Source organism: Labrys miyagiensis (genome assembly GCF_030160835.1).
Classification (GTDB): domain Bacteria; phylum Pseudomonadota; class Alphaproteobacteria; order Rhizobiales; family Labraceae; genus Labrys; species Labrys miyagiensis.
The window spans coordinates 1-227,990 of the sequence record NZ_BSPC01000069.1 but is presented as its reverse complement, the minus strand read 5'-3'; the positions used below and the strand labels follow the sequence as shown (position 1 = coordinate 227,990).

Below are 227,990 nucleotides of genomic sequence, written 5' to 3'. Positions count from 1 at the left end.
ATAGGATTCGACCTTGGTAAGCTGGCTCGAGAGCGCCAGCGGGCCGATATCGGTCTCCTCCCGCATGGGGTGACCGACCTTGACGCGGCCGGTGCGGGCGATCAGTGCCTCGACGAAGCGGTCATAAACACTGGCCTCGACGAAGCAGCGCGAACCGGCGACGCAGGACTGCCCCGCCGCGGCGAACACACCGGAGACGACGCCGTTCACGGCATGCTCGATATCGACATCCGCGAAAACGACATGGGGCGACTTGCCGCCGAGCTCCATCGAGCAGGGCACGAGGTTGGCGGCGGCGTTGGCGGCGATGCGGCGGCCCGTGTCAGTGCTGCCGGTGAAGACATATTTGGCCACGCCCGGATGGCGCGTCAGCGCCTCGCCGGCGCTGCGGCCGGTGCCGGTGACGACATTGACGACGCCGGCCGGAAAGCCAGCTTCCGTGATCAGCTCGGCCAGTGCCAGGGTCGAAGCGGTGGCGTGCTCAGAAGGCTTGATCACCACCGTGTTGCCAATGGCGAGGCAGGGCGCAAGCGTGCCTGTGAGCAGCATCAGCGGCGAGTTCCAGGGCGTGATCATGCCGACGACGCCGAGCGGCTCGCGCATGTTGAAGTTCAGCATGTCGAGCTTGTTGACCGGGATGGTCTCGCCTTGCAGCTTGTCGGCCATGCCGGCAAAGTAATGATAGGAGTCCGGCATGGCGCGCATCTGCGCCCGCATCTCCTTGATCAGCTTGCCATTGTCGCGCGTCTCGATTGCCGCCAGCTCGTCGGCATGCTCCAGCACGAGGTCGGCGAGCTTGCGCACCAGGCGGCCGCGGTCGGTCTGCGTCATGCGCCGCCAAGCCGGATTGCGGAAGGCGGCGCTCGCGGCCGCCACGGCGGCGTCGACGTCGGCGGCATCTGCCTCGGCCAAATGGTACCAGCTCTCGCCGGTGGTGGGGTCGAAGCTCTCGATATAGTTGCCGTTCTTCGGCGCGACGAAGCGGCCGTCGATGAACAGCTTCTGGCGCGAGCCTTCGAGGGATTTCACGGTCGTCTTCATCATCGCGGTCCTGCTATCGGATTAATCTTGGGTGACCTGCATCCAGGCCTGCGCCGGCCCCTCCATCATGGCGACACGACCGCCATCGCCGGTGTCCATGTAGATGCCGAAGCGCTTCTCGCGCCGCTCGCGCGCATAGCGGCACAGCATGGAGCGCAGCTCATGGGTGGGGACGAGGTCATAGGGCAAATCATCGACCGGGAAGAACTGCAGGCCGGCGGGCAGGGCCGCTGCCGCGCCTTCCGCCAGCCTGGCTCGGTAGATCAGGTAGCCGGGATCGCTGTCGGCGACATCGAACACCGAATAGAGAAAGGTGTCCTCTGGCACGAGGCTGAGCTCGCCGCCCTCGAGCATGAGCTGGCTGTCGGCCTTGCGGCGCTTGGCCGTGGGTAGCACCCAGCCGCCCTTGCCGTCGGCGCGCATCAGGAGATGGTCCTCGGCCTCGACGAGATAGCCGATGATCATGCCGTGCGAGGCAAGCCAGCCGGCGGGGAGCGGGTCCTTCACGCTGGCATAGCGGCCGCGGCAAAAGCCGAGCGGGGCCGAAGGGCTGGTGCCGAAAGCCCGGACCTCGCCGATCAGGATGACGTGGTCGCCGGCATCGACGCGGTCATGCACGGAGCAGTCGAACCAGGTGAGGCTGTCGGTCAGGATGGGTGCGCCGGTGTGGACGCGGTCATGCGTGACCGTCTGGAACTTGTCCGCTGCCTTCGAGGCGAACACGCCGGAGACGCCGACCTGGCCCTCGTGCAGGAGATTGACGGCAAAGGAGGGGGCGGCGCTGAAGGCCTGGAAGCTCGAGGCCGACTTGCCGACACAGACCAGCAGCAGAGGCGGGTCGAGCGAGACGGAGGTGAAGGAATTGGCCGTCATGCCGCGCGGCGTGCCGTCCGCCTCGCGCGTGGTGATCACGGTGACGCCGGTGACGAAGGTACCGAAGGCCCGGCGCAGCGCGACGGGATCGATCGAGGCCTGCGCCCGCACCGCTTCCTCCACCATGAGCTGCCCTCCCGCTGTTCTGATAAGGGGAGGCTAGCGGGCTGGACTGGGGGCATCTTCCTCTTGTTGGCAGGAGGGGGAGGGTGAGTTGTGCTGCGATACGGAGGACGGCTCCATGGCGGAGGACGCGGCGCTCGCCTTCCTATGAGGCAGGAGAAGTCACCCATACTTTGCAGGCAAGGTGAGGGTTGGGCATAGCGAAGCAGTGACGGAAGGGATTGAACCACGCTGGCCTTGCCGGAGGCCATCGAGTTTACGTCATGCCGCTATGGCGTACTCATTTTGCAGCCTATCACATCTTAGAAACACGATTTTTAATCCGGTACCTCTCGGGAAAGGAGTTCACCACCCTCGATGAAGTTGTGGTATTATTTGCTGGCTCATCCGGCACAGATCTCGGGGTATTTGGATGCGATCGGTTCGTTGTGTCATTGCGGCGTTGTCCGCGTCGTTATCACCCACCTCGGTCTTTGCAGCAGATCTGGCACTGAAGCCGGCCGAGCCTTCGGCAGTCGTCGTCATGCCCTACGATTGGAGCGGCCTTTATGCCGGTCTCCATGCCGGGTATGGCTGGGGCAGGGAAAGTGACAATCAGAGCAGCCTCTTTCCGGTGATACCAGGCCCGCGCCCACCGCCGGCGGACAAGTTCGATCTCGGCGGCTTCGTCGGAGGCGCGCATGCCGGCTACAACTATCAGATCGGTCAGTTCATCCTCGGCGCTGAAGGCGATATCGACTATGCAAATCTGAGGGGCAGCGCGAGTACCACCTATGCCGGTGGCACCATTGCCCGGACGCTCGGCCTGAAATCGGATTGGCAAGGCTCGGCCCGGCTCCGGGCTGGATATGCCATCGACAATATTCTCCTCTACGCGACCGGCGGCGTTGCCTTCGCCAATGCCAAGCTCTCGACGGCGGGACAGGATTCCAGCAACACTCATATCGGCTGGACCGTCGGCGGGGGCGCGGAATATGCCTTCACACAGAACTGGATCGGCCGTGTGGAAGTCCGATACAGCGATTTCTCCAAGAAGACCTATCAGACCATAGACGGGCCGGTGAAGGCGGACTGGAACCAGACGACCGCGACTGCTGGTGTCAGCTACAAGTTTTGATTTGCGCTGCGCCCTGTTCGCGACGCCTCACCCCTCTTTCGTACCGATCACCCCATGCAATCGTATCGCCAGTTCCACCGCGAAGCGCTTGTCGGGCGTCTCGACGTCGATGCCGAAGAGTTCCTGGATGCGGGTGAGGCGGTAGCGCAGGGTGGTGACGTGGAGGCCTATCGTGTCGGCGCAGGCCTGGCTGCGGCAGCCTTCGCGCAGATAGACGGAGAGGGTTTCGAGATAGGGCGTGCCGTGCTCGCGGTCGTGCTCGGCGATGGCGCCGATGCTGTCCTGCACGAAGCCCCTGACATCGCCGACGTCTGAGGCGGCGACCAGCATCGGCAGCGGGCCGAAATCCTGGCTCGACAGCGCGCCGATGCGCCCGAAGGAGCGGCCGATGCGGATCAGGCGATTGCAGCGCTCCCAGGCGGCGGGATAGTCGGTGAGGGTGCTGCAACGATTGCCGGCGACCACGATCGGCTCCTCGTCGAAATAGCGGCCGAGCTCCTCGGCGATGCGGCGCATCAGGCGGGCGAGCTTCTCCTGCCGCTTGCTGGTGTCATGGGGCACCAGGCAGACGAGGCCGCCCTCGATGGCGATGACATCAGCCGCCACGCCTGCCTGTTGGGTGATGCGGGCAAGGCTGTGTTCGAGATCGATGGAGACCCCGCCCAGCGCCTTGGTGCGCTCGGGGAAATCGACGACGATCATCTGCTGCGCCGCGTTGAGATGCAGGCCGAGGCGCTGGGCCCGCTGCAGCACGTCATTGGCGTTGCGCCAGCGCTGCTCCACGATCTCGAAGAAAAGCTCGGTCTGAGTGCGTGTCTCGAAGCGAAAGCGGATGAAGCTGCGCATCATCTGCACGCTGAGCGCATAGCGGGCGCTGTCGAGCAGGAGATGGTCGAGATCGTTGAACTCATTCGCCGTCTGAAAGATGATCAGCGCACCGACGAGCTGGCGATCGACCGTCAACGGCTCGATGCGGGCCGTGGCACGAAAGCGGTGCGTGCCATCGTCGAGGAAGAGGCTGGCGCTCTCCCCGCTGCCGCGGTCGATTGAATCGTGCGCGGCCTTCATCAGGCTGCGGCTGAGTGCCGTGCAGGCGGCTTCCTGCCAGGCGGCATCGTCATAGAGATCCGGATTGGGTGAATGGCCTGGCATGACCTGGTTGGCGGTGAAGTCGACCACCACGATCGGGTTCGGCAGCAGCGCCCCCACCATGGCGGAGAGGTTGGAGACCGAACCATCTGCCAGCACCTGCTCCAGCAGCGTGGTATGCGCCTTCAGCGCCCGCTGCAGCCGCTCGGCTGCGCGCATTTCGGCCTGGAGGCGATGCTCGCGCTCCACGGCGATGGCGCCGAGATGCACGATCATACCGAGGAAGGCGAGATCCTCGGCCGAGACGGCGGTGATCTGGCGGGAGATGACGCTCAGCACCATCGGCCAGCCCTCGGCATCGACGCAATTCATCGGCATGACCAGCACGGTGCGGTAGTCGCGCTCGAAGGCCTCCTTGCGATAGCCGGGGAACTCCTCGGACTCGCGGGCGTCGCGGATATAGACGGGTTCGTTGCGCTGCAGGGCGATCAGCGAGGGGCTGGTGGCGAGTTCCCAACGGTCGGGGAGCTGGCGCTGCAACAACGTGGGATCGTGGCGCACGATGACATGGGCGTAGCCATGGCTGGCGTCGATGGCCATGATCGAGCCGAGCGCCCAATGCGCATGGTGGCAGGCGGCCTCGATGAGATGGCGCAGCACGGTGGCGAGGTCGCCGCCGCTGTTGATCTGGCTGGCGACGTCGCGCAAAGCGAGGATCTGCGATTTCTGATCCACTGGCGTTGTCGTTCCTCGTGCATCCTTCTGGAAAAGGGCGCGGGAGGCTCGGGGTGGCGGTCTCCGACCGCCATTCTCAGAACCACTGCGGTTGTGGAGAAGAAGATGGCAATCGGAGACTGCCACTCCAAACCGCGCCCCTCCTGGCCGATCCTGCGTCCTTTGCTCCCCGCAATCCTGCATCGTTTCGGTGTATAATGCCGCATCCTTATCCTCCATTCCATAGGAAGATCGAACACACCTCGACTCCCTACCCTCGGCTCTTCTCAACCAGTCTGGGACGTTGCGGCCATGGATATCGGTGTCAGGAAGATCACCACCTTCATCGAGGAGACCTTCATCGAGGGCGGCAAGCCCGCCGAGCGGCCGATCACCATGCTTGTGGTGGCCGCCATCTTGAAGAATCCCTGGGTCGGGCAGGGGTTCGTCGACAATCTGCGCCCTGAGATCCTGCGCATCGCGCCGGTGCTGGGCGAGGAGATGACGCGGCGCATCCTTGCCCATATGCCGGCCAGCAAGGTCGAGGCCTTCGGCAAGGCGGCGGCCGTGGGCGTCAATGGCGAGATCGAGCATGCCTCGGCGATGATCCACACGCTGCGCTTCGGCAACGTCTTCCGCGAGGCGGTTGGCGGCACGACCTATCTCGAATTCACCAACACGCGCGTGGCACCCGGCGCGCTGCTCTCGCTGCCGATGACGCACAAGACCGAATCCGGCCGGCGCTCGCATTTCCTCACCGCCAGCTTCCAGATCGCCGACGCGCCGGGCCCCGACGAGATCGTGGTCGCCATCGGGACTTCGGATGGCGGGCGAGCCCATGCCCGCATCGCCGATCGTTTCCAGGACCTAGCGGAGATGGAGGCCGACAAGGTCTCCTGATCACCGTTTGCAACCGGGCGCGCTATCATCCACATACTATGCCAGCACCTACAAGGCCGGCACCCTGCGCGAGAAGCTTTTCGGGGCCGGCCCCTATCTGCCGCAGAACCATCCCGCTCTTGCTTTTCGCGATATCGAGGCGGTGAAGCGTCGCGAGACCGCGGAGTGGGAGGCGGGCGTGCAACGCCTAGCGGCGGGGCGGTAGGGGGACTGGGACCGCCGGCCCTTGGAAACGAGCGCTGGCAGAGAGAGGCGCGATCGGTGTACCGGTCTTCTCAGCCACATCGACCTTCAGTCGATGTGGCGGGAACAGCATCTTGCCCCCGAGGCACAGCGCATGCCGGTCTGAAGACCGGCACACCGATTGCGGCCTGCGCTCTGGCCATCGGTCCCTGGAACACCTCACCCGTCCTGCATGCCGTCCCCAAAAAAGGCAATCCATGGTGGCTTGACAGCCCCGGCAATTCCAGTCCTAACTGGTCTGGTCGCCGGTCCAGTTGATCCAGGTGCAAGCGTCCTTTCATGTCCGCGCAGACTGCTCTTTCGGTCCTCGAACACGTGCCCGAACTGCGCCATGGCGTGGTGCGGCGGCAGGTGCGCGAGCTGGTGGCCGATAAGATCGCTTCGCTGATCGCCGCCGGCATCCTGCAGGTCAACGACACCCTGCCGAGCGAACGCCACCTCGCCATCGCCCTGCAGGTGAGCCGCGAAACGGTGCGCGGCGCCATGCAGATCCTGGCCGGGCGCGGCATCATCGGCATTTCGCATGGCGCGCGCACGCGGGTGCTCAGCGCCGATGTTGGCCCTGTAACATCAGGCCTGCACGAGCCGCGCATCATCAACCGCTACGACATCGAGGCCATCCATGCGGCGCGGCTGCTGGTGGAGCGGCCGGTGGTGGCGGATGCCGCCCGGCGTATCGATGCGGCCACGCTGACCATGCTGGAAAGCTCGCTGGAAGCCCAGCGCGAGGCTCTAGGCGATCCCGTGCGCTTCCTGATCTGCGACCGCGAGTTCCATGTCGCGATCTATCGCGCCTGCGGCAACGATCTGCTCGCTGATTTCGTCATCGACCTCTACCTCTATGCCATGCCCCATCGCCGCAAAGCCGTGTCGCAGCCGGGCGCCATCGCGCTCAGCTGCCAGGATCACGCCGCCATCCTGGCCGGTCTCAGGGCGCATGATCCGGAGGCCGTGGTGGCGGCCTTCGGCATTCATCTCGATCGCATCTACGCCACGACCCGCTCGATCCTCGAAGAGGAGAAGGCCGGCGCGGACGCATAGAGGGAGGCTCACTTCCCGCCGCAAATCCCCGCAGAGGGATGAGGTTGAACCAGGAACCGCCAAGGAGCGGATTGGGAGGATCACATGAAGAGAAGAACATTCCTGCAGCTCACTGCTGGCGCCGCGCTCGTCGGCACCGGTGCCTTCGGCATCCCGGCCGCGCGGGCTGCAGGCAAGGATATCGTCTATCTGACGCCGGGCCTCGATCTGCCGTTCTGGCGCTATCTGTCGAAGGGCGTCGAATCCGTGGCCAAGGCCAAGGGCTATGGTTTCCAGGCATTGGATTCGCGCAACAGCCCGCAGACGCAGCTCCAGAATGCGCAGGACGCCATCGCCAAGGGCGTCGCCGGCATCGTGATCTCGCCAACGGATTCGTCCACCGCGCCCAGCGTGCTCACCCTCGCCGCCCGGGCCGGCATTCCGGTGGTGATCGGCGACATCGGCACCAACAGCGGCGATTATGCCGCCTTCATCATCTCCAACAATTATGAAGGCGCCAAGGGCGTGGGCGAGGCGCTGGCCACGGCGCTCAAGGCCAAGGGCTGGGACGGCGGGTCCGTCGGCCTCGTCACCATTTCGCAGGCCCGCAAGAACGGCCAGGCCCGCACCAAGGGCTTCCGTGACGGCCTCGCGGCCGGTGGCTGGACAGGCAAGGAGGCGGGCCTGCAGCAGATGCAAGCCTATACCGCTGACGAGACCTTCAAGTTCACGCAGGACATGCTCACCGCCAATCCCGACATGCGCGGCCTGTTCGTGCAGACGGACCAGCCCGCCATCGGGGCCCTGCGCGCCATCAAGGCCGCCCGCCGCAGCGACGACATCCTGGTCGCCGCCTTCGACGGCATCCCGGAATTCGTCGACCTGCTCAAGTCGAAGCAGATCGTCGCCTCGGGCATGCAGCAGCCCTATCTCATGGGCCAGAAGTCCGGCGAGGCGCTGGTGACCGCGCTCGGCGGCGGCAAGGTCGAGAAGGAGGTTTCCGTGCCGATCCTGGTGGTGACCAGCGACAATATCGACAAGGAGCTGCCCACGGTGAAGGAGACGGTGTTCGCCAACGAGATGGGGTGAGCATGGAGTGGCGGTCCCCGACCGCCATTCTTGAACCGCCTCGTTTGATGAGAAGGGATGGCGGTCGGAGACCGCCACTCCGGTTAAGGAGTCCTCCTTGCCCGCAGCCGCCGAGCCCCTGCTGATCGCCACTGGCGTTGCCAAGACGTTCGACCGCACCCGAGCCCTCGCGGGCGCGCGCTTCGAGCTGCTTGCCGGCGAAGTGCATGGCCTGCTCGGGGCCAACGGTGCCGGCAAGTCCACTTTGTCGAAGGTGATCTCGGGCCATGTCAGGCCCGATGCTGGCGAGATCGTCTATCGCGGCCAGCCGATCCGCCTGCGCTCTACCCGCGACGCCCTCGATATCGGCATCGCCATCGTGATGCAGGAAACCAGCCTCGTGCCCGATCTCTCGGTGGCCGAGAACATTTTCCTGCCCGAGCTGGGGCGCCCCGGCCGCCTCTCTTATGCCGACCTCCACAAGCGTGGCGCCGAACTGCTCTCGGTGCTCGGGCAGGGCGACGCACTCCCCCTCGACATCGAGGTCCGCCGCCTCTCCGCCGCCCAGCGCCAGCTCGTGGAGATCGCCAAGGCGCTCGGCGTCAACGCCAAGCTGATCATCTTCGACGAGCCGACTTCCTCCCTCAGCCCCAGCGAGGTCGAGCGGCTGTTCGACATCATGACGCGCCTGCGCGACGATGGCCGTGGCCTCGTCTTCGTCTCGCACCGGCTGGAAGAGGTTTTCGCCATCACCGACCGGGTGACCGTCATGCGCGAGGGGCGCACGGTGGCCTCCTCCCTTCCCACCGCCTCGCTGAGCCAGTCCGATCTCATCCGCCACATGGTCGGGCAGGATGTCGGCGCCATCTATTCGCGCGAGGGAGCGGGCGCCCGCAGCGATGCGCCGGTCGCCTTCGAAGTGCGCAACATCGCAACGCCGCCGCTGGTCAAGGATGTCTCCTTTGCCGTACGCCGCGGCGAGATCCTCGGCCTGGGCGGCCTTGTCGGGGCCGGGCGGTCGGAGACGGTGGAGGCAATCTTCGGCCTCAGGCCTCGCAGTGCCGGCACCATCCTCATCGGCGGCAAGCCGATCGATCCGCGCAAGCCGGCGCAAGCGGTGAGGGCCGGCATCGGCTTCGTCGCCGAGGACCGGCGCTCGCAGAACATCGTGCCGGACCTCTCGGTGAAGGAGAATTTGCTGCTCGCCCATCTCGGCGCGCATCACGGCTTCGGCCTTGGCTATCGCAGCCGCGAGAAGGCGGTAGACGCCCTTTTGCGCAGCCTCGGCCTGCCGCCCGACCGCCTGCTCGACGCCAATATGCTCAACTTTTCGGGCGGCATGCAGCAGAAGATTATCATCGCGCGCTGGCTGCTGCTGGAGCCGCGCGTGCTCATCCTCGACGAGCCGACCAAGGGCGTCGATATCGGTACCCGCGCCTCCATCTATGCCATCCTGCGCGACATCGCCGCCAAGGGCGTCGCCGTGGTGGTGGTGTCGTCCGATTTCGAGGAACTCCTCGGGCTCTCCAACCGTATCGTGGTGATCAGCGACGGCCTCAGCGTCGCCGACCTGCCGGCCGATTTGCTCGACGAGGAAAAGCTGACCCTGCTCGCCGCGCCACGCACCTCGATGGCGCGTAACACCGAGATCCTGCGCGGCCTCACCCAGCAATGCGGCGGCGCCGGCTTCTGGGCCCTGATCGACAATGACAGGCTGATCTGCCTCAACCTGGTGGCGAGGGATGCGGCGGCCGACCCCGGCTTCTCGGTGGGCGAAGTGAAGCCCCTCGCGGCCACCCGTATCGCCGGCGCCCTCAATCGGCGCGATCCGAGCTTCGTGCCGGAGGGCGACGGCTCCCGCGCCACTATGCTGCTGCCGCTGGTCAGTCCGCGCGGACATGATCTCGGCTGGGTCGGCCTGACCCTGCCCGGCGATGTCGCGCCGCCCGAACCAGGGCTGGTACGCGCCCGGGTCGATGAACTCGCAGCCACGCTGTAGAAAGATAGCCCGATGACCGACAGCACCACTTCAGATCCTGCGCGCCATCGCTTCGCCTGGCTGACCCAGCGGCTCGAGTTCCGCATGATCGGCCTCGCCATTCTGCTCGCCGTCTGCCTGTCGCTGCTCTCGCCCTATTTCCTCACGCGCTCGAACATCTTCAACATCCTCGACCAGTCCGTGGTGATCGGCATCGTGGCGGTAGGCATGACCTACGTCATCCTGACGGGCGGCATCGACCTCTCGGTTGGCTCCGTCGCGGGCGTCACCGGTATCATCCTGGGCCTTGCCGTGCAGGACAACTATCCCGTACCGGTGGCGATAGCGCTGGCGGTGCTCTGCGGCGGCGGCATCGGGCTCCTCTCCGGCATCCTCATCGCCTATTTTGGCCTCGCCGCCTTCGTGGTCACTTTGGGCGTGATGGCGATCGGGCGCAGCCTCGCCTATATCCTCTCCGGCCAGACTGCGATCGCCAGCATCCCCGACAGCATGCAGTCGATCGTCTATACGGACGTGTTTGGCATTCCCACCAACGTGCTGTTCCTGGCGGCGCTTTACATCCTCGCATGGGCCTATCTGACCTACACCAAGGGCGGGCGCACCATCTATGCCATCGGCTCCAACAAGGAGGCGGCGCGGGCGGCTGGCCTCAGCGTTCTCTTCTATTCCGTGCTGCCCTATGTGATCTCCGGTGCGCTCTCGGCCGTGGCGATCACCTTCTCGATCGCGCAGATCCTCTCGGCCGACCCGCTGATGGGTAATGCCATGGAACTCGACGCCATTGCCGCGGTGGTAATCGGCGGCGCCAGCCTGTTCGGCGGGCGCGGCTCGATCATCGGCACACTGATCGGCGTGCTCATCATGGTGATGATCCGCAACGGCCTCAACCTGATGGGCGTCTCGCCCTTCTGGCAGGGCTCGGCCATCGGCACGATCATCATCGTGGCACTGCTGTTCGAGCGCCTGATCGGGCAGAGGGTGGGACGGTAGGAAATTGGGGGGCGGGTCTTCAGACCCGCCTACGAAGCCCCGGCTCCAAATGAAGAAGGCGGGTCTGAAGACCCGCCCCCCGATACTACCCAAGGCTCTTCGCCAGCACCTGCGACAGGCGCTCGGCGAAGCCGGCGGGGTCGCTCGGCACGGTGCCATCCAGGATGCGGGCCTCATCCAGCAGCAGCTTCGTCGCGCTTTCGACGAAGGCGAGGTCGCCACCCGTCTCGCGGGCGGCCGCGAGCTTGCCGACCAGGGCATGGCGCGGATTGATCTCGAGCACCGGCTTTTGCAGCGCGCCGTCGAGGCGGCCGGCACTGGCCAGGATCTGCTCCATGCGCCGGTCCATGCCTTGATCGGGCGCCACCAGGCACACCGCGCTCGAGGTCAGGCGCTCGGAGGCCCTCACATCGGAGACGTCGTCGCCCAAAGTGGTCTTGGCGAAGGCGAGGAAGGCGGCGATGGCGGAGGAAACTTCCGGCGCTGGCTCCTCGGCCTTGTCGGCGAGCGGAATCGAGGCCAGGTCCGCACTGCCCTGCGTCACCGACTTGAAGGGCTTGCCGTCGAAGCCGAGCGCCGAGGTGACCCAGAAACTGTCGACGGGATCGGCGAGCAGCAGCACCTCGATGCCGCGGGCGCGGAAGCCTTCGAGATGCGGCGAGGTCTCCAGCCGCTTGGCATCGTCACCGGCGAGGTAATAGATCGCCGTCTGGTTCTCCTTGAGACCCGCGACATAGTCCTTCAGGGAGCGCCATTCGCCGGCCGAGGTCGTGGTCTTGAAGCGGGCGAGGCCGAGCAGGGCGTCGCGGCGCTCGAAATCCTCGTAGAGGCCTTCCTTGAGCACGGCGCCGAAGTTCTCCCAGACCTTGGCATAGGCCGCAGCGTCATTGCCCGCGAGCTTATCGAGCTCCGAAAGCACGCGTCCCGTCACCGCCTTGCGGATGGCTGACAGGAGCGGGCTCTCCTGGATCATCTCGCGCGAGACGTTGAGCGGCAGGTCGGCCGAATCGATCAGGCCGCGCATGAAGCGGAGATAGCCGGGCAGGAGATCCGCCTCGTCGGTAATCAGCACGCGGCGCACATAGAGCTTCATGCGGCCCTTGCGTTGCGGGTCGAACAGGTCGAAGGGGCGCGATCCCGGCACGAAGGCCAGCATCGTATATTCCTGGCGGCCCTCGGCACGGAAGTGGATGGTGAGCGCGGGATCGTCGAACTGGCCGGCGAGGCTGCGGTAGAAATCGGTATAGTCTTCGGCCGCGATATCCGCCTTGGGGCGCGTCCACAGCGCGGCGCCGTCGGCAACCTGGCGCGGCTCGGCATCGGGCTTGTCGGCCAGCAGGATCGGCACCGGCACATGGCCGGAATGGGCCTTGATCATCTGCTCGATGGTGAAGCTCTCGGCGTAGGACTTGGCATCCTCCATGAGGTGCAGCACCACGCGTGTGCCGCGGGCGGGCGCCTCCTCCAGGGCGACGGCGGCCACCGAATAGGAGCCCTTGCCGTCGGAAGACCAGAGGCTGGCGACGTCCGAGCCAGCGCGGCGGGAAAACACCTCGACCTTGTCGGCCACCATGAAGGTCGAATAGAAGCCGACGCCGAACTGGCCGATCAACTGACTGCTCTCGGCCTGCTGGGCCGCGCTTTCCAGCCGCTCGACGAAGGCCTTGGTGCCGGAACGGGCGATGGTGCCGAGCGCCTCGATCATTTCCTCGCTGCTCATGCCGATGCCATTGTCCTCGACGGCAACGCGGCTGACATCGGGATCGAGGGTGATCCTGATGCTGGCCTTCTGCTCGTCGCCGAGAAGAGCGGGATTGGAGAGGGATTCGTAGCGGAGCTTCTCGCAGGCATCGGCCGCATTGGAGATCAGCTCGCGCAGGAAGACATCCTTGTCCGAATAGACCGAATGCACCATCAGCTGCAGCAGCTTGGCGACATCGGCCTCGAAGGTACGGCTCTGTGACCCGGTGGCATCCGGGCCAGCGCCCTGAACTTCAGCGCTCATTTTTCTTCACTCTTGATGATTGTCCAAAGGGGCGGAAACGCCGCTGCACAGATGGACAATTTGCGCGGGTGTTTCAAGGGTGCTGGGAGCGCGGACAACAGCAAAAAGGCCGACCTTTTGCAAGGATCGGCCTGAATTTACTCGTACAAATACGCCACCTCGGCGGACCCGGTCCAGCAAAAGTCGGGGGGCTGGGGGGCTGAGGTTTCCGGCTTGCGCCGAACCGGGTGCCGAGGTAACGCCAAGGAAATTCACTCCGGGCTAGGGCGGCTCCTTGGCTGGATTGCGGCGAAAGCATGACTTTTGGTGAAGATATATTGCTGCCTATGCGTGCAGAATGATCTTCCCCTCGCGCGGGTTTTCCGGCGCAGAAATTCGCTCCGGCCTTCGAATACAAAAGACGGATTTTCGGTTGTTTTCAGCGATTTTGGAGGAGAAGCGCAGGACGGCATCATGCAAGCCGGCTTTGCGGACGGGGGCCGCTCCGTCTGCCGGAGCCGGGCCGTTTCGATCACGATTTTGTAATCGGAGCGTCTTGTTTTCCGACGGAAGCACCTAAAATCGCGAAATGCTTCCGCTCCCAGAGAGGCAAGCCGGGAGAACGTTTCGACCGAACGGGTTTTGTTTTTAGGCTTCCTCGCCGAACTTGTCCGCTAGCAGGGCTTCCAGAGCGTCCATGCAGGGGCGGGCGTCCTTGCCCGAGGTCTCGACCACGATGGTGGTGCCGCGCGCCGCAGCCAGCATCATCAAGCCCATGATCGACTGGCCGCCGACGGTCTCGCCGCAGCGGGTGACCCTCACATCGGCATCGAAACCTTCGGCCGTCTGCACGAATTTCGCCGAAGCGCGGGCATGCAGGCCCTTGTTGTTGATGATGGGCAGGATGCGGACAATGCCGCCTTCAGTGGTTGGCGCCGGCGCCGAATCCGGCTCGAGACAGGGTTCTTCGTCAGTGCTGCCTGCTTGCATCTGCTGCCCATGCAACGAGGAGATTTCCGCCTGCATCTGGATCGGCGCACAACCGGCGGGTGCGCTCGAACCCCAGCATTTGGCCCAGGGGTTGGTATAGGCCACCGGGGCTACCATAGCCCCGTCGGCGAATTGGTCATGTACAGCGAGATTGAGAGAACGTCGAATCATTGGCCTGACAACACACGACTGGCGATATTGATATATTTCCGGCCAGCCTCTTGGGCGCGGGTGACTGCTTCGGCGAGGGGAACCTCGCTGCGCAGGCGCGCCAGTTTGACAAGCATAGGAAGGTTGATTCCGGCCACGACCTCGATCGAAGGGCCACTCATCACGGATATAGCCAGATTAGAAGGTGTTCCTCCGAACATATCCGTGAGCACCGCGACGCCAGAGCCGGTTTCGACCCTGCCGATCGCATCGATGATGTCGCGCCGTCTTTGCTCGACATCGTCTTCGGGGCCGATATCGATGGCCTCGACATTACGCTGCGGCCCCACGACGTGTTCGAGAGCCGACAAAAACTCGGTCGCAAGATGACCATGCGTAACGAGAACCATGCCGATCATCGGGTGATCCGCATCGAATCTTTGGGGTCGCCGTCGCTATCGCGACAACAATCCAGGCCACTTTCGCTTTCGCGCCACCCGGTGTTGAGCAAAATGAGACGACGCCTCCGCAACGCACGGTCAAGGCGCTTTGGCGGCGCCCCACAACCCGTAGCTTTCGGGGCGTGATATTATTCTCGCGTTGCACAAAAACAAGTCTCCCAGCGGCTCACATTGTCGCAGTCTCGTCACATCGCGGCCATACGCGTCAACGCTTTGTTAAGGACGATGACTGCCCGCAAGAGTGGAATTCACCCCTGAGACTGTTCCAGTTTGGGCAGAATCTGCTCTATTAATGCAACGGCGTTCGCAAAATCGCGCGGAACGGCCAGATAAGGCAATTCGATGCCTTCGAGCCGGATGCGGTGAATTTTTTTGCCGGCCTCGGCGAAAACTTCGGCATCGGGCAGGATATCCACAACAAGCGACACCGGCGCAGAGGGCTGGAAGTCGATGTTTTCGATGCCGGCATCCCGCAATCCCCGACTGCGCCGCTCGATCAGACCGGCGATCGCAGCGGGAACGGAGGCGACGAGTCGCCCCTCGATCGCCTCGATATAGACACGGTCGTCACCCACCAGCCTGGCCATGCGCCCCTGCTCCGCCGCCGTCTCGATGAAGTGCAGCGCAAGGCGGCTCTTGCCCGCGCCCGACTCGCCGCGCAGCAGGATGCCGCGCCCGTCGAGCACGAAACAGGTGGCGTGAATGGTGGGGGCGGAAGGCATAGGTCGGCAGTCTGGCTCAGTCCGCCAGGCCCGGCAAGCGGATGACGAAGCGGGCGCCGAGGATATCGGCGCTGCTCCTGCGATTCTCGGCCCAGAGCAGGCCGCCATGCGCCTCGACGATCTGCCGCGAGATGGCCAGCCCGAGCCCCGAATGCCCGTTGGCCTGCGTTTCGCCGGGGCGGTCGGAATAGAAGCGCTCGAAGATCCGCTCGAGCGCCTGTTCGGGGATGCCTGGCCCGTCGTCGTCGATGGTGACCTCGACGTCATCGCCCCTGCGGTGGAGGTTGACGCGCACTTCCGCGGTCGGCGCCGAGAAGGAGCGGGCATTGTCGACGATGTTGTTGATCACCTGCTCCAGCCGCAGGGCATCGGCCCTGATGAGAAGCGGGGCGTGGGGACGCTCCTCGGCCACGCTTAGGCGCACCTGCGCGCCCTCATTGCGCCTCACCGTATTATAGGCGTCGGTAAGGGCGATGAGGAATTGCGCCATATCCAGGGGCTCGGCCCCGGCACGCAGGGATTGGGCATCGAGGCGGGAGACGTCCGAGATATCCGAGACCAGGCGGTCGAGCCGGCGCACATCGTGCTGGATGACTTCGAGCAGCCTGTCGCGTGAGGCTTCGCTCCTGGCGCGCGGCAACGTCTCGACGGCCGAGCGGAGCGAGGTCAGCGGGTTCTTGAGTTCGTGCGCCACGTCGGCCGGCAGGCCCTCGGCCTCCTCCATCGCGAAGGGTTCGAGAGCCTGCGCAAGCGAAAGCGTGGCGCGCGTCCTCGTCAGCTTCAGCAGCATGGGCAGGCTGAGGCCGCCCATGACCCTGACATTCTCATTGTCGGCCACGGACATGGCGAGGTTGCCAGGGATCTCGCCAAGCAGATCAGCGAGGACGATCACCCCTTCGCCGGAATCGACCTGCCGGATTGCCGCGCGAAGCTCCTTTCTCCTCGCCTCGATGTCGTCGCCGGGACAGACGTCGACCGCCTCAATACCGCTCTGCCGCGCGGCAAGATGCTCGAGGGTTGCCAGGAATTCACTGGCCAGATGATGGTGAGCGACGAGAACAATACCGATCATCACTGCAAGCCAAATGTTTCAGCTCACCCGGTGTTCCCGTCATAACGCAGAAGACGAGCTTCGTGTTTCATGGCAGGAAGCCGGCAACTCTTATTATATTCTTCCACAGCGCCCGTATAAAGTGGGCCAAAACGTCCCGGGGACGTGTGGACGGCCCCAAGCAGATTCCGGAAAAGTGCCACACGGTTTTCCGACGAGAATCTGCGATAGAACAAAGAACTAAGCGGACGAGGCGTTGGTCTGCCAACGAAGGGCTGCCTAGAGCAAAATGCGTTCAGGTCGACACTGTTCCGAATTAACTCACTGGAAACAGAAGCATTTTGCGATTCCTGGTGATTCAGTCCGGAGGTAAACCGCGTCAGGGCGCCGCGGCCGGCAGCCGCACGACGAAGCGGGCGCCGAGCATCTCCTCGCCATTCCTGCGGTTCTCGACCCAGAGCGTCCCGCCATGGGCCTCGATGATTTGCTTGGAGATGGACAGGCCCAGGCCGGAATTCTGGCCAAAGCCCTGCTCCTCCGGCCGATCGGTATAGAAGCGCTCGAAGATCCGCTCCAGGGCATGCTCAGGTACGCCGGGCCCGTCATCCTCGACGGCGATCTCGATGTCGTTCTTGTTGCGGCGCAAATTGATGCGCACCTCGCCGTCCCTCGGCGAGAAGGAGCGCGCATTGTCGACGAGATTGTTGATGACCTGGCCGAGCCGGGAATCATGACCATTGGCGAAGAAGGCGGTCGCGGGCAGCCCCATAGGGATGGCCAGCCGCACCGTCACGCCGTCGTCGCGCTCCACGCTGTTGAACACATCGGTGAGAGCGGTCAGCACCTTGACGACATCGACGGGCTCGGCGCTGTTTCGCAGCAATTCGGCATCGAGGCGGGAGGCGTCCGAGATGTCGGAGATCAGGCGGTCGAGACGGCGTACATCGTGCTGGATCACCTCCAGCAGCCGGTCGCGCGAGGTCTCGCTGCGGGCGAGCGGCAGGGTTTCCACCGCCGAGCGCAGGGAGGTCAGCGGATTCTTCAATTCATGTGCGACGTCGGCCGCGAAGCTCTCGATCGCCTCGATGCGCTTGAACAAAGCGGTGGTCATGTCGCGCAACGCCCCGGACAGATGGCCGATCTCGTCGGAGCGCTCGGTGAAATCCGGAATCTCCTGCCGCGATTTCACGCCGTAGCGCACCCGCTCGGCCGCCCGCGCCAATTGCCGGATCGGGCCGGCGATGGTGCTCGCCAGCAGGATGGAAAGGATCACCATCACCACGGCGGCGACAGCGAACACGCGCAGGATGGCGACGCGCTCGGCCGTGACGATCCCGTCGATGTCGCCGGGACGGGTGGAGAGCTGCAAGACGCCGAGCACCGTCTTGAAGCGGATGATCGGCACGGCGACCGCGACGATCGATTCGTTCCGTTCATCGACGCTCACGAGATAGGAGGGCGTGCCGTCCAAGGCGGCCCGCACCTCGCTGTAACCCTTGCCGTTCTGGTTGCCGAGCTCCTTGTAAAGCGGGGCGTCGGAGCGGAAGACCAGGCGCTTGACAACATTCCAGATCTTCTCGCCCAGGCTCGGCTCTTCCTTGGGCTTGGGCAGGTCCGAGCGAATGATATCGGAATAGAGAAACAGATTATCCGAATCGATGACCGGATTGAGGTCCTTGTCATAGACGCGGGCGCGCAGCGTGGTCGGCGAGACCAGGCGCTTCATCAAGGGCGCGACCTTTTCCGGGTTGAGCGGGAAGTCCAGCAACGTCGAATCGTCGCTGTCGTCGTCAGTGGCGGCCCGCTGCTCCAGGAGCTTTTCCGGATCGATGTTGATCGAGCCCTGTTCGACTGTGGCCGAGCCGGCGACCGCGCTCGCCATGATCTCGCCCTGCGTCAGGAGCGACTTCACGCTTGCGTCGATAAGCCCTTCGCGAAGCTGGTTGAGATAGATGATGCCGACCACCAGGGCGACCAGCCCGGCGAGGTTGAGCACCACGATGCGGCGCGTCAGGCTCGAAAAAGTCTGCACCGCCACGATGCGCAGCAGCCGGCGTAGACGCCGTCGGAGCATCGACCGGGGCCTGGGAGCCTCGGCGGTTCCGGTCTCGCGCTCGGGGGTGGTGTTTCTGTCGAGCAAAGCAGCCTCAGGATCGATGGAGCATGACTATAGCATCGGATCCGCGTCCTGAACCGGAACCAATGCTACAGACGTGGCGGTCGCATCGTTTTCGGGGAAGGCTGGCGTAGCCCTTCCGGCGCGATGCTCCCTCTCTCCTCTGCGGGGAGAGAGCCCCGGAGCCTCCGGTGACAGGTCCTGTCACGCTTCCTTGAAGCGGTAGCCGACGCCATACAGCGTCTCGATCATCTCGAAATCATCATCGGCCTGCTTGAATTTCTTGCGCAGGCGCTTGATGTGACTGTCGATCGTGCGGTCGTCGACATAGACCTGGTCATCATAGGCAGCATCCATCAGGGCGTTGCGGCTCTTCACCACGCCGGGGCGCTGGGCGAGGGCATGCAGGATCAGGAATTCGGTGACGGTGAGCACCACCGCCTCGCCCTTCCAGGTGCAGGTGTGACGTTCCGGATCCATGCGCAGCAGGCCGCGCTCGAGGATCTTGGCATCCGAAGCCTTGGTGGCGGCGGCGTCCTTGGGCTGGAAGCGGCGCAGAACCGCCTTCACGCGCTCGACCAGCAGGCGCTGCGAGAAGGGTTTGCGGATGAAATCGTCGGCGCCCATCTTGAGGCCGAAGAGTTCGTCGATTTCCTCATCCTTGGAGGTCAGGAAGATCACCGGCAGCTCGGACTTCTGGCGCAGGCGGCGCAGCAGCTCCATGCCGTCCATGCGTGGCATCTTGATGTCGAAGATGGCGAGGTCCGGCGGATTGGCCTTCAGTCCATCGAGCGCCGACATGCCGTCATTATAGGTCTGGATGCGATAGCCTTCTGCTTCCAGGGCGATGGAAACCGACGTCAGGATATTACGGTCGTCATCGACCAGTGCGATCGTTGGCATTGCATTCCTCACAGTGAGCGGGGCAAACCGCTAAGCTTATTATGGTGCTGCCGAACGCAAATCACCATAGATTCTCCCGCATTCTACGCTCAAACGGGCGGAAGTGTGAAATTATCGCGGCAAATCTGTTCTTCTGATTGCTTATTGGTAATAAAGCGACAATTTCCAAAGCGTTTTGCGATTTGACAGGGATCGCCGCGAATCGCAAAAACGCGTCAAGGCAAGGAACTGGCTCAAAACGGCGTTTCTGCCCAAACGCGTTTTTGCTCCAGGAATTGCAGGTGAGGCGAGTCTTCAACCCGATGTCCAGCACCGATACCACGCGCCAGCCCGGCCAGCCGAACCCGGCCGGTCAACCCGTCGATTTCGAGCCGGTCGCGGAGGCGAAAGCGTTGCTGCGGCGCATTCGGGCGGGCGCCCTGGCCACCATCGACGCTGAGGACAGCTCGCCCTTCGCGAGCCTCGTCAATGTGGCCACGGATGTCGACGGCTCGCCCTTGCTGCTCCTCTCCAGGCTCGCAGCCCATCGCGCCAATATCGAGAAGGATGCGCGCATTTCGCTGCTCCTCAGCGAGGGCGGCAAGGGCGATCCACTGGCCCATGCCCGGCTGACAGTGATGGGCCGGGCCGAGATCGCCGAGGGCGAGGCCGTGAAGACCCGCTTTCTGGCACGCCATCCCAAATCCGCCCTCTATGCCGGCTTTCCCGATTTCAGCTTCTTCAAGGTGGCGCTGACCGGCGGCCATCTCAATGGCGGTTTTGCCCGGGCGGCGCGCCTGTCGGCCGAGGAATTGCTGACCGATTGCAGCGGCGCGGAAGCGCTGCTCGAGGCGGAAGCCGGCGCGATCGAGCATATGAACGCCGACCACGCCGATGCTGTCAGGCTCTACGCCACGAAGCTCGCGGGCACCCGGGACGGCCCCTGGCGCCTCACGGGCATCGATCCCGAGGGCATCGACATGGCTTTCGCCGACGAGACGGCGCGCGTGCTGTTTGCGGAGCGGGTGGTGGATGCAAGTGCGTTACGCAAGGCGCTCGTGGCGATGGCCGCTGAGGCGCGGGGGTAGGGGACGTTCCTGGGACCGCAGGCGTCTCGCCTGCCTCTTCCTTTCCCGCAAGCGAACTGGTTCCAAGAGCAGGCGGGACACCTGCGGTCCCAGGAATCGGCCGCGTTTCCTTCGCCCTCCCCATCCGGGCTGTAAAGCATTGAATCGCCTTACAAGCACATGCTAGGGATCGCTCTGCCGCTCATCCCAAGGCAAAACTGACAGATGTCTAAAGGTAACAAATTACCCGAAGTCGGCTTGCTGCTCTATCCTGGCGTGCGTACGGCCGCGGTCTATGGCATGGTCGACCTGTTCGAGGCGGCCAATGAGATCGCCAGCCGTCGCGTCGATTCGGCGGCGTCGGGCATCCGGGTAAGCCAATGGAAGATCGCCGAGGACGGTGAGATCGCCTGCGCCGTCGACACGCAAGGATCGGCCGAGCACGGGCCGGTCGCGATCGTCGCCCTGCCGGGCCTCGGCTCCCTGCCGTCCCGCGAGATTTCGGCCCGTTTCGCCCCCTGGCTGCGCCGCCAGCACGAAGAGGGCGCAATGCTGTGCTCGGTCTGCGCCGGCGCCTTTGTCCTCGCCGAGACGGGCCTGCTCTCGGGCCGGCCGGTGACGACGCATTGGAGCTTTGCGCAGGCGCTCGCCCAGCGCTTTCCCGACATCGAGATCGACACCGCCCAGATGATCATCGACGACGGCGATGTCATCACCGCCGGCGGCATCATGGCCTGGACCGATCTCGGCCTGACGCTGGTCGAGCGGCTGCTCGGCCCGGCCGTGATGCTGGAGACGGCACGCTTCCTGCTGGTCGACCCGCCCGGACGCGAGCAGCGTTATTACAGCAATTTCTCGCCGAACCTGCGCCATAGCGACGAGGCTGTGCTCAAGGTGCAGCATTGGCTGCAGGCCCAGGAGACAGGGGAGGGCGACCTGCGGCCAGTCTCGCTCGCAGAGATGGCGGGCCAGGCGGGCCTCGAGGAGCGCACCTTCCTGCGCCGCTTCCACAAGGCGACCGGGCTGAAGCCGACGGAATATTTCCAGCACATCCGCGTCAGCAAGGCGCGCGGCCTTCTGGAAATGACCAACCGCAATGTCGACCAGGTGGCCTGGTCGGTCGGCTATGAGGACCCGGCGGCGTTCCGCAAGGTGTTTTTCAAGGTGACGGGGCTTTCGCCACGTGACTACCGACGGCGGTTCGCGGCACGCCAGGCGGCGTGAAGGGCACGGGGGGCAGGTCCGTTAGACCGCTGCCACTGGCTCGGAATTCATATCGCTCTTGTCGGCCCGCTCCTGCGCCCAGGAGACCAGGAACACCGCAAGGCCGCCGGCAGCCAGTACCGCGCCGACCCAGCCCGTCGAGGCCCAGCCGAAGCCGGCCGCGATGGCGACGCCGCCGAGCCAGGCGCCCAGCGCGTTGGCGATGTTGAAGGCGGAATGGTTGAGGGCGGCGGCGAGCGTCTGCGCATCGCCGGCAACATCCATCAGGCGGGTCTGCACGGCCGGGCAGATGGCGAAGTTGCAGCCGATCAGGAAGATGCAGAGCGACACCATCCAGGGATTGGAGGCCGTGAGCCAATAGAGCGCCATCACCGCGATCACCCAGACCAGCATGCCGCCGATGGTGGGCATCAGCGCCTTGTCGGCAAGGCGCGAGCCGACGACATTGCCGACATTCATGCCGATGCCGAACAGCACCAGCGCCACCGGCACGAAGGCGGGCGAAAAGCCGGAAAGCTGCGTCAAGGTGGAGGCGATATAGGAATAGACGGCAAACATGCCGCCGAGGCCGATGGCGGGGATCGCCAAAGTGAGCCAGACCTGCTTGCGCTTGAGCCCGCCGAGCTCGCGCAGGGGGCTCGCGCCGGCCTGAATCTTGTCGAGCGGCAGAAAGATCCAGATCAGCAGGGCCGTCAGTGCGCCGATGGCTGCCACCGCGGTGAAGGCGAGCCGCCAGCCGAGCGCCTGTCCCAGCCAGGTCGCCACCGGCGAGCCGACCAGCGTCGCGAGGGTGATGCCGAGCATCACGCGCCCCACCGCCTGCGCCCGGCGGTTGGGTTCGGCCATGCCGGCGGCCACCAGGAAGGCGACACCGAAATAGGCGCCATGCGGCAGGCCGGCGAGGAAGCGGAAGCCGACCAGCGAGGGGTAGTTGCCGGCGAGCGCGCTGGCGGCATTACCAAGAGCGAAGACCACCATCAGCCAGAGCAGCAGCGTGCGGCGCGCCATCTTCGCGGAGATCACGGCAATGACCGGCGCCCCAACCACCACGCCGAGCGCGTAGGCGCTGATCATGTGGCCGGCCTGCGGCTCGGTGATGCCAAGGCCCTGTGCGACATTGGGCAGGATGCCCATGCTGGCGAATTCGCCGGCGCCTACGCCAAAGGCGCCCACGGCGAGGGCGAATTCGATCCAGGCGGGGTTGAAGCGGCGGGTCTGGGTCTCGACGGAAAGGTCGGAAAAGGAGGAAGTGGCCGGCTGGGTCACGAAAGGGCTTTCAAATATGAACGATACTGCAAACGAACTAAGCAACAGGCCGCGCGATGGGTCATCGCCGGTTGGAAAAGGCTTAAATTCAGCGGGTTGGGAAGCTTTTATTGCGTCGCAATATCGCTTTTGTCAGGCGATTTGTAAATCGATTCAACCTTGCATTTCAGCATGGCTGGGGCGCGAGCCATACCTGGGAGCGCGGACGTCCCGTCCGCTCTTGGAAACGCGGCGAGTGATGGAAAGAAGCGGCCAGGAAAGACGCCCATAGGCGTTGACTTTGCGAAGCGTGGCGGTGGAAACCGGAAGGGCGATCACCGATCGCCCTCTTCCTTCCTCGCAAAATGATCGTTTCCAAGATTGTCGATCAGTGATCGACACTCCAATCCTGCGCCCTTCCTCGCAAAGTCAGCACCTATGGGCACGACACCTGCGCTCCCAGGATCACACCGTCCTGTCGAACTCGGTCAGCGTCTCCTTCGCAAGCCGATACAACTGGGCCGGGCGTTTGCGTTCGGCTGTGGCGGCGGCCTTGGCTTCCACTTCTTCGAGGATATGCATCTCCATCAGCTTTCGGCGGAAGGCGCTGTCGTTGAGGGGGGTGCCCATTACCGTCTCGTAGACGCTCTTGAGCTCGGGCAGGGTGAACTGGGAGCCGAGCAGGAAGGCGGGCAGCGTGGAATAGCTCGCCTTGGAGCGCAGCCGCTGCAGGGCGGCGGCGATGATGCGGCCGTGGTCGAAGGGCAGGCGAGGGCAGCGGTCGGGATCGATGAGCTCGAAGGGCGGCGCACCCCGTGTCTCGGCCGCCCGCAGCGTCGCTTCCGGCACCAGAGCGAGATAGGCGATGGAGATCGACCAGCCGCGCGGATCGCGGGAGGGACCGCCGAAGCTGCGCAGCTGCTCGAGATAAAGGCCCGTCAGCCGCCCCTTGTCGGCCAGGATGCGCCGGGCCGAGGCTTCGATGTCGCCGTCCTCCTCGGGGCGGACATAGCCGCCGATGAGGGCGAGCTCGCCCTTGTGCGGTTCGCGATCCCGGCGCTGCAGACCAAGGCGCAGCGCGCCCTCGCTCAGGGTGACGATGACGATGTCGACGGTGGCGATCGGGCGCTGTTCGGGGCCGGAGGGGAGAGGGTGGGGCATGGGCTCAGCATAAGATACACTATGCAACTTGCAATTCCCGATGTCGCAAACGGCAGTGACGACGGCGTCGTGCGTCATCCAGCCGGCCGCGCACACGGGCAGAATGCCATTGGGGTGCAGAAGTCTTGGGGGTTACACTGGATCGCGCGTCGTGATATCCGCTTGCCCATATCAGAAGAGTCGACGGAGGAAGTCGGGGCAATTCGCGCAGTGACGCGAGCCCAGCCATGTCCACTTTCGATTCCCAATCTTTCCCAGCGTCCGTGACGGTTGTCCGGACCTGCCGGGGTTTTCTGCAGGAGTGTGTCGTGCGTTTTGCTTCCGTCACCGATCGTCTGGCTGATTTGGGCGCCGCGAAATGGGCCGTGCATCGCGAGGCTCGCCGCCGGGTCCTCTCCGGCCATGATATCATCGAGCTTGCCATCGGCGAGCCGGATACGCCTGCCCCGCAGGCCCTGATCGACGCCGCCATCGCGAGCCTCCAGGCCCGCCGCACCAAATATTCGGGCGGGCGCGGGGAGACCTCCGTGCTGGAGGCGATCGCCGCCAAATATGCCAGGCGCACCGGCCGCGCCATCACCACCGACAATGCCGCCTATATGCCGGGCACGCAGACGGCGCTCTATACCGTCATCTCCGCGCTGGCGGAGGCAGGCAACGAGGTGCTGGTGGGCGACCCGCTCTATGCCACCTATGAGGGCGTGATCCGCGCCAGCGGCGCTGATATGGTGCTGGTGCCGCTCGATCCGGCCAAGGGCTTCCATCTGCAGGCCGAGGATCTCGAAGCCCGCATCACGCCGCGCTCGCGCGTGCTGTTGCTCAACTCGCCGCACAATCCCACCGGCGCCACGCTGACGCATGACGAAATCGCCGCCATCGTCGATGTCTGCGTGCGCCATGACCTCTGGATCGTCTCCGACGAGGTCTACGAGACCATGGCCTATGGCTCGCCCTTCGTCTCCCCCTTCGACATGCCGGAGGCGGCGGAGCGCACGGTGGTGGTCTCCTCGATCTCCAAATCCCACATGCTGCCGGGCATGCGTGCCGGCTGGTGCGTCGGGCCGGTCGATTTCATCGAGCGCATGCTGCCGCTCTCTGAAATGATGCTGTTCGGTGGCCAGCCCTTCATCCAGGACATGGCCGCCTTCGCGCTCAGCGCCGAGTTCGACGAATGCGCCAAGATGGTCGAGAGCTTCCGCAGCCGCGCCGAGATCCTGCCCGAGGTCCTCGCCAACGCGCCGGGCTTGCGTTGCTCGAAGCCGGAGGGCGGCATGTTCGCCATGGTGGACGTGACAGGCACGGGCCTGGACGGAGAGAACTTCGCCTGGCGGCTGCTGAACGAGGAGAATGTCGCGGTGATGCCGGGCAGTTCCTTCGGCCAGCAGGCGGCGGGGCATATCCGCGTCAGCCTCAGCGCCGATGCCGACCAGCTGCGCGAGGCGGCAGCCCGCATGGTGCGTCTGGCGATCCGTCTAACGCAGGGCAAGGCGGCGTAATGGAGTGGCGGTCTCCGACCGCCATCTTCCCTGCCCCAAGCCCCTCCTTTCCTAGAATGGCGGTCGGAGACCGCCACTCCTCGTTTCTCTCCTGCGAGCGCATCGTTTCCAAGAGCAGGCAAGGATGCCTGCGATCCCAGGAAGGGCGCGCTCTCCACTATAAAAGTCAGTGTTTCCAAAAAGCGGACTGGAAGTCCGCGCTCCAGGGGGGTCTATGACCGATCATCCGCATCTCGGCACGCTCATCCCGCAGCTTCTGGTCGAGCGCGGCATCGATACGGTCTTCGGCATCCCCGGCGTGCATACGGTGGAGCTCTATCGCGGCCTGCCGGGTTCGGGGCTGACCCATATCACGCCACGCCATGAACAGGGCGCCGGCTTCATGGCCGACGGCTATGCCAGGGCCAGTGGCAAGCCCGCCGCCTGCTTCATCGTCACCGGGCCGGGCCTGCTCAACATCGCCACCGCCATGGGCCAGGCGCTGGCCGACTCCATCCCCATGCTGGTGATCACCACGCTGAACCCGCGCGCCACGCTCGGGCGCGGCGAGGGGCGGCTGCATGAATTGCGCGGCCAGTCGGTGGTTGGCCGCGAGGTCTCGGCTTTGGCGCTGACGGTGCTGACGGGCGAGCAGCTCATCCCCGCCCTCGACGAGGCCTTCGCCTTCCTCGCTTCCGCCCGCCCCGGCCCGGTGCTGATCGAGATCCCGATCGATCTCCTGTCTGAGCCTTTCTCCGGCCCGGTTACGTCCCTGCGCAAGCCCGCCGGCCCGCCGCCGCCCGCCGCCGGCGATGTCGAGGCCGCAGCAGCCCTGATCGCCGGGGCGAGCAACCCGCTGGTGATCGCGGGCGGGGGCTGTGTGCTCGGGGCGCAGGCCGTGCGAGGCCTGATCGACAGGCTCGGCGCCGCCACCCTGCTCACCGCCAACGCCAAGGGCATCCTGCCTCCCGGCCACCCGCTGCTGGCGGGCGGCTGCATGCTGACATCGGCGCTGCACGCCGCCATCGGCGAGGCCGACCTTATCCTGGCGCTCGGCACCGAACTCGGCGAGACCGAATTCTGGTATGGCAATGAGGGCCTCGGCTTGAACGGTCCGGTGATCCGTGTCGATATCGACGCCCGCCAGCTCCACCGCAATGTCCCTTCGGCCCTGCCGGTTGTCGGCGATGCCGGCGCCTTCGCCGCCGCCCTGGCACCCCTGGTGGAGGCAGTCCCCAACGGCCGTGCCTATGCGGAGCGACTGCGCATCGCGCGCATGGAGGGCGCCGATCCACGCTATACGCGCCATCGCCCGCTGCTCGAGGCCCTCTGGCAGGTGCTGCCGGACGCCGTGGTCGCCGCCGATTCCACCGCGGCGAGCTATGGCGGCAATTTCATGGCCGAGCCGCCGGCGCCGCGGCGCTGGATGAGCGCCGCCACTGGCTTCGGCACGCTCGGCTATGCCCTGCCGGCGGCGATCGGCGCCAAGGTGGCGCGACCCGATGTGCCGGTCGTCTGCATCATCGGTGACGGCGGGTTGCAGTTCACCTTGCCCGAACTTGCCAGCGCCGCCGATGCCGGCGCGCCGATCATCGTGCTGCTGTGGAACGACCAGCGCTATGGCGAGATCGAGGAATACATGGTCCGCAACCAGATCGCCCCGCTCGGCGTGAAGCTGCATGCCACCGACTTCGCCGCCGCCGCCAAGGCCTTCGGCGCCGCCCATGTCGCAGCCTGCTCGCTGGGCGAGGTGAAGGCCGCCATGCTGGCCGCTGCGAAGCACCCGGTTACCACGGTCATCGAAATGGATGCGTCGCATTACGCCTGATCGATGTCGCGGTTAGCACGCTTTAGCCGCTGCAAATCACGGAAGATCGCTATAGCGTTTTGCGATTTGACGGAATCGGCAAGAATCGCAAAGACGCGTTTAAACAAAGAGTTAGAGCAATGGGCGTTTGCGTGTAAACGCGCATTGCTCTAGGAATTCAGGGGAGAGCTTCGATGCAGTTCGCGTTGACCGAAGAGCAGGACATGCTGGTCGAGACGGTCCGCCGCTTTGTCGAGGAGGAACTCTATCCCCACGAGGCGCTGGTCGAGAAGACCGACGAGGTTCCTGATAATCTCGCCGCCGAGATCAAGAGGAAGGCGATCGAGCTTGGCCTCTATGCCGCCAACATGCCGGTCGAGGTCGGCGGCGGCGGGCTCGATGCTGTCGGCCTGGCGCTGCTGGAACGCGAGCTCGGTCGCGCCAATTACGCGCTGCAGATGGTTGTGGCCCGCCCCTCCAACATCCTGCAGGGCTGTACGGGTGCGCAGCGCGAGCGCTGGCTGCTGCCGGCCGTGCGCGGCGATCGCGTCGACTGCCTGGCGATGACCGAGCCTGGCGCTGGTTCCGACGTGCGCTCGATGAAGACCAAGGCCGTCCGCCGACATGACGCCAAATTGGGCGACAGCTATGTCATCAACGGCCAGAAGCATTTCATTTCCCATGCCGACAAGGCCGATTTCATCATCCTCTTCGCCGTCACCGGCACCGAGGAGACCAAGCGCGGCCCGCGCAACCAGATTTCGGGTTTCCTGGTCGACAAGGACACGCCCGGCCTCACGGTGCGGCCCGGCCCGCATGCGCTCTCGCATCGCGGCTACCACAATTGCGAGCTCTACTTCGACGATTGCGTGGTTGCGGCCGACCAGCTCCTCGGCGAGGAAGGCAAGGGTTTCGACCTGATGAGCGAATGGCTCGGCGCCACCCGCCTCACGGTGGCCGCCACTTCCGTCGGCCGCGCCCGCCGCGTGATGGAGGAGACGCTCGCCTGGGCCGGCCAGCGCAAGCAGTTCGGCCAGCCGATCTCGCAATTCCAGGGTGTGTCCTTCCCGCTCGCCGACCTCGCGGTGGAGCTGGAAGCGGCCGACCTCCTCACTCTGCGCGCCGCCTGGCTGCTCGATCAGGGCAAGGCGACGGACGCCGATTTCGCCATGGCCAAACTCGCCGCTTCCGAAATGCTCGGCAAGCTGACCGACCGCGCCATTCAGACTTTCGGCGGCATGGGCCTGATGGACACGCTTCCCATCGCCGGCTGGTGGAAGGACGCCCGCGTCGAGCGCATCTGGGACGGCACCAGCGAGATCCAGCGCCTGATCATCGCCCGCCAGATGCTGCGCCCGCGTGAGGGGCGTTGAGCTTCAGAAACCAGCCTCCCGGCCGGCTCTCACCGCGAGGATAACGATGCTCTGCTGAGCGTAACGATAGCGGACAATATAGCCCCATGCTCCGAAGCCGATCGGCCATTCACGAATTTCAACGGGGTGATCGTCGATCAACCGGCCAATTTCCGGCTGCTCGCTCAGCAGCCGCACGCCTTGTCGGATGGCTGCGACCGCTCGTTTCGCAGCGTTTGGATTCTTGGACGCAAGAAAGCGATGGAGCCGGGAGACTTCGCTCAAGGCACGAGGCGACCAGACTAGGTGTGGCATTCAGGCGGGTCCACGTCTTCGCCCGCCTCCAGCTTCGCAAGCCATGCATCGGCTTCCTCGGCCGTGACATGGAGCCCTGTGGCTTGGTACTGTTCCCAAGCCGCCAGCGTCTCCTGCCGCAGGCGCTCGCGCTGCTCCTCCCGTTCGAGATATTGCTCGATGGCTTCGCGCATCAGCCAATGAGTGCTGCGCTGGCGCGCCGAGGCGAGGCGCTGCATGCGCTCTCTGACGGCGGTGTCGAGCTTGACGCTTGTAGTGGATTGCATCGGAATCTTAGCTATTCACTGGTGTTACCTTTGAACACCATACCACGTAGCGTGCGACCGTAGCCAAGAATCTTACTTCAAGATAGAGCAATTGACGAAAAGCGCACCATCGTCAACCTTGTAACAAGAACCCCGCCTTTAGCGTTCGCGCTCTCAGCACGCTTTCCTGCCCATAGGTCCGTTTTATGTCCGTCGTCGATGGCCTCCGCCGCCTCCTGAAGCCCCGCCACATCGCCGTGGCCGGCGGGCGCCTGGCCTCTGTCATCATCCGTGAATGCGATCGCATCGGCTATGCCGGCCCGATCTGGCCGATTCATCCCGAAAAGACCGAGATTGCCGGCCACAAGGCCTACAGGACCGTGGCCGACCTGCCGGAGGCACCCGATGCCGTGTTCGTGGCGACGCCGCGCGAACCGACCGTTGAGGTTGTCGCTGCCCTCGCCGAGCGTGGCGCTGGTGCGGCGGTCTGCTATGCCTCGGGCTTCGCGGAAGAAGGCGGAGATGGCGTGGCCCTGCAGGAGCGGCTGATCGAAGTCGCCAAGGGCATGCCTATTGTCGGGCCGAACTGCTACGGCGTGCTCAATCTGCTCGATGGCTGCGTGCTCTGGCCCGACACCCATGGCGCCGAGCGCGTGGAGAGGGGCGTCGCCATCATCACCCAATCCGGCAACATCGCCCTCAACATCACCATGCAGCGGCGCGGCCTGCCGATCGCCTATGTCATCGCTGTCGGCAACAAGGCGATCGGCGACCATGGCGACTATATCGAGGCGCTGCTCGCCGACGAGCGCGTCTCTGCCATCGGCATCCATATCGAGTCCATCGACGATGTCGGCCTGTTTTCGACCGCCGCCATCAAGGCCCTGGAAAAGGGCGTGCCGCTGGTGGTGCTGAAGACGGGCCGCTCCAAGCTCGGTGCGGAGATGGCGATGAGCCACACCTCCTCCCTTGCCGGCGCCGACGCGCTCTATGACGCACTCTTCGCCCGCTATGGCATTTCCCGTGTTGTCGACGTGCCTTCCCTCGTCGAGACGCTGAAGCTCATGCACCTGTTCGGCGGCCTGCCCGGCCGGCGCATCTCCTCGATGAGCTGCTCGGGCGGCGAGGCGGGGCTGATCGCCGATCTTGCAGCCGATCGCGGTCTCGAATTCGCGCCGATCCCCGAAAAAAACGCCACGCGCATGCAGGAACTTCTCACTGAGAAGGTGCATGTCGCCAACCCGCTCGACTATCACACCTATATCTGGGGCGACGAGCCGGCCAACACGACCCTGTTCACCGAGATGCTGCGCTCGGGCTTCGATCTCAGCATGCTGGTGCTCGACCAGCCGCGCACCGATCGCGGCCTGGTGCCGGATGGCGGCTTTGCCGCGGCGCGGGCGGCGATCACCAAGGCAGTGAAGGCCTCCGGTGCCCGCGCGGCCGTGGTCTCGTCCTTGCCCGAGAACATGATGGAGGAAGACGCCAAGGCACTGCTTGCCGATGGCGTGTTGCCGATGCAGGGCATGGGCGAGGCTCTCACCGCCATCGTCCATGGTGCCGATTTCACTGCTGCCCGCACCCGCGCCAATGGGCTGGTGCCGCTGAAGACGGTCAACCGCATCGACGTCAGCAAGGCGCGCGTGCTCTCGGAATATGAGTCCAAGCATCTCCTCGGCCGTCACGGCCTGGAGCTGCCGCCGAGCCGCATCGCCGGCACGGTGGAGGCGGCCTCCACCGCCGCGGCGCTCGGCTTTCCGGTGGCGATCAAGATCCACAGCGACAAGATCGCCCACAAGTCGGATGTCGGCGGCGTCCGGCTCGGCCTGCGCTCGCGTGCCGATGTCACCGACGCCGTCGCCTCCATGTCGCATCTGGGCGACCGCTTCCTGGTCGAGCGCATGGTGGAAGGGGCGGTGGCCGAGCTGATCGTCGGCGTGGTGCGCGACCCGCAATTCGGGCCGACCCTGACGGTGGGTGCCGGCGGCGTGCTGGTTGAAATGCTGCAGGACGCGGCCGTGATGCTGCTGCCGACAACGCCGGAGGAAATCCGCGAGAAGCTGATGGGCCTGCGCATGGCGCGCCTGCTCGAAGGCTTCCGCGGCAAGCCGCGCGGCGACATCCACGGCGCCATCAAGGCCGTCCTCGCCATCGCCGATTTCGCCGAACGCCATGCCGACAAGCTGGTGGAGCTGGACGTCAATCCGCTCTTCGTGCTGCCGGAAGGGCGGGGAGCGGTGGCAGCGGATGCGCTGATCCGGATGATCGACTGACCCTGGGATCGCGGACATCACAGCGACATGCTCGCATGTCGCGATGTCCGCCTCTTCCCATCCCGCAACCGCTACGTTTCCACGATGCGGACAGGATGTCCGCGCTCCCAGTGAGGAAGCAACATGACCGAAGCCGTCAGACTGGCACGCCGCGGAGCGGTGCTCGAAATCACGCTGGACCGTCCCAAGGCCAATGCCATCAACCTGGCGACCTCGAAGGCCCTCCACGCCGCCTTCCGCACCCTGCAGGACGATCCCCATCTGCGTGTTGCCATTCTCACCGGCGCGGGCGAGCGCATTTTCTCCGCCGGCTGGGACCTCAAGGCCGCCGCCTCGGGCGAGGAGGAGCCCGACACCGATTTCGGCCCTGGCGGCTTTGCCGGCCTTACCGCCTTCTGGGACCTGACCAAGCCGGTGATCGCGGCGGTGAACGGTGTCGCCATCGCAGGCGGCTGCGAGCTGGCGCTGGCGGCCGACCTCCTGGTGGTGGCCGATCATGCCGAATTCGCCCTCTCCGAGGTGACGGTCGGCCTCGTGGCCGATGCCGGCGGCATCCAGCGCCTGCCGCGTCGCATCCCGCTCGCCATCGCCACCGAGCTGCTGCTCACCGGCCGGCGCTTCACGGCGCGGGAGGCGCACGGCTGGGGCCTCGCCAACGCGGTGGTGCCGATCAGCCGCCTGATGGCGACCGCGCGCCAGCTCGCCGACACCATCGCCGCCAACGCCCCGCTCTCCATCGCCGCCGTCAAGGCCATCCTCGCAGTCACCGAAGGCATGGGCGTGCGCGAGGCCTATGAACACGTCGCCGCCGGCAAGGTGCCTGCCCATCGGGCCATGCAGCTCTCGGAGGATTCCCGCGAGGGCGCAAAGGCCTTCGTCGAGAAGCGCGCGCCGGTGTGGAAGGGGCGGTAGGCATTAAGGAGGGGCGCTACCCGAGCCTCCCCCACGAAGCTGGGGGAGGTGTCACGACGAAGTCGTGACGGAGGGGGTGTGGTCAGAACAGAGCACGTGAACCATAGTCTTTCGACTGCTTCCTCCGCCTCATTCCGCCCACACCCCCTCCGAGCCGGCTTCGCCGGCCCACCTCCCCCAGCTTCGTGGGGGAGGCTTTCGCGTTGCACCCTTCACTCTTCCTTTTCGTTCAAATCTATAATAGAACAATAGGTGAACATTCTCCTCTAAGGATCCCCTCCCGTGCCACAACGCGCAGGCAGTGCTGATCTTCCCTTGCATGGCGGCCGGGTGCCGGCCTGGCTGGGCGAGCGCATGACGCGGCTTGGGGCGGTGATCAGCGAGGCCATCGTCCATCATTACGGCCGCGACGAATTGCTCTCGCGCCTCTCCCATCCCTTCTGGTTCCAGTCCTTCGGCGCCGTGATGGGCATGGACTGGCACTCCTCCGGGATCACCACCAGCGTGCTCGGCGCCCTCAAGCGCGGGCTGAAGCCCCTGGAGAAGGAGCTTGGCCTGCATGTCTGCGGCGGGCGCGGCAAGCATTCGCGCCGCACGCCCGAGGAACTCGTCGCCATCGGCGAGCGGATCGGCTTCGACGGGCAGGCGATGGCCCGGGTCAGCCGCCTGGTCGCCAAGGTCGACAGTGCCGCGGTGCAGGATGGGTTCGAACTCTATCTGCACGGCTTCATCATCGCCGATGACGGCAAATGGGTGGTGGTGCAGCAGGGCATGAATGGCGATGGCGGCCGGGCTCGGCGCTATCACTGGCTGTCCGAGGGGCTGAAGAGCTTCGTTGATGCGCCCCATACCGGCATCGAAGGCGAGGGCAGGGGCGAGATCGTCAACCTCACCGATAGGCGCGCCGAGCGCTCGCGGCGGGGACAGGTCGATCTCCTCGCCACGCTCGGGCCGGACAGGCTGGCGCGCGAGGCGGCCGCCATCGTCGCGCGCGCCCAGCCGGCAGCGCCTGAACCTGAGAGCCGCCAGCTCAGCCTGCCCCATCTCGTCATGCCCGCCCATCACGATGTGCGCGAGAGCGACATCCTCGTCCGCCGCCTGCAGGGAAGTCTCGCGGCGGCCGCCGATCGCGCTCCCGCCGATTTCACCGAGCTTCTGGAAGTGCCGGGCATCGGCGCCCGCACGGTGGAGGCGCTCGCCATGGTGGCCGAGATCGTGCATGGCGCGCCCTGCCGCTTTTCCGATCCCGCCCGCTTCTCCATTGCCCATGGCGGCAAGGACCGCCATCCCTTCCCGGTGCCGATCAAGGTCTATGACCAGACCATCGGGGTTCTGAAATCGGCGGTGCAGAAGGCCAGGCTCGGCCGTGAGGAAGAACTCGGCGCGCTGAAACGCCTGGACGATCAGGCACGGCTGATGGAAGGCAGGCCGGGCGGGCCGACGGTGGCGGAGGTGTTCGCGCGGGAAAGGCGTGACTCCCATCGCTATGGCGGGCGTAGCGTGTTCGGATGGGAGCGACCCAATCCTTCGCATGCAACAGGATCCAACTTGAATGGATGAGAAAATTAGATAATAATGTCCGGCTATTTATATACAACGGAGCGGATATGGCGCCGGCAGAAAAGTCATCGGATGTCATTGACAGCAAAGCCGTGAAGAGCCTGGTCGAGGCGAAGGGCATCCGTGGCGCGACGGTGCTCGGACGCCCTGGTGGTTGGGCTGTGCTTGTGCGTTATGGCGAAGCCGAGCGTGCTGTAGCGGGTCAGAAATCGCATAGAATGCGCCTGTGGAGACGGGTCGATAGTGCTATCGGTTTCGTGCGAAGCGAGCTTGGTATGGATCGTTTCGATGTCGATGCAACGCATTATCACGTGAACCCGGCCGAGCGTCGCCGACCTGACACGGTCGAACGCTTGCGCCGCCAGCGGGAAGCGGTGGCGCATGATCGCTGGTTTCGAGCTGAGGTCCAGTCAGCCATCGATGGCATTGCAGCTGGCACCAATCCGATCGCATCGGATGATGAGGTCGAAAGGCGGCTCAAGACGCTTCGCAATGCGTTGAAGTCGGCAGCTTCCTGAAGCCATGAAAGTCGTCTGGCGCGAAAGCGCTCTCGCGGATCTCGAAAATGCCATCGCCTATATTGCGCGAGGGAATGTCGCGGCGGCTGGCGAACAGTTGAGACGGATCGAGCGGCAGGCGGAGAGCTTGGCCGATCATCCTCTTCTGGGGCGGGAAGGCAGGCTGGAGGGTACGCGAGAACTGGTGGTGGCCCGGACCCCCTTTATTGTCGTCTATACGCTCACCGCGCATGTAGAACTCGTGCGCATCCTGCACGGCGCACAGGCTTGGCCGCCGGCTGGTTGAGTTTCGCTTGTCATGAGTGTTTGCTCCCTGCTTATCTCCCCGCATGGCGCATCGCCCGAATCTCCTCACCATCGCCCCCGGCTCGCCCTTCCTGGAGACGCTGGTCGACGCTTTGCTGGACGGCCGGCTGGTGCCGGGTTTTGCGCCTCGTCATGACCCCTTGGCGCTAGCCGGCGCCACGATCTACCTGCCGACCCGCCGCGCCATCCGCGCCCTTCGCGGCATCTTCCTCGACCGTCTCGGCACCGATGCCGCCCTGCTGCCGCGGCTGATGGCGCTGGGCGAGATCGATGACGACGAGGTGGCCTTCGCCGGCAGCGCCCCAGACATGCCCGAGCCCGTCGCCGCACTTTCCCGCCAGATCGTGCTGACGAGGCTGATCCTGCAATGGAGCGCGGCGCTGAAACAGGCCCTGCTGCCCATCCCCGGCGAGGAAACGGCGGAGCCTCTGCTAATCCCCTCCTCGCCTGGCGATGCGGCGGGGCTCGCGGCCGAGCTCGGGCGTTTCCTCGACGGGCTGCAGATCGACCGGGTGCCGCCGCAGGCCATCGCCCATCTCGGCGACAGCCATGCCGGCCTCTACGACCGGTATTGGGACATCACGCAGCGCTTTCTCGAGATCGCAACCGTGGCCTGGCCCGGGCATCTCAAGGAAATCGGCAAGGGCGACGCCGTATGGCTGCGCAATGCCCGCCTGGAGGCGCAGGCCCGAAGGCTCGCCGAAACCCCGCAATCCGGCCCGGTCATCGTGGCGGGCTCCACCGGTTCGATCCCCGCCACACGCGACCTCATCAAGGCCGTGGCTGTTCATCCCCAGGGCGCGGTGGTGCTGCCTGGCCTCGATCTCGACCTCGACGCCGCCGGCTGGCAGGCCATCACCCGGGGGGAGGGTGAGCCGAGCCATCCGCAGGCCGGCCTTGCCGCCTTGCTCGCGGCGATCGGCGTGGGGCGCGATGGCGTCACCCTGGTGGCCGCGCCGCCAGCGCCGCTGGCCCTGCGCGCCGCTTTGGCGTCGCAGGCTTTGCGCCCGGCCGAGACCACGGATCTGTGGGTCGCCAGCCGCGGGGACGATGCCGCCGCCAGCGAAGAGGCCTTCGCGGGCGTCGCCCTGATCGAGGCGGCGCATGAGGGCGAGGAGGCACTCGCCGCGGCGCTTGCCCTGCGCGAGACCTTGCTCACCCCTGGCCGCACCGCGGCGCTGGTGACGCCCAATCGCCAGCTCGCCCGGCGCGTCGTCACCGAGCTCGGTCGCTGGAACATCGAGGCCGACGACAGCGCCGGCCAGCCGCTGGGCGAAACACCGCCAGGCCTGTTCGCTCGCCTGGTGCTCGATGCCGCCCTGCACGATTTCGATCCCATCGCGCTGCTCTCCTTGCTCAAGCATCCCTTCGCCCGGCTCGGCCAGCCGCGTGCGGCAGTGCGGCGGGCGGCGGCGGCACTGGAGATCGGCGCCCTGCGCGGGCCACGCCCCGCCGCCGGCCTTGCCGGGCTCTCGGCCGCGCTGGCGCTGTGCCGGGCCAGTCTCGCCGATCCGCATTGCCCGGCGGCTCGCCTTGCTCTCGGCGAGGAGGACTGGGCCGGCGCCGAAGCTCTGGTCGAGGCGTTCACTGCCAGGCTTGAACCCTTCGCCGCCCTGCTGCGCCGCAAGGAAGCGCTGCCGGCCGCCACCTTCTTCGCCGCGCACCGAGAGGCCGTCGAGGCACTCGCTGCACCGGAGGAGCGCGGGGAAGTGGCGCTCCATGAGGGCGAGGCCGGAGAAGCACTGCAGGGCTTCTTCACCGATCTCGCCACGGTCGGCCCCGGCGAGCTCGCGCTGCCGCCCTTCGAATATCCCGGCCTGTTCGCGGCCCTGATGGCCGGGCGTTCGGTGCGCGGGGGCGAGCCCAAGCATCCGCGCATCTCGATTTACGGCCTGCTCGAAGCGCGGCTGCTGCCCGTCGACCGGCTCGTGCTGGCCGGTCTCGACGAAAGCGTCTGGCCGCCGGATGTGAAGTCAGATCCCTGGCTCAACCGCCCGATGCGCGCCGCCATCGGCCTGTCCTCGCTAGACAAGCGCATCGGCCTCGCCGCGCATGACTTCGAGCAGGCGCTCGGCTATGGCGACGTGGTCGTCACGCGCGCCCTCAAGCGCGGCGGCTCGCCCACCGTGCCCTCGCGCTGGCTGCAGCGGCTCGGCGCCTTCCTGGGCCCGGCCTTTGACACCATACACCAGCGCGGGGAGCGCTACTGCGCCCTGGCGCGTCTCGTCGATCACACCGAGGCGCCGCCGCCAGAGCTCAAGGCGCCGAGGCCCACGCCACCACTCGCCCTGCGTCCGACGCGCCTGTCGGTGACACAGATCGAGCATCTCGTGCGCGACCCCTACACCATCTATGCCCGCCATATCCTCGGGCTCGAGCCACTCGACGAGATCGCTATGCCGCCGGGCGCCGCCGATCGCGGCACGCTGATCCATGCGGCGCTGGAGCGCTTCGCGGAACTCTGCGCCGATGGCGTGCCGCCCGATGCGCTGGCGCGTTTCCATGCCATCGGCGACGAGCTCTTCGCCGGTCTCGCCGATTTTCCCGAGGTGCTCGCCTTCTGGCGGCCGCGCTTTGCCGCCATCGCCGCCTTCCTGGTGGAATGGGAGCGCGAGCGGCGGCCGCATCTCGCCAGTGTGCGCAGCGAGGTGCGGGGGCGGCTGACCTGGCCGACGCGGGCTGACCGCGCCTTTACCCTCGCCGCCCGGGCCGACCGCATCGAAGCCGGCCTCGATGGCAGGGTGAGCGTGCTCGACTTCAAGACCGGCCAGGCACCGACGGCAAGGCAGGTGCAATCCGGCCTCAATCCGCAGCTTGCGCTTGAAATGGCGATCCTGATGGAGGCGGGCTTCACCGGCGTGCCCGCGCCGGATGTGCTGGGCAGCCCCTCGATCGTGCATCTGGCCGGCGGCGCCAGGGGGCCGAGCGAGAAGCGCCTCGAATTCAAGGATGTCACGCCGCTCGACGTGGCACAGACGAGCCTGGCTTCCCTGAAGGCGCTGATCGACAAATTCGAGAAGGAGGAGACCCCCTACAAATCCCTGGTGCATCCGATGTTCAAGGGCCGGCGCTATGGCGACTACGACCACCTCGCCCGCGTGCGCGAATGGTCGATTAGCGCGGAGGGGGAGGAGTGAGAGGGCGAAACTTTGTCATAAGGGGCGCGACGCAAGCCTCCCCCACGAAGCTGGGGGAGGTGGCATTGCGAAGCAATGACGGAGGGGGTGTGGTCCGCTGGCTCCTCTTCATAAGCAAAGGCTCAAGCAAAAGAGTCGGAGTCTCACACTCCAACGTGGAGCCCTTCCGGCCACACCCCCTCCGACCTCACTTCGTTCGGCCACCTCCCCCAGCTTCGTGGGGGAGGCTTGCGGCGCGCTTTATCCTGCTTGCAGAGCCGCCGCGATGACCACCCCCCGCCAGCCCTCCAACGACACCATCCTGAACCAGCGGCTCGCTTCCGATCCCACGCTGTCGGCCTGGGTCTCCGCCAATGCCGGCTCGGGCAAGACCACGGTGCTGACGCGGCGCGTCATTCGCCTGTTGCTCGCCAATGTCGATCCCTCCGCCATCCTCTGCCTCACCTTCACCAAGGCCGCGGCGGCCAACATGCAGAACCGCATCTTCGCGCAGCTCGGAAAATGGGCGGTGATGGAGAGCGGCAAGCTCGCCGCGGAGATCGAGGCCATCACAGGCATCCGGCCCGAGACCGCCGGGCTGCAGCGGGCGCGGCAGCTCTTCGCCTCGGCCATCGAGACGCCGGGCGGGCTCAAGATCCTTACCATCCACGCCTTCTGCGAGCGTGTGCTGCATCTCTTCCCCTTTGAGGCCAATGTTCCCGCGCAGTTTTCTGTGCTGGACGACAGGGCCGGCCGCGAGTTGCTGGACGCCGCTCGCACCAGCCTGATCCTGGAAGCCAATGCCGAGCCGGAGGGCGCGCTCGGCCGGGCCATGGCGCGGCTGGTCGAGGAGACCGGCGAGGGCGCCTTCGACGGGCTGCTCGCCGAGATCACCTGGGAGCGCGAATCCCTCAGGCCCTTCCTCGCCGGCAAGGGCCGCGCCGACGCGCTGAGCCAGCTGCGACTGCTGCTCGATCTCAAGCCGGGCGAGAGTGTTGCCGCCATCGAGGCGGCTATAAACGAGGCGGGGATTCCCGAAAGAGAATGGCCTGCCATGGCGAGTGCCTTGCGCGAATATGACAGCAAGCGCGTGCAGGATCTGGCCGACCGCCTGGATGCGGCCGTCGCCGCCGCGCTAGGCCGGCGGGCCGAGGCCTATCGCGGCATCTTTCTTACCGGGACGGGCGAGGCTCGTTCGCCCAACGCCTTCCTGGTCAAGGATTTCAGCAAGGACTATCCCGCCTATGCCGAGCAACTTCTCGAAGAACTCGCCCGCATTGGCGGCCTCCTGGAGCGGCGCAAGGCTGCCGCCGCCTATGAGAGGACGGGAGCGCTGCTCGCAGTCGCCGCCGCCCTGCTGGGACGCTACAAAGCCGGCAAGGCAGGCCGCGCCGCGCTCGATTTCGACGATCTCGTGCAACGCACCGCCGATCTCCTGAGCCGTGCCGGGGCGGAATGGGTGCTCTACAAGCTCGACCGCGGCATTGATCACATCCTGGTCGACGAGGCGCAGGACACCAGCCCCGCGCAATGGGCCATCATCGAGAGGCTGGCGCATGAGTTCACAGCCGGCGCAGGGGCGCGGGTGGAGCGCCGCACCATTTTCGCGGTGGGCGACGAGAAGCAGTCGATCTTCTCCTTCCAGGGCGCGGCACCGGCGGAATTCGCCCGCATGCGCGCGCATTTTCGCGTCAAAGCCGGCCTAGCGGAGGAGCGCTTCGAGGCCATCGAGCTCAAGCAGTCCTTCCGCTCGACGCCCGATATCCTCCGGGCCGTCGACCATGTCTTCGCCGAGGCCGACAACCGGCGCGGCCTCTCCTCCGACGACGTCCCGACCGTACATGAGACCGTGCGCGCCCATGATCCCGGCCGCGTCGAGGTCTGGCCGGTGGAAAAGCCGCTGCCTTCGCCGGAGATCGCCGCCTGGGACGCGCCCTTCGATGAGACGCCGGTATCGAGCCCGGTGATAAGGCTCGCCCGCAAGATCGCCGCCGAAGCGAGGCGCCTGATCGACGAGGGCGATGCCGCCACCGGCGCACACTACCAGGCCGGCGACATCATGGTGCTGGTGCGCAGCCGCAACGCCTTGTTCGAGGCCATTATCCGCGCCCTGAAATTCGCGCGCGTGCCGGTGGCCGGCGCCGACCGCATCGTGCTGACCGACCATATCGCCGTGATGGACCTGATGGCGCTGGCGCGCTTCACGCTGCTGCCCGATGACGACCTCACCCTCGCGACGGTGTTGAAGGGGCCGCTGATCGGGCTCTACGACGATGATCTCATCGCCCTCGCGCCGGGGCGCAAGGGCTCGCTCTGGGCGGCCCTGGCGGCGGCAGCGGAAAGCGAGGATCGCCTCGCCTCTATCAGGCATCGCCTGATGGAATGGCTCAACGAAGCCGCCTTCAAGACGCCCTTCGCCTTCTTCGCCGACATCCTGGCTCGCGACGGCGGCCGGCGCGTGCTGCTGGCGCGTTTCGGCCAGGAGGCGGCCGATGCGCTCGACGAGTTCCTGCGCATCGCTGGCGATTACGAGCGCGCCAATACCGCCAGCTTGCAAGGCTTCCTCGCCTGGCTCGCCGAGGCCAGGGCCGAGATCAAGCGCGACATGGATGTGGCGCGCGGCGAGGTGCGCGTGATGACGGTGCATGGGGCCAAGGGGCTGGAGGCCAAGATCGTCATCCTCGCCGATACCTGCTCAGCGCCCGACGGCCGGCATGATCCCAAGCTTTTCTGGGTGCAGAGCCCCGGCCGCGCTGTTGGCAGCGAGATCCCGCTGTGGTCCCCCAACAAGGCCTCGGATCCTCCCCCCGCCGCCGAGGCGCGCGCGACAATCCGCTCGGAGAGCGAGGCGGAGCATCGCCGTCTCCTTTATGTTGCACTGACGCGGGCCGAGGACCGCCTCATCGTCGCTGGTTTCGAGGGCGCCACTGCCCGGCGCCCCGGCAACTGGTACGACATGATCGCCGGGACGCTGAGCGCCGCGGGTGCCCGGGTCGAGCCGGATGGCGAGGCCGAGCGCCTGGTCTATGAGCCGACCCCGCGTCGTCCGGTGGCGAACCAGAATGTGTCCGCGAAGGCTGCAGCGGTCTCAGCCCCAACCTGGCTGTTCGAGAAGGCGGCCGCCGAACGTCCCCCCGAGGTCACGCTCAACCCATCCGAGGCCGAGCATCCGGAGGAACTGGCGGGCCTCGCTTCGGCCGAGCCGCCAGACCCCAAGATCCTGCGCCGCGGTGCCCTCATCCACGCCCTGCTGCAATATCTGCCGGAGGTGGCGCCCTCGGCCCAAGGCGAGGCTGCCCTCGCCTTTCTCGCCCGCGCCGCGCCGGAATGGCCCGACGACCACCGGGCCTGGGCCGAGGAGGCGCTCGCCGTCCTGGCCCTCCCCGAACTCGCACCCTTGTTCGGCGCAGGCAGCCGGGCGGAAGTCTCCCTCGCCGGTCGCATCCCGCGCCCGGGCGATGCCGATTATGTCGTCTCAGGCCGCATCGACCGCCTGGCGGTCGGCACCGATGCCATCCGCATCGCCGACTTTAAGACCAATCGCCACCCGCCGAGAACGCTCGCAGAAGTGCCGACGGCCCATCTGCGCCAGATCGCGCTCTATCGGCATCTGCTCGGCAAGCTCTATTCGGAGAGGCCGGTGAAGGCGCTGCTGGTGTGGACGGCGACGGCGGGGGTGATGGAACTGCCGGAGGGGGTGATGGAGAATTTCGTGACGGGCCTGTAGCGTCCGGGGAAGTAGCCTCGAAGGAATTTTGCTAACTATTATCACATTGTGCTATCTCTACCCAGTGGAGAGGAGAATGTCATGCCAAGCAGTGTTGCGCTGGGAAAGCAGTTGGAAGGCACCGTGGAGCGCCTCGTTGCTTCGGGCCGTTACAACTCGAAAAGTGAGGTTATTCGGGAAGGAATCCGCTTGGTCGAAGAGCGCGAGAAAAGACTAGCCGCCTTGGACGCCGCCTTGGATCGTAGTCTCGCCGACATTGAAGCCGGCCGTATCCATTCGGCTGATGAGGTTTTTGCGGAATTGCGCGCCCGCTACCAAGGGATGGCTGAAAGAGCTGGCGAATGAAATTGGTCATCACGGGTGAGGTGAGGCGCGGGCTGACCTCATTCGCATCGGTGATCATATTGCCAAGGACAGTCCGCGTCGGGCTTTGTCCTTTGTCGCAGAGCTCGAAGAGCGATGCCGCGCCTTGCCACAGATGCCTTTTTTGTATCCCTTGCTCCCCAGGCGTGAGGCAAGCGGCATTCGGCGCGCTGTGCATGGTAACTATCTGATTTTATACAAGGTGCATGAGGGTGAGCTGTTTGTCATGCACATCGTGAACGGTGCCATGAACTACGAAGCGCTTTTGTTTCCAGATAATTGAGCTGCACGAAATCCACAATTCTGGCTGTGGAACCTTGGTCTCCGTCATAAGGGAGGCGGGCAAGCCCTGTGACATTTCCATCAAGTAGTGCGACTGGTGAAACGTTCCTGGGACCGCAGGCGTCTCGCCTGCTCTTGGAAACGACGCGGTTCAAGGTGCAGGCGAGACGCCTGCGGTCCCAGGAACGCTTCCGGGCCCCCACTACGAATATTCCGCGATCCCCTTGATATCGCCCACGAAATCATACTGTCCCGTATGCGTCACCGTCAGCCAGGGGCAGCCGAGGACCTTGCCGCCGTGGCGGCGGACGGTGTGGCAGAAATTGTGGTCCTCGCCATGCTCCTTCGTGGTGCTGAAGAAATTATGCATGGGGTGGTCGAGGGTGAGGTGGGAGGTGGTGGTCGGGATCGTGCCGCCGGCGAGCAGCATCATCAGGCAGGCGCGCGAGATCATCATGATGCCGGTGCCGATGGCGTCCACCTCCATCGGCTGGGGCCCGACGGTCATGGTGGGGGCGTTGTCGGGCAGGTAGAACATGCCCTTGTAGTCGCCGCCGAGCTGGGCGAGCTTGGCTGGTTCGATGTCGGGATGGGCGAGCACGGCCTGCTTGATGCGTGTCCAGTCGATCGAACGCTTGGGGCACATGGCGGCGACCACCTCGCTGTCGCGCCAGTCGAACATCCTGGCGAGTTCCTCGGGGTTGAAGCCCATATCGTCGTCGATGAACAGCATGTGGCTGCATTGCGTCTGGTAGAGGAACTGGCTGCACAAAATGTTGCGGGCGAAATCGATCGAGCTGACATTGGCCAGCAGCAGGAGCTTCACCTCGATGTCGCGGGCGGCGCAGATTGACTGGAGATCGAAGAGGCTGCGCACATAGGGCGCCATCAGGGTGGCGCGCACGGTGGGCGTGGCAATGACGATCGAGAATCCGCCCGGCATCGGGTCCCCCAGGATTTGAGCTTCGCTTTGCTCAAACATGGATGCCGGCTTTCGGCAAGAGCGGCGCGCCGAGGCGCGGAGGATTGGGGTCGTTATGCACTGGAGGGCGGTACTGAGGGGCTCGACGCCGGCAGCCTCCCTCCCTTGCGGAGAAGGTAGATCCCAGCGCCGCGCCTCTACGGGCGAAGCTCGCGCCCAAGCATACTCGATCGGCGTTGCGCCTATTTCCCCGGTCTGACGCCTACAACCGCCCTGCCTCAATGATGCGCTGCAGGAAGGCGCGGGTGCGTTCCTGGGTCGGATCGCCGAAGATCTGGGAGGGCGGGCCCTCCTCATGCACCTTGCCGCCATAGAGGAAGCAGATCTTGCTGGCGACCTCGCGCGCGAAGCCCATCTCGTGGGTGGCGAGCAGCATGGTCATGCCTTCCTCCGCGAGATCGCGCACGATGTTGAGCACCTCGGACACCAGCTCCGGGTCGAGCGCCGAGGTGATCTCGTCGAGGAGCAGCACCATCGGGCCCATCGCCAGCGCGCGGACGATGGCGACACGCTGCTGTTGCCCGCCCGAGAGCTGGTCGGGATAAGCGGTGGCCCGGTGTTCCAGGCCGATGCGCTTGAGCAGCGACAGGGCGCGAGCCTCGGCTTCCGCTGGATTCTGCCCCAGCACCTTGGTGGGGGCCAGCATGACATTCTCCACCACTCTCATATGCGGGAAGAGATTGTAGCTCTGGAACACGATGCCGACGTCGCGCCGGAGCGCGTTGACATCGACCCCTGGCCCCGTCATGCGGTCACCATGGATGCGGATTTCGCCGCCCTGGATCTGCTCCAGCCCGTTCATGCAGCGCAGCAGTGTAGACTTGCCGCAGCCCGACGGGCCGATCAGGCAGACCACCTGGTGCTCGTCGACATTCATGCTGAGGCCGTCCAGGATCTTCACCTGGCCGTAGGATTTCTTGACGTCGCGAATTTCAATCATCGCCATCGGCGTTGCCCTTTCGGTAGGCCTAAGAGTGCATGCGGCGCTGTTCACGCTCGAGCATCTTGTCGACGAAACGGGCCTGGGGGATGGTGATCACAATGAACAGCAGGGCCACCGTCGTCACGGGCGAGAGGTTGAAATTGTTGGCGCCGATGATGCGGGCTTGGTTGAACGCATCGATCGAGCCGATGACGTTGACGAGAGCGGTATCCTTCTGCAGGCCGATGAAGTCGTTCAGCAGCGGTGGGATGATGCGCCGCACGGCCTGGGGCACCACGACGTAGCGAAGCGTCTGCATATAGGACAGGCCCAGCGAGCGGGCTGCCGAGACCTGGCTGCGATGGATGCTCTCGATGCCCGCGCGGTAGACTTCGGCGACATAGGCGCCATAGGTCAGCGTCAGGGCGAGGATGGCGTAGGATTCCGGCGCCATATCCTTGAGATAGGGCAGGCCGGTAAGCGGAATGCCGAAGCCGATCAGGTAGATGTTGATGATCGCTGGCAGGCCGCGGAACATGTCGGTGTAGATGGTAGCGATCAGGCGGACGGGCCGGCCCGCCTCGCCCGGGATCAGGCGCGCGATGGCGACGATCAGGCCCCAGATCAGCACGAGGATCTCGGCGAGCACGAAGATGTAGATGTTGATCCAGAAGGCCTTCAGGATCAGCCAGAAAGAGCTGATGATCAGGGGCACCTGAAGAAAGGTCCGGCTGACGGCAAGGTCGTTGGCCATCAAGAACTGCGCGGCGGCGAGGAGGATCACTGTCACCGCACCATAGCCGAGCGCCGAATAGGCGCTGTCGCGCACGACGGCCGTCGCGGTTCGGGCCGCGATCAGATCGTTGGCGGCCAGAGCCTGCTTGGCAGCCACGGATTGGCGCCACGAGGTGACGGCGGGCTTCAGGAGCAGCAGCACGACGAGGCCGAGCAGAATGAGGAGACCGGCGACGATCAGGCCGCCCGCGCCGACCGAGCCGAGCGCGGCATACATGTCGCGCAGGGTCTTCCAGGTCACTAGGGTGACGATGACGCTGACGATCAGGGCGGTGATCGCCCAACTCGTGGCGTCCTTGGGCGGTGCGCCGGCACTCCAGCGTCGCTCGCCGCCGAGAAGGCCAAGCGTAGGCTTGCCTCCCGGCTGGTCGGTGTTCACAGACATCGCGCGTGTTCGCCTTCTGGGCATTTCCGGGAAGCAGGGTCGCCGCCGCCGGGAGGAATGCGTCAAATCAAGGAGTCGGGAAGAAGCTGCCACTCAACGGCATCGCGCCTGCCGAAAATCGGAACGCGATCCCGGCAAGGCGATACCCCGGAATGACAACACCGGACCGCTCAGGGAGCGATCCGGTGCGGCAGCGCGATCAGGGCTTGATGTAGGGGATCTTGGCCGGATCGGCGCCCCAGGCATCGGCAAGGTACTTCTTGGACAGCGCGGCGAAGGTGCCGTCCTTCTTCATGTCGTCGATCATCTTGTTGAAGACGGCTTCGTTGGCCGAGCCCTTCGGATAGAGCGCGCCATAGGATTCGCCCGTCGTGTACTGGGCGGGCACTTCGATCATGCCATGCGAGTTGGTGGCGACGCCCAGCATGATCGAGGTGTCATGCAGGCCGGCATCGATCTGGTTGGCCATCAGGGCCGTGCTCAGGGCACCGGTGTCGGTGAATACCTTCACTTCCTTTGGCTTCAGGTTCTTATCCACGAAGGCGGCGCCAGTGGTGCCCTGCATCACGCCGAGCCGCATGTCCTTGATTGTGTCAGGGCTGTAGCTCGTGCCCTTCTTGACCGCGACGCCGATGTCGGAGTCGAAATAGGGGGTGGAGAAGTCGACGACCTGCTTGCGCTTGTCGGTGATCGAGATTTCGGCGAGGGCGATGTCGAAATCCTTGGTCTGCGCGGCGACGAGTGCGTCGAAGGAGACGTTGATGATCTTCACTTTGTCGAGGCCGGCGCGGTAGGCCATGGTCTGGGCCATGCAATATTCATAGCCGTCCTTCATGGCGTCCGGCGAGTCGCCGTTCCACCAGGCCGGCGCCGGCAGCGAGGTCTGGACGGTAAGCTGGCCTTCGATGGCCGGCTTGATTGGGTCGGAACCCTTGGTGCCCGTGACTTCGCAATTGCCGATCATCTCCGCCTTGGCAGGAAGCGTTGCGCCAAGCACCAGAAGCGCCGCGGAAAAGATGAGACGCCCCGCGACCGAACGCGTTCCCGAGCGAGCCTTCATGTTCAAGTTCCCCTTTTTTTATGGTTGTCGTGATGGCGCCACGCGATCGGGATTTTGATTTTTTCCCGGCCCGATTGCCATAGCGTCACAGACACACTGCATTTGTGACTCAGGGATTTTGAAAAGACAAGCAACCAGTGGCAATTGCCGCGGTTGTGATCATCCGCTCAGGAGGGGCCAGCAGGTGTGGCAGGCCGACCCTGAGGCTTGGCTTGGCTGGAGAAACCTCATCATCAGGCGAGACGTCGAACTGGACGGCGACGAGTGCAAAATGCTTCCCGCCGGAGCCAGTACGACCGACTTCGCGGAGTTCAGCTCAACTGGCGCGGGGAATAAAGCCAGGCACACCGCTGCCTATCACGGCGTTGAACCGGACGCTCGTCGTTATGCCGTCCCTAATCTCGCGCAGGGCGTCCTCAGGCAGGCTCGAAAGCTCGAAGTTCTCCCGGATGCGCTCGGGGGCGACCGAGGTCGTGAGGAACGCTGTGCCGCGTTGCACGGCCCAGGCCAGCAAAACCTGAGCAGGCGTCTTATGAACCCGCTGCGCGATGGCTGTGATCACAGGTTCATCAAGCACTTTTGGATCCAAGCCATGTCCCAACGCTGCAAACGCCAGCAGCACGATCCCATGCTCCCGGCAAAAGTCGAGAAGCTCCCATTCCGGGAGATAGGGATGGGATTCGATCTGCACCACCGCAGGCATGATCCGCGCCTGCGCAACGATTTCTCGCAGCTTCTCCAAAGTGATATCGGACAGGCCGATCGACCTGCATCGACCCTCGTCCACGAGGCGCTCGAGCGCTCCCCACGTCTCGATCAACGTCACCCCAGGATCATAGATGACCTGACCGTGTTCGTCCCTCGGATCCTGGTCGTCGCCGGGCCGAAAGGCGAAAGGGGTATGGATGAGATAGCAATCGACATGGTCGAGCTGCAGTCGCCGGCAACTGGCCTCAAAGGCGGGTCTGACCCGCTCGGGACGATGATTGGTGTTCCATAGCTTGGTGGTAACGAAAACGTCCTCCCGCCGGACCGTCCCCGCCTTGAGCGCTTCCTGCAAGGCGTCGCCAACCGCTTCTTCATTACGGTATCGCTCGGCACAATCGAAATGCCGAAATCCCACGTCCAAAGCGGTCCGGGTTGCTTGTCTGGTCGCAAGAAGATCTGGGATGAGCGTGCCGAACCCGACTGCGGGGATCGCACCGGATCCGTGGGCAAGGGGGATCTTCGTATAGCGAAGCGTATCGGGGGATGCCATGCTTGTGCTCCTGTGTTCCGAGATCTGGTTCCGCACGGGGAAAACGTTTGATCGTCGGCTCGCGCCGTTCGCATTTCACGGTATCCGTTCGACCCATTGAGCGCGCGAAGGCCCCGGCTCGAATGCATCGCCGAAATATTGAGTCTCGCGGGCCACCTTCCCGTCGTCGAACTCCATGATGCTCACCGTGTAGGACGGTTGCCCATCATAAGTGAGGACGAATTCAGTGACCCAGAGGTCGCCAGCGCCGATGATGCGCCGCACGGTGAAGCGCTTCGTGTTCGGCTGCGCGAAGCGGGACGCCTGGATATTGCGCCGGCCGCGGATGCGTTCGCCCGACTGCGGATATTCGAGCACCGCGTCCTCTCGGTAAATCTGGTGTTCAACCTCGAAGTCGTTCGCGTCGGACGCAGCCCAATGGACATCCAGGGCCGCCCGGATCTCCCGGTCTTCCATCTCGATCTTTCCTCGCGTTCCCGGTCAGCGCCCCCCGTGGCATCATTCACCATCGTGTCCTCAGAGGATAGGCGCGTGCGACCTCATTTCACGAGCAGCCTGGTGCTTGGGAGCCGGTCAGGAGGTGGTGAACAGAGTTGGGGAGCCTCAAGTTACCCGCCCCTCGAGCCAATAACCGTGGCGAACTGGCCGGCGGGAATGGCGAGGTCGAGGCCGCGTAAGGCGCGGTTTTCCGGTGGCGTGCCGCGACCGAGGGTGATGGGAATGCCTTTGGCGTGGCTGTGATCATCCGCTCCGGGGGAGAGGCAAGGCTCAATCAGGTGGGGCTGGCAAGGGATGGAAGCCAGCAGTGATGCCTGGCTTGGCCGATGCCCGCCCATGTGATTAGCTCGCGCGCCAAGAGAGGAATTATTTGCTCAGCAGTGTACGCAGCGCGATTCCCTGTGGGCTCTCACCGTCGCGCAGAAGGAAGTCGTCGACGTCGATCTCGACTGCTTTCCCGCCGGAAGACCGGTTCGGTTCGTGCCGAACCAGGGACCGGCCGGACTCGGGATTGTGGACCAGTACCCAGCGATCCCCATTGGAGCTGGTGTAGATCGATCTCGTATTTGTATCCATTTTGAATCTCCTTCGTCGTTTCAAGGTTCGATAGGGGGCAGGATGCAGGAAAATCCTCCAGCGCAGGTTGAACGACGCCGTCGGCAGGAAAGGACCTCGCTGGCGCTTTCGCTCTCGACAAGATCGCAGCCTTCATCGGGCGGCTCGTTCGCGCTCGACCAGCGCCATCAAGGCGGACGAAGCCGGTGGCAAAGACTTGCGAGGGTTCCCACGGCGATTGCTCGCCACGGAAGTGGTCGCGCCGGCGGCCACACTCAAAGCCTGTCTGCAGGAGTGCCGCGCTGGCGCTTATTGCCCCGCGATGCCAAGCGGCAAGCGCTGGCCGGTCCTCACTACAAAGTGCCGGCAGGACAATGCATGACGTCTTTCATCTGGCTCTATGTGCAGACGGCGCTCCTGGCCGCCCTGCCAAAAGGACCTGCTCGTGAAATTTGACGGACGACCATACGCCGAATTACCTCAAACTTCCAGTATTTTTATGAATTAGAATATAAATAAAATAATATCCATTCTTCATCTTTTAATTTTCGTTAGCATAATTACTTCTGCGAGAGCATCAGAAGAATAAATTTTACACAGAGATGTCTCCGGTTTCACGGGATATTTTCTGAGATTATTTCTAGAGTTCGGAACCAAAGCGCCACTCATAGAGTTCCAGATCTTAGAGATCGTGGGGCGTCGTGCCTTGTCCGGCACAGTTCTCAAGCGTGGCAGACCAGAGGAGAGCAGGATGGCCAAGGGACAGAAACGCGGCAATCGGGAAACCCGTAAGCCGAAGACAGCCAAGCCGGCAGCGCCGGCCGCCGCAACTTCCTTGCTGACGCGAGGCATGCTGACCCCGGTGGGCAACGTTCTTCCGAAGAAGAAGGGATAAGGGGCATCGACGCCTCTCCCGTCCTCGCCGGCGAATATCCTCAGCGTTCCAGCGGAGGATCAAGACACCCAGACCAATCATCACCTCCGGTAGCCCGCTGGTGCGAACCAGGAGACCACGATGACGATCGAACAGGCCGATATGCGCGCGGTGCGCAAACCCTGGGGAAGTCTGGATCTGCTGCCCTGGAGCGACATCCGGGATGAGCGGGGGGCCATCGGAGAATTGTGGTGCCAGCGTAGCGCCGTCATCTCTGTCGAACCGGCCCTGCTCCTCAAGCTCCTGTTCACCACCGAGCCTCTGTCCATCCAGGTTCATCCCGACGACGCCTTCGCGCGGTCGATCGGTCTCGACCATGGCAAGACCGAAGCCTGGTATATTCTCTCCGCCACCCCCGATGCGAGCGTGGCTCTTGGCTTGAAGCGCAAGCTCGATCCAGCGCAGCTCAGAACGGCCATCGAGGACGGCTCCATCTCGGACCTTGTGCAATGGCGCGGCGTCCAGAAGCATGATGTCATCTTCGTTCCCGCCGGCACCATCCATGCGATCGGTCCCGGCATTGTGCTGGCAGAGATCCAGCAGCGCAGCGACGCGACATTTCGGCTGTTCGACTATGGGCGGCAGCGCAAGCTCGATGTGGACCATGCCGTGGCGGCCTCCAGTCGAGAAGCTCCGGTCAAGCAGGCCATGGCTGCGAGGCTCTCGGATGCCAGGACGCTATTGGTCGCCAGTCCCTATTTCATCCTCGAAGGCATCGATCTCGCTGCCGATTCCAATTGGGATCTCAAGGCAGAACACGAAACCTGGCTTCTTGTGCTGCACGGTCATGCAGAAGTCGGTCGGATGAAGGCGGGCATCGGCAAGGCCTTCTTCGTGGACGCCGAAAAAGTTCCCATCAAGGTTGGAGCGGAGGGGCTCAGCGGCCTTCTGGCCTATCCCGGCCCCAAGCCCGCGGCCAACCTGCTTACCCTGCTCGACCACATGCCAGTGGACGCGTCGAGCCCCGATTTCCCTCGCCCTTCGATCCTTTCTCGATCGACCTTGAACAAGATGGAAGTGCGCATATGAGTTCGTTGAACCGTTTGGCCTTTATAGGCAATTCACTACCCCGCCGCTGCGGGATCGCGACCTTCACGACCGACCTCCAGCAAGCGGTGGCGGCGTCGCGGGCCGATCTGGACACGTCGATCGTCGCCATGACCGATCATGGCCGCCATTATGCCTATCCTTCCGCCGTACAGCTTCAGATCCACGACGACAGGCTGGAGGATTATATCGAGGCGGCCGATTTCCTGAACACCGGGCATGTCGACGCCGTCTCCCTCCAGCATGAGTTCGGCATCTTCGGTGGCGAGGCAGGCAGCCATATCATGACGCTGCTCTCGCGCCTGACCATGCCCATCGTCACCACGCTTCATACGATCCTGGCCGAGCCTACTCCCGAGCAGCGCAGTGTTCTTGTCAGGGTGGTCGACGCTTCGTCGAAGGTCATCGTCATGGCCGAGAAGGGGCGCGAACTCCTGCGCACCATCTACAAGGTGGCGGATGAAAAGATCGAGATCATTCCGCACGGGATTCCCGACTTTGCCTTTGTCAAGCCGGATCGGGCCAAGGCCAAGCTCGGCTTCAAGGACAAGTCCGTCATCCTGACCTTTGGCCTGCTCTCGCCCAACAAGGGCATCGAAACCATGATCGATGCCATGCCTTCCATCCTGCAGAGCCAGCCGGACGCCATCTATGTCGTGCTCGGCGCGACGCATCCCAACCTCGTCCTCGAGCAGGGCGAAGCCTATCGCGAGAGCCTGATGGAGCGCGTTCGCAATCTCGGGATCGAGGATCGCGTCGTATTCCTCGACCAGTTCGTCGACAAGCCGACCCTGCTCTCCTTCATTTCGATGTGCGATGTCTATGTCACGCCCTATCTCAAGGAGGCGCAGATGACATCCGGCACGCTGGCCTACAGTTTCGGGCTCGGCAAGGCCGTGGTCTCCACGCCCTATTGGCACGCCCAGGAACTGCTGGCCGACGGTCGCGGCATCCTGGTTCCCTTCGGCGATACCCGCGCCATCGGGAGCGCGGTGGGGGGGCTGCTCAGCAACGATACCCAACGCCAGGCCATGCGGGAGCGGGCCTATGCCACGAGCCGGTCGATGACGTGGGAGCGCACGGCCGAGCGCTATCTCGCCGTCTTCGAGAAGGCCATACGCAACAGCCAGGTCAAGGCGGCTCATAAGGAGCGCACACAGATCGATCATCGTCTTTTCGCGCGCGACACCGCTACTTCGCCACCCATGGAACTCGGTCATTTCCTCTCGATGTGCGACGACACCGGGCTCTTCCAGCATGCGGTTCTCTGCGTGCCGGATCGGGACCATGGCTACTGCGTCGACGACAACGCCCGCGCGCTGCTCTTGGCCTGCGCGCTGAACAGCCCGGGGGAACTGCGTCTTTCCGAAATTCAGACGACGCGCCTGGCCGCTTTCATCCAGCATGCCTGGAATCCGGATACGAGGCGCTTTCGCAACTTCATGAGCTTCGATCGACGCTGGCTCGAGGATACCGGCTCGGAAGACAGCCACGGACGAACCCTCTGGGCTCTCGGCAAGGCCGCGAGCAGTGATGCCAATGCATCGCGCAGGCGCTGGGCAGCTTCCTTGTTCCGGGAGGCACTGGGGGCGGTGGAGACCTTTACCTCACCCCGCGCCTGGGCGTTCACACTGCTTGGTCTCGACGACTATTGCGCCGTGGCGGGACACGATGTCCGGGCCCTGCGCCTGCGAACGCTTCTTGCCGACCGATTGATCTCGCTGCTGTCCTCGGTCGAGACGGCGGACTGGATCTGGTTCGAGGAAGGGCTTTCCTATGACAATGCCCGTTTGTCGCAAGCCTTGATCGTGACCGGAGGCACGGTGGGAAATCCTCTCTATGTCGAAGCGGGCCTTCGCTCCCTGCGCTGGCTGACACAACTGCAGACAAGTCCGAGCGGTTTCTTCAGGCCTGTGGGTACCAGAGGCTTCGGCGAAAAGCGCAAGCCCCCCCATGCCTTCGACCAGCAGCCGGTAGAGGCGACAGCCATGATTTCCGCCTGCTTGTCCGCCTGGCGCTCGACCAATGACGTGATCTGGCAGGGCGATGCCACCCGGATCTTCGCCTGGTTCCTGGGCAGCAACGATCTCTGGGTGCCGTTGGTCGACCCCCTGACGGGAAGCTGCAGCGATGGGCTGCATCCTGATCGGGCCAACGAAAACAAGGGAGGCGAGTCCGTTCTGTCCTATCTGATCAGCCTGGCGGAAATTCGCCAGCTCGCGCGCGAAAATTGCGAGACGGTGCGGCTCAGACCGATCCGCGCCCTTCATGCCTAAGGGCGCTTTCGGTTCTCACAGTACCGATGTCGGCACCCGTCTGGAAAAGTTGGAATAGATTCGATGGATCATATCTCGCGCCCGCCCAAGCAAACGGAGGACGTGGTGTCCCAGAGCCCGGCCTTCAATCGGCAGGAGGTCTATCTCCGCCCCAATCCGGCGCGAGTCATCGTGCGCCCTTTCAGGCCTGCGACCGAGCCGCGCGATCTTAGCCCGGTCGACAAGACCAGAGCCAACCACATTGTCGACCGCGTCCTGGCGCTCGGTACCGAGGAAGCAACCCTGGAACTCACCGAAGTTCTCGGCAATTTCCAATCCCGGCACCGCAATCTCCTGACCTTGCTGGAGAGACGGGCCGAGGAAATGGAGGATGCATTCGCATCCCACACTCTTTTCACCCGTGCCCAGCGCCTGCTTGTGGGGGCCTATTTCCTGAACGAATATTCTTTCGAGGCATCGGCCCTGTTCAATCCAAGTATCGTGCTCGATCCCGATCAGTCGGGCGCGCTTGAGGGAGGACATCGCGTCATCCTCAGCTTGCGTGCTGTCGGAGAGGGGCACATTTCCTCCCTCACCTTTCGATCAGGGTTCATCGCGGCCGATGGTTCGGTCAGCATGGCGCCGGCCTCCCGCCTCGCCTCGCTTCCGAGAGTGGAAAGCAGAGAATCGGTCGAGGGTGGCGAAGCCGTCGAAGTTGGTTTCGATCCCGCCGAGGAGCTGAGCGAGCGCGTGATCTTTCCCCTTACGCTCAGCCAGTCCAATGGTATCGAGGATGCCCGCTTCGTTACGTTCGAGGATGAGGGCCGCAGGACCAATTACGCCACCTACACGGCCTATAATGGCCTGGCAATACGCTCGGAACTGATCGAGACCACGGATTTCGTGTCGTTTCGGATGATGCCACTCCGAGGATCTGCCGCCCGCAACAAGGGCATGGCCTTGTTTCCGCGCAAGATTGCCGGCCGCTATGCCATGATTGCCCGGCAGGATAACGAGAACCTCTATTTGATCTATTCCGACGACCTTTATGCGTGGGATGGCGGCACGGCCATTGTGAAACCGCGCTTCCCCTGGGAATTCGTTCAGATCGGCAATTGCGGTTCCCCCATCGAACTCGATGAGGGCTGGCTTCTGCTGACCCATGGTGTCGGCCCGATCCGAAAATATTCCATCGGCGCGGTTCTCCTGGCCAAGGAAGATCCCTCGAAGGTTCTGGCACGGTCAAGCCAGCCGCTGATCAGGCCCGAGCCTTCCGAGCGCGAGGGGTATGTCCCGAACGTCGTTTATACCTGTGGCGCGATGCGGCATGGCAGCCGGATTATTCTGCCCTATGCCGTGTCCGATACCTTCTGCCATGTCTCGACGATAGAGATCGCCGATCTGCTGTCGAGTTTGACGCCTTGAAGAGCAGCGTCTTTTCATCTGTTTGCCAAGGATCTAAATCGACCTGTCGCACCACCTGTTTGAAGGCATCCGCCGTCGTCCCACCTCTGGCACAATCCAAAAAACTTCGGGACGGGCGACAAGCAGGCGATGATTGCCATGTGCCCCGATCGCTGTCTGCTGGCGCTCGGCGAAACCCGGCGTTCCAGACTTCGCAGCCTGATGTTCACGTGGTGCGGCATTTAAGCTTGCATCCTCCTGGCTGCCGACCACCTATGTGTACGCCCAAACGATTTCCGTCGGTCTGCACTTTCGCAGATCTACTTTCTTGAGCACGAAAGGTCTCTCTCTATGCCGACCGGTACTGTCAAATGGTTCAACGCACAAAAAGGCTTCGGCTTCATTTCACCTGAGGGCGGTGGCCCGGACGCCTTCGTTCATATAAGCGCCGTCGAGCGTGCAGGCCTGTATGAGCTGCGCGAAGGCCAAAAGGTCAGCTTCGAACTCGTGGCCGATAAGCGCAGTGGCAAGATGTCTGCCGACAGGCTGAAGGCTATCGACTAACCGATCCGACCCAGCGACAAAGTGCCGGGCGCCGTCCGGCACTTTGCCTGACTCTCTTTCAAATTTGTACGAGCCAGAAACAGTGTTGCCCGCTCCGTCTCGGCATCCGAGAAGGCGGAAAACGGCCAGCACCATTCCTACCCCAGCAGCAGGCTGTCGTCGTCCAGCTGCTCGCCGCGCACCTTGCTGAACAGCTTCAGCAGGTCCGGCACATCCAAGCCCTGGCGATGCTCGGCGTCGAGATCGAAGGCGATCTGGCCTTCATGCAGCATCACGGTGCGCGTGCCATGGTCGAGGGCGTGGCGCATGGAGTGGGTGACCATCAGGGTGGTGAGCTTCTGCTCCTCCACGATCTTGCGCGTCAGCTCCAGCACGAAATCGGCGGTGCGCGGGTCGAGCGCGGCGGTGTGCTCGTCGAGCAGCAGGATCTTCATGCCTGTAAGCGTCGCCATCAACAGGCTCACGGCCTGGCGCTGGCCGCCGGAGAGCTGGCCCATGGAATCGCCGAGGCGGTTTTCGAGCCCCAGGCCCAGTACGCTGAGCTTGTCGCGGAAAAGGTCGCGCCGCGTCGCGTTCAGCGAGGGACCGAGGCCACGCGCGCGCCCGCGCGCATAGGCGAGCGCCATGTTCTCCTCGATCGAGAGGCCCTCGCAGGTGCCCGCCATCGGATCCTGGAACACGCGGGCGATCAGCCCGGCGCGCTTGGGGGCGGGCCAGAGGGTGACGTCGGTGCCCTCGATCTCGATGCGGCCGCGCTCGGCCCGGGCGTCGCCGCTGAGCACGTTGAGTAAGGTCGACTTGCCGGCGCCGTTCGAGCCGATCACCGTAACGAACTGGCCGGCGGGGATGGCGAGGTCGAGGCCACGCAAGGCGCGGTTCTCCAGCGGGGTACCGCGGCCGAAGGTGACATGAATGCCTTGGAGCGCGATCATCTCAGGCACTCCGCCGGAACATGGATTTCAGGGGATTGCGCACGCTCGGCAGCATCAGGGCCAAGCCCACTAGCACGGCGGTGACGAGATTGATGTCCGAGGACTTCAGCCCGAGGCCGCTGGAGTTCAGCGCCAGCGCGATGGCGATGCGGTAGATGATGGCGCCGACCACGCAGGACAGCAGCATGATTAGGATCGAGCGCGTGCGGAACAAGGTCTCGCCGAGGATCACGGCAGCGAGGCCGCTGACGATGGTGCCGGTGCCGCCATTGGCATCGGCAAAGCCGGCGGTCTGGGCGAAGAGCGCGCCGGCGAGGGCGATCAGGGCGTTGGAGAGCGCCATGCCGACATAGATGTGCAGGCTGGTCGACACGCCCTGCGCTCGCGCCATGCGGGCATTGGCGCCGGTGGCGCGCATGGCGAGGCCGAATTCGGAAGTAAGGAAGCGCGTCAGCGCCAGCCAGACCAGGGCGACGATGACGGCAAGCGCGAGGACCTTGAGCGTCGCCTTCAGCGGCAGGCCGGTGGCTTGGATCAGCGGCGAAGCCCAGGCGAAATAGTCGATCACACTGGGCTGGTTGAGCAGCGGCAGGTTCGGCGCGCCCATGATGCGTAGATTGATCGAATAGAGCGCGATCATGGTGAGGATGCTGGCCAGCAGATGCAGGATGTTGAAGCGCACATTGAGCCAGGCGGTGACGAGGCCGGCGAGAGCTCCTGCCAGGATGGCAGCAAGCGTTGCCAGCAGCGGGTTGACGCCGGCGATGATCAGCGCCGCCACCACGGCGCCGCCGAGGGGAAAGCTGCCGTCGACCGTGAGGTCGGGGAAGTTGAGGATGCGGAAGGAGAGGAAGACGCCGAGCGCCACCAGGGCATAGATCAGCCCGATCTCGACGGCGCCCAGGAAGGAGAAGAGAGACATGCAGTGGTCCTAGAAGAACGGTCGCGCCGGGTAGGGCGCGACCTGAGCCTTCCCCACGAAGCTGGGGAAGGTGGCCTCGCGAAGCGAGGTCGGATGGGGTGTGGCCCGACGGGCTGGACTCTGAAGGATAAGGCGGAGGCGTCGTCATTCCGGACGACTGTACCCTGACAAGCAGAAGCTTGTGAGGATACTGCCGGAATGATGGTCCTTATTCTGAAATGCCGAGCCCGCCGGGCCACACCCCCTCCGAGCCGGCTTTGCCGGCCCACCTCCCCCAGTTTCGTGGGGGAGGCGAGTCGCGCCTCTCAGTTGATCACCTTCTTCGCCTTGGCGATCAGGTCCTGCGGGATGGTCACGCCCATGGCGGCGGCGGCCTTGGTGTTGACGAAGAGGTCGGTGCCGGTGGGGTTCTGCACAGCGATGTCGCCGGGCTTCTCACCCTTCAGGATACGCACCACGGTCTTGCCCGTCAGGACACCGACATCGAAATAGTCGAAGCCGACGGAGGCGATGGTGCCGCGGTTGACGCTGTCGGTATCGCCGGAGAAGACCGGGATCTTGTTGTCGGTGCCGACGCCGATCACCGCTTCGAGCGCCGAGACGATGGTGTTGTCGGTGGGCACATAGATCACGTCGACCTTGCCGATCAGGCTCTGCGCCGCAGCCTGCACGTCGGAGGATTTGGTGGCCGGAGCCTCGACGATCTCGACGCCGTAATCGGGCGCCATCTTCTTCAGCGCCGCCAGCAGCACCGCGCTGTTGCTCTCGCCAGGATTATAGGGCACGCCGATATTCTTCACCCCGGGCACGATCTGCTTGATCAGCTTGAGGTGGTCGGCCAGCGGCGACATGTCGGATACGCCGGTGACATTGCCGCCGGGATGGGCGGGATCCTTGACGAGCTGGGCGCTGACCGGATCGGTCACGGCGGTGAAGACGACGGGAATGTCCTGCGTCGCCGCCACCACGGCCTGGGCCGAGGGCGTGGCGATCGGCACGATCACATTCGGGTTCTCGCCGACATATTTCTGGGCGATCTGGGCGGCGGTGGCCGGGTTGCCCTGTGCGGTCTCGAACTGGAAGACGAGGTTGTCGCCCTCCTTGTAGCCGGCATCCGCCAGCGCCTTCTTGACGCCGTCGCGCGCGGCGTTGAGGGCCGGATGCTCGACGATCGAGGTGACGGCCACCGTCACCTTGTCGGCCGCGAAGGCCACCGTGCTTATCAGGGCCAGGGCCACGCCAGCCGCGAGCGCCAAACGGTTGATACGCATCATTGTCTCCCCAATGCCCACAAATCTCCCGCCGGATGGCGGCGTTCTGGGCGTTTCGAGGGCCATCGATCAACCAAACGTTGAGGCAATGCAAGAGGGGGAGGTGAAAAATCCCGGGTGCGCGGGCGTCTCGCACGCATCTTCCTTATCGGCGGGCGTCGAGTGTCAAGATGCTGACGAGGACGTCCGCGCACCCGGGAAATGCCATGGGTATCGCGCTGCTTCCAGCCGGCGATCCCCGGCACGCCTTACCGCCAGCTTTTCAGCCCGAGCAGTCTCTCGCCGAGCGGGCTCAGCCTTGCGGTCTGCGCATTGTTCTTCTCCCAGTCGCGCGGATCGCCCGGGAAGGCATCGCGCTTGGGGTGTTCGAGATCGCGCCACAGATGGATGCGTTCGCCGCGCTCGGCCTCGTTGTCCTCCTCGGCCGGATGCATCGAAATGTACTGAGCCATGCGCACGCGCCCATTCGAATGGTTGGGCCGCACGCCATGCGCGAGCAGGCTGTTGAAGATCAGCATGTCGCCCGCTTCCATCTCGATATTGACGATCTCGAGGCCCGTGGTGTCGGGATGCATGGGATCGCGGTCGACGGGCTGGGTCTTCACCCATTCGTCGAAGCCGTGGAACAACTCGGGGATGCACTGGAAGCCGCCGACATCGCCGTCCTGCTTCTGCAGGCTGAGCACGCCCTGCACACCGATCGGCAGCGGGCGGATGGAGGTGTCGACATCCCAGTGGATGAAGCCGTTGGGATTGCCCCTGACATTCTTTGGTGGGTTGAGATTGGCGCGGTCAACGGTCACCCACAGATCCTCGCGGTCCCAGATGTCGACGAAGGCGTCATAGACACGCTGCTCCTGGCGGTTGTCCCAGAGATATTGGTGGTTGTAGATCTCCAGCATGCCAGTGTTGTTGAGCTCCTTCATCTTGTGCTCGCGGCGCTGCGGGGCGTACCAGGTCGAGGGATCGCGCGGATCCTTCTCGTCGAAGCGCCAGAGCAGGTCGACCAGGCGCTCGATATTGGCCGCCGGCACGGCCTGGCGCAGGATGACATAGCCCTTGGTGATCCAGTGCTGCCAATCGGCTTCGGAGAAGACGCGCAGCGGCAGCTTCTTGTCGATATCCTTCAGCTGCGTGGTGACGAGCTGGGTGATGGGATGGGAGTCCTTCTTGAGCGCCGCCTCGGCCATGTCCGTTTCCTGATCGGGTTTGAAGATGGCCGGAAACTAGCAGCGTCCTCCCGCACTATGTTGGCCTGTAACAGCAAGAACTGATACTATCGTGGCGTTGTGCTTCCCAGCCGCCGCCCTCGAGGTATGATCGCATGAGGCCTTTCCTCGAAAAGCTCACTGTCCCACCGGATGCGTCCTGGACGCTGCTCAACCGCCGGCTCGACGAAGGCATTCCCTTCGAATGGCATCACCATCCCGAATTCGAACTGACGCTGACCAGCAACAGCCGGGGCCGGCGCTTCATCGGCGACCATATCGGCGCCTATGAGGATGGCGACCTCGTGCTGCTCGGCCCCAACCTGCCGCATACCTGGTTCTCGGAGGACAAGATCGCGCTGGACGCGCCGCATGTGGCCCTGGTGATGTGGTTCCGCCTGGAATGGGCGGCGGGGCTGACGCAGACCTTCGTGGAGATGCGCAATGTCCGGGCGCTGCTGGACACGGCCGGGCGCGGCATCCGTTTTTCGGGCACGGCGACGCGACGGGCCCGGCCGTTGATCGAGGCCATGCCTGGGCTGGACAGCGCCGCGCGCCTCCTCAACCTGATGCAGGTCCTGCAGATCCTGGCGCGCGACGGGGAGGCCGAGCCGCTGGCGAGCCCTGCCTACCAGGCGGCGGCCGCGACGCCGTCCGACGGGGATCGCATCGATCGCGTGCTTGGCCATATCCACGCCCATTACCACGAGGATATCCGCATCGCCGATCTTGCCGAACTCTCCTGCCTCAGCATCTCCGGCTTCCAGCGCCTGTTCCGTCGCCACACCCGGCTTTCGGTGATGGACTATGTCACGCAGCTGCGCATCGGCCAGGCCTGTGCCCTGCTGATCGGCACGCAGAGGCCGGTCGCGCATGTCGCTGACGAGGTCGGCTATCGCAACCTCTCCAATTTCAACCGGCAATTCCTGCAGGTTCGGGGGCTGACGCCGCGCGAGTTTCGCGGGGCGTATCGGCAGGGAGCGGGGAAGCGGGCGGCGCGTGAGCGCTCGCTTGTTGGGGGTGGCGGTTCCATGCCGGTCTGAAGGCCGGCACACCAAACGCGCCTTCTCGGTGTGCCGGTCTTCAGACCGGCATTGAAACGCCGACCTCACAGGGAAAGGCGTGTCGTTTCAAGGGCCGGCTGAAAGCCAGCGGTTCCAGGAAGGAAAAAGGGCGCGAACCCTGAAGGTCGCGCCCTTTCTGCAATCGTGATGGTTCCAAGAGGCAGGCAGGATGCCTGCGCTCCCAGGGATTACCGCTTCTCGGTGCGGGCGCGCAGCGCAGCGCCGAGGATGTCGCCGAGCGAGGCGCCGGCGTCCGAGGAACCGTAGTTCGCGATCGCTTCCTTCTCCTCGGCCATTTCCAGGGCCTTGATCGAGACCTGGACCTTGCGGGCCTTGCGGTCGAACTGGATGACGCGGGCGTCGACCTTCTCGCCGGCAGCGAAACGCTCGGGGCGCTGGTCGGCGCGGTCGCGGGCCAGATCGCCACGGCGGATGAAGGCCGTGAGGTCGGTGCCCGTGATCTTGACGTCGATGCCGCCTTCCTTCACGTCGATGACTTCGCAGGTGACGACCTGGTTCTTCTTCAGCTCGCCCGCATCGACGAAGGGATCACCAGCAAGCTGCTTGATGCCCAGAGAGATGCGCTCCTTCTCGACGTCCACGTCGAGCACCACGGCCTTGACCATGTCGCCCTTGCGGAATTCGTCGATGACCTGCTCGCCCGGACGGTTCCAGTCGAGGTCGGAGAGATGGACCATGCCGTCCACGTCGCCGTCGAGGCCGATGAACAGGCCGAACTCGGTCTTGTTCTTGACTTCGCCTTCGACCACCGAACCGTTCGGATGCTTGTCGGCGAAATCTTCCCACGGATTCGACAGGGTCTGCTTGAGGCCGAGCGAGATGCGGCGCTTGACCGGATCCACCTCGAGGATCTGCACTTCCACTTCCTGCGAGGTGGAGACGATCTTGCCGGGATGGACGTTCTTCTTGGTCCACGACATTTCGGAGACGTGGATCAGGCCTTCAATGCCCGGCTCCAGTTCCACGAACGCGCCGTAATCAGTGATGTTGGTCACGCGGCCGGTGAACTTGGCCTGCAGCGGGTACTTGGCGTCGATGCCCAGCCACGGATCGGCCTGGAGCTGCTTCATGCCGAGCGAGATGCGGTGCGTCTCGTGGTTGATCTTGATGATCTTGACCTTGACCTGCTGGCCGATGGTCAGAAGCTCCGTCGGGTGGTTGACGCGGCGCCATGCGATGTCGGTGACATGCAGGAGGCCGTCAATGCCGCCCAGGTCGACGAACGCACCGTAATCGGTGATGTTCTTGACCACGCCGTCGACGACCTGACCCTCTTCGAGGTTCTGGACGATCTCGTGACGCTGCTCGGCGCGGCTCTCTTCGAGGACCGTGCGGCGGGAGACGACGATGTTGCCGCGGCGGCGATCCATCTTGAGGATCTGGAAGGGCTGCGGCACGTTCATCAGCGGGGTGACGTCGCGGATCGGACGGATGTCGACCTGGCTGCGCGGCAGGAAGGCCACGGCGCCGTCGAGATCGACGGTGAAACCGCCCTTGACCTGGTTGAAGATGACGCCATCGACCTTCTCATTGGCCTCGAACGACTTCTCCAGCTTGACCCAGCTCTCCTCGCGGCGGGCCTTGTCACGCGAGATGACGGCTTCGCCGAGGGCATTTTCGATGCGCTCGAGATACACCTCGACCACATCGCCGACCTTGAGCGCGCTGTCGCGGCCCGGGCCGTTGAATTCCTTGAGGGCAACGCGGCCTTCGGTCTTCAGACCGACGTCGATGACTGCGAGGTCCTTCTCGATGGCGACGACAGTGCCCTTGACAACCGAACCTTCGGCCATGTCAGAGGTGCCGAAGCTCTCGTCGAGCATGGCGGCAAAGTCTTCACGCATCGCACTATGGGTTTGTACGGACATATGGTTTCCTGGCGCCGGCGGCTTGTGTTGATCATCGCTTCTGCAAGGCGGCAGGATTGCTGGAGCAACCCAGGCGGCGTGTTTCGAGTGAAAAGCACGACCGGCCGGCGCATGGCCCGCTGAGCAGAAACGTCTAGAGGGTCTAGAATCCAACGGGGGTCTCAATAAAGGAGACCACTGAGCGTTAGATGGGCGGTTCCATATCAAGATGGAAGGGGCGGGGCAAGGCGGAAGTAGAGATTCCGGGCGTTTTGGACGCGAAAAGCCTTCTCCGTGAACTAAAATGAAGCAGTCTACCCTCCAGCAGCTTCGTGGGGAGGGCCTGAGCTTGTGTTTGCCCGGTCTTTTGGGCGGCTCGGTTTCTACTTCAGCGCCGCCTGCAGCAGGCTGGGCACGCCGGTCCCCATATAGTCTTCCCGAAGGGGATAGAACACGTCCATGGTCCGGCAATCCGTCAGCGCCCGGGCGGAATGCGGGGCGTTGGGCGGGATGACGGCCATCATGCCCGGCGCCATGAGATGCGTGACGCCATCGATCGTCAGCTCCATGCGGCCTTCGTACTGATGCACGACCTGCTCGTGCATATGCGAGTGCAACGGCAGCGTGGCGCCGGCATCGATCTGCCACATCGCATAGGTCATGGTATGGGAATGGGCGAAGCGGCCGTGAAAGCCGGGAATGACGGTGCGGGGCTCGAGCTTGTCCCAGTCGACGATGGAATCGGGCATGGAGCCTCCCTGGAGCGCGGACTTCCAGTCCGCTTTTCTCTCACCGTAGAGCGTATCGCCTCCAAGAGCGGACTGGAAGTCCGCGCCCCCAGTCACGCCTTCTGTCGCAAGCTCTCCAGTGCCTGCTTCACCAGGGGATCGATGCCTTCGCCGCCGGCGTCGAGATGGGCGAAGATCTGGTTGCGCATGCGGGGCTCCCAGAACTTCCTGATGTGGTCGGCGATGCCTGATACGCGCACCGGTTCGGCCTGAGAGGCGAAGAACTTGCCAATCTGGTTGGCCATGCGCACGAGCTTGTCGGGTGAACTGTCATGCGACATCAGCAAGACTCTCCGGAACGATACGGTGGGGGTGAGTGAAGATTTCGAAGCCGTCGGAACGGGCGATGCCGATCAGGGTGATGCCGGCCTCCTCGGCGGTGCGGATGGCGAGCGCCGTGGGGGCGGAGACGGCGACCACGACGGGCGCGCCGATCATGGCGGATTTCTGCACCATCTCGATGGAGATACGGCTGGTGAGGACGAGGATGCCTGGGAGGTTCCCCGGGTGCGCGGACGTCTCGTCCGCCTCTTCCCTTCCGACAAGCACTGCGGTTCCAGATGCGGACGAGACGTCCGCGCACCCGGGGAACCTCCCAGCGAGAGCCCCCGCCAGCTTGTCGAGCGCATTGTGCCGGCCGACATCCTCGCGCAGCGCCGCCAGCCCACCCGCCTTGGTCCAGAAGCCGGCGGCGTGCACGGCGCGGGTGAGGCGGCCCAGTTCCTGCGCCGGGGTGAGGGAGGCTAGCGCCGCCTCGATATCGGCGGGCGAGAAGGTGAGGTCGCTCTCGATCACCCGCGGCTTGCGCACGGCCTCGCTGAGGCTGTCGATGCCGCATAGGCCGCAGCCCGTCGGGCCGGCCAGCATGCGCCGGCGGGCGGCAAGCGCCGCGCCGCGATCGCCCTTCAGCCACATGCGCAGCTCGACCCCCTCGTCATAATCGACGCGTTCAAATTCGGTGATATCGCCGGGAGAGGCAATGATGCCCTCGGTGAGGGAGAAGCCATAGGCGAAATCCTTGAGGTCCGACGGGCTCGCCATCATCACCGCATGCGAGCCGCCGTCATAGACGAGGGAGACGGCGGTCTCCTCGGGGATGGTGCGCTCGCCCGGCGTGAGTACGCCCTCGCGCCAGGCAAGGCGCGATACGGGGCGAGCGGGGGAGAGCGTATCGTTCGTCATGGGTTCTTTGGTGTTTCGGGCCCTTGTTAGCAAATGTCGCGCTGCCCCTCACCTCTATCCCTAAGCAACTCAAGAGAGTTGCTGATACCCCGTAAACGGGGCGAGGGGGCGCAACCGGCACGATTTATTCTGTAACGCCTCATCTCGCCCAGCCGGTTGTGCGAGATTGGACCTCGTAAACCGAACCGCGTCTTCGAAGTCCCCTCGCCCCGTTTACGGGGTATCAGCAACTCTCTTGAGTTGCTTAGGGATAGAGGTGAGGGGCAGCGCAGCATCAGCCGGACAGGCCCCCCAACCCCCAAAACCTCACTCCGCCGCGATCCTCCGCGAGTTCCTCGCCATCGCCTCATACTCCTCCTGCCACTGCGAGGGGCCGTTGGAGGGCATGACCTGCACTGCCGTCACCTTGTATTCGGGGCAGTTGGTGGCCCAGTCCGAATAGTCGGTGGTGATGACGTTGGCCTGTGTCGAGGGGTGGTGGAAGGTGGTGTAGACCACGCCCGGCGCCACGCGGTCGGTGATGGTGGCGCGCAGCGAGGTCGAGCCCGAGCGGCTTTCCAGGCGCACCCAGTCATGCTCGCGGACGCCGCGCTGCTCGGCATCGTGCGGATGGATCTCGAGACGATCCTCCTCATGCCACATCGAGTTCTCGGTGCGCCGGGTCTGCGCGCCGACATTGTACTGCGACAGGATGCGGCCGGTGGTGAGCAGCAATGGGAAGCGGGCGCCGGTGCGCTCGTCCGTCGGGATATATTCGGTGACCATGAAGCGGCCCTTGCCGCGCACGAAATGGTCGATATGCATGATCGGCGTGCCCTCGGGCGCCTTGTCGTTGCAGGGCCACTGCACCGAGCCGTCCTGGTCCAGCTTCTCATAGGAGACACCGGCGAAGGAGGGGGTGAGGCGGGCGATCTCGTCCATGATCTGCGAGGGGTGGTCGTACTGCATCGGAAAGCCCATGGCTTCGGCGAGCAGGATCGTCACCTCCCAGTCGGCATAGACGGCCTTGGGGCTCATCACCTTGCGCACGCGCTGGATGCGGCGCTCGGCATTGGTGAAGGTGCCGTCCTTCTCGAGGAAGGAAGAACCCGGCAGAAAGACATGGGCGTAGTTGGCCGTCTCGTTCAGGAAGAGATCCTGCACGACCACGCATTCCATCGCCGATAGCCCCGAGGTGACATGCTTGGTATCGGGGTCGGACTGCACGATGTCCTCGCCCTGCACATAGAGGCCGCGGAAGGTGCCTTCGACGGCCGCATCCAGCATGTTGGGAATGCGCAGGCCCGGCTCCTTGTCGAGGTGCACGCCCCAGAATTCCTCGAACATGTTGCGCACGCTGTCAGTCCCGATGTGGCGATAGCCCGGCAGCTCATGCGGGAAGGAGCCCATGTCGCAGGAGCCCTGCACATTGTTCTGGCCGCGCAGCGGGTTCACGCCGACGCCGCGGCGGCCGATATTGCCGGTGGCCATGGCGAGGTTGGCGATCGCCATCACCGTGGTCGAGCCCTGGCTGTGCTCGGTGACGCCAAGGCCGTAATAGATGGCGCCATTGCCGCCGGTGGCATAGAGGCGGGCCGCGCCGCGCACCAGCTCGGCGGGCACGCCGGTGTATTTTTCCACCGCTTCAGGCGAATGGCGTTCATCGGCCACGAAGCTCGCCCAGTTCTGGAATTCGTCCCAGTCGCAGCGCTCGCGCACGTAATCCTCGGCGACCAGGCCCTCGGTGACGATGACATGAGCCAGCGCCGTGAGGATGGCGACATTGGTGCCCGGCAGCAGCGGCAGATGGTAATCGGCCTCGATATGCGGCGTGCGTACGATGTCGGTCTTGCGCGGATCGATGACGATCAGGTGGGCGCCCTCGCGCAGGCGCTTCTTCATGCGGGAGGCGAAGACAGGGTGGCCGTCCGTCGGGTTGGCACCGATGACGATGATGACGTCGCTGTCCTCGACCGAGTCGAAGTCCTGCGTGCCGGCGGAGGTACCGAAGGTCTGGCCGAGGCCATAGCCCGTGGGCGAGTGGCAGACGCGGGCGCAGGTATCGACATTGTTGTTGCCGAAGCCGGCGCGGATCAGCTTCTGGACGAGATAGGTCTCCTCATTGGTGCAGCGCGAGGAGGTGATGCCGCCGATCGAGTCCTTGCCATACTGGCCCTGGATGCGCTTGAACTCGGATGCCGCATAGCCGATCGCCTCCTCCCAGGAGACTTCCTTCCAGGGATCGGTGATCTTGGCGCGGATCATCGGCTTGAGAATGCGCTCCTTGTGGGTGGCATAGCCCCAGGCGAAGCGGCCCTTGACGCAGGAATGGCCGCGATTGGCCTTGCCGTCCTTGTAGGGCACCATGCGCACGACTTCCTCGCCGCGCATCTCGGCCTTGAAGGCGCAGCCGACGCCGCAATAGGCGCAGGTCGTCACCACCGAATGCTCGGGCTGGCCGATCTCGATCACCTTGTTCTCGGTGAGGGTGGCCGTCGGGCAGGCCTGCACGCAGGCGCCGCAGGAGACGCATTCGGAATCGAAGAAGTTCTCGTTCATGCCCGGCGAGACCTGGCTCTCGAAGCCGCGGCCGGAGATGGTCAGCGCGAAGGTGCCCTGGACCTCCTCGCAGGCGCGAACGCAGCGCGAACACACGATGCATTTCGACGCATCGAAGGTGAAATAGGGGTTGGAGGTGTCCTTCTCGAGCCCGAGATGATTGTCACCCTCGTAGCCGTAGCGCACTTCGCGCAGGCCCACGGCGCCAGCCGTGTCCTGCAGCTCGCAATCGCCATTGGCGGCGCAGGTGAGGCAGTCGAGCGGATGATCGGAGATATAGAGCTCCATCACGCCCTTGCGGATCTCCTTCAGGCGCTGGGTCTGCGTCTTGACCTTGATGCCCGGCGCCACCGGCGTGGTGCAGGAGGCGGGCGTGCCGGCGCGGCCCTCGATCTCGACCAGGCACATACGGCAGGAGCCCCAGGCGTCGATCATGTCGGTGGCGCAGAGCTTGGGGATCTGCGTGCCCATCTCCATCGCGGCGCGCATGATGGAGGTGCCCTCGGGCACCGAGATCTCCTGGCCGTCGATGGTCAGCGTGACCAGTCTTTCCGATTTGGAGAGCGGCGTGCCGTAGTCGATTTCATGAATGAGAGACATGGAACTCACCATCGGATTGAAGGGATGGGCACATTGTTGTTATGCGCCGAAAATGGGGAAATTGAACGGCAAGCTCTACCATTGCCGGGCTTCCTGACTGTTCATTCCGGAAACCGGCAGGCGGGCGAGATGCGCGAATTGTTCGATGCGGCCGGGGCACGGGCTGGTGATCGAGAAACTTGCCTGTGCCTTGGTATAGAGGACGCTGATCGCCAGATCCTGGCCGGCGTAGGTGCGCAGCCCGTCGAAATCGGCGATCATGCGCACGCCGGGCAGATCGGGAACTTCGTCCACGCTGCCAAGCTCGAAATTGTCGAAATAGGGAAACACCTCGCCCGAGGTGCACTGATAGACGCACAGGCACTGCAGGAAGACCGAGCAGCGCTGGCCGCTGTCATGCCTCTCCACGAAATCGGGTGTCATCACCTGGACTTCGGGATCATCGCCCTCGTCGAGGCCGACGGACCAGAGCACGACGCCCTGGTTCTCCGCCGCGAAGATCAACTGCCCGTCATGGAGCTTCCAGTCCTGCAGCGGCAGGAATTCCTCAAAGGAGCGGTTGATGCGCGTCTCATTGCCTGCGACCGCCACATAGTCGCGCAGTGCCGGCGGGATGGCTATGCCCAGCCGCTGCTCCGTCTCGGCCAGCAGGCTCTCCGCCACGGCATGGGCATCCGCCAGCGGCGCGCCGATCAGGGAGAACATGGTCCGGTAGAGGTCGCGGAACGCTGTCATGGCCCTACTCCGCCGCGATGCGGTGGGGCGCGCCGTGGAAATCCTCCGGGAAGTGCCGGATGGCCGAAAGCACGGGGTAGGGGGTGAAGCCGCCCAGCGCGCAGAGCGAGCCGAACTTCATCGTTTGGCAGAGATCCTCGACGACGGCGATATTGCGCGCAACATCCTTGCCGGCGATGATCTTGTCGATCGTCTCGGCGCCGCGCACCGCGCCGATGCGGCAGGGCGTGCACTTGCCGCAGCTCTCGATGCCGCAGAACTCCATGGCGAAGCGGGCCTGGCGGCGCATGTCGACGGTGTCGTCGAACACCACGATGCCGCCATGGCCGATCAGGCCGTCCCTGGCGGCGAAGGCTTCGTAGTCGAAGGGCGTGTCGAAGAGCGCGCGCGGGAAATAGGCACCGAGCGGGCCGCCCACCTGCACCGCCCGCACCGGCCGGCCGGTGGAGCATCCGCCGCCGATATCGTCGACGAGCTCGCCGAGCGTGATGCCGAAGGCGGTCTCGAACAAGCCGCCATAATTGACGTTGCCGGCGAGTTGGATCGGCATCGTGCCGCGCGAACGGCCCATGCCGTAATTGCGATAAGCCTCGGCGCCGTCGGCCAGAACGATGGGCACGGTGGCGAGCGAGAGCACGTTGTTGATCACGGTCGGCTTGTCGAACAGGCCCTTATGCGCGGGAAGCGGGGGCTTGGCGCGCACCGTGCCGCGCTTGCCTTCCAGGCTCTGCAGCAGCGAGGTTTCCTCGCCACAAACATAGGCGCCGGCGCCGACGCGCACCTCCATGTCGAAATCATGGGCCGAACCGAGAATGCCCTTGCCCAGTACATTGGCGCGGCGCGCCTTCTCGACCGCCGTGTTCATCGCCGCGATCGCATGGGGATATTCGGAGCGGATATAGACATAGCCCTTGGTGGCGCCGGTGGCGACGCCGGCGATGGCCATGCCTTCGATCAGGCAGAAGGGGTCGCCCTCCATCAGCATGCGATCGGCAAAGGTGCCGCTGTCGCCTTCGTCGGCGTTGCAGACGATGTATTTCCGCGGCCCGTGGTCTTTGGAATTGACTTTCGCGTCCGCGACCGTCTTCCACTTGATGCCAGTGGGAAAGCCTGCCCCACCGCGGCCGCGCAGGCCTGATTTGGTGACTTCCTCGACGATGGCGGCCGGACCGATCGCGATAGCCTTTTCGAGGCCCTTGAGGCCGCCATGGGCCTTGTAGTCGTCGAGGTCACGCGGATCGACGATGCCGACGCGGGCGAAGGTGAGGCGGGTCTGCTTCTTGAGGAAAGGCAATTCCTCCGGCTTGCCGACACGAAGCTTGTGGGCACCGTCGCCGGCAAAGGCGGCGATCAGGCTGCCAGCATCCTCGGGCTCGACCGGCCCATAGCCGATGCGCCCTTCCGGCGTCGCCAGCTCGACCAACGGCTCCAGCCAGGCCATGCCGCGTGAGCCGTTGCGGATGATCTCGATATCGAGCTTGCCGGCGATGGCGGCGACCTTCAGGGCTGCGGCCACCTCGTCGGCGCCACAAGCAATGGCAGCAGCATCGCGAGGAACATAGACAAGAAGGCTCATTGCGCCACTCCACCGAGATGGCCGAGAGCCTTGTCGAGCTTTTTGGCATCGAGCCGCGCCACAAGGCGGCCATCGATCATCGCGGCCGGCGAGACCGAGCACAGGCCGAGGCAGTAGATCGGCTCCAGCGTCACGCGGCCGTCCCTGGTGGTCTCGCCGAAGGCGATGCCGAGCTTTTCGGTGAGGTGATCGGCGAGCGCGTCGCAGCCGGCCGCCTGGCAGGACTCGGCGCGGCAGAGCTTGACGACATGGTCGCCCGCAGGCTCGCGGCGGAAATCATGATAGAAGGTGACGACGCCGTGCACTTCAGCGCGCGAAAGGTTCAGCGCCTCGGCGATCATCGGTTCGGCCGGCTCGGGCACATAGCCGAAGGTTTCCACGAAAGAGTGCAGGATCGGCAGGAGCGGCCCCTCGAGGGACTGGCTTGCCGCGATAAGCTCCGCGGCACGTGTGGTATTCCAATCCTCGTGGGCCGCCATGCCGCTCTCTTTCGACTAATTCCAGAAAGCAAAAAATGCGCCCATGCCGCTGCGCGATCAAGACGCAATTTCCGTCGGTCGATAGAAATCTTCTATCAAAAGGGGCGCTGTCACGCGCTATTTTCGATTAAATCAGCGATGCTGAAGAAAGGCGCAAAAAACAAAACTCCCGATGCCCGGGGCAACAGGGGTTTTCAATCAGCCCATCGAACGCGAACAGGCGTCGACAGCTCATGATTCAGGCTCGACACGGCTCAGTAGCAGACCCGCTCGCGGGCAATGCGCCAGCCATAGGGGGTACGGATACTCACGCGACGCCAGCCGCAGGCCGGTGCGTCGTAGTAATAGCCGTCATCATACCCATAATAGCCGGGGCCGTAGCCATAGCCGGAGCCATACCCATAGCCATAGCCGGGGCCGTAGCCACCATAAAGGAGCGGCGCCGCGGCAAGGCCGGTAATCAGGCCGGCTGCACCCCAGCCCCAGCCACCACCACCGCCCCAGTGACGATGGCCCCAGCCGCCGCCATGCCAGCCGCCGCCATTCCAGCCGCCGCCGCGATAGAAGAACGGGCGGGCGTCTGCAGGAGCGGAGGTCGCAACCGTCGCGGTCCCCAACGTCAGGGCTGCCAACGCAGCCAACGCAATTTTACGAAACATGGAACTGCTCCTTGAAATCGGAACCTGCCCAAACGGCTCCAAGGGGAGGGTTCCGGGCCCTTGGATTCAAATATTACTTAAAGTCAGGTAGTAAACCAGGACAGCTGAATTTTTCCCGTCCTGGCCGTTCATTTTCCGTTCATCTTTCCTGCGGGATGGCGCTCAGGCCCGTTTGAACAGGCGCAGGACGAACAGCAGGATGAGGGCGCCGATCAGGGCGTACAGGATATTGTTGATCCACATATTGCCAAGGTCGATGTGAAGATGCGGCTGGATCAGATAGCCGGCGATGAAGGCGCCGATCACGCCGACGACGAGGTCGCCGATCAGGCCGAAGCCACCACCGCTCATGATCAGGCCCGCGAGCCAGCCGGCAATGATGCCGACGATGAGAAAGACAAGAAGGGATTCTCCGCCCATGGCACTCAACTCCAATTTGCCGACGGCAGCGGGATGAGGGCTGCGGCCGGTGCTGTTTTACGCACGACTCGCGCGAGCCGGCCGTCCGGGCATTGATGCCCGGACCATCCGTCTCGTGACCTGCCATTGCTTCTGGTCAACCGCAACAGCGAAGATTGGTTGCAGGAGGGCGAAAATAAAATTGTCCAGAGAATTAAGATGACGCAAGGAAATGCGAGGGCGCTTGTTAGGCGCTTCTGCGATCCGTGCGGACATTTTCCGAACGGGCAGAACGGACGACATCCTGCGGCGACCTATCCCACGGCTCCGGCATCACAGCCATTGCAAAGCGGCGCGAATGATTGTTTTGTTTAACCACAAATAGGCGCCGCCTCAGGTGAATCGATTTATCTGATCGACCTTCCGGAGGAGCGGCCAATCACGGGTCGAGGAAATGCAAGGCGGAGAATCGGCAGGCACACGTTCCGGAATCATCACGGCCGGAACCTGGTGCGTCGACGGCAACAAGCTGGTGGAGTTCTGGCCCGGCGAGGACGGGCTCGCCGAGATCCTGCATGAGGAATATCGGGGCGGCGGCTCGGGCTGTAACCTCGCCATCGACATGAAGCGACTGGATGACGGCATGTGGGTCGAGACCATCGGCCTCATCGGCGACGACGAGGACGGCCGGCTGCTGTATGCCGAGGCCGATCGCTATGGCATCGTCCGGCGCCAGCTGCAGATGACGCGCGAGGCACGCACCATCCACACCGATGCCTATACCTCGCAGCGTTCCGGCCGGCGCACGCACATCTACAGCCCCGGCGCGGGCGCCCTGCTGACGCCGGATCATTTCGACTTTACCAATACCAAGGGCCGGATCCTGCATCTCGGCCTGCCGGGTGTGCACAAGCGCATGGACCAGCCCTGGAACGGCGATGCCAATGGCTGGCTGACCGTGCTGCGCAAGGCTCGCGAGGTCGGCCTCGTCACCAATCTGGAACTTGCCAGCGCCTCGCCCGCGCGGCTGCGGGAACTGGTGCGCCCGCTGCTGCCTTATCTCGACCTGCTGGTCGTCAATGACAGCGAGATCGGCTCGATCGGCAGCGAGGAGACGGTGCGCGATGACCGAACGGTGGTCAGCGCCTGCATCGCCGCCGCGAAAAAGGTGCTGGCGGAGGGCAACTGCCGGGTGGTGGCGGCGCATTTTCCCACCGGTGCCATTGCCGTCACGCGTGAAGGGGAGGTGATCAGCCAGCCCTCGGTGCGCGTGCCCAAGGAGGCGGTGGCGGGCGCCAACGGCGCGGGCGATGCCTTTGCCGCCGGCTTCCTTTATGGCGTCCACGAAGGCTGGGAATTGAGGCGCAGCCTCGCCCTCGCCCATGCTGCCGCGGCGGCCTCCCTGCGCTCCGTCACTACCAGCGATGCCGTCGCCCCCTGGCGCGAATGCCTGGCGCTGGCGGATCAGTGGGGCTGGCACGACAGCGTGGGATGAAGTTCAGAAAACCTCGCCGATCTTCCTGTCCACCGCGGCTTCGCGGGCACGGAAGGTGTTGGCGACGCGGCGCGAGCGGTTGAAATAGGGGATCCAGATCGCGGCTGCGACGGTGACGCGCAGCAGATCCCTGACATTGTCCGGGTCAGTGCTCGAGCCCAGTATGCTGGCCATCATGTTGTCGGCAGCGACATCACCGAGCGTCGCCACCACCATGCCGACATAAAAGAACGTCATCAGCCTGGGAACCGTCGGGGAACGGGCAAAAAGCCGGTAGAGGCAGACGCAGGCAAGGATCAGGACGGCGACCCCCAGGATGGAAGATATCGCCAGCGGCAGCCGCAGGGCCACCAGCTTGTCGTTGCCGCCCATGATGATGGCCTTGATGCCGGACCATTCGGAGACAATGCCATAGAGATTGATGAGCGTCAGAACGATCGAGCCGCAAAGATGGAGAATCGGCAGGATCAGCCAGCCGCCGATGCCGACAGGCCCGTCGGGCTTTTGATAGACGTCCAGCGCCGGTTGGCTTGAATAGGTCATAGTTGCAACCCCCATGTTATCCGTGGGAGCAGCATAGCGAGACGCGCCTGCGTCTCAGTGTCAATCGGCACGCGGAAAGCTCTCCTCCCCTACCGTATCGCCAGCCCCGTATCCGGCGCGAAGAACCGCGCCTGTGTCATGTCGACGCCGATCTCGATGCGGTCGCCGCGCTCGGGCAGGCGAGGCGGCTCGACGCGGGCGGTGATGCGGTTGGCATGGGTGATGGCGGCCTCCGAGCCGGGCGAGGATTTGCTCGTGCCCGCCACCGCCGAGGCGATCGGCAGGTCGAAGAAGAGATAGGCGTCGGCGCCGGTCATTTCGGTGAGCAGCACCTCGACGGGCAGGCCCTGGCCGGATGGCACCGGCAGACGGAAGGCCTCGGGGCGCAGTCCCAGGACGATGTCGCGCTCCTTCCAGCTCGCAAGCTTCGGGTTCGAGGCCAGCACCTCGGCGCCGATGGGCAGGCGCAGCGGGGAGCCGGTGATCGCGGCATAGGCCGCGCCATTCTCCTCGCCCAGATGCATCTGGAAGAAATTCATCGAGGGCGAGCCGATGAAACCGGCGACGAAGAGGTTCACCGGGTTCTCATAGAGTTCGCGCGGCGGGGCGCATTGCTGCAGATTGCTCTCGCCCTCGGCGCTCACGGGTCTCAGCACGGCGACACGGTCGCCCATGGTCATCGCCTCGACCTGGTCATGGGTGACATAGAGCGTGGTGACGCCGAGCTGGGCGTTGAGCAGCTTCAGCTCGGCGCGCATCTGCACGCGCAATTTGGCGTCGAGATTGGAGAGCGGCTCGTCCATCAGGAAGCATTGCGGGTCGCGCACGATGGCCCGGCCCATGGCGACGCGCTGGCGCTGGCCGCCGGAGAGCGCGCCGGGCTTGCGCTTGAGGAGATGGCTGAGGTCGAGAATGCGCGCGGCCTTCTCCACCTTCTCCCTGATCACGGTCGCGGGTACTTTGCGCTGCCCCAGTCCGAAGGCCATGTTCTCATATACGTCCATATGTGGGTAGAGCGCATAGTTCTGGAACACCATGGCGACGTCGCGGTCGCCCGGGTCGGCATCGGTGACATCGCGCCCGCCGATCAGCACGCGCCCCTGCGACAGGTCCTCCAGCCCGGCGGCGCTGCGCAGCAGAGTGGACTTGCCGCAGCCTGACGGGCCGACCAACACCAGGAACTCGCCATCCCGGACATCGAGATCGACATTGGCGAGAGCCAGCGTGCCATCCGCAAAGCGCTTGCCGACGGATTTGAAGGAGAGCGTTGCCATTCAGAGGGCTCCCGTCTTGGAAGAATGAGAACGGTAGTGCGAGACGAAGCCGGAGAGCCGTGGCGCCGAAGTCCCCGCGCCCCGTTTACGAGGAGAGGTAAGGTGAGGGGCTGCACGGGTCTTTCCGGATGGGGTCATGTCTGCCTGCATCTCCAATTTATCAGCCGTTACGCTGCCCCTCACCTCAATCCCAGTCCACTCCAAGTGGAGTGGACGACACCCGTAAGAACGGGGCGAGGGGACTTCGAAGGCGCGTTTCAACTCACGTAGTCGAGTCCCGCCCAACCGTTTTACCTCGCTAGCGTTACAGTGCTCGCGCTGGCTGCCGCCTGTTCGATCGCCGCCAGCACGCGTGTCACCTCGAGCCCGTCCACCGCGTCGGCCAGCACGGGCGCGCCGGTGGTCACCGCGTCGACGAAGCGGGCGATGGCCTCCATCACGAAGCCGCCGATGCGCCCGCCGGCGGCCGGAGTGACACCGAGCATGTCGGCCGTCTTGAGGCCCGCCCCGGCATATTTGCGAAAGGTGCCGTTCTGGGCGGTGTCGAGCTGCAGCGAGCCCTTCTCGCCGACGATCTCGGCGCGGAAGTCGAACACCAGCGGCAGGTCGCGCGGCAGCACCCAGCTGTTCTCGAGCGTCGCCACGGCGCCATTGTCGAACTCCAGCAGCGAGACATGCACGTCGGCGGTGTCGACACCCTGCGAGGCGAGATAGCCGCGGCGCACCATGGCCTGCACCTTGACGACCTCGGCATCGAGCATGAAGCGGAGCGCATCGACGGAGTGGCTGCCGAGGAACCACAGGGCCGAGGACTTGCTGGCCCAGGACAGCAGTTCGAAGGGCACGAACACCGTGTTGGAGAGCCGTGCGGAGGCATGCAGCACCCTGCCGATTTCGCCCGAGGCGATGGTCTCCTTCGCGGTATGCACGGCCGGGTTCACGCGGTTATGGAAGTCCACCATCACCTTGACGCCGCTCCTTGCCGCTGCATTGGCGATCGTCTCGGCCTCGGCCAGCGTGGTCGCCAGCGGCTTTTCGCTCATCACATGCTTGCCGGCCTCGATCGCCGCCAGCACGATGTCGGCATGGGCGAAATCGGGTGTCGCCACCGTGACCGCCTCGACATCGGGATCGGCGATGAGCGCACGGAAATCCTGGTAGACCTTCTTCGCCCCGAACTCGCGCTGCATCTGCGCGCCGCGCCCGGGATCGAGGTCGCACACGGCCGCGAGCTCGGCGCCGGGAATGGCGTTCAGCGTCTTGCAATGGAAGGAGCCCCAGAGGCCGGCACCCACGACCCCAAAACGGGCGGACTTGTGAGAAGACATCAACAGACTATCCTTTGACTGAACCGAAGGTGAGGCCGCGCACGACATAGCGGTCGAGCACGAGGAAGATGATCATCGGGGGCACCATGGCGGCGAGCGCCGCAGCGCCGATGAAGCCCCAGGTGACGCCGGCCGTGCCGAAATATTGCAGCGTGCCGACAGGCAGGGTGGCGGTCGCGCGGTTGGCCAGCACCAGCGGGAAGGCGGCATTGTTCCAGGCGAAGACGAAGGCGAACATCGAGGTGACGATGATGCCGGGCCTCACCAGCGGCAGCACGATCTTCAGGATGATGGCCGGCGTCTTGGCGCCGTCGACGCGGGCGGCCTCCTCGATCTCCACTGGTACCTCATCGATGAAGCTCTTCATCAGCCAGATCGAGAAGGGGATGGTCAGCGTCTGCAGGATCAGGATCATGGAGAAATAGCTGCCTTTGAGGCCGACCGAGCTCGCCAGGATTGAATAGGGGATGAGGAAGGCGACCGGTGGGGCCATCAGCAGGCCGAGATACCAGAGCATGATGTTCTTGCGTCCGCGGATGCGGAAGCGCGACAGCGCATAGGCCGCCGGTACCGAGAAGGGCAGGTTGAGGATGACGGCACCGATGGCGACGATCAGGCTGTTGCCGAGCTGGGGCAGGTTGTTGCCGGGGTCCCCGAAGGTGTAGTGCAGCGAATCCCAGTCCGGCTTGAAGAAAACCACCGGTGGCATGGTGAAGAAAGTCTCGGGCGGGCGGATCGCCAGCAAGGCGAACCACAGGATCGGCCCGATGAAGAAGGCCAGCAGCAGGAAGGTGAGCGCGTAGCTCGTGGCGTGGCCGGCAAGTCGTTTTCCCCTGGCCATGGTCAATCCAGATCCTTGAAGGCGAAGAACACGAAGAGCCCGATGATGGCGTTGACGATGATGACCATCATCCAGGTCATGGCGCTGGAGAGCCCGATATTGAAGTCGACCAGGCCCTGCTGATAGAGGCTGTAGCCGAGCGTACGCGAGGAGGAGCCCGGGCCGCCCTTGGTCAGCACCAGCACGAGATCGAAGGTGTTGAAGAGCTGCATGAAGCGCAGCATCACCACGATCAGCGCGGTCTTGCGGATCAGCGGCAGCTTGATGCGCATCAGCATGGCCCAGGGCGAAGTCTTGTCGAGCCGCGCCGCCTCGATGATGTCTGATGGCACCGAGAGCAGGCCGGCATAGAGCACGATGGCGAAGAAGGGCGTCCACTCCCAGATGTCGGCGAACAGGATGGCCCACAGCGCCGTACTGCCGGAGCCGAGCAGGCCCTGGGGCGGCAGGGGGATGCCGACCGAGGAGAGCAGCCAGGGGATGAGGCCGCCATTGGGGTCGTACATGTAGCGGAACAGGAAGCCGACCACGATCGGGGCGATGGTGGTGGGCATGATCAGCATCGCCCGCGCGATATTGAGGCCCGGCAGCTTCTTCACCAGCAGCAGCGCGATGGCGAGGCCCAGGCAGAACTCGATGGCCGTGCCCACCAGCGTCAGCGCCAGCGTGTTCCAGAGCGCTCCCAGGAAGAAGGAGTTGGAGAACGCCATCTGGTAATTGCCACCGCCGATATAGCCCATCGGCGTCGGGCTCATCTGCAGGTTCCAGAAATAGAAGCTGTTCTTGAGGGCGAAGAGCAGGGGAAAGGCGATGAGTGCGAGCAGCAGGATGACCGAGGGCGCGATCAGGACATAGGGCAGGAACGCGGGAATCCGCCGCCGGGGGCGGGCGGGGATGGCTGAAATGTCGGTTGCGGTCATTGGTCGATACCCCTGGGTCCGGATAGCTCGACGAAGACGACAAGGCGCGGCGCGATCCCTCCCCGGTTTCGGGGAGGGTGGACCGGCGAAGCCGGGACGGGTGGGGTAGGGTGGCGCGACATGTCCGAAATTCGTCGCGCCACTCTCCCCCTTCCGTCATTTCTTCGAAATGCCACCTTCCCCGAAGCCGGGGAAGGATCAGGTCGCGCCCTATCCTGTCTGGATGGAGAGGCGGTCTCGCTTGCTTGCAAGCGCACCAAAAACAGAACGGCCCGCGCGTGGGAGAGACGCGCGGGCCGCATCGCTCAGGCGAGGGAGGCCATAAGGGCCTTGGTCGCGTCGAGCGTGTCGTCATAGCTGGGCTGCTTGTAGGGGATCAGGAAGTTGCCGGTGAGGATGTTGGTGAAGAAGGAGTCGGTGTCCTTCAGCGCCCCCTCCGGCGTCGAATCGCCCGACAGCACCTTGTTGAGGTTGAGGCCGTAAATGCCTTCCAGCGTGGTGTAGACCGGGCAGGGTGGGCGCACGATCTTGCCGTTGCCGCGCTTGAGGTCGGCGATCTGCGCCGGCAGATAGGGATAGATCTTGATGAGGTCGGGATCGGCGTAGAGCGAGGGCCGGGCGAAGTCGGAGAACTGGTAGCCATATTTGGTGTAGAGCGCCATGGCCTTCTGGGTCTTGGCCGAGGTCGCCCATTTGATGAAGGCCCAAGCCCCATCCTTGTTGGAGGTGTTGGAGGGGATACCAAGGCTGTGGCCACCGATGGAGACGACCTGGTCCTTGCCGGGCGACTGGGGCAGGCGGGTGATGCCGATCTTGTCGGCGATCACCGAATCCTTGCCGGACATGTAGCCGTCCTTGCGGCAGAGATAGGAATAGGGCGTCCACCAGTAGAACATGCCGACATCGCCCTTGGCGAAACGCATGCCGGCATCGAACCAGTTGTAACCGATCGCCTCGGGCGGGGAGTTCTTGTAGAGCTCGGCGAAGAGCTTCAGCGCCTCGACATTCTCGGGCGTGTTGATGGTGGGCGCGAAATCCCAGGCGCTGCCCGTCGGGAACTGCTTGAACCAGCGCACGCCGGAGCTGGCGGCAAGCTGGGTGTACATATGCACGATCGGCGCGGGCTGCTGGCCGGAGAGCACGGTGCCCGCCATCTTCTTGCCGTCGAAATCCTGGCCGTTCAGCTTCTTGATGATGTCGAGATAGTCGGACCAGCTCCAGGAGCCGTCATCCGGGATCTTCACCCCGGCCTTGTCGATATAGTCCTTGCGGTAGAGCACGGCCTGGCCATAGGTCGCCACCGGCAGCGTGCCGAACTGGCCGCGCCAGGTGTTCATGGAATAGAGCACCTCGGGGACGTAATCCTGGATGTTGACGTCCTTGTCCCCCTTGATGAGATCATTGAGGGGCATGATCCACTTGCTCTCCAGATATTGTCCCAGCCACATCTGGTCCACCGAGATGACGTCGGCATCCGGCTGGTTGGAGATGAAGGAGGAGGTGAGGCGGGCCTGCAGCGCCTCCAGCGAGATGCTTTCGATCTGCAGCTCGATGCCGGTCTCTTTCTTGAAATCGTCGGCAAGGCCCTGGATGGCGTAATAGAAGGGGTCGCCGGCAAGCAGCACGCGCAGGGTCTTGGCCTGCGCGGAGGCGCGTCCGGGCGCGAGGCCGAGCGCGGCGGCGCCGGCCAGGGCAGCGCTGGTCTTCAGCACGCTGCGGCGGGAGACAAGGGAAGTCGTAACCATGCTCATTCTCCTCTGATGTGACGTCGAACTGCTGGTGGTGCGTTTTCTTGGGTGGTTTTCTTGATTGTCGTGCCGGTTGAGGTGGCGGGCGATGGCTGGCTTTCAGCTCCACCGTCAACCTGGGCGGTCTTGCGAGTCGGACCAGTCGAACAGGGCCTGGACGAAACGGCGCATCGGAACCGGATCTTTGTGTTTTGTCGTTTTCTTCGGTATGTTTGATGCTCACACAAACTTACGATACCGTCAAGGTCGGGTATCGGGCGTGGGGACAAGGCAGCGGTGGCATCGCCGAGCCGGCTCAGCAGTGCTAGGCCTCGTGAAACAAGCTGTCGATTCGCCCGGCCGGAGCCGCTGAGGCCGGTGGATCTCTCGAACTCGCAGGACAGGTCATCATGGCGTCCGAAGGAAGACCTTCCGACAGCGATAAGGGGAGCTTGGCGGCAATCAGCGAGCTGTTCGACGAGCCCGCGCGGCCGCGCGGCCGCAACCGGGGCCTGATCTCCTCCTCGGCCATCGGCCTCGCCAATCGCGGGCGCGTATTGCAGGTGCTGTTCGATCTCGGCCCGACCAGCCGCGCCGAGCTCGCCCGCCATGTCGGCGTGAACCGCGCCACCATCAGCGGCATCGTCCAGCCGCTGATCGACCAGGGTATCCTCGTGGAGAACGATCCGCTGCCCTCGAAGGAGAGCGGCGGCAAGCCGGCCCGGCCCATGTGGTTCGCCGAGGATGCCGCACCGATCTGCGCCGTCCTCCTGATGCATGACAGCGTGCAGTGCTGCCTGGTGTCGCTCGACGGCACCATCACGGCGGAGGCGCGGGCTGCCTTCCCGCCGGATGCCGCCAGCGTCGAAACCTTGGCTGAGACGATCTATGCATCGATCAGCCAGACCCTGAAGCTCGCCCACCGCCCGCCGCTCGGTATCGGCGTCGCCGCCGGCGGCATGATCGACACGGACAATGGCTCGATTGTCGCCGTGAACCTCGCGCCTTTGCTGGCCGGCTTCCCGCTCGGGGCGGAGCTGACGCGCCGCTTTGGCCTGACCACCCGCGTCGATCACCATCCGCGTGCCTTGCTGGTCGGCGACCGCTGGTTCGGCATCGGCCGGGGCAAACGGAATTTCGCCGTCATCTATACGGGCGAAGTGCTGGGTGGCGCGCTCTTCCTGGACGGACACCTCTATCGCGGCCCGGCCGGCGCCGGCGGCGAACTCGGCCATACTTTCGTGCAGGTGGATGGCGGCGTCTGCCGCTGCGGGCGCCGCGGCTGCTGGGAGACTATCGCCACCTTGGGCTGGCTGCGCCGTGAGGCCGAAATCGCCGGCCTGCCATCGGCCGAGGTATTGGATTCGCGCTGCCTTGTCGCCCTGGTGGAGGAGAGTGCTGCCGGCGCGGTTGACCTGCTCGACCGCTATGCCCGCAACGTCGCCATCGGCATCGCCAATCTGCAGCAGACCATGGCGCCGAACTTCATCGTCCTGCATGGGGACGTGGTCGGAGGCGGTCCTCGCTTGCTCGATGCGATCGCTGTGCATGTCCGCGAACTCGTGCCCTGGCGCCCTGGCGGCGATATTGAACTGGTGATGGGTGATCTCGAGGACCGCGCAGCGCTGAAGGGCGCGGCGGGGCTCGTCCTCTCCGAATTGCTGCATTTCACGTTGTGAGAAGGAGTGGCTTCCTCGTCTTCGGCACCCGATCACAAATCGGAGGAACCTCGACTTTTTGTCATTGCCGGGCTTGTCCCGGCAATCCAGCGGCCCTTGACACTGGCGGAAGTGGCAACTGGATGCCCGGGACAAGCCCGGGCATGACAAAGCCTGTGCCTCTTTCGGTTCGGTGCGGATTCTTGGGTCAGGTTCTTCACCCCATGTAGACGCCCCCCGTCACGTTCACGGCCTGGCCGGTCATGAAGCCGGCGCCGTCGGAGGCGAGGAAGGCGACCAGCGGCGCGATGTCTTCGGGGGTCTCGATGCGGCCCAGCGGGGTCTGCGCGATGTAGTCGGCCTGGACGGCTTCGGGCGTGATGCCGCGCAGCCTGGCTTCCCATTCGATCTCGCGCTCCTGCATGGAGGTGCGCACGAAGCCCGGGCAGACGCAGTTGACGCGGATGCCATGCGGCGCCATCTCGCGGGCGATGGCCTGCGTCCAGCCCACCACCGCGAATTTGCTGGCCGAGTAGTGGGCGAGCAGCGGCGCGCCGACCTTGCCGGCGAGCGAGGCCGTGTTGACGATCACGCCCTTGCGCCCCGTCTTGAGGAAATGGCGCACGGCGGCCTGGTTGGTGAGGAAGATGCCGCGGGCATTGACGTCGAAATTGAAGTCCCACTCCTCGTCGGTGAGGTCGACGACCGCGTTCATGGTGGAGACGCCGGCATTGCCGATCAGGATGTCGTAGCCATCCCAGGCCTCGGCGATGGCGGCGAAGGCCGCCTCCACCGAAGCGCGCTTGCGCACATCGACACCGATGCCGCGATGGCCCTCGCCCAGGGCCGATGCCAGATCTGCCGCACGCGCGGCGTCGAGGTCGGCGATGGCGACCTCGACGCCGAGACCCGCCAGATGCCTGCTGATCGCGGCACCGATGCCGGAAGCGCCGCCGGTGACGATGGCCCGTTTCCCAACCAGATCCCGCATCCCGATACCCCTGCATGCTCAGAATTATCGAACATATTGAAACACAATCGATCGAGTTCGCACAAGTGTCAAATGATGGGCAGTTTGCTCAATCTGCAACGAGATTGCGACCTGAATTACTACAGGCGTCGGAGTTATTGGATGTCATGCATCGAAGAATCAGATTGAGCTACCACCAGCCGGGTGACAAAGGGCTTGCCAGTTGATCGAAGATGTTACAGTGTTTGATCGAATATGTTCGTTTCCGTCATGATGCATGCGGCCTGCGGGGGCGCTACAAAGGCAGCGATATGCAGCTGGCAGCGACGAAGAGAGTGCAGATGACCCCCGTGATGACGAACGCTTCCCGTATTCCGGCCACGGCGCGGCGCGACAGGCTGATCCAGATGATCGGCAGGCGCCGCTATATCAACGTGTCCGATGCGGCGGCGGAGCTTCAGGTCTCGGAGATGACCATCCGGCGCGATCTCGACCGCCTGGCCGAGAGCGGGCTGATCAGCCGCGATCATGGCGGCGCCACGGCCCGAGCGCCCGAAACGGCCTTCGACGCCGACGAGCCGAGCTTCGAGGCACGCGGCCGGCGCGAGGCCGAGGCCAAGCAGCAGATTGCTGAGGCCGCCGCCCGGCTGGTGCATGCGGGCCAGACCATCGGCATCGACACCGGCAGCACCACGCATCGTTTCGCGCGCGAGCTCATCGACATGTCGGGCCTGCGCCTCTTCTGCAGCAATCTGCGCACGGCCGGCCTGCTCGCCGGCGGCAAGAGCCCGGTCTATGCGCTCGGCGGCCTGATCCGGCCCAGCGAGTTCTCGGTATGCGGACCGATGGCGAGTTCGCAGCTCTCCACCCTCTGGCTCGACACCGTCTTCCTCGGCGTCTCCGGCCTGACGACGCAGGGCATCTTCGACTACACGCTCGAGGATGCCGAGATCAAACGTGCCTTCATGGAGCGGGCTGGTCAGGTGGTGGTGCTGTGCGACGCCAGCAAGTTCGATCACCGCTCGCTGGTGCAAGTCGCCCCCTTCCACCAGATCCATGTGCTGGTGACCGACAAGGCCCCGCCGGAGCACCTTGCCGAACCGCTGGAGCGGGCCGGCGTGAAGATCATTCTTGCCGGTCATGAGCCGGCTACTTTTCCCGATCCGTTGAATTGACAGGAGCGTCCGATGGTTTTTGATTTCCTGGGCTCCCGGCGCAAGGCCGTGATTGCCATGGCCCATATCGGCGCCCTGCCAGGCGCCCCGCTCTTCGATGCCGAGGGCGGCATGGTCAAGCTCATCGATGATATGGCCAGGGATATCGAGAACCTGCAGGACAATGGCGTGCACGCCATCATGTTCGGCAATGAGAACGATCGGCCCTACCGCTTCGCCGCGCCGATGGAATCGGCGGTGGCGATGACAGCCATCATCTCTGCCCTCAAGCCCATGCTGAAGGTGCCCTTCGGCGTGAACTTCCTGTGGGACCCCACCGCCTCGGTAGCGATCGCGGGGGCGACCGGTGCCTCCTTCGCCCGCGAGATCTTCACCGGCCTGTTCGCCTCCGACATGGGCCTGTGGCAGCCCAATGCAGCCGATGCCCACAAGCTGCGCACCGAGATCGGGCGTAAGGACCTGAAGCTGTTCTACAACATCAATGCCGAATTCGCGGCGAGCCTCGATACCAGGCCCATTGAGCTGCGCGCCCGCAGCGCCGTGTTCTCCTCGCTTGCCGATGCCATCCTGGTCTCGGGCCCGCTCACCGGCCAGCCGGCCGCGGCGGCGGATCTGCGCAAGGTGGCGGAGACGGTGACCGAGGTGCCCGTCTTCGCGAATACCGGGGTCAACCCCGACAATGTGCGGGATGTGCTGTCGGTCGCCTCCGGGGTGATCGTGGGGACCTCGCTGAAGGTCGACGGTAACACCTGGAACCCGGTCGATCCGGCGCGGGTGAAGCGCTTCATGGACAAGGTCGCGCCGCTGGTGTGATCCTGGGAGCGCGGATTTCAGCCATATCGAATTCATTCGATGTGGCGGCGATGTCCGCTCTTCCTTCCTGCAAGCGCCGCGTTTCCAAGAGCGGACAGGATGTCCGCGCTCCCAGGATCACCAATGCCCTGTGTCCTCGGCCTCGATATCGGCACGACCTCCACCATCGGCATCCTGATCCGCCTGCCGGACCAGGTGCTCGGCCTCGCCTCGCGGCCGGTGACGCTGTGCGCGCCCCATCCCGGCTGGGCCGAGGAGGACCCAAAGCAATGGTGGGACAATGCCTGTGGCATCACGCGCGAGCTGATCACGGCAAGCGGTATCGCGCCCGGGGAAATCGCCGCCGTCGGCGTCACCGGCATGCTGCCGGCCGTGGTGCTGCTCGACGGCAGGGATGAGTTGATCCGCCCCTCGATCCAGCAGAGCGATGGGCGCTGCGGGGCTGAGGTCGCCGAACTTGCCGCCGAGATCCCGGAGGCCGGGTTCCTTGCCCGCGCCGGCAACGGCATCAACCAGCAGCTGGTGACGGCCAAGCTCCGCTGGCTGGAGAGGCATGAGCCCCAGGCCTTCCGGCGCATCGCCACCGTGTTCGGCTCTTACGATTACGTCAACTGGCAGCTCACCGGCATCAAGGCAGTGGAGCAGAACTGGGCGCTGGAAGCCGGCTTCACCGATGTCGCCACCGATGCCATCGCCGACGATCTCGTGGCGCTCGCCCATATCCCGCGTTCCGTGGTGCCATCGCGCAGCCTTTCGCATGCCATTCTGGGCAAGGTCACGCCTGAGGCTGCGGCCGCGACAGGCCTTCCCGCCGGCATCCCGGTGGTGGGCGGGGCCGCCGACCATATCGCCTCGGCCCTCTGTGCCGGCGTGCTCGCGCCCGGCGACGTGCTCCTGAAATTCGGCGGCTCGGTCGACGTGCTGATCGCCTCCGACACGGTGGCGCCGGATCCGCGCCTCTATCTCGACTATCACCTCGTGCCAGGCCTCTACATGCCCAATGGCTGCATGGCGACGGGTGGCTCCGGCCTGAACTGGTTCGTCCAGACCTTCGCAGGCGGTGAGCGCGAGGCAGCGGCAAAGGCAGGCCTCACGCTCCACCAATATCTCGACCGCCTGGCGGCGGCGATTCCCGCCGGCGCCGAGGGCGTGCAGGTGCTGCCCTATTTCCTCGGCGAGAAGACGCCGATCCACGATCCCGCCATTCGCGCTACCTTCAGCGGTCTCAGCCTGTCGAGCGGCCTGCCGCATCTGTGGCGAGCGCTCCTGGAGGCCTATGCCTATGCCGTCCGCCACCACGTCGAGGTGCTTCGGGACATGGGCCATGCCACCACCAATTTTCTCGTTTCGGATGGCGGCTCCAACAGCTCGGTGTGGATGCAGATCGTCGCCGACGTGCTGCAGGTGCCCCTGCAGCGGCTTTCGGGCCATCCCGGCTCCTGCCTCGGCGCGGCCTGGACGGCGGCTGTCGGCAGCGGGCTTGCCGAGGACTGGGCGGGCGTGTCAGGGTTCATCAGCCTTCGCGACCGCATCGAGCCGCAGGCTTCGAACCGATCTGTTTATGCGCGCGGCTATGAGAGCTTTCGCGCGCTTTATCAACAACTTCGCGGAACGACAGCATGAGCGTGAAGGCCGTAGCCTGGGATATTGACGGCACCCTGGCGGACAGTGAGCCGTTGCATGAGAAAGTCCTGTTCGAGGTGTGCCAGCACTTCGGCGCCGACATTTCCGATCTCCCGCCCGATCATTTTCGCGGCGTGCATATGGGGGACGTCTGGGCCGAACTGAAAGGCCGCTTCTCCCCGGATACGTCCGAGGAAGCCTGGCAGGAGGCCATCATCGATACCTATGTCGAAAAGCGCGCGGGCATCAGGGTGATGGACGGCGCGCTGGAGACAGTGAAGGCCCTCGCAGCGGCGGGCATCCGGCAGGGCTGCGTCTCCAACTCCAGCCGTCGTATCGTCGATGCCAATGTCGAGGCGCTCGGCATTGCCGGCTATCTCGATTTTTCGATCAGCCTGGACGACGTCGAGCGCGGCAAGCCCGATCCCGAGCCTTATGCGCAGGCCTGCCACCGTTTCGGCCTGGCGCCCGGGGAGGTGCTGGCGGTCGAGGATAGTTTTGCCGGCTTCTCATCGGCGACCGGCGCAGGCCTGGTGACGGCTTTCTATGCCCCGGCCGGCGGAGGCATCGAGGGTGCCGACCACGTCATCACGGACCTGCGCAGGGTCCGCGATCTCATCGATGAAGAGACCATCCCAGCCTGAGGGCATATTACTTTGAAACGGAATCACCAGGAATCGCAAAACGTTTATTTTTCAATGCGTTAAACTGGAAGAGCGTTTCAGCCTGAATACATCTTGCTTAGGGGCATCCCATGTACAAGATCGATCCCGCGAGAGATCGCCAGTATATCGAGGAATTCCGGCAATGCCCGATCGGCCGGCACAGCCCGGGCCTTCAGCGCGTGCTGCACATCATGCGCCAGGATCCGAGCGGCAACCAAATCATCCTGTTCTGCCGCAAGCCCTTCGCCGAATGGGTGCTGGCGACAATGCCGCCCGACCGGCGCGATCCCATCGAGTTCGAGGATGAGCCTGTTTTCACCAGCCGCGAGGAGGCGGAGTGGGAGATCTTTCGCCGCCGCTGGCGGCTGCTCACGGGCGAAAGCATCAACCTGCCGTACAAGCATGAAGACAAGTCAGAAGCTGATGTCTCATCAGCGGGACCAGAAGGGCGCGACAATCCCTCCCCGTCTTCGGGGAGGGTGGCCGAGCATGAGCGAGGTCGGGTGGGGGAGGGTGGCGCGACCTGAACGGTCTCTTATGCCGCGCCACTCTCCCCCTTCCGGCGCTCCGCGCCACCTTCCCCGCAGTCGGGGAAGGACTGCGTCCCGCCTTACCCTTTTGGGTTCCGCATCTCTTCGAATGCCGATTCCCTTCACCCCTGTCGCCGAGCCACCCCCATGCTGAAGATTACCGGCTATCCCGATCGCTACTCCGTCGCTCCCGGCGAGACCATCGCCTTCAAGATCTCGCTGGAGGAGGGAAAGAGCTTCGAGGCGCGGCTGGTGCGTGTCGTGCATGGCGACTGCAATCCAGAGGGGCCCGGGCTCAAATTCCCGCATGTGCCGACGGCGATCGACGGGCGCCATGCCGGCAAGCCGCAGCGCATCGACGCCGGCTCCTATATGAAAGCGGCGAGCGTGCCGCCGCTCGGCAAGGGCGCCTTCACCTTCTTCGCCATGCTCTGGCCGACCCTGCTGTCGCGTGGGCCTCAGACCATCGCGGCGCAATGGGACCCGGTGACGGGACGCGGCTTTCGCCTGTTCATGAAGGAGGGCGGCCAGCTCGCCGTGGCGGTCGCCGACGGCAGCGGACGCGAGGCGCTGGTCTCGCTGCATGATGCCATGCTGGGGCGCCAATGGTACGCCGTCGCTTTCGCCATCGATCCGCATGCCAAGCGGGTGATGCTGTCCCAGCGCCCCGTGCAGCCTTATGCCCACACATTCGATGCCGGCTATGAAGAGTCCGTCATCGATATCGCCCTGCCCGAGGTCGAAGCTCCCTTTTTCCTGGCCGGATGCCCTCTGAACGATGGCACGGTAGGCGATCATTTCGACGGCAAAATAGATGGGCCAATCATATCGTCGGGCTTCCATCCGTCGCATACGCACCAGGCGCTCCTGCTCCCGCCACGGCCTGCAACCCTCAAGGCCCATATCATCGCCGCCTGGGATTTCTCCAGGGAAATCAGCTCGATACGGGCTGTCGACGTCGGTCCCTCCGGTCGCCACGGCGATCTCGTGCATCTGCCGACGCGCGGCATGAAGGGCTGGAACTGGACGGGCGAGGAGCATGATTTCAACCGCAAGCCCGAGCATTACGGTGCCATTCATTTCCACCATGACGACCTCTACGAGGCGGGCTGGGAGACGTCCGTCAGCCTGACCATCCCAGAGGACCTGAAAAGCGGCCCTTATGCCCTGCATGTCACCTGCGGCGAGAGCGACGAGACGGTGACGCGCGAGAACTATCTCGCCTTCTTCGTGCGCCCGCCCCGCCAGCCCAGGCCGGGCTCGCGCCCGAAAGTGGTGATGTTGGCGCCCACCGCCTCCTACATCGCCTATGCCAATCACGGCGAGCACATCACGGCGCGGGGCGCCGAGCTCGCCATGAACCGCCTGCTCACCTTCGGCCATTCCGATGTCTATCTCTATGAGCATCCCGAACTCGGCGGCTCGCTCTATGACTGCCATACCGACGGCTCGGGCGTCGCCTATTCCAGCCGCCTGCGCCCGGTGCTGAACTTCTCGCCGCGCTACCATTCCTGGCTCGGCGGCCATGGCTCGGCGCTCTACCAGTACAATGCCGATACCCACCTCTATGATTGGCTCGATCACAAGGGCATCGACTACGACGTCATCACCGACGAGGACCTGCATGCCGACGGCTATGAACTGCTGCGCCACTACCAGGTGGTGATCACCGGCACGCATCCCGAATATCATTCCACCTGCATGTGGGACGCCATGAAGGCCTGGATCGATCGCGGCGGGCGGCTGATGTACATGGGCGGCAATGGCTGGTACTGGCGCATTGCCTGGCACCAGAGCCTGCCGGGCGTGATGGAGCTGCGCCGGGCGGAGGACGGCATCCGCACCTGGATCGCCGAGCCCGGCGAATATTACCAGTCCTTCAATGGCGAGTTCGGCGGCCTGTGGCGCCGCATCGGCCGGGCGCCCAACGTGATGTGCGGTGTCGGCTTCATCGCCCAGGGTTTCGACGTCTCCAGCCCCTACAGGCGCGCGCCCGATGCCGACAACCCGCGAGCCGCCTTCATCTTCGAGGGCGTGCCGGACGAGATTATCGGCGATTTCGGCCTGATCGGCGGCGGCGCGGCCGGCATCGAGCTCGACTGCCTGGCCACCGATCTCGGCTCCCCGCCCAACATGCTGCGCCTGGCCTCCTCGATCGACCATTCGCCGATGATGCTGCTGGTCAACGAGGAATTCGGCGTGGTGCCGCCCAATATCGGCGGCGACGTCAACCCCCGCGTCCACGCCGATCTCGCTTTCGGCGAGACGCCGTCCGGTGGTGCTCTCTTCGCCACCGCCTCGATCGCTTGGTGCGGCTCGCTCAGCCATAACAACTATGACAACAATATCTCGAAGATCACCTGGAACGTGCTGAAGCGTTTTCTGGAGGACGAGCCGTTTCCGGTGGCCTGAAGCTGGGAGCGCGGACGTCACAGCGACATGCTTGCATGTCGCGATGTCCGCTCTTGAAACGATGAGCCTGCCAAAAAGGGGCACAGCAATCGTCAGGGGCCGCTCCAAAGGCCGTCACGCCCCCTTCGGCCGGAGCAGCGTCGTTCTCTCTTACCTCTTCGCTTCAAGAGCGGACGAGACGTCCGCGCTCCCAGCGTGGAACGTCTCGCACAGGCTCAATATGCCTGGTTGCAAGGCGGCCGGGATGGTCTGAGGGAGTCCTCATGAGATCGCAAGGTCGCTATACTCGGAAAGCCGCCGGGTGCCGTCACGATGTCGTCACTCGTGCAATCCTACAGCCAGCCAGGCCCCAAGCGTTCGAGCGATCGTCAAAGTTCGGGCTTGAGCGCGAAATCTTCAAAGGCCGGAGGACCTCATGCCCAGCATTCCGCTGACAATCTACATCACGCCCTTTGCGGAGAAGGGGGTCACGGAAGCGGCGAAGTGGAGCTGTGACTCAGCCAAGGACGCCCTGGATGTGGTCAATGGGATCTGGGTGAAGGCGAATGTCGCCTTCGTGATCAAGGACTGCATCGTCGATACGCCGCTCGATATCGCAAAGGACTCACGCAACGACGACAAGCGTCTGCTGGGCGTTCTCACTTATCGGCATTCGGAGGACCAGTCGATCCATATCTATCTCGTCAACTCGATCGAAAATCTCAACGCTGGCGGGGGCTCATATCAGAGCAGCGATCCCGAGCCCGCCAGCTTCGTGCAGTGGTACTACAACACGGCTGCCAATGGACGGGCCTGGGCTCATGAGCTCGGTCATCTGATGACCCTGGATCATGTCAAGATCGACTATACCAAGGAGAGAGAGGCGGCGGCGCTGCGCGGCAATCTCATGGTCGAGGGATTGAGCACCGGCAGGGATCTGTCGGCCAGGCAGATCGCCCAGGCCAAGGGCTCGGCGCTGGTCAAGCGCTTTGCCGGCTGAGGCTCTCTCAGGCGCTGCCCACATACCCCCGCTGCAAAATGCCCCGTGCCGCTGCGATATCCCCCGCCAGCGGGCGGTCGTCGCGGTAGGGCGGGATGGCGCTGCGGATATCGCGGTAGAAGATTTCCGTACCCGGCGCGCGGGCGTGATCGCCTTCCTGGAGGTCGTAGGCCTGGGCATTGGCGAGCAGCTCGATGGCAAGGATGTGCTCGGCATTGTCGAGGATCTGCAGGGCTTTCAGCGCGGCGGGCGTGGCGTGGGTGAGGTGGTCTTCCTGCAGGCCGGAGGTGACGCCGCCGTCGAGGCTGGCGGGGCTGGCGAGGCGGCGATTGTAGCCGACCAGCGAGGTTGCCGTGTATTGGGCGATCATGAAGCCCGAGGCGACGCCGCTGTCAGCGGCGAGAAAGGCCGGCAGGCCGGAGACATGCGGGTTGACCAGCCTATCGAGGCGCCGCTCGGCCATGGCGGCGAGCTCGGCGATGGCGATGCCGGCCTGGTCCATGGCGAGCGCGATATGCGGGGCGACGGCATGGGCTTCGGAATAGACCTGTGGCGCCTCGGGCGTGCCCATCACGGCCGGATTGTCGCTGACGGAGGCGAATTCCTGGTCCACCGTGGCGCCGATCGTGGCGAGGGCGTCGCGCACGGCGCCATGCACATGCGGCACCGCCCGCAGGCTGAGCGAATCCTGGGTTTGCCGGCCGGCCGCGGCAGCGAGGATGGCGCTGCCTTCGAGCAAGGCGCGCATGCGCTGGCCGGTCTCCTGCATGCCATCGGAGACACGCAGAGCGAGCGAGATGGCTTCGAAGGCCACGGGCTGGCTGCGCAGGTTCTCAAAGCTCATCGCCGCCGCGACATCGGTCCAGCTGATCAAGCGATGCGCCCGGTCCAGCACCAGGGCCGAGAGGCCGGTGACGCAGGGCGAGCCGTTGACGAGGCTCAGCCCCTCCTTGGCCTCCAGCACCAGGGGCACGCGGCCGATGCGGGCAAGGGCCTCTGCGCCGGTAAGGCGCTGGCCTTCATGCACGGCGAAGCCCTCGCCGATCAGCACGAGGGCGATATGGGCCATGTGGCTGAGATAGCCGACCGAGCCGAGCGAGGGCACTTCGGGAATGCAGTCCTGCGCCAAGAGGGCCAGCATCTGCTCGACCAGCGCCGGGCGCACGCCGGAATGGCCATGCGCGTAATTGTTGATGGCGGCCGTGATGATCGCCCGCGTCTCGGCTTTGCCGAGCGGGGCACCGACGCCGACGGCATGGCTCATGATGATATTGCGCGAGAGCTGGCGCTGCTTCGGCCTGTCGACGATGACATTGGCAAGCCCACCGACGCCGGTGTTCACGCCATAGGCGAGGATGCCGCGTTCGACGATGGCGTCGACGATGGCACGGGCATGGGCAAGGCGCTGCCAGGCGGCCTCGGAGAGGACAAGGGGCTCGCCGGCGGCGACGGCGGCAGCTTGCTGCCAGGTGAGGGGGCGGTCGAGGGTGATGGGCATGGATAACTTACTGAAAAGAGGCGCGACGTGAGCCTCCCCCACGAAGCTGGGGGAGGTGGGCCGACGAAGTCGGCTCGGAGGGGGTGTGGCCAGAAAGGGGTGCGGGAAGCGGACGCGTCAGTCGAGCTTCCTGCGCCTCTTTCCACCCACACCCCCTCCGTCATTGCTTCGCAATGACACCTCCCCCAGCTTCGTGGGGGAGGCTTTCGCGCCCGACTTTCTAAGTCTGCACCTCAATGATGCTGCTGGTTCGAGATGAACTGCTTGAACCGTTCCGACTTCATCTCCTTGAACAATTCATCCGGCGATCCGTCCGCTTCCACCTCGCCCTTGTGCAGGAAGAGCACGCGGTTGGAGACGTTGCGGGCAAAGCCCATTTCGTGTGTGACCACCAGCATGGTGCGGCCTTCCTCGGCAAGGCCGCGCATCACGCGCAGCACTTCGCCGACGAGTTCCGGATCGAGCGCGGAGGTCGGCTCGTCGAACAGCATGACCTTGGGCTTCATCGCCAGGGCACGGGCGATGGCGGCGCGCTGCTGCTGGCCGCCCGACAGGTGCGAGGGGTAATAGTTGCGCCGCTCCGCCAGGCCCACGCGCTGCAGCAGTGCCTCGGCTTCCTCGATGCACTCGGCCTTGGGGCGCTTGAGCACATGTACGGGGCCTTCGATCAGGTTCTGCAGGATGGTCATGTGCGACCAGAGATTGAAGCTCTGGAACACCATGCCGAGTTCGGACCGGATGCGATCCACCTGCTTGCCGTTGGCGGGCGCGAGGTGGCCCGTCTTGTTGCGGCGCATTTCGAGCTTCTCGCCGGCGACGACGATCTCGCCCTCGTCCGGCGTTTCGAGCAGGTTGATGCAGCGCAGGAACGTGCTCTTGCCCGAGCCGGAGGCACCGAGGATCGAGATCACGTCGCCTTCATGCGCATCGAGCGAGATGCCCTTGAGCACCTCGTGATTGCCGAAGGACTTATGGATATTCTTGACGCTGAGGGCGATTTCGCTGGAGGCGGCCATCATGGTTCCTTTCAGCCGACGATCGTGCGGGGTGTCTGCGCACTGGGCGGCATGACGCGAAGATGGGGGGAAAGCAGGCGCTCGAACCAGCCGAGCAGCAGGATGATGAGGAAGCCAACCACGAGGTAGACGATGCCGGCCAGGCACAAGGTCAGCACTTCATGCAAGGTCTGGCGGCCGATCTTCTGGGCGATACCCGTCATTTCAACCACGCCGAGCAGGCCGGCGAGCGAGGTGGATTTAAGCATCAGCACCACTTCGGTGGAATAGGCCGGCAGGGCCTGGCGCAGGGCGCTCGGAGCAACGATCCGGCGCAGGAGCTTGAAGCCCGACATACCGATGGCGCGGCCCGCTTCGATTTCCTTGGAGGGCACAGCCAGCAGGCCGCCGCGGAAAATCTCGGCCGAATAGGCGGCGGTGCAGAAGGCCAGGCACATAACGGTGGTCCAGAACCGGTTCGCCAGGATGACCCAGAACATCGGCAGGTGGAAGAACTGGAACTGTGCCAGGCCGTAGAAGATCAGGAACATCTGGATCAGCAGCGGCGTGCCGCGGAAGAAGAAGATGTAGGTCTTGGCAAAACCGGACAGGATCGGGTTGGCGCTCATCCGCATCCACAGGATGAAAACCGCGAACACGGCGCCGATGGGCACGGAGAGGGCGAAGAGCGCCAGGGTGGTAGGGAGCACGTTGAGGATCTGCTGGAAGGTCGTGATGAGAAAATTGCTGTCCATGGCTGCACCTACATCCCCACCGGGCGGCGGAAGCTCTTGCCGACATAGCGCTCACCGGCATTGAAGAACCGGGTCGAGAAGCTGGTCAGGACGAGATAAAGGCAGGCGCCCACGATGAAGAACAGGAAGAATTGCTTGGTCGAGCCCGCCGCCTTGTTACTGGCATTCATGATCTCGACCAGGCCGGTGACTGAGATCAGAGCCGAATCCTTGACGCTGAGCTGAAAGACATTGCCAAGGCCAGGAATGGCGAAGCGCATGATCTGTGGCGCGATGATGCGGCGGAAACGCATGAAGCGTGGCATGCCGATGGCGCGTGCCGCCTCGATCTCGCCCTTGCTGATCGCCGTGTAGGCACCGCGAAAGACTTCGGTCTGATAGGCGGCCGAGATCAGGCCGACGCCCAGCGCTCCCGCGAGGAAGGAGTTGATGATGTTGCTGTCACCCAGGCCGAAAGCACCGAGCGTGTTGCCGATGATGTCGACCACCCCGCCGAAATACACCATGTAGATGATGAGCAGTTCCGGCGCGCCGCGCAGGACGACGGTATAGGCATTGCCGAGCAGCTTCACCGGCAGGTTGTCCGAGAGCTTGGCCCAGGTCACGAAGGAGCCGACGATCGCGCCGATGATCATGGCGGTCAGCGTGACCGCAACCGTCATGATTGCGCCGCCGAGCAAATAAAGGCCCCATCCGTTCTGGCCGAAGCCAAGTAGCGAAACGAGATAGGTCACCCTTTCGATCAGGGTGCTGAAGATATCCACGGTCGGGCTCTCCTCTAAAGCGTTTTGCGATTTGGCGGCATCGCCAGGAATCGCAAAGACGCGTCGAAACAAAGAGTTGGAGCAAAGAAGCGTTTCCGCCTAAACGCGTTTTGCTCTAAAGCGTTTTGCGATTTGGCGGCATCGCCAAGAATCGCAAAGACGCGTCGAAACAAGGGGTTAGAGCAAAGAAGTGTTTACGCCTAAACGCGTTTTGCTCCAGGGCAGGCCAGCGAAGTCAGGCGGCCCAGCAAGGCATGCGATCTGGAGTGCAAGATATGGGCCGATCCACCCATGGGGCATTGCATCGGTCATCGCTGTCCCCATCCAGGAGAACCGACATGAGAACCGGTGTTAGCGCCGGCATTGCCAAGAGGCCCTCCCCGAATGGGGAGGGCCTTGCGCCCGGGCCTTAGTTGGTCGCGACGGGCGTCACGTCCAGCTTGAACCACTTCATGCTGAGCTTCTTCAGGGTGCCGTCGGCAGTTGCTTCGCCGATGGCCTTGTCGAACATGTCGCGCAGGTCCGTATCGGACTTGCGGAAGGCTGGGCCGATGCCCTTGCCCCAGATCACGCCGGCGATCTGCGGGCCGACCAGCGTCATCTGGTCATTGCCCGGCTTGGAGAAGGCCGAGGTGAAATAGGTGTCGTCGTCGAATGCGACGTCGATGCGGCCGGCGGTGACATCGAGATCATGCTCGGGCGAGGTCTTGTACTCGGTGACGGTGGCGACATCACCGAAGTTCTTCTTGATGAAATCGGTGTAGACGGTGGCGGTCTGGATGCCGATGGTCTTGCCGGTCAGGGCCTTGCGCAGTGCGACGATGGCCGGGTTGTCTTGGCCGACATCAGCCGAGAGCGTCACGGTGGTGCCCGTGCCTTCCATCTTGGCGAGGTCGCTGCTCTTCAGGCCGGCAAAGCCGGCGGGGGTCTGAGCGTAGGGACGCGAGAAGCCGACCTGCTGTTCGCGCTCGGGCGTGATCGACATGGCGTCCATGATCACGTCGAACTTGCCGGCATTGAGGCCGGCGATCATGCCATCCCAATCCTGGGCGATGAACTTGCACTCGACTTTCATACGCTTGCACAGATCGTTGGCCAGATCGATTTCGAATCCGTCCATCGTGCCGTCGGGCTTGGTCAGGTTCCAGGGCTCATAGGCGCCTTCCAGACCGATGGTGACGGTCTTCCAGTCCTTGGCCTGCACGGCGGGCGCAGCCACGAAGGTGGCGAGCGCCAGCAGCGCGGTGGATATGAGGATCTTTCTCATGGTTTGGTCCCCTGTGGGTTCACGTTGTCTTTCCAGCCCGCCTCAGTGGCGGGCTAGTTTTCTGATCGCGGTCTTGAACGCCGCGTTGATGGTTTCGTCCTGGTCGTGGCGACCCTCGCGGATGCGCCACTGCCCCGCCACCATGACATCCCTCACCGCTCGGTCGCCGAGTGCGAACAGCCACCGATCGAGTATGGCGTCATTTTTGGCGGTGTCTATAAAAGCGTCATCGCCGTCCAGAACAACGAGGCTGGCCAGCTTGCCGGGCGCGATCGCACCGATCGGCTGGCCGAGCGCCTGGGCGCCGCCGGCCAGTGCCGCGTCATAGATGTCGCGGCCGACGGAGCGGTGCGGACCATCGGCGAGGCGGTTGCGCCGCTCGTCGCGCAGGCGCTGCGAATATTCGAGCGTGCGTAGTTCCTCGGCGACGCTGGTCGAGATATGGCTGTCGGTGCCGATGCCGAGGCGCCCCTGCCTGCCGCGATAGGCGACCGCCTCGAAGATGCCGTCACCGAGATTGGCTTCCGTCGCCGGGCAGAGGCCCGCCACGGCGCCGCTCGCCGCCATGCGCTCGACCTCGGTCGGGTTGGCATGGGTCGCGTGGATCAGGCACCAACGCTCGTCTACGGGCATATGGTCGAACAGCCATTGCATCGGGCGCTTGCCGCTCCACGCGATGGAATCATCCACTTCCTTCTGCTGCTCGGCGATGTGGATGTGGAGCGGGCCGCTGTTGGGCAGGCTCGCCAGCAGCGTGTTCATCTCTTCCGGCGTGGCGGCGCGCAGCGAATGGAAGGCGTATCCGAGCGTGGCGCCGGCCTGGCCGCAGGCCGGGCCGAGCTCGCCCATCAGCCTCTCGAAGCCGTCGACATCGTGGATGAAGCGGCGCTGGCCCTCATGCGGCGCGATGCCGCCGAAATTGGCGTGGGCGTAGAACACGGGCAGCAGCGTCATGCCGATGCCGCTGGCCTCAGCGGCGGCGAGGATGCGCTTCGACGTTTCGGCGCGGTCGGCATAAAGGGCGCCGGACTTGTCGTGGTGGAGGTAGTGGAACTCGGCGATCGCGCCGAAGCCGGATTTCAGGAGATCGACATAGAGCCTCGTGGCGATCGCCTGCGCATCCTCGGGCGTGATCTCGCCGACCGTGCGGTACATCTCCTCGCGCCAGGTCCAGAAACTGTCATTGCCGGCGCCGGAAACCTCGGCAAGGCCGGCCATGGCGCGCTGGAAGGCGTGGGAGTGGAGGTTGGGCAGGGTCGGTACCACCGGTCCGGCGGCGATCTCGGCCCCGTCGGAGGGCGCATTCGGCTTCACTGCGGTGATCAGGCCCGCCCCGTCGATTTCGATACGCACATTCTCCGCCCAGCCATCCGGCAGAAGGGCCCTGCTTGCATGCAGGCCATGAGCGCTCTGGAGTTGAGGACGAGAATCGGGCATATTTGGTACCGATGTGTGCGCAACTTGTATGTATAAGCTCTATACATAATTTTTCAGAAGGTGCAAGCACAGAGCGATGCTGGCGTGACTCTTTTTTGAAGGATGCTGCAAATATGAGCATGGTGCCGGAAAAGAAGCCGGATATCGCCCCCACACCGCTCTATGCCGAGGTGAAGCAGCATATCCTGACGCGTGTGCGCAGCGGCGAATGGCCACCGGAGCATCGCATTCCCTCCGAGAGCGAGCTGGTCGAGCAGCTTGGCGTCAGCCGCATGACGGTCAACCGGGCGCTGCGCGAGCTGAGCCTGGAAGGCGTGCTGGTGCGCATGCAGGGCCGGGGCTCCTTCGTGGCCGGCGGCAATAGCCGTTCGGATGTCTTCGCCGTCAGCAACATCGCCGACGAGATCCGCGGTCGCGGCCATGATTACACCGCGCAGGTGCTGCTCCTCGATACGCTCAAGGCGACGCCGGATGTGGCCGATCTCCTCGAATTGACGCTCGGCAGCCCGGTTTTTCACTCGATCATTGTGCATTGCGAGAATGACGTGCCGATCCAGCTCGAGGATCGCTTCGTCAATCCCCTGGTGGTGCCGGACTATCTGACGGCGGATTTCTCGAAACTGACGCCCAACGAGGTGCTGAGTGCCGTGGTGCCCTGGAGCGAGGCGGAGCATCGCATCGAGGCCGTGCTGCCCCAGCCCTGGGAGTGCAAGCTGCTGGCGATTTCGCGCGCCGATCCCTGTCTGTTGATCCGCCGCCGCACCTGGGCGACGGGCTGGATCGGCGCGCCGGCGCCGGAGGGCGAGGATGTCGAGCCGCCGGATCACGTGGTGACCTCGGTGCGATTGCTGCTTCCCGGCGGGCGCTACCGGATCGAGAACAGAAGGCAGTCGAACAGGGTGGGGTAGCTGGGAAGCGTTCCTGGGACCGCAGGCGTCCCGCCTGCTCTTGGAGACGGGCCGCCTGCAGGAGAGGAAGATGCAGGCGAGACGCCTGCGGTCCCAGGAACGCCTCCGATGGCTGCATTCCTCTTGACAATGGCCCAATTTCGCGTCTTACTTGTATATACAAATCATGAGAGGCTCTATACATGCTCAGCAATGCCCGTTTCCGTGATGTCGAAATCCGCGCGCCGCGTGGGACCCAGCTCAACGCCAAGAGCTGGCTGACCGAAGCGCCGCTGCGCATGCTCATGAACAATCTCGATCCCGATGTTGCCGAGAACCCCAAGGAGCTGGTGGTTTATGGCGGCATTGGCCGCGCCGCCCGCGACTGGGAGAGCTTCGACACCATCGTCCGCACGCTCAAGACGCTTGATAATGACGAGACGCTGCTGGTGCAGTCCGGCAAGCCGGTCGGCGTGTTCAAGACCCATGCCGACGCCCCGCGCGTGCTGATCGCCAACTCCAACCTGGTGCCTCATTGGGCGACCTGGGAGAAGTTCAACCAGCTCGATGCCGAGGGCCTGATGATGTATGGCCAGATGACGGCCGGCTCCTGGATCTATATCGGTTCGCAGGGCATCGTGCAGGGCACCTACGAGACCTTCGTCGAAGCCGGCCGCCAGCATTATGGCGGCGACCTCGCGGGCCGCTGGGTGCTGACCGCGGGCCTTGGCGGCATGGGCGGCGCCCAGCCGCTGGCCGCGACCCTCGCCGGCGCGGTGTCGCTGAACATCGAATGCCAGCAGCAGAGCATCGATTTCCGTCTGCGCACCCGCTATGTCGACAAGCAGGCCAAGGATCTCGATGACGCGCTCGAGCTCATCAAGCATCATTGCGATCGCAAGGAGGCCGTCTCGATCGCCCTGCTGGGCAACGCCGCCGAGATCCTGCCCGAACTGGTACGCCGCGGCGTCCGCCCCGACATGGTCACCGACCAGACCTCCGCGCATGATCCGCTGAACGGCTACCTGCCGATCGGCTGGACCTGGGCCGAGTACAAGGAGCGTGCCCGCACCGAGCCGGCTCATGTCGTCGCCGAGGCCAAGAAGTCGATGGCCGCCCATGTGCGCGCCATGCTAGCCTTTCAGCAGATGGGCGTGCCGACCTTCGATTACGGCAACAATATCCGCCAGATGGCCCAGGAAGTCGGCGTCGAGAACGCCTTCGATTTCCCCGGCTTCGTGCCCGCCTATATCCGCCCGCTGTTCTGCCGCGGCATCGGCCCGTTCCGCTGGGCCGCGCTCTCGGGCGACCCGGCCGACATCGCCAAGACCGACGCCAAGGTCAAGGAACTGATCCCCGACGACAAGCATCTCCACAACTGGCTCGACATGGCCAGCGAGCGCATCGCCTTCCAGGGCCTGCCGGCGCGCATCTGCTGGGTGGGCCTGGGCCAGCGCCACCGCCTCGGCCTCGCCTTCAACGAGATGGTGCGCAACGGCGAGCTCTCCGCCCCGATCGTCATCGGCCGCGACCATCTCGACTCAGGTTCGGTCTCCTCGCCCAACCGCGAGACCGAATCCATGCGCGACGGCTCGGACGCCGTGTCCGACTGGCCGCTGCTCAACGCCCTGCTCAACACCGCCTCGGGGGCGACCTGGGTGTCGCTGCATCATGGCGGCGGCGTCGGCATGGGCTTCTCGCAGCATTCGGGCATGGTCATCGTCTGCGACGGCACCGAGGACGCCGACCGCCGCCTCGCCCGCGTGCTGGTCAACGACCCCGGCACCGGCGTGATGCGCCACGCCGACGCCGGCTACCAGATCGCCATCGATTGCGCCAAGGAGCAGGGCCTGAACCTGCCGATGGTGGGCAAGTAAGATTCTTCCCGGGTGCGCGGACGTCTCGTCCGCTCTTGGAAGCGACAACGCATGCAATAAGGGCGCCACCGTTGAGGTTGGTGCCCTTTCTTTTGCGGCAGGTGGTCCAAGAGCGGACGAGACGTCCGCGCACCCGGGGGACTAACTCCGCCGCGCCAGCTCTCCCAAACGCCGGATTGCGCTCTCTACCTTCGGCGTCAGCTTCAGCCTCGCGCTCAGCCGCAGGCAGTGCCCAACCCCGCCATGGGCCGAGAAGATCGGCCCGGGTGCCACGGCGATGCCCTCCTACCTTGCCGCCGCCGCCGCCAGCGCGTCGAGGCCCGAGCATTCCAGCCAGAACAGGAAGCCGCCAGCCGGCTCCGACAGGCGCGTGCCTTCGGGAAAACTCGCCAGCACGAGTTCGCGCCGGCGCGGATACACGCTGACTGCCAAGGCCTTGTTGCTGTGAGGAAAGCGGCTGGGCCGTTGCAAGCTAATGCCGGAAAGGCGCAAGATTCCCCTTGATTCGAAATGAACGGCCTACCTGGCAGCCGCTTCCTTCGATGCCCCATCATCGTAAGTCATGGGGATGAGCGGCCAGGCCGAGCCTTGCTACGAGAGGGTTTCATTATGCCGCTGGATGGAGCGAGAGACGATGTCGAAGCCGATTTCGATATCCTGGAAGCCCTTGGAGCGCGCATAGACGCCCTAGCGCAGGGGCTGGTTGCCGGTGGGCAGATCATGAAAACCGTGTTCCGGTGGCTGGCCGGTCATGCGGAGGTGCCCGAGGACGAAAGCGTCAGGAGCTGCCTGATGGCAATGGCGCATGACCTTGAACTCTTCACGCCCTCGATGAGCGGGTCCACCATGATGGACCGTTATCTGCGCTCCGCCAAAGCGACGACCGATGTAGACCGCGCCGCCTTGCGGGCGCTTGCGACCGCGCAGTTTCACTTGGTCGAGATCATCGGACGGCAGGATGAGGATCTGGTCAGCGTCAAGGATGTCGCCACCGGCGCACGCCTGATCATCCTCAACAGCAAGATCGCGGCCGAAGCGGCGGGTTTCTTCACAGCCATGCGGCTCTGCCCGTTGGAGAGCGGACGTCACGTCCTCATCTCACCGCTTTTCCTGATGGATGAGGCCCTGTTGGCCAACGCAAGGGCTTTCATCAAGCCGGGCCGGCCGCTTGGCAACGGCTATCGTTGCGCCGCCGCCCTTTATCGTGAGATGGCGCGGCACGGTTTTCTGACAATGCCTCTTGAGAATGACGCTTTCGCCGCAATCGCCGAGCGCCTGTCGAATTTACGCGAGGCGGAAAGACTCGCTCTTGAGTGGATCGCCCTGGAAGATGCGGCCGATGACGTCGAACTCATCGCTGAAATCAGGCAGGCGGCGTCGCTCGCCAATTTGGTGGATGCCTGCGGCTGCTTCGGCCAGGCTGAATTCGGGGCGCCGGAGGGACTGGCCGATGCCTATGCGCGTATCGCCGCAATCTGGATGGAGACGATTGCCCGCCGTGCCCAAGCCGGCGTGGCAGGTCATTCCGAGGTTCTGGACCAGGCCGGCGCCGAGATCGCCGCTTATATCGAACATGGACAGATGCAACCGGGAGCCGGCGCCTTGTTCAAGCGGTTGCGGGCGCGGCTTGCCTTCGCGGATGCGCCGGGCGTGAAAGAGAGCGGGACGGCCGACAAGAGCGAACTTGATCGCGCCATCCAGCGCATCATCGGCTTGCGGGGCAAGACGGTCGCTCAGGGCTGCAGCGAAGAGGAGGCCATGGCCGCTGCCGCCAAGGTCGCCGAACTCCTCGCCCGCTACGATCTGTCGCTCGACGAGGTTTCGGTGCGCAGATCCGAAGCTATCGGCGTGACAATGGAGACGGGACGCAGCAGGCGGGCCTCCATCGACGATTGCGTTCCGCCGATCGCGGCCTTCTGCGACTGCCGGGTCTGGGTGCAACAGGGGCAGGATGGTTCCCGGCACTATATCTATTTCGGCCTGAAGGTCGATGTCGAAGCGGCCCGCTTTTTGCACGAATTGATCGAGGCGACCTTCGAGGCCGAGAGCGAGAGGTTCCGCCATGGTGAAATCTATCTCGGCCTGTACGGCGGCCAGCGCCGCACGGCCCTGAACTCTTTCCAGGTCGGCTTGGCAAGCGGCATCTCGGGCAAGTTGCAGGCAATCCGCGAGGCCAGGCAGGCTAAGGCTGTGAAATCCAGCGGCCGCGATCTCGTTATGCTCAAACACTCGGTGGTCGATGAGGAGATCGACAAGCTCGGCCTGAATTTTACGACCAAGACAAGCCGCAGCCGCCGCGCCGTGCATCCGCCTTCCTATCAGGTTGGAGAAGCCGCCGGCAGGCAGTTCGAGCCTCATCCGTTGATCGAGGCCTGATTCGTCGGGTGGGAGAGCTTCAATTGGGGGCAATCATGCTGTAAGCGGGGAGCGAGTCTTCCCGCCAGGAGCTTCCCTCCTTGAAGTTCGTGTTCTTTTCTCCGCATTTTCCCGTCAATGGCGCGGAATTCTGCGATCGCCTGCGGCAGGCCGGCGCCACGGTGCTGGGCATCGGCGATGCGCCTTATGAGCAGCTCTCGCCCAAGCTCAAGGGCGCGCTCAACGAATATTACCGCATCGCCGACATGGAGAACGAGGACCAGGTGCTGCGCGCCATGGGCCATTTCATCCATCGCTGGGGCCGGATCGACCGTTTCGAATCCCTCAACGAGCATTGGCTCGAGCAGGATGCCGGCATCCGCACCGATTTCAACATTCCCGGCATCCGGCGCGATTTCGTCGAAAACCTGAAGCACAAGTCGAAGATGCGCGACTTCTTCGATAGAGCGGGCATCGAGACCATCCGGCAGGAAAAATATGTCGACCGCGCCGGCGTGGAAGCCTTCGTCACCCGTGTCGGCTACTCGGTCGTGATCAAGCCGGACCAGGGCTCGGGCGCCAGCAACACGGTGAAGATCGCCTCAGCCGAGGATCTCGACGCCTTCGAAAAGGCGAAGCTGTCCGGTGTCAGCTATGTCTGCGAACAGTTCATCGATGGCATCATCCTCACCTATGACGGGCTGGTCGACCGTGACGGGCGCATCGTCTTTGCCGCCAGCCACCGCTTCGAGCAGAGCATCATGGGGGTGGTGAATGCCGACTCCCACCTCAATTACTACTGCCTGCCCTCTATCGATCCCGAGGTGGAGAAGGCCGGGCGGGCGGCCATCGCCGCCTTCGATATTCGCGAGAAATTCTTCCATATCGAATTCTTCCAGACCCGGGCCGGCCAGCGCATCGTGGCGCTGGAGATCAACATGCGCCCGCCCGGCGCCTGGATGACGGATGCCGTCAACTACGCCTATGACATGGATGTCTATCGCGAGTGGGCCGAGATGGTGGTGCACAACAAGAACGGTGGGCCGTTCAAAGGGCGCTATTTCGTCGGCTACGCCAGCCGCAAGAAGCATATCCGTTATATCAATGACCATCGGGCGGTCCTCGAGGCTCACGGCGACAGGATCGTGCATTTCGCGCCGATCGAGGATGTGTTCAGCCGGGCGATGGGCAATTTCGCCTATCAGTTCCGCTCGGAAGATTTCGATGAGGTGAAAGCGATCGTGCGCTTCATCCAGGCTACGGAGTAGGCGTTGCAGATCGAGTATCACAAAAGGTTCAGTCACCACCTCGGGCGGGAGATGGAATTCAAGACCTATGGCCATGCCGGCCGTCCGGTGCTGATCTTCCCAACCTCGAATGGCCGCTTCTACCAATATGAGGATTCCGGCGGCATCGGCGCGCTGGCCGACCGGATCGAGGCGGGTGAACTCAGGGTGTGGACGGTCGACGGCATCGATGGCGAGAGCTTCTTCTCCAAGAGCCACGACCTGCAGGGCCGCATCGGCCGGCACGAAGCCTATTTCCGCTATGTGCGCGAGGAATTGCTGCCGGAGATCCTGCATGTGGGCGGGCGCAAGCCCATCCTTTCCGGCTGTTCGATGGGCGCCTTCCACGCCAGCAATTTCCTGTGCCGCTTCCCTGACTGGGTGGCCGGCGTGGTGGCGCTGAGCGGCGTCTATTCCACGCGCCATTTCTTCGGTCCTGCGCTGGACGGGCAGATCTATTTCAACTCGCCGGTGGACTATCTGCCCGGCCTGCCCGATGGCGGGACGCTTGATCTCATCCGCTCCCGCCGCCTGTTCTTCTGCTGCGGCCAGGGCGCCTGGGAAGAGCCGATGGCCCAGGATCTGCATCGCCTGGAAGCGGTGTTGCGCGACAAGGCTGTTCCCGCCTGGGTCGATTTCTGGGGCCAGGACGTCAGCCACGACTGGCCCTGGTGGCACAGGCAAATCGCCTATTTCTTCGACAAATGGCTGGAGGCCGATCGGTCGAGGCCGATCTAACTGGGAGCGCGGACGTCCCCGTCCGCTCTTGAACCGCGACGTTTGAGAGCGGGGCGAAGCCTTGCCGAAGAGCATGCTCAGTCAGGGGCGCGATCTTCGTCCATCGATCGCCTTTGTTACGCGCCGATTCAGTTCAAGAGCGGACTGGAAGTCCGCGCTCCCAGCCTACGCGCCCTCCTCGACACATGCAGCTACCTCTTTCTCCACGCGCCCCTCGCCCAGGAAGGTGAACACCACCAGCGCCGTTACCACCGTGATGCCTGCCAGCAGCATCAGCAGGGTCGAAAAGCCATTGCCATAGGCCTGCACCAGCGCGGCCCGCGTCATGTCGGGCAGCAGCGAGGCGGCGCCTGCCACATCGCCGGTCACCAGCTTCTGTGCGCCTTCGCGAGGGTGAGCGCCCGCAAGGTCCGAGGCGGTGAGGGCCGAGAGCACCGCGCTGACGACGGCGAGCGCCACGCCCTCACCGGCCACGCGGACCGTCGAGAAGATGCCCGTCGCCATGCCGGCGCGCTCGCTGGGCACCACCGAGACGGCGAGCCCGTCCATCAGGCCCCAGGGCAGGCTGATGCCGATGCCGATAAGCACCATGGGCGGCAGCAGTGCGAGGGGGTTGCCGCCCGCCGGCACGAAGCTTAGCCAGAACAGGCCCACGGCCGAGATCAGGAGGCCCGTGCCGCAGATCACCGCGGAGGAAAACCAGCGCGTCAGCCAGCCAGCGACGAGCGGCAGCACCAGAAGCGGGGCGGAGAGGGCCATCATCAGGCGGCCGGCCCCGATCTCGCTGACGCCCTCGATGCCGACGAAACGGATCGGCAGCAGGATCAGCAGCACCACGAAGGCATAGGCGGGCGCAGCCGCCAGCAACTGGACGCCGACGAAGCGGCCATAGCGAAACAGCGAGAGATCGAGCATGGGCCGCTTCACCCGCGTCTCGATCACGCCGAACAAGGCAAGGAGGGCCGTTGAGCTCGCGAGAAGGCTGATGACCAGCGGGTCGTTCCAGCCGCTTTCCGGCGCCTGCAGCACGCCATAGGTGAAGAGCGTCAGCGCCAGCGTGAAGCTGATGGCGCCGGGCCAATCGAGCCCCACGGCTTCAGGGTCGCGCGATTCCCGTATCGTCAGCAGGCCGATGGCGAAGGCGAGGGCGGTAAGGGCGACTGTGAGCAGGAAGATGCTCGGCCAGCCGAAGGTCTCGCTCATCAGGCCCGAGGCGATCGGCCCGAAGGAAAGCCCGGTGCCGAAGCTGGCGCCGACGATGCTGAAGGCGCGGATGCGGGCGGGACCGTCGAAGTCCTGCGCCAGCGCTGCCATGCCGCCGGCAAAGGCGGCCGCTGCCGCAAGGCCTTGCGCAGCGCGCAACAGGTCGAACATCAGGATGGAACGGGCCCCGACCAGGGCGAGCGAGGTCAGGGCGAAGGCCGCGACGCCGGTGAGGAACACGCGCTTGCGGCCATAGCTGTCGGAAAGGGCGCCTGCCCCCATCAGGGTGCTGCCGAAGGTGAGCATGAAGGCGTTGGTTACCCAGTTGAGGGCCACGGGGTTGCCGCCGAGGCTTCGGGCGATGGCGGTGAGTGCCACGGCCGGGCCGGTGAAGGTCAGCGGCATGGCCACCGCGGCGAGGCAGACGGCGAGAAGGACGAGCGCCTTGCTGGCCGCGCTCCCTGCTCTGGTCGTATCGGTCATGATGAGTGCTCGGAAGAGAGGAATTGCCCCGGCGACGCCGGCCTGGCCGGAATGCTGCGCTGCAGCGCCAGGCGTTGCGAGCAATCTAGACAGGCCGCATGCTCTCGAAAATCAGGCATGGTTTCCGATGATCTCGGAAAGAAATTCCGCAATCCGAACATCCGCGCCATTGCTGCGTGCCGGCGCTCCGCTATAGAGGGTGGGGTCTCTCATCGTCACGAGGCATGGCAGATGGACAGGCACGGCACGCTGCAGGCCTTCGTGCGCACGGCAGATCTCGGCAGCTTCGCTGCGGCGGGACGCGTGCTCGGCCTCTCGGCTTCAGCCGTCGGCAAGTCGGTGGTGCGGCTCGAGCATGAACTCGGCGTCCGCCTGTTCCAGCGCTCGACCCGCAGCATCAGGCTGACCGAGGAGGGGCGGCTCTTCCATGAGCGCTGCCGCCGCATTCTCGACGATCTCGACGATGCCTGGGCTATCGTCGCCGGTGCGCGCGAGGCGCCACGCGGCAAGCTCAGGGTCTCGACGCCGATCGTCACCTATCATCTGCTCATGCCGATGCTGCCTGAATTCACGCTGCTCTATCCCGAGATCGAGCTCGACCTCGACTTCAACGACCGGCTGGTGGACCTGATCGAGGAAGGGGTTGATGTCGCCATTCGCAGCGGCGACCTGCCTGATTCACGGCTGATGTCGCGCGTCTTCTGCCGCTACGAGCATCTCCTCTGCGCGGCGCCGTCCTATTTTGCCAGGCGCGGCGTGCCGAAGCGGATTCGGGATCTCGACGGCCACTGCGCCATCCAGTTCCGCCTGCCCAACAGCGGCAAGATGCTCGACTGGCCGCTGGTGCTCGGATCCGGCGAGGCGGAGCCACGTCTGCGCACCGTATTCACCTGCAACAATATGGAGGCGCTGCGTGGCGCCACGCTGGCCGGCATCGGCATCGGCTGCATGCCCGACTTCATCGTGCGCGATCTTCTGCAAAGCGGCGCGCTGGAACTCGTACTGCCCGACCATGTGAACGGCGCCGGACTGTTCCATCTGCTCTGGCCCTCGAACCGCCAGCTCTCGCCCAAGGTTCGGGTGTTCGTGGACTTCATGCATGAGAGGCTGGTCAACCCTCAGAGCCGCTCTACGGCATAGCCCTGCTTGTGCACGGCGGATTCGAGCTGCAAACCAAGCCAAGACGACTTGGTTGATGAACGCGCCGATGGTTAAGCTGAATATAGCTTAGCTGAAGTAAGCGTATTGCGGCATGTGAGCGCGAGAAGCGTGGACGTCCCTACGACACTCAAGAAAGTGTCAGACGATCCGCCTTGAACCGTCGTGTTTAAAAAGGGAGGCCGCCTGGCGCCCCTTTTCGCAGGCCGCCGCTTCCAGGGGCGGGCGGGGCTGCGCAAGCTCCCAGCGCTCCAGCGGCAGATCCGCCAGCTCCCAGCGCTCCAGCGGCAGATCCGCCAGTTCCTGTGGGCTCATGTCCCTCAGGCTGGGATGGTCGAGCGGCTCCGGTGCCTCATCGCGGCAGGCGGTCACGCTGGACCAGCGGTTGCGCACGATCTGCAAGATCCTCGATGCCTGCATGATCCTCTCCTTTCTTTCATGAGCGGACCTTCCTCTCGCAGAGCCTCGAAAGAAATGGAGTTTTGCGCGGCCATCCTTTAGTAAAACTATATGGATAGCCTTCTGCGATATCAGTTGAGCGCCCTGCGGGCGGTCGAGGCGGCCGGGCGGCTCGGCTCCATGGCCCGGGCGGCGGAGGAACTCGGCGTGACGGTGGGCGCGGTCAGCCAGCAGGTGCTCAAGGCCGAGCAGCGCCTGGGACGGCCGATCTTCAGTCGCACGCACCGGGGGCTGGAGCCGACCATGCTGGGCCAGCAACTCCTGGCAGGACTTTCGCGCGGGTTTAGCGAGATCGCGCAGGCGCTGGCGGTCGCGGAGGCCCGCGGGGAGCACGTGCTGACGGTGACGGTTGCACCGGTTTTTGCCTCGAAATGGCTGGTGCCGCGCCTGCACCGTTTCCACGAAGCTCATCCCGACCTGCAACTGCGTATCGATGCCTCGGTGGGGCTGGTGGATTTCACCGCTTCGGATGTGGATGTCGGGGTGCGTGTCGGCGCCGGCCCCTGGCCGAATGTGCAGGCAGACTATCTGCTCGACCAGGCGCTCTTCCCGGTTTGCTCGCCGGCGCTGGCGGGTGCCATCCACGGGGTCGACGACCTTTCCCATGTCCCGGTCATTCAGGATTACGGCTCGCCACAGAACTGGGAAATCTGGCTTGCGGCCCAGGGTCGGGCCGGCCTGCCGCTCGGCACCGGACCGACCTTTTCGGATGCAGCGCTCTGCCTCGATGCGGCCATCGCCGGGCAGGGCCTGATGATCGGCTGGCAGACCCTGGCCCAGGATGCGCTGCGCGACGGCAGGCTGGTTTCGCCTTTCCCCGCGCCTGTGCCGACTGGACTTTCCTATTGGCTGGTCTCTTCGGCAAGGGGACGCCCGCCGGCAAAAGTGAGGGCCTTTGGTGCCTGGCTCAGACGGGAACTGGAGTGCGGATGAGGGGGCTCCGCCTCACTGTGCCGCCCACAGATAGGCCAGTGTCGCGGCGATCCCCAACCCCGTGCGGCCGGCATGCAGCCTGCCCCAGTGCTCGATGAGGGCGCGCGAGGTGGGGCCGGCATCCCCGGCTGCCGTCCCTTCCAGCCTCTTGTTGGTCGGCATGATGCCGAGCAGCGTGTAGGGCCAGTTGGCGAGGATCAGCGCCGCGCCGAGAAGCCAGCGCCAGTCGCCGCTCTGCCAGGCCGCGACGAGGCCGAAAATGCCCGCGATCACGGCGAGGCTGGCCTGCATGGCGAAGCCGCGAGCGTAGCTCGGCTTCCATTGCGCAAGCAGAGCCTCGTCGCCGAGCTGGAGCCGGGCGGGCTGCTCGGCCGCATTGATATAGAAGGCAGCGCCCGCGAAGGCCGCCGCAAGGGTGAGCGCAATCTGTCCCGTGATCATTTTTGTCTCCACAATTGACAATATATTGTCAATTTGGTTATTCATTGTCAATGAAGCAGGAGCAAGCGACTCAATCCGTCGAGGCGATCACTGCCCTTATCCTCGAGATCTTCCGGCTGAATGGGCGCCTGCTTGCGGCAGGTGACAGGCTGGTGGCTGACCTCGGCCTTACCAGCGCGCGCTGGCAGGTGCTGGGCGCGATCGCCCTGGCGCCGATTCCCGAGCCCGTGGCGCACCTCGCCCGTTCCATGGGGCTGAACCGCCAGGGCGTACAGCGTATCATCAACGAGCTGGCGGGGGAGGGCATCGTCGCCTTCCGCGACAATCCCAATCATCGCCGCGCCCGGTTGGTCGTGCTCACGCAGAAAGGGAGCGCGGCCTATGCGGCTGCATCCCACTTGCAGCAGCCCTGGGCGCAGGCGCTCGCCGAGTCGATCGACATGGGGGACATGCGTCAGGCAACGCTGCTGCTGGGACGATTGCGCCGCCGCCTCGAAGTCGATGACGGCGAATGATGCAGCGATGGGAACCTGAAGCCCGGGCATGCTACCGGCCGCCGGCGGTGCAGGCCTATGCGCCGGCCATGGTTTGAAAAGGCACAGGGAGTGCCGTCATCTCTTCGCGGTATTCGAAATGGCAGGCAAGAGGGTCGCGGCAGAACGTACTGCTGCGAGGGGCGGCCTTACAGCCCAAGCAATCTGTTTGTCAGGCAGACCAATTCCGTCCTGTTTTTCGCCTTCAATTTTTTCATCATATTGCGAACATGGATTTTTACGGTCGCCTCGCTCATGTTCATCTTGTGAGCGATGATCTTGTTCTGGTCTCCTCTCCGCAGGTGTTCCAGGACGGCGACCTGCCGATCCGTGAGCAGGTCGCTGCTCAGCCGCACCTCTGGTCGCGGCTGACTGGCGGGCCTTGCCGACAGAAGGCCGCTGGCCGGAATGAAGGTGCCTCCCACCGCCACCAGCTTGATCGCGCCGGTCGCGATTTCCAGATCCAGGCTGATCGGCACATAGCCCTTCGCGCCCTTGTTCAGGGCCGCAATCATCTGGCTGGGCTGGTCGACGTCGGAAATGAGGACGGGCCGTGCGCGAGCGTCAAACTGGAGAATGGCATCCAGCCCCTCATTGATGAATTCTTCGGTTTCCTTCTGGCCGTTCGCACACAGAAGCATGATCTTCGTCGGCGCTTGATTGGTATTTTGCGACCATTCCTCGATATTTGCGAAAGAACTGACTGTAAATTCCGTCATTGCCGCTGTTAAACAGCGCGCAAGGCAGGTTCTGAAGAGCATAGTCTCGGAGATTACACAAATCTCTGACTTGAGAGTTTCTGGGTATCCGGAAAGAGCCGGCGAGTAATCCAAAGTATTTTCGCGGCTAATGTTTTCCAGATGGGAATCCAAAACCTGACCGGAGCGAGAAGTATAAGAAAGCTCTGCAAAAGGGATGTTCATATTCAATCCAGACAGATCGCGAGAACCAACTGGACGGACATAGCCGGCGTACCTAATTTGGTCGTTAGCTCGGAATCCTAAGACATGGCTGAGCGTCCAGAATTGCACACGACCGCGGATTTTTTCCTACTACCAAAGGTTGAGGTCCCTAGCCCGCATCTATCGTCTGGCAGCGGAATCCGGGCCTATAAATGGCAGAATCGCCACAAGAGGGAGGGGATTCGCGCCGCCTCGGAGAGGCTGGCGGGTTGAAAGCAAAAAATAACAATATTCGAAGAACGACAATTACCGGCGTAAAATGGTTGTGCGTGTCGCTTATGAAGAGGCATCATCGCGTCCGGTCTCCGTGCGCGAGCTGATGCCTGGGAGTTGATATGACGCCAATAGATCGCTGCTTGTCAGGGAACTTGAACTGCACATATTCGAGGCAGCCCTAGGCTAAATAATGACATTTGCATTCTATGGCATTGGGTCGGGGAAATTTGATGCTAGGATGGCCACGAGGCGACAAATCTTCACAGCGCGGAAAGCGTGAATAGATCGCCTAATTGATACTGATTGCTGGCGAGGTTGTTATGAAAGTTCGTGCTGTGTATACTTCTAGCGTCGCGGATCCGTACGCACTGCTTTCCTTTAGGAAGACAGCAAGTGAAATTCGGAATTCGGATGGATCTGTCGCCTTCGGTCATTCAGAGATGATCGCACCGGAAGGATGGAGCCAAATTGCCGTCGATGTCGCCGCAAAGAAATACTTCAGAAAGACTGATGTTGCGACGTGCCTCAAGCAGGTTCCCGAAGAGGGAGTACCTTCCTGGCTCTGGCGCTCGGTTCCCGATCTCGAGGCATTGTCCCGCTTGCCGGCAGCCGATCGCTACGGATGCGAGGCCGATTTGCGCAAAGTTTTCGATCGAATTGCGGGAGCTACCACTTATTGGGGATGGAAGTACGGATACTTCCAGACGGAGAATGACGCGAGCCATTTCTTCAATGAGCTGCGCTTTATGCTTGCGACGCAAAAAATTGCGCCCAATTCACCCCAATGGTTCAACACCGGCCTGCACTGGGCCTATGGCATTGAAGGACCAAGCCAGGGGCATTTCTACGCCGAGCGGAATGGCGAGATTCGGGTATCCCGGAATGCCTATGAGCGACCCCAGACCCATTCCTGCTTCATCCAGGAAGTCGTCGACGACCTCGTGAACGAGGGCGGCGTATTGTCGCACATCGCCGATGAGGCGCGCATCGCCAAGTATGGGTCGGGCACGGGTGCCAACTTCTCCAACATTCGCGGCGCCCAGGAATCCTTGTCCGGCGGCGGCAAGGCCTGCGGGCTGATCGCCGTGTTGCGCGCCGGGGACCGGGCGGCCGGCCTCGTCACTGCGGGAGGCTCGACAAGAAAGGCCTCCAAAATGGTGATCGTCGATATGGATCACCCCGACGTCGAGGAATTCGTCGAATGGAAGGTGAGGGAGGAGCAGAAGGTCGCTTCGCTCGTGACGGGCTCCAAGCTCTGCGCGATGCACCTCAACGCGATCATGCGGGCCTGCATCCATTTCGATGGTTCCGATGCCTTCGATCCGCACGCGAACCAGGCCTTGCGCCGGGAGATGCGGGCGGCACGCAAGGCCCAGATTCCTGAAAACTACATCCGCCGGGCCATCGAGTTCGCGCGGCAGGGTTATCTGTCGATGGAATTCCCGGTCTTCGACTCCGATTGGGATTCGGAGGCCTACCTCACGGTTGCCGGCCAGAACTCGAATAATACGGTTCGCGTGCCTGACGCCTTCCTCGAGGCCGTGGAACGCGATGCCCTGTGGGATCTGAAGGCCCGCAGGGATGGCCAAACCATGAAGACCGTGCGCGCTCGGGAGCTGTGGGAGAAGATCGGCCATGCCGCCTGGGCCTCCGCCGATCCTGGCATCCACTACCAGACCACCATCGCCGACTGGCACACCAGCCCGGCGGGCGGTGAGATCCGGGCTTCGAACTCCTGCTCCGAGTTCCTCTTCCTCGACAATACGGGCGCGACCCTTGCCTCCGTGAACCTGCTGCAGTTCCGGGCCAAGAATGGCCGGTTTGACGTCGAAGCCTTCGAGCACACCTGCCGGATCGGCACGCTGGCCCTGGAGATCTCGGTGGCCATGGCGCAGTACCCGTCCCGGGCGATTGCCCGGCGCACCCATGAGTATCGTCCGCTCGGGCTCGGCTTCGCCAATATCGGCGGCCTCCTGATGACATCCGGAATCCCTTATGATTCGGATGCCGGCCGTGCCATCTGCGGCGCTCTCTCGGCTATCATGACCGGTGTCGCTTATGCCACTTCGGCCGAGATCGCCGGAGAGGTTGGTCCGTTCGGCGGCTATGAACCCAATCGCGACACCATGCTCCGGGTCATGCGCAATCACCGGCGCGCCGCCTATGGCGAGAGCCAGGGCTATGAGGGTCTGTCGACCAATCCCGTGCCCCTGGACGGGATAACCCTCGACACGCTCGGGCCGTTGGGCACCGGACTTGCTGTCCATGCGCGCCAAGCCTGGGATCGGGCGCTCGATCTCGGGGAGAAGCATGGCTACCGCAATTCGCAGGCCAGCTGCATCGCTCCCACCGGAACGATCGGTCTGGTGATGGATTGCGATACCACCGGTATCGAGCCTGATTTCTCACTGGTGAAGTTCAAGAAGCTGGCCGGCGGCGGCTACTTCAAGATCATCAACCGCGCCGTGCCGGAGGCGCTCCGCACGCTCGGCTATGGCGAAGCTGAGATCTCGGAAATCGAATCCTACGCCATCGGCTACGGCACGCTCGAAGGAGCGCCGCGCATCAATCCCGAGTCGCTCAGGGCTCACGGCTTTACGGACGAGAAGCTGGCTCTGGTCGAGAGGTCCCTCAAGGCGGCCTTCGACATCAAGTTCGTGTTCAACAAGTGGACACTGGGCGAGGATTTCCTGACCGATGAGCTGGAGGTTCCCGCAGAACGGCTTGACGATCCGAAATTCGATCTTCTGACCTTCCTGGGATACAGCCAGGACGCCATCGAGCGCGCGAACACCTATGTCTGCGGCTCGATGATGCTGGAAGGGGCGCCTCATCTGAAGGACGAGCACCTGGCCGTGTTCGACTGCGCCAATCCCTGCGGACGCCATGGCAAGCGTTACCTTTCGGTCGAGAGCCATATCCGCATGATGGCGGCTGCCCAGCCCTTCATTTCCGGTGCGATTTCCAAGACCGTCAACATGCCCAACGACGCCACGGTCGAGGATTGCAAGGCGGCCTATCAGCTGTCCTGGCGTCTCGCTCTCAAGGCCAACGCCCTCTATCGCGATGGTTCCAAGCTGTCGCAGCCGCTCAATTCGCAGCTCATCGCGGATGAAACGGACGACGAGGCGGTGGAGGAATTCGTCGAGCAGACACCGGCAACCCGGATCCGTGTCGTTGCGGAAACGGTCGCGAACCGGATGAGCCAGGCGAACTACCGCGCTCATGCGGGCGAGGCGGCAGAGAGTGGCGTCCATCACACCGCGGTCATTGCAGGCCATCGCGTCTCCCTGCGCACCAAGAACAACGAGGACGGCCAGCCATCCCAGGTGTCGATCGATGCGGTGCAGGCGGATGGCAGCCGGAACCAGATGGCGAATGATGTCGCCGTGGCGGTTTCGCTCGGGCTGCAGCACGGCGTGCCGATCGAGACCTTCGTTTCGGCCTTCACTGCTCCGGCCTGGGCCCAGCGGCACCTGCTGCCGGCCCGACAGGACGGCTCCTTGTCGTCGCCCATTGTGGATCACGTCTTCCGGCAGCTCGCCGTCGACTATCTCGGTCGGCACGATCTGCAGCAGGATGTCGCAGCTTCAAGCATGCAGACCGCCTGAGGCTCCGGCTCTCGAAGGGCGACCAGTGTTATGGGTCGCCTTGACGCTCCCGGCGACGACCGGCGAGAGGAGGCCCGGCGACGGTTCGCCTCTCGGCATGCCCTATTGAGCCTGTTGCATTGCCCGAGGCGATCCGGCGCGGCCCGTTCTGGGCCGGCCGCTCGTCACAGGGCATCCCGTAATCGCTCCGATGGGTATATTTTACCTTTAATGGGGGCAGAGTTCTCTTTAGTATTCGAGTTTCCACGGCAAGTTTTCCTGCCCTAACGTCAACTCAACGGCTCGCCAACAAGGCTCAACAAGAGTGTAGTGTGATGAATACACTTTATGCCACCCGCGGATCTGGAAACAGCCTGAAGCCCTTTCTGACGATGAAGCAACTTGACATTCCTTTTCGTCTTGTGTTCGTCGATGTCATCAACGGCGAGACGAGACGAGAGAAATATCTGGCGATCAATCCTGCAGGGACGGTTCCCTACATGGTGACGTCCGATGGCCGCCGGCTGGGCGAGTCGAATGCGATCGCCTGGTATCTCGCCGAGGAGACACGCCTTGCGCCCGGAACGTGTTATGATCGGGCGCAGGCCCTGCAATGGTTGTTCTTCGAGCAGGGCAACCTCGAACCCTTTATTTCACCGGCTCGATTCTTTATTTCAATTGTCCCTCACCGCCGTGCCGAGCGCGCGGAGGAGATCGCGCGTTGGCAGGCCCGCGCCTGTCAAGGCCTGGGAATCCTCGACGGATATTTGAGGGGTCGGGATTTTATTACCGACAGCGGATATTCCGTCGCTGATATAGGTGTATTCGGGTACACGCATGTTGCAGCGGGCGCCGAGATCGATTTGGGGCAGTATCCTGCCGTGCAACGATGGATGCAGCGGGTCACAGAAACTTCGGGATTCGTATCCCTGTCGGACATGAATGACCATGCCTCCATCCTATTGGCTGATGACGGAATTCAAGCGCATGCCTCATAGGGTTGTTTCAGAGACGAGCAGAGAGAGTTTCGAACTGCCCTTGCTTGAGTTGACGTCCGATCTCGACCACCAACTGGCTCTTCTGGATCGGTTGAGGACGCCGACCTGGATCTTCGACATCGACAGCAGCCGGATCTACTGGGCCAATACCGTGGCGCTGGAGGTATGGCGCTCGACCGACCTGAATGAACTCACGATGCGGGACATGAAGTCGGACATGTCCGCTTCGGTTTCCAGACGCCTGCGGCAATATCAGGAAGACTTCGAACGCAGCAACGCGACATTCTCGGAATTGTGGACGATCTATCCGGGTGGCAAGCCGACGACATTGCGGGTCAAGTATACGGGTATCCGGCTCCCCGATGGACGCATGGCGATGTTCTGCGAGGGGCTGGCCGTGGTCACGGAAACGCCCGAGACCCTGCGCAGCGCCGAAGCCCTGCTTCATACGCAGATGATGATCTCTCTCTATGACGACGGCGGGGCGCTGCTCTACCAGAACCCCGCCGCGCGCAGCACCTGGGAGGCCGCGGATACCTCCCTGGCCTCGCGCTTCGTCGATCCCGAGGACTTCCGGCAACTGCGCCGGACCCTGGTGCGCAAGGGAGAGGCGCGGACGGTCATCCGTGTCCGGACGACCCGAGGCATCCGCTGGCATGAGATAACGGCGAGAGAATGCCGCGACGCCGTGACGGGTTCGCCTGCATTCCTGACCAGCGAAGTCGATATTACCGACCTGAAGGATACCGAAGAAAAGGCGAAGTTCCTCGCCTATCACGACGTTCTGACCGGGCTGCCGAACCGCACCGCCGTGCTGCGCGACTATTCGGCACGCCTCGAAGCCGCGCGGGCGGCCGGGGAACAGGTGGCCATCCTCTTCGTCGACCTCGACCGTTTCAAGACCATCAACGACTCCCTAGGCCATTTCGTGGGCGACGAAGTGCTCATCGAAGTCGCCCAACGGCTCAAGACTGTCGTGGGAAGAAAGGGCCTGGTTGCCCGGCTCGGTGGCGACGAGTTCCTGATCCTGATGAACCAGAGCGGCAGTGCCAGCCGGTTTGCGGCGGTGGCATCGGGCATCGTCGAAGCGCTGGGGGAGCCGCTTCGAATCGCCGGCCGCGCCCTCGTCGTCACGCCCAGTATCGGCATCAGCTTCTTTCCCGAGAGTGGCGACGATATCGATACGCTGATGAAGAGCGCCGATCTTGCAATGTACAAGGCCAAGGAGGATGGGCGTAACTGCTTCCGCTATTTCTCGATGAACCTCCAGGAGCAGGTCCAGAAGAGGATGGAGCTGGAAACCGACATCCAGAGAGCCTTGCGCGACGGGGAATTCGAGATCTTCTACCAGCCGCGCGTCGCCGCCGAGGATCTGCGCATCGTCGGGGCGGAGGCGCTTATTCGCTGGAACCATCCGACTCGCGGGGTGATCGAGCCCTCCGAGTTCATCCCGCTATGCGAGGAGACTGGGCTAATCGAGCAGGTGGGGGATTGGGTGCTCGGTATTGCGGTCGACCAGCAGGTCCATTGGCGCAACATGGGCTTTCCGCTGGTCGTATCGATCAACCTGTCGCCTCGGCAATTCAAGAACGAGGACATCGTCTCGAAGGTCGCGAAGGCGATCGCGCGGACCGGGTGCAGGCCGAACGAACTGGAACTCGAAATCACCGAGTCCATGATCATGGAGAAGGATCACACCGTCGCGCGGGTTGTTTCCGAGCTGACCAAGCTTGGCGTGCGGCTGTCCATCGACGATTTCGGCACGGGCTATTCGAATCTCGCTTCGCTTCAAAACTTCCCGGTCGATTCGCTCAAGATCGATCGCTCGTTCATCGAGAACATGAGAAGCAACCAGGCCATCACCGAGATGATCATCTCCTTGAGCAAATTGATGGGAATGAAGATCGTCGCGGAAGGGGTCGAGACCTTCGAGCAGCTGAACTGGCTGCGTGAGAAGGGCTGCCAGGAGTTTCAAGGTTTCTACTTCAGCAAGCCCGTTCCGGCAGCGGAATTCGATACATTGCTTATACCGGCGGGCAAGCGGGACCGGGCCTGACGGAGCCCGAGCCTTGGCCGGCCCGGGCCGCGTCCTTCAGGATCATGCCGACGATCAGCTTCCCAGGCTCTTGAGCCAGCCTTCGAAGGAGCGGGTCTCGGACGGCGTCGTTGAGCCGGTCGTGCGCGTGTTGTTGGCCGGAGCGACCAGGTTTCTGGCTTCGCGGGGGCTGTAGCCGAACTCCCGGCTGAAGGCGCGGCTGAAATCGGCCGATGAACTGAAGCCCAGGGAGTCGGCGATCACCGAAATCTGCCTCCTGTCGCCGGGATCGCTGAGGGCGACGTGGCCGGCGAGAAGGCGCTGCTTCTGGATATAATGCACGACGCCGCCACTCGGCTCGAACAGCTGATAGAGATGGGTCCGGGAGATGCCGAGCTCCTTGCACAGGACATCCGGCGTCATCGTGTTCGACTTGAGATTGCTCCGAATGAACCGGCGGGCGCGCTCCATGGGCGCGATCGTCATCTGTTGCGCCGTCACCGGAGCGCGGTCCTCGGAAGAGGAAACGCAGGCAATGAGGAGATCGCGGGTCGCCTTCACCACGCCCGGCAAATCCTCCTGTGTGAATTCGTTCAGGCGGGCCTCGATGCTGGTGATGTAATTGGAGATCACGCCGGCAAGATTCTTGGAGAGCACGAAATTGTTGTTGGCGTCCAGAATGCCGACGGAATCCGCGAAGAGGTCTCGCGGCAGATAGAGAGTGACATAGTCGGAATCGAGCATGCGGCCCCTGAATGGATGGCCGAGCGAGCGGATTTCTATGCTCTCAGGCTGCGCCTCGGCGACCACGCCGCCAACTTCCGTCCACGACTTGCCGGTGCGCCGAAAAACGACGGACCAGTGATCGATCAGGCTGGAACGCAGTTTCGCCTCGGAACGCTGATAGCGATGGGCGGGCATGTGCTGCTGGACGACGAGCATGCCCCCCAGGTTCCAGGCGGTGTGACTGGCGACAAAGCCGGTGTCCGGAGAAACATTGTCGGGCAACCGCACATCGGCGATGCAGGCCGCATAGGCTTCCCACGCACTGAACTGATCCTTTGGGGGCAGATCCGCCGTCGAAAAAACCAGGGGCTTCAACGCGCGCGGAACGGGCTGGCCATTGTCCGCCTGTGGCCGCTGCTGCCGCGCCCAGCGGCGGCGTTCCCTGAACGGAGGAGTGGGTGGGTCCTTAACTGTCAACTTTCGGTCCTGCGGAAAGCATCATCATATTCACGACTTCCAATATATCACTCTCTACACAAATAGCGGAAAGTGCTAGCCGTAATCCCTATTGAGTCAGCCCGATAACTGTTGGTCAATGCCATGATTTGTGATTGTCGGCTTTCATTCAAGTAGATTTCCATCAAATAAATTCTGGGGCGACAGGCTTCTTGAAAGTTTCTCACTCGGCAAACTTACGTTGCGTTGAGCGTCGGTCTCCAAAATGCAAGCCCCAATGAGATAATCTTCCATCATATACGCATATACAGGAAATCAGTTCGTCGTCCAACCTTATCAATCGCTTGCGTTGCTATCGCTGTCTCTGCACTTGGAACCGGAACTCTCCTCTCCGCACGATGGCCTGCGGGCAGAGCAGTGCTGTCCCGCATCCGCATCTGCTTCCACCGAACTACTCCGTCAAATGGCCGCCTTGACTTCTGAGCGTCGTCTCGAAAGGTCTTGCCGTCGCATGCGCCGTGATTGGTCCCCAGCGTCGCATAGAGGTTACCGCTGGCATTCTTTCCGGAGGACCGGATCATTTCCGAAAGAGGACATATGGCTTGCCACTGACGGCGTATTTCGAATGTCAGTCTAACATCTATATTGGATATTGCCAGATGGCACACTGTTAAGTTCCGCTAACAAAGGATTAAAAACCGTCGTTCAAATCGAAATTCCATTCCTATTTGTCGGGCGAGGCCGGCGAACGCGACGTGATCTTGGCTTACCGTTATGGAAGCATCGCGGCGAAGGATAAAAACGGCCCTCTCATGTTTGGTCTGACGAAGAGAGAGGCAGGCTTGAATTTTGTACTGCAAGCCATGTCTCAGGACACGGTGCTAACGACCGAAGCAGTGATGTCGACTATCTTTCCGGGCATTCGGATCGTGTTCGCGTGGAAATATCATGGACTTCAACTCCGCAGAATCTGGCTTTGGTCTCTTGAAGAGGCAGGTGTTGAAACCCCTTGCCGCCGGAAAAGTTCCTCCTGCGGCCAATGAGGACAGCCGGGCTGCATCCAATCCGCATCTCTCGTCGAAGTTGTCTGTCAGCGTGGTTGCCGAGAATGCCTTTTTTCGTAGCTGCTTGGCACGTTGCCTGGATCGAGAGGACTCCGAGTTTGAGATCGCTGCCTATGAGCATATCGATGCATGGCGGCAGGCTGCGAATCCCGATCCGAAATCGATCGTGATTCTGTGTGCGAATGGTCAGCCCGCAACTGAGGCGATCATCCAGCAAGCGCGGCAGGTTGTTCAGCACGCCGTGTCCAGCGCCCAGGTCATTGTCATCTCGGATGTTGAGAAGCCGGCCCTGATGCTCGGAGCTCTGGAGCAGGGAATAAAGGGCTATGTTCCCATGAGCCTTGATCTCGAGGTTGTCATCGGAGCAATCAACCTGGTGAAGGTTGGCGGGACGTTCATCCCCGCAAGCACATTCCTGATGATGCGGGATGGTGGCGGGGTCTACGGTGCAACCATTGTGCGCAGGCGGACCGAAGATCTTCTTACTGAGCGGCAGTTGAACGTGCTTGAAATCCTCCGCAAGGGGGATCCGAACAAGATCATCGCACATAAGCTGAAAATGAGCGAAGCGACGGTCAAGATTCACGTCAGGAATATCATGAAGAGGGTCAATGCCAGGAATCGAACGGAGCTGGTGCGTATGACGAGTGATCTGTTTTGAAGCCCTATCGTTTCTTGCTCCGATCGAGCAGCCCTCCGCAAAAGCCATTACCAGAGATGGACTTTTGGAAACATTTCGGCGGGAAAACGCACTCCAAAGAGGACGATCGTTGGATCGGAAATGGCGTTACCTTGCACATGCATGACATGATTGATCGCCCCAACGACCACGCTGTGGTTGGCGAAGCTCTCAAGGAGGCACTCGCCAACGGCTGGCTGACTCTGTGTTACCAGCCGCAAGTGAACCTTTATGACGGAAGCCTCCACGCCGTGGAGGCTCTGTTGCGTTGGTCGCATCCGGTTTTGGGCGATGTCTCGACCGGCCGCTCCATTCATGTAGCAGAGCAGATGGGCCTTATCGAAGAGATTGGCATCTGGGGGCTGCGCGAAGCCTGCCGCCAGATGGCGGAGTGGCGCGCGGCCGGGCGAAACGTTCCGGCGGTTTCCGTCAACTTGTCACCCACGCACTTCTGCAATCGCGAGTTGCCGGCCATCATTGCGTGTCTGCTGAACGAGTATGGCATTCCCGCCCATGCTTTGACGGTGGAAATCACCGAGGGCGTCAAGCTGGACGACGATCCCATGACGTTTGCGACAATCGATGCCATCCGAGAGCTCGGGGTGGGGTTGTCGATGGATGATTTTGGCACTGGCTATTCCGACCTGAGCCGGTTGACGCAAGTGCCGTTCACCGAGTTGAAGATCGATCGCAGCTTCGTTAGCCGGCTCTGCGAGGATGGCGGAGCGCGCGCGGTGGTGATAGCGGTGAACGAGATCGGATGTGGCCTTGATATCATTGTGGTCGCTGAAGGGGTGGAGACCGAGCAGCAGCGCAGCATGCTGGAAAGGCTTGGCTGTCGTATCGGGCAGGGGCATCTGTTCGGCCGCCCGATGAAGCCGAGCGAGCTGGAAGACTGGCTCGTTTCCTCGAGGCAGGCACCGGTCATGATCTTGCCCTTTAGCGACCATGCCCTGTATCAGCCTGCCTGATTCGGAATTCCCGCCTGGGCGTCGGCTTGCAGTGAGGCGATCTGTCACGCCCCGGTGATTTTGGGAAATGGTCGCCTAAAGCGTTTTGCCGGACTCGGCAAGAATCGCAAAACGCGTCGAAACAAAGAGTGAGAGCAAGGCGGTGTTTACGCTTTAACGCGCTTTCTTTAGGCCGCATGAGCCCGCCAACTAAACCTCGGAGAGTAGTGCATCGCTTTGAGGCGGGTCACCCCCGGCATGTCCCTTTGAGACGGGTTGTCGGAGGGTAGGCTTGATGATTTTTTAAAGGAAGCTGAAAGTAAAAGGGGAAGGATCGATCGATCCCTCCCCACTGATATGCGCGCAATGCACAAATTTGTCAGCGTGACTATCAGTTGTCACAAGCGAAATCTACACCGGCCGCTAAACGAAGCAACGCTTGGCAGTTGACGCCCACAAACCCAGCCAGTCATCCAACAATGTCTTATATTAGTATGGTTTCCCGAGCTGTCTAGTCCTTTGGGGCTTGAATAAGTAGGTCTTTCTTCAAACTGCGCAAATAAGTAGTACCTCTTTGGAGGTATTAACATGGCGACTTTGTAAGTTGCCCACTAAAATGGCCGGTGGCCATGATAGCCGGCTTCCTGGCACAGCCCGTATAAGGTTGCCCGTTCCGGGCCGGCGGGACGATGGAGGCGTTGATTGGGACGCATGCGCGGCATCGGAAGACGACTTCAAGCGCGCTCTCTCAATCACATTCGAGCGGTTCGACGAGGATGCTTTCGCCATCGCAGAGAACGTCCCCATCGGCGGTAATGACGATCTGGATGTAACCGGTCGCCACCACATCAATTATGACATCGCCGGTGGTTTCGTCTACGATTACGGAGGGGCGCTGCAAGGATCGAGAGGGCGCCGCCGGCATAACCTTCCGCATGGGACGTGCTTCTCCTCAAGAGGCAACCGTTCGGGCGGCGCCGGGCAACATTTTCAAGCACTGAATTCTCAAAAAACTCGGTATCGCTGTATGCTCGTAGCTTTAATTGGTAGAGAAAAGTTATTCCCCGACCGACTTACAAGCTATTCAATGCAGTTCGGTAAGAGAAGGCAGCCTCAGGCTCTTTGCTTGGTCTCGCGGTTAAGCCAATAAGGACCCAAAAGCTTTAAGAGTTTATGGATCTTTGAGGCTGTATCCATGGCCCAGCCAAAATCTTGTCCCTCGCTCGTCTGTGCAAGGCTCCAGCTGCGGCTGCTTTCATCAGCGCCAGCCAGTTGGACTAGTACAACATAACGCTCCTTGCCGAACCTGCGTGAGCGTTCAACATGAACGGTTGCGCCGTCGACTGATTCCGAAATCCAAACCGGTTCGAAATCAACAGCCGGGAAAAGCTGGCGAACGTTGCCACGATACTCAAATGCTTGGTTATTCATGCCGAGGCCTCACTGATCGTGTTAAATTTTAATTAAGAAACGAATTTTCTTCAACTTGTAACTGTTGTGTCGTCTTCTTAAATCGAATTAATGCTTATTTTGGCTGTGAGTGTGTGCGATTAAGCACAGTGAAAAAGGAGTACAGAGTGGGGGGAGACGACCCTGCGATCCATCACAACCGATCGCTGCTTCCGTCTCCTGCATCCGCGACAGAAACGATATGGATTCTTCATCTTTAAAGCAGAGCGGGCCATCGGTCGATGTTGCCCTAGCGGCAGACTGTAGTGCAGAAATGCCGCAGGCAAGACCCTGCACTTGGGGATGCTCAATCCAGCTCTTCGAAGCGGCCGTCATGGAATTCGGCGATCGGTCGAGCCCAGAGGCTGCCGTCCTTGTCGTCGCGATAAATAGTCACGGAGGCCATGTCCTCAACAGGGGATGACGTTTGCAGGCGACCTTCGCCGAGCTCGGTGTAGGTCGATCCCCGCTTGCGATGGCGGAAGCGGCGCTGTTTCCGGGCACCTTCCGCGGTCGCCTCGCCGGAGCGCAGCGGCGGAAGCTGGATATATTTCCAGACACCCTCGTCTTCGGCATGCGTACGCTCGACATCTTCGCGCCGTGCATAGCGGGTAGCGAGGTTCGCGTCGGCGGTCCACACGAAGCCGGTGCCGCCCCAAGTCCGGTAGGCGGTCTCAGGAGCGTTCGTGGCAACCCAATAGCCGTTCAAGGTTTCGGCTTGGCCGGCCGGGGAGGCATCGAGCGTGGCGAGATATTCCAAGATCAGCCGGGCCGCCTGCTTTGTCGCCTGGCTGAACTCCAGGCTATCGGGCGAGAGGGCGCGCCCTTCGCGCATGGCCAGCGCAAGAACCGTTACCTTTATGGCTTCCTCATCCAACCCACGCTTCATCAACTGCTCCATTCATGGCGGTGCCCAGTCACAGGAACGCAAGTGTCGAGGGCAAGCTCAGTTCCCCAGAACATTGCGGCTGTGAAATGTCCATACGTCAATCGAAGTAGGCTATTTCACGAAGAAGTGCATTGGCGGCGTCGCTTAGCCGGGCTTGCGAGAATGTTGGAAGCCGGTGTCCTGCGAACTTCGCTGCAGCATCACGCGTCGGCAGGCTATCTTTGTGAGGCGCCCCACCACGGCGCCGTGGGCCGGCGAATATCCGGCCATTGGCAATGGCACTCTATTACTGGCTGTCGGGGCCGGGAAAATCGGCTCGCTCAAAGATTTGCCGGATCTCCTCCAGTTCCAGGAGCGGCGTCCCGTCCTTGGGCATGATCTGCGCGGTCTTCTGGCGCACGGAATCGGGCTCCCAGTCCGTCATGACAATTCTCACCGCTTTCCACAGGGGCAGTGTCGCTACCCGGACACCGCTGACCTTGCCATCGCGCAGAACCAGGTCCCCGTGCTCGCCGAGGGTCCAGAGCTCCACAAGTTCATCATAATCGATACTGCTCACTGGGACCTCGGATCGTTCTTCGACCGGGAGATAAACGGCTAAATTCAATTGGATACAACTTCTCCGATAGGGGATGTTGGCGCCTTGCCAAGCGTCGACGCTCACTTGTTGCCGTGAGTGTTCGCTCATGAAACGGTATTCGAGTGGCCTATTGTCATCCGCCAAACGCATAGGCGAGCCTGCGGCCCGTCGCGGATATCTAACCCCACGCAACCTCGTTACTTCTCCACACGGTGTATGAAGGCGTGGTTTCAACAAGGCGCATAGCCCAAATCAACGAGGCACGCTGACGGACATGGCCGTTCCCGTCTGTTGCGGCGGTTACGTATCAGCAGGCCGATCGTCGCGGGCAGGCACCGAGAAAGGCACAGGCCCCTCCTGTCTCATAGTACGGCCGTGACGTATGTCCCCCGCCCGGTCGTAGCCTCATTGCAGGCCCAGCAACTCGTTGCTTTTGCAAACCAGTTCGGTCCTGTTCTTGGCCTTGATCTTCCTCATCATGTTGCGGACGTGGATCTTAACCGTCGCCTCGCTCATGCTCATCTTATGGGCGATGATCTTGTTGGGATCGCCCCGGCGCAGATGCTCAAGCACCTCGAGCTGGCGCTCGGTGAATATCGACTTGTCCGCTCGGGCGATCTTGGCTTCACCGCCCGCCGGTGCCGTGCTCCGCATCGACATCAGGCTGCTCGCGGGGATGAAGGTGCCGCCGACATTGATCAGCCTGATAGCGCCCAGGGCGATCTCCAGATCGAGGCCCATGGACACATAGCCCTTGGCGCCTTTCGACAACGCCTCGATCATCGGGCCGGGCTGATCGACATCCGAGACGATGATCACGCGCGCATCGCCGGAAACCTGCATGATCGTGTCCAGGCTGTGGAGCACGGCGTCCTCCGTCGCCCGTTCGCCGGTTGCGCACAGCAGCACGATCTCGGTGGATGCGTGATCCGAACTCTCGAGCCATTCGTGGTGGTTGGCAAAGGAATGGATATCGAACTCCACCGCCATCTGCGTGAGGCAGCGCGCGAAGCAGGTTCCAAAAAACCTGTTCTCCGATATCACCGCGATAGGAGACTTGGCTGCTTCCACATCAGAAGGCAAGTAGGCATACTCGCTCGTGAAAGGAGCCTGAAAGTCTTCGGAAGGATGAGCGAAGATGGCTCCGGTCGCAGATTCTGCAGAGGGTGCCGGCACGAAAACGTTCATTTTCGATCCACGGAATTGGTAGCTGATGATGTCTATTGAGTATCGCACCTCGGCCCGATTGGTCGTTAGCAGTCAGTCCTAAGACGTAACAGGCCGTACAAAAATAGCTTAGAGGCGGCGCGCCGATACACGCAGGCATCTCTTCGGCCATCTTGGCCGGCCAGCCCGCGCCTATAAACCGTCACGGCGGGAGGAGAGAAGCGGGCTCCGGATAGCGATGAGTCGGGTGCATTTTGCAGTGGCAGCGTCCCTGGGTGCTGTATTCCCTCGCATTCGACGTGTCTTCCAACGTCTCCTGTCGTCCCACGCCATTCGCTGCATCGACGGATCTTCAGGCAGGTGGACGCGTCTTTGCGATTCTTGCCGATTCCGTCAAACCGCAAAACGCTTTAGCCATTTGAGCTACAGGCCTGGCGGGATTCGAACCCGCGAGCGGCTTACGCCGAATGGAGTACCGGCGGCATTTGCCATGGCATGTCTCAGCGGACACCGGCACGGCGACAAAAGTGACGAAACAACCCGCTCTACCAACTGAGCTACAGGTCCGCAGGAGGTGTGCTTCGAAAAAGAGTTAGAGGAAAGCAGCGTTTACGCTTAGACGCGCTTTGCTCCAGGGGCGCGCGGCGGCAATACCTAGAGCGTTTTGCCTTCAGATCGAATCACCAAGAACCGCAAAATGCATTTGGTGCCAACGAGTTAATCTGAAAATCCGCTCCCGCCTGAATGCATTTTGCTCTAGCATCGAAGCCTATCCGCTGGAATATGGTGGACGGCTTCGGTATGCCAACGTGTGGGACACTCAGAAATCCTTCGACTCCAGCGAATAATAGTTTCCGCGCCGGGGGGAATAAGCCTTTGCCGCGACTTCCTGAATTTGCGGTCGGTTTGTATCAAAGATCTGCAGAAGATCCGCTTCACTTGTACTGGGGCGCTCGGCGATACGTTCCAGCATGTCACGGCCGACAAAAAAGGATATCTCGAACGCCGAGTCATATCCCCAGAAACAAACACTTTGCTTCGATGCCTGGTAGTTTCTGCTGATATTTGGAAAGCTGATCATCGCTAGGATCCTTCGATCAAGAAACAAGGTCTCGTCCACATGTCGGCGGCGACGCCAGCAGACGTTGCACCTGGCGAACAAGAGCGCCGGTCGGATAGGGTTTCGGTAGAAAACTACCCGCAGCGACATCCGACTCGGCCTGGGCATCGATCCAGGCCGAGTGGATCAGAATCTTCATGCCGGGAAGACGACTGGCCACATAGCGCACAAGAGCCAGCCCTCCTGGTGCATGATCCAGGTCGATATCGGCAATCATGACATCGAAATCGGTGCGGCTGTTGAGCATGTTCATTGCCACACCGGCACTATCGCACTCGATGACTTCGTATCCTTCGTCGAGCAGTTCGTTCGCGCAGATCAGCAGGGATGGGAGATCGCATTCGACCAGCAGGATCAAGGCCGAGGTCAGCGAGAGCATCCCGGGGCCATCGTCATGCCTGGCAATTCCGGAGGCAGTGGCGCTGGCCGGCCTCAACAGGGGCTGCCGGGGCAGACTTGGAGCTCTTGCATCCATGGAATCCGCAACTGAGCCGGCTGAAGCCCTATGGTTGGGCAGCGCTCCCCCTTCGGCGGGCGTCAGGACGATTTCATCCGGTTTGCCGCGGCCATATCGAATTGGATCATGGCATCGAATTCGGCTGGAGCGACGCGCACGACCTGGATCCGATTCTGCGGCCTGGAAATCGCCGGCAGATGAATGAGAGCCGCGACACGCCGATAGGCGAGAAACGACAAGCCCTCGAGCAGTTCCTCGTCCATATCGACCCGATAGTCGCCCGGAGGCTGGCTCTCGTCCATGCCATCGATCTGGAAGGACCTGGCGAATGTTACCGTTGACTGCGACGTACGAATGGTCATCCCATCTCTCCCCGGTGATCGTATGATTTCCCCGCAAGCGGTCGCAAACCACGCTTCCACGGATGGCCGCATGCGCTGGCGCCCAATCGGCATCGCGCCTCGTCAAGGCGGCAGTCATGGCCTGGCCTTCGTCAATTCCCCATCCGTCGCCGCGTTCGATTGGGTGCCTAAGAGGATGTGAAGCCGTTTTCTGCTCGCCTGCATCCAGCCCCCCAACTGCCATTCCGGGATGACATGCCTGGCAACCAGACCGTTCAGGCGCAAGGCAAGGTGGTCGAGCCGCCGAAGGCCGAGTGGACCAATCGCCATTCCGATGGTCATGGTCATCTCCTGCTTTCCTCCAAATGTATCGCGGGGAACGAACTCATTCGACAATGTTCGACGGGATGGCCCACGGATAGGAATGGAACAGATGCAGGGCACCTTCGACGTCGAGGTCGGTCATGTAGACCGCCCGGGCGTTCTCCTGCTCACGCAGATCTTGCTGCGTCCGCCGGGAAAGTGGATCGGGAAGTGCCCGTGTGGCGCCACCCTCATTCTCCCATCGTGCGATCGCGCTCGCAGGTCCGTCGTCGGGCAAGGAGGAAGAGCGCGCCTGTATCATTTCACCTGGTCCATGCTGTGGAGCAGATGCTCACCAGCAACGCGCTCGTGAATCTCGATGCTGCGCTTGATACGGTATTGTGGTTCAGGCGATGCCTCGGGCAGGAGGCGGGTCACTTCGTAGCCAGTGCCATCCGCCATATCGCGATGCTCGCTCCGCAGCGAGACATGCTCGCCGAGCTTGAATTTATGCTGTTTCATGGGTGTGTCCTGACGTGTTCAATGTTGAACACTCGACAGAAAATACTATGCCGAAAATCGGCATTTTAAAATTCACGGACAGAAAAACATCCATCCAAAGCCTCAAAAATCAATGCATTCACAATGCATCAAATAATAATTCTGTAGTTCCTGCATTGTACTCCTTTTATTCTAAATAGCCATAACTATTTAGTAAAATAATTAATTGAAATTTCCGCCTTCAAATCATGAAGGATAAAGCTCATTTCTCCAAAAATCTCGAAAGATTTATCTCGATTATTTCTGTCACTCGTATCATTCGAGTGCCAAATGGTGTATAAAGGCAAGGTGGCTCGCGAGGCTTGTCCAGCCCGGAAGGGGCTTCCCAACGATGGTCCGACCACTTCGTGACCAAGGCGACCTGAGGGCGAGAAAAGGCCCAATGGCGGGAACGCCGCTCCCGATAGAGCGAGGCTCCCCAAAAAGGCGACGGGATCGCTGTCGGGCTCACAATGCGCAATACGGGCGGTACCGCGTTCCGCCAGCGACCGGGCCTGGCGATCTTGTCCTTTTCGGCAAAGAGGGCGGGGTCCAGATCAAGGGACGGGATCTCCCGACCCATGAAGGGAAGCGATGTCCCTGGGTTTCATCGGCGGAGCAAAAACCGATGCCGTAGCCGCCCAAAGCGCTGCACCACCTTTTCTTTGCATCACGACCGGAGTTCGACCATGCCCGCTAAAGACGTCAGATTTTCCGCCGATGCGCGTGACCGCATGTTGCGCGGCGTCGAAATTCTCAACAATGCCGTCAGGGTGACCCTGGGGCCTAAGGGTCGGAATGTTATCATCGACCGCTCCTTCGGTGCGCCCCGCATCACCAAGGACGGCGTTGCCGTCGCCAAGGAAATCGAGCTGGCCGACAGGTTCGAGAACATGGGCGCGCAGATGGTGCGCGAAGTCGCCTCGAAGACGAATGACCTTGCCGGTGACGGCACCACCACGGCAACCGTGCTCGCCGCCTCCATCTTCCGCGAAGGCACTAAATTCGTGGCCGCGGGCATGAATCCCATGGATCTCAAGCGCGGCGTCGACATGGCAATCCTCGCGGTGGTCAAGGATATCGAAGAGCAGGCCAAGAAAGTGCGGTCTTCCGAGGAGATCGCCCAGGTCGGCACCATCGCCGCCAACGGCGATGCCTCGATCGGCGCCATGATCGCCAAGGCGATGAAGAAAGTTGGCAACGAAGGCGTCGTCACCGTGGAAGAGGCCAAGAGCGCCGAGACCCAACTGGACGTCGTCGAAGGCATGCAGTTCGACCGTGGCTATCTTTCGCCCTATTTCATCACCAATGCCGAGAAGATGTCGGTCGAGCTGGAGGATGTCTACCTCCTGATCCATGAGAAGAAGCTGGCTGGCCTGCAGGCCCTCCTGCCGCTGCTGGAAGCGGTGGTGCAGACTGACAAGCCCCTTGTCATCATCTCCGAGGACGTCGAGGGGGAGGCGCTGGCGACCCTGGTGGTGAACAAGCTGCGTGGCGGCTTGAAGGTCGCCGCCGTCAAGGCTCCCGGCTTCGGTGACCGCCGCAAGGCCATGCTCGAGGATATCGCCACGCTGACGGCCGGACAGCTCATCTCCGACGACCTCGGCATGAAGCTGGAGAATGTCACGATCGATATGCTCGGTCGTGCCAAGCGCGTGCGGATCGACAAGGACAGCACAACCATCATCGACGGCGCAGGCAAGAAGAAGGACATCCAGGCCCGCATCCAGCAGATCAAGGGCCAGATCGAAGAGACAAGCTCCGAGTACGATACGGAGAAACTGCAAGAGCGCCTCGCCAAGCTATCGGGCGGCGTGGCCGTCATCCGTGTCGGCGGCGCCACCGAGATCGAGGTCAAGGAAAAGAAGGACCGCATCGAGGACGCATTGAACGCCACGCGCGCGGCCGTGCAGGAGGGCATCGTCCCCGGTGGCGGCGTGGCCTTGCTGCGGGCCAAGGCAGCCTTGTCGAAAATCACCTCGAGCAATCCCGATGTCCGGGCTGGCATCGCAATCGTGATGCGCGCCCTGGAAGCGCCGATACGCCAGATCGTCGACAATTCCGGTGGCGAAGGCTCGACCGTGGTGGGCAAGCTCCTGGAGGCGAACAATCCGAACATGGGCTTTGATGCGCAGACCGAGACCTATGTCGACATGGTCGAGGCCGGTATCATCGATCCCGCCAAGGTGGTGCGAGCCGCCTTGCAGGACGCAGGTTCGGTCGCGGCGCTGATGATCACCACCGAAGCAATGATCGTGACGGCAAAATCGGACGATGCCGGCGCCTCGCCAACTGCTGGAATGGGATATTGACCATGGCAAATGTCGAGCTGATAAAAGTCGAGCAACGTCGGAACGGCCATCTCTTGTTCAACGTTCGGATGCAAACAGCCGCGGGCAGGATGGAACTTCCGACTGCAATCGAGGATCAGGGATCATCGGCCTTGAACGAGGCGGCCGTCCTGCGATCCACACTCGCCTTTGCGGAAGGGCTGGCGGCGGCGGTTCGGTCCAAACTCAGGGGCGGCTAATCGGCCTGGACCGTAGGAGTGATGAGAACGGGCTCCCGATAACGATGAGTCGGGTGCAGTTGCCGCTGCAGCGCCCAGTTGGTGGCTGTATTCCCATCGGCATTCGCCGCGTTTTGTCGACTTTCGGTGTGGAGTCCCAGTCACGGCAACAAGAATGACGAAACGTTGCCGCCTTGCGGCGGCTCGTGCTCTAACCGGCTGAGCTATATGCCTTGCGGCATAGCGGGATTCGAACCCGCGACCCCGAGATTCGCAGTCTGTAGTTCCGTCGGCATTTGCCGTGACCGGTATGCTCCTCAAAAAATCCAAATGCCCGGAGGACGAGGGTTTGCGAGACGGACATGCTGGTGCATGACGTCTTTCGACGACCGCTCGCCAGCGCCAATGTAGTCCCTGCGGCATTCCTCCGGTGTGGGCCATTCGGCCGGCAGTTTGCGGCCGCCGGCCGAAATCCGTCAAAGGGCGATCTTCTCGATCTCGCCGACCCAATGCTCAGCGCCGATCTCGCCCTTGGCGAAGGCGGCGATGGTATCGAAGACGGCATCGGAGAAGCCGCCGATGTTCAGGACGTCGGTATTCTCCATCGCCTGCGTGGTGCCGTAGGGCTGGATGTCGATGCAGACGAGCCGGGCGTTGGGGTTGAAGCCCTTCAGCTTCTCCCAGACCGTCATCATCCGCGACGCCGTTCCACCCCGGCGGGTCGCGTCGACCCACGACTCGTTGTCCGAGACGAAGATCACGAGATCCACCTTGGCCTTCTCCGCCAGCAACAGATCGATCGGGGCCGAGCAGTTGGTTCCGCCGCCGCCGATCGAGGCGAGCTTGCGCGCATTGGTTATCACCGTGTCGCGCGGTTCGAGATCGACCTTGACCACGGACTGCTCGAACGGGATCACCCGTGCCGACCGGTTGGCGCGCAGCACTGCCGCCGCCACCAGGCCTGCCACGTCGATGCAGCGCACCTTCGTGGTCGCACCCTGCCGATAACCGGTGACCGGCGAGGACATCGATCCGGACACGTCCGGGCAGACGACCACGCGACCCTCGATCACAGGCACGTTGGAGACCGCGATCTCCATGGCATCATGCAACGCCTCGCGCACCACGGCTGGGATATCCGGCCCGGCCTGGGCGTAGGCAGCCATCAGCTGATACGGGAATACCCGCGCCCGCTTGATGGCCGGCGCGTCGGAAAGCCGTGCCGCGATCTTCTCGGCGAAGCCCTCCACCTCGAACACGCCGTGACGTGCGAAGGTGGCGAGGTTCATCCGCAGCATCTGCCAGCCGGCCTTGTCGGCGATCGCCGCCCAATGCTCCCGGGTGAGCGGAAGCGCGGTCAGCATCTGGAACGGCACTGCCGGCACCGGCAAGGCCGGGTCCAGCTTGAAGGCCTCGAACTCCCGGACGATCTGCGGCAGGGCCGAGACGTCGTAGGGCCGCCCGATCAACCAGGCATAAAGCGCCTCGCGGGCCTTATCCTTCGGCTTGGGATGGACCATCTTGATCACGTCGGCGAGCGAGGGATCGTTGCCCACGGACGCCCGCATGATCTCGATGTCCGAAGCGGTCTCAAGCCAGGCCTGGACGAGCTTCTTGGGCCGGGTTCCCAGGGACTTGCGGCCTACGGCGCCCGAACGCATCACCTGCACGAAGTTGCGCAGCATCTTGCCGCCGTCGACGATGCGCGGGAACGCCTTCGAAAAGTCGTTCGTCTGCAGCATCGAGAGATAAGCGAGCAGGAAGGCCGGCATATCCTTCATGTGGCCGTGCTGGCGGGCATAGATGGCCGCCTTCGCGATGAACTGGGGCTCGACCTGCTGGGCGGCCTTGAGCACCTCATCGAGCTGCTCGGTGGCCGTGGCATAGAAGGTCTGGTTCAGCGTTCCGGTGACGGCAAGCTGGGCCAGCGCCTGGCGCGGCGAAAACTTGTAGGCCGGCACACCATGCTTGTTCACCGCATTGGTCTTCGGCAGCAGCTTCCCCACAAAGGAGGCAAACAGGTTCTTATTTGCCATGGCAATCATCCTCAATTGTTCACGAGGAAGGGATTGCAGGAGGTGTGCCAGGTTTGGAGTGAGGTGGAAATTATTTTTTAAGACATTGATTTTGTTTAACTTTAAAATATTTTGAAAGAAAATTGTAAACTAGGCGATGTGAGGGCTCCTCAAATATTTTATAATTCTGTATATGAAAAGATAAGATAATATAGCGTGACCGTGCCACAAGCGCGGGCCGATTCCTGGAACCGCAGGCGTCTTGCCTGCTCTTGGAAACGGTTCACTTGTTGGAGAGAAAGAAGCAGGCAGGGATGCCTGCGATCCCGGGGTGCCATGAAAAAACGCGTCGCCATCGGATTTCTCGGCGTCAGCCTCGACGCCGGCAAGCGGGACAAGCGCTGGGAGCGCTGGCGCCCGACCGTGGCGCTGTGCCAGCAGCCGCACCTCCCTGTCGATCGTCTGGAACTGATCCACGACATCCGAGCCACCTCGCTGGCGGAGCGTATCGCCGAGGACATCGGCAAGGTCTCGCCGGGCACCGAGGTTGTCAGGCACATCATGAATCTCAGCGACGCCTGGGATTTCCAGGAGGTCTATGCCGCGCTCTATGATTTTGCCCGCGCCTATCCCTTCGATGCCGACGAGGAGGACTATCTCGTCAACATCACCACCGGTACCCATGTGGCGCAGATCTGCTGGTTCCTGCTCACCGAGGCGCATTACGTACCCGGCAAACTGATCCAGCTCTCGCCGCCCAAATTCTCGCCACCCAAGTCCTCGGGCGCACAGCCGGATGTGATCGGCTCTCACTCCATCGTCGATCTCGACCTCTCGCGCTATGACGCCATCGCCAGCCGTTTCCGGGCGGAGGCGAGGGAGGCGACCTCCTTCCTCAAATCGGGCATTCCCACCCGCAACACCGCCTTCAACGCCATGATCGACCAGATCGAGCGCGTCGCCATGCGTTCGCGCGCGCCGGTGCTGCTGACCGGGCCGACCGGCGCCGGCAAGTCGATGCTGGCCCGCCGCATTTTCGAGCTGAAGCAGGCGCGGCGTCAGCTCGCCGGCAGCTTCATCGAGGTCAACTGCGCCACCTTGCGCGGCGATCACACCATGTCGGCCTTGTTCGGCCATGTGCGCGGCGCCTTCACCGGTGCGCAATCCGAGCGCGCCGGCCTGTTGCGCGCCGCCGATGGCGGACTGCTCTTCATGGACGAGATCGGCGAACTCGGCCTCGACGAGCAGGCGATGATCCTGCGCGCCATCGAGGAGAAGCGCTTCCTGCCCGTCGGCGCCGACAAGGAGGCGCTGAGCGATTTCCAGTTGATCGCCGGCACCAATCGCGACCTTTCCGTGGACGTGCGCTCCGGCAAGTTCCGCGAAGACCTGCTCGCCCGCCTCAATCTCTGGACCTTCGATCTGCCCGGCCTTGCCGCCCGCCGCGAGGATATCGAGCCCAATCTCGACTTCGAGCTCACGCGCTATGCCGAGAAGGAGGGCGAGAACATCACCTTCAACCGCGAGGCGCGCACGCGCTACCTTGCCTTCGCGACGGCGCCCGAGGCACGCTGGACCGCCAATTTCCGCGACCTCTCCGCCAGCGTCACCCGCATGGCGACGCTGGCGCCGGGCGGGCGCATCAATGAGGAGGTGGTGGAGGAAGAGATCCGCCGCCTGCAGCGCCATTGGCGGGCAGGGGAGAGGGAGGGCGGGGACCAACTGCTGGTGGATCTCCTCGGCGAGGAGTGGCTCGCTGGCATCGACCGCTTCGACCAGGTCCAGCTTGCCGAGGTGGTGCGGATCTGCCGGGTCAGCTCGACGCTCAGCGCCGCCGGCCGTGCGCTCTTCGCCGCCTCGCGCCAGGCCAAGGCGAGCGCCAACGATGCGGATCGGTTGCGGAAATATCTGGCGCGGTTCGAGCTGGATTGGGAGGCAGTGAGGGGGTGAGGCCTGGGACGGGCGGCTTTCCAGCTTCTTTCCGGGTGCGCGGACATCACAGCGACATGCCTGCATGTCGCTGTGATGTCCGCGCACCCGGGACTGCGCTCCCAGCCTACCCCTTCACGATCATCAGATGTGTCGTATTCGCCGTCGGCACCCGTTCCGTGCAGCGGTAACCGAGCGCCGGCAGGTCGATCCCGGCGAACAGGTTCTCGCCCTTGCCGAGCAGCACCGGCGACATGGCGAGGTGCATCTCGTCGATCAGCCCGGCGCGCAGATACTGCTGGATGGTGGAGACACCGCCGCCGACGCGCACGTCCTTACCCCCGGCCGCGGCTCTCGCCTGCTCCAGGGCCACTTCGATGCCGTCGGTGACGAAGTGGAACACCGTGCCGCCCTTCATCTCGATCGGCGCGCGGGCGTGGTGGGTCAAGACGAAGGTCGGCACGTGATAGGGCGGGGTATCACCCCACCAGCCCTTCCAGTTTTCATCGGGCCAGGGGCCGCGCACCGGGCCGAACATGTTGCGGCCGAGGATCCAGGCGCCGATGTTCTCGAAGCTGCGGGCGGCAAAATCCTCGTCGACGCCGGTCTCTCCGCTGTCCTGGCCGAACATCTTCTGGAAGGTGCGGGTGGCGAAGGCCCATTCATGCAGCTTCTTGCCGTTCACCCCAAGGGGATTGTCGAGGCTCTGGTCGGGGCCGGCACCGTAGCCGTCCAACGAGAGGGAGAAGGCGCGGACAACGAGCTTGGACATGGCGGTTTCCTCTTCAATTGCCGATCGTCGTTGATTCTGACTGCTTGCAAATCGAAACTGGTTTGAAGCTAACGAAACCGATTTCAGCTTGCAAGTTGTTTCGTCACCGACCTCAGGCTAGCGCCGAGGCTATTCGAGCTTTGCTGCACTCGACCGCCGCCTCAACCAGTGTAAATGCCGCCTCGCCTGCATCCTCCATGTAGCTGGCGTCGCGATGCAGCAGCACGACCGCGAAGGAGCCGTCGAGCAGCAGCACGATCTGCCGCGCCAGCAAGGCGGCATCCCCGATGGCTTCCGCTTCGAAGACCTGCCGCAGCCAATTCTCGAACGCCTTCTTATGCGCCGCCCCGATCCGGATGGCGGGGTGGCCCGGAAGGTTGGCGAGCTCCGCCGAGGTGCGCAGGAAGCCGCAGCCCTTCCATTTGGGGTGGCGGGCCGCACGGGCGAGGTTCAGGAAGATCGCACGCATCTTCGCAGCCGTGCCGCCCTCCGCCTCCTCGAACCAGCGCCGGAACAGCATGAGATTGGGCTGGTCTCGCGCTGCGAGATAGGCGGCGATAAGGTCGTCCTTGCTGGCGAAGTGGTAGTAGAGCGTGCGCTTGGTGACGCCGGCCTTCTCCGCCACCGCATCGACGCTCACGGCACGGATGCCCAGGGCGTAGAACAGGCTGGAAGCGGCGCCGACGATGCGTTCGCGAGTCGAGATCTCGGCCATGACGGTCCCCATGTATACTGCCTAGTGAGTATAAGAGGCGCCGCTCCTTCTGTAAGCTTCCGCCCATGCATGAGCCTGCTCCAAAAGCCGCACCCGCTGAGGCAGCCGAACCGATCGCCGTCACCTGCCAGGACGGCGTGGTGCTCGGCGCGCATCTGTGGAGGGCGGGCGCAGCGACGAGGGCCGGCACCGTGATCGTCAATCCGGCGACCGGCGTGGTGGCCCGCTATTATCACTATTATGCGCGCTTCCTCTGCGAGCAGGGTTTCGACGTGCTCACCTATGACTATCGCGGCATCGGCCGGTCGCGTCCCGCCGATCTCAAGGGCTGCGGCTATCGCTGGTTCGAATGGGGCGAACTCGATATCGAGGCCGTGCTGCGCTTTGCCCGTGCCCGCGATCCCAATGGCTTCCTCGGCGTGGTCGGCCACAGTATCGGCGGTTTCCTGCCAGGCTTTGCGCCCTCGGCGCCTGCTATCGACCGAATGCTGACCATGGGCGCCCAATATGCCTATTGGCCCGATTATGCGCCCCGCCAGCGCGCCGGCCTCGTGCTGAAATGGCATGTGGCGATGCCGCTGCTGACGGCGCTCTGCGGCTATTTCCCGGGCCGCCGCCTCGGCTGGCTGGAGGACCTGCCGGCGGGCGTCGCCAATGAATGGAGCTTCCGCCGTGTGCGCATGGAGCTGAGCTATCCGGTAGCCCGGCGTGCCGAGATCCTGGTGCGCTTCGCCGCCGTGAAGGCGCCGATCCTCGCTATATCCATGTCCGATGACATGTTCGGCACGCCGCGCGCGGTGAGGCGCGCCTTGGCCTATTACACGGGCAGCCCGTCGAGCGTGGCGGAACTCTCACCACAGACCTTCGGTCTCGACGAGATCGGCCATTTCAACCTCTTCCACAGCCGCCACACTGCTGGCTTCTGGCAGGACACGCTCGAGTGGCTGCGGTATGGCCGCAATCCATGGCAGGGCCGGCGATAGGAGCTCTCAGGACCCGTGACGCTCGCAGGCCAGCTTCATCTGGTCCATCAGCTCCTGCGCCTGGGCTGGATCCTCGCGGCTCAGCAGCACGCAGGTGGTGAAGTTGCCGAGTGTCTTGCCGTGGTCGACATACATCCAGTCACGGATTCGGCTGCGCGGGAAGGTGACGAACTGGCCGTACTGGACGGTCTGCACCACTTCCGGCCGGTTGTTGATGCGGCCGCTGAACTGGTTGCCCGTACGGGTGAGCTCGTTCACCCAGAAATACTCGCGCTTGTCGCCGTCGCTGATCGGGATCTTGACCAGGAAGCTGCCGGTGCCTGGCGCCTGGGCCTCGAAGGCATCGAGGAACTGGCCGAGGGTCTGCTGCGCCTTGGCGAAGGCGGCATCCATCTCCTTGTCGCTGCGGGCAATATTGAAGACGCCGTCACGATTGGCCTTCTGCAGCACGGTTTCGGCAGGAGCCGACAGCGTGCCCAGGACGAGCAGGCTGGCGGCGATCATGGCAACGCGATACATCATGGACATCCCCGATCTTGCCGAGCCTACAGCATCAGCAGCCCCTTGACGCGCAAAAGGGCGATCGCGGCGAGCGTACAGGAGTCTCGCACACGGCCGTCGCAGATCATGGCGGCGAGTTCGGCAGGCGACACAGGACGGGAAACGAGGTCCGCTTCCTCGGCCTCCAGCGCCTTCTCGCCCTGCGTCAGGCCCTTGGCGAGGAATGACGGCACCCTGCCTTCATGACAGCGAATTCAGCGCCTGGATCGCATCATTCCTTCGCTTCGCCCTCCGGCTTGGGCAGGCTGCCCGCCGATGAGGAGGAGCCGATCACCTTGGGGCCGAGCTGCGCTTTCAGTGCCGCGAGATCGTCGTCCACCGCGTGCTTGTCGCGCAGGGCCGCGAGTTCCTTCTCGGCCGAGCTGCGCTTGTCGAGCGGATCGTTGACGATGCCCTGCTCGATCATCGAATCCATGGCATCGGCCTTGTCGCGGGTGGCGAGCATGCGGTCCTCAGCGCGCTGGTAGGTCTCGCCGACGCCGCCCAGCCGCTCGCCGATGCCGGTGAGGGATTGCTGCGCCTTCACCTGGGCCTGCGCGGCGGCATAGCTCGCCTTCATCGTCTCCTTCTGGGTGCGGAACTTCTCGATGCGCTCCTGCAGGCGCTGCTGATAGTCCGTCAGCTTGGAGATCTGCGGCAGGATGGCATTGAGCGCCTGTTCCAGCGTGGCGCGGTTGTCCATGGCGCGGCGCCGATGCACCAGCGCGGCCTTGGCGAGATCGTCGCGTTCGGCCTTGACGGCGGTGGCCGCGTCGTCCTCGGCGCCGGCGATCTCGTGGTCGGCGGTGGTGATCTGGCGCTCCAGCGACTTCTGCTGGGCGATGACGTCGGCGAGATGCGCCTTGGTCTCCTGCAGGCCGCTCAGCATCTTCTCATAGGAGAGGTCGAGCACCTCGTTGGGGTCTTCGAGGGCGTTCAGCAATTTATGCGTCTTGGCCGTGAAGAGGTCGGCGACGCGTCCCAGGATCGACATGGGTTTGGCTCCAAAAGGATCAGGTGTTGACCGACAGCACGAGCTGCGGGTCGGGAATGGTGGCGGGGTCGATCTCCGTGCCGATCGGTTTCACCGCGGTGCCGATGGCGAAGAATTCGATGACATGGCTGCCCCAGCCATGATTGCCCTCATGCAGGTCGACGCCGACGACGCCCTCGGCGCCGGCGCGATGAGCCTCATCCTGCATGCGCTCCATGGCGATTTCGCGGGCGTCATAGAGGGCCTGCGAGAAATTGGTGAGCTCGATATTGCGCATCGAATTGGCCATGGCCGAGAACATGCCGCGATGGGCGACATGGTAGACGCAGGAGCCCATCACCATTTCGAGCGGCCGGTAGCCGGCATGCAGCAGCGTCCAGAAATCCTGGCCGGAAAGGTCGGAGGTGAAGGGCTGGCCGTTCACGCCCTTGAAGCCCTGATGGCCCTGCGCATGCACCACGCCGGTGCCGATGGCGACGAATTCGAGCACATGCTCGTCCCATTCCAGGCGCTTGACCTCCAGCCTGACGCCGACGATGCCATCGGCGCCCATGTCGGCGGCCTCGGCGCGCATGCGGCTCATGGCGAGCTCACGGGCGTGATACATCGCCTGCGAGATGGTGGTCAGCTCCTCGTTCTTGGTCCAGCGGCCGTACTGCACGCCGAGATGATAGATGCAGGAGCCGACGCACAGGCCGATCGGCTCGAAGCCGGCCTTGCGCACCAGCAGGAACTCGTTGACCGAGAAGTCGGAGGTGAAGACGCCATCCGGATTGCCGGCGCTGCGCAGGCCCTTCAGGCGTTCGAGCGCATGCTGCGGAATGTTGTCGCCGTCGGACATCAGATACCTCCCTCACTGTCATTGGTGCCGAAGCCGTGGCGGCTGGCGGTCTTGCGCCGCAGGGGCGAAAGCGTGTCGCGCATGTCGACCACGGTGCGGATGTGGTGCGGCACATCGGCCTTGCGCGGCGTGTCGACCACCGTGCCGATGACGATGTGGCGGCCGAGATAGCGCATGGGCTGGTTTTCGCCGCTGCCCTCATAGCGCAGGAGCTGGCCGAAATGGACATCGGCCAGCACGCCATTGCCCTGCCGGGAGGCGTTGGCGCGCAATTCGGCATGAGCCTGGCGCCGCACCCGTTCCCAGAACTGGCTGAGATGGGGAAGCGGCGTGTTATAGCCGCTCGCGCCGCCTGTGGAATAATCGGGACGGAAAGCGCTCTGCTGCAGCCAGTCATATTTCGCCCCGACCGCGAGGCCGGTGGGCACGATGCCCATTTCGAGCAGCCGCACGAATTCGAGCGCCGGCACGGTGGCGACGATGGGTTCCTTCGCCGGCGACAGGCTGGCGAAACGCACCGCCGTGCCGACGAGGGTGAAGTCCATGCTGTCGTTTTCGCCGCGGGCGATGGTGCGCATGTGGACGTCGACCACCGCATTGGCGCCGCAAGCCACCGCCTCCTGGCGCAAGCGCTTGAGAGCGATGTTCCAGCCCTCGGCATGGCCTTCGGTCCAGCTCCAGCCATAGTGGTACCAGCAGGTGCCGGAGACGGTAGCGAGCGGCTTGATGCCATGGCTGCGCGCCAGCAGAAGTTCGGCCGGCGTCATGGTCGAGAGCCAGGGCACCGCCCCGGTCTTGGCCTTTTCGAGGCGCGCCATCACGAAATCCGGCAGCTTGCCGTGGTTGAGGGCCTGCTCCCACTTGTCGAAGCGGACGTCCGCCGGGTCGAGACCGTCAAAGGAAGCCATGGAGTACATCTCCCGCGATGGCGCTGCGGTCGGCGAGGTCGGCGACCGATTTGTTGAGTTCGCCAAGCCATTGCGGCACCGGCAGGCTGGTGGTGCTGATGGTCACGCCATGCACCACCTTGGCGCGGCTCGCCGTCAGCCCCGCCTTGGCGAAGGTCAGGGAGAAGATCGCGTCGGGATGTTCGACCTTGATCTCGGTGACATGGCTGGTGGAGGAGAAGAAACCATCGCGCTTGCGCTCCACGCTCACGCGGCCGGGCAAGGCCGTTTCGAGCCGCACCGCCAGCGCCGCCATGAAGGCGCGCATGTCACGTTCCGAGTGCCGGAGCACCGCGGCATTGAGATCGAACGCATCAAGGGAAGAATTCATGAAAGGGCTGCAGCGGGTCAAAGCCTCGACAGGGAACAGCCACTGGCGCATAAACCAGCGCAGCGTTCCCAAACGGAAAACGCAGTCTTGCCCCCCAGCGACGCGATCTTAGCACGAGGCCAAGGGCACGCAACGGCAGGGTGGCTTTTCAGCCGGGAATGTTGCGCGCGGTGTTACGAAAAGCACATGAAGCAGGCTTCAGGCGAGTTTTGCCAGGAACGCAGGGTCGAAGAGACGGCTTCCGCCGGGCGTGACGACATCAATCGCGAAGGGACGGAAATCGGCGATCTCTCTGGATAATCTTTCGGGTTCGACCAGCCCCAGGAAAACAGGCTGCCGACAGATCTCTGCGATCTGTCGGCAGCGCGGCAGATTTTCGAAGGCGACGAGCGGAAGATGGACTGCATCGGCGAATTCGGCACAGGCCGCCGCCAGTTCCAAGGCCTGCGCCTGCTCCGGCTTGATCGACTGGATGATCTTGCGGCCGCGGATGATGCGCTTGAGGCCTGGATATTCGCTTGCCGGCAGGGGGCGCATGAGTTGGACGGCCGTAGCCGCGCCTGCATCGACCTGCTGCGCGACGGCACCGGCCGTGAGGGCTCTGGTCTGGACAACCGCCGTCACCGCCGGGGGCAGTGACAGGGCGATTTCGGCTATTGCTTCATCGGGCGTCATGCCGGTCGTGGCAAAGCGGAGAGGATCGAGGCCGATCGCATCTGCTCCCGCCTCGACGGCGATGCGGGCCTCTTCCAGCGTCGTGATGCCGCTGACCTTCAGGCGGACACGCGGCATGGGAGGTCCTATTCCCGGGGGCGCGGACGTCTCGTCCGCATCTTCCTTTCCATGAGCGCATCCGCTTCCAAGATGCGGACGAGACGTCCGCGCACCCGGGAAGAACTCAATCCACCGCCTCGCCGGGATAGGCGCCCCACAGATTGCTCTCTTGGATCCAGCCGTCGAAACCATCGCCGTTGATGCGGCACCAGTTGGAGGTGCAGCTCTTGATGTTGGCTTGCACCCCAGGCTGGAGCATCGCCACCGCATTGGCCTTGCGATCGGCGCTCGCCAGGAGCGGCAAGGTGGGCTGTTTGGACCAGGGCGCGATCAAGGCGGTGCGCTTGCCCGAGAGCAGGTTCTGCAACACCCAGCCTTCGGAGCCGTCGGCATCGCGGATGCGGCGCCAGTTCTCGAATTCGGCGATCACCTCGACCGGCAGATTGGCTTTCTGGAAGATGAAGGACACCGTCTGGTCACGCGAGGGGCCCTGGCGCACATTCACCTTGTCGGGCTTCAGGCTGACAAAGCGCGGCATCGGCAGGCCGGAGACCGGGCCGAGCTGGTCCTTGATGGCCGAGGCGTCGGGCAGCGAGCCGGTGACGTCGGTGGGCGCATTGGCCTTGCCGTCGCCCTTACCGGAACCGGCGATGAAGGCGGCCACGGTGGGATCGGCCAGGGTCTCGGGGCTGACGCCATCGGTGGCATCGGCCACCGTCTGGGTCAGGCGCTTGTGATGGAGATAATAGACGCCACCCGCCAGGACGAAGGCACAGAAGGCGCCGGCAAAGCCGATCCTGGCGATCAGGCTCAAACGCGGCGTTTCTTCTTCTTCATAATAGGACATGCCGGACCTCAACGCATACTCTCGCCCGCGTCCCGCTCTGTTGCTGTGCTTCCGGCTCTGTTAGAGGAAGATCAGCGACGAATGGTGGGCTTATGCGTCCAGTTTGTCCGATTGCGGTGAACGCCGTCTTAAAGTTTCGGGGAGGTCGGCATGACAATCAGAAAAAAACCGCTCGTGGTGGTGACGCGCCGCCTGCCTGACAGCATCGAGACGCGCATGCGCGAACTCTTCGATGCCCGGCTCAATCTCACCGACGAGAAGATGTCGCAGGAGGCCCTGATCGAGGCGGTGAAGACGGCCGATGTTCTCGTGCCAACCATCAACGACCGCATCGACAAGGCGGTGATCGAAGCCGCCGGCAGCAATCTCAAGCTGATCGCCAATTTCGGCAACGGTGTCGACAATATCGACGTCGAGGCGGCGGTGGCCAAGCGTATCACCGTCACGAACACGCCGCGTGTTCTTACCGAGGACACCGCCGACATGACGATGGCGCTGATTCTCGCCGTGGCCCGCCATCTGCCGGAGGGCGCCCGCGTCATTCCCGACGGCGACAATGCCTGGCCCGGCTGGTCGCCGACCTGGATGCTCGGCCGCCGCATCACCGGCAAGCGCCTGGGCATTATCGGCATGGGCCGAATCGGCCAGGCGCTCGCCCGCCGTGCCAAGGCCTTCGGCCTGCAGGTGCATTACCACAACCGCCACCATGTCGATCCGGCCATCGAGGCCGAGCTCGAGGCGACCTATTGGGATTCGCTCGACCAGATGCTGGCGCGCATGGACATCATCTCGGTGAACTGCCCGCACACGCCGGCGACCTATCATTTGCTCTCGGCCCGCCGCCTGAAGCTCCTTAAGCGCGAGGCGCTGGTGATCAACACCGCTCGCGGCGAGGTGATCGACGAGACGACGCTCGCCAAGATGCTCGATGCCGGCGAGATCGCCGGCGCCGGGCTCGACGTCTTCGAGCACGAGCCGGCCGTCAATCCGCGCCTGGTCAAGCTCGCCAAGAGCGGCAGGGTTGTGCTCCTGCCGCATATGGGCTCGGCCACCATCGAAGGCCGCACCGACATGGGCGACAAGGTCATCGTCAACATCCGCGCCTTCATGGACGGGCATACCCCGCCAGACAAGGTGCTGCCGAGCATGTTGTGAGAGTGCTGCAGCGATGACCGGAACCATTGAAATCGCCAGTTTCGAGGCTGAAGACCAGCAGGGCGTGATCGACCTCATCCTGCCGATCCAGCGCGAGGAATTCGGCTTCGCCATCACGGCCGAGGACCAGCCGGACCTTGCCGCCATTCCTGCCTTCTACCAGAGCGGCAAAGGCGATTTCTGGGTGGCGCGCTGCGAGGACAGGGTGGTCGGCTCGATCGGCCTCAAGGATATCGGCAACGACCAGGCGGCCCTACGCAAGATGTTCGTGGCGGCGCCCTTCCGGGGGCGCGAGCACGGCGTAGCGGCAGGGCTCCTGCAGCGCCTGCTCGACGAGGCACGGGAGCGTGGTATCCGGGACGTCTTCCTCGGCACCACCGACCGCTTCCTGGCGGCCCATCGCTTCTACGAGAAGCATGGCTTCGTGGAAATCGCCAAGGCGGAGCTGCCTGAGAGCTTCCTCTTCATGGCAGTGGATACGAAGTTCTATGTCTTCAGGCTGGCGGCTGCCTTGTGACTTTTCGCCTGGGCGAGATTTGACAAGTGGGAAGGAGGCGAGCCGGTTGTGCCCCTCGCCCCGTTTTGAGATGCCTCGTCTCGCCCGACCGAAGCTTCCTTTCATTTGAAGATCAGACCAACCTCCCTCAGCGCCCCATCCAGCGCCTCGCCCAGCCGCGCCATATCCTCCCCCGCCGTCTCGTGCATCGCCTCCGCCACGATCAGTATCCGGTCCGTCTGCGGGCGGATGGCGGAGAGGCCGCTCTGGCGGTTGGTCCAGCGTCTGGCATGGGCCTGGCCGGCCTCGTCGGCGAAGATGACTTCGCCCGGCTCGGGATGCTCGATTTCGCCGGCAAAGGTCTCGTAGCTCTCCGTGCCGGCGGCATGGCGCACCTGCAGGCCGCCTCGCACCTTGTCGAGATCGAACACCGCGATCGGAATGGCGAAGGCCAGGGAAATGCCGTTGCAGAGATCGACGAGCGGATGGATGGAGGGCAGCGAACCCTCCTTGCGGAAGCGCCGCAGCAGCGCCTCGGAAGCGCAGCGATATTGGGTCGGCTTGAGGCCCATTTTCGAGAAGGCGCGGCGCCAGGCCTGGATTTCCGGCAGGTCGCTTTCGCTGCGGCCGTCGAGCCGCCTGGCGGCGAGATCGCAGAAGGGCTGGACGAGGCGCGAGACATCACCGCTGGCCCTAACGTCAGCGACATGGCGGGTGCTCGAGACGAGTTCGGGAAAGTCCTGGAGAAGAGTGGGGGCGTAGCTGAACGTCATCGGCAAGGTCTCGGCAAGGCACATCGGAATGGCACCATCCTGTCCGGTGGGGCAGATGCCGTCTTGAATGGAATTGCAGCCAGCCCGAAACAAGGGCATCAATGCTGCCATGGCAAGGATGATCCGTGACAGGCCTCCCAGGGCGGGCGACCGCTTCAGCATGCCCCGTAGCTTCGTGGCCGGCATCGAGGCGGTAGAGGCGGAGAGCAGCCATAGTTTCCCGCGCCATACCCATGACCAGTTCGGTGTCGGTTTCATTTCCCGGGGCGCCCAGAAGTCGGCAAGCGGACGCGGGCTGGTGGAGGCCGGCGCAGGGAATGTGATTACCGTCAATCCCGGCGAAGTGCATGACGGCATCCCCATTGGCGGAGGCAGCCGGCGCTGGCACATGCTCTATCTCGATCCCGCTGTCGTCGCCGCGGCGATCGGCGACATCGAGGAGGGGCGGAAGCCGGGGTTCGAATTTACCGCCCCGGTTCTCGCCGACCGGCCCCCCTTGGCGCTGTTCCGGCGCCTGTTTCGCGCCGTAACGCAAAGCGAACCGGAGGGAGCCGAGCTGAAGCGGGATGAGGCACTGCTGCTTCTCCTCGCCCGGATGCGGGGCGAAGCCCTTGCGGGAGCCATGCCGCCCGCGCCGATCGCCCGTGCCCGCGACCTGATCGACAGCGACCCCGCTGCGCCGGTCACCCTCTCCGACCTTGCCGTGGAGAGCGGCCTCAGCCAGTTCCAGGTCGTGCGCGGATTTGCCAGGGCGACAGGCATGACGCCCCATGCCTATCTCATGCAGTGCCGCATCCACCTGGCTCGCCGCCTGATCGTGGAGGGCATGGCCCTGGCCGAGGTGGCCGCCGCGAGCGGCTTTGCCGACCAGAGCCATATGACGCGGCGTTTCGTGCGTGTTTACGGCGTCTCGCCGGGTGCCTATGCAGCCGCCGTCAGATAGGATTCCGCAAGCAGGCGAAGAGGCAATCATGCATCCAGAAGACGCCATGAAATTCTATCAGGCCAGGCTTGCCCTGCATGACTTCAATGCCTTGCTGCCTGTGATCGCCGAGGACGCGGTGTTCTGGTTCTCCGACGGCGACCATAAGGGCATCGACGCGGCGAGGCGCGCCTTCGACGCGGCGTGGCAGGCGGTCGAGAACGAGGTCTACACCCTGGAGGACCTGCGCTGGCTGGCCATCGGCGACAGCGTTGCGAGCTGCATCTACAATTTCCACTGGAAGGGCATGGCGGCGGGCGAACCGGTCTGGGGCGGTGGGCGCGGCACCACGGTCCTGCGCAAGGACGCCGAGGGCTGGAAGATCGTGCACGAACATCTCAGCCCTGCAAATGCGTTCAAGACAGCAGAGGCCTGACCGGCTTTCCTGCGGGTTGCCACATTGGAACTCGCCCGTGACCTCCGACTACCTGCTCACCTCCCTCATCATCATCCTGCTGCCAGGCACCGGCGTGCTCTACACCCTCGCCCTTGGCCTCGGCCGGGGCTGGCAGGCCAGCGCCATAGCGGCTTTCGGCTGCACCCTCGGCATCCTGCCGCACATCGCCGTCAGCATCGTCGGGCTGGCTGCTCTGCTCCATGCCAGCGCCATGGCCTTCCAGGGCATCAAATATCTTGGCGTCGCCTATCTGCTTTACATGGCCTGGGGCGTATGGCGCGATGGCGGGGCACTGCAGGTCGAGGCGGAAGGCCTGCCGATCGAGCCGCTGGCGATCATTCGAAACGGCATTCTTCTCAACATCCTCAATCCGAAGCTGTCGATCTTCTTCCTGGCCTTTCTTCCGCAATTCGTGCCCGCGAGCGCACCTCATCCGACGGCGATGATGCTGGAGCTGGCTCTCGTCTTCATGGCGCTGACCTTCGTGGTCTTCCTCCTGTATGGCGCCTTCGCCGCCGCTGCCCGCCGCTCCATCCTCTCGCGCCCGCGCGTGCTCGCCTGGCTCCGGCGCAGCTTTGCCGCGGCCTTCGCGGTTCTGGGCCTGAAGCTGGCGCTGACGCAGCCGTGAGACTCTACGCTTCAGCCCGGAAGTTCCTGCCGAGATCCGGGCCGGGGCCGAAATAATGCCGGAACACATAGAACAGCGGTTTCCAGCGCGCCGTGTCGATATGGTTCGTGCCTGATACCACGATGCCTCGATGGGCGTGGATGCGCAGGACCTTGGTCTCGACGATCGCAAGGTCCGACAGATGTCCGCTGCCTTTGTCGCCCTGCGCATGGTGGATGGCGACTGCCCTTGCCTCGAATTGCAGTGGACATTCGGCTATGCGCGGTGGCCCCACGATCTCGGAGCCGACGGGGGTGAAGCCGCCCAGCGCGAACTTGTCGGCCACATGAGTGTAGCCCATCCTTGCCTTGGCTTCCGGCACGGGGTTGCGACCGGTCGCCCGCGCGATCCTCTCCACGTTCGGCTGCAGCACTTCGGAGGGAAAGTTCAGCACGCATTCGCTGTCGCGCTGCAGGTTTTGGGCGCCCTGGCCGGTCATGCCGAGCCCCAGCACCACCTTGTCGCTGAGCGCCCAGGCCGAGGACATCGGCGTGATGTTGGTGCTGCCATCGGGACTGCGCGTGGTGGCGAGGACGACTGGGGTACCGAAATAGAGCACGGACGGCTTGATCGTGACATGCTCGGGCAGGAGCATGTCTGAACGTGTATCGGGCATGGTTTCACTCCTTTCATAGCTGGCGGACGGCGCTGGCAAGGCTGGGAAGAAGCTTCGCGACGACGCCGGCAATGATGCGGGCGAGACCGAACCGCAGGGCAGGACCCCGGCGATCGAGTGTCCGTCAGCGTTCATGCCTTTCTTGTAGGCCGCCTTGGCGCAGGAATGTTACGGCTGCCGCCGAACTATGGACGCTATTCGTTCCCGATCCGATTGACAGGAACCGTCGGCCTTGCAACGACGAAGTTCGTTTCGCTCCACGACAGCGCAGAGGCAGGATCATGAAAGTCTATCTCGCCGGCCCGGAGGTCTTCCTGCCCAACGCGCGGGAGGTGCTCGACGCCAAGATCGCCCTGGCCCAGCGCTATGGCTTCACGCCGGTCTCGCCCGGCGATCTCGAGATCCCGGCCTATGAGACCAAGCGTGGCCACGGCCTTGCCATCAGCGCCGTGAATGAGAAGCTGATGCTGAGCGCGGAGATGATCATCGCCAATCTCACGCCTTTCCGCGGCATCGCCGCCGATGTCGGCACGGTCTACGAGCTTGGCTTCATGTGCGCCCGCAACTGCCCGGCCTATGGTTTTTCGAATGTCGCCAGGGATCATTTCGAGCGGCTCAAGGCCTATTACGGTGGCGCAGTCCATCCCGACGCGCAGGGGCGGCCACGCGGGCCCGACGGCCTCGCCGTCGAGGATTTCGAGATGATCGAGAACCTGATGCTCGATGGCGGCATCGAGGCGCGGGGCGGCGCCTTCGTCACCCGGGAGGTGGCGGCTGAAGCGATGTTCACCGATCTCGGAGCCTTCGAGGAATGCCTCTCGATCGCGGCCCGCCGCCTGCTCGCGAGGCACTGACCTTGGAAGTCAGAGCGTCTTGCTTTCAGATCGAATTGCCAAGAATCGCAAAATGCTTTTGGTCAGCAAGTCAATTTCGAAATCCGCCTTATCTGAACGCATTTTGCTTTAAAGCAGCCCGTTCCCCTGGGCCATGGCGCGCAGATTGGCCTCCGGGCGGGCGCCGACATGCTGGATCACTTCCGCGGCGGCCAGGGCGCCGAGCTTGAGCGAGGCGAGGTGGCCGAGATTGCGGGCGAGGCCGAACAGGAAGCCGGAGGCGAAGAGGTCGCCGGCGCCGGTGGTGTCGACCAGCCTGTCGATGGGATAGGCCGGCACGGAGACACGGGTGCCACTCTCGATCGCCAGCGCGCCTTCCTCCGAGCGCGTGACCACGGCGAGGCGGCAATCCTTCTCAACGAGCTGCAAGGCGGTCTCGAAATCGGAGGTCTGGTAGAGCGACTTGATCTCCTGCGTGTTGGCGAAGATCGTGTCCACCACGCCCGAGCGCATCAGGTGCAGGAACTCGTCGCGGAAGCGGTCGACGCAGAAAGAATCCGACAGGGTGATCGCCACGCGCCGCCCGGCTTCATGGGCAATCTTGGCGGCTTTCAGGAAGGCGTCCTTGGCGTCCTGCGGATCCCACAGATAACCCTCCATATAAGTGATGGCCGCCTCGCGCACCACCTTCTCGTCCATGTCGGCGGGGCCGAGCAGATGGCAGGCGCCGAGATAGGTGTTCATGGTGCGCTCGCCGTCGGGCGTGACCAGGATGAAGCTCTTGGCGGTGGAGGGGCCTTCCTTCAGTGGTGCGGTTTCGAAATAGGTGCCCTGCGCGCGCAGGTCGTGCGTGAAGACGCGGCCGGCCTCATCTTCCTTCACCTTGCCGAAATAGGCGGTCTTGCCGCCGAGCGAGGCAACGCCCACCGCGGTGTTGGCGGCCGAGCCTCCGGATATCTCGACGCTCTGGCCCATTGCAGCGTAAAGGTGCTCGGCACGTTCCTCGCTGGTGAGAATCATGGCGCCCTTGGCGAGGCCTTCGCGGACCAGGAAGTCGTCTTCCGTGTGGGCAAAGACATCGACGATGGCGTTGCCGATGGTGAGGACGTCGAAACGGGGCTTCGCGCCGGAATGGGGTATGGGCATGCAGTATCTCTGTTTGCGAGCGTTTTACTCCTGGACGGAATCACCAGGGATCGCAAAATGCTCGTGCTTTCAGGCAGCTAAACCGAAAGGGCGTTTCGACTTGACCGCATTTTGCTTTTGGGCGCGCGGACTATAGCGATATGTTGCGCTGCGACAAGGAAGGCGTGGCCCTTTAATGGCTTTTTTGCGCAATGCCGCGTCTGTCGGCTTCGCGACATTGTTCTCGCGCATCCTCGGTTTTGTCAGGGACACCATGGTGGCGGCCGCGCTCGGCGCCGGGCCGGCGGCTGACGCCTTCGTCGTCGCCTTCCGCCTGCCGAGCCTGATGCGCCGCCTGTTCGCGGAAGGCGCCGTCAACACCGCCTTCGTGCCGCTGCATACGGAGGCCGAGAAGCGGGGCGAGGGCCAGGCCTTTTCCGACCAGGTGTTCACGCAGGTCGCGCTGATCTTCTTCATCGTTTCGGCTCTGGCGCTGCTGGCGATGCCGCTGCTCATCCGCGTGATCGCACCGGGTTTCACCGAGAGCGGCGGGCGGGTGGACCTCGCCGTCTCGCTCTCGCGCATCACCTTCACCTACTGCCTGACCACGGCGCTGATGGTGGTGGCCTCCGCCATGCTCAATGTGAACGGCCGCTTCACGGCTTCGGCCTATGCGCCGGCACTGGTCAATGTCGTCACCATTGCCGGTCTCCTGGCCGCGCCGCTGATGGGTTGGCGGGACGAGGAGACCCTCGCCCGTATGCTGGCCTGGACGATCTTTTTCGGCGGTATTGCCCAGGGCGCCCTCGTATTCTCAGTGCTGTGGCAGTCGGGCCTGTCGCTGCGCCTGGTGCGGCCGCGCTGGAACGGCGCGGTACGCCGCTTCTTCCTGCTGGCGCTGCCCGGCGTGGTGGCGGCCGGCGTCACCCAGGTCAACGCCTTCGTCGGCCTGGTCGTGGCCTCGCCCGACCCCGGCGCGGTGACCTGGCTCTATTACGCCGACCGCGTCTATCAGCTTCCGCTCGGCATCGTGGCAGTGGCGCTCGGCAATGCCCTGCTGCCGGAACTCGCGAGAGCCAGCGCGCAAGGCAATATCGAGGCCGAGCGCACGGTGTTCAGCCGCGCCGCCGAGTTCGCCGCCTTCCTCAGCCTGCCCGCGGGTCTTGCACTGATGGTGCTCGCCGGGCCGATCGTCTCCGTCCTGTTCGAGCGCGGCGCCTTCAACGCCACAGACGGCGCTGCGACGGCTCTCGCCTTGGCCGGTTTCGCCGCCGGCCTGCCCGCCTTTGCCGGCGCCAAGGTGCTGCAGCCTTTGTTCTTCGCCCGCACGCAGATGCGCTTGCCCTTCATCGTCGCCCTGATCGGCATGGCCGCCGACGTGGCGCTCTCGGTCACCCTCTTTCCGCTCTGGCGCCAGACCGGTATCGCCGCCGCCGCCGCGGCCTCCGGCTGGATCAACCTGATCCTGCTCGCCCTTGCGGCCTGGCGGAGCGGGCTGCTGCATGTTGACGCCATGGCGTTGCGGCGATTGCCGAGGCTGGTTCTCGCGGCGGTGCTCATGACGGTCGCGCTTTGGGTCTTGAGAGACTGGGTCGAGCCCTGGATGGGCGCCGGTAAGTCGAGCTTGCTTCGCATTGGGCTCTTGGGAGCCCTCTGTGGGGCTGGGTTTGGACTTTACTGTGGGCTCGCCTGGATATTGGGAGCGACTGAAAACCCACTTCGCCAACTGCGCGGCACGTAATGGCGTAATCTGTCCGCTCTTTGTCCCGTGGCTGTCTTTCGCACTTGATCTGCAGCGCTAAAATGCTTCCATCATCCCAACCATGGAGGCATCAAATGTCCGCATCCGATACCGCGCTTCTCGTCATCGACGTCCAGGAATCCTTCCGCCAGTTGCCGGTCTGGCGTGAGGAGGACCTGCCCGCCTTCGCTCGCGAGCAGCAGGCGTTGATCGACGGCGCCAAGGCGCAGGGCATCCCGGTGGTGCAGATCTTCCATGTCGACGGCGATGCCGCTTTCTCCGAGGACTCCGGCTTTGTCCGCACGATCGCGGCGATCTCGATCGCGCCTGATGTGGTCTTCCACAAGCACCGGCACAGCGCGCTGGTCGGCAGCGGCCTCGATGTCTGGCTCACCAGCCATGGCATCCGCCGCCTGATCGTTTCCGGCATCCGTACCGAGCAATGCTGCGAGACCACCACGCGCCATGCCTCCGATGTCGGCTATGAGGTCGATTTCGTCAGTGCGGCGACGCTGACCCATGAGATCGTCGATGCAGCCGGCCGGCGCTGGAGCCCGGCGGAACTCAAGGCCCGCACCGAGGCCGTGCTCTCAGGCCGGTTCGCGCGCATCGCCACGGTGGCCGAGGCGCTTGCCGGCCGCCCCGAGCGCAAGGCCGCCTGAACATGACGGACGCGCGGCAGGTCATTCCCGTGTTCATGGTGCTGCCGCCGCGCACCTTGGTGCTCGACGTCGCCGGGCCGATGGAGGTGCTCCGGCTCGCCAACCGCGAGCAGGACCATCTTCGCTTCGACATCCGCTATGTCAGCCCGACACCGCGCGTGGCGAGTTCGATCGGCCTCGACCTCACGGGCCTCGAGCCTCTGCCGCAGACCCTGCCGACCGAGGCGCTCGTGGTTATTTCCGGCAGCACGACCGAGCCGCTGCGCGCCGGCGATAAGGATGCCGTCGCCGATGCACGCAACGAAGCGCTGATCTGCGACTGGCTGGCGCGGACAGTGACGCCCACGGTCCAACTCGTCTCGATCTGTGCCGGCGCGCTGCTGGCCGCTCGCGCCGGCCTGCTCGACGGGCATGAGTGCACCACGCATTTTTCCTATGTCGAGCTCATGCGAAGCCTCGCACCGAAGGCGCGTGTGCTGGAAAACCGCCTCTTCGTCGAGAGCGGCCAGCGGCTTTCCAGTGCCGGGGTGACGGCGGGCGTCGATCTGATGCTGCATCTGGTGGCGCGGAAGACGAGCCCGGCCTGCGCCGTCGCCATCGCTCGCCAGCTTGTGGTCTATCTCCGGCGCGGAGGCGCGGATCCGCAGCTCTCGCCCTGGCTCGAAGGGCGCAACCACATCCATCCGGCGGTGCATCGGGCCCAGGACGCCGTGGTGGCTGATCCCAGGCGAGCCTGGACGCTGGAAGACCTCGCCGATATCGCCGCCGCCAGCCCCCGTCATCTGTCTCGCTTGTTCAACGAGCACGCGTCGATGAGCATCACCGATTACGTCAACCGCGCCCGTATCACGCTGGCCGGCGACATCATGGCGGGCTCGCGCCTCGACATGGAAAGCGTTGCCGAACGCGCCGGCTTCTCCTCCGCCCGCCAGTTTCGCCGCGCCTGGCGCCGACTGCACGACACCCCGCCAAGCCGGATGCGCGAGGCTGGGAACGCGATGTGAGGCTCCCGTGCTTCACGTCGGCGTCACGACTGCAGGGCTTCAAGTATTGGACGGACATTCATATTGGCGACACGGCTTTCGCGCGTGGGAGGGGCAATTATGAGTACGTTGGTCTATGCACAGCTGACGAACGTCCGAGAAAATGCTCCCCCCGGTGAAAGTACAACCACTTCGAACCCTGGTTTGGGAACATATGTCGATGCACTCGCGGCGCTGGTGCCATCGGAAGTTCTCAGCTTGCATGCCCTCATCATAGCAACGCTGACCGATACGACGAATACCGTGGTGCCCGCGGACGTCCCGACGCTCAGGGCGGCTTTTTGGGGGCTGATTGCTCTATCCGTCATCCTTTACGCGATACCGCGCCTACTTGGAGGAAGCTGGGATCGCTATGACTGGATCCGCACGCTCATCGCACCGGCTGCGTTCTTTGCATGGACGATGCTTCAGCGGGCAACGGCCTTCGATGCCGCCTTTCCGGGCATGACCGGAGGAGCGCGCACCGTCGCAGCGCTGTTTCTGGCCGTCATCCTTGGCCTGATCACGACCAGTCTCTCCACCCTCGCCGACAGGAAGCACCCCCCTGCGACGCCGGCGCTACCGAAGGGCCCGGACCCTGGGCAGCAAGTGACCCATTGAAGCGTTTTGCGATTTGACGGCATCGGCAAGAATCGCAAAGACGCGTCGAAACAAAGAGTTGGAGCAAAGCAGCGTTGGCGCTTAAACGCGCTTTACTCTAGGGTCAAAAACCCTTCGTCAGTAGGCCACATCAGTCAGATAGAGCCCGTGCGGTGGCGCGAGCGCCGCGCAGCGGGTGCGGTCGCGAGCTTCGAGCACGGCGACAAGATCGGCCCGGCTCCAGTCGCCGGCGCCGACGCGGCGGAGCGAACCCACCATCGAGCGCACCTGATTGTGCAGGAAGGAGCGCGCTGCGGCGACGACGTGGATCTCCTCGCCCACCCGCATGACGTCGAGCCGGTCGAGCGTCTTCATCGCGCTCTGGGCCTGGCAGTCGGCCGAACGGAAGGTGGTGAAGTCATGGTGGCCGATCAGGCCCTGCGCGGCATGGTGCATCGCCTCGGCGTCGAGGGATTTGCGGATATGCCAGGCGCGATGGCGTTCCAAAGCGAGAGGTGGCCGGCGGTCGATCAGGCGGTAGAGGTAGCGCCGGCCCTTGGCGGAGAAGCGCGCGTCGAACGCATCCGGCATCTTTTCGACGCCGAGAATGGTGACGTAGTCGTCCTGCAAAGTGAGATGGGCGTTGAGGGCGTCGCGCACCCGGTCGGTGCGCCAATCCTTGGCCAGCATCACCGAGGCGACCTGGCCGGTGGCATGCACGCCGGCGTCCGTGCGCCCGGCGCCCTGGATGCGCAGCGTCTCGCCCGAAAAGGCAAGGATCGCCTCCTCGATCGCCTGCTGCACCGAGCGGCCATTGGCCTGGTGCTGCCAGCCGACATAGGGCGTGCCGTCATATTCGATCAGGATCTTGTAGCGCGGCATTCGGTGACTTCGCGAAGTGGAGGCGAGCCTCTACTCCATGCCACGCGCGATGTCACGCTGGGAGCGCGGACATCTCAGCGACATGCAAGCATGTCGCGATGTCCGCTCTTGATACGATACCGACTTAGAATGGGGAGCAGCCTTGGTTGAAGCGTGCGACTGTCTTGGGGCGGGCCTTGAATACGCGCTCCGCCACCGCTTGTGTTCGTTTCGTTTCAAGAGCGGACAAGATGTCCGCGCTCCCAGTTACAGCACCTTCCCGCTCTCGGGATCGAGCAGGTGCATATGCGCCATGCTGGCCGACAGCGTGGCGACCTCGCCCGGATTGGGCGCGGCGGCCGGGTCGATGCGGGCTGTTGCCTCGGTTCCGGCGACATTGCCGTGCAGCAGCGTTTCCATGCCCATCGGCTCCACCACCACCACCTGCATCTTCACATCCGCCGCATCGGCACGGCCGCGATGCTCGGTGAGATGCTCGGGTCTGAGGCCGAGTTCCAGCTGGCGGCCGGCATGGGCGGCGTAGCGGGCCTGGCGCTCGGCCGGGACGGGCAGGCGCGTGCCGTCGGTGAGCACGACGGCGAGGCCTGGGCCGCTGGTCTCAAGCGTGCAGGGAATGAAGTTCATGCCGGGACTGCCGATGAAGCCGGCTACGAATTTGCTGGTGGGCTCATGATAGAGCAGCTGCGGCGGGCCGACCTGCTCGATACGGCCCTTGTTCATCACCACCACCCGGTCGGCCAGGGTCATCGCCTCGACCTGGTCATGGGTGACATAGATGGTGGTGGTGCGCACCATCTGGTGCAGCTTCTTGATCTCGGCCCGCATCTTCACACGCAGCTTGGCGTCGAGATTGGAGAGCGGTTCGTCGAACAGGAAGACCTTGGGTTCGCGCACCATGGCCCGCCCCATGGCGACGCGTTGACGCTGGCCGCCGGAGAGAGCTTGCGGGCGGCGTTCCAGCAGGGCGTTGAGGTCCAGCATGTCCGCGGCTATGGCGACACGCTTCTTGACCTCCGTTTCGTCCATCTTCCTGAGGCGCAGGCCATAGGCCATGTTTTCGGCTACGGTCATGTGCGGATAGAGGGCGTAGTTCTGGAACACCATGGCGATGTCGCGCTCGCGCGGCGGCACATCGTTGACGACCCGCTCTCCGATATGGATCTCCCCGCCCGTCAACCGCTCCAGCCCAGCCACCATGCGCAGGGTGGTCGACTTGCCGCAGCCGGAGGGGCCGACCAGCACCACGAATTCGCCGTCGTCGATATCGAGGTCGATGCCGTGCACGACGTGGACGTTCTGGTAGCTTTTCTCCACCTTCTGAAGCGAGACATTGGCCATGGCGTTTCCTGATTTTGTTCTTGGATAGAGTTTCGTGCGATGCTTGGAGCGTTTTACTTTCAGATGGAATCACCAGGAATCGCAAAATGCTTTTGATGCCGGCGGGTTAAGCTCTGGATCGGCTTTCATCTGAACGCGCTTTGCTCTAGGCGGCTACGGGAACGGCGTCGAGCGCCAGCGTACCGGCGCCGATCAGCCCGGCATTGTTGCCATGTTCGGCAGTGACGATCGCCGGTGGCCGGCCGGGCTTGAGCAGCACGAAGTCACGCACATGCCTGGCGATGCGGTCGGTGAGGAAGCTGCCGGCTGCCGACAGGCCACCCCCGATGATCGCCGCCTCGAGGTTCAGCATGTTCGACATGATGCCGATGGCCTGAGCGAGCCAACGCGTCACCTCGTCGACCGCCTGCAGCGCCATGGCCTCGCCGGAACGGGCGCGGTCCACCACGATCTCGGCATTGGCAGCGGGATTGTGGGGCTGGAGCTGGCGATAGCGGTTCACCAGGGCCCGGGCGCTGGCAAGATTCTCCAGCATGCCGGGTACGGGATCGGCGATATCGGTCCTGGCCGGATCCATCGACATGCAGCCGAGCTGCGGCGGCAGGCCGTTGGGGCCGTCGATCACCTTGCGGTCGATCACCACCGAGCCGCCGATGCCGGTGCCGAGCGTGAACAGCACGAAGCGGTTGAGGCCGCGGCCCGCACCATGGCGCATCTCGCCATAGGTGGCGCAGATGGCGTCGTTGCGCACGATGGCCGGCACGCCGAAGCGCTGGCTGAAGGGGCCGAGCAGCGAGGCTTCGACAAGGGAGGGGATGGCCGGGCAGCGGCCGAGCAGCATGCCGGTGACGGGGTCGGGCGTGCCAGGCACGCCGATGCCGATGGCTGAGAAGGCGGGAAGCTGAGGCTTGAGGTCCTCGACGGCAGCGGCGATCGTCGAGACGAAATCCTGGAAGGCGATCTCCTGTGTGATCGGGACGCGCTTGCGCACCAGCACCGAGCCGCGCTCGTCGACGGCACCCAGCTTTACCGAGGATCCCCCAATATCGATGCCGATTGCAATCCGTGTCATACCGCCGCCCTCAGGCGTGAGCCGTCATCGATCTGCATGCTGGGCCTCCCGCAAGAATCCCTGGCACTTTCTTTTGACAAGCGCCTATTATTGAAACAGTGTTTGAATATCCCGGATTGGTCCGGCAGTCGAGAGGAAAAAACATGGTAGGTCGGATCGACCGTGCCGGAGCCTTGCCGGGCACCAATCTCGAGCAGACCCGAGCCCTCAATCGGCGCGCCGTTTTCGACGCCGTCCGCCGCAACGGACCGGTGACGCGGGCCGAACTGGCGCGTGAGATCGGCCTCACCGTGCAAGGCATTTCCAATATTGCCGCCGAGCTCGAGGAGGCTGGACTGATCCGGCAGGAGGGCAAGCGCGTCGGTCAGCGCGGGCAGCCGGCGGTGGAGCTCTCGGTCAATCCGGAGGGCGGTTATACCGTCGGCCTCAGCCTGGCCTATCGCCGCGCCCTCGGCGTGCTGGTCGATCTCACCGGCGAGGTGGTCGCCAGCGACACGCGTGACTTCTCGGAGCGCGATCCGATGGCGATCACCCATATTCTTCACGCCCAGACCCGCAGCCTTATTGACAAGGCCGGGGTGCCGGAGGAGCAGATCTGGGGCATCGGCTGCAGCGTGCCAGGCACCGTGGTGAACGGCGCCTTCTGGTATGACAAGGTACAGGAGGCCGATGAATGGACGCGTTTCCCGCTGGCAGGCGAACTCGAAAAACTGACCGGCCATCGCGTCATCCTCGAAAACGACGCCACCGTCGCCTCGATCGGCGAGCGCCTCTACGGCATCGGCCGCGTGGCTAACAGCTTCTTTTACCTGCACTTTAACCTCGGAATCGGCGGCGGGGTGGTAACCGACGGCCACCATTATCGCGGCGCTTTCGGCGGAGCCGGCGAGATCGGACACATGATCGTCAAGCCGGGCGGCCGGCTCTGCCCATGCGGCAGCCGGGGATGCCTCGAGCAATATGTCTCGCTCTACGCCGCGGCCGAGGCGGTGTGCGGGCCGGATCGCGCGCCCGACGAAGTGCCGGCCGAAGAACTCGCGGCTTTGTGCCGTAATGGCGATCCGCGCATCTTCGCCTGGCAGCAGCAGGCGGGGCAATATCTGCGCGTGGCCATCCGCAATATCGAGGCGATGTTCGATCCCGATACCATCGTGGTCGGCGGCGGCTTGCCGCCGGAACTTCTCGATGGCCTGATCGACGCCACCACGCCGCTGCTGCCGGCCATGACCCACCGCAGTTTGAATAGCCTGCCCCGCCTGATGCCAGCCGAGCACTCCTCCGAATTGCCGGCCAGGGGTGCTGCCGCTCTGCCGATCGCCATGGCCATGCAGCCCGATATTGCCAACGCAGCCTGGTCGCGCACCAGCGGGACAGTGCCCGAAATCACCAGCCCGGCCCTCGCCATTCTCGGCGTCGTTCCGTCACGTGGCTGAACGCCGCGCATGAACGGCCCGCAATAAAATGGTTGACAAGTCCTGCCTCCTTGACTCCTTAATACAAAGCTTTTTCATTAATAAGGGGCGGGCATTCAAGCCCGCCGACAAAGAGAGGGAGATTTTGACGGTGGGAATGATTCGCAAATCAGCCTTCGCCGTGATGGGCGCGGCGCTCACGCTGGCGCTGGCGGGTGCTGCGCAAGCGCAGACGACACTCAACGCGCTGTTCCAGGCCCAGGCCGGCTATTCGGAATCCGATGTGCGGGCCATGACGGATGCCTATCTCAAGATGCATCCGGACGTGCAGATCAAGCTCGAATTCGTGCCTTACGAGTCGCTGCACGACAAGATCACCCTCGCCGCCGGTTCGGGCCAGGGCTATGACGTGGTGCTGTTCGACGTGATCTGGCCGGCGGAATTCGCCGAGAACAAGATCCTCCTCGACGTCACCGACCGCATCGACGCCAAGGAGCGCGACGCGGTCGAGACCGGCGCCTGGACCAGCACCCAGTACAAGGGCCGCGATTTCGGCATGCCCTGGTCAGCCGACAGCAAATATCTCTTTTACAACAAGGACATGCTGGCGAAGGCCGGCATCACGGAGCTACCCAAGTCCTGGGACGACGTGATGAAGGATGCCGCCATCATCAAGCAGAAGGGCATCGCCGAATATCCGATCGTCTGGAGCTGGAGCCAGAACGAGGCGGCGATCTGCGACTACGCCCTCCTGATGCAGGCCTTTGGCGGCAAGTGGACTGACGATGCCGGCAAGCCTGCCTTCCAGACGGGTGGCGGTCTCGAAGCCCTGAAGTTCATGCAAAAGAGCGTCAAGGACGGGCTGACCAACCCCAATTCCACGCAATATCTGGAAGAGGATGTCCGCGGCGTCTTCTCGAGCGGCAAGGCGGCCTTCGCGCTCAACTGGTCCTATATGTACGACCTCGCCCAGAACAGCACCAAGGACAGCCAGATCACCGGCAAGGTCGGCGTGATGGCCCCGCCCGGCGTGCCCGGCATCTCCACCATCGCCACGGTGAACGGCGCCCAGGGCCTCGGCATTCCCGCCAATACCAAGAATGCTGACGCGGCCTGGAGCTACATCCAGTACCTGACTTCGCCTGAGGTCGAGACCAAGTATTCCGGCTCCAGCCCGCCGATCTGGAAGACCTACTTCAAGGATGCGATCGCCAAGAACCCGCCGAATGTCGACCTGATCAAGGCGCAGGACGCTTCCTTCAACGCCCTCTTCAATCGTCCGAGCGTGCCGGATTACCAGCAGTTCTCCGCGCGTCTCCAGCAGGCCCTGCAGCAGGCGCTGCTCGGCCAGGCGACTCCCGAGGATGCCCTCAAGTCCGCCGCGGCTGACCTGTCGAGCAAGTAAAATGGAATTGATCCGGGAGTTTCGCGGGCGACTGCTGCTGGTCGTCCCGCTGCTGGTGGCGCTGCTGGCCGTGATCGGCTGGCCGCTCCTCAACACGGTCTGGCTCGGCTTCACCAATGCCCCGCTCGGCGGAACCACGGGTCAATTCGTCGGCCTCGACAATTACCTACGCGCTTTCCAATCGCCCGCCTTCCTGCGGGCGCTTGGAGTGACTGCTCTCTTCACCGTGGTGACGGTGTCCTGCGAGATGCTGATCGGCCTCGGCGTCGGCCTGCTTCTCAACATGGATCTCAAGGGCCGCAGGGTCTTCCGCGCCATGCTGATCATCCCCTGGGCGCTGCCCACGGTGGTGAACGCCATGGCCTGGCGCGTGATCTACAATCCCGATTTCGGCGCCTTCAACGCCGCGCTGCAACAGCTCGGCATCATCAATTCCTATCAGTCCTGGCTCGGCAACCCGTCCACCGCGTTGTTCTTCATCGGCATCGCCGATATCTGGAAGACCTTCTCGCTGGTGGCTCTGATTACCTTAGCCGGCTTGCAATCCGTGCCGCGCGAACTGCATGAGGCCGCCGAGATCGACGGCGCCCGCGCCTGGAATCGCTTCAAGACGGTGACGCTGCCGGTCATCCTGCCCCCGCTCACCATTGCGGCGGTGCTGCGCACCATCGAAGCGGTGAAGGTGTTCGACATCATCTGGGTGATGACGCGCGGCGGCCCGGCCGACAGCACCAAGTCGCTCAGCATCCTGGTCTACCAGGAAGCCTTCTCCTTTCGCCATGCCGGCTATGGCGCGGCGCTGGCGATGCTCTCCGTCGCCCTGAGTCTCGTGCTGATCGGCATCTATTCACGCGCCGTGCGCAACCAGCCGGGGGCTCGCTAAATGGAACAGTCCCGTACCGGCCGCATTGCCGCCTATGGCGCGCTCTATCTGCTCGGGCTGGTGATCCTGGCACCGATCGCCTGGATGGTGCTGATGAGCATATCGAGCCAGCGCGACCTCACCACCGTGCCGCTGCCCTGGATCCCGACGCAGCTCGACTTCTCGCGCTATGCCCGGCTGCTCACCTTCACGCATAACAGCGATGGCGAGGTCTTCCTCTTTGCCCTGCGCAACACCTGCCTCGTGGCGCTGGGCACGACGATCCTCTCCTTCGTCCTGTCGATCCCGGCGGCCTATGTCTTCTCCCGCGCGGGCAAGCGGCTCGGCTGGGCGCTCTACCTCATCGTCGCGACCTATATGCTGCCGCCGCTGATGTTCGTGGTGCCGCTCTACCGCATCCTCTCCACCTTCAGCCTGCTGAACTCGCCCTGGGCGCTGATGATCGCCGATTGCACGGTGGTGATGCCCTTCACGACCTGGCTCCTGAAGAGCGGCATGGACAACATCCCCGCCGATCTCGAGGAGGCTGCGGCGATCGACGGGGCCAAGCTCTGGCGCATCCTGATCCAGATCGTGCTGCCGCTGGCCAAGCCCGTGATCGGCACCACGCTGCTCTTTGCCGCGCTGATCGTCTGGGACGAGTTCCTCTATGCCATGCTGTTCACCTCGGACAGCCGCGCCCAGACGCTGACCGTGGTGATCGCCAACCTCGCCTCCGGCCGCGTCTCGGATTACGGCCTGCTCTCCGCCGCGGGCGTGATCGCGGCGACGCCGCCAGTGCTGGTGGGCCTCCTCCTGCAGCGCTCCATTGTCTCGGGCCTGACGGCCGGCGGCGTGAAGGGGTGAGAGGATAGAACGCGACATCGCGAAAGCCTTCTCCGCCTGGTGGAGAAGGCCTTTGCCTTTGGTTTCAACCCAATGGATTTTTCATGAGCAAAGACATGATCGTCGAGCGGATCGGCTTCCGCGATGCCGTCGCCCGCCAGCCCGAGAGCCTGGAAATCACCCGCAAGGCGGTGGCCGAGACGCTGAAGAGCCTCGACATCGGCGGTTTCGCCGGCATGACCGTGGGCTTCGCCGGTATCGGCGCCAGCTACCAGGCGGCGCTGGCGGGCGCGGCCTTCCTCCGCGCCAACGGCGTCCGTTCCTTCGCCTATTGCTCGACCGACCTCTATGAATCGTCCGACGCGGGCGCCGATGCCTTCGTGGCGCTCTCCGCCTCGGGCCAGAGCGTCGAGATCGCCGATGTGATGACGGTGCGCGCCAGCCGGCCCCGCATCGCCATCTGCCGTGGCAGCGACAATCCGCTTGCCGAGATCACCGGCCGGGTGATTGCCACCCATTCCGGCAACGACAATGGCGCCAGCTCCACGGGCTATACCAGCATGCTGCTTGCTATCGGCTTGCTCGGCGACCGCATCCTCGGCCGTGATACAGCGGACTGGGCAGGGCTGCCCGGCATGATCACCGATATGCTCGCTTCCGTTGCCGGGCCGGCCAAATCGGCAGCGGAGCTCCTGGCGAACCGCGCTGCGATCGACCTCGTCGGCGCGGGCGCTGCCTTCGCCACGGCTGGCGAGGCCGCCATCCTGATCCGCGAAGCGGTGCGCGTGCCGGCCGTCGGCTGGGACACGCTCAATTATCTGCATGGTCCGATGGAGGCGATGGACGGGCGCACGGGCCTCATCGCCTTCGGCGAGGGGCGCGAGGTGCAGATTGCCCAGGATATCGCTGGCTTCGGCTGCCCCTCGGTGCTGATCACCAGCCGCGCGGATGTCGCCCCAGCCGACAGGCTGCTGGCGATCAAGGTGCCGGGGCTCGGCAATGAGATCGCCGACGCCATCTTGCAGATCATCGCCTCTCAGGTGATCGTGGCGGAGATGCAGGATGCTGCCGGCCTGACGGATACGCGCTTCCGCTATCCGCAGAGCGGCACGAAGCTGAAGGCCTGGTCCGCCGCGACGCTGTAGCCTGGGAGCGCGGACGTCTTACTTCCCGGGTGCACGGGCATCTTGCCCGTTCTTGGAAACGATGCGCTTCACGGGAGAGGAAGAACGGGCAAGATGCCCGTGCACCCGGAAGGCTACAGCCTCGTCCCCCTCACAACCGCCGCGCCCTTCAGGAACACCTCCGCCTCCATCGGCGTCTTGCCGGCGCGCTGCACCTGGATGAGCCGCACCGCGCCGCCGCCGCAGGCGACGGTCAACTCGTCATCCAGCACCGTTCCCGCCACGCCATAGCCCTCGGCGAGCTGCGAGCGCAGCACCTTCACCCGCTGCTGGCCCTGGCCCCAATCGGCCTCGAACCAGGCGCCGGGGAAGGGCGAGAGGCCGCAGATGAGGTGATGCACCTCCTCCGCCGGGCGCGACCAGTCGATGCGCGCCTCGGCCTTCTCGATCTTCCTTGCATAGGTCACGCCCTCAGCCACCTGCGGCGTGAAGGTGAGCGTGCCGCGCGAGAGGGCGCCGAGCGCGCGGGCCATCAGATCGGCGCCGAGGGGGGCAAGGCGGTCATGCAACTCGCAGGCCGTCATGTCCGGGCCGATCTCGACGCTGTCGGCCAGCGCCACCGGGCCGGTGTCGAGCCCTTCCTCCATGCGCATCACCATCACGCCGGTCTTGGCGTCACCCGCCATGATGGCGCGCTGGATCGGCGCGGCGCCGCGCCAGCGCGGCAGCAGCGAGGCGTGCAGATTGAGGCAGCCCTCGACGGGGGCCTCCAGCGCGGCCTTGGGCAGGATCAGGCCATAGGCCACCACCACCGCGACATCGGCGTCGAGGGCACGGAAGGTCGAAAGCGTCTCCTCGTCGCGAAAGCTTTTCGGCGTGAAGACGGGAATGCCGAAGCCCTCGGCGAGCTTGTGCACGGGGGAGGGTGCCAGCGCCATGCCGCGGCCGGCGGTGGCGGGCGGGCGCGTAAAGGCAGCGACCACCTCATGCCCCTGGCTGAGGATCTCGGTCAGCACCGGCCGGGCAAAATCCGGCGTGCCCATGAAGACGACGCGCAAGCGCTCAGCTCTCGGCTGCCGAGGGCGCGGGCGCCGGGCGCTTCTCGCGCTTGAACTGCGGCAGCTCGCCGGTCTTCTGGGCCTTGGTGAACTTGCGGATCACCATGTCGCGCTTGAGCTTGGAGATGTGGTCGATGAACAATTCGCCGTTGAGATGGTCGATCTCATGCTGCAGGCAGGTGGCGAGCAACCCATCCGCCTCGATCTCGGCCTTTTTGCCCTCGCGGTCGATATAGGCGACGCGCACGCGAGCCGGGCGCTCCACCTCGGCATAGTAGTCGGGGATGGAAAGACACCCCTCCTCATAGACATTGCCGTCGTCGGAGGACCAAACGACCTCGGGGTTGAAGAAGACCTGCGGGGCCAGCGGCTCGTCTTCCTTGGCGAGATCGATGACGACGACGCGGCGCGGCACGGCGATCTGGATCGCGGCGAGGCCGATGCCCGGCGCGTCATACATCGTTTCCAGCATGTCGTCGGCAAGCGCAAGCAGCTCCGCATCGACGCGCTCGATCGGCGCGGAGACGAGGCGCAACTTGGAATCGGGCAGGATAATGATCGGTTTGATGGTCATATCAGGCAGATAAGGCCGAGCACGGCCAGCGTCAATCTGAAAGCGGAGAGAGCCGTGACGGGCCGGCTCTCCCCTGATGGCCTAGTCGGTCACCGTCATCAGTTGCCCGCGTTTTTCGGGGCTGAAGCGGATCACGATGATGATACAGACAGCGACAACGCCCGCGAACAAGGCGAGCGCATAGCTATAGGAACTGCCGGGTGCTTCGGCGATGCCCGCCTGATAGGGGCCGCCATAGGAAGCGGCGAGGTTGCCGGCTTGATAGATGAAGCCCGGCAGCGTTGCCCGCACGGCGCCGGGCGAAAGCTCGTTCAGATGGACCGGGATGACTCCCCAAGCCCCCTGCACCGCCACCTGCATGATGAAGGCACCGACTGCGAGCATCACCGGTGTCGTACTATAGGCCCAGAGCGGCAGCGAGGGCAGGGCGATCAGGCAGGCGATGGTGATCGCATTGATCCGTCCGATTTTCTCCGAAAGGGCTCCGAAAAGCAGGCCGCCGGTGATGGCACCAAGATTGGCGACGATGGTGATCAAGCTGACCATATGGGCGTCGAAATTGTGCTGCTTTTTCAGGAAGGTCGGATAGAGATCCTGGGTGCCATGGCTGAAGAAGTTGAAGAACATCATCAACACCACGGCATAGAGGGCGATGCCCCAATGTTTCTCCAAAGTCTCGATCAAACCGGGCTTCACCTTCGCCTTGGCGTCGACGAAGGCCGGCGACTCCGGCACATGCGAACGGATGAAGAGCACCAATAGCGCCGGCACGAAGCTGAGCAGAAACATGCCGCGCCAGCCCAGGGTGTAGCCGGCAAACGTCTGCTGGTAGAGCAGTCCATAGGCGACGGCGGCCAGGAGATAACCGGCCGGATAGCCACATTGCAGGATACCGGAAACGACACCGCGCGCCGATGGCGGGATCGATTCCATCGCCAGCGAGCTGCCGAGACCCCATTCGCCACCCATGGCGACGCCGAACAAAGCGCGCAGGGCGAGGAAGACGCCGAGATTGGGTGAGAAAGCCGCAAGGGCGCCGATGACCGAATAGCTCACGATGTTGAGCATGAGAATCGGCTTGCGCCCAAACTTGTCCGCCAGCATCCCGAAGAAGAAGGCGCCAATGAAACGGGTCGCCAGAGTGAAGAACAGCGCCTTGGCGACGGCCGGAACCTCCGTCCCGAACTCGGCGGCGATATCAGTCAAAAGAAAGGTCAGCAGGAAGAAATCGAAGGCGTCGAGCGTCCAACCAAGAAAGGAAGCGAGGACTGTCTTTTTTTGTTCTGACGTCAAATTCATCAATGGACTCCCTTTTTGCAATTTATTGGCTGCGCGTAAAACAGCAGTCGAGCCCTATTGAATTGAATATGCCCTCGCGCTGCAGCGTCAACCAAAGTATCAAATGCCGGGATTCGGAGAAATGCTATTCATTTTTCATGGTTGACGATCAAATCGGGTCAATGCAATCTTTAGTTGTATATTTTAATTACAGCAATCTCAGTAATGTGCGCGGCGACACTTATCGGCGGCTGTCGCCCTGGGCACAAGAAGGTGGATTTTCCCGCAAATGCAGTGGTCCCAGGAATGGCGGTCGGAGACCGCCACAACTCTCTAAACCGCCTTCTCCTCGAACAGGCAGATGTCCCGGATCAGGCAGGTCGAGCACAGCGGCTTCACCGCCTTGCAGACATAGCGCCCGTGCAGGATCAGCCAGTGATGGGCATGGCGGGCATAGGCGGCCGGCACCACCTTTTCGAGGCCGAGTTCCACGGCCAGCGGCGTCTTGCCCGGGGCGATGCCGGTGCGATTGGCGACGCGAAAGAGATGGGTGTCGACGGCGATGGTCGGCAGGCCGAAGGCGATGTTGAGCACCACATTGGCGGTCTTGCGACCGACGCCCGGCAGCGTTTCCAGCACTTCGCGCGAGGGGGGCACCTCGCCGCCATGCTCCGCGATCAGCGCCTTGGAGAGAGCGATGACGTTCTTGGCCTTGTTGCGGTAGAGCCCGATGGTCTTGATATAGCCGATCAACTTCTCCTCGCCGAGCGCCACCATCTTCCGCGGCGTGTCGGCGATGGCGAAGAGCGGGCGCGTCGCCTTGTTGACGCCGACATCGGTGGCCTGCGCCGAGAGCACCACGGCCACCAGCAGCGTATAGACGTTTGCGTATTCCAGTTCGCCCTTGGGCTCGGGCAGGGCTTCGGAAAAGCGCCGGAAGATCTCGGTGATCGAGGCTTGCGGAAGGGCCGAACGCTGCGTGCCGGCGGAGGCCGCGGCGGCATTGGCCTTCGCCTTGGTTCGCTTCGGCGATTTCACCGCGGGGGCGGTTTCCGGCGGCATTTGAGTCTGGCGGCTGCGCATGAAACGCTTATATTGGCGAATTATGGACAGCGCCAACCCGAAAATACCCTTGGAAGAGCCCGTCTTCGACGCGGTGCTCTATCCGCATCGCTCGCTCGGGCCGCGGGGGTTTCGCAACCTGCTCATCGCAGTCGCCTGTTTTTCAACCTTGCTCAGCATCCCCTTCTATCTGATGGGTGCCTGGCCGGTGATCGGCTTTTTCGGCATCGATGTCGGGCTGCTCTATGTGATGTTCAAGCTCAATTATCGCGGGGCAAAGCTCAGGGAGCATGTGTTCCTGACCCCGGCGCGGCTGCTATTCTCCCGCATCGACCTCCAGGGCCGGCGCCGCGAGTGGAATTTCAATCCGCGCTGGGTCCGCCTCGAACGCGAGCAGCATGAGGAATTCGGCACCACGCGCCTTGCCTTGGCGCAGCAGGGCCGGGAAGTCGAGATCGCCCGCTTCCTCGGCTCGCATGAAAAGGGCGAGTTCGCGGATGCCTTTACGAAGGCGCTGCATACCGCGCGGCGGGGGTGATGGTGTGCCGGTCTTCACAGCCACATCGACTTTCAGTCGATGTGGCGGGAACGGCATGGAACCGCAGCCGGGTCGGAAAGATGCCGGTCTGAAGACCGGCACACCATTTGCGCCCTATCCTGAAAACGATCCCGGGTCTCGCTGCGCTCGTCCGGGATGACGGACCATAGGTTTCGGGTGGGAACGCCGTCGCGGCAGGCCTACATTGGGCATGGAGAACGAATGCCCGGAGAAGTCCCATGTCCCCCGCCAGCCTGTCCCTGCCCGAGTCGTCGCTCGTCTCGCCGCTCGCCAATTCGCCCGAGGACTATGACCGGATCCGCAAGGCGATCGCCTATATCTCGAAGAAATGGCAGACGCAGCCCTCGCTGGAGGATATCGCCGGCCATGTCGGCCTGTCGGTCTCGCATTTCCATCATCTGTTCCGGCGCTGGGCCGGCATCACGCCCAAGGACTTCCTGGCGGCGGTGACGCTCGACCGCGCCCGCGACCTCCTGCGCGATTCCGCCTCCATCCTCGACGCCACCTATGAGCTCGGCCTTTCCGGCCCGGGGCGGCTGCACGACCTCTTCGTCACCCATGATGCGATGACGCCGGGTTCCTTCAAGACCGGGGGCGCGGGCCTGACCATCAGCTATGGCTTCCACCCCTCGCCCTTCGGCACGTCGCTGGTGATGGTGGCGCCGCTCGGCCTTGCCGGTGTCGCCTTCGCCGATCCCGGCGAGGAGCCGGCCGCGCTCGCCGATATGCGGGCGCGCTGGCCCAATGCGGAGTTCCGCGAGGATTCCATGGTCACGGCGCCCTATGCCGGCCGCATCTTTGACCCGTCGAAATGGCAGGCCGATCGGCCCCTCAACGTGGTGATGATCGGCACGGATTTCGAAGTCCGCGTCTGGCGCACGCTTCTGCGAATCCCGATGGGCAAGATGTCGACCTATTCCGACATCGCCAGCCATATCGGCAATCCTAATGCCTCGCGGGCGGTAGGGGCGGCGGTGGGCAAGAACCCACTCTCCTTCGTGGTGCCCTGCCACCGGGTGATCGGCCGCTCGGGCGCTCTGACGGGATATCATTGGGGCTTGACGAGAAAGCAGGCGATGCTGGGCTGGGAAGGGGGCAGGGTCAGGAGCGGAACGGCGTGACCGGGGAGCGCGGACATCCTGTCCGCTCTTGAAACGATTCGGTCGCCGGATAGGACGAACCCGTTTTCGGTTACACCTGCCAAACTCGGACGAGCCGCATCTTGGGAGCTCGTCGTTTCAGGAGCGGACAGGATGTCCGCGCTCCCGGGGACGCGCTCCCAGGCTATTTCACCAGGCTCTTCCCATCGATCTGAGACACCTTCTCCACCCCGGTCAGCGTCATCGCCACCCGCATCTCCTTGGCGATGATGTCGAGCAGGTTCTCCACCGCCGCCTGGCCTCCGGCCGCCATGGCATAGGCGAAGGCGCGGCCGAGCATCACGCCCTTGGCGCCGAGCGCCAGCATGCGCACGACGTCGAGGCCGGAGCGGATGCCGCCATCGGCGAGGAGGGTGAGGTCACCGCCCACCGCATCGGCGATGGCCGGCAGAGCCCTGGCGCTGGAAAGCACGCCGTCGAGCTGGCGCCCGCCATGGTTGGAAACGACGATGCCGCTCGCTCCGAACTTCACGGCGTCGCGCGCATCCTCGGGGTCGAGGATGCCCTTGATGATGATCGGGCCCTTCCAGGCGTCGCGGATCCACTCGAGGTCGGACCAGCTGATCGAGGGGTCGAAATTCTTGGCGAGCCAGCCGATGTAATCTGCCAGCCCCGTCGGCTTGCCGAGATACTTCGAGACATTGCCCAGATCGTGCGGCTTGCCCATCAGGCCGACGTCATAGGCCCATGCCGGCTTGAAGACGGATTGGAAGATGCGCCGCTGCGGCCCGAACGGACCGGACATGCCCGAATGCGGGTCGCGATAGCGCGCGCCCGGCGTCGGCATGTCGACGGTGAAGACGAGGGTGTTGATGCCCGCCGCCTGCGCCCGCTCCAGCGCGTTGCGCATGAAGCCGCGGTCTCTCAGCACATAGAGCTGGAACCAGATCGGCCTCGGACTTGCCGGCATCACCTCCTCGATCGGGCAGACCGAGACGGTGGAGAGCGTCATGGTAATGCCCTTGGCGGCCGCCGCCTTCGCAGCCTGCACCTCGCCGCGGCGGGCGAGCATGCCCGTGAGCCCCACCGGCGCCAGGATCACCGGCATGGCGAAGCGCTGGCCGAACAGCTCGGTTTCCAGGCTCAGCTTCTCGACATTCTTGAGGACGCGCTGGCGCAGGCTGATGCCTTCGAGATCGGCGACATTGTTGCGCAGCGTGCGCTCCGCATAGGCGCCGCCATCGACATAGTCGAACAGGAAACGGGGGAGCTTGCGCCTTGCGGCAGCACGATAGTCGGAAGGGGAGGCGATGATCATGGACAAGCAACGCAGCCGAGAACGAGATCGCCTATCCGTTTAGGCGTTCTCTCACGTCGTGGCTATGTTTTTGTAGGAGGAATCCCTGGGATCGCAGGCTTCCAGCCTGCTTGTGGAAGCGTGGCGTTTGCCCGAAGAGGTGCCGACATGGAGGTCGGACCAGTAGAACGGGGCGTCCGAGGCGTTCCTGGGACCGCAGGCGTCTCGCCTGCCCCGGAAACGCTGCGGTTCAAGATGCAGGCGAGACGCCTGCGATCCCAGGAAGAACGTCCGCGCTCCCAGTTACCCCTTCAGCTCCTGCTTGCTGGCGATCGTCGTGTCCGGGTTCAGGTGGTAGACGATCGGCACGCCGGTATCGAGCTCGCGCTTGACGATCTGCTCGCCCGTCAGGCCTTCCATCGCCATGATCAAGGCGCGCAGCGAATTGCCGTGGGCGCCGATCAGCACGGTCTTGCCGGCCATGGCCTGGGGCAGGACGCGGTAGACGTAATAGGGCAGCACGCGGGCGGCGGTGTCCTTGAGGCTCTCGCCGCCGGGCGGGGGCACGTCATAGGAACGGCGCCAGACATGCACCTGCTCCTCGCCCCATTTGACGCGAGCCTCGTCCTTGTTGAGGCCGGAGAGGTCGCCATAGTCGCGCTCGTTGAGGGCCTGGTCGCGGATGGTCTCGAGGCCTGCCTGGCCGAGATCCTCGAGGATGATCGAGGTGGTGTGCTGAGCGCGCGACAACGCGGAGGTGAAGGCGATGTCGAACTTGATGCCCATGGCCTTCAGCCGAGCGGCGGCTTCATGAGCTTCGGCGATGCCCTTCTCGGTCAGGCCGGGATCCTTCCAGCCGGTGAAGAGGTTCTTGAGGTTCCAATCACTTTGGCCATGGCGGCAGAGCACGAGAGTAGCGGGCATCAGGGACCTGTTGTCGGGTTGGGGAAGGATTTGGATCGTCAGGAGGTTTTGGCGGTGATAGCCGGGTTCGCTTCAAATTGCACGGAGCTATTGCATGGCCTTCTTGCAAAAAGGCCCGTACGATCCACCCGGATGCGTCTTATGATTGCGTTTCATTGCATGGATGACAGGAGAGGGCTCGCATGACCGTTCACCCGACCGACGATCCCGTACCGGGCGATGCCTTTTCCTGCAACGCGGTGGAGATGCAGATCATCGCTCGCTCGCGCGATCTCGGCGGTTTCGCCGTGCGCCGTGCGCTACCGAGCTCGCGCCGCCGCCTCGTCGGCCCCTTCGTGTTCCTCGACCATTTCGGCCCCTCGATCTTCAAGCCGGGCGAGGCCTTCGACGTGCGCCCGCACCCCCATATCGGCCTGTCGACGGTGAGCTATCTCTTCGACGGCGCCATCGTGCACCGCGACAGCCTTGGCTATGCCGAGACCACCAGGCCCGGCGAGATCAGCCTGATGACGGCCGGGCGCGGCATCGTGCATTCCGAGCGGACCGGGCTGGAGGACCGCAAGCACGGCTTTTCCATGCTCGGCCTGCAGGCCTGGGTCGCCCTGCCGCAGTCGCTGGAAGAGGGCTCGCCCTCCTTCCAGCATTACGAGGCGCAGACGATCCCCGAGCACAGCGCCGAGGGCAAGACGGTGCGCGTGCTGATGGGCTCGGCCTATGGGCTCTCCTCGCCGGTGCGGCAGGATTGGAGCACGCTTTATGTCGACGTGGCCCTGGAGGCCGGCGCGAAGCTGCCGGTGGATGCACAAACCGAGGAGCGCGCCCTCTATATCGTCTCGGGCGAAGTCGACCTGGCGGGCGACCGCTTCGGCGTCGGCTCGCTGCTGGTGCTGCGCCCCGGCGATGCGCTGATGGTCGAGGCGATGACGACGGCCAGGCTCGTGCTGGTGGGCGGGGCTACGATGGATGGCCCGCGCCATATCTGGTGGAACTTCGTGTCCTCCTCGCAGGAGCGTATCGAGCAGGCCAAGGAAGACTGGAAGCAGGGGCGCTTCACGACGGTGCCGGGTGACCCGGAATTCATTCCGCTGCCGGAGGTTTGAGGTCTTGGGGGCGCGGTCAGAGTAAGGCGAGGGCCCTCACCATGAAGTTGGGGAGGTCACGCACACTCTGGTGTGCGTTGAGCAGGGGGTGGGTCAGAATAGGGCGCCCCCTGAGCCAAAGGTCTTCAAGTTGACAGCATCTCTTCCGGATGTGACATCCCTAGCGGGCCACACCCAATCCGACCCGACTTCGTCGGGCCACCTTCCCCAGCTTCGTGGGGAAGGCCTCAGGTCGCGCCCTGCGTCGAACGGGAAGTCACCTTGTCCGAAGAAATGCCCCCCGGCCCCCTGCGCTATGGCTGGACCACCGGCGCCTGCGCCGCCGCCGCCGCCAAGGCGGCCTATGCGGCCCTGCTCACCGGCGACTTCCCCGATCCCGTCACCATCACCCTGCCGCGCGGCGAGACGCCTGCCTTTGCGCTCGCCCGGCATGAGCTCTTTGCCGATCACGCCACCGCCACTATCGTCAAGGACGCGGGTGATGACCCCGACGTCACGCATGGCGCGCTCGTCTCCTCCACTGTGCGGCGCGGCGCGCCCGGTTCCGGCGTCACCTACAAGGCGGGGGAGGGTGTCGGCACCGTCACCAAGCCCGGCCTGCCGCTGCCGGTAGGCGAGCCCGCCATCAATCCCGGTCCGCGAGCCCAGATCGCGGCCGCCATTGCCGAGGTCGCCACCCGCCATGGCGCGCCCGGTGATGTCGAAGTCACCGTCTCCATCGCCGATGGCGAGGCGATCGCCCGCAAGACGCTGAACGGGCGGCTCGGCATCGTCGGCGGGCTTTCGGTGCTGGGAACCACCGGCATCGTCGTGCCTTTCTCCTGCTCGGCCTGGATCCATTCGATCCACCGCGGCATCGACGTCGCGCGGGCGCAGGGTCTGCAGCACATCGCCGGCGCCACCGGCTCCGCCTCGGAAGCCGCGGTGGCGAAACTCTATGGGCTGGAAGAGGCCGCGCTGATCGACATGGGCGATTTCGTCGGCGGCATGCTCAAATATGTCCGCGTCCATCCCGTGCCGCGCGTTACCATCGCCGGCGGCTTTGCCAAGATCACCAAGCTCGGCCAGGGCCTGCTCGACCTGCATTCGCGCGCCGGCCCGGTGGATTTGCGCTGGCTGGCTGAGCGGGTGGAGGAACTCGGCGGCGCGCGTGAGGTGGCCGATGCGGTGGCGCAGGCCAACACGGCCATCGAGGCGCTGGAGATCGCGGGGGCCGCCGGGCTGGATCTGCCGCCGCTTGTGGCTCGTTATGCGCGCGAGACGGCCGTCAAGGTGCTGCGCGATAGCGAGGTTGCGCTGGATATCGCGATCTTTGGCAGGGATGGAAATTTATTGGCGCGCTGAGGGGGGCGGGTCTTCAGACCCGCTGGAACCTCGACGCTGGATTAAATGGTGAGTATGAAGGCAGGCTTGGAAAGCAAAGATACCTTCGACTTTCTCTGAAGCCCTGCGGTCCAGGCGGGTCTGAAGACCCGCCCCCGCTCAGCCATTGCCCGTATTGGTGATGATGCAGTTCAGGTACTTCACATAGGAGCCCGAACCGGTGCGCTTGTCCGGCTGGTTGCGGGCATAGCATTTGTCCTGGATGTCCTCGGCCGGCGGCGTGCGCCAGATCGTGCGTAGTTGCTGGTAGGACAGCACTTCCTGCGTCTCGCAATTCTGCACCATCACCGCCTGGCCTCTGCCGAGGGCCTTGCAGAAAAGCTTGTATTGATAGGTCGGTAACCCCCCGGCCTGCGCCGCCGCCATGCTGCCGGCCCATGCGGCAAGGGTGAACAGGGTGGCGGCAAGAAAAGACGCCGGGCGCATCATGGGGGACTTCCTCGGTAAGAGCTGTTCTCGTTAAGAGCGATTGGGCGCCCTCTAGCGCCGGGACGTTAATAAATCGCTGAAGCGGCTGAGGCGCAAGCCCACGTCCTGCGATCCCGGGAACCCCGTTCCTTAACAATGCCTGCCTAATAGGCTTGCCTCCCATGCAGGCAAACCGATACGGTACGCTGTTTTCGTACCCGGGAATCCACCTTGTCGATTGTCGCTGCCCTCTATCACCGCACAACCTATGACTATGACCGGCCGGTCGTCCTGGCGCCGCAGGTCATTCGGCTTCGGCCGGCGCCGCATTCCCGCACGAGGATCGTCAGCTACGCCCTGAAGGTGGAGCCCGCCAACCACTTCATCAACTGGCAGCAGGATCCCCACGGCAACTGGCTGGCCCGCTTCGTCTTTCCCGAATCCACCACCAAATTCCAGATCGAGGTCGATCTCGTCGCCGATTTCGCCACGATCAACCCGTTCGACTTCTTCATCGAGGAGTACGCCACCAAGCTGCCCTTCGCCTATCCGGCCGAGCTCAAGCACGAGCTCGGGCCCTATCTCGAGGTCGAGGAGGGCGGCAAGGGGCTGGAGGATTTCGTCGCTTCGATCGATATGGAAGGAAAGAACGCCGTCGACTTCCTGGTCGAGCTCAACCAGCGCATCCAGAAGGAGATCGGCTACATCATCCGCATGGAGCCCGGCGTGCAGACGCCGGACGAGACGCTGACGGTGAAGACCGGCTCCTGCCGCGACAGCGCCTGGCTGCTGGTGCAGGTGCTGCGGCGCCTGGGCCTCGCCGCCCGCTTCGTCTCCGGCTATTCGATCCAGCTTACCCACGACCTCAAGGCGCTCGATGGGCCAACGGGCGTCGGCCGCGATGTCGCCGACCTCCATGCCTGGGCCGAGGTCTATCTGCCCGGCGCCGGCTGGGTCGGCCTCGATGCCACCTCCGGCATGATGACCACCGAGGGGCATATCCCGCTTGCCGCTACGCCGCATTATGCCTCGGCCGCGCCGATCGTCGGCGCGATGACGGCGATCGGCGCGGTCGAGACCAATTTCAGTTATGAGATGCCGGTGCGGCGCATCGCCGAATCGCCCCGCGTCACGCTGCCCTTCTCCGAGGATTCCTGGAAGGATCTCGATGCGCTCGGCCAGCAGGTCGAGAAGGACCTGGTCGCCCAGGATGTCCGGCTCACCCTCGGCGGCGAGCCGACCTTCGTCTCCATCGACGACTATCAGGGCGAGGAATGGAACACCGGCGCGGTTGGGCCGACCAAGCGGGGCCTTGCCGATACACTGATCCGGCGCCTGCGCTCCGCCTTCGCGCCAGGCGGCTTCCTGCATTACGGTCAGGGCAAATGGTACCCTGGCGAATCCTTGCCGCGCTGGGCCTTCGCGCTTTACTGGCGCAAGGACGGCAAGCCGATCTGGACCAATCCCGAGTTGATCGCCCGCGAGCCCAGATCGGATAATCGCCCGGCCAAAAACAATGTGCGGCGCCATTTCGATCCCAAGCCCATGCAGGTGCTTGCAGAGGGCGTGGCGCAGAAATTGGGCATCGAGCCGGATTTCGCCGTGCCGGCCTATGAGGATGCGGCCCACTGGATCCTGCAGGAAGCCCAGCTTCCCGACAATGTCGATCCGATGGATTCCAAGCTGAAGGATCCCGAGGACCGGGCCCGCATCGCACGTGTCTTCGACCGCGGCCTCGACCTGCCAGCGAGCTATGTGCTGCCGGTGCAGCGCTGGAACGCCGAGCAACGCGGCGGCTGGATCAGCGAGCATTGGCGCCTGCGCCGCGGCCGGCTCTTCCTGGTGCCGGGCGATTCACCGGCCGGTTTCCGCCTGCCGCTCGCCACGCTCCCCTATGTGCCGCCTTCAGTCTATCCGCATGTGCACGTGGTCGATCCTACCCTGCCGCGCGGTGAGCTGCCCGACCCCGGCGCCCTGGCTCGGCAGTTCCGCCGCACCAGCCAGAACAATGATGGCGTGCTGAATCAGCAGATTCAGGTGCAGCAGGAGCTTGGCACTGGCGTGGTGCGCACCGCCATGGCCTTCGAGATCCGTGACGGCGTGCTCTGCGTGTTCATGCCGCCGGTCAGCGCCATCGAGGATTACCTCGAACTGCTCGTCGCGGTGGAGGCGAGCGCCGAGGAGAGCGGCCTCACCGTGCATATCGAGGGCTATCCCCCGCCCTACGACCCGCGCATCCAGGTCATCAAGGTCACGCCCGATCCCGGCGTGATCGAGGTGAACATCCAGCCCGGCGCCTCCTGGGAGGAGACGGTGGCGATCACCTCCACCGTCTATGAGGAGGCGCGCCTCAGCCGCCTCGGCGCCGACAAGTTCATGATCGACGGGCGCCATGTCGGCACCGGCGGCGGCAACCATGTCGTGCTCGGCGGCGTCACGCCGGCCGACAGCCCCTTCCTGCGCCGTCCCGACCTGCTCAAGAGCATCGTGCTCTACTGGCAGCGCCATCCCTCGCTGTCCTACATGTTTTCGGGCCTGTTCATCGGCCCGACCAGCCAGGCCCCGCGCATCGACGAAGCCAGGCATGACAGCCTCTACGAACTCGAAATCGCCATGGACATGGTGCGCGGCCCGCAGGGCGGCAATCCGCCGCCCTGGCTGGTGGACCGTTTGTTCCGGAACCTGCTGGTCGACGTCTCCGGCAACACCCATCGTGCCGAGATCTGCATCGACAAGCTCTATTCGCCGGATTCCGCTACCGGCCGTCTTGGCCTGATCGAGTTCCGCTCCTTCGAGATGCCGCCCGACTACCGCATGTCGCTGGCGCAGCAATTGCTGCTCAGGGCGCTGATCGCCTGGTTCTGGCGCGAGCCACAGGGAGGCGAGTTCACTCGCTGGGGCACGCAGCTGCATGACCGTTTCATGCTGCCGCATTTCGTCTGGGCCGATTTCCAGGACGTGCTCGGCGATCTCGCCCGCGCCGGCTATGGCTTCGATCCCGCCTGGTACCAGGCGCAGCTCGAGTTCCGCTTCCCCTTCTATGGCAAGGTCGACTATGAGGGCGTCAGCCTGGAAGTGCGCCAGGCGCTCGAGCCTTGGCACGTGCTGGGTGAGGAAGGCGCGGCCGGCGGCACCGTGCGCTACGTCGATTCCTCCGTCGAGCGTCTGCAACTCAAGGCCGAGGGCTTCAATCCCAGCCGCCATGTCATCGCCTGCAACGGAAGGCGCCTGCCGATGGCGGGCACGGGCAGGAGCGGCGAGGCGGTGGCCGGCGTGCGCTTCAAGGCCTGGCAGCCGGCCTCGGGCCTCCATCCCACCATTCCCGTGCATGCGCCGCTCACCTTCGACGTGATCGACACCTGGTCCGGCCGCTCGCTGGGTGGCTGCGTCTACCATGTCGCCCATCCCGGCGGACGCAGTTACGAGACCTTCCCGCTGAATGCCTATGAGGCGGAAGCGCGACGCCTCGCCCGCTTCCAGCCCATCGGCCACACACCGGGCTGGCCGCCGATCCCGCGGCCCGAAGGCAATACGGAATTCCCGTTCACGCTCGATCTGCGCAGGCCGGTCCGATGATGACGCCGTTCCCGGGTGCGCGGACGTCTCGTCCGCTCTTCCTTTCTGATGAACGTGTCGTTTCCAAGAGCGGACGAGACGTCCGCGCTCCCAGGGCATGACCATGCTCGCCCCCTCGCGCAACCCCAATCTGCGTTCACTTCTCACCGGCTACCGACCCTTGCCAGGCGCGGCCGACGAGTTGATGACGCCTTCCGGCGAGATCCGCCCGCATTGGCTGCCCGTGCTCGCCGAGATCGCCAGCGAGAAGTCGGAGGCGATTTCGCAGCGCTTCGCGGTTGCGGACCGACAGATCAAGAATTCCGGCGTTTCCTATCGCGTCTATGACACGCCCGGCGGCAGCGACCGGCCATGGCCGCTTTCGCATGTGCCGCTGGTGATCCCGCACAGCGAGTGGAGCGGCATCGCCGCCGGCATCGTCCAGCGCGCGCAACTGCTCGAAACTGTCCTGTCGGATCTCTACGGTCCCGCCAACCTGGTGCGCGAGGGCGCGTTGCCGGCGGCGGTGATCGCCGGCAATCCCGATTTCCAGCGCGCCATCGCCGGCTTCTCGCCGCTCGGCGGCGAGCATCTCATCGTCTATGCCGCCGATCTCGGCCGCGGGCCCGACGGCCACTGGTGGGTGCTGAAGGACCGTGCCCAGGCTCCCTCCGGCATGGGCTATGCGCTGGAGAACCGCCTCGCGATCTCCGCGGCGCTGCCCTCGCTCTATCGCGACATGCGTGTCGAGCGCCTCGCCGGCTATTTCCAGGCCATGCGCTCCTCGCTCGCCGCCAAGGCCGGCCGCGAAGGCTCGCGCATCGGCCTGCTCACGCCGGGCCCCGCCAACGAGACCTATTTCGAGCATGCGTATCTTGCCCGCTATCTCGGCCTGCTCCTGGTCGAGGGCGCCGATCTCACCGTGCAGGAGGGCATCGTCTATGTCCGCACGATCGAGGGGCTGAAGCGCCTCGATGCGATCGTGCGGCGCCTCGATGCCGATTTCGCCGACCCGCTCGAGCTCAATGCCTCCTCGCGTCTCGGCGTGCCCGGGCTGGTGCAGGCCTTGCGCCAGCGCACCGTCGCGCTCGCCAACAGCCTCGGCGCGGGCCTCGTGGAAGCCCCGGCCATGCTCGCCTTCATGCCGGCGCTCGCCCGCCGCCTGCTCGGCCAGGACCTGCTGCTCCCCAATGTCGCCACATGGTGGTGCGGCGAGGAGAGCGTGCGTGAGGAGGTCGAGCGCAATTTCGAGCGCCTGGCCATCCTGCCGGCCTTCACCCGCCACATCGAGGGCCTGTCGCGTAACGGCGCCGGCGCCGTCGCCGACCATGACGAGGAGGGGCAGGCGCGCCTTGCCGGCATCCTCAAGGCCCATCCGCTGGAAGTGGTGGCGCAGGAGGTCGTGCGGCTCTCCACCATGCCGGTGTGGACGGGCAAGCGGCTGGAGCCGCGTCCCTTCGCCCTGCGCGTCTATGCCGTCGCCACGCCCGAGGGCTGGAAGGTGATGCATGGCGGCTTCTGCCGCGTCGCCGACACCACCGATCCCAGGGCGCTGTCGATGCAGCATGGCGGGCGCTCCGCCGATGTCTGGGTGACGTCGGAAGGGCCGGTCGACCACGTCACGCTCTTGCCGCCGCCCGGCAAGGTGGCGATCAAGCGTCGCCTCGGCCATCTGCCGAGCCGCGCCGCCGATAATCTGTTCTGGCTCGGGCGCTATCTCGAACGCGCCGAGGTGACGCTGCGCGTCGTGCGGGCCGTCAACGAGCTGGCGGCCGAGGCAGACGAGGATGTGGCGCAGGCGACCGAGCGTCTCACCGATCAGCTCATTGCCTGGGGAGCGGCCAAAAGCGAGAAGGAGGCGGCAAGGCCCAAGCTCGGCAAGGCGGCCGCGACGGCGCCGGTGGCCATCGCCGAGACCATTTTGCGCGCGGTGCTGAACGGCGACGAGAGCGGAGGTGTGCCTTCGCTCATCCGCTCGGCGGCGCGGGCCGCCTCCTCCATCCGCGAGCGGCTATCGCGCGATGCCACCCAGGCCATTGCCGATCTCAGCGCCATGGTGCAGGGCGACCGCGACCTGCAGGTCACCGACCGAGCCGACCGCTATCTGCGCACTATCGCCGCGCTCTCCGGCCTCACGCACGAGAACATGAACCGCCTGGCGGGCTGGCGCTTCCTGCGCATAGGCCAGCATCTGGAGCGGGCCGTGCAGACTTGCCGCCTCGCACGGCGCCTCGCCGATCCCGGCGCCAGCGTCGATATGCTCGATGCGCTGCTGCGGGTCTCCGACAGCCGCATCACCTATCGCGCGCGCTATTTGATGGGCACGTTGCGCCTGCCGGTGCTCGACCTTGTGCTGCTCGATGACGGCAATCCGCGTTCCGCCGCCTTCCAGATCATCCGCCTCGCGGAGCATCTCGACGAGCTGCCGCGCGTGGTGCGCGAAGGCGAGGTCGATCCGTTGACGCGGACGACGCATCTGCTCCGGGCGGAGATCGAGACGACGGAGGCTGCCGATGTCGACGAGCGCATGATCCTTTCCCTGGAAAACCGCCTCCTGGCCCTGTCCTCCGACATCACGGCGCGCTATTTCAACCAGGACGAAGCGATGGCCGAGATCGCGGAAGGATTGGGGTAGGGAGAGTCATCCCGTGCGTATCCTCACAAGCTTCGCTTGTGAGTGGCATCGCAAAGCGGTGCCGCGCAGACACGGGACCGGTCACAGTAATATCGCGTCATACGGTCCCGGATCTGCATTGCATCACTTCGTGGCGCAACGCGTCCGGGATGACACGCTCTCAGGATTGCCCCTTGCTTTACGTTATCCGGCACACCACGACCTATATCTACCGCACCGAGGTCTCGGCGGCGCGCTGCACGCTGCATCTGCAGCCGGTGACGGAAGGCAATCAGCACGTCTTCTCGGCCAATCTGATGATCACGCCGAGGCCTCTCGAACAGGTCGATGCGGTGGATTTCTTCGGCAACCGCATCTCGCATATCCGCTTCGCCGGCGCCGCGCTCAGGCACCGCTTCGAGTCGCGCGTGCGCATCGACGTGAAGGCGAGCGAGCCGCCGCACGCCCTGCTCACCCCTTCATGGCAGGAGGTGCAGCAGGAGGCGCTGCTCGTGCCCGATCTCGGCGGCAAGGCGCCGGCGCATTACCTCTTTGCCAGCCGTTTCGTGCCGCTGCTGCCGCAGGCGCGCGATTATGCCGAGATCTCCTTCGAGCCGGGCCGGCCGGTGCTCGACGGCGCCATCGACATGATGAAGCGCATCCACGCCGATTTCGTCTATGATCCCAACGCTACCGACATCTCGACGCCGCTCGACGTGGTCGCCCGCAAGCGCCACGGCGTCTGCCAGGATTTCGCGCATTGGATGGTGGCGGGGCTGCGTTCGATCGGCATTCCCGCCGCCTATGTCTCGGGCTATCTGCGCACCCATCCCCCGCCAGGCAAGGAGAGGCTGGTTGGAGCGGACGCATCACATGCCTGGGTCTCGGTCTGGTGCGGCGCCGGGCTGGGCTGGGTCGATCTCGACCCCACCAATGCGGTGTTGGCGGGCGAGGATCATGTGCGCGTCGCCATGGGGCGCGATTATGCCGACGTCGCGCCGGTCGACGGGGTTGTCGTCGCTTCGGCGGGGCATACATTGCGCGTGTCGGTCGATGTTGCACCGGTAGGGTAGGTAGCCATGACTGCGAAGATCGGTATCCTCACCATCTCGGATCGCGCCAGCGCAGGGATCTATGAGGACAAGAGCGGGCCGGCGATCTCGGCCTTCATGGCGGAGGTGCTGACCTCGCCCTGGGAGGCGGTGGCGCGCGTCATCGCTGACGAGCAGGACCTCATCGAGAAGACGCTGATCGAGCTGGCGGATGAGGAAGGCTGCTGCCTGGTCTGCACCACCGGCGGCACCGGCCCGGCCCGGCGGGACGTCACGCCGGAGGCGACGGAAGCAGTGTGCACCAAGATGATGCCGGGTTTCGGCGAACTGATGCGGCAGGAGAGCCTGAAATATGTGCCGACGGCTATCCTCTCGCGCCAGACGGCGGGCATCCGCGGCGGCGCGCTGATCGTCAACCTGCCCGGCAAGCCCGCCTCGATCCGCCAATGCCTGGTGGCGGTGTTTCCGGCCATTCCCTATTGCATCGACCTGATCGAGGGCCCGCGGCTGGAGACGGATCCGGCCGTATGCAAGGCGTTTAGGCCGGGATAACCTGGGAGCGCGGACGTCTCGTCCGCTCTTGGAAACGGCAAGGTCGGAGGAAAGGGCGCGAGCTTGGCGGTAGCGCTCCTTCTTACGAGGACTGAGGTTCAAGAGCGGACAAGATGTCCGCGCTCCCAGTCATGCCTTCCGCCACTCCATCACCAGGAAGAACGGCACGCGCTGATATTTCACATTCCGCTTCGGATCACCGCCCCGCGGCATGGGTTCCTCGAAATGCCGCAGTGCCAATCCCTGCCCGAGCAGCAGCGCCATGTAGGAGCTGAAAGGCCTGTGCCAGTTCCGGATGCGGATGCCGCTCCATTCCACCCAATCGGCCCGCTCCTCCATATAGTTGTCGATGCAGAAGCGGGAGGTCCCGTCCGGCTCCTTCGACCATCCGTCCGGTGGCCCAGCGGTGAAGAAGCTGTTCATGTTGGCGATCAGCAGCGAGCCGCCGGGCTGGAGCACGCGCACCATCTCGGCGATGGCCGCGGCCGCATCGGGAATATCGAGCAAGGTGAGATAGCTCACCACGAGGTCAAAACTGCCGTCCGGAAAGTCGAGCGTCTCGGCCCGGCCGAGGCGGTAGTCGGCCGCGCCACCCTGGCGACGGGCCTCGTCGAGCAGGGGCTGCGTCGGATCGATGCCGACGGTCTCCACGCCCTCGCTCTGCAGCATCCGGCAGAAGCGCCCTCGCCGCAGCCGACATCGAGCGCCCGGCGGAAGCGGCCGGCCCGCACGCGCTCCAGCATCGGCCCGTCGAGGATATGGACGCGCGAATAATCGCCCTCCGGCCCCTGGCTGGCGATCCAGGCCGAGGCCGATTCATCCCACCCATCCATCATGACGCTCTCCTAACGATTCGAGGGGCGCGGAAGAAAGCGGCAAAGTGAGAAAAAGGCAAGACGGGAGCGCAACGCTTGGAAAGGCAGCGCTGGCCGGTTAGGAAAGAGCGGACATCGCCGCCACATTGACATTCTGTCAATGTGGCTGAGTCCGCGCTCCCAGGTACCCATGTTCAAGCCGCACCCTGGCCCCGGTCCCGAACCCATCGGTTTCCTGCTGGTGCCGCAATTTTCGATGATGGCCTTCTCGGCCGCCGTCGAGCCGCTGCGCGTCGCCAACCGTCTTGCCGGGCGGCCGCTGTTCGACTGGCGGGCCTGGTCGATGGACGGGCAGCCGGTGAAGGCGTCCAATGGCTGGCCCATCCCGGTGGAAGGGGCGCTCTCGGCGGTGTCCGATATCCCCACCCTGATCGTCTGTTCGAGCTTCGAGCCCGAGGCCCATACCAGCAAGGCGATGCTGGCGGCGCTGCGACGCCTTGCCCGCCGCGGCACTGAGATTGGCGCGCTCGACACCGGCGCCTCCATCCTGGCCGCCGCCGGGCTTCTCAGCGGCGGGCGCGTCACCATGCATTGGGAGGCGGCGCCCGGCTTTGCCGAGGCCTATCCGGATATCGAGATCAGCGAGGCGCTGTTCGAGGTCTCGGCCAAGCATTTCACCTGCGCCGGCGGCACGGCGGCACTCGATCTGATGCTCGACATGATCGCCCGGAAACATGGCCAGTCGCTGGCGGTGGCGGTGTCCGAACAGTTCATCCACGATCGCCTGCGCGACCGGCACGACCGCCAGCGCATGAGCCTGCCCAAGCGCCTCGGCATCGGCAATGGCAAGCTGATCCGCGTGGTGGCGGCGATGGAGGCCAATCTGGAGACGCCGCTCGACGCCAGGAGCCTGGCCTCGCTCTCAGGCGTCTCGGCGCGGCAGCTCGAACGGCTGTTCCGGTCGCAATTGAAGGATTCGCCGGCGAACTACTACCTGCGCCTGCGGCTGGAGCGGGCCCGGCAGCTTTTGCGACAGACCGACATGAGCGTGATGGAGGTGGCGATGGCCTGCGGGTATTCGTCGGCTTCGTGCTTGTCGCGGTCGTACAGGGCGCATTTTGCGGTGACGCCACGGGAAGACAGGAGCGAATCCTGGGAGCGCGGCCCCTTGGAGCGCGGACATCCTGTCCGCTCTTGAACCACCGCCCTTTCAGGCGGGGAACGCGACCTCGCCTGATCGCACCGGTTCTGCCTTTTACCGCAACGTCGAGGTTCAAGAGCGGACAGGATGTCCGCGCTCCCAGGGGCCGCGCTCCCGGTTCACCGGTTCAGCAACTTCCCCACCACCTTGGCGGTGTAATCCACCATCGGCACCACGCGCGCATAGTTCAGCCGTGTCGGACCGATGACCCCGAGCACGCCCACGATCTTCTGGCTGGCATCACGGAACGGCGCCGCGATCATCGAAGAGCCCGACAGCGAGAACAGCTTGTTCTCCGAGCCGATGAAGATGCGCACGCCGTCCCCTGCCTCTGCGCGGCCGAGCAGGTCGATCAGGTCCTTCTTGGCCTCGATGTCGGCAAAGAGCAGGCGGATGCGCTCGAGGTCCTCGACGGCGTGCAGATCTTCCAGGAGATTGGCCTGGCCGCGCACGATCAGCTGCTGCGGCATGTCGGCGGGCCCGCCGCCCCAGCTCGCCAGGCCCGTGGCAATCAGCCGGGCGGTGAGATCGTCGAGCTCGGCGCGGCCGGCATCGAGCGCCGTGCCCATGTCGCGCCTGAGGTCATCCAGCGTCTTGCCGCGCGCGCGTGCATTGAGGTAGTTCGACGCCTCCACCAGCGCCGAGGTGGGCAGGCCGATTGGCACGGCGATGACACGGTTTTCGACCGCGCCGTCCTCGGAGACCAGGATCACCAGAGCCTGTGTCGGCTCCAGGCGTACGAATTCGATATGCTTCAGGCGCTGGTCGCGCTTGGCGGTGACGACGACGCCGGCCCCGCGAGACAGGCCCGAGAGCAGGGCGGAAGCGTCGGTCAGCACGCCCTCCAGCGTGCGCGAGGGGGCGCCGGCGCGAATCTGCGCATCGATCTGGGCGCGGTCCTGGGCGGCGAGATCGCCGAATTCCAGCATGGCATCGACAAAGAAGCGCAGGCCGAGTTCGGTGGGCCGGCGGCCGGCACTGGTGTGAGGCGCCTGGATCAGGCCCAGCATCTCCAGGTCCTGCATGACATTGCGCACCGAGGCCGGTGACAGCGAGTTCGGCAGCAGCCGGGAGATATTGCGTGAGCCGACAGGCTCGCCGGTGGTCAGATAGGCGTCGACGATCTGGCGGAAGATCTCGCGCGAGCGCTCATTGAGCTGGGCGAGTTCATTGGAAGCGATCGAGGGCGTCACTGCGGACAAGGTTATATCTCCTTGCCGCTAGTGTGACCCGCAAAGACTGATTATTCAATGCTCTCATCGGTCGTCGCCTCCCCATCGGCCCATGCTCGTAGGATGTGAAGGGCAGGCGCCAGGTCAGGTATGGGAACGCTTTCCGGCATCGCCTCGCCGGAGGGCAAGGGGGAAAAGCCAATGGTCTCCTTATCGAGTTCCGCGAAGGGCGATCTCGGTGTGGCCCGCGCGCTCGTCGCCTTCTGGAGCGAGGCTGGCCCGGAGCGCTGGTTCGAGAGGGACACTGCGTTCGATCGCGTCTTTCACGAGCGCTTTCTCGCCGCGCATGAGGCGGCGGCGGCCGGGGAGCTTGCGGACTGGTCAGCCTCCCCGACAGGCGCGCTCGCACTGGTCCTGCTGCTCGACCAGTTTCCCCGCAACTGCTTTCGCGGCGTGCCGCGCATGTATGCCACGGACGCCCAGGCGCGCGCCGTCGCCGCGGCAGCGATTGAGGCCGGCCATGACCGGCAGGTTGAGCAGGCGCTGCGGGTGTTCTTCTACCTGCCGTTCCAGCATGCCGAAGATCTGGCCGACCAGGATCGCTCGGTTGCCCTGCACCAGGCTTTCTATCCCAGCTACCTCCAATATGCCGAGGGCCACCGCGACATCATCCGCCGCTTCGGCCGCTTCCCGCACCGAAACGCCATCCTCGGACGCGCCACGACGCCGGAGGAGCAGCATTTCCTCGACGAGGGTGGCTTTGTCGGGTGAATCGGTGTGCGGGTCTCGGGATCGACATGGTCCCCTGCGGGCCGATCACCAGAGGATCTTCGACAATTCCCGCACGAAGATGTCCGCATATTCGGGAGCCTTGGGGACAAACTCACCCTCTCCCGTCGCGAGATTGAAGTTGAAAAAGATCTCCACGTGCCCGTCGGCGAGGAAGAGCTTCGTCAGGATCCAGTCTCCCGGTTCATCGGAGAAGCCACCCTCCGGATCGCGCTCTGCCGGTGGACCCATGAAGATGAATTCGAACGGCAGGATATCCTCGCGCGTCGCGGCCGCCACCGTGCCCTGGACGTCGAGGGCATTCCTCAAGGCGTGGAGAAGGCGACCGGGATTCGATCCCGGAACGCGCCGGAAATAACCGTTCGAAAAGGCGATGGGGGCGATGAAATCCTCCTCCACCTCCTCCGGCGCTCTCAGCCAGATGGAAAACCTCGCTTCGTCCGCGCCGGAACCGGTTCGGGCCGTGAGCCAGAAATCTTCCAGATCGACCGCGTCATGCCGCTGGATCTCGCTGATGCCGAAGGAAAAGGTCATGTCCGCACCCCGGATGCCCCCGCTTCGAGCAACAAGTATTAAAGCAAAATCCGGTTTCGTTGAATCGCAATTTTTCTCTAACCCCTTGTTTGGACGCATTTTCTGAAGCGAAAAGTCTGCCCGCCTTTCTGGAAAAATGCCGTGGCACGGTCTTCAGCCTCGGTCGATCACGTGGAAAAACGATCCCGTCACCCGGCCGCGCCGCCCGCCCAGCGCGCCGAGCGGGTTACCGTTGGCATCGACAACCTCGAACAGCGGCCGGTCGCCATTGCGGATGGTGGTGGAATAGTGGAACTCGTGTCCGCGCACCAGGCTGCCGCGTGGGCCGAGTACGCAGTCTTCCTTCAGTTCGGCCAGGCGGTAGCCGAGATTCATCTTGCGCTTGGCGAAGCTGGTTTCGAGGTCGAGGAGGCCGGTCATGCGGTGGGCCGTGCCTTCGGCGTCAATGAGCGCATGGCCGAGCACCATGTAGCCGCCGCACTCGCCATGCACCGGCCGCGTCTCCGCGAACCGGCGCAGAGCATGCTGGAATCGGGTGTTGGTGGCGAGGCGCGTGCCATGCAGCTCGGGATAGCCGCCGGGCAGCCAGGCGACATCGGCGTCATCCGACGGGCCCTCGTCGGCGAGCGGCGAGAAGGGCAGGATTTCCGCGCCCTGGCGCTGCCAGCCGGTGAGGAGGTGCGGGTAGATGAAGGAGAAGGCTGCGTCCCGGGCGAGGGCGATGCGCTGGCCGGGCGGCTTCAGGCCTGTATCGCCGGTCTGCGCCGGTGGTGTCGTCGGGCTCGCCAGCGAGACGATGGCGCCGATATCGCAATGGGTCTCGACGAAATCGGCCAGGGCCTCGAGCCGGCGGTCGAGCTCCGCGGTTTCCTCCGCCTGCACCAGGCCGAGATGGCGCTCGGGCAGAGCCAGGTCCGGCTGGCGGGGCAGAGCGCCGACCACCGGCAGCCCCGCTTCCTCGATGCCCTTGCGGGCGAGGGCTTCGTGGCGTGGACTCGCTACCTTGTTGAGCACCACGCCGGCGATACGCACATCCGGGCGGAAGCTGGCAAAGCCCTTGGCGACGGCGCCGGCCGACTGCGACTGGCCGGAGATGTCGAGCACCAGCAGCACCGGCCAGTTCTGCCGCGCGGCAATGCCCGAGGACGAGCCGTCTCCGCTTGCCCCATCCTTCGCCACCCCGTCGAACAGCCCCATCAGCGCTTCGCCGACGAAGAGCTCGGCGCCCCGGCCGGCCTCGCCGACCAGCGTGTCGATGAGATCGGGACGCATGGCCCAACTGTCGAGATTGTAGCTGATGCGGGCGGCCGCGGCGGCGTGGAAGCTGGGATCGATGTAGTCGGGGCCACACTTCATCGGCTGTACAATGATGTCCCGGCGGGCCAGCGCCCTCAGGAGGCCGAGGACGAGGGTGGTCTTGCCGGAGCCAGAGCGCGGGGCGGCGATGAGAAGGCCGGAGGGAAGAGACTGCATCCGCCGTTCCTGCCCCGCAAATGGCGGCGGAGGCAAGCGGAAACTCGTGGGGTTCTGCGCACCGCTCAATGCTTCATCAGGTCCGGCCCGGTGCAGGCGGGATCGGCCTTGGCGCCGAAACGCAGCATGGTGAAGCCGTTGGCCTCCTGGCGCAGCAGGGCGTAGCGGTGGAGATCGGGACCGGAATCACCGAGGTTGATCTCCACCTGGTAACGGCCCGCCTCGCCCTTGCAGGCACGCACTACGCCATAGGCCGGCGAGGGGTTGTCCTTCAGGAGATCGGCGCGCGCCTTGATGATCTCGGCAGCGGCGGGCGGATCGCTCCAGGCCCGGGCCAGGGGCTCCTCGATCTGCAGCCACTCGTCGACGAAGTCGCGGCCGTTGCGCGCGGCAGGCTGGATGCGCTCCACATTGTCGCCGGCGACGCGATAGCGGAAAATGCCCTGGCGCATCAGGATATCGGTGTCGAGCATGCCGACTTCGGCGCGCAGCTCGAAGCCGTCGGGCCGCGCCGTCAGGGAGAGGTCCTGGTCGAGGCGGTAGTCATGGTCGAGGTGGAAGATCGTCCGCTGCGGTGTGGCGCCCTCACCCGGCTGGATGAGATCGAAGCCGAACTTGCTCCAGGTCGAGGTGCACCAGGGCGTGCCATGGGTGAGGGCGATCCGGCCATCGGCCAGAGGCAGCACGTTGAAGGGGGCGCCGAGCGCGTCGGCAATGCTGTCATAATCCGGGCTTTGCCAGCGCAGCACCCGCTTCCACTGGCCGTTCTCGAGCCGATAGCCGAACAGCAGATTGTCGTCGCCGCAGGGAATGGCGAAGTTGAGCCGCACCAGCATCAGGCCCGGTCGGGCTGGCGTGCCAGTGACGCCGACCCGCAGCTCCTCGCCGAAACCGGGCGCGGGGCCGCTGTCGGGCGTGGGCTTTTCCGCCGGGGCCGCCGCCAGGGTGGTGGCGAGATCCTTTTCGAGCGTAGCGGCACTGGCGCTCGCGGGGGCGCAGGCCGTGCGCGCCTCAACCCCGTCGACCAACGCCTGCTTGAAGGCCTGCAGAGCCTTGCGTTCGTCGGCGCTGACATCAGTATCCATGTCCTCATGCTTGCCGCCCACCAGCTGCAGCGCCTTTGCCGCTGCCGTCACGGCCGGCAGGGGAACGGTGGCCGGGCCGCAGGCGGTGTCGGCCCAGGCCGGGGAGAGGCCAGCACAGGCGATGACGAGGGCTGCTCCCAGCCACGGAACGATACGCATTCAAACCTCCTGAAGCGGGCGCCTGCCGGCATGCCCGAAGATACGCCGGCACCATGGCACGGGACACCAACAAGGCGTGTGCGACTATTAACAGCAAGCAATCTCACCACCCCTTGAAAGCTGTCTGCACTTGCCCATATTGAGCTTGTTCCGGAGTGCCGGGACAGGGGATGCCGTCAGGGTCCTCACCACAAAGTCGCTTCCTGCGAGGGCTTTGAAATGTCACGCGTACCTACCTTGAACTCCCCCTTCCTGCTCGGCTTCGACGAGATCGAGCGTGCGCTGGACAGGGTCGCCAAAGCCGCCAACGACGGCTACCCGCCCTACAACATCGAACGCGTCGGGTCTTGCGATCGCCCGCCCGAGAGGCTGCGCATCACACTCGCCGTCGCCGGCTTTAGCCGCGAAGAGCTCGATGTCTCGGTCGAGGAAAACCAGCTCGTCATTCGAGGTCGCCAGGTCGACGACAAGTCGCGGGTCTATCTCCACCGCGGCATTGCGGCCCGCCAGTTCCAGCGCACGTTCCTTCTTGCCGACGGCATGGAGGTGATGGGCGCGGATCTGAGGAACGGGTTGCTCTCCGTCGATCTCATCCGTCCGGAACCAGAACGCGTCGCCAAGCGTATCGATATAGCGGTACGGGACTGACGGCTTTCGCGTCCCCCTATTTATCCCATTCAACGTTCAGGAGGGTCTCATGATCCGGAACGACAAGACTGCTGTGCCTACCCCTGAGATGCTGGCCGCGCTGGGCGCCGGTCACGTCGCCTATGTCAAGCCGATCATGTCGGAAGACGCCATGAAGCTCTATCCGCAACTTGGTGAAATCCGGCCCGGCCTGAGGCTCTTCACGCTCAACGCCGCCGACGGCACGCCGATCATGATCTCGGATTCGGCCGAAGGCGCGGTCGCCAATGCCTGGGAGCAGGAATTGGTGCCGGTGTCGCTGCATTGAAATGAAAAGGCCGCGCGCGATGATCGCGCCGGCGGCCTGTTACCACGAGTAGTTGCCTTGCCCGGTGCAGGGCTGGGGCGGCAGGCCCGGGAGCCTGGCCGCCCTTTTTATGCGACGGTGTCGGCCTTATCCAAGGCTGGTCGGCGAAACCGGGGTCTCGATCTGGCCCGAGGAGGCCGGTGCGGGGGCGGCTTCCTGGCGCTTGTGCCAGATATACCAGGCGATGCCCGCCACGATGACGATGGCGATGACGAGGTAGAGCCAGGTCATGCTGCCGCCGCTCGGCTGCGCCGGAGGCGGAGCGGATGGCGTGGGCTGCACGCGCGGCGGTACCGGCTGGGGATTGAGCGTCGAGGTGGCGGCGCCGGCGGCGGAGCCCAGCGTCGAGGTCGTGGTCTTGAAGGCGCCGGAAACGGCGCTCTCGAAACCCTGCAGGAAGCCGCTGTCGTTCAGCGCGGCGGCCAGGCTTGCCGGCAGCGCCGAGGCAATGGCCTTCTTCTCGCCCTCGAAGAGATTGGCGACGGCGGCGCCGTCCTGCCAGTTCTCGGGCGACTGGTTGGAGATGGCGCCGACCACGGCCGGCCCGACAAGGCCGAGCACCGAGCTCGCCGCCTGCTGCGAGGCGCCCGTGGCCTGGCCCAGCACCGAGGAGAGCTGGCCGAGACCTTCATTGCCGAGCAGCGAGCTCAGCACGCCGGCGCCGCTGGCGAGAGCGCCGGCATTGCCGCTCTTCAGCCCGGAGATCAGATTGTCGAGCATGTTCGGATCCTGGTTCGAGATCAGGTCTGAGATCGACTTGGCGCCATCGGGATTGGAAGCCTCGCTGGCGAAGGCGCCCAACACGGCCGGGATCGCCGCATTGACCAGTTTCTGCGCGAGCGCAGGATCGATGCCAACAGCGGCAGCGATGCGGTTGATGAGATCGGGCGTAATCAGTTGGGAGACGAGGCTTGGGAGATTGATGGCCATTTCTTTCCTCGCAGTCGGTTGGATCGGTACCATAGTCCTCGGCAGCGATTTTGGCAAAGATAGGACTGCAGAAGACCGGCGAGAACAGTGCAAATGTCATATTGCAGCGCAATATGACAGCCTGATCTATTTTTTGTTGCAGAGGCGCGGGATATATACCTCTAGGGAATGTGAAATTGAATCAGCCCTTCAGCCCAGGGAAACACTAGCGTGAATTATTGTGGTGCGCCAGTACACCTTTGCCATGGCGGATCATCCAATCGGCGAAGATTGCTTCGCGCCCTCTGCATGCTCTAACTGCCTGGACTTGCGGCCACCGGCCAGGTGACGCTGAAGCTGAACGGAGCGAAAAAGGCGTGAGGCAATCCAGCCGCGCCAAGCGCTTCCGCCGCCCACTGGTTGCAGGTGCGCAACGCGCTGTAGCGACCCTTGGCGAGGTAATAGGCCTGGAGCTCCGTGCCATCAGGCTGCGATTGCGGCTGGCCGGCGGCATCGAGCAGCAGGCTCGCCCTGATATGATCGATCAATGCCTGCCGGCCGGCGCGGTCGATGCGTAGCCTTAGGCAAGCGGGATTGTGCTCGGGCGGATTGACGGCCACCACGCGAAGCGCCGAGTCATGCTGGCCGGCCAGCGCGCCAAGGGCGGTGGACATTCTGACATCGCCCCAGGTCGGCGTTTCCCGGAAGAAGCGCAGGTCGCCCCAGCCGAGGGCGAGATAGGCCTGGGGCGCCAGGCCCGGCGATGCCACGGCCGGGAACAGGGAATTCCAGTCCATCAGGGGATCGCGGCTCGGCATCACGATGTCGGTATGGGCGAGCGAGGCGCACAGATAGACGGGCGGTTCGCCGTCAGCCTGCTGGACGCGACCTTTCAAGGGAAAGAGTGCGGAGGCGAGTGCCGCGAGTGCGAAGGCAAGGAGGACAAGAACAGGGACTGCAATCACCGAGACGAGGATGCGCAGGCTCCGGCGCCGCCACGAACGCCGGCCGGGCTCGATTGCCTCGGAACTGGAGGGGAGCATTGCCTCTCGACCGCATCATGTCCGGTTGGTCAGGCTCCGGTAGACCTTGACCGGCCAGCTCATCGCGTCAGGTAGGGCATGCGCCACGCTGGAAGCGAAGTCGGCGGCGGTACCGCTGTTCCATTGGGCCTGCACCACTGGCGCCAGTTCCACGCCGACCCCGACGAGGTAGACGACGATCAACAACGTAATGATGCCACGCATCGTCCTGCTTCTCCGTATAGCCGAGGTTCCATTCCGGCGGGTCTCCCCGACAACGTGCCGGTGCCAGCGATGTTCCTGCCGCCATCCTACAGGAAAGCAGCAGGTAATGGCATTGTCATCAGGTTTCGTGGCGGGCGTGTGATGGCAACCATCCCGCAACGCTGCGGCGTTCAGGCATGGGCCGGTGCCTGGGGTGGAGGGCCGGGTTCCCTTTTGCGTATAATGCTATACCTATCGGGCGCCAGACATTTCCGGGGATGCTACGCCATGCGTTTTCTGCTCATCGTGATGGTTGCCTGCGGCCTGCTTGCTGGCTGCGCCAGTCCCAAAGGCGTGCAGGTCAGTCCGGGCGGTGGTGGCGCCATGACTTTCGGATTCTAGGGCGTGTCGTCAGCGACGGGGCGCCCGTGATTGGCGTTCAGTGCCTTGTTGTGAGGCTAAGGGGCCGTTAGAAAAAGTGAATCGGAATGCGGGTATCAAGATTGCAGGAGAGGCACGGCGCTAGAAGCGCTCATTCCTAGACGATCCCTCGCTTACCCGGTCAAACCGCTCCTTAGCGACCAGATCAATCGACAACACGCCACGCGACCTCCTCCGCCCGCGATGCACGCCGTTGGTCGCAGGCACAGAAAAAGAACAGATCTTGACTTCCGCTCGGTTCCATGCTTTATTCCCTAACGGAACGAGGCGTCAGCAGCCGGCGAAGGAACAACCCGGCCCCGAACGCTTCCATCCACCCCGACAGCCTGTCCAGGCGATAGGCGCGCGGTAGCCACGCTTCTCTCGAAGCCGGCCTCCAGGGGTGACGAGCGGGACAGACGGGATCGGCACCCCATGGAAGTGCCACGCGATCCCTGGACGGAGCGTGACGGGCTTGAGCCCGGCGACGCCTTCGTCCCATCTCCCGCCGATGCGGTGAAGACGGCTCATGCCACTGTCCGGCCAGGACTGCAGCGCTGAGCCCCTTGACCGAGCCGGCTGGGTCAGGTTCGGATGGTCCGTGCCATCCGCTCCCGGCTCGCCTCCGCCTTCTGAAGGCGGAAAAAACAGGTGGCCTTGCACGCCTTGTCAGCGTGCCAGGCAGCCGGAACGGGGCGATGGCGGCCTGCACCGACAGTGCGGCCTGCATCTTCCATGATCCTGCCTTCACGGCTGCTCCGTAGCCGCCATCGCCCGGTCTCTTCATCAACCCAGCCGGAAAGGGCGTGGGAACGAGAGCGTTTGCGCGTTGTGGTGGGAAAAGCAGCGGAGGCGCAAGAAGCCGACGCCTCAAGGCCGAGTGAAACGCGCCTCCCGCCGGCGAGCTTGACGCGCTCCCCCGCAGGGTCCACACTGATGAACGGCCTTGGCCCGCTGTCTCAATCGCCAAGCGATATCTCTTAAGAGCGCACTTCCCAAAACAGAACTGGCCTCCCGCGTTCGTCGCTTGGTTGCGAGAACGTGACGTAATCCTTTTTGAAAGGCTCGGCATGAGCATCGGCACCGTCAAATGGTTCAACCCCGACAAGGGGTTCGGCTTCATTCGGCCGGAGGACGGAAGCTCAGATGTCTTTGTCCATATCCGTGCAGTCGAGCGCAGCGGCATGCGCGAACTGCTGGAAGGCCAGAAGGTCAGCTATGAGCAGGTCCTCGACAGCAAGAGCGGGAAATCCGCCGCAGAAAACTTGAAGCCAGCTTAAACGCCCCCATCGGGCTTTAGGCGCATCCAGATCACAAATGTCATCAGAGCGGAGGGGTGAGGATTGGCCTTTTCTCCCGTGAATAGCCAGGAGTTCCCCCAATGCAGGTCTTAGTTCGAGACAACAATGTTGAACAGGCACTCAAGGTGCTGAAGAAGAAGCTCACCCGGGAGGGCATCCTGCGTGAGCTGAAGCGCCGCAGGGCTTACGAGAAGCCGTCGGAGCGCAAGGTGCGAGAGAAGGCCGAAGCCATCAAGCGGGCGCGCAAGCTGGCCCGCAAGCAGGCCCAGCGCGAAGGTCTGCTGCCGCCTCCGAAGCCGAAGGTGCCCGCAGGGGGCAAATTTGGCGCCAGGGGAAGACCACAAGGGGGCACCCGATAGGGGCCCGGATCTTTCTCTGGAGTCACCTTGGAAGCTCGGGAATGTAATGCCTGCGTGCGTGATACCTACGGGTTCCCACCGGAGCCCTTCATGAGAAAGCTGGCAGTAACCGATGAAAACCCCCGATTTTACCGTAGCTGCAGCCGTCTATGTGCAGATTCGTGGTGCAAATTGGTCGGCGCGGGGCAGGGCACCCAAGAAATACTATCGGTTCGATAGCCTCGCGCTCGCTGTGCAATATGCGGTGGAGAATTCACACAGCAATCTGAGCACGGTCGTCATCGAAACCGAGGACAGCGAGTTTGCGGGCGATGGGGTCCGCACGCTCTACGAGAGTGAAGATTATCCGCTGCCGAGAAAATAGCCCGCGATCAAGCGGGCTATGGCGCGGCGATAGCGGATTCCAGCCGCGATCGATAAGGAGCAAGAATGAGTGCCCATACTTTCAAGGTCGGCGATGTCGTTTCATATTCGTCGAGCATAGGGCAACGCGACGACGGTGCTTATGAGATCACCCGCGTCTTGCCAAGCGATGGCCCAGAGCCGAGCTACCGTCTCAGGAACATCTCGGAGCCTCGTGAACGCGTCGCCCAACAGCATGAACTGCGCCCACTAAGGGGAAATGTGGTGGCGGAAAGCGAGGCCCCCCGCCGCCGCAAGGCGGAACCCCGTCCGAACCCTGAAGGGCGAGGGCGATGACCACGGATCGGGGCAAGCCCAATGACTGGGCCGCCAAATATGCTGCCGTTGATGCCGCCGCCAAGGCTATCATCGACCAGGAGGCCAGCCAGAGAGAGGCGAAGACGGCAAGATTGAAAGCCCTCCGCGAGGCCCAGGTCGCGCCCCGATCCGACGGCATGCTGAAGGCACGCGGGCGGAAAAAGGTGAGCCCGATGAAGAGGGCAGGGTCTCAACGGCAAGGCTAGGCGGACTTTCATTGGTGTATGAGACCCGCGGGTGAGCACACCGCTGGCATTTACCTGGGCAACGGTCCGATATGACACAGCTATCACGACATGATACGCTGTTGCGAGTAGAATACAGAGGTGTTGGATGACTGTTTGCGCCCCCGCAATTCGGCGTAATGCCCTGCGTGAAGTCTCCTGGGATGCTCTTGGAAATGCGAGTAGATCAGGGATGATGCCGGCATTTCAAGTGCCTGATGCCTACCGGGAAACAAACGTTGCCGCTTATCCGACCCTTGAAGAGGTGGTTGGCGTGCCGGTCAATAAAAGGGCGATTCTTCCGGTGATCGGCATGGGACACCCAGGCGTTACCACGCCCGTCCCTGTCACCACGGGCCCTCCGCAGTGACGCTCCGATTTTGAATGTGGGTTTCGTTCGCGAATGGGCTCAACACGCGAGGCGGCGCCTTATGATGGCTGTCCGGAGCGCGTGAGGTCGATTGCCCGGCGGTGTACGCGGCGGCCGATTGTGACGGAACGAACGCGTCTCTCGATGATCCAGCTGCCCTGGCGGCGGCTCTCAAAAGCAAAAGGCTCGACGGGCCATCAGCCGCGTCGAGCCTTTGGAATTTGGTGCCCAGAAGAGGACTCGAACCTCCACCTCTTGCAAGACTGGTACCTGAAACCAGCGCGTCTACCAATTCCGCCATCTGGGCGTTGGGGGGTCTTCTAGGGGCGGCATTGGCCGATGTCAACGCCCTTTCTCCGGCATTTTGATATTGGTGTGACAGCGGCCGGATTCAATTCCCCGCGCCTTGCGTTTGACACCTTGCTGGGCTTGTGTGGCGCAAAATTTGAAGGAGTGTGCCGGTGTCCGCAGCGATTCTCGACGAAGCCCTGCTCTATGATGGCTGGAACCGCCTGCTGATGGTGAAGGTCCGCACGCCGCGCGGGGCGGTGATTCACCGCAGCGTCGAAGATCATGGCGACGCCGTCGCCGTGCTGCCCTTCGATCCCGCGCGCAAGGTGGCGCTGCTGGTGCGCCAGCTCAGGGTGGCGGTCCTCAAGGGGCATGGCAGCCAGACCTCGCTGGAGGCGCCGGCCGGTATCCTCGACGAGGACGATCCGGCCGATTGTGCGCGGCGCGAGGCGATGGAAGAGGCCGGGCTGAAGCTGGAGGGGCTGGTTTCCCTCGGCGCCTTCTTCCCCATGCCGGGCATTTCCACCGAGAAGATGCACATGTTCCTCGCCGAATATTCCGCCGCCAGCCGCGTCGCGGACGGTGGGGGTCTCGCAGAGGAGAATGAGGAGATCGAGGTGGTGGAGATCGGGCTCCACGAACTCGCCGCCATGGCCGGGCGGGGCGAGTTGACGGATCTCAAGACCTATACGCTGCTGCAGGCGCTGCGGTTGAGCAGGCCGGAGCTGTTTTAGTTTCCTGGGACCGCCGGCTTTCCAGCCGGCTCTTGGAACCGCCGAGCCTGCCGGTAATGAAGATGCCGGCTGGAAAGCCGGCGCTCCCAGCCTACTTCGTCACCGAATGCGCGCCCTTGGCGATTTCGCTGACCAGCGCCAGCACGGCCGGAACCGTCGTCTCGGTGGGCCTGTTTTCCCCGTCTAGCGAGGTGCGCACGGCTTCCACCAGGGCCGAGCCCACCACCACGCCGTCGGCACCCTCGGCGATCGCTCTCGCATGCTGGGCGGTCTTCACGCCGAAGCCGACGCAGACGGGCAGGTCGGTGTGCTGCTTAATGCGTCCCACGGCGCCGGCCACCACGTTGAAGTCCGGCGTGGCCGAACCGGTGATGCCGGTGATCGAGACGTAATAGACGAAGCCGGAAGTGTTCTGCAGGACCTTGGGCAGGCGCTTGTCGTCCGTGGTGGGCGTGGCCAGGCGGATGAAGGCGATGCCGGCCTTCAGCGCCGGCAGGCAGAGCTCGTCATCCTCTTCCGGCGGCAGGTCGACCACAATCAGGCCATCGACGCCGGCAGCCTTGGCATCCACCAGGAAGCGCTCGACGCCATAGATGTAGATCGGGTTGAAATAGCCCATCAGGATGATCGGCGTCGCGTCGTTGCTCTGACGGAAGTCGCGGATCACACCGAGCGTTTTCGTCAGCGTCATGCCGGCCTTCAGCGCCCGCAGGCCCGCGGCCTGGATGGCGGGGCCGTCGGCCATCGGGTCGGTGAAGGGCATGCCGAACTCGATGATGTCGGCGCCCGCGGCGGGCAGGCCGGCCAGGATCTTCGCCGAGGTCTCGATGTCGGGATCGCCGGCGGTGACGAAGGTCACCAAAGCGGCGCGCCTTTCGGCGGCCAGGGCGGCGAAGCGGGCGGTGAGGCGGCTGGTCATGTCAGGAGAGGCCTGTAAGCGAAGGAGGCGGCAGGATGGGATGGCGGGAGTGCGACCGATTCCTGGGACCGCAGGCGTCTCGCCTGCTCTTGGAACCGTTGCGCTCGCTGGAAAGGAAGAGGCAGGCGGGACGCCTGCGGTCCCAGGAACGCTTCATCACATCCCACCCAGGATTTGCGATACCTGCGGCACGTCCTTGTCGCCGCGGCCGGAGAGGTTCACCACCATGAGATGGTCCTTCGGCTTCTTTGGCGCGATCTCCACCACCTTGGCGATGGCATGGGCCGATTCGAGCGCGGGGATGATGCCCTCGAGCTTCGAGAGGAGCTGGAAGCTGTCGAGCGCTTCCTGGTCGGTGGCGGAGAGATAGCTGACGCGGCCGACATCATGCAGCCATGAATGCTCGGGGCCGATGCCGGGATAGTCGAGGCCGGCGGAGATCGAATGGGCCTCCTCGATCTGGCCGTCGGCATCCATCAGCAGATAGGTGCGGTTGCCATGCAGCACGCCCGGGCGGCCGCCGCTGATCGAGGCGGCGTGCAGGCTGGTGAGGCCGTGGCCGGCCGCCTCCACGCCGTAGATCTCCACGGTGGGATCGTCGAGGAAGGGATGGAACAGGCCCATGGCATTGGAGCCGCCGCCGATGCAGGCGATCAGGCTGTCCGGCAGGCGGCCTTCCAGCTCCTGCAACTGCGTGCGCGTCTCGCGGCCGATGATCGACTGGAAGTCGCGCACCATGCCCGGATAGGGATGGGGACCGGCCACCGTGCCGATGCAATAGAAGGTGTCGTGCACATTGGTGACCCAGTCGCGCAGCGCCTCGTTCATGGCGTCCTTGAGCGTGCGGGCGCCCGATTGCACCGGGATCACCTCGGCGCCCAGGAGCTTCATGCGGTAGACATTGGGGGCCTGACGCTCGACATCGACGGCGCCCATATAGACCACGCATTTCAGGCCGAAGCGGGCGCACAGCGTGGCGGTGGCGACGCCGTGCTGGCCGGCGCCGGTCTCGGCGATGATGCGGGGCTTGCCCATGCGGCGGGCAAGCATGATCTGGCCGAGCACATTGTTCACCTTGTGCGAGCCGGTGTGGTTGAGCTCCTCGCGCTTCAGATAGATCTTGGCGCCGCCGAGATGCTCGGTCAGCCGTTCGGCGAAATAAAGCGGCGAGGGACGCCCGACATAATGGGTGAGGTGGCCGTTCATCTCCTTGTGGAAGGCAGGATCGGCCCTGGCCTCCTTATAGGCCTGCTCCAGCGAGAGGATCAGCGGCATCAGCGTCTCGGCGACGAAGCGCCCGCCGAACTGGCCGAAATGCCCGCGCTCATCGGGTCCGTTGCGATAGGAATTGAGCTTGGGCGTGTCGTTCATCAGTGGGACCTGTTCTCAGCGGGATGACGCCAAGGCGGAGGCATAAGCATGCCTGGCAGCCTTGACGAAAGCCCTGATCTTGTCGGGGTTCTTCACGCCGGGGCGATCTTCCACGCCCGACGAGACGTCGACACCGTCGGGGTGGCCGGTGCGGATGGCTTCGGCAACATTGGCGGGGTCGAGCCCGCCCGATAGCATGAAAGGCAAGCGACGGTCGAGATGGTCGAGCAGCGTCCAATCGAAGGTCACGCCATTGCCCCCGGGGTGAAGCGCGTCCTTCGGGGGCTTGGTTTCGAGCAGGAGCCAGTCGGCCACGTCGCGATAGGCGTCGGCCGCCGCGAGATCGGCCGCGGTGGAAACGTGGATCACCTTGTAGGCCGGGACGCCGTAGCGCGCCTTGATCGCGGCAACGCGCTCGGGGCTTTCCTTGCCGTGCAGTTGCAGGCCGTCAGGCTGCAGCGAGGCGGCGATGGCATCGAGGCGCGCGTCATCGGCATCCACGCTCAGCGCGATCTTGCGCGCACGGCCCTGCACCAGCGCGCCGAGCTCCGCCGCTTTCTCGTAGCTCAGATGCCGGGGTGATTTTTCGAAGAACACGAAGCCGACCATATCCGCACCGGCGGCAAGGGCTGCCTCCAGTGTTTCGGGGGTGGAAAGACCGCAGATCTTGATCAAGGACATGGCAGGCTGGACATAAGCGTATCCGGCGTGAGATGCCAGAGGAATAAGTTGGGGCGCGAGGGTGGGATGTTCCCAAGAGGGCCTTTCGTTTGTGTCTGTACGGTTGCCTCGTTCCTCTTGGCGGCGACACCGGCCTTCGCCGCGCTCTGCTACGCCCGCGACTACGACAACGCGCATCTCGTCAAGCATGTCGACCAGCGCGTGACGCGCATCACCGTCCGCCTGCTGGCCGACAATGGCACGGGCGTGGGCGTGGGCATGTGGTTTCGCGGCGACAAGCGGCAATGGTGGGCCGGCGGTGGCTGCAAGCAGCAGGGCAAGACCTTCTCCTGCGTGCTCGACGGCGATGGCGGCACGCTGGTGGTGACACAAAACGCCAAGGGCATCCGCCTCGATGTGCCGGAGGCCGGTGTGCAGGTGGAACATCCGGACGCGCAGGGCAGCGCGAGCTTCCAGACGGTGGATGGGCCGGAGCACCGGGTGTTCCTGCTCGCGCCGGCGCCGGAGCAGGAATGCGAGCCGCAGAATTAGCTGGGAGCGCGGACTTCCAGTCCGCTCTTGAAAAGGCATGGATGCCGGCAAAGGCTGGACGATTGAGAATGCAGCAACCCGCAACCTCCACTCTTGCGAGCGTATCGTTTCAAGAGCGGACAGGATGTCCGCGCTCCCAGGTAGCTCTCGCGATCGCCCTCCTCGCCACCCCCGCCATCGCCGCCGATCTGCCTCCCGGCTTCGTGCGCCTCGCGGACATCGCGCCCACCATCCGCCAGGAAATGCGCTATGCCGGCGCCCACAATTTCACCGGCCGTCCGGTGCCGGGCTATGACACCGGCGCCTGCTGGCTGCGGCGCGAGGTGGCGGTGGCGCTGGCCGCTGTCGAGCAGGACATGGAGAAGCGCCATTGGCGCCTCGTCGTCTATGACTGCTACCGCCCCATACGCGCGGTCGATGCTTTCGTGGCCTGGGCGCACGATCCCCGCGACCAGGTGGCCAAGGCCGAGTTCTATCCCGCCATCGACAAGAAGGATCTCTTCCGCCTCGGCTATATCGCCCGCAACTCCGGCCATTCGAGAGGCATTGCCGTCGACACGGGAGCGGAACGGCTGGACGGGAAAAGCGAGGCCAGCCCGATCGATTTCGGCGGCGGTTTCGATCTGTTCGATCCGAAATCCTGGACGGCGAGCAAGGCCGTTTCGCCCGATGCGGCGGCCAACCGCAGGGTGCTGGTGGCAGCCTTCGCGGCGCGTGGGCTGGTGAACTATGCCAGGGAATGGTGGCACTACAGCCTGCCGGGGCTGGCGAAGGCCCCGGCTTATGATGTGGTGATCAGGCCGTAATACTGGGAGCGCGGACATCCTGTCCGCATTCTGGAACCGCGGCGCTTGGGGATGGGAAGATGCGGACATCGCGACATGAAGGCATGTCGCTGTGACGTTCGCGCTCCCAGTTACTTCACCGGCCGCCGGGCGCCCTGCGTATTCAGATACACCGCATAGAGCGAAGTCGTGCCGCAGATATAGAGCCGGTTGCGTTTGGGCCCGCCGAATTCGACATTGGCCACCACTTCGGGGATCGCCACCTTGCCGAGCAGCGTGCCGTCCGGGCCGTAGCACAGCACGCCCTCGCCCGAGGAGGTCCAGATATTACCGTGGATATCGACGCGCATGCCGTCGAACATGCCCACCGGGCAGGTGGCGAACACCTTGCCGCCCTTGAGCGTGATGCCGTCCTCGCCGACATCGAAGACGCGGATATGGCGCGGGCCGTTCTTCACATGGCTGGCGCCGGTATCGACGATGTAGAGCTTCGACTCGTCCGGCGAGAAGGCGAGGCCGTTCGGCTTGACGAAATCCTTGGCCACCGCTTCGATTTTATTGCCGCGCGGAGCTATGCGGTAGACGTAGGACTCGCCGATTTCGGAGGGAGCGGCATCTCCTTCATATTGGGAATCGATGCCATAGGTCGGATCCGTGAACCAGATCGAGCCGTCCGACTTCACCACTACGTCATTGGGAGAATTGAGCTTCTTGCCTTCGAATTTCGAGGCGAGGATGGTGCGGCTGCCGTCGGGCTCGATACGGCTGACGCAGCGCCCGCGATGCTCGCAGGCGACCAGGCGGCCTTCGCGGTCGACGGTGTGGCCATTCTGGTTGCGGCTGTCGTGGTCATAGACCGAGACTGAGCCGTCGGTCTCGTCATAGCGCATCAGCCGGTTGTTGGGGATGTCGGACCAGATCAGGTATTTGCCCGCCGGGAAATAGGCCGGCCCCTCGGCCCAGCGCGTGCCGGTGTAAAGCTTGTCCACATGGACATTGCCGAAAACGAGCGCTTCGAAGCGCGTGTCGATGACCTCGAAATCCTTGCTGAGCATGGCGTTTCCCTGGGTGTTTTGGTTCGCGGCATGGAACGATAATTGCGCGGCGAGGTCAATTCATCGGACAAAAAAGATGCTGGGAGCGCGGACGTCACAGCGACATGCCTTCATGTCGCGATGTCCGCTCTTGAACCGCTCCGCTCGCCAGCTACGCACAACGTGAATAAACGAACGTGCCCCTGATGCAGGGGAAAGTCTTTTCCTGCACCCTTATCGTTTCAAGAGCGGACGAGACGTCCGCGCTCCCAGCAAAGAAAAACGGCGCGGTTTCAGCCGCGCCGTTCGATGAACCTCGGTCGATCAGGCCTTACTGGCCGGTCTTGATCTTGGTCCAGGTCCGCGTCCACAGCTTCTGCACCTTGGCGTCGGCCGGGGTGGTGGTGAAGAGCTTGGCCATGGTGGCATCGTCCGGATAGACCGACTTGTCGTTCAGCACCTTGGGATCGATCGACTTCTGCGATTCCAGATTGGAGTTGGCATAGGACAGGAAGGTCGAATTCTTCGCCGCGATGTCGGGACGCATCATGTAGTTGATGAAGGCATGCGCCTCGTCCACATGCGGGGCATCCTTGGGGATCACGAAGGAATCGAAGGAGATCAGCGCGCCTTCCTTGGGAATGGCATAGGCGAGATCCACCAGCGGCTTGTCCGGGGTCTTGTCATGGGCTTCCTGCGCGCGCGTCTTGGCCTGCAGCACGTCGCCCGACCAGCCGATGACCAGGCAGATGTCGCCATTGGCCAGCGCGTTGATATATTCGGACGAGTGGTACTTCTTCACATATTTGCCGACGCTCTGCAGCAGAGCGGCAGCCTTGGCGATGTCCTTCGGATCCTTCGAATCCGGCGGCAGGCCGAGATAGCGCATCGCCGAGGGGATGATGTCGTCAGGCGAATCGAGGAAGTAGATGCCGCAATCCTTGAATTTCGAGATGATCTCCGGCTTGAACACGATGTCCCAGGTGTTCATGGGCATGTCGCCCACGCGTTCCTTGGCCTTGGCAACGTTGTAGCCGATGCCGGTGGTGAGCCACATATAGTCGACGGCATATTTATTGCCGGGATCATAGGTGGCGAGGGCGGTGAAGACCTTGTCCCAGGCATATTTCAGGTTGGGGATCTTGCTCTTGTCGAGCGGCTGCAGCACGTCATGGGCGATTTCGCGCTTCAGGTTGAGGTTGGAGGGCACCACCACGTCATAGCCGGTATTGCCGGCATAAAGCTTGGTTTCCAGGACTTCGTTGGAGTCCATCGTATCGTACACGACCTTGATACCGGTCTCCTTGGTGAAGGAATCGAGCACGGACGGGTCGATATAATCGGACCAGTTATAGACATTGACGACCTTGTCCTGGGCCATCGCGTGGCCCGCGAACAATGCCACTGCCGTGGCCGCGAGAGCCAGTTTCTTGAAGGCTGACATCGGGAACACCTCCTCTGGATGAACACTGCGTATTCCCGGACGCAGCGTTATTGTCGAAAGGCTAGAACGCCTGTGCGCTCTGCTCAACCCTTCCGAAGCCCGTTGTTGCGTTATTTTGGCGTGATGCATTTTCAGGCGGTTTATGTGTATTTTATGCCTTACACACGCATTGGTTGTATCCAGCTTGACCTAGAGATAGGTATCATACTCCAGGCTCGAGATGCGACGCTCGAATTCGGCGCATTCCATCTCTTTCATGATGGCATAGATACGCGCGAAAGCCTCCCCGAAGCGACGCCGCGCGAAGTCGGACGCCCTGAAAAGGCGGACGGCTTCCTGCATGGAGGCGGACAGGCGTGGCGCGCCGAGATCGTAGGCGTTGCCGGTGATCGGTTCCGGCGCGGCGATTCGCTTCTCGATCCCTTCATCCAGGGCGGCGAGAATGGCGGCCAGCACGAGATAGGGATTGGCATCGGCACCGGCGATGCGGTGCTCGATGCGCGTTGCCGCCGGCTTGCCGTTGGGGATGCGCACCGCCACCGAGCGGTTGTCATAGCCCCAGGTGAGGGAAACAGGCGCATAGGAGCCCGGCATCAGGCGGCGGAAGCCGTTGAAGCTGGAGACAAACATGAGCGCCGTTTCCGGCATGTGCTCGAGGAGGCCGCCGACGGCATGGCGCAGCGTCGCTTCGCCCGATCCGGGCTTGGCGAAGACATTGGCGCCCTCGGCGTCGAGGAGGCTGGCATGGATGTGCATGCCCGAGCCCGCGCTATCGAGATAGGGCTTGGGCATGAAGCTTGCCTTCAGGCCATGCTTGCGCGCCACGCCCTGGATCAGGCGGCGCAGCAGCACGGCGTCGTCGGCGGCGGCCATGGCGTCGTCGCGGTGGTAGAGATTGATCTCGAATTGGCCTGGCGCCGCCTCGGAGATCACCGAATCCGCCGGCAGGCCCTGGATCTTCGCTGCCTCGCGCATCTCCTGGATCACCGGCGCGAACTCGTCGAGATCCGAGATCGAATACATGTTCTGGCGCGCCGGCCCGCTCTCGCGGTGGAAGACCGTCCTCGGCGTCGCGCCAGGTCTGTCGTCGCCGGTGCGGAGAAGGTAGAATTCGAGCTCGAAGGCCACCACGGGCTTGAAGCCGCGGGCGGTCAGCCGGTCGAGCTGCGCCTCAAGAATATGGCGCGGATCGAGCATCCAGGGCCGGCCGTCCGGCAGGTACATCGAGACCAGCGCCTGCATGGCGGGCTGCGGCGACCAGGGAACGGGCTTCAGCGTGCCGGGGACGGGACGGCAGAGGCCGTCCTTGTCGCCAGTCTCGATATGGATGCCGGTCTCCGCGACTTCACGGCCCCAGACATCGAGCCCGAACATCGACTGAGGCATGGCCACGCCATCCTTCAGAATCTTGTCGATGGCCGAGCCGGGCAGCCACTTGCCGCGCAGGATGCCGTTGGTATCGGGAAGAAGCACCTCGATGACGTCGATCTCGGTGGTGTGAGGCATTCGAGCCTCGGCGCCGGCGAGTTTGGACACGCCGTGCGTTTGAAATCCCATGATGCACCGGATTTTGGAGCACGCCGCTTCTAGACGCGTCCTTCATGCGCTATAATTGTGATCACAAATTTCCGTTGTGTCAAATGGAGTCCCTGTCGCCCATGTCCACGAGTAGGTCCACGAGTACGTCCGAGAGCAAATCCGCGCCTGTGCATGACAAGGTTTACGAGGCGATCCGCACCGGCCTGGTGGGCGGGCGTTTCGTGCCGGGGCGCCCCGTGACCCTGCGCGGCCTCGCCGATATGCTCGAAGTCAGCCCGATGCCGGTGCGGGCGGCGGTCACGCGGCTGGTGGCGGAGGGAGCGCTCGCCCTCACCGCAACGCGGCGGGTCAGCGTTCCCGTGATGACGCCGGCCCGCTTCGAGGAACTGGTGCGCGTGCGCATGCTCCTGGAAGGCGAGGCCGCCGAGCGCGCCCTGCCGGCCATTAATGCCGAGCGCCTCGCCTTGATCAGGGCGCATGACGCCAGGGTGGAAGCGTGCCTCGCCGAAGACAATGCCGAAGGCTACATGCAAGCCAATCACGCCTTCCACTTCGCCATCTACAGCGCGGTGCCCTCGACCGTCCTGCTGCCGCTGATCGAGACGCTGTGGCTGCAGTTCGGCCCTTTCATGCGCAATGTCTATGACGGGCTCGACATGACCGGTCTGGTCGACCAGCATGGCCGTGCCATCCAGGCCATCGAGCAGGGCAACGCCGCCGAACTGCGCGCGGCGATTGAAGCCGATATCGGCGATGGCATGCGCATCATCGGCAAGACCGCGCTGGGGTGAGACGGTGTGCCGACCTCCAGGTCGGTACGGAACCACGACGCTTATCGCGCTTGGTACCCTTAGGCCGCGCGCAACCCAGCGATGCCTCGTTTCCGTGCCGATCTGGAGATCGGCACACCGAGGCGCGATCTCCCTCCGTGCGACGCTCGCAAGACATGTCTATGAACCCGCGCCGCATCGACGCACCCCACTGTCCTCAAACTGTCGCAATCACCATGAAATATAATTATACTGCTCTGGCTTCGTTGAATGGTGAAGTGCATGCATCTAGGCAGGTTTCTCTATTTCGGTGATTTTGTACTGTGTCCGCTGGTGGCGTTCGGCCTGTTGATCGCCACGCTCATACAGCGTGATGCGACGGCGCTCGGCCTCTGGCTGGCGGCGTTTGTCTTCGGATGCATGGTCTGGACATTGGTGGAATACATCATTCATCGCTGGGTATACCATGCGGTGCCTGTTTTCGATAAATTGCATGATGCGCACCATCAGGAGCCGAGAGGCATGATCGGAGCGCCGTCCTTCCTCAGCGTTGGCTTGTTCTTCCTGGTATTCTATCTACCCTTCTACTTCGTCAGCCACGCTTTTGCTGGTGGATTTTTCTCAGGAATTCTGGGCGGTTACCTCGCCTATATGCTGGTTCACCATGCGTCGCACCACTGGGCGCCGAAGCCCGGCAGCCTGCTCTATCGCCTGCGCGTCAACCACATGGTGCATCACTACCGCGGCGATGAGGGCAATTACGGCGTGGTCACCTCGTTCTGGGACCATGTCTTCGCGACCTATGTCGAACCGCAGAGGCGCCGGGCCTGACCGGGAGCGCGGACATCCTGTCCGCTTTTGAAACGAATCGTTCCTCGACAGAGGCGATGACTGTCGTGAAGGCCACGACCGAAGGCAGCCACAACTTTCGGCGAGGGCAGAGCCATATCTTCGAACCGTAGTGTTTCAAGAGCGGACATCGCGACATGCAACCATGTCGCTGAGATGTCCGCGCTCCCGGTCACGTCATGAACGCAAACCGGTTCGGATCATCGGGCTCCTCCGCCAGTGCCTTGCAGTAATCCGTAATCACTCCAGGCGTATCACTATCGGCCCGCACTCTGCCGCGGTCGATCCAGATCGTGCGCTCGCACAGATCCATGACCTGGTCGAGGTCGTGTGAGACGAAGAGGATGGTGCCGCGCTCGCGGAAGCCGCGAATCAGCCTGCGGCAGCGCTCGCGGAAGGCATCGTCCCCCACCGCCAGCGCTTCGTCGACGATCAGCACGTCGCCATCGGCATGGGCACAGATGGCGAAGGCGAGGCGGGCGCCCATGCCGCTGGAATAGAGCTTCACCGGCTGCTCGAAGAAATCGCCGAGGCCGCAGAGTTCCTGGATGGCTGATAGTCGCTGAGTCACCTCGGCCCGTTTCAGGCCGAGAATGGCGCCGGAGAGATAGCAGTTCTCCCGGCCCGTCAGCTCGTAGTCGAAGGCGGCGCCCAGCGCGAGCACGGGGGCGATGCGCCCGTTCACCACGATGGAGCCGACGGTCGGAGCCGTGATGCCGCACAGGATCTGGAGGAGGGTCGACTTGCCCGAGCCGTTGCGCCCGACAATGCCGACGGCAGCGCCCTTGCCAATGGTAAAGCTGATGTCCCTGAGCGCCCAATATTCATCGTAATAGCGCTTGCGGCCACCGAACAGCACCTGCTTCACCTGGTCGATCGGCCGGCGGTAGAACTGGTAGGCTTTGCCGACGTCGCGGCAGTCCACCGCCAGGCCCGACGTTGCGGGCGCGGCTGAGATCGCGCTGGGGCGCCGCTGTTCAGATGATATCGACAAGGATGGTCTTCTTCCGCATGAACAGGGTCCGGCCGGCATAGAAGAGCACGAGTGCCGTCACGAGGCTCGCCGCATAGATCGGAAGATCCGGCCACTCGCCCCGCAGGATCACTGTGCGCATCATCTCGATGATGCTGGTGAGCGGGTTGAGATAGAGCACCCAGCGCCAGCCCTCCGGCACATTGCCCGCCTCGTAGAACACCGGCGTTGCGAACATCGCCACCGGGATGATCGAGATGATCAGATGATTGAGGTCGCTGGTCAACGCGCCGATGGTGGAAAGGATCCAGACGATGCCGAGCAGGCTGAGGCAGAGCGGCAGGAGGATGAAAGGCAGGGCCAGCCAGGACCAGTGGATCGACTGGTTGATGAGGAGCTGCCCCGCCAGCAGCACGCCGAGCGCGATCAGCATGTAGACGCCGCCTCGCGCCACGGCGATCCAGGCGAGGATCTGCGGCGGGAAGATCGAGCGGCGGATGATGTCCTTGTGCTCGGCGAGCAGCAGTGGGGCGCGATAGGCGATCTCGGAGAAGAAGCTGAACACCACCAGCCCCACGAAGATGGAGAAGGCGTAGTCGAAGCGTCCGCCATCGCTGTGGCTGCTGCCGACCTTGAGCGCGCCGGCGAAGACCAGCGTGTAGATCGACAGCATCACCAGCGGCGACAGGATCGCCCAGGCCCAGCCGAAAACCGAGCCGCGGAAGCGCACCTGCAATTCGCGCGTCAGGATGGCGCGGAAGAGTTCGCGCTGGCGCCAGATATCGGCGAAGGGCTGCAGCAAGGGCGGTTTCCCGGACGAGTTCGAGAGGGCGTAACGCTTAGCACGCTATAGCGTGCAACAAAGCCATTTCAATTCGCGGTGGATTTCCTCTAGTGGAGGAGCCGCTCGCGCCCTGGATCCGTTATGCCTTCCACCATCCGCCCCGTATCCTCCAAGCGCGACCTGGCCGTGTTCATCGCCTTGCCGCGGCGGATCTATGCCGACTTCCCCGACTTTGTCGCCCCGCTCGACCATGACCGGGCGCAATTGATCGACCCGAAGAAGAGTGCCTTCTGGACCCATGGCGAGGCGGCCTACTGGCTCGCCTATGACGCGGAAAACAGGCCCGTTGGCCGCATCTCGGCGCAAATCGACCATCTCGCCACCGGCCCGCAGCACGAGGGCGCCGGCTTCTTCGGCTGCCTCGATGCGATCGACGATGCCGAGGTGGTCGCGGCCCTAGTCGAGACGGCCCGCGCTTTTCTGGCGGGCAAGGGCAAGAGCCTGATGCGCGGGCCCTTCACCCTCTCCATCAATGCCGAATCCGGCCTCTTGATCGAAGGCTTCACCGCCCCGCCCATGGTGCTGATGCCCTGGCATCCGCCCTATCTGCGCGCCCATCTGGAGGCTGCCGGCTGCCGGCTGGTGAAGGTGCTGCATTCCTATGCTTTCGATCGCCGCGGCAGCGACCTTGCCGAGCGGCTCGAAAAGCTCGGCATGGAGCGCCGTCGCAGGGGCTTTTCGGTGCGCTCCATGCGCATGGACCATCTGGCCGAGGATGCCGAGTTCGGCCGTGCGCTCTTCAACGGCTCCTGGGCGGCGAATTGGGGCTTCGTGCCGGTCTCGCCGGCGGAAATGGCGGCGATGATCAAGGCCTTCAAGCCGTTGCTCAAGTCGGATTACGGCGTCTTCGTCGAGAAGGGCGACGAGCTGGTCGGCTTTGCCCTTTTCCTGCCCAATGTCTTCGAGATCACCGGCGATCTCGGCGGGGCGCCTTCGCCGTTTGGTTGGCTGAAGCTCGCCTGGCGCGGCCTGACGCGGCGCTTTACCGGCGGCCGTGCCGTGCTGTTCGGCGTCGCGCCCCGGCTGGTCGGCTCGGTCTCCGGCGCCAGCGTGTCGCTCATCCTGGTGGATGAATTGATGCGCAGGGCCGATATAACCGGTGTGCAAGATTTGGAATGCGGTTGGATTCTTGACGACAACTATGCCATGACGAGCGTTGTTGAATGGCTCGGGGCCCAGTCGACTCGACGCTTCGGCGTCTTCGAAGCATCGATTCAGCCTCTTCGCGCGGAATAAACCGCCGTGCCTGGAAAGAAGATGTCGACCGAAACACAAGAAAACCTCCTGTCCGATCCCCAGCATGTCTACGATCAGGTCGTCGACCTGATCGTATCCGAAGGCATGGTCGACCGTGAAAAGGTCACGCCGGACGCGACATTCGAAACGCTTGGCCTGAAATCCATCGATATCGTGATGATCCTCACCGCGGTGGAGGAGAAGTTCGACGTCTATATCCCGATGGACGGCTCGATTGCCGAAGCCAAGGATCTGAAGTCCTTCATCGACGGGGTGCTGGCGCGTATTGCCAGCGAAAAGTCCTGATTTGAGCAAGAGACGCGTTTTCATCACCGGCATGGGCGCGGCAACCGCGGCGGGGCTCGGTGTACCGGCGCTGTGGGAGGCCGCTCGCGAGGGCCGCAGCGCCATCGGCCCGCTCGAAGTGCCTCGTCCGCTCAAGCACAATATCCGCATCGCCGGCCAACTGCGCGGCTTCAATCCGGCCGACCATATCGACGCCGACGTGCTGCCTTTCTGCGACCGCTTCACCCAGCTTGCCATCGTGGCGGGTGACGAGGCGCTGGCGCAGGCCGGGTTCCCGCGCGGGGAGAAGCTTGGCTTGAGAGCCGCCACCATCATCGGCACAGGCATCGGCGGCGGCGATACGATCGAGGCCGGCATGCACAATGCCTATGTCACGGGCCAGCGCCTCGACCCCTGGAGCGTGCCGCGCCTGATGCCCAATGCCGCCGCCTCGCAGCTCAGCGCCCGCTATGGCGCGCGCGGTCCCTCCTTCGCGGTGGCCAGCGCCTGCGCCTCGGGCACGCAGGCTGTCGGACTCGGCGCCCATTTCATCCGCGCCGGCGTCGTCGACCGCGCCGTGGTCGGTGGCGCCGAAGCCTGCATCACGGCTTCCGGCATGAAGGGCTGGGAGGCGCTGCGCGTACTTTCGCCCGATGCCTGCCGGCCCTTCTCCAAGGACCGCAACGGCATGGTGCTGGGCGAAGGGGCAGGGATCTTTGTGCTGGAGAGCGAGGAGGCGATGCGTGCGCGCGGCGCCACGCCCTTGGCCGAGCTCTGCGGCTATGGCACGTCCAGCGATGCCGGCGATATCGTGCGCCCCGATGCCCAGGGCGCCGCCACGGCGATGCGGGAGGCGCTCGAGGATGCCGGCCTGCCGGTCGAGGCGATCGACTATATCAATGCTCATGGCACCGGCACGCTCGCCAATGACACGACCGAGGCTGCCGCACTGAAGCTCGTCTTCGGCGACAGGCTGCCGGGCCTGCCGGTGTCCTCGACCAAGCCCGTGCACGGCCACGGCCTCGGCGCCGGCGGGGCGATCGAGCTGGCCGTGACGGTGATGGCGTTGCGCGAAGGCGTAGCCCCGCCCACCATCAACTGGACAACGCCGGACCCCAAATGCGATCTTGACTGCGTGCCGGGGCAGAAACGGGCCGTGACCATGCGCCATGCCATGTCCAATTCCTTCGCCTTCGGCGGCATCAATGCCGTGCTGGTGGTGGGGCGGGTATGATGTCAGGGCTCGGTGGCTTCCTAGAGAGAAGGGCGCGACGCGAGCCTCCCCCACGAAGCTGGGGGAGGTGGGCCGACGAAGTCGGCTCGGAGGGGGTGTGGCCCGGCGGGCTCGGCTTTGAAGGAGGAGCCGTGGGTCCGATCGCGAATCCGCGCCTCATTCCGAGAGCCCGCCACACGTCGGGCCACACCCCATCCGACCCGACTTCGTCGGGCCACCTTCCCCAGCTTCGTGGGGAAGGCAAGTCGCGCCCTTCTCGGTGACGGTGAGAATGGCAGTGCCTTCTCTCATGCCTCATCTACGCATTGGCCCCGTGGAGGCCCGTGTCGAGGCAGACGCTGTCGGGCGCTATCGTGCCGCCACGGCAATTGACGAGCTCGATGCCGCGCCTGCCGACGAGGTGCCCGCCACCTTTCCCGCCGTCTGGCTCTGGCACCCCGCCGCCCGCGCTGCCTTCGACGACCTGACGGGCGACGACAGCCTTATCCCCGTGCTGATCGCCCAGCGCTTCTGCTATCGCCGCACGCTCCGCATCGGTGATGATGTACGTTTCTTCATCACCCGCCGGGCCGATCCCTCGGCGCCCGAGGATGTGCAGATCGAGGCGCATGTCGAGGATCTGAACGGCGCGGTCATCGCCGATTTCTCCGCGACCTACCGCCTGTTTGGGCCGGAGGCGGCGCTATGAAAGGCGTGATGGAGCCGCTGCGCATCGGCCCGATCGGCGAGGGGCAGGTCGCGGCCTTCGCCGAGGTCTCGGGCGATGCCAATCCCCTGCATGTGAACAAGGAGATTGCCCGCACCATCGGCCTCGATGCCGCGCCGGTGCATGGCATGCTGCTCGTTGCCTATCTGCATGAGGCGGTGCGGCGCCACCAGCCTGATGCGGTGGTGACCGGCTTGTCCACCCGCTTCATGGCGCCGGTACCGGTGGGCGAGACCATCGAGATCACCGGCCGCGTGGTGAAGCAAAGCGGGCTCAGCGAAGCGCTGATCCTGCGCCTGATGGTCAGGACCGGCGCCGGCACGCTCGCCTGCATGGCCGAGGCGATGCTCGCCCCGCCGCCGGGTGGCTGGCGATGAGTACCATCCTGATCACCGGCGCCACCAGCGGCATCGGCCGCGCCCTGGCGCTGGACTATGCCGCTTCGGGCGTGCGCCTCCTGCTCGTCGGCCGCGACGAGGCACGGCTCGACGAGATCGCCGGGCTCTGCCGCGCCAGGGGTGCCGAGGTGGTCGCGGGCCGGCTCGATGTTCGTGATCGGCAAGCCACCGCTGCCTGGATCGCGGCGCAGGATGGGCAGATTACCATCGATCTCGCCATCGCCTGCGCCGGCATCGTCTCCGGCACCAGCGCCGCGAGGCCGCTCGAAAGCGACGAGGCGATGCGCGCTGTGCTGGCTGTCGATCTCATGGGCGTGCTCAACACCATCGAGCCCGCGCTCGCTGCGATGCGCGCGCGCCGCCGGGGTCATGTCGCCATGATCGGCTCGCTGGCGGGGCTGCGCGGCTTTCCTTCCTCGCCCGCCTATTCCATGGCGAAGGCGGCGGTGCATGCCTATGCCGAGGGCATCCGCCCGGCGCTGCGGCGCGAGGGCATCGCCGTGAGCCTCATCGCCCCCGGCTTCGTGCGCACGCCACTGAACGAGGCGGTGGTGGCCCCGCGTCCGCTGGAGCTGAATGTCGATCAGGCCGCAAGGATCATCCGCCGTGGCCTCGACCGTCGCAAGCCGATGATCGCCTTTCCCCTCATCCTCTATCTCGGCCTGCGCCTGCTCACGCTGCTGCCGGCCCGTTTGGGCGACATGCTGCTTGATCGCCCGGGCGTGGATGTGCCGGAGACGCGCGAGCGGGAACGGCCATGAGCATGCTCGCCGGGCTGTTGGGGCTGTGGTGGCTGGCGACGGTGGGGCTGCTGCTGGGTTCGGCGGGGTTGGCATGTCGACCTCCACAGTCACTTCAGCCATGGCTGAAGTGGCGAGGTCGACATCTTTTTCTCCGAGGCAGAGCTTTCGAGAATGTCGGCCTCGCTACTTCGACCATGGCCGAAGTAGCTGTGGAGGTCGACACTCCAATCTCCATTCTCGTGCCGCTGAGGCAGGAGACCGAGGCCGAAAACGAGGCGAACGCTGCGCTGTCGGAACTGGATTACCCGGTCTACGAGATTCTTTTCTCCGTCAAGCGCAACCCCAACGAGCAGGGCGCCGATCCCCCTCCCCACGAAGCTGAGGAGGTCGCGCACGCACTTGTGTGCGCTAGGGTGGGGTGTGGTCAGGAAGAGGCGCACCCACGAGCCAGTACTGTGGACTCCGTGCCCTTTCCGGAGAGCATTCTGCAAGCGGACCACACCCCTTCCGACCTCGCTGCGCTCGGCCACCTTCCCCAGCTTCGTGGGGAAGGCTTTGAGGTCGCGTTCATACCTACCGCGCCGCGCCCCGGCTGGAACCCCAAGCTCGCCAATCTCGTCGAGCCGATCGCCGCCGCTGCCCACGATCTCATCCTCGTCAAGGACGCCGCCACCCTCCTGCCGCCGCGTGCCCTCCGTGCCATGGCCGCTGCCCTCGGTCCCGGCATTGGTCTCGTCAGCGCCATCCCGATCGCCCGACGGCCGTGCGGCTTCCCCGCCCAGGTCGAAGCCGCCCTGGTCAACACCTATGGCGCCCGCATGCTGTCAGCCTTCTCCGCCCTCGGTGGCGGGGCCGGCATCGGGGCGGCGATGCTGTTCCGGCGCGGCGATCTCGAACGGGCCGGGGGCCTCGCGGCCATCGGAGCGGCGATTGCCGACGACCATGCACTCGCAAAACTCCTGGCCGGGCAGGGGCTGCGCACCGTCTTGGCATCCGCCACCGTCGACCAGATGCTCGGCGCCCGCCGCCTGCCCGAGATCTGGAGCCGCCATCTGCGCTGGGCGATCTGCCGCAGATTGGAGGAGCCGCTCGTCTTCATGGCCGAACCCTTCACCGGCCTCGCCGCCGCCTGCATCGCCTCGCTCGGCGCGGCCTACAGCATCGGCATCCCCGCTGCCGTCATGCTCCTCGCCACGTTCCTGCTCTGGCTCGCGGCCGAGATCCTCCTCGCCGCGCTCAGGCGCTGGCCGCTATCCTTCGCAACGCCGCTCGCCATCCTCACGCGCGAGCTTGCGATGCCCGTACTCTGGCTCAACGCCCTGCTGGCGCGGCGCATCGTCTGGGGCGCGGCGACGATTCCCGCCTCCACGAGACGGCGGCCATGATTCCGTTCGTCGATACCATCGGCCTCCTCGCCGGCGTGTTTCTCCTCACCCTGCTCGCCCAGCATCTGCGGTTGGCGCTGAGGGCAAGGGGCTACCGGCCGCCGCCGCAAGTGGATGAAGTGCTCTTGGGCACCTGCTTTGACGCGGAGAGCGCGACCAATCCTTCCCCGACTGCGGGGAAGGTGGCGTCACGCAGTGACGACGGTAGGGGGAGGGTGGCGCAGCCTTCCTTGTTTCGGGATTCGTCGCGCCACTCTCCCCCTCCCGACCTCGCTGCGCTCGGCCACCCTCCCCGCAGTCGGGGAGGGATTGCTGCACCCTTCTCCGCCGCTGTGGCGCCTCACGACGCGCTGCCCGCCATCCTCCTGCAGATCCCGCTCTACAACGAAGCTGCCTCCGTCGAAGGCGCGCTTGCCTGCGCCCTCGCCCTCGACTGGCCGGCCGACAAACTCACCATCCAGCTCCTCGACGATTCCACCGATGAGACCAGCGCGCTCGCCGCCGCCGCCTTAGCCCGCTTGCCACCCGGCGGGCCGGAGGTGCAGCATATCCGCCGCGCCAATCGGCATGGCTTCAAGGCCGGCGCCCTGGCCGAGGGCCTGCAGTGCTCCGAGGCCCCCCTCATCGCCATCCTCGACGCCGATTTTCGCGCCCCGGCCGATTGGCTGAAGCAGGCCGCCGCGGCCCTGGCGGCGGACGAAAACGCCGCCTTCGCCCAGTTCCGCTTCGAATTCGCCAATCGCGACCTGAACTGGATGACGCGCGGCCAGCAGCTTTCCGTCGACGCCCATTTCCTCGCCGAGCAGGCCGGGCGGCAGGCAGGCGGGGAGCCTTTCCAGTTCAACGGCACTGGCGCGGTCTGGCGCCGCGCCGCGATCGAGGCGGCGGGGGGCTGGTCGCCAGACACACAGGCCGAGGACCTCGACCTCACCTTCCGCGCCTATGCGGCCGGCTGGCATGGCCTCCTGCTGCTCGACCCGCCGCTCGCCTGCGAAGCCCCGGCCGATCTTGCCAGCTGGCGCGCGCAGCAGGCGCGCTGGTCCACCGGCTTCGTGCAGGTGGCGGGCAAGGCGCTGCCGCTGGTCTGGCGCTCGGACTGGCGCCTTTCGGCCAGGCTCGGCTCCAGCTTGCTGCTCGGTCTGCAACTCGGCCTGCCCGCTTTCCTCGTCGCAGCCGCCGCCTTCATCCTCGATGTCCTCGTCCGCGGCTTCGGCCCCGTCCATGGCACAATTCTGTGTCTTGTTGCCCTTATTGTCGCCGGAGCGGCCGTGGCGATAACCCTGCCGCCGTTCCGTCGCTTGCGGCGGGGTGGTATCATCCGCTACGGGGCTGTCCTGGTGATGATTCCGGTGCTTCTTGGCTTCATGGCGCTGGCGAACTCGGCCAGCGTGGTGATCGCCCCCTTCAAGCGCCGGCATGATTTCGTGCGGACGCCGAAGACCGGCGACAGATAGGCAGTCTCGTCTTCGGGCCGACTCGCCAAGGATCGCAAAATGCTCTTGCTTCCGGTGAGTTAAGCTGCAAGAGCGTTTCAGCCTGAACGCATTTTTGCTTTTGGGGGCACAGTTTGGACGGGTTGTGGGAGAGTTTCTGGGCCATCGCCACATGGCTGGCGCTGATCCTGACAGCCACGTCCCTGCTCGCCTGGGCCGTGACCTTCGGCTCGACGGTGGCGACCTTCTACCTCGTGATCAAGCATTGGCGCCTGCGCGAGAAGGGCCTTGCCGCCGAGCAGAAGGCTCTGGCCCAGCCCCTGCCGCCCGAGGAAGACCTGCCCCATGTCGTGGTGCAGATCCCGACCTACAATGAGGGCGCCATGGTGGCCCGCGCGCTCGATGCCGCCTGCGCGCTCGACTGGCCGCGCGAAAAGCTGCACATCCAGATCCTCGATGATTCCACCGACGGCTCCACTTTGTTCGCCCGCCAGGAAGTGGGCGTACGCCAGGCCCGCGGCTGCAATGTCGAGCTGATCCACCGCACCGACCGCAGCGACTACAAGGCCGGCGCGCTCGCCAATGCCATGACGATGACGCCGCATGGCTATTTCGCCATCCTCGACGTCGACTACGTGCCAGAGCGCGATTTCCTGCTGAAGACCATGACCTGCCTGCTCGCCGACCCGAAGCTCGCCTTCATCCAGGCCCGCTTCGACTACGTCAATGGCGAGGCGAACGAACTCACCCGCACCCAGGCCGTGCTGCTCGACGCGCATCTGGCCATCGAGCAGGCCACGCGCTGCTGGGCCGGCCATCCGCTGCCGTTCAACGGCACCTGCGGCGTGTGGCGGCGCGAGGCCATCGAGGCGGCCGGCGGCTGGCGCGGCGGCACGTTGGCCGAGGATCTCGACCTTTCCTACCGCGCCTGGCGCATCGGCCGGCGCGGCTCCTTCCTGATGAGCGTGCCGGTGCCCGGCGAACTGCCCGAGACGATGAAGGCCTGGATGACGCAGCAGCAGCGCTGGACCAAGGGTTTCGGCGAGGTGATGCTGCGCCTGCTCTGGCCGATCCTGGGTGACGCCAGCCTGCCCTGGGCCGACCGCTGGAAAGCCGCCATGCATCTCGGCGTCTGGTGGTCGGGCCTGGCCTGGGGCGTCGCCCTGCCGACGGGCCTGATCGCCATCCTGCTGGGCTCGCCCCTGCGCTGGCCGCTGGCGGCGCTGCTGCTGGGCCAATTGCTGATCGGCTACGTGGCGCTGTTCGTGTTCCTGCGCGCCGGGAACCTGTCGCTGCGGCCCGGCAGGACGAGCCTGCGCCAGTTCATGCGCGACTTCTTCTTCGTCTCGCGGGACCTGTTCAAGATCGGCGCGGTGATCGGCCCGGCGCAGCGCGAGGTGATTTTCGGCAAGCGGAGCGAGTTCGTCAGGACGCCGAAGTCGGCAGTGGTGAAGGCGGGGTGAGGGAAGGGCTCAGAACTCGGGTTAACAAGGGCGCTCCAGACGTCATCCCGGGCGACCGGAGGGAGACCCGGGATCTATGAACACCTTCCTCTGAAGACAGCGTTCATGGATTCCGGCGCTTCGCTGCGCTCCGGCCGGAATGACGACCCCTTCCGCCTCGCTCCTATTAACCCGAGCTCGGAGTCCCGGGGGAGAGGGAAGAAGAGTTGTTAGGTCCCTCTAATCGCTTGGATTCATCCTTTGAATGTCCGCAACTGACCCATGGTGGGATGCCCCGAAACGGCCTGCGCAAAAATGCGACAAGCTGCGACGTAATTACGCAGGGTCAGGCAATGCAGCAGGCCTATAATCGCTGCAGCTTCAATTGACGGGACATAAGGTCAAAAAGGCTCATAGCCAGTTCCATCGAAGCATACCGGGGCTAAACCCAAACAGCCGGCCGGCGCTTTACCAGAAATCCGGAAAATTCGTTGACCCGTGTTTTGTCGATGAGACAAGAGTGTGACAGCGCACGGCCAATCTCCAACAAATCGAGCAAAATGGCGCCTCGCAGGGCAGGCCACCTCAGGTCCGTACTTGCGATGAAAACTTCACTCGCCAGTGAAGCCTCCCTGTTCTTCGGTTCGACGGAGCGGGAGCAGCAATAAGGATCGAACATCTGATGCAAAGAAGCATGCAACATGCTAATTCTCTGGTGCAGACGACGGTCGTATATTGTGACGTTGGTCTACTTCAATGACGCTAAGTTCCGAACAAGGGACCATGTTGATCATCTCGTCGCCTATTTTCTGAGAAAACATTGGACTCGCAAGGGCCGGGATCTCGAATGCGATGTATTGAGAGCCATCACGGCCAGTTTCCGGGAAAGGCCCGGACTGATCTGCAAGCAAATCGAAATTGACAGGAAAATCGCGAACTGGCTCCTTTCCCAGAGTGAGGATCGCCGGGGAGCTGCGACGTACTACCGCGCCCAACAATTCCATAGACTCGGAGGACCCAGATCATGAATGAGCCGACCCTGGCCGAACGCCTCGCCGCCGCTGCGGCGCGCGCAAACAGCGCGACAGCCAGCCAGCCCCAGCAGGTGAAAGCCGAGGAAAAGAAAACCGTCCATCAGCAGGTGGTGGAAGAGGTCGACATCTCCGAGAAGACCGCCGAGAGCCTCGATATCAAGAACAACCCTTTCTACAAGGCGCTCTCCGATACCCAGACGACACAGGACGAGAAGATCGCCGAGATCAGCCGCGCGCTTGATGCCAGCCAGCAGACGAGCGAGCAGCTGCAGCAGAATTTCCAGCTGTTTCAGCAATATTATACCTATATCCAGAGCGAGGAGATGGATGAATCGCTCGAAAACGTCAGGCGTCTGATCGCTCAGCTCCAGGACAACAGCAAGGTCGAGATCGCCAATATCCTGCGCGATCTCAAGGGCATGCTCGACGACGTCGCCCTCTCGCGCCAGCTCATCGAGGTCCTGCGCCAGTCGCGCGTCACCGGCGAAACTGTCAAGCAGATGTCGGAAGCGATGGACCGCAACGAGGCCCTCATCAAGGATCTCGACTATCTCACGAAAAAGAAGGCGGAGGCCGCCGGCGCCCTCACCGATCTGAAGGCTCTTCTGGACCAGCGCATTGCCGAGAAGAACGTGGAGCAGGCCAAGCTGTCGAACAAGATCTTCGGCCTGTTCAAGGCCGACACTTCGTTCAACGACAAGGTGCTGGCAGCCGAAAGCCTCTACAACAAGCAGGTCAGGGATGCGGCCGAGATCGATGACCGGATCGCCAGTTGCAATGCCCAGCGCCGCAAGGATCTGGAGGAAGGCCCGCTGCGTATCCTGCGCAGCATCGACGAGGTCGACGACAACCTCACCGATCGCCTGATCTCCTCCGGCAACAAGGGTATCGCCACCATCCAGGGCGCCCAGAAGGCGGTTCTGCAGCTCATGGGCCGCACCCAGTTCAGCGAGGCCGAGGTCGACAAGATCGCGCGCCGGGTGTCCGACAAGCAGATCAGCCTGACGGTGCTGAAATCTGGCCTGCAGCAGGCTTCCGCCAACACCAACGACTTCAAGGAAACGACGGAGGTCAAGTCCGCCCAGGCCGAGATGGAGCTGAGCCTGATCAAGGCACCGTCGGACGGCAGCACGCCCAGCATCATCGAGATCGCCAACAAGGAAACCGCGGCGATCAGCCTGCGCACCACGGTCGGCGAGGTCATCGACTATCAAAAGAAGCTCAACGACACCATCACCGAGATGGGGATCACCCTGTCCCGCAACGACGAGCGCCAGACCGAAACCGACAGCCAGCGCAAGATCGTGCAGGGCACCAAGAAATCCATCGCCATCCTCGGCCGCGATACGCTCAACACCGTCGCGGGCAATCTGGAGGGCGTCCTGCACAATCTGGTCGCCGACCAGACGGACGAAACCCAGGCCGCCATCACCGAATTCTCGAAGGCGGCCGAGGATATCCGCAAGGGCACGCTCCAGAGCATGATCGCGCGCCAGGGCGAGATGCACGACAAGGACATGTCGCTGCTCGACTCGACCATCTCCCGCCTCAACGAAAGCGCCGACATCATCGCCAAGGCGCTCGAAGTCAGCGTCGACGAGGGCATCGAGCGGGCCGCCAAGCAGGAGCAGCTCAAGGCCGCGACCGCCAATCTGGAGAACGCCACCACGACCATGCGCAAGGTGGTGGGCGACATGAGCAACCTGTCCGTCCAGGGCAAGGGCTGATCTCCTGTCAGGTCACGCGGCCCCTCATTCCAACCTTCTCCCCATCAGGACGGCTGTCCAATTCACACATCTCGGTATTGTCAGTGTAGGGTGCGGGTCATCCTTCCCCGACTTCGGGGAAGGTGGCCGAACGCAGTGAGGTCGGAAGGGGTAGAGTGGCGCTTCCTTGCCAGAATCGGCCATGTCGCGTCGCTCTCCCCCTTCCGTCACTGCTTCGCAGCGCCACCTTCCCCGCAACCGGGGAAGGATAGTCGCACCTCTTCCTGCCAGGGCGAGATGTGTGAATCCCGCAGCCGTCAGGACGAGGAGAGTGGTACCAGCCCCGCGCGAACTGCCGGACGACACCTTCATCGCACGATCGCCAGCGCGATCCCCGCCCTCTGCATAGAGACCCGCCATGAGCCTCCACAAATCGATCCCGACACGCGCCGTGAACGGGTTCAAATTCCTCCTGGAGATCGATTTCTACGAGTATCGCAAACGGCTGCCCTCCTTTTTCGGGCAGGATGGCGGCGCGAGCGAGGAGGCCCAGATCCCCCGGGTCGTCGGCTTTATCGAGGAACTGATCGAGACGCAGGAAATCCTGACCTCGTCGGTCACCAACAGCGTCTACATCAAGGGCAATGAGGGCGTCGGCAAATCGATGCTGATCCTCTCGCTGCTCAACAAGGTCGCCCTTGGCGAGGCCGCGCCGAGCCTGCTGTCGAAGCATTATTTCTGTTTCGACCTGCATGAATTCTTCAAGCTCTCGACCCAGGAGCAGATCCAGGAGTTCGACGCCGCGATGGACTACATGTCGCGCAAGAACAGCCTGATCGTGCTCGATCGCCTCGACGATTTCGTCGCCAATTGCGGTTCGGAACGCTCGCGCCGGCTGATGTCCTCCCTGATCAATGCCCTCGAGAACGAGCGCGTCAGCGCCATCGCCATCTCGCAGAGCCACAATCACGAGATGATCGACCAGACCAGCACCCTGTTCACCCGCTATTTCAAGGAATTGCCGATCAAGGAGCGCGATTTCGAGGAATCGAAGAACATCCTGCGCCAGATGGTGCCGCGCTTCGAGAAGAAGCACCTGGTCATCATCGGCGACGATGCGATCAACGAGATCATCCGCCTCGACCAGCGCTATGAGGGCCGGCTGAAGGGTCAGAATCCCAACCGCGTCATCGAATTCCTCGACCTGCTCGCCGCCAGCGTCAATATTTCCAAATATGGCAAGTCGCTCGAGCTGCTCCGGCAGGAAATGGCGCTGGTCAAGCTGAGTGCCGAGGAGGAGACGCTCAAGACCTCGGTCAAGCCGAGCCTTCGCAAGCTCGAGGCGGTGCGCCAGCAGATCGTCGAGATGAAGGCGATCATCAATCCCCAGCTCGAGGCCTGGAACCTCAAATTCGGCACGATCCGCAAGCTGCGCAGCGACATATTGGAGGCCGGCAGGGAGCTGACGCCCCTGCAGGAACGCTACGAGGCCTATGCCGCCTGGAAGGAACACCACAAGGAGGGCGAAGAGCCGCCCGTGCCGCTGACCCCTGACGAAACGCGCAAGCGCGACATCTACTTCAAGGCTGACCGGGAATTGCGGGCCAGGCTCGGCGACCTCGAAAGGGATCTCTATGCCGAGACTCCGCATGTCACCGTCGCCGACGTCCAGGACCGTTTCAGCAAGCTGACGGGAGTCTCGGCCAAGGCCGCTTCCACCAACGATGCCGAGCGCCTGCTCCGCGTCGAGGAAGTGCTCAGCCAGAACATCTACGGCCAGGACCACGCCAAGCGCACGATCGCCAACATCTACCGCACGCGCGAAGCCGGCACGAGCGATCCGACCCGGCCGGCCGGCGTGCTGTTCCTGACCGGAGCGCCCGGCTGCGGCAAGACGGAGCTGGTGGAAAAGCTCGCCGCCTATGACGGCACGTCGCTGATCACCTACAATATGAGCCTCTATACCGACTCATCTTCTGTCTCCCGCCTGCTCGGCGCGGCGCCGGGCCTGGTCGGCTTCGGCCAGGTCGTGACCCTTCCCGATGCGGTGAAGGAAAAGTCGCGCTCCATCGTCTTCTTCGACGAGATCGAGAAAGCCCATCCCGATCTCCAGCGCACCATTATGCAGGTGATGGACAAGGGCGTCATGCCCGACAGCATGAACATGCCGGTCTCCTTCAAGGATTGCATCCTCGTCTTCGCGTCCAACGTCCTCAAGCAATCGGATTTCGGGCCGGATGAACCGCGCAGCGACGAGGCCGTCCGCGAGCGCCTGACCCATGTCGAGAACCCCAAGACCGGCAAGCCGATGTTCCTGCCCGAATTCGTCGGCCGCATCGACGCGGTGGAGCTCTTCGACGACGTCACCCCGGAGATTGCCGACATGATCCTCGAAAAGGAGATCCGCGACATCAATCGCGGCATTTCCGGCCGCGGCTATATCGTGCAGCCGGAAAATGACGGCACCTCGAAGGCGATCGTGGCCCGCTACTTCAACCCGAGCCAGGGCGGACGAAGCATCCGGCAATTGAGCAAGAACGTCCTGCGCCCCCTCATCACCGAGAGGCTCCTGAAGAAGCAGGCCACGGAACCGGGTGGCGACGAGGAGCTGAAGCCGATGGTCCTCCAGTTCAACGGGACGACCATCACCATCGACGGCCAGAGCCTGGCAACCTGAGGCGATTTGCGATCCGGCGGAATCGCCGCGAAGTGTAAAAGCGCGTCAAAACAGTGAGTTAGAGCAAAATGCGGTTCTGCATGAGCGCATTTTACTCCGGGAGGATACGGAGATGGATGACCTCGAACGCCAGATCGCCCTGGAAGAAGCCCGCCGGCAGGCGATCCGGGACGCCAAGCCCGGCGCCTTCGATCTCTCCGCGCGGGCGAAGGAGGAAGGCGACAAGCCGGAATCGGAGCAGTCGGCCTCGGTCCGCACCTACACGCTGGCGCAGCAGGCTATCCGCTTCATCCAGAAAATCCTGAGTTATGGCTGGAAGGCGCTCGATCCTATCGTCCACCTGATCGTGCGCTTCGTCCTGTGGATCTCACCCAAATTGTATCGTGTCCTGAAGGCTTTCCTGTATTGGCTGACCTTCGAGAAGGACGAGACGCAGCATTATTTCTTCGCGCCGTGGCGTGGCATCGCCAATTGCATCAAGATCGGACTTCTCTTCATCTTCATGCCACTGATCCTGGGGGCTGTGTATTATTACAGCACCTGGGAGACCTACCACGACATCTACATCCCCAATGCCGGCGTGTTCATCAACCAGAATTTCGTCCGCCCCAACGAGCCCGGCCAGGTGGTTGCGCCGCGCGACGAGATTTTCACCGTGCTGGGCAAGCAGATCGAGGCCGATGGCGAAATCGTGCCGATCCGTTTCGATATCGATTCCAATTTCTACTTCTGGTTCTACCACGACGCCAACCGGCCGGACCTCGCCGCCGCCAAGATGGATTCGCAGTCGCCCTACGGCACGAAATGCACGCTGGAGGCAACCGGCATCTATACGAGATTGCCGCGCTATATCCGCATCTGGGCGGTCAGATGGCTCGATACGCGCGCCGAGATCGTCCATGTCGTCGAGTGCGAGGAGCAGAAGGAGCTTCCCAAGGCCTTCCTGCCGGCGGAGGGAAAGTAGGAAGGGCTTTCCTGGGAGCGCGGACGTCTCGTCCGCTCTTGAAACGATAAGATCAAAGAACAAGCGGCGTGCCTGTTGCCAACCGCATCGCCAATACCTGCTCCGCCCGAGGTTCAAGAGCGGACGGGACGTCCGCGCTCCCAGGCTCATGCACCCATCACCGTATTTGCGCGCGGGTGAGTGACAAATAGCCGAGCAACCGCGTTCTCACGCCCTCTCGGGCTGAGTCATGCGGCAGGCGCAGTCAAGGTGACGGCGGCTTTCCGCAGGAAAGCCGTGTCGTGGTCATGGGGTGCGTGGCGGGCTTGTTGGGGAAAGCCGCCGTCACCTTAGTCCGGCGGGTTGCCCCGCACCGATCCCGGCATGCCAACAACGCGCATGCCGGACCGGCCTCTTCCCGCGAGGGCTGGCCGCTCGCCGAGGCCTACGCCCCGGTTCGCCGGCCCGGCCCTTGCCGGGCGGGAAGGCATCGCCCCTGCCGCCCTTGGAGATCACGTCGCTCTCCTGGCATTCGGGGCCATGCTGGATGGCACAGGGTCCAAGTCGCCTCCGCAGCCACGCGGGAACGGCCCGGATCATCCTGCGCCTCACCCACGAAGCGTCGAGACCAGGGCCCGCGGTGACCTGCGTCCACGCGAGTGATCCGGCCCGGAGCGGCCGGCCTCTCTCCTGGTCCCGGGGACGCATCTGCGGCGCAAGGATCATGTCCCCAAGGATCATGTCGCATTGCGCCGTGAGCGGTCCGTCCGCCTCTCATCAAGCCCCGCATCCGGCTCGGCGATGGCCACAAGCTTTCGCCTGAAGGCCGGCCGCAAGCCGCCGGACGATGTCCGCCGCAGGCAATCCAATCCCGCGAGGCTCCCTTCTCGCAGGCAGTCCGGACCACAGGCAGCACGGCTGGCAAGGCCGCGGGACATCGGGGTGGGTGGAAGGGGCGAGGCCACCGGTCATGATCCGGATTTACGAGCCCCGCCGCTCTTCGCTCCAGGGACGAGTAGAGCAAAGCAAGAGCAGAATGTCAAATCATGTTTCTCTTCTGTTCAACGCACTCCAATGCCACGCCGGGCGCGGCCAGCCAAAGCCGAAGTCGGGCGGCCAGCCGGACCGTAACTCCCTCTTCTTCCGGGGAGCTTCAGCGCCTCAAAACGGCTTCGCCGGTCCGCGGGTTGGTCAGGGTGACATTCTCCAAGGCCTGGATCCGCCAGGTGCCATTCCGGCGCGTGATGACGGCCTGGATCAAGGTATCGACCTGATGCGGGCCGGCCGGATGCGCCGGTCCCGTGGAGAGACGACTCCAGAAGTGTAGGATTGCCGCTCCATCCGCGATCGCGATGACCTCGATCAGCTCATTGTCGAGGGTCGAATCCCGATAGATCGTCTCATGGATGGGACGGTGGAGGGCGACGATCTCATCAACACCGCGCACATAATGTCCGAACCGATTCACGAACGCCGCATCCTCATGGAACATGGCGCCAAAGGCCGCCATGTCATGGGCGTTCCAGGCGGTCTGAAATGCTTCCGGGGCGTCTTCGGGTTTGCTCATCGGCGTCATGCGGATCCTTGTTGTGTTCGTCTTATGCAGTCGCACTTGATGCAGAGGTCCGAAGAGCGATCCGGTCCCTGGATATATCCAGGCCGGCAGGCTGTGTGATGCCCTTTTTATCAGCTTTTGCCCACTGGCAGAGGCATGAGATCATTAGACCATACCTCCTGCTATAACCCACATTCATTCCGCAGCTTGCGCAGCATTTGAGAGCGCATCCTTAACTTCCTGAGGAAGCATTCCCAGCTTCTCGAAGAAGCTCTGATTTCTGATCTGCGCATCTCGAAACACCTTGGCATAGCTCAGAACGCGCAGCGAGGCATTGTGCCTTGGTGAATAACCATAGTATCCCATACCGTCAGGTGTGGGGTTTTGGGCTAAGCTACGCTCAAACTTTTTTTTGGCTCCCACAGTTAGATCGCAGATCACTATGCATTCAAAGGGTGTATGATCCAGAACGTCCATAATCACTTCTCCGTCCGGCCCTTTGACTGTCTTGCTACGAAGTCGTTCTACATAGTCCAAGACCTGATTTACAGGGTCACTAGACAGAGCCTCGTCACCTGGTTTTTTAAATTCGACGATTACAACCGGATCGTTAGTTCCCTCACGACGAAAGCCATAAGGGTTAAAAAATACGAGATCTGGTTCCTTCCTCTCCCCTTCAATACCTAACGCCGACATGGCTTTGTCTGAGGCAAAAAAACTATAGTAAGAGAGGAGATCGTCTATTAACCAGAGGTTATGGTTGTCATAGTCTTTGGCGGAGAGCATTCGCCCCATGGGGCATATGATTTCGTGCAAAGACTTTTCCCATTGATATGTCTTCCGCTCCTCGTCACTGTATTTTAACAAAGAGCGTGCCAATTGAATAATCTGGTGACGTTTAATGGTGTACTCAGCAAGTCGACGCTTTGCATCGTCGCTTACCTTCTGAACTAATTTGTCGATCTTGTCTTTCTGGGACGAGGTTCCTTCCTCAGAAGCAACATCGTTAGCGATCGATTTTATTTGTGCCCTCACGCGCTTCTCATGTCGGTAGAGAAGCGTAAATAGAGTTTTACCGATATCCTCATCGGACATGCTGGGTGACAGTCCGGCAACATAGCCATCAACATTTTCGACCGAAATCGCAAGCTGAGGGTGCTCCTCCAAGATATCCACCACATGACGTTTTTGCGCTGTTCGGATTTTCGCTATATGTGCACTTAAGAAATGTTCAGCTGCCTCAAGCGCAGCATCTTTGATTGAGTCAATTTCATCCGCCGTGGCCTTGAAGCCTGCACGCTCTTGATCAACCTTCTCGTCTAGAAATGGGCCTCCAACCACGCAAACGTATGCTTTGCCGTTGTCCAGGCCTCTAAGAGCAAATTTCTTTTCGATTTCAATATTTTGTACCACTCTTCCTTGGGCGGTTAAGAGGATACTGTTGGAAAATTCCTGGGATATGTTCTTGTCCGCATATACATGCGAAATCTTGATATTCCCGATTTTGGGAGCCTCGATTAGAATCTCCTGCTCAGCAACGCTCTCCACACGCTCAGAGAGGTAGTTTCCTATATCGAGCTCTCGCCTCCCAAATGTGACCGACAGTTTCGGCATACTTTTCGCTATAAAATAGGGGAAAAAATGATGGCAAAGGTGCCTCGTTAAGACAGAAGCCGTAATTCCAGCATTTTCATCTGGCTTTATATCGGAAAGAACAATACGAGTGCCCATTAATTCATCTCGGCTATCTCTTATTTCTTTCTCGGAAATCGATTCATCAATTTCTGGTATAAATCTGAAAGAAACCTCCTTATAGCCATCTAATCCGACTTCATAAGTGCTTCGTACATGGATGCCATTAAAAACCTTTGTCCACATCAGACGACCGACACCTCGGCCATTGATCTTCTGTTTTTCGCGAGTGTCGCAGGTCTCAAATGAAGTAAGATGCCGTGGATTCAGGCCTATGCCATTGTCTGATACTGCAATAAACTTTAGAGTCTTATCTGCATTTATATCGATTAGGATGTTAATCACCCCTCTTTTGGAAAATTCGACGGTACCAAATCGCTCTTCTATTGCGTGAATGGCATTGCTTACTGCCTCGTAGATGGAATACATTAGCGCGGAGCGGCCATCCGGCAGTCGCATATTGCGGATACGTCCCACAACATCGAATTTCATTTTCCGCTCCCGATATTTCTTTGCATTTGCACTACACGGCTTGCGTTACGTGGTAATTTTAAGCTGGACTGTACGCTAGAGGGGCGCTTTTAGTTTACGTTCATTAAATTCTTCACGCAACGCCTAGCTTCACGTTAATTAAGAAATGGTTAAAAACTCAAGTAATCGTTAAGGCCATCAATCATTTGGTAATACTGCCAAAAGATGTATGTATATGCCTGTAAAATGGCACATAAATACACCTTATACTTTAAAATAAAAATGATTTTTAATGTTTAAACTGATTTTAGACTAGGTGTTGCAATAGAAATAGATCTTTATTGCTTGTGGGCACTCACACACAGTTGCCCCCGTGCCCGCCACGTCCTCCTACCGGCGCCTCACCCCACGCTCATCCCATACGCGTCCCTCTCCAGCGCCCCGAACAACCTCAACACCTCCCCATCCCCAAACGGCAGCACCTGCGAGAGCACCATGCCGGCCAGCCCGTTAACCCCATCCACCCAGAAATAGCAGTTCGCCAGCCCGCCCCAGCCCCAGCTACCGGCGGGGCGGCCGTTGGGGCTGGGCTCGCGCAGGAGCACGCCGCCGAGGTTCCAGCCTGCCTTGAGGCCGGCGGAGGGTTCGAAATCGTTGGAGCGGTGCGGCATGGCCGTCACCATGCGCGTCACCGCGATGGCGGGGATCTGCTCGGTTTCCATCAGGTCGATCGTGCCGGGCCGGAGGATCTCGATGCCGTCATGGCGGCCGCGGTTGAGCAGCATGCGCAGGAAGACGAGATAGTCCTGCGCCGTGCCGTAAAGGCCGCCGCCGCCGGATTCGAATTCGCCGGGCAGGAGGGCGAAATCGCTTGGCTGGAGCGTGCCGTCGTCCTCGCGCTGGAACACGCCGGCGAGGCGGCCCTGCTGGCGCGGCAGCGGGCCGAACTGGGTGTCGGCCATGCCGAGCGGGCCGGTGACATGCTCGGTGAGGTAGGCGCCGAGCGTGAGGCCCGTCAGCGCCTCGATCAGCTTGCCGGTCCATTCGAGGCCGAGGCTGTACTGCCAGCGCGCGCCGGGATCGAACAGCAGCGGGACCTCGAGCGAGGCATTGGTCCGGGTGGCAAGCGTGGGCGCGCCGGTTTGTTGCTTGTAGCGCACGAGGTCGGCGCTCCAGGTCTCGTTGGCAAGGCCGGAGGAATGGGTGAGGAGGTGGCGTAGGGTTACCGTCCCTCGGGCGGGGCGGAGATGGGGCGCTCCATCTGCCCCGAAACCGTCCAGCACCTGCGGCGCCGCGAAGTAGGGCAGGATGGCGCCGAGCGGGTCGTCGAGGCCGACGGCGCCGCGCTCCACCAGCTGCAGGACGGCGACGGCCGTGACGGCCTTGGTCATCGAGGCAAGGGCGAGCACGCTGTCCGCCGCCATCGGCAGCGAGCGGCCATGGTCGCGCCAGCCATGGGCGCTTTCGAAGACGGTTTCGCGCGGCGTGGTCACCGTGCCGATAATGCCGGCGAGGGCGCCGCTGTCGACGGCCGCCGCCGCCGCTTCAGCGAAGGAGGAAAGGTGTGTGCGAGCATCCATATGGCGTTCCCCCGCCGCCTGGCCGCGGCTTTCCTGCCGGTTTGCCCGGCGGGAAAGGCTAGCGCGGGGCGGGAGCGGATGCCATCGCAATTGGCGGGGTCGCCCAACTTTGATGGGTGCGCGGAGCGGTGAGGGTTTCGGCTGTGCCAACCAGACCTTGGAGCCGATAAATAATAAGCGAACCGATTGAACTGTCATTCCCGGCGAGCACGTCACAAGCAATTCGGCTGAGCGAGATGAGACGGTTGAGGATAGAACACGCCGTCGAAGTCCCCTCGCCCCGTTCTTACGGGGAGAGGATAGAGGTGAGCGACTATCTGAGCTGT

207 protein-coding genes, 2 tRNA genes and 3 pseudogenes (1 of these 212 running past the window's edge) are annotated in these 227,990 nt (G+C 63.8%); 102 read left to right on the top strand and 110 right to left on the bottom strand.

Going from position 1 to position 227,990, the window contains the following annotated elements; genetic code table 11:
* Together QQL24_RS30895 and QQL24_RS30890 are read right to left on the bottom strand one after the other, a co-directional pair.
* Positions 1-1,041: the 5' portion of an aldehyde dehydrogenase gene (locus tag QQL24_RS30895; RefSeq protein WP_284316299.1), read on the bottom strand. 471 nt of this gene lie to the left of the window's left edge; 1,041 of the gene's 1,512 nt are visible here — the first part of the coding sequence; it begins with the start codon at positions 1,039-1,041; its stop codon lies beyond the left edge, outside the window.
* A gap of 21 nt (positions 1,042-1,062) precedes the next feature.
* The gene (locus tag QQL24_RS30890) at positions 1,063-2,040 is read right to left on the bottom strand and encodes a flavin reductase family protein (RefSeq protein ID WP_284316135.1); all 978 of its coding nucleotides are present in this window, start codon (positions 2,038-2,040) and stop codon (positions 1,063-1,065) included.
* A gap of 520 nt (positions 2,041-2,560) precedes the next feature.
* On the opposite strand from QQL24_RS30890, the gene QQL24_RS30885 reads away from it, so the two are divergent.
* Entirely contained in the window at positions 2,561-3,154 is a 594-nt protein-coding gene (locus tag QQL24_RS30885; RefSeq protein ID WP_284316134.1) for an outer membrane protein, read from the top strand.
* A gap of 27 nt (positions 3,155-3,181) precedes the next feature.
* On the opposite strand, the gene QQL24_RS30880 is transcribed toward QQL24_RS30885, so the two are convergent.
* Positions 3,182-4,978 (bottom strand): helix-turn-helix domain-containing protein, encoded by a 1,797-nt coding sequence (locus QQL24_RS30880; protein ID WP_284316133.1) that lies wholly within the window; start codon positions 4,976-4,978, stop codon positions 3,182-3,184.
* A gap of 291 nt (positions 4,979-5,269) precedes the next feature.
* Here QQL24_RS30880 and QQL24_RS30875 point away from each other — a divergent pair, with 291 nt between their 5' ends.
* The 6 genes and pseudogenes from QQL24_RS30875 to QQL24_RS30850 all read left to right on the top strand — a co-directional run bounded on the left by QQL24_RS30875 (position 5,270) and on the right by QQL24_RS30850 (position 11,177).
* Entirely contained in the window at positions 5,270-5,857 is a 588-nt protein-coding gene (locus QQL24_RS30875; RefSeq protein WP_284316132.1) for an amino acid synthesis family protein, read from the top strand.
* Between the two features lie 37 nt (positions 5,858-5,894).
* A pseudogene (locus QQL24_RS30870) lies at positions 5,895-6,062 on the top strand (5,10-methylene tetrahydromethanopterin reductase); the annotation flags it as partial.
* Positions 6,063-6,379: 317 nt separating this feature from the next.
* Positions 6,380-7,141, top strand: a complete 762-nt coding sequence (locus tag QQL24_RS30865) for a FadR/GntR family transcriptional regulator (RefSeq protein WP_284316131.1) — start codon at positions 6,380-6,382, stop codon at positions 7,139-7,141.
* 84 nt (positions 7,142-7,225) lie between these two features.
* On the top strand, positions 7,226-8,209 hold the full coding sequence (locus QQL24_RS30860; RefSeq protein ID WP_284316130.1) for a substrate-binding domain-containing protein: 984 nt from the start codon (positions 7,226-7,228) through the stop codon (positions 8,207-8,209).
* Positions 8,210-8,306: 97 nt separating this feature from the next.
* Positions 8,307-10,187 carry a sugar ABC transporter ATP-binding protein gene (locus QQL24_RS30855; protein WP_284316129.1) on the top strand — a complete coding sequence of 627 codons (1,881 nt, stop codon included), beginning with the start codon at positions 8,307-8,309 and terminating at the stop codon, positions 10,185-10,187.
* A 12-nt stretch (positions 10,188-10,199) separates the two neighbouring features.
* Complete coding sequence (locus QQL24_RS30850) at positions 10,200-11,177, top strand: ABC transporter permease (protein ID WP_284316128.1); 978 nt, start codon at positions 10,200-10,202, stop codon at positions 11,175-11,177.
* A gap of 85 nt (positions 11,178-11,262) precedes the next feature.
* Here the strand turns inward: QQL24_RS30850 and htpG are convergent, their stop codons facing one another.
* The 7 genes from htpG to QQL24_RS30815 all read right to left on the bottom strand — a co-directional run bounded on the left by htpG (position 11,263) and on the right by QQL24_RS30815 (position 19,554).
* A complete protein-coding gene (gene htpG, locus QQL24_RS30845; protein ID WP_284316127.1) occupies positions 11,263-13,182 on the bottom strand; it encodes a molecular chaperone HtpG in 1,920 nt (639 codons plus the stop codon).
* A gap of 627 nt (positions 13,183-13,809) precedes the next feature.
* Positions 13,810-14,151, bottom strand: a complete 342-nt coding sequence (locus QQL24_RS30840) for an HPr family phosphocarrier protein (RefSeq protein WP_284316298.1) — start codon at positions 14,149-14,151, stop codon at positions 13,810-13,812.
* Positions 14,152-14,318: 167 nt separating this feature from the next.
* A complete protein-coding gene (locus tag QQL24_RS30835) occupies positions 14,319-14,720 on the bottom strand; it encodes a PTS sugar transporter subunit IIA (RefSeq protein WP_284316126.1) in 402 nt (133 codons plus the stop codon).
* A 290-nt stretch (positions 14,721-15,010) separates the two neighbouring features.
* Positions 15,011-15,484, bottom strand: coding sequence for an HPr kinase/phosphorylase (locus tag QQL24_RS30830; protein WP_284316125.1), 474 nt, complete (start codon positions 15,482-15,484; stop codon positions 15,011-15,013).
* A gap of 16 nt (positions 15,485-15,500) precedes the next feature.
* Positions 15,501-16,556 (bottom strand): ATP-binding protein, encoded by a 1,056-nt coding sequence (locus QQL24_RS30825; protein ID WP_284316124.1) that lies wholly within the window; start codon positions 16,554-16,556, stop codon positions 15,501-15,503.
* Between the two features lie 358 nt (positions 16,557-16,914).
* The gene (locus tag QQL24_RS30820; RefSeq protein WP_284316297.1) at positions 16,915-18,609 is read right to left on the bottom strand and encodes a sensor histidine kinase; all 1,695 of its coding nucleotides are present in this window, start codon (positions 18,607-18,609) and stop codon (positions 16,915-16,917) included.
* A gap of 246 nt (positions 18,610-18,855) precedes the next feature.
* Complete coding sequence (locus QQL24_RS30815) at positions 18,856-19,554, bottom strand: response regulator transcription factor (protein WP_068296688.1); 699 nt, start codon at positions 19,552-19,554, stop codon at positions 18,856-18,858.
* 302 nt (positions 19,555-19,856) lie between these two features.
* Between QQL24_RS30815 and QQL24_RS30810 the strand changes: the two genes are divergently transcribed.
* Together QQL24_RS30810 and QQL24_RS30805 are read left to right on the top strand one after the other, a co-directional pair.
* The gene (locus tag QQL24_RS30810) at positions 19,857-20,621 is read left to right on the top strand and encodes a HugZ family pyridoxamine 5'-phosphate oxidase (RefSeq protein ID WP_284316296.1); all 765 of its coding nucleotides are present in this window, start codon (positions 19,857-19,859) and stop codon (positions 20,619-20,621) included.
* 204 nt (positions 20,622-20,825) lie between these two features.
* Complete coding sequence (locus QQL24_RS30805; RefSeq protein WP_284316123.1) at positions 20,826-21,824, top strand: GlxA family transcriptional regulator; 999 nt, start codon at positions 20,826-20,828, stop codon at positions 21,822-21,824.
* A 21-nt stretch (positions 21,825-21,845) separates the two neighbouring features.
* On the opposite strand, the gene QQL24_RS30800 is transcribed toward QQL24_RS30805, so the two are convergent.
* Together QQL24_RS30800 and QQL24_RS30795 are read right to left on the bottom strand one after the other, a co-directional pair.
* Positions 21,846-23,090 (bottom strand): MFS transporter, encoded by a 1,245-nt coding sequence (locus QQL24_RS30800; protein WP_431310777.1) that lies wholly within the window; start codon positions 23,088-23,090, stop codon positions 21,846-21,848.
* A gap of 444 nt (positions 23,091-23,534) precedes the next feature.
* Complete coding sequence (locus QQL24_RS30795) at positions 23,535-24,230, bottom strand: NUDIX hydrolase (protein WP_284316122.1); 696 nt, start codon at positions 24,228-24,230, stop codon at positions 23,535-23,537.
* Positions 24,231-24,538: 308 nt separating this feature from the next.
* Between QQL24_RS30795 and QQL24_RS30790 the strand changes: the two genes are divergently transcribed.
* The 3 genes from QQL24_RS30790 (at position 24,539) to QQL24_RS30780 (ending at position 28,885) form a co-directional block, all read left to right on the top strand.
* Positions 24,539-25,726 (top strand): pyridoxal phosphate-dependent aminotransferase, encoded by a 1,188-nt coding sequence (locus QQL24_RS30790; protein ID WP_284316121.1) that lies wholly within the window; start codon positions 24,539-24,541, stop codon positions 25,724-25,726.
* A gap of 214 nt (positions 25,727-25,940) precedes the next feature.
* Positions 25,941-27,533 (top strand): 5-guanidino-2-oxopentanoate decarboxylase, encoded by a 1,593-nt coding sequence (locus QQL24_RS30785; protein WP_284316120.1) that lies wholly within the window; start codon positions 25,941-25,943, stop codon positions 27,531-27,533.
* Positions 27,534-27,706: 173 nt separating this feature from the next.
* The gene (locus QQL24_RS30780; RefSeq protein ID WP_284316119.1) at positions 27,707-28,885 is read left to right on the top strand and encodes an acyl-CoA dehydrogenase family protein; all 1,179 of its coding nucleotides are present in this window, start codon (positions 27,707-27,709) and stop codon (positions 28,883-28,885) included.
* A 3-nt stretch (positions 28,886-28,888) separates the two neighbouring features.
* Here the strand turns inward: QQL24_RS30780 and QQL24_RS30775 are convergent, their stop codons facing one another.
* Positions 28,889-29,149, bottom strand: coding sequence for a type II toxin-antitoxin system RelE/ParE family toxin (locus QQL24_RS30775; RefSeq protein ID WP_284316118.1), 261 nt, complete (start codon positions 29,147-29,149; stop codon positions 28,889-28,891).
* 17 nt (positions 29,150-29,166) lie between these two features.
* Entirely contained in the window at positions 29,167-29,445 is a 279-nt protein-coding gene (locus QQL24_RS30770; RefSeq protein WP_284316117.1) for a CopG family ribbon-helix-helix protein, read from the bottom strand.
* Between the two features lie 185 nt (positions 29,446-29,630).
* Here QQL24_RS30770 and QQL24_RS30765 point away from each other — a divergent pair, with 185 nt between their 5' ends.
* From QQL24_RS30765 to QQL24_RS30725, 9 genes and pseudogenes are all read left to right on the top strand, one after another.
* Entirely contained in the window at positions 29,631-31,697 is a 2,067-nt protein-coding gene (locus QQL24_RS30765; RefSeq protein WP_284316116.1) for an acetate--CoA ligase family protein, read from the top strand.
* A gap of 123 nt (positions 31,698-31,820) precedes the next feature.
* Complete coding sequence (locus QQL24_RS30760) at positions 31,821-32,609, top strand: enoyl-CoA hydratase-related protein (RefSeq protein WP_284316115.1); 789 nt, start codon at positions 31,821-31,823, stop codon at positions 32,607-32,609.
* Between the two features lie 282 nt (positions 32,610-32,891).
* Positions 32,892-34,169, top strand: a complete 1,278-nt coding sequence (locus QQL24_RS30755; RefSeq protein WP_284316114.1) for a DUF763 domain-containing protein — start codon at positions 32,892-32,894, stop codon at positions 34,167-34,169.
* 47 nt (positions 34,170-34,216) lie between these two features.
* The gene (locus QQL24_RS30750; protein WP_284316113.1) at positions 34,217-34,687 is read left to right on the top strand and encodes a hypothetical protein; all 471 of its coding nucleotides are present in this window, start codon (positions 34,217-34,219) and stop codon (positions 34,685-34,687) included.
* 4 nt (positions 34,688-34,691) lie between these two features.
* A complete protein-coding gene (locus QQL24_RS30745) occupies positions 34,692-34,973 on the top strand; it encodes a type II toxin-antitoxin system RelE/ParE family toxin (RefSeq protein ID WP_284316112.1) in 282 nt (93 codons plus the stop codon).
* Between the two features lie 43 nt (positions 34,974-35,016).
* The gene (gene addB / locus QQL24_RS30740; protein WP_284316111.1) at positions 35,017-38,130 is read left to right on the top strand and encodes a double-strand break repair protein AddB; all 3,114 of its coding nucleotides are present in this window, start codon (positions 35,017-35,019) and stop codon (positions 38,128-38,130) included.
* A 265-nt stretch (positions 38,131-38,395) separates the two neighbouring features.
* A complete protein-coding gene (gene addA, locus QQL24_RS30735; protein ID WP_284316110.1) occupies positions 38,396-41,836 on the top strand; it encodes a double-strand break repair helicase AddA in 3,441 nt (1,146 codons plus the stop codon).
* 81 nt (positions 41,837-41,917) lie between these two features.
* Positions 41,918-42,181 carry a type II toxin-antitoxin system ParD family antitoxin gene (locus tag QQL24_RS30730; protein ID WP_284316109.1) on the top strand — a complete coding sequence of 88 codons (264 nt, stop codon included), beginning with the start codon at positions 41,918-41,920 and terminating at the stop codon, positions 42,179-42,181.
* A 34-nt stretch (positions 42,182-42,215) separates the two neighbouring features.
* A pseudogene (locus tag QQL24_RS30725) lies at positions 42,216-42,482 on the top strand (type II toxin-antitoxin system RelE/ParE family toxin); the annotation flags it as partial.
* 201 nt (positions 42,483-42,683) lie between these two features.
* Here the strand turns inward: QQL24_RS30725 and QQL24_RS30720 are convergent.
* The 7 genes from QQL24_RS30720 to QQL24_RS30690 form a co-directional block, all read right to left on the bottom strand.
* Positions 42,684-43,424, bottom strand: a complete 741-nt coding sequence (locus tag QQL24_RS30720) for a hypothetical protein (protein ID WP_284316108.1) — start codon at positions 43,422-43,424, stop codon at positions 42,684-42,686.
* A gap of 241 nt (positions 43,425-43,665) precedes the next feature.
* A complete protein-coding gene (locus tag QQL24_RS30715; RefSeq protein WP_284316107.1) occupies positions 43,666-44,409 on the bottom strand; it encodes an amino acid ABC transporter ATP-binding protein in 744 nt (247 codons plus the stop codon).
* Positions 44,410-44,431: 22 nt separating this feature from the next.
* Positions 44,432-45,565: an amino acid ABC transporter permease gene (locus QQL24_RS30710; protein ID WP_284316106.1), complete on the bottom strand. Its 1,134-nt coding sequence runs from the start codon at positions 45,563-45,565 to the stop codon at positions 44,432-44,434.
* 199 nt (positions 45,566-45,764) lie between these two features.
* Entirely contained in the window at positions 45,765-46,625 is an 861-nt protein-coding gene (locus tag QQL24_RS30705; RefSeq protein ID WP_284316105.1) for an ABC transporter substrate-binding protein, read from the bottom strand.
* Between the two features lie 316 nt (positions 46,626-46,941).
* Positions 46,942-47,883, bottom strand: a complete 942-nt coding sequence (locus QQL24_RS30700) for an aldo/keto reductase (RefSeq protein ID WP_284316104.1) — start codon at positions 47,881-47,883, stop codon at positions 46,942-46,944.
* Between the two features lie 75 nt (positions 47,884-47,958).
* Positions 47,959-48,339, bottom strand: coding sequence for a nuclear transport factor 2 family protein (locus QQL24_RS30695; RefSeq protein WP_284316103.1), 381 nt, complete (start codon positions 48,337-48,339; stop codon positions 47,959-47,961).
* Between the two features lie 408 nt (positions 48,340-48,747).
* Positions 48,748-48,957, bottom strand: a complete 210-nt coding sequence (locus QQL24_RS30690; RefSeq protein ID WP_284316102.1) for a hypothetical protein — start codon at positions 48,955-48,957, stop codon at positions 48,748-48,750.
* A 730-nt stretch (positions 48,958-49,687) separates the two neighbouring features.
* On the opposite strand from QQL24_RS30690, the gene QQL24_RS30685 reads away from it, so the two are divergent.
* The 5 genes from QQL24_RS30685 (at position 49,688) to QQL24_RS30665 (ending at position 55,140) form a co-directional block, all read left to right on the top strand.
* Positions 49,688-49,831 carry a hypothetical protein gene (locus tag QQL24_RS30685; protein ID WP_284316101.1) on the top strand — a complete coding sequence of 48 codons (144 nt, stop codon included), beginning with the start codon at positions 49,688-49,690 and terminating at the stop codon, positions 49,829-49,831.
* A 120-nt stretch (positions 49,832-49,951) separates the two neighbouring features.
* Positions 49,952-50,899, top strand: a complete 948-nt coding sequence (locus QQL24_RS30680; protein ID WP_284316100.1) for a class I mannose-6-phosphate isomerase — start codon at positions 49,952-49,954, stop codon at positions 50,897-50,899.
* Positions 50,896-53,193, top strand: a complete 2,298-nt coding sequence (locus QQL24_RS30675; protein ID WP_284316099.1) for a glycosyltransferase family 4 protein — start codon at positions 50,896-50,898, stop codon at positions 53,191-53,193. Before QQL24_RS30680 ends, QQL24_RS30675 begins: the two co-directional genes overlap by 4 nt.
* A gap of 63 nt (positions 53,194-53,256) precedes the next feature.
* Positions 53,257-54,597: a glycoside hydrolase family 130 protein gene (locus tag QQL24_RS30670; RefSeq protein WP_284316098.1), complete on the top strand. Its 1,341-nt coding sequence runs from the start codon at positions 53,257-53,259 to the stop codon at positions 54,595-54,597.
* Positions 54,598-54,927: 330 nt separating this feature from the next.
* Positions 54,928-55,140: a cold-shock protein gene (locus QQL24_RS30665; RefSeq protein ID WP_284316097.1), complete on the top strand. Its 213-nt coding sequence runs from the start codon at positions 54,928-54,930 to the stop codon at positions 55,138-55,140.
* 137 nt (positions 55,141-55,277) lie between these two features.
* Here QQL24_RS30665 and QQL24_RS30660 read toward each other — a convergent pair whose 3' ends face one another.
* The 4 genes from QQL24_RS30660 to QQL24_RS30645 form a co-directional block, all read right to left on the bottom strand.
* Entirely contained in the window at positions 55,278-56,072 is a 795-nt protein-coding gene (locus tag QQL24_RS30660) for an ABC transporter ATP-binding protein (RefSeq protein ID WP_284316096.1), read from the bottom strand.
* Position 56,073: 1 nt separating this feature from the next.
* Positions 56,074-56,994, bottom strand: a complete 921-nt coding sequence (locus tag QQL24_RS30655) for an ABC transporter permease (protein WP_284316095.1) — start codon at positions 56,992-56,994, stop codon at positions 56,074-56,076.
* A 305-nt stretch (positions 56,995-57,299) separates the two neighbouring features.
* The gene (locus QQL24_RS30650) at positions 57,300-58,265 is read right to left on the bottom strand and encodes an ABC transporter substrate-binding protein (RefSeq protein ID WP_284316094.1); all 966 of its coding nucleotides are present in this window, start codon (positions 58,263-58,265) and stop codon (positions 57,300-57,302) included.
* 248 nt (positions 58,266-58,513) lie between these two features.
* A complete protein-coding gene (locus tag QQL24_RS30645) occupies positions 58,514-59,455 on the bottom strand; it encodes a phytanoyl-CoA dioxygenase family protein (RefSeq protein WP_284316093.1) in 942 nt (313 codons plus the stop codon).
* Between the two features lie 134 nt (positions 59,456-59,589).
* Between QQL24_RS30645 and QQL24_RS30640 the strand changes: the two genes are divergently transcribed.
* Complete coding sequence (locus QQL24_RS30640; protein WP_284316092.1) at positions 59,590-60,516, top strand: AraC family transcriptional regulator; 927 nt, start codon at positions 59,590-59,592, stop codon at positions 60,514-60,516.
* Between the two features lie 209 nt (positions 60,517-60,725).
* On the opposite strand, the gene rpsA is transcribed toward QQL24_RS30640, so the two are convergent.
* The 10 genes from rpsA to QQL24_RS30590 all read right to left on the bottom strand — a co-directional run bounded on the left by rpsA (position 60,726) and on the right by QQL24_RS30590 (position 71,382).
* Positions 60,726-62,480 carry a 30S ribosomal protein S1 gene (gene rpsA / locus QQL24_RS30635; RefSeq protein WP_284316293.1) on the bottom strand — a complete coding sequence of 585 codons (1,755 nt, stop codon included), beginning with the start codon at positions 62,478-62,480 and terminating at the stop codon, positions 60,726-60,728.
* A gap of 308 nt (positions 62,481-62,788) precedes the next feature.
* On the bottom strand, positions 62,789-63,154 hold the full coding sequence (locus QQL24_RS30630; RefSeq protein WP_284316091.1) for a cupin domain-containing protein: 366 nt from the start codon (positions 63,152-63,154) through the stop codon (positions 62,789-62,791).
* 92 nt (positions 63,155-63,246) lie between these two features.
* On the bottom strand, positions 63,247-63,474 hold the full coding sequence (locus tag QQL24_RS30625) for a formate dehydrogenase subunit delta (RefSeq protein ID WP_284316090.1): 228 nt from the start codon (positions 63,472-63,474) through the stop codon (positions 63,247-63,249).
* Positions 63,464-64,375, bottom strand: a complete 912-nt coding sequence (locus QQL24_RS30620; protein WP_284316089.1) for a formate dehydrogenase accessory sulfurtransferase FdhD — start codon at positions 64,373-64,375, stop codon at positions 63,464-63,466. The genes QQL24_RS30625 and QQL24_RS30620 overlap by 11 nt, the downstream gene beginning before the upstream one ends.
* A 306-nt stretch (positions 64,376-64,681) precedes the next feature.
* Positions 64,682-67,513 (bottom strand): formate dehydrogenase subunit alpha, encoded by a 2,832-nt coding sequence (fdhF, locus tag QQL24_RS30615; RefSeq protein WP_284316088.1) that lies wholly within the window; start codon positions 67,511-67,513, stop codon positions 64,682-64,684.
* 75 nt (positions 67,514-67,588) lie between these two features.
* On the bottom strand, positions 67,589-68,248 hold the full coding sequence (locus QQL24_RS30610; protein WP_284316087.1) for a hypothetical protein: 660 nt from the start codon (positions 68,246-68,248) through the stop codon (positions 67,589-67,591).
* Positions 68,249-68,252: 4 nt separating this feature from the next.
* A complete protein-coding gene (locus QQL24_RS30605; protein ID WP_284316086.1) occupies positions 68,253-69,824 on the bottom strand; it encodes a formate dehydrogenase beta subunit in 1,572 nt (523 codons plus the stop codon).
* Positions 69,821-70,303, bottom strand: a complete 483-nt coding sequence (locus QQL24_RS30600; protein WP_284316085.1) for a formate dehydrogenase subunit gamma — start codon at positions 70,301-70,303, stop codon at positions 69,821-69,823. The genes QQL24_RS30605 and QQL24_RS30600 overlap by 4 nt, the downstream gene beginning before the upstream one ends.
* A gap of 254 nt (positions 70,304-70,557) precedes the next feature.
* Entirely contained in the window at positions 70,558-70,962 is a 405-nt protein-coding gene (locus QQL24_RS30595; protein ID WP_284316084.1) for a hypothetical protein, read from the bottom strand.
* Positions 70,963-71,124: 162 nt separating this feature from the next.
* Complete coding sequence (locus tag QQL24_RS30590) at positions 71,125-71,382, bottom strand: GlsB/YeaQ/YmgE family stress response membrane protein (protein ID WP_284316083.1); 258 nt, start codon at positions 71,380-71,382, stop codon at positions 71,125-71,127.
* A 433-nt stretch (positions 71,383-71,815) separates the two neighbouring features.
* Here QQL24_RS30590 and QQL24_RS30585 point away from each other — a divergent pair, with 433 nt between their 5' ends.
* Entirely contained in the window at positions 71,816-72,856 is a 1,041-nt protein-coding gene (locus QQL24_RS30585) for a carbohydrate kinase family protein (protein WP_284316082.1), read from the top strand.
* Positions 72,857-72,859: 3 nt separating this feature from the next.
* Here the strand turns inward: QQL24_RS30585 and QQL24_RS30580 are convergent, their stop codons facing one another.
* The 6 genes from QQL24_RS30580 to QQL24_RS30555 all read right to left on the bottom strand — a co-directional run bounded on the left by QQL24_RS30580 (position 72,860) and on the right by QQL24_RS30555 (position 79,507).
* Positions 72,860-73,399: a DUF2569 domain-containing protein gene (locus QQL24_RS30580; protein ID WP_284316081.1), complete on the bottom strand. Its 540-nt coding sequence runs from the start codon at positions 73,397-73,399 to the stop codon at positions 72,860-72,862.
* A gap of 89 nt (positions 73,400-73,488) precedes the next feature.
* On the bottom strand, positions 73,489-74,673 hold the full coding sequence (locus tag QQL24_RS30575; protein WP_284316080.1) for an ABC transporter ATP-binding protein: 1,185 nt from the start codon (positions 74,671-74,673) through the stop codon (positions 73,489-73,491).
* Positions 74,674-74,963: 290 nt separating this feature from the next.
* A complete protein-coding gene (locus QQL24_RS30570) occupies positions 74,964-76,001 on the bottom strand; it encodes a Gfo/Idh/MocA family protein (RefSeq protein WP_284316079.1) in 1,038 nt (345 codons plus the stop codon).
* 7 nt (positions 76,002-76,008) lie between these two features.
* On the bottom strand, positions 76,009-76,842 hold the full coding sequence (locus tag QQL24_RS30565) for a carbohydrate ABC transporter permease (protein WP_284316078.1): 834 nt from the start codon (positions 76,840-76,842) through the stop codon (positions 76,009-76,011).
* Positions 76,843-76,844: 2 nt separating this feature from the next.
* Entirely contained in the window at positions 76,845-77,762 is a 918-nt protein-coding gene (locus tag QQL24_RS30560; protein WP_284316077.1) for a carbohydrate ABC transporter permease, read from the bottom strand.
* A gap of 305 nt (positions 77,763-78,067) precedes the next feature.
* On the bottom strand, positions 78,068-79,507 hold the full coding sequence (locus QQL24_RS30555; protein ID WP_284316076.1) for an extracellular solute-binding protein: 1,440 nt from the start codon (positions 79,505-79,507) through the stop codon (positions 78,068-78,070).
* A 392-nt stretch (positions 79,508-79,899) separates the two neighbouring features.
* Here QQL24_RS30555 and QQL24_RS30550 point away from each other — a divergent pair, with 392 nt between their 5' ends.
* Positions 79,900-81,168, top strand: coding sequence for an ROK family transcriptional regulator (locus tag QQL24_RS30550; RefSeq protein ID WP_284316075.1), 1,269 nt, complete (start codon positions 79,900-79,902; stop codon positions 81,166-81,168).
* 196 nt (positions 81,169-81,364) lie between these two features.
* On the opposite strand, the gene QQL24_RS30545 is transcribed toward QQL24_RS30550, so the two are convergent.
* Positions 81,365-82,138, bottom strand: a complete 774-nt coding sequence (locus QQL24_RS30545; protein WP_284316074.1) for an SDR family NAD(P)-dependent oxidoreductase — start codon at positions 82,136-82,138, stop codon at positions 81,365-81,367.
* 320 nt (positions 82,139-82,458) lie between these two features.
* Between QQL24_RS30545 and QQL24_RS30540 the strand changes: the two genes are divergently transcribed.
* The 7 genes from QQL24_RS30540 to QQL24_RS30510 all read left to right on the top strand — a co-directional run bounded on the left by QQL24_RS30540 (position 82,459) and on the right by QQL24_RS30510 (position 90,314).
* Positions 82,459-83,292, top strand: coding sequence for a DeoR/GlpR family DNA-binding transcription regulator (locus QQL24_RS30540; RefSeq protein WP_284316073.1), 834 nt, complete (start codon positions 82,459-82,461; stop codon positions 83,290-83,292).
* Between the two features lie 12 nt (positions 83,293-83,304).
* Positions 83,305-84,105, top strand: a complete 801-nt coding sequence (locus QQL24_RS30535) for a BtpA/SgcQ family protein (RefSeq protein WP_284316072.1) — start codon at positions 83,305-83,307, stop codon at positions 84,103-84,105.
* A gap of 123 nt (positions 84,106-84,228) precedes the next feature.
* A complete protein-coding gene (locus QQL24_RS30530; protein ID WP_284316071.1) occupies positions 84,229-85,728 on the top strand; it encodes an FGGY-family carbohydrate kinase in 1,500 nt (499 codons plus the stop codon).
* The gene (locus QQL24_RS30525) at positions 85,725-86,372 is read left to right on the top strand and encodes an HAD family hydrolase (protein WP_284316070.1); all 648 of its coding nucleotides are present in this window, start codon (positions 85,725-85,727) and stop codon (positions 86,370-86,372) included. Before QQL24_RS30530 ends, QQL24_RS30525 begins: the two co-directional genes overlap by 4 nt.
* Before the next feature lie 110 nt (positions 86,373-86,482).
* Positions 86,483-86,920, top strand: a complete 438-nt coding sequence (locus QQL24_RS30520; RefSeq protein WP_284316069.1) for a N,N-dimethylformamidase alpha subunit family protein — start codon at positions 86,483-86,485, stop codon at positions 86,918-86,920.
* Between the two features lie 150 nt (positions 86,921-87,070).
* Positions 87,071-89,335, top strand: coding sequence for a N,N-dimethylformamidase beta subunit family domain-containing protein (locus tag QQL24_RS30515; RefSeq protein WP_284316068.1), 2,265 nt, complete (start codon positions 87,071-87,073; stop codon positions 89,333-89,335).
* Between the two features lie 415 nt (positions 89,336-89,750).
* Entirely contained in the window at positions 89,751-90,314 is a 564-nt protein-coding gene (locus QQL24_RS30510; RefSeq protein WP_284316067.1) for a hypothetical protein, read from the top strand.
* A gap of 7 nt (positions 90,315-90,321) precedes the next feature.
* Here the strand turns inward: QQL24_RS30510 and QQL24_RS30505 are convergent, their stop codons facing one another.
* From QQL24_RS30505 to QQL24_RS30480, 6 genes are all read right to left on the bottom strand, one after another.
* Positions 90,322-91,812 carry an HAL/PAL/TAL family ammonia-lyase gene (locus QQL24_RS30505; RefSeq protein ID WP_284316066.1) on the bottom strand — a complete coding sequence of 497 codons (1,491 nt, stop codon included), beginning with the start codon at positions 91,810-91,812 and terminating at the stop codon, positions 90,322-90,324.
* Between the two features lie 233 nt (positions 91,813-92,045).
* Complete coding sequence (locus QQL24_RS30500; protein WP_284316065.1) at positions 92,046-92,828, bottom strand: ABC transporter ATP-binding protein; 783 nt, start codon at positions 92,826-92,828, stop codon at positions 92,046-92,048.
* A gap of 11 nt (positions 92,829-92,839) precedes the next feature.
* Positions 92,840-93,562 carry an ABC transporter permease gene (locus tag QQL24_RS30495; protein WP_284316064.1) on the bottom strand — a complete coding sequence of 241 codons (723 nt, stop codon included), beginning with the start codon at positions 93,560-93,562 and terminating at the stop codon, positions 92,840-92,842.
* An 8-nt stretch (positions 93,563-93,570) separates the two neighbouring features.
* Positions 93,571-94,320: an ABC transporter permease gene (locus QQL24_RS30490; RefSeq protein WP_284316292.1), complete on the bottom strand. Its 750-nt coding sequence runs from the start codon at positions 94,318-94,320 to the stop codon at positions 93,571-93,573.
* A gap of 415 nt (positions 94,321-94,735) precedes the next feature.
* Positions 94,736-95,593, bottom strand: coding sequence for a transporter substrate-binding domain-containing protein (locus tag QQL24_RS30485; RefSeq protein ID WP_284316063.1), 858 nt, complete (start codon positions 95,591-95,593; stop codon positions 94,736-94,738).
* Positions 95,594-95,635: 42 nt separating this feature from the next.
* On the bottom strand, positions 95,636-97,030 hold the full coding sequence (locus tag QQL24_RS30480; protein WP_284316062.1) for a formimidoylglutamate deiminase: 1,395 nt from the start codon (positions 97,028-97,030) through the stop codon (positions 95,636-95,638).
* Positions 97,031-97,143: 113 nt separating this feature from the next.
* Between QQL24_RS30480 and hutC the strand changes: the two genes are divergently transcribed.
* Both hutC and hutU read left to right on the top strand, forming a co-directional pair.
* Positions 97,144-97,938 (top strand): histidine utilization transcriptional repressor HutC, encoded by a 795-nt coding sequence (gene hutC / locus QQL24_RS30475; RefSeq protein ID WP_431310775.1) that lies wholly within the window; start codon positions 97,144-97,146, stop codon positions 97,936-97,938.
* 182 nt (positions 97,939-98,120) lie between these two features.
* Complete coding sequence (gene hutU / locus QQL24_RS30470; protein ID WP_284316061.1) at positions 98,121-99,794, top strand: urocanate hydratase; 1,674 nt, start codon at positions 98,121-98,123, stop codon at positions 99,792-99,794.
* Positions 99,795-100,079: 285 nt separating this feature from the next.
* Here the strand turns inward: hutU and QQL24_RS30465 are convergent, their stop codons facing one another.
* Positions 100,080-100,226 carry a hypothetical protein gene (locus QQL24_RS30465; RefSeq protein WP_284316060.1) on the bottom strand — a complete coding sequence of 49 codons (147 nt, stop codon included), beginning with the start codon at positions 100,224-100,226 and terminating at the stop codon, positions 100,080-100,082.
* A 177-nt stretch (positions 100,227-100,403) separates the two neighbouring features.
* Here QQL24_RS30465 and QQL24_RS30460 point away from each other — a divergent pair, with 177 nt between their 5' ends.
* The 3 genes from QQL24_RS30460 (at position 100,404) to QQL24_RS30450 (ending at position 104,173) form a co-directional block, all read left to right on the top strand.
* A complete protein-coding gene (locus QQL24_RS30460) occupies positions 100,404-102,170 on the top strand; it encodes a DUF7168 domain-containing protein (RefSeq protein WP_284316059.1) in 1,767 nt (588 codons plus the stop codon).
* Positions 102,171-102,259: 89 nt separating this feature from the next.
* Positions 102,260-103,417, top strand: coding sequence for an ATP-grasp domain-containing protein (locus QQL24_RS30455; RefSeq protein WP_284316290.1), 1,158 nt, complete (start codon positions 102,260-102,262; stop codon positions 103,415-103,417).
* Positions 103,418-103,420: 3 nt separating this feature from the next.
* Complete coding sequence (locus tag QQL24_RS30450; RefSeq protein WP_284316058.1) at positions 103,421-104,173, top strand: esterase family protein; 753 nt, start codon at positions 103,421-103,423, stop codon at positions 104,171-104,173.
* Positions 104,174-104,338: 165 nt separating this feature from the next.
* Here the strand turns inward: QQL24_RS30450 and QQL24_RS30445 are convergent, their stop codons facing one another.
* The gene (locus QQL24_RS30445; RefSeq protein ID WP_284316057.1) at positions 104,339-105,859 is read right to left on the bottom strand and encodes an MFS transporter; all 1,521 of its coding nucleotides are present in this window, start codon (positions 105,857-105,859) and stop codon (positions 104,339-104,341) included.
* A gap of 231 nt (positions 105,860-106,090) precedes the next feature.
* Between QQL24_RS30445 and QQL24_RS30440 the strand changes: the two genes are divergently transcribed.
* On the top strand, positions 106,091-106,999 hold the full coding sequence (locus QQL24_RS30440) for a LysR family transcriptional regulator (protein ID WP_284316289.1): 909 nt from the start codon (positions 106,091-106,093) through the stop codon (positions 106,997-106,999).
* 159 nt (positions 107,000-107,158) lie between these two features.
* On the opposite strand, the gene QQL24_RS30435 is transcribed toward QQL24_RS30440, so the two are convergent.
* The gene (locus QQL24_RS30435) at positions 107,159-107,437 is read right to left on the bottom strand and encodes a hypothetical protein (RefSeq protein ID WP_284316056.1); all 279 of its coding nucleotides are present in this window, start codon (positions 107,435-107,437) and stop codon (positions 107,159-107,161) included.
* Positions 107,438-107,527: 90 nt separating this feature from the next.
* Between QQL24_RS30435 and QQL24_RS30430 the strand changes: the two genes are divergently transcribed.
* Entirely contained in the window at positions 107,528-108,409 is an 882-nt protein-coding gene (locus QQL24_RS30430) for a LysR substrate-binding domain-containing protein (RefSeq protein WP_284316055.1), read from the top strand.
* 12 nt (positions 108,410-108,421) lie between these two features.
* Here the strand turns inward: QQL24_RS30430 and QQL24_RS30425 are convergent, their stop codons facing one another.
* Positions 108,422-108,850 carry an anthrone oxygenase family protein gene (locus QQL24_RS30425; RefSeq protein WP_431310774.1) on the bottom strand — a complete coding sequence of 143 codons (429 nt, stop codon included), beginning with the start codon at positions 108,848-108,850 and terminating at the stop codon, positions 108,422-108,424.
* A 50-nt stretch (positions 108,851-108,900) separates the two neighbouring features.
* On the opposite strand from QQL24_RS30425, the gene QQL24_RS30420 reads away from it, so the two are divergent.
* Positions 108,901-109,365 carry a MarR family winged helix-turn-helix transcriptional regulator gene (locus tag QQL24_RS30420; RefSeq protein WP_284316054.1) on the top strand — a complete coding sequence of 155 codons (465 nt, stop codon included), beginning with the start codon at positions 108,901-108,903 and terminating at the stop codon, positions 109,363-109,365.
* A gap of 167 nt (positions 109,366-109,532) precedes the next feature.
* Here the strand turns inward: QQL24_RS30420 and QQL24_RS30415 are convergent, their stop codons facing one another.
* Positions 109,533-110,306 (bottom strand): LuxR C-terminal-related transcriptional regulator, encoded by a 774-nt coding sequence (locus tag QQL24_RS30415; RefSeq protein ID WP_284316053.1) that lies wholly within the window; start codon positions 110,304-110,306, stop codon positions 109,533-109,535.
* Between the two features lie 575 nt (positions 110,307-110,881).
* Here QQL24_RS30415 and QQL24_RS30410 point away from each other — a divergent pair.
* The 3 genes and pseudogenes from QQL24_RS30410 to QQL24_RS30400 all read left to right on the top strand — a co-directional run.
* Positions 110,882-114,133: pseudogene (locus tag QQL24_RS30410) on the top strand (adenosylcobalamin-dependent ribonucleoside-diphosphate reductase); the annotation flags it as partial.
* Positions 114,134-114,486: 353 nt separating this feature from the next.
* Entirely contained in the window at positions 114,487-115,149 is a 663-nt protein-coding gene (locus QQL24_RS30405; protein WP_284316052.1) for a glutathione S-transferase family protein, read from the top strand.
* A gap of 40 nt (positions 115,150-115,189) precedes the next feature.
* Positions 115,190-117,205 (top strand): putative bifunctional diguanylate cyclase/phosphodiesterase, encoded by a 2,016-nt coding sequence (locus QQL24_RS30400; protein WP_284316051.1) that lies wholly within the window; start codon positions 115,190-115,192, stop codon positions 117,203-117,205.
* 54 nt (positions 117,206-117,259) lie between these two features.
* Here the strand turns inward: QQL24_RS30400 and QQL24_RS30395 are convergent, their stop codons facing one another.
* Complete coding sequence (locus tag QQL24_RS30395) at positions 117,260-118,387, bottom strand: helix-turn-helix domain-containing protein (protein WP_284316050.1); 1,128 nt, start codon at positions 118,385-118,387, stop codon at positions 117,260-117,262.
* 927 nt (positions 118,388-119,314) lie between these two features.
* Between QQL24_RS30395 and QQL24_RS30390 the strand changes: the two genes are divergently transcribed.
* Together QQL24_RS30390 and QQL24_RS30385 are read left to right on the top strand one after the other, a co-directional pair.
* Complete coding sequence (locus QQL24_RS30390; RefSeq protein WP_284316049.1) at positions 119,315-120,091, top strand: response regulator transcription factor; 777 nt, start codon at positions 119,315-119,317, stop codon at positions 120,089-120,091.
* A gap of 137 nt (positions 120,092-120,228) precedes the next feature.
* Positions 120,229-121,080: a putative bifunctional diguanylate cyclase/phosphodiesterase gene (locus tag QQL24_RS30385; RefSeq protein WP_284316048.1), complete on the top strand. Its 852-nt coding sequence runs from the start codon at positions 120,229-120,231 to the stop codon at positions 121,078-121,080.
* A 727-nt stretch (positions 121,081-121,807) separates the two neighbouring features.
* Here QQL24_RS30385 and QQL24_RS30380 read toward each other — a convergent pair.
* From QQL24_RS30380 to QQL24_RS30325, 12 genes are all read right to left on the bottom strand, one after another.
* A complete protein-coding gene (locus tag QQL24_RS30380) occupies positions 121,808-121,996 on the bottom strand; it encodes a hypothetical protein (protein WP_284316047.1) in 189 nt (62 codons plus the stop codon).
* 176 nt (positions 121,997-122,172) lie between these two features.
* A complete protein-coding gene (locus QQL24_RS30375; protein WP_284316046.1) occupies positions 122,173-122,490 on the bottom strand; it encodes a hypothetical protein in 318 nt (105 codons plus the stop codon).
* Between the two features lie 325 nt (positions 122,491-122,815).
* Positions 122,816-123,409 carry a hypothetical protein gene (locus QQL24_RS30370; protein WP_284316045.1) on the bottom strand — a complete coding sequence of 198 codons (594 nt, stop codon included), beginning with the start codon at positions 123,407-123,409 and terminating at the stop codon, positions 122,816-122,818.
* Between the two features lie 274 nt (positions 123,410-123,683).
* The gene (locus tag QQL24_RS30365; RefSeq protein ID WP_284316044.1) at positions 123,684-123,956 is read right to left on the bottom strand and encodes a hypothetical protein; all 273 of its coding nucleotides are present in this window, start codon (positions 123,954-123,956) and stop codon (positions 123,684-123,686) included.
* A 426-nt stretch (positions 123,957-124,382) separates the two neighbouring features.
* A complete protein-coding gene (locus tag QQL24_RS30360) occupies positions 124,383-124,961 on the bottom strand; it encodes a LuxR C-terminal-related transcriptional regulator (RefSeq protein WP_284316043.1) in 579 nt (192 codons plus the stop codon).
* A gap of 610 nt (positions 124,962-125,571) precedes the next feature.
* Positions 125,572-125,711: transfer RNA gene (locus QQL24_RS30355), tRNA-OTHER, on the bottom strand.
* A 253-nt stretch (positions 125,712-125,964) separates the two neighbouring features.
* The gene (locus QQL24_RS30350) at positions 125,965-126,225 is read right to left on the bottom strand and encodes a DUF1488 family protein (RefSeq protein ID WP_284316042.1); all 261 of its coding nucleotides are present in this window, start codon (positions 126,223-126,225) and stop codon (positions 125,965-125,967) included.
* Between the two features lie 16 nt (positions 126,226-126,241).
* Entirely contained in the window at positions 126,242-126,643 is a 402-nt protein-coding gene (locus tag QQL24_RS30345) for a response regulator (RefSeq protein ID WP_284316041.1), read from the bottom strand.
* Between the two features lie 158 nt (positions 126,644-126,801).
* Complete coding sequence (locus tag QQL24_RS30340) at positions 126,802-127,083, bottom strand: hypothetical protein (protein ID WP_284314582.1); 282 nt, start codon at positions 127,081-127,083, stop codon at positions 126,802-126,804.
* Between the two features lie 114 nt (positions 127,084-127,197).
* The gene (locus QQL24_RS30335; protein ID WP_284316040.1) at positions 127,198-127,410 is read right to left on the bottom strand and encodes a hypothetical protein; all 213 of its coding nucleotides are present in this window, start codon (positions 127,408-127,410) and stop codon (positions 127,198-127,200) included.
* A 37-nt stretch (positions 127,411-127,447) separates the two neighbouring features.
* A complete protein-coding gene (locus QQL24_RS30330; protein WP_284316039.1) occupies positions 127,448-127,687 on the bottom strand; it encodes a hypothetical protein in 240 nt (79 codons plus the stop codon).
* The gene (locus QQL24_RS30325) at positions 127,684-127,887 is read right to left on the bottom strand and encodes a hypothetical protein (protein WP_284316038.1); all 204 of its coding nucleotides are present in this window, start codon (positions 127,885-127,887) and stop codon (positions 127,684-127,686) included. The genes QQL24_RS30330 and QQL24_RS30325 overlap by 4 nt, the downstream gene beginning before the upstream one ends.
* A 707-nt stretch (positions 127,888-128,594) precedes the next feature.
* Between QQL24_RS30325 and groL the strand changes: the two genes are divergently transcribed.
* Positions 128,595-130,217 carry a chaperonin GroEL gene (gene groL / locus QQL24_RS30320; protein WP_284316037.1) on the top strand — a complete coding sequence of 541 codons (1,623 nt, stop codon included), beginning with the start codon at positions 128,595-128,597 and terminating at the stop codon, positions 130,215-130,217.
* A 2-nt stretch (positions 130,218-130,219) separates the two neighbouring features.
* Positions 130,220-130,435: a hypothetical protein gene (locus QQL24_RS30315; protein ID WP_284316036.1), complete on the top strand. Its 216-nt coding sequence runs from the start codon at positions 130,220-130,222 to the stop codon at positions 130,433-130,435.
* A 455-nt stretch (positions 130,436-130,890) separates the two neighbouring features.
* On the opposite strand, the gene QQL24_RS30310 is transcribed toward QQL24_RS30315, so the two are convergent.
* Positions 130,891-132,450: an RNA-binding protein gene (locus QQL24_RS30310; protein WP_284316035.1), complete on the bottom strand. Its 1,560-nt coding sequence runs from the start codon at positions 132,448-132,450 to the stop codon at positions 130,891-130,893.
* Positions 132,451-132,765: 315 nt separating this feature from the next.
* On the opposite strand from QQL24_RS30310, the gene rtcR reads away from it, so the two are divergent.
* Entirely contained in the window at positions 132,766-134,379 is a 1,614-nt protein-coding gene (gene rtcR / locus QQL24_RS30305) for an RNA repair transcriptional activator RtcR (protein WP_284316034.1), read from the top strand.
* A 106-nt stretch (positions 134,380-134,485) separates the two neighbouring features.
* Here the strand turns inward: rtcR and QQL24_RS30300 are convergent, their stop codons facing one another.
* Together QQL24_RS30300 and QQL24_RS30295 are read right to left on the bottom strand one after the other, a co-directional pair.
* Positions 134,486-135,130 (bottom strand): dihydrofolate reductase family protein, encoded by a 645-nt coding sequence (locus tag QQL24_RS30300; RefSeq protein WP_284316033.1) that lies wholly within the window; start codon positions 135,128-135,130, stop codon positions 134,486-134,488.
* A gap of 112 nt (positions 135,131-135,242) precedes the next feature.
* The gene (locus tag QQL24_RS30295; RefSeq protein ID WP_284316032.1) at positions 135,243-135,845 is read right to left on the bottom strand and encodes a TetR/AcrR family transcriptional regulator; all 603 of its coding nucleotides are present in this window, start codon (positions 135,843-135,845) and stop codon (positions 135,243-135,245) included.
* A 65-nt stretch (positions 135,846-135,910) separates the two neighbouring features.
* Between QQL24_RS30295 and QQL24_RS30290 the strand changes: the two genes are divergently transcribed.
* Positions 135,911-136,828: an alpha/beta hydrolase family protein gene (locus QQL24_RS30290; RefSeq protein ID WP_284316031.1), complete on the top strand. Its 918-nt coding sequence runs from the start codon at positions 135,911-135,913 to the stop codon at positions 136,826-136,828.
* A 6-nt stretch (positions 136,829-136,834) separates the two neighbouring features.
* On the opposite strand, the gene QQL24_RS30285 is transcribed toward QQL24_RS30290, so the two are convergent.
* The 8 genes from QQL24_RS30285 to QQL24_RS30250 all read right to left on the bottom strand — a co-directional run bounded on the left by QQL24_RS30285 (position 136,835) and on the right by QQL24_RS30250 (position 142,102).
* Positions 136,835-137,350 carry a YegJ family protein gene (locus tag QQL24_RS30285; protein WP_284316030.1) on the bottom strand — a complete coding sequence of 172 codons (516 nt, stop codon included), beginning with the start codon at positions 137,348-137,350 and terminating at the stop codon, positions 136,835-136,837.
* 23 nt (positions 137,351-137,373) lie between these two features.
* Complete coding sequence (locus QQL24_RS30280; RefSeq protein ID WP_284316029.1) at positions 137,374-137,562, bottom strand: NUDIX hydrolase; 189 nt, start codon at positions 137,560-137,562, stop codon at positions 137,374-137,376.
* A gap of 38 nt (positions 137,563-137,600) precedes the next feature.
* Entirely contained in the window at positions 137,601-138,362 is a 762-nt protein-coding gene (locus QQL24_RS30275) for a PspA/IM30 family protein (RefSeq protein ID WP_284316028.1), read from the bottom strand.
* A 19-nt stretch (positions 138,363-138,381) separates the two neighbouring features.
* Entirely contained in the window at positions 138,382-139,203 is an 822-nt protein-coding gene (locus QQL24_RS30270; RefSeq protein ID WP_284316027.1) for a heavy metal-binding domain-containing protein, read from the bottom strand.
* Entirely contained in the window at positions 139,203-140,111 is a 909-nt protein-coding gene (locus tag QQL24_RS30265; RefSeq protein WP_284316026.1) for a heavy metal-binding domain-containing protein, read from the bottom strand. The genes QQL24_RS30270 and QQL24_RS30265 overlap by 1 nt, the downstream gene beginning before the upstream one ends.
* Positions 140,098-140,481, bottom strand: a complete 384-nt coding sequence (locus QQL24_RS30260) for a hypothetical protein (RefSeq protein WP_284316025.1) — start codon at positions 140,479-140,481, stop codon at positions 140,098-140,100. Before QQL24_RS30260 ends, QQL24_RS30265 begins: the two co-directional genes overlap by 14 nt.
* Positions 140,482-140,679: 198 nt before the next feature.
* The gene (locus tag QQL24_RS30255; RefSeq protein ID WP_284316024.1) at positions 140,680-141,273 is read right to left on the bottom strand and encodes a beta/alpha barrel domain-containing protein; all 594 of its coding nucleotides are present in this window, start codon (positions 141,271-141,273) and stop codon (positions 140,680-140,682) included.
* Positions 141,274-141,379: 106 nt separating this feature from the next.
* Positions 141,380-142,102 carry an SH3 domain-containing protein gene (locus tag QQL24_RS30250; protein WP_284316023.1) on the bottom strand — a complete coding sequence of 241 codons (723 nt, stop codon included), beginning with the start codon at positions 142,100-142,102 and terminating at the stop codon, positions 141,380-141,382.
* Between the two features lie 150 nt (positions 142,103-142,252).
* On the opposite strand from QQL24_RS30250, the gene QQL24_RS30245 reads away from it, so the two are divergent.
* Together QQL24_RS30245 and QQL24_RS30240 are read left to right on the top strand one after the other, a co-directional pair.
* Positions 142,253-143,257, top strand: coding sequence for a 2-hydroxyacid dehydrogenase (locus QQL24_RS30245; RefSeq protein ID WP_284316022.1), 1,005 nt, complete (start codon positions 142,253-142,255; stop codon positions 143,255-143,257).
* A gap of 13 nt (positions 143,258-143,270) precedes the next feature.
* On the top strand, positions 143,271-143,774 hold the full coding sequence (locus QQL24_RS30240; protein WP_284316021.1) for a GNAT family N-acetyltransferase: 504 nt from the start codon (positions 143,271-143,273) through the stop codon (positions 143,772-143,774).
* Between the two features lie 101 nt (positions 143,775-143,875).
* Here the strand turns inward: QQL24_RS30240 and QQL24_RS30235 are convergent, their stop codons facing one another.
* Entirely contained in the window at positions 143,876-144,526 is a 651-nt protein-coding gene (locus QQL24_RS30235; RefSeq protein WP_284316287.1) for a B3/B4 domain-containing protein, read from the bottom strand.
* 160 nt (positions 144,527-144,686) lie between these two features.
* Here QQL24_RS30235 and QQL24_RS30230 point away from each other — a divergent pair, with 160 nt between their 5' ends.
* Genes QQL24_RS30230 through QQL24_RS30220 form a run of 3 tightly spaced genes read left to right on the top strand, consistent with a single transcriptional unit; the run spans position 144,687 to position 146,533 of the window.
* Entirely contained in the window at positions 144,687-145,469 is a 783-nt protein-coding gene (locus QQL24_RS30230; protein ID WP_284316020.1) for an AraC family transcriptional regulator, read from the top strand.
* Between the two features lie 28 nt (positions 145,470-145,497).
* On the top strand, positions 145,498-145,884 hold the full coding sequence (locus QQL24_RS30225; RefSeq protein WP_284316019.1) for a YybH family protein: 387 nt from the start codon (positions 145,498-145,500) through the stop codon (positions 145,882-145,884).
* A gap of 37 nt (positions 145,885-145,921) precedes the next feature.
* Positions 145,922-146,533 carry a LysE family translocator gene (locus QQL24_RS30220; protein WP_284316018.1) on the top strand — a complete coding sequence of 204 codons (612 nt, stop codon included), beginning with the start codon at positions 145,922-145,924 and terminating at the stop codon, positions 146,531-146,533.
* Between the two features lie 4 nt (positions 146,534-146,537).
* On the opposite strand, the gene QQL24_RS30215 is transcribed toward QQL24_RS30220, so the two are convergent.
* Positions 146,538-147,188 (bottom strand): flavin reductase family protein, encoded by a 651-nt coding sequence (locus QQL24_RS30215; protein WP_284316017.1) that lies wholly within the window; start codon positions 147,186-147,188, stop codon positions 146,538-146,540.
* A 281-nt stretch (positions 147,189-147,469) separates the two neighbouring features.
* Here QQL24_RS30215 and QQL24_RS30210 point away from each other — a divergent pair, with 281 nt between their 5' ends.
* Positions 147,470-148,042, top strand: coding sequence for a nucleoside 2-deoxyribosyltransferase (locus tag QQL24_RS30210; protein WP_284316016.1), 573 nt, complete (start codon positions 147,470-147,472; stop codon positions 148,040-148,042).
* A 108-nt stretch (positions 148,043-148,150) separates the two neighbouring features.
* Here QQL24_RS30210 and QQL24_RS30205 read toward each other — a convergent pair whose 3' ends face one another.
* Positions 148,151-149,167, bottom strand: coding sequence for an adenosine kinase (locus QQL24_RS30205; RefSeq protein WP_284316015.1), 1,017 nt, complete (start codon positions 149,165-149,167; stop codon positions 148,151-148,153).
* Positions 149,168-149,342: 175 nt separating this feature from the next.
* Here QQL24_RS30205 and murJ point away from each other — a divergent pair, with 175 nt between their 5' ends.
* The 4 genes from murJ to QQL24_RS30185 all read left to right on the top strand — a co-directional run bounded on the left by murJ (position 149,343) and on the right by QQL24_RS30185 (position 153,192).
* On the top strand, positions 149,343-150,887 hold the full coding sequence (gene murJ, locus QQL24_RS30200) for a murein biosynthesis integral membrane protein MurJ (protein ID WP_284316014.1): 1,545 nt from the start codon (positions 149,343-149,345) through the stop codon (positions 150,885-150,887).
* A gap of 95 nt (positions 150,888-150,982) precedes the next feature.
* Complete coding sequence (locus tag QQL24_RS30195; RefSeq protein ID WP_284316013.1) at positions 150,983-151,549, top strand: isochorismatase family protein; 567 nt, start codon at positions 150,983-150,985, stop codon at positions 151,547-151,549.
* A gap of 2 nt (positions 151,550-151,551) precedes the next feature.
* Positions 151,552-152,553, top strand: a complete 1,002-nt coding sequence (locus QQL24_RS30190; protein ID WP_284316012.1) for a GlxA family transcriptional regulator — start codon at positions 151,552-151,554, stop codon at positions 152,551-152,553.
* 99 nt (positions 152,554-152,652) lie between these two features.
* A complete protein-coding gene (locus tag QQL24_RS30185; protein ID WP_284316011.1) occupies positions 152,653-153,192 on the top strand; it encodes a hypothetical protein in 540 nt (179 codons plus the stop codon).
* Positions 153,193-153,309: 117 nt separating this feature from the next.
* Here the strand turns inward: QQL24_RS30185 and truA are convergent, their stop codons facing one another.
* The 3 genes from truA to QQL24_RS30170 form a co-directional block, all read right to left on the bottom strand.
* Positions 153,310-154,053, bottom strand: coding sequence for a tRNA pseudouridine(38-40) synthase TruA (truA, locus tag QQL24_RS30180; RefSeq protein WP_284316010.1), 744 nt, complete (start codon positions 154,051-154,053; stop codon positions 153,310-153,312).
* Between the two features lie 246 nt (positions 154,054-154,299).
* Positions 154,300-155,391 (bottom strand): ABC transporter ATP-binding protein, encoded by a 1,092-nt coding sequence (locus QQL24_RS30175; protein ID WP_284316009.1) that lies wholly within the window; start codon positions 155,389-155,391, stop codon positions 154,300-154,302.
* A 145-nt stretch (positions 155,392-155,536) separates the two neighbouring features.
* Positions 155,537-156,463, bottom strand: coding sequence for an ROK family protein (locus QQL24_RS30170; protein WP_284316008.1), 927 nt, complete (start codon positions 156,461-156,463; stop codon positions 155,537-155,539).
* A 143-nt stretch (positions 156,464-156,606) separates the two neighbouring features.
* Here QQL24_RS30170 and QQL24_RS30165 point away from each other — a divergent pair, with 143 nt between their 5' ends.
* The 5 genes from QQL24_RS30165 (at position 156,607) to QQL24_RS30145 (ending at position 162,133) form a co-directional block, all read left to right on the top strand.
* Complete coding sequence (locus QQL24_RS30165) at positions 156,607-157,896, top strand: ROK family transcriptional regulator (protein WP_284316007.1); 1,290 nt, start codon at positions 156,607-156,609, stop codon at positions 157,894-157,896.
* 136 nt (positions 157,897-158,032) lie between these two features.
* Complete coding sequence (locus QQL24_RS30160; protein ID WP_284316006.1) at positions 158,033-159,280, top strand: extracellular solute-binding protein; 1,248 nt, start codon at positions 158,033-158,035, stop codon at positions 159,278-159,280.
* A 1-nt stretch (position 159,281) separates the two neighbouring features.
* Positions 159,282-160,163, top strand: coding sequence for a carbohydrate ABC transporter permease (locus QQL24_RS30155; protein WP_284316005.1), 882 nt, complete (start codon positions 159,282-159,284; stop codon positions 160,161-160,163).
* The gene (locus tag QQL24_RS30150; protein WP_284316004.1) at positions 160,164-161,009 is read left to right on the top strand and encodes a carbohydrate ABC transporter permease; all 846 of its coding nucleotides are present in this window, start codon (positions 160,164-160,166) and stop codon (positions 161,007-161,009) included.
* Positions 161,010-161,092: 83 nt separating this feature from the next.
* Positions 161,093-162,133: an SIS domain-containing protein gene (locus QQL24_RS30145; RefSeq protein WP_284316003.1), complete on the top strand. Its 1,041-nt coding sequence runs from the start codon at positions 161,093-161,095 to the stop codon at positions 162,131-162,133.
* A 113-nt stretch (positions 162,134-162,246) separates the two neighbouring features.
* On the opposite strand, the gene fmt is transcribed toward QQL24_RS30145, so the two are convergent.
* The 4 genes from fmt to nth all read right to left on the bottom strand — a co-directional run bounded on the left by fmt (position 162,247) and on the right by nth (position 166,105).
* The gene (gene fmt, locus QQL24_RS30140) at positions 162,247-163,170 is read right to left on the bottom strand and encodes a methionyl-tRNA formyltransferase (RefSeq protein ID WP_284316002.1); all 924 of its coding nucleotides are present in this window, start codon (positions 163,168-163,170) and stop codon (positions 162,247-162,249) included.
* Positions 163,171-163,174: 4 nt separating this feature from the next.
* Complete coding sequence (def, locus tag QQL24_RS30135; protein ID WP_284316001.1) at positions 163,175-163,744, bottom strand: peptide deformylase; 570 nt, start codon at positions 163,742-163,744, stop codon at positions 163,175-163,177.
* A gap of 81 nt (positions 163,745-163,825) precedes the next feature.
* On the bottom strand, positions 163,826-165,043 hold the full coding sequence (locus tag QQL24_RS30130) for an MFS transporter (protein ID WP_284316000.1): 1,218 nt from the start codon (positions 165,041-165,043) through the stop codon (positions 163,826-163,828).
* A 312-nt stretch (positions 165,044-165,355) separates the two neighbouring features.
* A complete protein-coding gene (gene nth / locus QQL24_RS30125) occupies positions 165,356-166,105 on the bottom strand; it encodes an endonuclease III (protein ID WP_284315999.1) in 750 nt (249 codons plus the stop codon).
* Between nth and QQL24_RS30120 the strand changes: the two genes are divergently transcribed.
* Both QQL24_RS30120 and QQL24_RS30115 read left to right on the top strand, forming a co-directional pair.
* Complete coding sequence (locus QQL24_RS30120) at positions 166,104-166,622, top strand: DUF2244 domain-containing protein (RefSeq protein ID WP_284315998.1); 519 nt, start codon at positions 166,104-166,106, stop codon at positions 166,620-166,622. The two genes, nth and QQL24_RS30120, sit on opposite strands and share 2 nt — an antisense overlap.
* A 239-nt stretch (positions 166,623-166,861) precedes the next feature.
* A complete protein-coding gene (locus tag QQL24_RS30115) occupies positions 166,862-167,764 on the top strand; it encodes a methylated-DNA--[protein]-cysteine S-methyltransferase (RefSeq protein WP_284315997.1) in 903 nt (300 codons plus the stop codon).
* Between the two features lie 163 nt (positions 167,765-167,927).
* On the opposite strand, the gene lldD is transcribed toward QQL24_RS30115, so the two are convergent.
* Both lldD and QQL24_RS30105 read right to left on the bottom strand, forming a co-directional pair.
* A complete protein-coding gene (lldD, locus tag QQL24_RS30110) occupies positions 167,928-169,061 on the bottom strand; it encodes an FMN-dependent L-lactate dehydrogenase LldD (protein ID WP_284316286.1) in 1,134 nt (377 codons plus the stop codon).
* Between the two features lie 282 nt (positions 169,062-169,343).
* The gene (locus QQL24_RS30105; RefSeq protein WP_284315996.1) at positions 169,344-169,964 is read right to left on the bottom strand and encodes a 2,3-bisphosphoglycerate-dependent phosphoglycerate mutase; all 621 of its coding nucleotides are present in this window, start codon (positions 169,962-169,964) and stop codon (positions 169,344-169,346) included.
* Positions 169,965-170,146: 182 nt separating this feature from the next.
* Here QQL24_RS30105 and QQL24_RS30100 point away from each other — a divergent pair, with 182 nt between their 5' ends.
* The gene (locus QQL24_RS30100) at positions 170,147-171,064 is read left to right on the top strand and encodes a pirin family protein (RefSeq protein WP_284315995.1); all 918 of its coding nucleotides are present in this window, start codon (positions 170,147-170,149) and stop codon (positions 171,062-171,064) included.
* Positions 171,065-171,325: 261 nt separating this feature from the next.
* Positions 171,326-172,408, top strand: coding sequence for a cobalt-precorrin-5B (C(1))-methyltransferase (locus tag QQL24_RS30095; RefSeq protein ID WP_431310773.1), 1,083 nt, complete (start codon positions 171,326-171,328; stop codon positions 172,406-172,408).
* 138 nt (positions 172,409-172,546) lie between these two features.
* Here QQL24_RS30095 and QQL24_RS30090 read toward each other — a convergent pair whose 3' ends face one another.
* Positions 172,547-172,876 carry a hypothetical protein gene (locus QQL24_RS30090; RefSeq protein WP_284315994.1) on the bottom strand — a complete coding sequence of 110 codons (330 nt, stop codon included), beginning with the start codon at positions 172,874-172,876 and terminating at the stop codon, positions 172,547-172,549.
* A 210-nt stretch (positions 172,877-173,086) separates the two neighbouring features.
* On the opposite strand from QQL24_RS30090, the gene QQL24_RS30085 reads away from it, so the two are divergent.
* From QQL24_RS30085 to mog, 4 genes are all read left to right on the top strand, one after another.
* On the top strand, positions 173,087-176,431 hold the full coding sequence (locus tag QQL24_RS30085) for a transglutaminase family protein (RefSeq protein WP_284315993.1): 3,345 nt from the start codon (positions 173,087-173,089) through the stop codon (positions 176,429-176,431).
* Between the two features lie 103 nt (positions 176,432-176,534).
* Positions 176,535-179,045, top strand: coding sequence for a circularly permuted type 2 ATP-grasp protein (locus tag QQL24_RS30080; protein WP_284315992.1), 2,511 nt, complete (start codon positions 176,535-176,537; stop codon positions 179,043-179,045).
* A gap of 173 nt (positions 179,046-179,218) precedes the next feature.
* The gene (locus QQL24_RS30075; RefSeq protein ID WP_284315991.1) at positions 179,219-180,097 is read left to right on the top strand and encodes a transglutaminase family protein; all 879 of its coding nucleotides are present in this window, start codon (positions 179,219-179,221) and stop codon (positions 180,095-180,097) included.
* Positions 180,098-180,103: 6 nt separating this feature from the next.
* Complete coding sequence (gene mog / locus QQL24_RS30070) at positions 180,104-180,628, top strand: molybdopterin adenylyltransferase (RefSeq protein ID WP_284315990.1); 525 nt, start codon at positions 180,104-180,106, stop codon at positions 180,626-180,628.
* Between the two features lie 129 nt (positions 180,629-180,757).
* Here the strand turns inward: mog and QQL24_RS30065 are convergent, their stop codons facing one another.
* On the bottom strand, positions 180,758-181,297 hold the full coding sequence (locus QQL24_RS30065; RefSeq protein ID WP_284315989.1) for a class I SAM-dependent methyltransferase: 540 nt from the start codon (positions 181,295-181,297) through the stop codon (positions 180,758-180,760).
* Between the two features lie 336 nt (positions 181,298-181,633).
* Here QQL24_RS30065 and QQL24_RS30060 point away from each other — a divergent pair, with 336 nt between their 5' ends.
* Positions 181,634-182,641, top strand: coding sequence for a GlxA family transcriptional regulator (locus QQL24_RS30060; RefSeq protein WP_284315988.1), 1,008 nt, complete (start codon positions 181,634-181,636; stop codon positions 182,639-182,641).
* 122 nt (positions 182,642-182,763) lie between these two features.
* Here the strand turns inward: QQL24_RS30060 and hrcA are convergent, their stop codons facing one another.
* Positions 182,764-183,846, bottom strand: a complete 1,083-nt coding sequence (hrcA, locus tag QQL24_RS30055) for a heat-inducible transcriptional repressor HrcA (protein WP_284315987.1) — start codon at positions 183,844-183,846, stop codon at positions 182,764-182,766.
* A 171-nt stretch (positions 183,847-184,017) separates the two neighbouring features.
* On the opposite strand from hrcA, the gene QQL24_RS30050 reads away from it, so the two are divergent.
* The gene (locus QQL24_RS30050; protein WP_284316284.1) at positions 184,018-184,587 is read left to right on the top strand and encodes a DUF924 family protein; all 570 of its coding nucleotides are present in this window, start codon (positions 184,018-184,020) and stop codon (positions 184,585-184,587) included.
* A gap of 45 nt (positions 184,588-184,632) precedes the next feature.
* Here QQL24_RS30050 and QQL24_RS30045 read toward each other — a convergent pair whose 3' ends face one another.
* From QQL24_RS30045 to QQL24_RS30035, 3 genes are all read right to left on the bottom strand, one after another.
* Positions 184,633-185,139, bottom strand: a complete 507-nt coding sequence (locus QQL24_RS30045) for a hypothetical protein (RefSeq protein WP_284315986.1) — start codon at positions 185,137-185,139, stop codon at positions 184,633-184,635.
* 153 nt (positions 185,140-185,292) lie between these two features.
* On the bottom strand, positions 185,293-186,612 hold the full coding sequence (locus QQL24_RS30040) for a cobyrinic acid a,c-diamide synthase CobB (protein WP_284315985.1): 1,320 nt from the start codon (positions 186,610-186,612) through the stop codon (positions 185,293-185,295).
* Between the two features lie 65 nt (positions 186,613-186,677).
* Positions 186,678-187,856: a hypothetical protein gene (locus tag QQL24_RS30035; RefSeq protein ID WP_284315984.1), complete on the bottom strand. Its 1,179-nt coding sequence runs from the start codon at positions 187,854-187,856 to the stop codon at positions 186,678-186,680.
* A gap of 219 nt (positions 187,857-188,075) precedes the next feature.
* Here QQL24_RS30035 and QQL24_RS30030 point away from each other — a divergent pair, with 219 nt between their 5' ends.
* Positions 188,076-188,504, top strand: coding sequence for an Hsp20 family protein (locus tag QQL24_RS30030; RefSeq protein WP_284315983.1), 429 nt, complete (start codon positions 188,076-188,078; stop codon positions 188,502-188,504).
* Positions 188,505-188,553: 49 nt separating this feature from the next.
* On the top strand, positions 188,554-188,811 hold the full coding sequence (locus tag QQL24_RS30025) for a BQ00720 family protein (protein WP_284315982.1): 258 nt from the start codon (positions 188,554-188,556) through the stop codon (positions 188,809-188,811).
* A 126-nt stretch (positions 188,812-188,937) separates the two neighbouring features.
* Here QQL24_RS30025 and QQL24_RS30020 read toward each other — a convergent pair whose 3' ends face one another.
* The 3 genes from QQL24_RS30020 to QQL24_RS30010 form a co-directional block, all read right to left on the bottom strand.
* Positions 188,938-189,780, bottom strand: a complete 843-nt coding sequence (locus QQL24_RS30020) for a DUF937 domain-containing protein (RefSeq protein ID WP_284315981.1) — start codon at positions 189,778-189,780, stop codon at positions 188,938-188,940.
* 293 nt (positions 189,781-190,073) lie between these two features.
* A complete protein-coding gene (locus QQL24_RS30015; RefSeq protein ID WP_284315980.1) occupies positions 190,074-190,802 on the bottom strand; it encodes a DUF2459 domain-containing protein in 729 nt (242 codons plus the stop codon).
* A gap of 15 nt (positions 190,803-190,817) precedes the next feature.
* The gene (locus tag QQL24_RS30010) at positions 190,818-191,006 is read right to left on the bottom strand and encodes a hypothetical protein (RefSeq protein WP_284315979.1); all 189 of its coding nucleotides are present in this window, start codon (positions 191,004-191,006) and stop codon (positions 190,818-190,820) included.
* A gap of 834 nt (positions 191,007-191,840) precedes the next feature.
* Here QQL24_RS30010 and QQL24_RS30005 point away from each other — a divergent pair.
* The 5 genes from QQL24_RS30005 to QQL24_RS29985 all read left to right on the top strand — a co-directional run bounded on the left by QQL24_RS30005 (position 191,841) and on the right by QQL24_RS29985 (position 193,991).
* Complete coding sequence (locus QQL24_RS30005; RefSeq protein ID WP_284315978.1) at positions 191,841-191,966, top strand: hypothetical protein; 126 nt, start codon at positions 191,841-191,843, stop codon at positions 191,964-191,966.
* 509 nt (positions 191,967-192,475) lie between these two features.
* Positions 192,476-192,685 carry a cold-shock protein gene (locus tag QQL24_RS30000; protein ID WP_284315977.1) on the top strand — a complete coding sequence of 70 codons (210 nt, stop codon included), beginning with the start codon at positions 192,476-192,478 and terminating at the stop codon, positions 192,683-192,685.
* A gap of 101 nt (positions 192,686-192,786) precedes the next feature.
* Positions 192,787-193,065 carry a 30S ribosomal protein S21 gene (gene rpsU / locus QQL24_RS29995; protein ID WP_284315976.1) on the top strand — a complete coding sequence of 93 codons (279 nt, stop codon included), beginning with the start codon at positions 192,787-192,789 and terminating at the stop codon, positions 193,063-193,065.
* Positions 193,066-193,177: 112 nt separating this feature from the next.
* Positions 193,178-193,429, top strand: coding sequence for a hypothetical protein (locus QQL24_RS29990; RefSeq protein WP_284315975.1), 252 nt, complete (start codon positions 193,178-193,180; stop codon positions 193,427-193,429).
* A 331-nt stretch (positions 193,430-193,760) separates the two neighbouring features.
* A complete protein-coding gene (locus QQL24_RS29985; protein ID WP_284315974.1) occupies positions 193,761-193,991 on the top strand; it encodes a hypothetical protein in 231 nt (76 codons plus the stop codon).
* 610 nt (positions 193,992-194,601) lie between these two features.
* On the opposite strand, the gene QQL24_RS29980 is transcribed toward QQL24_RS29985, so the two are convergent.
* A tRNA-Leu gene (locus tag QQL24_RS29980) sits at positions 194,602-194,686 on the bottom strand.
* 154 nt (positions 194,687-194,840) lie between these two features.
* Here QQL24_RS29980 and QQL24_RS29975 point away from each other — a divergent pair.
* Positions 194,841-195,404, top strand: a complete 564-nt coding sequence (locus QQL24_RS29975) for an NUDIX domain-containing protein (RefSeq protein WP_284315973.1) — start codon at positions 194,841-194,843, stop codon at positions 195,402-195,404.
* 91 nt (positions 195,405-195,495) lie between these two features.
* On the opposite strand, the gene trpA is transcribed toward QQL24_RS29975, so the two are convergent.
* From trpA to QQL24_RS29960, 3 genes are all read right to left on the bottom strand, one after another.
* Positions 195,496-196,323, bottom strand: coding sequence for a tryptophan synthase subunit alpha (trpA, locus tag QQL24_RS29970; RefSeq protein ID WP_284315972.1), 828 nt, complete (start codon positions 196,321-196,323; stop codon positions 195,496-195,498).
* Between the two features lie 156 nt (positions 196,324-196,479).
* On the bottom strand, positions 196,480-197,694 hold the full coding sequence (gene trpB, locus QQL24_RS29965; RefSeq protein ID WP_284315971.1) for a tryptophan synthase subunit beta: 1,215 nt from the start codon (positions 197,692-197,694) through the stop codon (positions 196,480-196,482).
* 15 nt (positions 197,695-197,709) lie between these two features.
* Positions 197,710-198,375 carry a phosphoribosylanthranilate isomerase gene (locus QQL24_RS29960; protein WP_284315970.1) on the bottom strand — a complete coding sequence of 222 codons (666 nt, stop codon included), beginning with the start codon at positions 198,373-198,375 and terminating at the stop codon, positions 197,710-197,712.
* 117 nt (positions 198,376-198,492) lie between these two features.
* On the opposite strand from QQL24_RS29960, the gene QQL24_RS29955 reads away from it, so the two are divergent.
* Positions 198,493-198,906, top strand: a complete 414-nt coding sequence (locus QQL24_RS29955; protein ID WP_284315969.1) for a hypothetical protein — start codon at positions 198,493-198,495, stop codon at positions 198,904-198,906.
* Between the two features lie 68 nt (positions 198,907-198,974).
* Positions 198,975-199,712, top strand: coding sequence for a M15 family metallopeptidase (locus QQL24_RS29950; protein ID WP_284315968.1), 738 nt, complete (start codon positions 198,975-198,977; stop codon positions 199,710-199,712).
* A gap of 110 nt (positions 199,713-199,822) precedes the next feature.
* Here QQL24_RS29950 and QQL24_RS29945 read toward each other — a convergent pair whose 3' ends face one another.
* From QQL24_RS29945 to QQL24_RS29935, 3 genes are all read right to left on the bottom strand, one after another.
* Positions 199,823-200,746, bottom strand: a complete 924-nt coding sequence (locus QQL24_RS29945; protein ID WP_284315967.1) for an SMP-30/gluconolactonase/LRE family protein — start codon at positions 200,744-200,746, stop codon at positions 199,823-199,825.
* A gap of 310 nt (positions 200,747-201,056) precedes the next feature.
* The gene (locus QQL24_RS29940) at positions 201,057-202,169 is read right to left on the bottom strand and encodes a polyamine ABC transporter substrate-binding protein (protein WP_431310772.1); all 1,113 of its coding nucleotides are present in this window, start codon (positions 202,167-202,169) and stop codon (positions 201,057-201,059) included.
* 189 nt (positions 202,170-202,358) lie between these two features.
* Positions 202,359-203,675: a glutamine synthetase family protein gene (locus QQL24_RS29935; protein WP_284315966.1), complete on the bottom strand. Its 1,317-nt coding sequence runs from the start codon at positions 203,673-203,675 to the stop codon at positions 202,359-202,361.
* A gap of 152 nt (positions 203,676-203,827) precedes the next feature.
* Between QQL24_RS29935 and QQL24_RS29930 the strand changes: the two genes are divergently transcribed.
* Both QQL24_RS29930 and QQL24_RS29925 read left to right on the top strand, forming a co-directional pair.
* Positions 203,828-204,499, top strand: coding sequence for a GntR family transcriptional regulator (locus QQL24_RS29930; protein ID WP_284315965.1), 672 nt, complete (start codon positions 203,828-203,830; stop codon positions 204,497-204,499).
* A 249-nt stretch (positions 204,500-204,748) separates the two neighbouring features.
* Entirely contained in the window at positions 204,749-205,309 is a 561-nt protein-coding gene (locus QQL24_RS29925) for a sterol desaturase family protein (RefSeq protein WP_284315964.1), read from the top strand.
* Between the two features lie 190 nt (positions 205,310-205,499).
* Here the strand turns inward: QQL24_RS29925 and QQL24_RS29920 are convergent, their stop codons facing one another.
* Positions 205,500-206,321, bottom strand: a complete 822-nt coding sequence (locus QQL24_RS29920) for an ABC transporter ATP-binding protein (protein WP_284315963.1) — start codon at positions 206,319-206,321, stop codon at positions 205,500-205,502.
* The gene (locus tag QQL24_RS29915; protein WP_284315962.1) at positions 206,305-207,102 is read right to left on the bottom strand and encodes an ABC transporter permease; all 798 of its coding nucleotides are present in this window, start codon (positions 207,100-207,102) and stop codon (positions 206,305-206,307) included. Before QQL24_RS29915 ends, QQL24_RS29920 begins: the two co-directional genes overlap by 17 nt.
* Before the next feature lie 123 nt (positions 207,103-207,225).
* Here QQL24_RS29915 and QQL24_RS29910 point away from each other — a divergent pair, with 123 nt between their 5' ends.
* The 12 genes from QQL24_RS29910 (at position 207,226) to QQL24_RS29855 (ending at position 222,387) form a co-directional block, all read left to right on the top strand.
* Positions 207,226-208,380 carry a zinc-binding metallopeptidase family protein gene (locus tag QQL24_RS29910; protein ID WP_284315961.1) on the top strand — a complete coding sequence of 385 codons (1,155 nt, stop codon included), beginning with the start codon at positions 207,226-207,228 and terminating at the stop codon, positions 208,378-208,380.
* Positions 208,381-208,401: 21 nt separating this feature from the next.
* Positions 208,402-208,686: an acyl carrier protein gene (locus tag QQL24_RS29905; RefSeq protein WP_284315960.1), complete on the top strand. Its 285-nt coding sequence runs from the start codon at positions 208,402-208,404 to the stop codon at positions 208,684-208,686.
* 1 nt (position 208,687) lies between these two features.
* On the top strand, positions 208,688-209,899 hold the full coding sequence (locus tag QQL24_RS29900; RefSeq protein WP_284315959.1) for a beta-ketoacyl-[acyl-carrier-protein] synthase family protein: 1,212 nt from the start codon (positions 208,688-208,690) through the stop codon (positions 209,897-209,899).
* Between the two features lie 271 nt (positions 209,900-210,170).
* Positions 210,171-210,587 (top strand): hypothetical protein, encoded by a 417-nt coding sequence (locus QQL24_RS29895; protein ID WP_284315958.1) that lies wholly within the window; start codon positions 210,171-210,173, stop codon positions 210,585-210,587.
* The gene (locus QQL24_RS29890; protein ID WP_284315957.1) at positions 210,584-210,982 is read left to right on the top strand and encodes a MaoC family dehydratase; all 399 of its coding nucleotides are present in this window, start codon (positions 210,584-210,586) and stop codon (positions 210,980-210,982) included. Before QQL24_RS29895 ends, QQL24_RS29890 begins: the two co-directional genes overlap by 4 nt.
* The gene (locus tag QQL24_RS29885; RefSeq protein ID WP_284315956.1) at positions 210,979-211,764 is read left to right on the top strand and encodes an SDR family NAD(P)-dependent oxidoreductase; all 786 of its coding nucleotides are present in this window, start codon (positions 210,979-210,981) and stop codon (positions 211,762-211,764) included. Before QQL24_RS29890 ends, QQL24_RS29885 begins: the two co-directional genes overlap by 4 nt.
* Entirely contained in the window at positions 211,761-213,131 is a 1,371-nt protein-coding gene (locus tag QQL24_RS29880) for a glycosyltransferase (protein WP_284315955.1), read from the top strand. The genes QQL24_RS29885 and QQL24_RS29880 overlap by 4 nt, the downstream gene beginning before the upstream one ends.
* Positions 213,128-214,585: a glycosyltransferase family 2 protein gene (locus QQL24_RS29875; RefSeq protein ID WP_284315954.1), complete on the top strand. Its 1,458-nt coding sequence runs from the start codon at positions 213,128-213,130 to the stop codon at positions 214,583-214,585. The genes QQL24_RS29880 and QQL24_RS29875 overlap by 4 nt, the downstream gene beginning before the upstream one ends.
* 113 nt (positions 214,586-214,698) lie before the next feature.
* On the top strand, positions 214,699-216,027 hold the full coding sequence (locus QQL24_RS29870) for a glycosyltransferase family 2 protein (RefSeq protein ID WP_284315953.1): 1,329 nt from the start codon (positions 214,699-214,701) through the stop codon (positions 216,025-216,027).
* A gap of 1,003 nt (positions 216,028-217,030) precedes the next feature.
* Positions 217,031-218,767, top strand: coding sequence for a hypothetical protein (locus tag QQL24_RS29865; protein ID WP_284315952.1), 1,737 nt, complete (start codon positions 217,031-217,033; stop codon positions 218,765-218,767).
* A gap of 397 nt (positions 218,768-219,164) precedes the next feature.
* Entirely contained in the window at positions 219,165-221,423 is a 2,259-nt protein-coding gene (locus QQL24_RS29860; RefSeq protein WP_284315951.1) for an AAA family ATPase, read from the top strand.
* 112 nt (positions 221,424-221,535) lie between these two features.
* Positions 221,536-222,387, top strand: a complete 852-nt coding sequence (locus QQL24_RS29855) for a hypothetical protein (RefSeq protein WP_284315950.1) — start codon at positions 221,536-221,538, stop codon at positions 222,385-222,387.
* 1,132 nt (positions 222,388-223,519) lie between these two features.
* Here QQL24_RS29855 and QQL24_RS29850 read toward each other — a convergent pair.
* The 3 genes from QQL24_RS29850 to QQL24_RS29840 form a co-directional block, all read right to left on the bottom strand.
* Positions 223,520-223,933, bottom strand: coding sequence for an SgcJ/EcaC family oxidoreductase (locus QQL24_RS29850; protein ID WP_284315949.1), 414 nt, complete (start codon positions 223,931-223,933; stop codon positions 223,520-223,522).
* Between the two features lie 183 nt (positions 223,934-224,116).
* Positions 224,117-226,105 carry an ATP-binding protein gene (locus tag QQL24_RS29845; RefSeq protein ID WP_284315948.1) on the bottom strand — a complete coding sequence of 663 codons (1,989 nt, stop codon included), beginning with the start codon at positions 226,103-226,105 and terminating at the stop codon, positions 224,117-224,119.
* A 380-nt stretch (positions 226,106-226,485) separates the two neighbouring features.
* Complete coding sequence (locus QQL24_RS29840; protein WP_284315947.1) at positions 226,486-227,664, bottom strand: serine hydrolase domain-containing protein; 1,179 nt, start codon at positions 227,662-227,664, stop codon at positions 226,486-226,488.
* Positions 227,665-227,990 lie beyond the last annotated feature (326 nt).

Excerpts from the sequence above, each read along its gene's own strand:
- QQL24_RS30890 (WP_284316135.1), bottom strand. The coding sequence starts at position 2,040 with ATGGTGGAGGAAGCGGTGCGGGCGCAGGCCTCGATCGATCCCGTCGCG.
- QQL24_RS30885 (WP_284316134.1), top strand. The coding sequence starts at position 2,561 with ATGCCCTACGATTGGAGCGGCCTTTATGCCGGTCTCCATGCCGGGTAT.
- QQL24_RS30875 (WP_284316132.1), top strand. The coding sequence starts at position 5,270 with ATGGATATCGGTGTCAGGAAGATCACCACCTTCATCGAGGAGACCTTC.
- QQL24_RS30865 (WP_284316131.1), top strand. The coding sequence starts at position 6,380 with ATGTCCGCGCAGACTGCTCTTTCGGTCCTCGAACACGTGCCCGAACTG.
- QQL24_RS30860 (WP_284316130.1), top strand. The coding sequence starts at position 7,226 with ATGAAGAGAAGAACATTCCTGCAGCTCACTGCTGGCGCCGCGCTCGTC.
- QQL24_RS30850 (WP_284316128.1), top strand. The coding sequence starts at position 10,200 with ATGACCGACAGCACCACTTCAGATCCTGCGCGCCATCGCTTCGCCTGG.
- htpG (WP_284316127.1), bottom strand. The coding sequence starts at position 13,182 with ATGAGCGCTGAAGTTCAGGGCGCTGGCCCGGATGCCACCGGGTCACAG.
- QQL24_RS30840 (WP_284316298.1), bottom strand. The coding sequence starts at position 14,151 with ATGCAAGCAGGCAGCACTGACGAAGAACCCTGTCTCGAGCCGGATTCG.
- QQL24_RS30835 (WP_284316126.1), bottom strand. The coding sequence starts at position 14,720 with ATGATCGGCATGGTTCTCGTTACGCATGGTCATCTTGCGACCGAGTTT.
- QQL24_RS30830 (WP_284316125.1), bottom strand. The coding sequence starts at position 15,484 with ATGCCTTCCGCCCCCACCATTCACGCCACCTGTTTCGTGCTCGACGGG.
- QQL24_RS30825 (WP_284316124.1), bottom strand. The coding sequence starts at position 16,556 with ATGATCGGTATTGTTCTCGTCGCTCACCATCATCTGGCCAGTGAATTC.
- QQL24_RS30820 (WP_284316297.1), bottom strand. The coding sequence starts at position 18,609 with ATGCTCCGACGGCGTCTACGCCGGCTGCTGCGCATCGTGGCGGTGCAG.
- QQL24_RS30815 (WP_068296688.1), bottom strand. The coding sequence starts at position 19,554 with ATGCCAACGATCGCACTGGTCGATGACGACCGTAATATCCTGACGTCG.
- QQL24_RS30810 (WP_284316296.1), top strand. The coding sequence starts at position 19,857 with ATGTCCAGCACCGATACCACGCGCCAGCCCGGCCAGCCGAACCCGGCC.
- QQL24_RS30805 (WP_284316123.1), top strand. The coding sequence starts at position 20,826 with ATGTCTAAAGGTAACAAATTACCCGAAGTCGGCTTGCTGCTCTATCCT.
- QQL24_RS30795 (WP_284316122.1), bottom strand. The coding sequence starts at position 24,230 with ATGCCCCACCCTCTCCCCTCCGGCCCCGAACAGCGCCCGATCGCCACC.
- QQL24_RS30785 (WP_284316120.1), top strand. The coding sequence starts at position 25,941 with ATGACCGATCATCCGCATCTCGGCACGCTCATCCCGCAGCTTCTGGTC.
- QQL24_RS30780 (WP_284316119.1), top strand. The coding sequence starts at position 27,707 with ATGCAGTTCGCGTTGACCGAAGAGCAGGACATGCTGGTCGAGACGGTC.
- QQL24_RS30770 (WP_284316117.1), bottom strand. The coding sequence starts at position 29,445 with ATGCAATCCACTACAAGCGTCAAGCTCGACACCGCCGTCAGAGAGCGC.
- QQL24_RS30765 (WP_284316116.1), top strand. The coding sequence starts at position 29,631 with ATGTCCGTCGTCGATGGCCTCCGCCGCCTCCTGAAGCCCCGCCACATC.
- QQL24_RS30760 (WP_284316115.1), top strand. The coding sequence starts at position 31,821 with ATGACCGAAGCCGTCAGACTGGCACGCCGCGGAGCGGTGCTCGAAATC.
- QQL24_RS30750 (WP_284316113.1), top strand. The coding sequence starts at position 34,217 with ATGGCGCCGGCAGAAAAGTCATCGGATGTCATTGACAGCAAAGCCGTG.
- QQL24_RS30745 (WP_284316112.1), top strand. The coding sequence starts at position 34,692 with ATGAAAGTCGTCTGGCGCGAAAGCGCTCTCGCGGATCTCGAAAATGCC.
- addB (WP_284316111.1), top strand. The coding sequence starts at position 35,017 with ATGGCGCATCGCCCGAATCTCCTCACCATCGCCCCCGGCTCGCCCTTC.
- addA (WP_284316110.1), top strand. The coding sequence starts at position 38,396 with ATGACCACCCCCCGCCAGCCCTCCAACGACACCATCCTGAACCAGCGG.
- QQL24_RS30730 (WP_284316109.1), top strand. The coding sequence starts at position 41,918 with ATGCCAAGCAGTGTTGCGCTGGGAAAGCAGTTGGAAGGCACCGTGGAG.
- QQL24_RS30720 (WP_284316108.1), bottom strand. The coding sequence starts at position 43,424 with ATGCCGGGCGGATTCTCGATCGTCATTGCCACGCCCACCGTGCGCGCC.
- QQL24_RS30715 (WP_284316107.1), bottom strand. The coding sequence starts at position 44,409 with ATGGCGATGATTGAAATTCGCGACGTCAAGAAATCCTACGGCCAGGTG.
- QQL24_RS30710 (WP_284316106.1), bottom strand. The coding sequence starts at position 45,565 with ATGTCTGTGAACACCGACCAGCCGGGAGGCAAGCCTACGCTTGGCCTT.
- QQL24_RS30705 (WP_284316105.1), bottom strand. The coding sequence starts at position 46,625 with ATGAAGGCTCGCTCGGGAACGCGTTCGGTCGCGGGGCGTCTCATCTTT.
- QQL24_RS30700 (WP_284316104.1), bottom strand. The coding sequence starts at position 47,883 with ATGGCATCCCCCGATACGCTTCGCTATACGAAGATCCCCCTTGCCCAC.
- QQL24_RS30695 (WP_284316103.1), bottom strand. The coding sequence starts at position 48,339 with ATGGAAGACCGGGAGATCCGGGCGGCCCTGGATGTCCATTGGGCTGCG.
- QQL24_RS30690 (WP_284316102.1), bottom strand. The coding sequence starts at position 48,957 with ATGGATACAAATACGAGATCGATCTACACCAGCTCCAATGGGGATCGC.
- QQL24_RS30685 (WP_284316101.1), top strand. The coding sequence starts at position 49,688 with ATGGCCAAGGGACAGAAACGCGGCAATCGGGAAACCCGTAAGCCGAAG.
- QQL24_RS30680 (WP_284316100.1), top strand. The coding sequence starts at position 49,952 with ATGACGATCGAACAGGCCGATATGCGCGCGGTGCGCAAACCCTGGGGA.
- QQL24_RS30675 (WP_284316099.1), top strand. The coding sequence starts at position 50,896 with ATGAGTTCGTTGAACCGTTTGGCCTTTATAGGCAATTCACTACCCCGC.
- QQL24_RS30670 (WP_284316098.1), top strand. The coding sequence starts at position 53,257 with ATGGATCATATCTCGCGCCCGCCCAAGCAAACGGAGGACGTGGTGTCC.
- QQL24_RS30665 (WP_284316097.1), top strand. The coding sequence starts at position 54,928 with ATGCCGACCGGTACTGTCAAATGGTTCAACGCACAAAAAGGCTTCGGC.
- QQL24_RS30660 (WP_284316096.1), bottom strand. The coding sequence starts at position 56,072 with ATGATCGCGCTCCAAGGCATTCATGTCACCTTCGGCCGCGGTACCCCG.
- QQL24_RS30655 (WP_284316095.1), bottom strand. The coding sequence starts at position 56,994 with ATGTCTCTCTTCTCCTTCCTGGGCGCCGTCGAGATCGGGCTGATCTAT.
- QQL24_RS30650 (WP_284316094.1), bottom strand. The coding sequence starts at position 58,265 with ATGCGTATCAACCGTTTGGCGCTCGCGGCTGGCGTGGCCCTGGCCCTG.
- QQL24_RS30645 (WP_284316093.1), bottom strand. The coding sequence starts at position 59,455 with ATGGCCGAGGCGGCGCTCAAGAAGGACTCCCATCCCATCACCCAGCTC.
- QQL24_RS30640 (WP_284316092.1), top strand. The coding sequence starts at position 59,590 with ATGAGGCCTTTCCTCGAAAAGCTCACTGTCCCACCGGATGCGTCCTGG.
- QQL24_RS30630 (WP_284316091.1), bottom strand. The coding sequence starts at position 63,154 with ATGCCCGATTCCATCGTCGACTGGGACAAGCTCGAGCCCCGCACCGTC.
- QQL24_RS30625 (WP_284316090.1), bottom strand. The coding sequence starts at position 63,474 with ATGTCGCATGACAGTTCACCCGACAAGCTCGTGCGCATGGCCAACCAG.
- QQL24_RS30620 (WP_284316089.1), bottom strand. The coding sequence starts at position 64,375 with ATGACGAACGATACGCTCTCCCCCGCTCGCCCCGTATCGCGCCTTGCC.
- fdhF (WP_284316088.1), bottom strand. The coding sequence starts at position 67,513 with ATGTCTCTCATTCATGAAATCGACTACGGCACGCCGCTCTCCAAATCG.
- QQL24_RS30610 (WP_284316087.1), bottom strand. The coding sequence starts at position 68,248 with ATGACAGCGTTCCGCGACCTCTACCGGACCATGTTCTCCCTGATCGGC.
- QQL24_RS30605 (WP_284316086.1), bottom strand. The coding sequence starts at position 69,824 with ATGAGCCTTCTTGTCTATGTTCCTCGCGATGCTGCTGCCATTGCTTGT.
- QQL24_RS30600 (WP_284316085.1), bottom strand. The coding sequence starts at position 70,303 with ATGGCGGCCCACGAGGATTGGAATACCACACGTGCCGCGGAGCTTATC.
- QQL24_RS30595 (WP_284316084.1), bottom strand. The coding sequence starts at position 70,962 with ATGTTTCGTAAAATTGCGTTGGCTGCGTTGGCAGCCCTGACGTTGGGG.
- QQL24_RS30590 (WP_284316083.1), bottom strand. The coding sequence starts at position 71,382 with ATGGGCGGAGAATCCCTTCTTGTCTTTCTCATCGTCGGCATCATTGCC.
- QQL24_RS30585 (WP_284316082.1), top strand. The coding sequence starts at position 71,816 with ATGCAAGGCGGAGAATCGGCAGGCACACGTTCCGGAATCATCACGGCC.
- QQL24_RS30580 (WP_284316081.1), bottom strand. The coding sequence starts at position 73,399 with ATGACCTATTCAAGCCAACCGGCGCTGGACGTCTATCAAAAGCCCGAC.
- QQL24_RS30575 (WP_284316080.1), bottom strand. The coding sequence starts at position 74,673 with ATGGCAACGCTCTCCTTCAAATCCGTCGGCAAGCGCTTTGCGGATGGC.
- QQL24_RS30570 (WP_284316079.1), bottom strand. The coding sequence starts at position 76,001 with ATGTCTTCTCACAAGTCCGCCCGTTTTGGGGTCGTGGGTGCCGGCCTC.
- QQL24_RS30565 (WP_284316078.1), bottom strand. The coding sequence starts at position 76,842 with ATGGCCAGGGGAAAACGACTTGCCGGCCACGCCACGAGCTACGCGCTC.
- QQL24_RS30560 (WP_284316077.1), bottom strand. The coding sequence starts at position 77,762 with ATGACCGCAACCGACATTTCAGCCATCCCCGCCCGCCCCCGGCGGCGG.
- QQL24_RS30555 (WP_284316076.1), bottom strand. The coding sequence starts at position 79,507 with ATGGTTACGACTTCCCTTGTCTCCCGCCGCAGCGTGCTGAAGACCAGC.
- QQL24_RS30550 (WP_284316075.1), top strand. The coding sequence starts at position 79,900 with ATGGCGTCCGAAGGAAGACCTTCCGACAGCGATAAGGGGAGCTTGGCG.
- QQL24_RS30545 (WP_284316074.1), bottom strand. The coding sequence starts at position 82,138 with ATGCGGGATCTGGTTGGGAAACGGGCCATCGTCACCGGCGGCGCTTCC.
- QQL24_RS30540 (WP_284316073.1), top strand. The coding sequence starts at position 82,459 with ATGACCCCCGTGATGACGAACGCTTCCCGTATTCCGGCCACGGCGCGG.
- QQL24_RS30535 (WP_284316072.1), top strand. The coding sequence starts at position 83,305 with ATGGTTTTTGATTTCCTGGGCTCCCGGCGCAAGGCCGTGATTGCCATG.
- QQL24_RS30530 (WP_284316071.1), top strand. The coding sequence starts at position 84,229 with ATGCCCTGTGTCCTCGGCCTCGATATCGGCACGACCTCCACCATCGGC.
- QQL24_RS30525 (WP_284316070.1), top strand. The coding sequence starts at position 85,725 with ATGAGCGTGAAGGCCGTAGCCTGGGATATTGACGGCACCCTGGCGGAC.
- QQL24_RS30520 (WP_284316069.1), top strand. The coding sequence starts at position 86,483 with ATGTACAAGATCGATCCCGCGAGAGATCGCCAGTATATCGAGGAATTC.
- QQL24_RS30515 (WP_284316068.1), top strand. The coding sequence starts at position 87,071 with ATGCTGAAGATTACCGGCTATCCCGATCGCTACTCCGTCGCTCCCGGC.
- QQL24_RS30510 (WP_284316067.1), top strand. The coding sequence starts at position 89,751 with ATGCCCAGCATTCCGCTGACAATCTACATCACGCCCTTTGCGGAGAAG.
- QQL24_RS30505 (WP_284316066.1), bottom strand. The coding sequence starts at position 91,812 with ATGCCCATCACCCTCGACCGCCCCCTCACCTGGCAGCAAGCTGCCGCC.
- QQL24_RS30500 (WP_284316065.1), bottom strand. The coding sequence starts at position 92,828 with ATGGCCGCCTCCAGCGAAATCGCCCTCAGCGTCAAGAATATCCATAAG.
- QQL24_RS30495 (WP_284316064.1), bottom strand. The coding sequence starts at position 93,562 with ATGGACAGCAATTTTCTCATCACGACCTTCCAGCAGATCCTCAACGTG.
- QQL24_RS30485 (WP_284316063.1), bottom strand. The coding sequence starts at position 95,593 with ATGAGAAAGATCCTCATATCCACCGCGCTGCTGGCGCTCGCCACCTTC.
- QQL24_RS30480 (WP_284316062.1), bottom strand. The coding sequence starts at position 97,030 with ATGCCCGATTCTCGTCCTCAACTCCAGAGCGCTCATGGCCTGCATGCA.
- hutC (WP_431310775.1), top strand. The coding sequence starts at position 97,144 with ATGAGCATGGTGCCGGAAAAGAAGCCGGATATCGCCCCCACACCGCTC.
- hutU (WP_284316061.1), top strand. The coding sequence starts at position 98,121 with ATGCTCAGCAATGCCCGTTTCCGTGATGTCGAAATCCGCGCGCCGCGT.
- QQL24_RS30460 (WP_284316059.1), top strand. The coding sequence starts at position 100,404 with ATGCCGCTGGATGGAGCGAGAGACGATGTCGAAGCCGATTTCGATATC.
- QQL24_RS30445 (WP_284316057.1), bottom strand. The coding sequence starts at position 105,859 with ATGACCGATACGACCAGAGCAGGGAGCGCGGCCAGCAAGGCGCTCGTC.
- QQL24_RS30440 (WP_284316289.1), top strand. The coding sequence starts at position 106,091 with ATGGACAGGCACGGCACGCTGCAGGCCTTCGTGCGCACGGCAGATCTC.
- QQL24_RS30435 (WP_284316056.1), bottom strand. The coding sequence starts at position 107,437 with ATGCAGGCATCGAGGATCTTGCAGATCGTGCGCAACCGCTGGTCCAGC.
- QQL24_RS30430 (WP_284316055.1), top strand. The coding sequence starts at position 107,528 with ATGGATAGCCTTCTGCGATATCAGTTGAGCGCCCTGCGGGCGGTCGAG.
- QQL24_RS30425 (WP_431310774.1), bottom strand. The coding sequence starts at position 108,850 with ATGATCACGGGACAGATTGCGCTCACCCTTGCGGCGGCCTTCGCGGGC.
- QQL24_RS30420 (WP_284316054.1), top strand. The coding sequence starts at position 108,901 with ATGAAGCAGGAGCAAGCGACTCAATCCGTCGAGGCGATCACTGCCCTT.
- QQL24_RS30415 (WP_284316053.1), bottom strand. The coding sequence starts at position 110,306 with ATGAACATCCCTTTTGCAGAGCTTTCTTATACTTCTCGCTCCGGTCAG.
- QQL24_RS30405 (WP_284316052.1), top strand. The coding sequence starts at position 114,487 with ATGAATACACTTTATGCCACCCGCGGATCTGGAAACAGCCTGAAGCCC.
- QQL24_RS30390 (WP_284316049.1), top strand. The coding sequence starts at position 119,315 with ATGGACTTCAACTCCGCAGAATCTGGCTTTGGTCTCTTGAAGAGGCAG.
- QQL24_RS30385 (WP_284316048.1), top strand. The coding sequence starts at position 120,229 with ATGCATGACATGATTGATCGCCCCAACGACCACGCTGTGGTTGGCGAA.
- QQL24_RS30380 (WP_284316047.1), bottom strand. The coding sequence starts at position 121,996 with ATGCGGAAGGTTATGCCGGCGGCGCCCTCTCGATCCTTGCAGCGCCCC.
- QQL24_RS30375 (WP_284316046.1), bottom strand. The coding sequence starts at position 122,490 with ATGAATAACCAAGCATTTGAGTATCGTGGCAACGTTCGCCAGCTTTTC.
- QQL24_RS30370 (WP_284316045.1), bottom strand. The coding sequence starts at position 123,409 with ATGGAGCAGTTGATGAAGCGTGGGTTGGATGAGGAAGCCATAAAGGTA.
- QQL24_RS30350 (WP_284316042.1), bottom strand. The coding sequence starts at position 126,225 with ATGATCAGCTTTCCAAATATCAGCAGAAACTACCAGGCATCGAAGCAA.
- QQL24_RS30345 (WP_284316041.1), bottom strand. The coding sequence starts at position 126,643 with ATGCTCTCGCTGACCTCGGCCTTGATCCTGCTGGTCGAATGCGATCTC.
- QQL24_RS30340 (WP_284314582.1), bottom strand. The coding sequence starts at position 127,083 with ATGACCATTCGTACGTCGCAGTCAACGGTAACATTCGCCAGGTCCTTC.
- QQL24_RS30335 (WP_284316040.1), bottom strand. The coding sequence starts at position 127,410 with ATGACCATGACCATCGGAATGGCGATTGGTCCACTCGGCCTTCGGCGG.
- QQL24_RS30330 (WP_284316039.1), bottom strand. The coding sequence starts at position 127,687 with ATGATACAGGCGCGCTCTTCCTCCTTGCCCGACGACGGACCTGCGAGC.
- QQL24_RS30325 (WP_284316038.1), bottom strand. The coding sequence starts at position 127,887 with ATGAAACAGCATAAATTCAAGCTCGGCGAGCATGTCTCGCTGCGGAGC.
- groL (WP_284316037.1), top strand. The coding sequence starts at position 128,595 with ATGCCCGCTAAAGACGTCAGATTTTCCGCCGATGCGCGTGACCGCATG.
- QQL24_RS30315 (WP_284316036.1), top strand. The coding sequence starts at position 130,220 with ATGGCAAATGTCGAGCTGATAAAAGTCGAGCAACGTCGGAACGGCCAT.
- QQL24_RS30310 (WP_284316035.1), bottom strand. The coding sequence starts at position 132,450 with ATGGCAAATAAGAACCTGTTTGCCTCCTTTGTGGGGAAGCTGCTGCCG.
- rtcR (WP_284316034.1), top strand. The coding sequence starts at position 132,766 with ATGAAAAAACGCGTCGCCATCGGATTTCTCGGCGTCAGCCTCGACGCC.
- QQL24_RS30300 (WP_284316033.1), bottom strand. The coding sequence starts at position 135,130 with ATGTCCAAGCTCGTTGTCCGCGCCTTCTCCCTCTCGTTGGACGGCTAC.
- QQL24_RS30295 (WP_284316032.1), bottom strand. The coding sequence starts at position 135,845 with ATGGCCGAGATCTCGACTCGCGAACGCATCGTCGGCGCCGCTTCCAGC.
- QQL24_RS30290 (WP_284316031.1), top strand. The coding sequence starts at position 135,911 with ATGCATGAGCCTGCTCCAAAAGCCGCACCCGCTGAGGCAGCCGAACCG.
- QQL24_RS30285 (WP_284316030.1), bottom strand. The coding sequence starts at position 137,350 with ATGATGTATCGCGTTGCCATGATCGCCGCCAGCCTGCTCGTCCTGGGC.
- QQL24_RS30275 (WP_284316028.1), bottom strand. The coding sequence starts at position 138,362 with ATGTCGATCCTGGGACGCGTCGCCGACCTCTTCACGGCCAAGACGCAT.
- QQL24_RS30270 (WP_284316027.1), bottom strand. The coding sequence starts at position 139,203 with ATGTCCGACGGCGACAACATTCCGCAGCATGCGCTCGAACGCCTGAAG.
- QQL24_RS30265 (WP_284316026.1), bottom strand. The coding sequence starts at position 140,111 with ATGGCTTCCTTTGACGGTCTCGACCCGGCGGACGTCCGCTTCGACAAG.
- QQL24_RS30260 (WP_284316025.1), bottom strand. The coding sequence starts at position 140,481 with ATGAATTCTTCCCTTGATGCGTTCGATCTCAATGCCGCGGTGCTCCGG.
- QQL24_RS30255 (WP_284316024.1), bottom strand. The coding sequence starts at position 141,273 with ATGCCGCGTGTCCGCCTGAAGGTCAGCGGCATCACGACGCTGGAAGAG.
- QQL24_RS30250 (WP_284316023.1), bottom strand. The coding sequence starts at position 142,102 with ATGTCCTATTATGAAGAAGAAGAAACGCCGCGTTTGAGCCTGATCGCC.
- QQL24_RS30245 (WP_284316022.1), top strand. The coding sequence starts at position 142,253 with ATGACAATCAGAAAAAAACCGCTCGTGGTGGTGACGCGCCGCCTGCCT.
- QQL24_RS30240 (WP_284316021.1), top strand. The coding sequence starts at position 143,271 with ATGACCGGAACCATTGAAATCGCCAGTTTCGAGGCTGAAGACCAGCAG.
- QQL24_RS30235 (WP_284316287.1), bottom strand. The coding sequence starts at position 144,526 with ATGACGTTCAGCTACGCCCCCACTCTTCTCCAGGACTTTCCCGAACTC.
- QQL24_RS30230 (WP_284316020.1), top strand. The coding sequence starts at position 144,687 with ATGCCCCGTAGCTTCGTGGCCGGCATCGAGGCGGTAGAGGCGGAGAGC.
- QQL24_RS30225 (WP_284316019.1), top strand. The coding sequence starts at position 145,498 with ATGCATCCAGAAGACGCCATGAAATTCTATCAGGCCAGGCTTGCCCTG.
- QQL24_RS30215 (WP_284316017.1), bottom strand. The coding sequence starts at position 147,188 with ATGCCCGATACACGTTCAGACATGCTCCTGCCCGAGCATGTCACGATC.
- QQL24_RS30210 (WP_284316016.1), top strand. The coding sequence starts at position 147,470 with ATGAAAGTCTATCTCGCCGGCCCGGAGGTCTTCCTGCCCAACGCGCGG.
- QQL24_RS30205 (WP_284316015.1), bottom strand. The coding sequence starts at position 149,167 with ATGCCCATACCCCATTCCGGCGCGAAGCCCCGTTTCGACGTCCTCACC.
- murJ (WP_284316014.1), top strand. The coding sequence starts at position 149,343 with ATGGCTTTTTTGCGCAATGCCGCGTCTGTCGGCTTCGCGACATTGTTC.
- QQL24_RS30195 (WP_284316013.1), top strand. The coding sequence starts at position 150,983 with ATGTCCGCATCCGATACCGCGCTTCTCGTCATCGACGTCCAGGAATCC.
- QQL24_RS30190 (WP_284316012.1), top strand. The coding sequence starts at position 151,552 with ATGACGGACGCGCGGCAGGTCATTCCCGTGTTCATGGTGCTGCCGCCG.
- QQL24_RS30185 (WP_284316011.1), top strand. The coding sequence starts at position 152,653 with ATGAGTACGTTGGTCTATGCACAGCTGACGAACGTCCGAGAAAATGCT.
- truA (WP_284316010.1), bottom strand. The coding sequence starts at position 154,053 with ATGCCGCGCTACAAGATCCTGATCGAATATGACGGCACGCCCTATGTC.
- QQL24_RS30175 (WP_284316009.1), bottom strand. The coding sequence starts at position 155,391 with ATGGCCAATGTCTCGCTTCAGAAGGTGGAGAAAAGCTACCAGAACGTC.
- QQL24_RS30170 (WP_284316008.1), bottom strand. The coding sequence starts at position 156,463 with ATGACACGGATTGCAATCGGCATCGATATTGGGGGATCCTCGGTAAAG.
- QQL24_RS30165 (WP_284316007.1), top strand. The coding sequence starts at position 156,607 with ATGGTAGGTCGGATCGACCGTGCCGGAGCCTTGCCGGGCACCAATCTC.
- QQL24_RS30160 (WP_284316006.1), top strand. The coding sequence starts at position 158,033 with ATGATTCGCAAATCAGCCTTCGCCGTGATGGGCGCGGCGCTCACGCTG.
- QQL24_RS30155 (WP_284316005.1), top strand. The coding sequence starts at position 159,282 with ATGGAATTGATCCGGGAGTTTCGCGGGCGACTGCTGCTGGTCGTCCCG.
- QQL24_RS30150 (WP_284316004.1), top strand. The coding sequence starts at position 160,164 with ATGGAACAGTCCCGTACCGGCCGCATTGCCGCCTATGGCGCGCTCTAT.
- QQL24_RS30145 (WP_284316003.1), top strand. The coding sequence starts at position 161,093 with ATGAGCAAAGACATGATCGTCGAGCGGATCGGCTTCCGCGATGCCGTC.
- def (WP_284316001.1), bottom strand. The coding sequence starts at position 163,744 with ATGACCATCAAACCGATCATTATCCTGCCCGATTCCAAGTTGCGCCTC.
- QQL24_RS30130 (WP_284316000.1), bottom strand. The coding sequence starts at position 165,043 with ATGAATTTGACGTCAGAACAAAAAAAGACAGTCCTCGCTTCCTTTCTT.
- QQL24_RS30120 (WP_284315998.1), top strand. The coding sequence starts at position 166,104 with ATGAAACGCTTATATTGGCGAATTATGGACAGCGCCAACCCGAAAATA.
- nth (WP_284315999.1), bottom strand. The coding sequence starts at position 166,105 with ATGCGCAGCCGCCAGACTCAAATGCCGCCGGAAACCGCCCCCGCGGTG.
- QQL24_RS30115 (WP_284315997.1), top strand. The coding sequence starts at position 166,862 with ATGTCCCCCGCCAGCCTGTCCCTGCCCGAGTCGTCGCTCGTCTCGCCG.
- lldD (WP_284316286.1), bottom strand. The coding sequence starts at position 169,061 with ATGATCATCGCCTCCCCTTCCGACTATCGTGCTGCCGCAAGGCGCAAG.
- QQL24_RS30105 (WP_284315996.1), bottom strand. The coding sequence starts at position 169,964 with ATGCCCGCTACTCTCGTGCTCTGCCGCCATGGCCAAAGTGATTGGAAC.
- QQL24_RS30100 (WP_284315995.1), top strand. The coding sequence starts at position 170,147 with ATGACCGTTCACCCGACCGACGATCCCGTACCGGGCGATGCCTTTTCC.
- QQL24_RS30090 (WP_284315994.1), bottom strand. The coding sequence starts at position 172,876 with ATGATGCGCCCGGCGTCTTTTCTTGCCGCCACCCTGTTCACCCTTGCC.
- QQL24_RS30080 (WP_284315992.1), top strand. The coding sequence starts at position 176,535 with ATGCTCGCCCCCTCGCGCAACCCCAATCTGCGTTCACTTCTCACCGGC.
- mog (WP_284315990.1), top strand. The coding sequence starts at position 180,104 with ATGACTGCGAAGATCGGTATCCTCACCATCTCGGATCGCGCCAGCGCA.
- QQL24_RS30065 (WP_284315989.1), bottom strand. The coding sequence starts at position 181,297 with ATGCTGCAGAGCGAGGGCGTGGAGACCGTCGGCATCGATCCGACGCAG.
- QQL24_RS30060 (WP_284315988.1), top strand. The coding sequence starts at position 181,634 with ATGTTCAAGCCGCACCCTGGCCCCGGTCCCGAACCCATCGGTTTCCTG.
- QQL24_RS30050 (WP_284316284.1), top strand. The coding sequence starts at position 184,018 with ATGGTCTCCTTATCGAGTTCCGCGAAGGGCGATCTCGGTGTGGCCCGC.
- QQL24_RS30045 (WP_284315986.1), bottom strand. The coding sequence starts at position 185,139 with ATGACCTTTTCCTTCGGCATCAGCGAGATCCAGCGGCATGACGCGGTC.
- QQL24_RS30040 (WP_284315985.1), bottom strand. The coding sequence starts at position 186,612 with ATGCAGTCTCTTCCCTCCGGCCTTCTCATCGCCGCCCCGCGCTCTGGC.
- QQL24_RS30035 (WP_284315984.1), bottom strand. The coding sequence starts at position 187,856 with ATGCGTATCGTTCCGTGGCTGGGAGCAGCCCTCGTCATCGCCTGTGCT.
- QQL24_RS30030 (WP_284315983.1), top strand. The coding sequence starts at position 188,076 with ATGTCACGCGTACCTACCTTGAACTCCCCCTTCCTGCTCGGCTTCGAC.
- QQL24_RS30025 (WP_284315982.1), top strand. The coding sequence starts at position 188,554 with ATGATCCGGAACGACAAGACTGCTGTGCCTACCCCTGAGATGCTGGCC.
- QQL24_RS30020 (WP_284315981.1), bottom strand. The coding sequence starts at position 189,780 with ATGGCCATCAATCTCCCAAGCCTCGTCTCCCAACTGATTACGCCCGAT.
- QQL24_RS30015 (WP_284315980.1), bottom strand. The coding sequence starts at position 190,802 with ATGCTCCCCTCCAGTTCCGAGGCAATCGAGCCCGGCCGGCGTTCGTGG.
- QQL24_RS30010 (WP_284315979.1), bottom strand. The coding sequence starts at position 191,006 with ATGCGTGGCATCATTACGTTGTTGATCGTCGTCTACCTCGTCGGGGTC.
- QQL24_RS30005 (WP_284315978.1), top strand. The coding sequence starts at position 191,841 with ATGGAAGTGCCACGCGATCCCTGGACGGAGCGTGACGGGCTTGAGCCC.
- QQL24_RS30000 (WP_284315977.1), top strand. The coding sequence starts at position 192,476 with ATGAGCATCGGCACCGTCAAATGGTTCAACCCCGACAAGGGGTTCGGC.
- rpsU (WP_284315976.1), top strand. The coding sequence starts at position 192,787 with ATGCAGGTCTTAGTTCGAGACAACAATGTTGAACAGGCACTCAAGGTG.
- QQL24_RS29990 (WP_284315975.1), top strand. The coding sequence starts at position 193,178 with ATGAAAACCCCCGATTTTACCGTAGCTGCAGCCGTCTATGTGCAGATT.
- QQL24_RS29985 (WP_284315974.1), top strand. The coding sequence starts at position 193,761 with ATGACCACGGATCGGGGCAAGCCCAATGACTGGGCCGCCAAATATGCT.
- trpA (WP_284315972.1), bottom strand. The coding sequence starts at position 196,323 with ATGACCAGCCGCCTCACCGCCCGCTTCGCCGCCCTGGCCGCCGAAAGG.
- trpB (WP_284315971.1), bottom strand. The coding sequence starts at position 197,694 with ATGAACGACACGCCCAAGCTCAATTCCTATCGCAACGGACCCGATGAG.
- QQL24_RS29960 (WP_284315970.1), bottom strand. The coding sequence starts at position 198,375 with ATGTCCTTGATCAAGATCTGCGGTCTTTCCACCCCCGAAACACTGGAG.
- QQL24_RS29950 (WP_284315968.1), top strand. The coding sequence starts at position 198,975 with ATGCAGCAACCCGCAACCTCCACTCTTGCGAGCGTATCGTTTCAAGAG.
- QQL24_RS29945 (WP_284315967.1), bottom strand. The coding sequence starts at position 200,746 with ATGCTCAGCAAGGATTTCGAGGTCATCGACACGCGCTTCGAAGCGCTC.
- QQL24_RS29940 (WP_431310772.1), bottom strand. The coding sequence starts at position 202,169 with ATGTCAGCCTTCAAGAAACTGGCTCTCGCGGCCACGGCAGTGGCATTG.
- QQL24_RS29935 (WP_284315966.1), bottom strand. The coding sequence starts at position 203,675 with ATGCCTCACACCACCGAGATCGACGTCATCGAGGTGCTTCTTCCCGAT.
- QQL24_RS29930 (WP_284315965.1), top strand. The coding sequence starts at position 203,828 with ATGTCCACGAGTAGGTCCACGAGTACGTCCGAGAGCAAATCCGCGCCT.
- QQL24_RS29925 (WP_284315964.1), top strand. The coding sequence starts at position 204,749 with ATGGTGAAGTGCATGCATCTAGGCAGGTTTCTCTATTTCGGTGATTTT.
- QQL24_RS29910 (WP_284315961.1), top strand. The coding sequence starts at position 207,226 with ATGCCTTCCACCATCCGCCCCGTATCCTCCAAGCGCGACCTGGCCGTG.
- QQL24_RS29905 (WP_284315960.1), top strand. The coding sequence starts at position 208,402 with ATGTCGACCGAAACACAAGAAAACCTCCTGTCCGATCCCCAGCATGTC.
- QQL24_RS29895 (WP_284315958.1), top strand. The coding sequence starts at position 210,171 with ATGGCAGTGCCTTCTCTCATGCCTCATCTACGCATTGGCCCCGTGGAG.
- QQL24_RS29890 (WP_284315957.1), top strand. The coding sequence starts at position 210,584 with ATGAAAGGCGTGATGGAGCCGCTGCGCATCGGCCCGATCGGCGAGGGG.
- QQL24_RS29885 (WP_284315956.1), top strand. The coding sequence starts at position 210,979 with ATGAGTACCATCCTGATCACCGGCGCCACCAGCGGCATCGGCCGCGCC.
- QQL24_RS29880 (WP_284315955.1), top strand. The coding sequence starts at position 211,761 with ATGAGCATGCTCGCCGGGCTGTTGGGGCTGTGGTGGCTGGCGACGGTG.
- QQL24_RS29875 (WP_284315954.1), top strand. The coding sequence starts at position 213,128 with ATGATTCCGTTCGTCGATACCATCGGCCTCCTCGCCGGCGTGTTTCTC.
- QQL24_RS29865 (WP_284315952.1), top strand. The coding sequence starts at position 217,031 with ATGAATGAGCCGACCCTGGCCGAACGCCTCGCCGCCGCTGCGGCGCGC.
- QQL24_RS29860 (WP_284315951.1), top strand. The coding sequence starts at position 219,165 with ATGAGCCTCCACAAATCGATCCCGACACGCGCCGTGAACGGGTTCAAA.
- QQL24_RS29855 (WP_284315950.1), top strand. The coding sequence starts at position 221,536 with ATGGATGACCTCGAACGCCAGATCGCCCTGGAAGAAGCCCGCCGGCAG.
- QQL24_RS29850 (WP_284315949.1), bottom strand. The coding sequence starts at position 223,933 with ATGAGCAAACCCGAAGACGCCCCGGAAGCATTTCAGACCGCCTGGAAC.
- QQL24_RS29845 (WP_284315948.1), bottom strand. The coding sequence starts at position 226,105 with ATGAAATTCGATGTTGTGGGACGTATCCGCAATATGCGACTGCCGGAT.
- QQL24_RS29840 (WP_284315947.1), bottom strand. The coding sequence starts at position 227,664 with ATGGATGCTCGCACACACCTTTCCTCCTTCGCTGAAGCGGCGGCGGCG.